This is a genomic window from Flavobacterium granuli (genome assembly GCF_900129705.1).
GTDB classification, from domain to species: domain Bacteria; phylum Bacteroidota; class Bacteroidia; order Flavobacteriales; family Flavobacteriaceae; genus Flavobacterium; species Flavobacterium granuli.
Window position 1 is genome coordinate 1 of the sequence record NZ_FQWO01000005.1, and the last position, 230,686, is coordinate 230,686.

Genomic DNA, 230,686 nt, shown 5'->3' on the forward strand with positions numbered 1-230,686 from the left:
TATTTAGCCATCGGTATGCTCTCATTCTTTTCACTTTATTACATCCAAATATACATCTTCGAGATCAAATTATTTTTGCAACGCAAACATAGGAGCTATCGGGGCTGAAAATCTCGGCAGTATTTATCTCACTAATCCCTTACTGTTATTGGTGTTCGATGAACCTCACTGCGTTTCGGTTTCCCTATCGCGACCCCAGCCGCTCGTGTTGCACACTCGACTCGGGGGTCACTCCCATAGGCCAACGCTCAAATCCTTGCCCTGATTTTATAGGATAAAAATATAAGGGCGGCTTAAAAAACAATTACACCCTCATTTTCGGCTTCCGCCGCGGCGGAAAGGGGTAAACCGAAAATCCCACTCACCATTCACTTCTCACTTCTCATCCCGATAACTATCGGGGCTCACAACTTCTGGTTCCGTTCAACAGGAGTTTCATTACTTCGTCCGTTCGCTGCGCTCGGGTGTTGGCTTTTCAAGCCCAACGAACTCTGGCTATTAGCAGTAGTGGTTTTATTTTTCATCTGTTTCATTGTCGAACAGCTCGTGTAATTTTTGTTGCAATATTTTTTTGTCAGGAAGTTGTGTTTTATACTCTGAAACCATTGTTGGAGAGAGGCTTCTGCTTAAAGCATACTCGACAACTTCACTATCTTTGTCCTTACACAATAAAACTCCTATACTCGGATTTTCATTTGGTTTCTTTATGTCTCGGTCTAATGCTTCCAAGTAGAAGTTCAGTTGTCCCAAATGGTCTGGCTTAAAATTGTCTGCTTTGAGTTCAAATGCAACTAAGCATTGTAATCCACGGTGATAGAAAAGTAGGTCGATGAAAAAATCGCTGTTACCAACTTGCAACTTGTATTCTTCACCGATGAATAAGAAGTCTTTTCCAAGTTCAAGTATGAAATTCTTCATTTGTCTTACCAGTCCTCGTTGTAAATCATTTTCGCTGTGTGTCTCAGGTAAACCCAAAAACTCAAACACATAACTGTCTTTGAAAGTGTTTGTTAGTTCGTTATTACTTTCTCTCAACGCTGTCGAGAGTTTTGAATCGCCTATCATTGTACGCTCGAAAAGGCTAACCGAAATTTGTCGGTCGAGTTCTCTGACACTGTAACGTTCTTGTTTGGATAGTTTCAAATAAAATTCTCTTTCTTCAGCAGTTTTGCACCTTGAAAATATTGCCAAATTATGAGACCAACTAATTTCTCTCAACAGCGTTGAGAGTTTTGAAAAGTCCTTGTAAGTCTCGTAAAACTGTTTCATTCTCCAAATATTCTTATCGGAGAAGCCTTTTATTTCAGGCTCATTTTGTTGAATGTATTTAGCCAACTCTGTTACCACAGAGCCGCCCCATTGCGACTGTTCAATCTTCTTACTGATATATTCTCCTATGTTCCAATAGAGGTTAATCAGTTCGGCATTTACGGCTCTAATAGCATTCGTCCGAGATTGCTTAATAAGTTGAATGATGTCCGTAAATCGTTTGTCCATTTTTATTTCTATATGCTATAAATTTATGTTTTTTCAGTCTTGTTTGTCTGTTCGAACCGATTTCCAACCATTAGCGCTAACGTCAGTACGTCCGATAGCTATCGGACTAAAAACCTTCAAACGAATTTTATTTTGTTAATCAGAAAGTAAGTATAGCTGATTTAACTTATAATTATATTCCTTTTAACTACCTCCGGTTCCGTTCTCCGCCGCGGCGGATCATCGTTGGCTTTTCAAGCCCAACGAACTCTGGATATTAGCGGTAGTTGTTATATTGATAATATTTCTTCGAGATCAATTATAAATGTGTTTGATTCATATTTGATAATTTTCCCCGTAATAATGAATTTTTTTCCTTTCTTACTAACTTTAAAAACAGGATATTTTTCCATGTCAATTGTAAAATTTACCCAAGGATATGTTTTTTTATAAAAAGTCATAACATACAATGAATTTTCAACCGGTTGTTGAACTGCTTGTAAGCTAACTTCCCATTTAATTCGAATCCCATAATAATTTTCAGCAATTTGTGACTTTTGAAATAGCGCTCCATTTTCAATTTCTTTTCTAATTTGAATTGCATCAAAATCTGAAACATTTAAATTATCTATTTTTCTTTCCTTCTCTGTCTGATAATAATTGTTAGTTAAGTTGGTCGCAACTTGAATACTCGGATTTGCACTATTGCTAACATTAAAGATATTCGAATCTTTTATTTTTTCTGACTCTGTAGTTTTTTTTGTGAAAAGATTAAATATAGTAGTAAAGGCAATAACTCCAATTCCTGAAAATAACCATTGATAATGTTTTGATAATAATTCTATCATATTTCTTATTTATTGTTTAGTTCTGCCATTACCGCAAACGTCAGTCTATAAAAAAATCTCTGCTGCTTGCCTAAGCCTATTACGGACAAAAAGTTGTTTCCAACTTTTCCAACAAGCAGCTGGAATGGCATTTTTTATTCGAAAAACATCAACATATTACTCAGTTAAAAAAAATGTTAATAACTTAAGTCTGCTTTACATAGGAACTCTCCATATTAGCTGTAGTTATTTGGCTAATACTAAGTTATATTTGTTATGTGCAGTCTTAAATTCTTTTACCTTTATTTTTAATGTATTTCCTAAAGAATATTTTTCGAGGAAATCTTCAGGCAATTCACTTACATGAATTAAACCAAAAAAAGAGGTGTCAACTATTTCGCAAATCATACCATAATGCTGAATATTTAAAACTGACGCTTCATATATCTTTTCTTTTGATAGATTAGGTTTTGAATCTGTTTTTATATTTTTATTGAAATCATTAATGTCAGAATTTAATAAATTAAAATCTATTGGTGCAAAATCTGTATCAATAATTTTACCATTAATAAAAGAAAAATTGGTCTTATAATAGTTTTCTAAGTAGTTAAGCAACTGTCTAGAATGCAAGGAAACAGATTGGATGGATAAATGCGCATATTCACCATTACCTGAAAGATTTGATGTAATCTCTTCTGCTAAGATATTATCTTTGTACCACATGTCCTCCGCAACAGAAGCCAAATAATCAATGTTTCTTATTATTTCATAATTTGCTAATCCAATCGAAGTTATTTTTATCAAATCTTGAGTATTAAAAAAATCAGGATTTAAAGACTCATTTTCAATTAAATTTAATCTCAAGAATAATTTTAATTCTTCAATAGTTCTATTTTCGTCATGTCCTAATGAATTCAAAAACTTAAGTAATAAATCAGTTTTTATATACCCAGTCAAACTTTTATGTGCATCAGTAGTATATCTATTATCAAATAGATATTTTAATATAGAAACACGAACAAAAGGGTCTGGTATTTCATCGCTTGGAACACTGTAAAATAAATTTTTAATTCTTGAATTTGAATCTGTATAATATACTTTATTGCCTCTAATAAACACTTTACTAATTAAATGGTTTGGTAGTATATATTCACTATTTGATTTAATTATTTTCGTTATTTCAGCTTCATTAATATGTCCGCTTTTACAAAAATCTAGAAAAATTTCAATACCATTACGAATATTTCTACCAGCAAATCCAGATATTAGTTTCTTGAAAAAATTATTATTGAAAAGTGAATTAAGAATACTTTTTAAATATTTTTCTTCATCCTTCGAAGGATATTTTACTTTGATACCATTGTCTAAGAGATAAAATCCATCTTTGTTATTGTTTGATAATTTAGATATGTAACCAATTCTAGAAGCTAAGACTTGTTCTAAATTTGGTGGATTTATTTTAAATATTAAATCTTTTACAACCGTGTCTAATGGTTTGTCATATTTGTGATTTTCATAAGTAGTATCTCTTATTGGTAAAAAAACAATCGTTTTGATATTGTCTTTTAGCCAATTTGCAACTTCGAACATTAATAATTGTTCTTCTACATTTCTTTTGTCACAATTGTCTAATACAATAACAAGTTCTTTCTTTTTTTCATTTATTAATCTTAAAATATATTTATCAAGCGTTAAATCAATATCATTTTGATATTTCAAAATATTTTCAGCCAATAACTCTTTATATTTAATTTCACTTTCATCAAATAATGAAAGTACACCTTTTTTTAATGAAATAATTTCCTCTTTATATAATTCTAAAATAAAAGATAGTGAATCAAACTCAATATCATTGAATTTGATTTTTATATTATTAATAATTGTCTTTTTTGTCCATTTGTAAATTTCTTCTTTATTAACAGGAGCATCGTTAAGATTTAAATTTATCCAATGTGTTGATTCTCTTATGTTTTCTTGTAAGGCTACTTCTTTTAAATAAGTTGTAAAAGTAGATTTTCCGGAACCAACACTACCAATTAATAATAAAACTTGATTGTTTAAGTTTTTTGGATTTTCAAATTTACTTGTAATTTCCGTAGGATTTTCAAAGTCGTATATTAGAGTTCCTTCATTATCAAATAACCTTTTATTAAAGATATTATCAATAGGTAAAATATGTGATTCAACTTTGTTTAATTTTACATAAGCATTTTTTACAATATCATTTTTTTCAACTTCTAGATTAGGATTAAATAAATGTCTGTATTGAATGGATATGTTTTCTCCAAAAGAATTACTTGATTCTAAATTTCTAATCTTTTTGCCACCTAATAAATTTATAGGATTTTTAAATCTTGCACCAGTTCCAATTTTTGCTCTAAAATTACGTGCAGTATTTTCTAATTTATTAAAACTAAATTTATTTAGAAAACTATCGAATTCAACGTTTGTGTTTATCCAATTTGAACGTTCTATTTTAAATTCAGGAATATTTGTATCACTATTTCCTGCATATATATATATTCCATCAGATGCAATTACTAATTGGCAAGGATTTATGTTTTTGGGAAACTCTCTATTAATTTCGTTTGCATATAAACAGGCTTGTCTATAGGCTTCATCTAAATCTTCATTTGGTTTTTTAGCTTCAACAATTAATAGTGGAACACCCAAAATGGTAATAGCAAAATCAGGATAATACAATTTTTGCGAAGTTCCTTTGTCAATAAGTATTTTTTTTAAACTTGATTTTGTTTGAATATGATAATCTTCTAATTGTAGACCTTCAGGCATTTTGTCTTTTAAAAGTGGTAAAATTATTTTCATTTCTACATCACTTTCTGTATAATTATCAATATTTATCATGCTTATTTTAGTTTTTTTTTATAATTACAGCTAACTAGTCTATAGTAATGACGTAGTCGCTATTATACACCTAATTTTGGCTAGATTGTAGTGACAAGCGTCTTACATTATTATATTTCAAATATATTCAATTTTTCTTACAAATCATCAACTGAGCTTTTAATTCACTGCAGGCTTTTCGTACTTATAGGAATAAATATTTCAGCAGTTTAACCACTTGTAATACCTGATTATAGGCCATAAAAAAAAACACCTCAGCATCTTTTCCATCCATAATATTATTCCGGTATCAAAACCGATGACTTAGTAAAACTCATGCGGTTCCGTTCTCCGCCGCGGCGGATCATTGTTGGCTTTTCAAGCCCAAGGAAGCCTTATCTGTTATCACACGTTTTTTTTTATTACCAATTGCTAAATACTCTCGACATAAATGCACAAACTAAAATTTCGCAAGTATTAGATTCGTCAATTTCCATTTCCAATATTTTGCAATTTTTGTCGTAATCTATTTCAATTTTAGTTTCATTCTTTATTCGCTCGATGTACACTCTCCAACGAATATCATTTTTAGGAATTGGAAACATTACAAAAGCTACAATTCCATAATTAGAATTTAATTTTTTAGCGTCGCTAATAATTCCATCTATATTATTTGAAATCGGCTTATTTTTATTCGGAATTCCTTTTACATTCCAATTTGTATTGCAAGTTTTTAGTTCAATCTGATAAAAGTCAAAATCTTTATAGAATGAAATATCTGGTCTTGCTCTTTTTCGGTCTAATTTTGTTTCAAGTTCAACTTCATTTAATCCGAGTTTTTCAATTCGATGTGCAAGTTCAAATTTTAACCATCCTTCAAATTTTGCTCTTTGGCGAATTGCTGTTTTTAGTAAATTTTTGTTGTCAATTATTATATTAGCTGTTTGTTCGAGAATTAATTTATCCAATTTTTATTTTTTGCGATTTTTTGGTAAAATGTGTGGTAAGGTCAGCCTCTGAAAACCTGCATGACATTATCCTCAAATATAACAAAATACCTCTATAAAAAGAAGATTATTCTTATTTTTAAGAGTACAAAACATCACAGGTATTCCCAGTCAGCAAATACGTTCTTCAAGTTTAGACGACATACGTCCTTATTTTCGGCTCCCTTTAGGGAAGGGGTAAACCGAAAATTGCACCCCTTTGCACAACTACCAGTTCCGTTCAACCTCGGGTTCATTGTTCGTCTTTCAGACACAACGAACCCTTATCTGTTAGGCACAGTAATTATTTTTTAGCCAATAGTTTTTCTAATAAACTAGCCAGTATTTGGTTGTCATTTTTATCAGCTTTAAATTTTTCTAGTTCTACAGTTGTATCTTCCTTTTTTAAAATAAAGTTTCTTTCAGTTTTTATTAATTCTATTAAGCATAATTTTATCATTTTTTTATCATCTTGAAAGAGGGCAGTTTTTAATGAAATAAGTTTAAAATCAATGTTTGTTTTTTCGTTATTAAAATATTTAATTTCTAAAAGAGTTGATTTATAAAGTTTTAGAAAGAAAAATGCGAATATTTCAATAAATATTACAAGAGAAATTCTTGGAATATAGTGAGAAAGTAAGTCAACAGTGACTTTAAAATTAACTTCTGAAAAAAACACTTCATAAGTTAAGGCAAAAATTGCAATTGTAGTAGATAGAGAACCAATTACGAGGTTAATGTTTGCGCTTTTTCTTAATCTAATTAATTCTTCATTTATTCTGTATGCAGTTTTTTCGAATTCGCTAAATAAATTATCGTGTCTATAACTATTTAAAGCATTATTACTAAAGGTAGATTCAATTTTATTTTGAATAAATTCTTTATTTAGCGTACCATTGATAATATTATTTATCAATTGATTTAATTGTTCACTATCTTCAATTATTCCCGCTTTTTTTTTGAATTTTTGAAATTCAAATCTAAGTTCATCAAGTTCAACTAATATGTTGTTACTGAATCCTGGTAATTTTTCATCATTGATATAAATATCAGTTTGGAGATAGTTAATTAAATATAATCCTAAACCTAACGTACTAAATAATAATCCTATTAAAATAGAATATACGTTGGGTAATTCAAATAAATATTTTATTAAAAAATATGATATGACACCTGTCAAAAAAAATATTATTCCTGTAAGTTTTCTTTGTTGCTTAAGTTTATATCTTTTATATCGAAGTTCTTCAAAATGTCTTTGTTCAGAATTTTCTGTTTGACGTTGTTCATTTATATAGTCAACGTATTTTCTCATAATTTTTTGGGTATTATTGTGCCTAACGTTTTGATAGTAGGCAATGGTCGGGGTTAAGTAAGCGTAATGTTTCAGTTAATCACAATTTTACGAATACAAAACTATTTTTTAATTAAGCTAAATTCCCGACTATCGCTTAATAGCGGTTAGTGGCTACCTTTCTTTGTTATTTTTTTGGTTTATCTAAATATTTTTTCATTATCCAACCTGTCTGTGGTAAGTTATCGCTTGGACTAAAGTAGCTTACATAAATCCACTTATGATTAAGTTGTAAAACAGTAACTTCAAAGTCAACTGGCAGTTTTTCAATTTCAAATGACTTGAATCGTGGCTTTGACATTACTTTGCAAATTCTCTTGGTAATTCGGAACTCTTTATCTTTTTTTAATTTCTTTTCGTAAATGCCGAATTGTTCTTTAATTAATGTTTCGACTTCTTCCTTTGTCGCATATTCAGGTTTAGGCAACCAATTTCTCGCTTCTCCCGTTACCGCAAGAATAAAACTTAATAATGCCAATAGTTTCCAAAACAGAGCATTGGCATCTGCATCAATTTTGTCAACCTTGATTTCAATTCTTTGAAAAAACTCTTTAAGTTCATTTAATCCTTGGTTCGTTACTCCGTTCTCGTCAAATATTCTTTCATTTAGAGAAACGGCTTCTTCAGTGATTTCTTCAAAGTCGTCTATTAAATTCCATTTTCTTTGAGTGGCTGCAATTGAAGCTAATTGTCCTGAAATACCACTAACCGCAAACTGCAAATTATTAATTTGAGAAAATGCGGATTGACTTTTAGTAAATGCCTCTGTTATACTTCTTAGATTTCCGAAAAGTTGGTTGTGATGCCTGTTTATGGATATTATGGCGTCAAGTGTTGTTTGTGGAATAGCAAATCGCATTGATTTTGTTAGTGCGTCAATTGCCGACAAAGAAGAGTTTGAAGCCATTTGTTGTTGCATACTTTTGGCAAGGTTAACCAGCATACTTGTGCTTCCCCAATTTTTTGTATACTTTTCTTGCTGTTGAATACTTTTAGCAAGTTGGGTAATAGTATTAAGTCCTCCGAGACTACTTTTCATTCTTTCTTGCGTTTTTAGGATTTCTGAAATTTGAGAACTTACTCCTAATGATTTATTAATATTTTGAGCCCATTGGGTAGATTTTATTAGGTCGTCAAGTCCTGCCATTTTTACTGTCTATGTTGTTGTTTACTATGTTCACTAAGGTTGCCACTAACTAGTATATAGGCGAATAAACTCGACCTGTTTTATTCCAAAACAGCAAGATAGGCGCAAGTTTGAGGCTGTTTTTATTCGCATTATTTTTCATCAATATCTTACAAATTTAAAAGTATTTCTTACATATCAAAGGGATTGATTATCTTTTTTAAAGAGCTGCTGCTTACATGGGTGTAAATTTCGGTAGTCTCACTACTAGTAAAACCAGATTATAGCCCATAAAAAAAGATGCCTAGGCATCTTTTTTTGTTTTTAATATGAAATCATCATTTATTCTAGAACCATATTTTGCTTCTATTAATTTAAAAAAATCTGATAAAGCAATTTTTTTGTAAAAACAAATGATTGCTAATGTTGAGATCGGTACTCTATAGGGTCGGTCCTCTATTATTTTTTTTATAATGTGTCGATGTACTCCTAATTCTTGGGCTTGAGGTAGAACTGGCTCATTGACTTGTAACCATTCATTCCTTATGTAATCACAAATGAATTGGTCTAGCAGAAATACAACTGCCTCTTTCTTAGTGTCTGAAGATTTATTATTTGTTTTACTAGCCATTTAGACAAAAGAATATATTATTATTGATATTTAGTGTCACGATAGTGACAGTTTGATATTTTTTTAGTAAGTTTGTCATTGAATACATATATTTGCGTTTCTTCAATTAAAATATTTGAAGCATTCGCTTTGAATCCCGACCTAAAAACTGGTAATTTTTGTACACGGGATGATAAGTACGATGCTCACGTCCATGGCGTGGGCTCACTTATTCGTGTACAGGTATACCAGTACCTTAGGTCGATATAAGCTGAGTTCCATGCCATTTTTTATGCTCACTATTTTGGCATTACTCAACTTCATTCTCAGCGCCTCTTCATCATTTTCATAGTCTCGCAGTAAACTAACCGCTAAAACAACCACGCCTATGAACAAAATAAAGCTACCTCCTTAAAAAACCAACGCCGTAGTGTTAACCGTGGTTACTGTCACTAAACCACAACAATCCCAGTCTTAAAAACCACCTTTTCTATACTGGTCAGCAATACCTATGCCAACTTTAAACGATGAACTACTCACTATTAACCATTAACTATAAAAACCCATGAATAAAATAACAAAGCCCCCCTAAAAAAACCAACGCCTTGCGTTAACCGTGGTTACTATCGCTAAACCACATATTCCCAGTCAGAAAATCACCCTTTTCTGAACCGGTCAGGAATCCCTATGCCAACTTCTCGATACAATTTTATAAAAATGCTATCGCTATTTTATAAAATCACTCGAAGTGACGGAAATCAACCGACAACCGACAACTGACAACCGATAACTGAAAACCGATAACAGCTAACTAATAAACACCTGCACCGCACGATCCTTTGAGCAAAAGATCTCATTAATTTAATTTGAATTTATTAATGGTGCAGGATGTTTTTTATCGTGAGATGTGAGTCGTGAGAAGTGAGATGTGTCCTTCGACAAAAGCTCAGGACCGGCTCAGCTCAAGATAACGATGAGATGTGAGAATATAGAGTATAGAAGTAAGATAGACGATGGACGAAATACGATGGACGAACAACCATAACTCATCGTGATAACCGAAAACAGACAACCGAAAACAGACAACCGATAACCGAAAACGGACAACCGATAACTAATAACCTACTAAATAACATGAAATATTACAGACAAATACAAGCCTTATTAATACTAGCATTTATAACATTGATATGCCTTTGGCTTTATGACTACGGAAGCTAAGGACAATTGAATCTCGGAAACGATAGTAATTTGATATCTAATGAGAAATAAGAATGTAGAACCAAAGTTTCATCAAAATACGCTCTCGTAAAAACCGCCCTTCTATTTTTATCCCAGAAAATCGAAGAATGGATTTAAGCCTTGGCCGAAGGGAGTGACCCCCGAGTCGAGTGCATAGCACGAGCGGCTGGGGTCGCGATAGCAAAAGCCGTTCGAAGATTTTCAGGATGAAAATAGTCAGGCTTGATCTTTTGTTTCTTTTGCATCAAGGCAAAAGAAAAAAATCAAACAAAACATCCCAATAATATGGGACTAACAACTAAAAAAGACGCCTATGACAGAATAAAAAGCCATTACTTAAGACTTTAAGATTAAAAAAAAAGCCCTCTACCACGTCGGGAAAACTTGAATAGAGGACTATCGCAAAACAAAACTAACGTTTCATTAAACTAAACCAATATTATGCAAAATTATTCATTAAACAAGAAATTGGGAGCACTTTGGCATCTAATCCTTATCGGGATTATCCTAAGTAGCACCCCAGCCTTAGCAAAGAAACGCCTGAGGCCACAGCTGTCTGAACGACAGCAAAACCAAATAAGCGGTATCATAACCGATGGCAGAACCCCCTTGCCGGGCGTCACCATCGCCATAAAAAACCGGATCAACTACGCCGTCCTATCCGACTTTGATGGCAAATACAGCCTCATAGCCAAAGCCAATGATACCTTAGTCGTGAGCTACATAGGCTATAAAACAGCCATAATCCCCATAAACTACCGCAAAAACATCCACATCCAATTGCAGGAAGACATCACCTCCTTACAGGAAGTCCGCATCAATGCCGGCTACTATTCCGTCAAAGAAAAAGAGCGCACCGGAAGTATCGCCCGCATCACGGCTAAGGATATTGAAAAGCAACCAGTCACTAATGTGCTTGCCGCTATGCAAGGCAGGATGGCGGGGGTGAATATTACGCAAACCAGTGGTGTGCCGGGAAGCGGTTTCGAGATACAAATTCGTGGGAGAAACAGTTTACGTACCGATGGAAACAGTCCTTTATATATTGTAGATGGGATGCCGTTGGGTACAGAGAGCCTAGGGAATAGCTCTTTCCTGTCTGGTTCCATCTTGCCTGGCGCAGGAGTAAATACGTTGAGCTCCTTGAATCCTGCCGATATAGAAAGCATTGAAGTATTGAAAGATGCCGATGCCACAGCTATTTACGGTTCAAGAGGAGCCAATGGAGTGGTGTTGATAACGACTAAAAAAGCAAAGGGAGGTAAAACGACCTTTACCACCAATACTTTTTCGGGCGTAGGACAAATTGCTCGACGATTAAAGCTGTTGAATACAGAGCAATACTTAAACATGCGAAGACAAGCTTTTAAAAATGATGGGGTAACAACTTATCCAGCTAATGTTCATGACATTAATGGTAATTGGGATCAAAATCGTTACACCGATTGGCAAAAGGAATTGATTGGCAACACCTCTCGGCATCGGCAAATTGATGTGGGCTTACAAGGTGGTTCGGAATCGACAAAGTTACTGTTGAAGATGACAAACTATAACGAAATATCAGTATTTCATGGTGATTTTGAATATAAAAAAACAGCTTTTCAGTTTTCAGGCAATCACCGTTCGGAGAATCAAAAGTTTCAGTTAGACCTTTCGATGCAATATGTATTGGATCAAAATGATTTACCTGGTTCAGATTTAACGTTGGACGCCATTAATCTGGCTCCTAATGCTCCGGCTCTGTATGATAATGGAGGCAATTTGAATTGGGAAAACTCGACTTTTGTGAATCCAATACAAAAAATAAAAGAAGAATACTTAGCAAAAACTGATTTTTTAAATGCGGGAGGTTCTTTTGCTTATCGTTTTTTTCCAAGTCTTGAATTCAAAACTATGGCAGGTTTTACAGATAGTCGATTGCTGGAGACCAAAATAGCACCTTCTACAATGTATAATCCTGCATTAGGGTTAGATAACAGTTCCTTTTCTTTTTTACTTCAAAACAAAGGCTATCAGCAATCTTGGAGTTTAGAACCTCAATTACATTGGAATAAAGCATTTGTCAATAGCACATTAAATGTTTTGGTTGGTGCAACTTTTCAGGAGCGTACATTTGGAACACAAGCCTTACGAGCGTTCGGTTTTGCTAACAACAGATTGATCTATAATATGGCTGCCGCCAACACGATCACGATTTTTAATAATGACAATAGTGTGTATAGATACAATGCTGTTTTTGGACGTGTTAACTATACCTATCGCAATAAGTACATTATTAATTTAACTGGACGACGCGATGGCTCAAGCCGTTTTGGTCCTGGTAAGCAATTTGCCAATTTTGGTGCTGTGGGTATGGCTTGGTTGTTTGGGAAAGAGACACTTGTAGAGCAACTTTTACCATCGTTGAGTTTTGGCAAATTGCGGAGCAGTTATGGGAGCACTGGAAGTGATCAAATTGGGGATTACCAATTTTTGGATACCTTCAGTTCTACTGGTTTGCCATATCAGGGCATTATTGGCCTGCAACCCACTCGTTTGTTTAATCCAAATTTTAGTTGGGAACGCAATACAAAGTTTGAAGCCGCTTTAGAACTAGGCTTTTTTAACGATCGCGTTATGCTCACCACGGCTTATTTTAAAAATAAATCGGACAATCAATTAGTTGGTATTCCACTACCGGGCACTACAGGATTTGCATCAATTCAATCTAATTTTCCTGCGGAAGTAGAAAATAAAGGTATTGAATTGGAATGGCATTCTAAGATTATTGCCAAGACCAATTTTTCATGGAACACTTCCTTTAACCTTACTTTTCCTAAAAATAAATTGGTCTCTTTTCCTGATTTAGCCGGTTCTACTTATGCAAATCAATATGTTGTAGGCGAACCATTAAGCATAAGGATGGTGTATCACTACACAGGAATGAATACTCAGACTGGTCTATATGAATTTGAAGATTACAATAAAGATGGTCTAATTCGTTCTGCTGAGGACCGAAAAATGCTAATAAACACTACACCCGAATTTTTTGGTGGTCTGCAAAATAGCTTTACATATAAAAACTGGCAGTTCGATTTTCTATTACAGTTTGTAAAACAAATTGCACCTAACTTTAATAATTTTAAATCAATGCCAGGACTCTCGGTGAATCAATCGGTGGATGTTTTGAACGAATCTCAACCATTTAGTGCAGGATTTAATTCACAAGCCTCAAATGCGTATTCATTTTATAGAAACAGTGATGCTGCTTTTGGTGATGCGTCTTTTGTTCGGTTAAAAAACATTGCGTTGACTTATACCTTGCCAACCCTTTCTGGATGGGACTGTAAACTTTATTTACAGGGACAAAATATATTAACCTTCACTAAATATAAAGGACTAGATCCTGAAAATTACTCGGGTGTACGTATTCCTCCATTACGCGTACTTACACTAGGTACCCAATTAACTTTTTAAAAAATACACTTATGAAAAATACTAAAATATATTATCTATTATTTTGTTTTGTTGTTAGCCTCAGTTCATGCGAAGAATTTGTTTCCGTAGAGGTACCCGGCTCGCAATTGTCTGGAGAAATTGTTTTTGAAGATTACAAAACAGCGGAAGCTGTATTGCTAAATGTTTATACAAAAATGAATAATAATGTAATGGTGTGCGGTGACGGCAATGGCATTTCTGTTTTACTAGGTAATTATACTGACGAATTAAAGTGCTATGGTTTAAATATTCCAGAATTAATGTTTTATCAAAACGAATTGGCAACTATAAATCCAACGATTCAATCGCTATGGCGCAACACGTATAATTTGATTTATTCATTAAATACCGTGATTGAGGGGGTTGAAAATTCTGTATCACTTAAACAGCATGATAGAGACCGTTTACTGGGGGAAGCATTATTTGTTCGCGCATATCTACATTTTTATTTAAATGAACTTTTTGGAGAAATACCCTATGTAACATCTACTGATTATCGGATAAACACAAGTATTGGAAAACAAACGAATGAAGCATTATTTTCACTCTTAGAAGATGATTTACTTCGTTCGGAAAGTTTACTGACGGACAACTATACAGGTATTCATCGCGTCAGACCAAATAAGAGTACAGTATTAGCATTACAAGCGCGATTGTATTTGTATCATGAGAAATGGGAATTAGCCAAACAAAAGGCTAGTATGGTGATTAACAATTCGGTTTTATATTCGTTGGTGATGGATATAAATGCTGTTTTTTTACGAAACAGTCCTGGAACAATTTGGCAACTGATGTCGGCTCCTGAAGGTAAAAACACCTTGGATGCAAAGAGTTTTATCTTTAAGACAGTTCCTCCTCCTTCAAGAGCGTTGCAAGAAGGATTGGTAAATAAATTTGAGATTAACGACTTGCGGGGAATTAATTGGGTGAAGAGTGTTTCGAATAGCTCGCGTACTTTTTACCACGCTTTTAAATATAAATTGAATAACGACACTAGTACTTCGATGGAATATTCAATACAGTTTCGTTTGGAAGAAATGTATTTGATTCGTGCGGAAGCCAATGCCGAATTGAATCTATTGGATTTAAGTGCTGCAGATTTAAATAGCATTCGAAACAAAGCGGGATTGGCAAACACTACAGCCTTAACCAAAGATGAACTATTGACTGCGATTTTAAAAGAACGTCAATTGGAGTTTTTTACTGAATTAGGGCATCGCTTTTTTGATTTAAAACGCAGGGGGGGCTTGGATTCGGTTTTGTCTGGTGTAAAACCGGGATGGAATACATCAGATGTTTTGTTTCCTTTGCCTGAAAATGAATTGTTATTGAACCCTAATTTGTTACCACAAAATGATGGGCATTAATTATAATACAAAATTTAAGCAGCTCGTATGGGTTTCGGTTTTCTTTTTGGTTCAGCATGCCTTTGCACAGGATAAAAAAACTTTGACCGCTTCTGATTATGAACGTTGGTATCACCTTTATCAATACACTTTATCTTCTGATGAAAAGTGGGTGAATTATAGCATGCATCATCCTAAAGGCAAAGATACACTTGTATTACACAACGTTGATACTGCTAGTAAGCAAATTATAGTAGGCGGTACACAAGGCAGTTTTGCACCAAAATCGGATTGGTTTGTTTTTCTTCGCAATCAGCAGTTGTGTTATCAGCAGTTAAAAACTGGAATTCACGATTCTATTGAAGGGGTAGATTCCTTTTTATTCTCGAAGGGAGGTGCCTATTTGATTGGTGAACGAAAAAAAGAAAGGGAACTGACTTTGTTTCATTTGGCGAGCAAGAAGCTACAGGTGATTTCGTCGGTTGAAACATATATACTTTCGCCGGATAGCACACAACTAGCTTTGGTATTACATAAGGATGGGCAAAGGATATTAAGTATTTTTCCTTTTACCAGATCCAAAGTGGTGTATGAAGTGGCTTCGTTTAGCGAAAATATTTCGGGACTCACGTGGAATTACAAAGGGAATGGGGTAGCTTTTTTTGAAACTGTTCCACCATCAGAGAGCAGTGACACTGCACACCGGGTGCATTATTTGCAGTTTAAAACGAAACAGTTACCAAAGGTTGACCAGCTAAATAGTGAACAAGTTACGGATGGGTATGAGCTTCCTTTTTCGCGATTGTTTTTTTCGAGGGATGATGAACAATTATTTTTTGATGTAAAGCAAATCCGTAAGCCATTAGATACAAAAAAAGGTAGTGCCGTGGTATGGTCTTACGGTGCTAAAGTGTTGCCTTCTTCTGCTGAAAGCGGTTTGGTTCATCCGTATTTGATGTGTTGGCATTTGAAAACCAATCGCTCTATTTTAATGAATAAGGAAGCCCATTCGATTACTGTTCCAACCACGACAGGAAAACATGCTTTGATGGTTGAAAAGTCTCCTTATTTACCTCATTTTGAGCATAACGGTATCTATGCTGATCTTTATGTTCTGGATTTACAAACGGGTAGAAAAAAATTAATTGTTAAAAAAATAAGCCATCAAAAAAATCACATTATTGTTTCTCCACATGGGAAATACATCACATGGTTTACAAACAACAACTGGTGGCTTTATGATATTGCGACAGATAAAAAACGCTGTTTAACCTGTTCTATCTCTTCCAATTTTGAAAACATGGAACATGATTATCCAGGTGATCAGTATCCCAATGATAAGCCCTATTGGTCTACAAACGATCAATACCTTTTATTAAGTGACTATTATGATTTATGGATGTTTTCAGCTGATGGTAAGATTAGTAAACGGTTAACCGAAGGGCATCTTTCTAAGTCCAAGTATAGGTTGTTTGATCAACAATTAACTAAAAATGCGAGAGCTTATTTTCTCCTTTACACTACTAGAACTTATCCTTTTGAAAAAGGGCTGATCTTTAAAGACGTGAATACCTATACACTTGAGGAAGGTTTTAGTTTCTATCAACAGGATAAAGCGGTTAAGCGAATCTTTTATTCTGCTGATCGAATTAATTCCATTTCTAAAAAAAATAGTACTTATTTGTTTGTCTTGAGTGATTTTGATAAATCAGCTGAACTCATGATTCAGCACGCCAATCAAAATAAAGCTGACGTGATTCAAAGTACTAATGAACTACAAAAGGAGTATCATTGGGGTAAGTCCGAATTAATTCACTATACGATTAACGGTGTTCCTCTCAAGGGAGCATTATTCTATCCAGCAAATTATCAAAGTGAGACAACTTATCCGATGATTGTAAATATTTATGAAAGGAATTCTTCATTACTTCGTAAATATGTTGCTCCATCACTACACAATTACATTGGTTTTAATGTCACAAATTATACGACGGCAGGTTATTTTGTATTGATGCCGGATATTGCGTATACCGTTAATAAGCCAGGTCAATCGGCTTTGGAGTGTGTATTGGCGGCGGTGGACAAGACGCTTGCAACCGTATCGGTTGATAAGGATAACATCGGACTTTTTGGACATTCGTTTGGGGGGTTTGAAGTAAGTTATATCGCTGCGAAAACCCAACGATTTAAAACAATAGTTTCTGGTTCAGGTTGGCATGATCTAGTAGGAACCTATTTGGGTACAGATGATTCAAATAGTTCAAATATCTGGCGTTTTGATACCCAACAATTACGTATTACAGAACCATATTTTACTAAAACCTTTTGGGATAATTCTCCTGTTATGCATGCTTATCAAATTAATACTCCCTTGTTGTTGTGGAGCGGTACAAACGATTTGCGGGTAAATTGGAAAAACAGTGTCAGCATGCAACTTGCTTTGTGGCGATTGAAAAAAGAGAGTACCTTACTGCTCTATGATAAGGAAGGACATGTTTTGGAAGACCCATCCAATCAAAAAGATCTAACTTTAAAGATAATGGAGTGGTTTGATTATTATTTAAAGGCATCAATCAAACCTAAGTGGTGCGACTGAAAAAAAGGGGGCATTTAAAGCCCCCTTCATTTTTTAGTTTGGTGTTCGAGTTAGCGTCTTGTCACATGTAAAATCAGAAGGATTGTACTTTCCTTTTACTTGACGTTCAACGGTTCCATCCATTATTGTACAGATTTCTCCTCCAAGATTTTCACAGGTCTCTTCAATTTGACAAGGTAGCGGATGGTCAACCCATCCAATCTCTGCAACAGCAGAAGTCGCTTTACCTTCATTTTGAAAGGCAAATGCACTCGTTATTGCAACAACCATTAGCAATAACGGCAAAACGGATTTTAAATTCATTGTTTTCATGATTAAAAAAATTAAAGTGATGATCTACTCTATTGTACAGGTTTTCGATCTTCCCCTGCGATACCGGCCGATATCAGTTTTATTTATATTCTAAAGGGTTAAACCTTTCTTTTCTAAATCTTCCCACCACGAGATACTTTTTGGTTAAACCGACAATTATATCATCATATACTTTAAAGCTTTTGATTTCTTCGCCTTTGTAATTATAGAAGTAAAAACTAAATTGGTAGCTGTTGTTATTCAGTTGATACACATCAATGATAGAAGCGTCTTTTAGCATTTGTGCACGGTCGTATTTTCCTAATCGCTTTGATTTGATGTAGAGATAATTTCCGGCTGTTGTAGCGTAGGTGTTGATTTTTTCAGGTTGTGTTGCAAATTTCTTTTCCCGACCTTCATTTAGATAAGCAAATTTTAAATCCACTTGTTGAAGTGTATCTATAGTTTTTCCTTTTACAATACTGTCTAATGTTGGTTTGGTTAACAGGTATTGATTTCGGTAATAATAGGTATATAAGGTAGTTTTCAATTTTGGGTTGTAGCTTAAAACCCCATCGGTATCAAACACGCCATCGATTTGCTTTTCAAGAATATCAGTAGCTTTTTGTACTAACGTATTGTTGTGGATATCAATCAAGGCTAAATAATTTTCTCCAGTTTTAGGATGGAGCGCACGAACCGTAAAATTAGAGCTGTCAATCACTTCATAGGTTGAAAATTTAGTTGTGCCATTGTAAATAGGTACGCCTTTCCAATCTTTGGTCGAGCCTCTGTAGATAACAGCTATGGTGCCGTCTGCAAAATAATAATAGCCGTCTTTTACCCGAACTTGAGCCGTGGCAAACTTGAAGTTGTGATTGTCTTGATTTAAACGATATGCGTTTTGATGGGTTAGATTAGTATCTACTTCCAAAATGTGTTTTGGTGCTGAATTATTGCCCAGGTATATTTTTCCGTTGGTATAGCCGGCAAGATAAAAGGAATTGTGTTCTAGTGAAATCCCTTTTAGCATTTTAACGGGACTATGTGGAATACGACGGCTGAAGCCGTTGTTGTGATGCATTTTGTTTTCAGATAAACGGAATAAGACTATGACTAGGACAATTCCCACCACTGCAAGCAAGCAGACTTGTATAGCAGTTTTTTTTGGATGCTGATGGGGTTTACTCGCTATAAAAATACCTAACAGAGCGAAGACAATAAAGACGATATTAAAAATTAGGTGTTGGTTCCAACTCATTTTTTCAAGTACACCTCCACAAGAACAAGGCACAAAGGAACTATAATTTAGGATGATGTAGATGTAGGCTGTAAACATAACCATCAAACTAAAAGAGGCAAAGAGTCCTGCAAGACGGTATTTTGGGAAAATTAATAATAAGGAAATCAATAACTCCGTCATGGGCACTCCCCAGGATACCCATCCGGCAAACGCACTCAACAAAGGTGATTGTCCCAGCTGCACCTGAAAATTTTCAAAATCCAGCAGTTTATTCACTGCGGCATAGGTAAATAGCACAATAAACAAATAGCTTATAATGTCGATGTAGTTTTGTCTTATGTTCGTCTTGATTTTCATTTCCTTAGATTTTATAGTACAAAATTCTATAATATAAAATGCTATTAGTATACAAATCAGTATTTTAACTATACAAAAAGGAAGAGGTCGTAAAAAAAGTCATTTTTTACTCTGATGGACGGCTTAAATCACTTGGGGCATATCCAAAATGCTTTTTAAATGCCCTGTAAAAGTTGTGGTATAGGCTGAAGCCACACATAAAAGCAATTTCCTTCAGAGGGATTCTTGTTTGCTGAATGAGGAATTGGGATTTTTTAAGCCGCTCCATATTGTAGAAGCTGTAGACGCTTGTATTGTAATATTTTCGAAAGCCCGTCTTGAGCTTGTACTCTTCAGAGGCTAAGAGGACTGCCAAATTTTTCAGGCTCGGAAGCGGCTCATCCAAATGGTCCAAAATATAGCTGTGCAGTTTTTGTAGGGCCAGCATTTCGCTCTCATTCTTTATAGTGTGAGCCAGCTGTTCACTGTTGAAATACTCGGGCTCTTCCGGTGAAATGGCTATGGAAGTAATCACGATGATATTGCTATGATGCAGTCTTGAAACGATGCAGAAGGAGGGAAGCAGCTGTTGTTCTCGGTTTAGAAATAGCAGCTGTGATCTGGCGTCAAGAACGCGGTCTGATCTCAGTCGCCGCTTTAAATCTTTCCAGCTGCTCATAGATTGGGAGGCAATCAGTTTTTTAAACTTGGTGTCAACAAGTTCTTCAGGCTTGTATTTTAAAAGCTGTACTACATATTCATTGAAGCCTTGCAGGACATGGCTCTCGCTCAGAACAAATACCGGATGACACATAGTGCGGAATTGATGATGGGAGCCAAAATGAGCTGTCCCCAAAACCACAGCCTGAATTTTGGTGGCAATCTTATTCAGTTTTTTTTCAATCTTTTCTATTTCGTCCCCTTCGCCGCTTTCCACAATCCGAAATACCAGATTACCGGATGCCATTTGAAATAGCATCTGGTAAATAATCCTTATACGCCCTTGTGTTTGTTGATTTTCCATTTGATATAAACTGAGAAATTCATTATTCCATAGCAATACAGTATAGTCCATTGACCGTCCACCGTTGTCAGTCCATCGTCCACCGTCCACCGTTCACCGAAAACTGATAACTGATAACCCACAACTCATCCCGATAACTATCGGGGCCCACAACCCACAGTCATCCTGAGCTTGCCGAAGGACACAACCCACAACCCACAACCCACAACCCAGAACCCACAACCCACAACCCACAACCCACAACCCACAACCCACAACCCACAACCCACAACCGACATCTCACGTCTCACGTCTCACGATTCACAACTCACGATTCACGTCTCACAACACCGATAAAAATACTAAATATAAAGATGTCAAATCATGAGCATAGTTATCCAATCGGGAGTATTACTTATCCAATCGGGAGTATTTTGCTATTATTAACCGTTTTGCAGATAATCACCATCAATCGTTGTCCGTCCACCGATCCCCAAAACCCAAAACCCAAAACCCAAAACCCAAAACCCAAAACCCAAAACCCAAAACCCAAAACCCATAACTGATAACCCACAACCGATAACCGACAACCGACAACCCACATCTCACGTCTCACAACTCACGTCTCACGTCTCACAACTCACGTCTCACAACTCACGTCTCACAACCCACAACCCCAAAAGTGTCAAATCGGGAGTATTAGTAGTCAAAAAGGGATTATCTGCATAATAACCATTAATCGTTGTCCGTCCACCGTCTACCGATCCCCAAAACCCAAAACCGATAACCGACAACCCACAACCCATAACCGACAACCGACAAAACATTCAATATTATTTTTTATCTTTAATGTTTCAAGTAAGCCTCATTAATGAATAATCACTAATCCAAAATCAATAATATGGAAAATAATAGCGTTTCATTACACCGAGTACTTAAAGCCGAACCCGAGAAAATTTATCGTGCGTTTACTGATGCAAATGCGATGGCATCATGGATTCCCCCTTATGGCTTTTTATGTGTTGTTCACAGTATGGATGTAAAAATAGGAGGGAACTACAGCATGTCTTTTATTAATTTTTCTACAGGAAATGGACACTCCTTTGGCGGAACATATAGGGAATTGAAGCCAAATGAATTTATTAAATATACAGACAAATTTGATGACCCGAATTTGCCTGGCGAAATGATCACTTCAGTTTGGCTCAAAAAGCTGTCTTGCGGTACTGAACTTAAAATTACTCAAGAAGGAATCCCTTCGGCTATACCAACAGAAATGTGTTATTTAGGTTGGCAGGAATCATTAGAGAAATTGGCAAAATTAGTGGAACCCCAAATTCCGGATGCCTAAGTGCTCCAAAACCCACAACTCACGACTCACAACTCACGACTCACAGCCTACATAAGATGAAAAAAATCACATCATTGAATCGCCAAATAATCATTATAATAGCAATAGTATTGACGTCCATTGTTCAGGCGCAGACCAAACCTACGCCAATTAAGCTGGAAAAAGTCAAACATATTGAGCCGCTTTATATAGATTTAGTTAGAGACCTTGGAGCCCGAAAAGGCGAGAAAGAACTTAATGTTGCAGGAGATTTTATCAATTCTAAGACCTATAGTGAATATGCGGTTTTAGCTGAATACGAATTTGCACCCATCAACCGCTTGGGACTCGAAATTGAAACTGATTTTTCGTTCTATAAACAAATAAGCGATGTAAAAGATATACCAAAAAACAAACTGGACAATCTTAGATTATCTGCCCAATACTCATTTTACGTTTCAACAAAATACAGTACAACTCTGGCTATTGGTTACACACAAGTTTTTGAATTTACGGATTTCAAAAATTATGACCGCCAGCAACTGATCACCGGTACAATATACAGTCCGTTTTTTGTTGCTGCCAAACGCTGGGGAAGTAATTTCCACACTTTAATCTTGGCAGGGCCTCTATTAAAACACACTTTTCATACAGAATATACAAATGTGAATTGGCAGTTTAATACATCCCTTGCTTATGCTATTCCTAATACATCGCATTTTGTAGGAATTGAATTCAACAAAGCATTAGTCGATGGTAAATTTGAAATGACAATGCGTCCGCAGAGCAAAATACAGATTAATCATGTTTTGGCCTTGGGACTTGTATTAGGATTTCCCTTAACTAAAAGTGAAGAGAAATTTAGCTCCTTCTTTAGAGTGATATATGAATTATAATAATTCTGGGCGCAATCTAACAGCTAATGGAAGCTTAAAAGGGGAGTGCTCTCAATCATCATCTTACAGGGCTCACATCCCACAACTCACGTTTCACGATTCACGATTCACATCTCACAACTCACAACAGACAACTCACAACAGACAACTCACAACAGACAACTCACAACAGACAACTCACATCTCACAACTCACATCTCACAACTCACATCTCACGATTCACGTCTCACGATTCACGTCTCACGACTCACATCCCACAACTCACAACCGACAACTCACATCTCACGATTCACAACTCACGACTCACGATTCACGATTCACATCTCACATCAAAGCGAAGACCGTAAATATTAAAAATTCACTCTAAAACTTATATTTGGCGTTAAGCCAAGCGATTTGTTATCTACCTGAATAGCATCATTCCTGTCATTTGGATTCACTTTGTAATACCTATTGATAACATTATCTTGATTGCTAAGATTAATTACACCGGCAGTAAACGAAGCTTTAATAGATTCCGACAGATTGAAATTATAATTTAAAGAAGCATCTAAACGCATGAAACTGTCCAGATTTTCATGGTTTGGCAAATCATAGTTTACCAAGGTATTATTTCCGTTTTGTATGGTTTCCTTAGCTTCAATTGGTTTTGTATACGGCTGACCATTTCTCCAAATGCCACCAACAGCTATTTTTAGATTTTTTAGAATATTGAAATAAAAACCAACAGAAACAGAATGCCTAATATCTGCATTATTTGGAAAAGTAGGAGGGATGAACGTTTCAAATTCATAGTCGTTTCTACTAAACGTATAACTGACCCAAACGCTATATTGACGCGCGGTTTTATTGGCCAGAAATTCTAAACCTCGGGCAGTGTAACTTCCATTGGCGTTAGTATACTGAAAACTGTTATAGAAACCCTGATTAGAAGCTGTAATGCCATCAACAATTTTATAAAAAGCCGTAGCCTCAATATTTAGTTTGTCTTTATTGAATTCGACACCAAAAGAGCCTTGTTTGCTCGTTGCAATAGGTATGTCTTTATCGGTTACTAAAACCCAACGTCTTTTTTCGACACCTAAGAAATCATCTTCAAAATCTACTATTTGAGTACTAGATTGATTTTTGAATTCCCCTTCTAATTTTAAAGCAAATTGATCTGATAATTTCTGTCTGATGTTTATTCTTGGCTCGACCAAAAGCTTTTCGAATTTTTGAAAATAATTCAAACGCATTCCCACTCTCAAATAGCTATTGTTTTTATTGTATTCCACCTCAGAAAATAAGGCATGGTTCAACAAAACATCTTTTTTGGTACTGGAGTAAAACGGAGCACTAACGGTGGTTTGGTTCAACATCCCCGTTTCATTGAATTGGTACCCAAACAAGAAATTTAAGTGGTCATTCGTTTTGTAATGGGTATTGAATTTAACTCCGGTTTCCAGCACCTCATTGGCTTCGGTCAAGCGCTGATCCGTTTCCACTCTGTAATCGTTAGCATCAATATTGTATCTGGAAAAGTAAGTGATGAAGTTTGAACTTAATTTCGGATTCCATTGCGCTTTCCAATTTCCTCCGTAACCCATGTTTTTCTGGGATAAAGCACTGCTTTTAGATTGGGTTTCATTTGAATTTGTAATGCGGCTTTCTGAATAATCCAAAGCGTTATTGATGCCAATAATAGTCGCTCTGAATTGATGTTTTTCATTCAAATCAAAAAGTAATTTAGCGGTATAATCATAAAAGTAAAAATCAGATGATGTATCATGCTGGTCGCTATCAGAATTGATTTCAGTGTCCTGAAAACTACGGTCAAAATATTTACTGTAGCTAGGAGATTTGAACAAATCAGTAACGGAACGGCGTCCCGAAATATGAAGTTCTAATTTTTTAGTTATTGGAATTTCTAAAAAAGCATCGGCGCTGATGGAGTTAATTCCTGCGCCACCGGAAAAGTTATTGGTCACCAAATCTTTCGTGTACATATTAATCGTACTGGAAACGCCATCGCTGTATTCAGCACTTGTTCCGTTTTTACTGACGATAACCTTATCGGTAAGATTGGGATTGTATGCCGATATTAACCCAAAAAAATGACCGGAATGATACATTTTAATATTATCCCAAAGCACTAAATTCTGATCGTTAGTTCCGCCGCGTACGTTGATATTAGCGATGCTTTCATTGGTACTTTCCACACCGGGAAGCGCTTGAACAGATTGCAAAATGTCAGGTTCTATTAATCCGGGAAGAATACCGAATTTTTTAGTGTTTAAAACAGTGCTTCCATCCAGGTATTTTTGTAATCCGGGCGTCAAATATACATCGATCAAAACCTGATTCAACTCTTCGTTTTTTGTGGAAAGAATGATTTCCTTGCAATTATTTTGTGCAGAAAACAATTCGTTAGCCGAAAACTGTCTGGACTCAAAGCCCACATAAGAAACAGTAAGCCTGGCATTGATTGGAATATTTGTTAAGCTAAATTTACCATTTTTATCTGTGATGGTACTTCTTCCAATATCATTTACAAGGACTGAAGCGCCAACTAAACGAGATTTTTTCTCATCGGATAAAACAATGCCACAAACCGATATTGTTTTGTTTAGCAACGAAACGGTAACATAGCGATCGTCTAAAGCCTTGAAATTTAAAAGCGTTTTCGAGTTCAGATAAGCAATTGTTTCTTGTAATGTAAAAGAGGCATTCGGTTTGTCAATTGTAATGCTGGCTACATCTTCAACGGCATACGAAAACTTAATATTGAATTGTTTTTCGAGGGAAATAATAAGCTCACTTAAAGCTGTTTTTTTAGTTGTATTTTGTCCATAACAAATACTGCCAATACAAACTAACAGACAAATCAGCCATTTATTGAACTCCATAGTTGTAAAATATAATGGTTTTGCCTTGAATCCTGTAGCTTAATTGAAGCGGAATTGTAACCGCCTGAAGCGCTATTTCTTTGTTAGTATGTGTAAAACTTCCCGTAAAGAGTTTTGAAGTGTCCACGCCTTCCGCCTTAATTTTTATATCGTATTGACGCTCTAATTCTGCAATAACCTGATCCAAAGGAATCTTATTAAAGCTCGATTCCTGTTGAAGCCACGAAGGGTTTTGGGCATAAAAATCTTCAACATTTTCGATAATGCCATTGATAACCCGGAAGCTTTTTCCTGGAGCTAATTTAATAGTTTTGTTATTATAAGTCACGCTCACCAAACCTTCATAACAATTAACTTCAAAATAGTTTTTGCGTTCTTTTACGTTAAATTGCGTTCCTAAAACGCGAACGACTCCTGCGGCGGTGTTTACACTAAAGGTTTGACCTTTCTGCACTTTGAAAAAAGCTTCTCCTTCTAAGGTCAAAGCTCTTTTATCAGCCCATTTTTTTTCGTTAAAACTTAATTTCGAGGCGGAGTTTAATATCACTTTAGAATTATCCGGAAGTCTAACTGTTTTTGTTTGCGCTATTTGAGTTTCAAAAGAGCTAATGTTATTAAAAAACAAGAAATAAGCAGAGCTTAACAGAACAACCAGAATAGCGGCAACCCTATAGAATGTCTTAAAGTTTAAAGTTCTGACTTTTGTTTTCTTTTTAGAATGGTTTCTGGCTGTAAAAGCTTCCAAAGCAGCATGGGCATCTACTTTTGGAGTTTCCAGTTGTGATGCATAATGAGCAATCTTTTCAAGTGTTTGCAAATCTTCAGATTGTTTCAAAACTTCTATTTCTTTACTTGAAAGTTCATTATTGAACCATTTTAATATCTCTTTCTCGTTTTTCATTTTATATGGCTATGTTTATAAGACAACTAACTCTTAAATTACCCTACAGCTAAATGACTAATTATATGTTTTCTATTTGGGCTTTTAAAATTTGCAGCGCTCCGGACATTCTTTTTTCTACCGTTTTTTGAGAAATATCGAGTAACTCAGCTATTTCCCGATACTTTTTTCCATCTATTCTATTCAATAAAAATACTTCCCGCTGTGCTTCGCTCAATGATGCGATTGCTTTGGTGAGTTTTTGTTTGAATTCTTCTTCTTCAAATTGATATTCGGGACTTTGATTAGTAGTATCTAAGTTAGGCGCATCTTTAGCATACTTCAATACCACTTTTTGATGCTTTATGTTATTCAGGAATAAATTAGTAATGCTGGCAAACAAATAGGTTTTGACTTTACTAAAGTCAATTTTGGAACAATTCTCCCAAATTTTGGTAAACGCATCTTGCACCAAATCCAATGCAGCTTCATCATCACCACATTTGTAATACGCAAAGTTAGTGGCTGATTGCAGCTGCTTTAAGTAAAAGTCTCTAAAGTGAGTTTCGTCGCAAAGGGTACTTTTTTCGTCGCTCATGGAGTATTAATTCATTTTTTGTAGGTTGTAAATGTAAATTATTTTTTCAAAAAGCAATTAGCTTACTAATAATTGCTTTTTCAAGAAAAATATTTAAAATTTTAATATATTGATTTATAGTATTTTACAAATTCATTTGTAAAATTTTATATTTTTTTTAAAATTTCCGTAGGGTAAAAATAAGCCTAGTTGTCTTACTAATAGAAAGGCGCTAAAAATATCGCTTGTAAATATAAAAATACATTAAATTTGAAAATTATGAAAAAATTAAAAATCGTTACCGGAATTGCATTGATGGCTATCTTAGGTTTTACATCATGCCAAAGTGAAGTTGATGACGTACAAGGAGAAAATCCAAATACAAATTCAGCTAATTCAACGACAACAACTAATCTGAAACGTACGTCAATGTACGATGGTTCATTTGATGATTTCTTGGATGGAGCCTCTTGTTCATCTATTGTATTACCAGCAACAGCAACGGTCAACGGGACAAAGCTTACACTTTTTAGTCAATTGGATTACCAACAGGTCCTTTCTATTTTTGGACAGTTTAATAATGACCAGGATACCGCTGTATTGCAATTTCCTTTCAAAGTTAAATTAAGTAATTATACGGAGGTTACAGTTAACAATCAAACCGAATATAATGCAATTCTTAATGCCTGTTCATCAGCGGAAGCTTCCAGTCAAAATGCTATTTCTTCGGTAAATATCAGCTTTCCCATTACAATTTTAACCTATAATTTAAGTTTACAACAAACAGGAAGTATTGTTATCACATCCAAACAACAATTATATGCGTATATGTCTAATGTAAGCAGCACGGAATTATATTCAGTAAACTATCCGATTTCAGTGACAATTGCGGACGGAACAAAAATGACAGTTTCCAGTGATGCTGAATTACAAGCAGCTATTACTGCATCATTAAAAACAGAAGCAGCGATAGCAGCAGCAGTTGAAAACAGAAAAAAATTAGAAACGATCTTGGTTAACGGAAAGTTTAAAGTAGATTCTTATATAAGTGCAGGAGTAAACTCAGCGACAAATTACAAAGATTTCACGCTAGATTTTGCAAATAATTTATCGATAACTGCCGTAAATCTATTGAATACAACTGTAAACGGAACTTATGCGCTAAGCTCGGAAGTAGATGTTTTTCTAAAACTAAACTTTTCAGGGAATGCTTCGTTTGCTTTATTGAATAATACTTGGAAAGTAACAAGTTTTACCGCTTCGACAATCACATTGCAAAGTTCTACTAATGCGGCAGTAACATTAGTATTCAAACAAATATAGCTGGATTTAAGTGGGTTGATTACTAAGAACAGTTGCTCAAAAACAGTGTAGCTGTTCTTATCTAAATGAACCTAATAATAAAGATAATAATGAAAAAAATACTTTCTATACTGGCGATTGCTTTGTTACTCCTAGTAACTTCCTGTTCAAAAGAAGAGGATCCCATAGACAACTCAGTTGCAGTAAATCCGAATACGAATAAACAGCAAACAGGAAGTTCTGCGAACGATTTATTATCGGATAAAAAGTTCAAGAGCATACTTATTGAAATCGTGTATGTAGCCGGTTTTGAACCAAGCAGCACAGCTATTAATAATTTTGTAAACTTTCTTACAGCAAGAACATACAAACCAAATGGCATTAGTGTTATAAAACGTTCTATACCATCTCCGGGAAATTCTCCTTATACCAATGAGGAGATTGTAAGTATTGAAGATGCAAACAGAACAAAATACAACACTTCGGATCAAATAGCAGTTTGGGCATTTTTTGCAGATGGGAAATCTTCAAAAGACACGGATACCTCAGTTATTCTTGGAACGGCTTATAGAAATACTTCTTTTGTTATTTTCGAACAAACGCTTCAAGCTTTAAGCGACAGTCCTTTTGAACCCAACAGAAGTTTATTGGAAACAACTGTAATTACCCATGAATTTGGACATATTCTTGGATTGACAAACCTTGGTACAGTCTTGCAAAGCAATCACGAAGATGCAGCACATCCAAAACATTGTGTTGAGAAAAGCTGTTTAATGTATTGGTCTTCAGAAACAGGAGGCGGTATTTCGAATATGGTTTCAGCTGGCGCAGCCCCACAATTAGACGCGCAATGTATTGCAGATCTTCGTGCCAATGGAGGAAAATAAAAATATAATTTTAATAATCAAAAACAAAAAAGATGAAAATAAAACAAATAACAATAGCTTTATTCTTTGGTATAATAGCAACGATGAATGCGCAGGACAATGCGATTCCCAAATCGAGTGGAGGGATAAAAGGAGGTTATAATTTAGCAGCCGTAAGTTTTGACGGAGATGGGGAAACGGGACAACGACATGGTTTTCATATAGGAGTTTATGGCGAGTCTTTTATTAGCGAAAGCTTTTCTATTCAACCTGAATTAATGTATTCACAGCAAGGATACGAAATAACAAATAGCAGTGGGACTTTTACGCAAAAATTAGATTACATAAACTTGCCATTCATGCTTAAAGCCTATCCTTCTAAAAATTTCTTTTTGGAAGCGGGTCCACAGATTGGATTAGCAGTTTCGCATAAAGAAGAATACGATGGCCTTTTTAGTAGTTCACAAGAATACGACCCTAATAATTTCGATTGGGGAATGAACTTTGGTGGTGGATTTAAAACAGATTCGGGAATCAGCTTAGGAGTTAGATACCATCTGGGTTTAGGAGATTTATATGATCAGGGGAAAGCACACAACAGAGTTTGGCAGTTTTCTATAGGTTTTGATTTATAAACTTGATGGAATATAAAAAACTAATCTAGCTGCTGTTGGTATGTATTTTATAAAATTATAAAATGCTGTTTTATAAACCTTTATTAGTGTCTGATTCATAAAAAAAACAATCTTCGGGTTGTTTTTTTTTTTATGAATCATCAAGCTGTTTTCCGGATACGTGTCTCGATAAACCACAACTCACGACTCACGATTCACAACTCACAACTCACAACTCACAACTCACGATTCACGATTCACGACTCACGACTCACAACTCACGACTCACAACTCACGACTCACAACTCACGACTCACAACTCACTCTAAAATATTTCTTGTTTTTACTCAAAATGCTCACGTGAGTTTTATATATTTGGATTTCAAAAAAAGCGGCAAATGAAAAAATACGTTACCATAAAAGATATTGCTAAAGAACTTAACATACATCATACAACCGTTTCGCGTGCTTTGCGAAACAGTGCATCGGTCAGTAAGAAAACTAATGATTTAATCTGGGAAAAAGCTACCGAATTGGGCTATAAACCGAATCTTATTGCCCAGGGATTCAGAAATAACAGCAGTAATACCATAGGAATCTTGGTTCCGGATTTACAACACTATTTGTTCTCTAAATTCATATCTGAATTTTCTAATCTAGCCCATCAATCCGGATATTCAGTGATGGTTTTTCAATCCAGTGACAACTATGAAATTGAAAAGGAAATTGTCAACATTTTAATAAATTATCGGCTTGCAGGACTCATCTGTTCCATATCAAAAGAAACAAGAAATGGCGAGCATTTTAATTTGCTGAAAGAAAGAGACATCCCCTTGGTCTTTTTCGACCGAATCCCAGAAGATATCGCATCCTCCCAAGTAGTAGTCAATAATTTCCAGGGCGCTTACGATGCCGTAAATCTGATGATCAGGAAGGGCAAAAAACGAATTGCTCTGATTTCAACTTCAAGCCATATTAATGTGTTCCGAGACCGATTGAAAGGATATAAACAGGCATTAGAGGACAATCATCTGATTTTTGATGAAGCGCTTTTTATAGAACAACCCAGCCATTGTATGGACGATGGATATGAGGCAGCAGAAAAACTAATGGACTTAGCAGAAACTCCTGATGGGATATTAGCCGTATCAGATGATGCTGCCATTGGTGTAATCAAGTATTTGAAAAAGAGGATGATCCGTATTCCCGAAGATATTTCGGTAGTAGGCTTTGATAACGGGCCAATGTGTATTGCCTGCGATCCGGAGCTAACAGTCGTCAGCCAGCCAATTTTAAAATTGACTCTGGGCTGTTTTGAGCTTTTGATGAATCAGATAAAGGGAAGCAGCTCTCACTTTGAAAAGAGAACAATAGAAGGGGAAATAATTTTGAGAGAATCGACTTGATTTTTTTTAGCTGTCAATGTTCAACTCAATTAATAATAGCCGCTGCTACAAATACTAACCAAATAATACAAATGAAAACACAACAAAAAAATAAGACAAATAATTTTCTTTCGAATCTTTTAAAATCACTAATGCTGACTTTACTTCTTTTTGCAAACCTTTCAATTGCTTTGGCACAAAAAAAAGAGAGGAACCTCAAAGTGAAAAATGAGGTAAAATGGTTTACAGATGCACGATTCGGAATGTTTATCCATTGGACCCCATTGGGCGCAGTCAACCAGGAAATTGGATGGTCTTGGGGGCGTGAGCTTGCTGCAGCCGACTATCAAAAAATGTGCAAAGAATGGAATCCCACCAAGTTTGATGCCGACGAATGGGTGCGTATCGCCAAGAATGCCGGTATGAAATATATCGTTTTTGTGCCAAAACATCACGATGGCTTTTCCCTTTGGGATACAAAAGCAACCGATTTTAATATCATGAACACTCCTTATGCTCAGGATGTTTGCAAACAGTTATCCGAAGCCTGTGAAAAGCAGGGGATAATCTTTTGCACCTATTATTCCATTGCTGATCTTCACCAAAATGAATGGTCAAAAATGTGCTGGGTCGAAGATACCGTTTTTGAACCTGTAAAAGGAGGGATGGATGCCTATCTTGAATTCGTAAAAAAACAATGCGCTGAGTTGATTCAAAAATACCATACCAAGAATTTTTGGTTCGATGGTTTCTGGCATTCCGAATGGTATGATAATCCAAAATACCGAAAAGAACTTTCGGATTATTTAAAAAGTTTAGATGCCAATATAATCATGTCACGCCTACAAATGCCTTCTAAACCCGTTGGCGGTCAATGGGATGACGGTTGGGATTTTGAGAAGAATGTTGGAGACTATCACAGCCGTGAAGACCACGGAGGAAAAGAATGGGAAAACTTGTATTACAAAGGGCCTTGGGAATTTTGCTCCAGCGTTGCTTATCCTAATTATTCCTATAATTCGAATATGAAATTTAAAACCGCCAAAGAATTAATTCAAACCATGGTTAAAATAGCCGGGCGAAACGGGAACTATTTATTGGATATGGCGCCAAGACCCGATGGCAGTGTCGATGATACACAGAAAAGATTATTCAGTGAAATTGGGGATTGGATGAAAACCTATGGCGAAACGATTTATCAAACCGAAGGCGGTCCTTATCTGCCGCTAAAAGGAGACTTTGTGAGCACACGAAAAAATAATAAAATATACCTGCATCTTTTAAGCGGACAGACATCGATCACTCTTCCTGCCTTTGACAACAAAATCCTTTCGGCAAAAATATTCCAAACGGCAGCGAAAGTGAAATTTAAAAAAGAAAATGGCAAATTCATTTTCGCCGTTCCGGCAAATTACAAGAATGAAAATGATCTGATCATCGAATTAACAATAAAAGGCGCAGCTGCCGATATCGCTTTGATGGAGTAGCTTCCATCTGATAAAAGAACTTTGTACGTTTTAAAATTCATAAAAAATGAAAAAATATTTGCTGTTAATAGCTGCAATGCTAGCACTGGGATGTTCCTCTAAAAAGCCTAATGGACAAACAGCCTTCAAAGCTTTTGCTCCGGACGGTATTCCATTTGTCGTTGCCGACTCCGCATTTATGCCTGACAGCAAAGGAAATCACCGCGCTGTCGTGAAGATCAGTAAATCAGATTTGGATGCCGTAGTGGCAAGCATTCCCTGGCGCCGTCCAGACCTGCGTCCTGAAACCAAAAAAGTGGTGGTTTACGGTGTCCAAACGGGCAAGGAAGTGCTGAATGTGAAAGTATTGGAATTCTCATCTGAAAATGGCAAAATCGCTTTTCAACCGCAAGCCGGCGAAACCGATTATTACGTTTATTATCTGCCGTATAAATTCCGAAAAGGCTGGGATGATGCCCGCTATGGCCAACCATGGAACGACTATCTGGCTCCAATCTATAATGCCGACCCAAGCTGGTTAGCATCGGTAGAAAAGAACAAAACCACACTTCCGGAGGCTAAAGTAGAACGCATCGAAAGTCGTTCTGATTTTGATGCCTTTAGCTCGATGGGCCTGATTGCTACGGCAAAGGAGAAGGCCTCAATCCTGGAAAAACACAAGGACAATTACTTGGTTTATACCGAGGACAGGGCATTTCCCATCCGCTTGCCTTATACTATTCCTGCATCTTGGGCAAAAAAAACACCGGCCTTGTCCTTCGAAGGCCAAGCGGCAAAAAATGAGTATTACACTTGGCAAATTGGACTTTGGGCGGTGAAGACCGATCTCAAAAATGTTAAGCTGACATTCAGCGATTTTACATCTGGAAAAAGCAGAATTAGCAAAGACTCCATTACTTGCTTTAATCAGGGAGGGACAAATTGGGACGGAAAACCCATCAGTTTTGAGGTGAATGTGCCAAAAGGAAATGTGCAGGCCTTGTGGTGTGGCATACAAATTCCGCAAAATGCAAAAAAAGGAGAATACACCGGAACAGCCACTTTGACCGCTGAAGGCGAGAAACCTAAAGAAATAAAAATAACAATCCATGTGGATGACACCATTTTAGCTGATAAAGGTGACAGCGAAACATGGCGACACTCTCGCCTGCGTTGGTTAAACTCTACTATTGGCCTAAACGACAAGCCTGTTACGCCATACAGCGATATGAAAATGGCAGGAAACAGCATCTTAGCATCTGGAAAGACGCTTGTGCTTAGTAAAAACGGACTACCAGAGCTTATAAAAATAAACGACCGTCAAGTCTTGGCAAAGCCAATAAGTTTTGAAGTGCTAACTGCAACGGAGACCATAGTATTTACTGCTGATAACCTGAAAATACTACAGGAATCAAGCGGTAAAATAACATGGACCGCTTCGTCGGTGCAGAGCGGTTTGAAATTTTCCTGTGATGCCGCTATGGAATACGATGGAAATATAACATACAACATTCAATTAGCAGCAACTGACAAAGATGTGGCTGTGCTGGATGTTCGCTTAAATACGGTTTATGCAGCTGAATCCTCGGACTATTTTATGGGAGCTGGATTTGGTGGAGGCCAGCGTCCCGAAAATCACAGCTGGGATTGGAAAGGGCCTTATGACAGCTACTGGATCGGAAGTGATAAATCAGGCTTGCATGTCGAGTTTACTGGTGATGTATATCACGGCCCGCTTATCGCCGACTATAAGCCTGGACCGCCAAAAAATTGGTCGAATGAAGGAAAAGGGAGAATTACCGAAACGGGAAGCCTGGGACAGCAGGCCACTTTGATTGCTGCTACAGCTGCAATTACCATCACCAAAGAACCCATACAATACGGCTTGCAATTATTGATAACACCAGTTCGCCCAATAAATACGGCCAAACATTTCTCTGAACGCTACTATCATTCCGACCCGAAAGATTTTACAAAAGCGGCCGAAGAGGGAGGCGCAAATATTGAGAATATTCATCATGCGCGCGAACTTAATCCTTATATAAATTATCCATTTATTGTACAGGATTCGCTTATTAAGCACATCGAAGACCAGCATAAAGCCAATCGAAAAGTTAAACTGTATTATACCGTTCGCGAATTAACCACGCATTGTACCGAAATCTATGCCTTGATGAGTTTGAAAAACCAGATTTTTACAAATGGTGTAGGCTATGGTCTTCCTTGGGAGACAGAGCATCTGATTGACGGCTATCAGCCGGCATGGTACACTGAATTACCAAATCAAAATTCAGATGCAGCTTTAGTATTAGTGGGTGCCTCGCGTTGGGTCAATTACTATTTGGAAGGCTTGCGCTGGATGCTCGAAAATTATAAAATCGACGGCATCTATATGGACGATGTGTCATTTGACAGGCCGGTAATGAAACGGATGCGCAATATTATGGAGCAATACCGCCCCGGCGCTTTGATTGATTTACATTCCAATACGGATTACTCGAAAGGACCAGCCAACCAATATGCGGGCTTCTTTCCTTATATAGATCGTTTGTGGCTTGGCGAGCATTTTTGGTATAACAAGATGACTCCCGAGGAGTGGTTTGTTACCGCTTCCGGAATTCCTTTTGGGCAAATGGCCGAGATGCTTCAAGATGGGGGGAACCGCTATCTGGGAATGCTTTATGGCGAAACCGCACGCGATGCTTATGGCGAGTTTTCGCCACGCCCGGTTTGGAATCTTTGGAAAAACTTTGGAATAACCGACGCTAAAATGATAGGCTATTGGGACAAAGAATGTCCCGTTCAAACGAATCACAAAAATGTAAAAGCAACAACCTATGTAAAAGCGAAACAAACGCTTGTTTCCATTGGCAATTTTGGAGATCAAGATCAGCAGATTAAGCTTTCTTTTGATTGGAAGGCTTTAGCTTTAGATCCAACAAAAGTTACCATCGAAGCGCCCGAAATCAAAGACTTTCAGGAAGGAAAAACTTTTAAACTAAATGATGTCATTTCAGTAAAAAGCAAACAAGGCTGGCTGCTGATTTTAAAAGAAAAGCCCGCCCTCCATTGACCGTTGTCCGACCACGAAACCCCACAACTCACAACCCACAACTCATAACCGACAACTCACATCTCACGACTCACGACTCACGACTCACGACTCACATCTCACGACTCACATCTCACGACTCACATCTCACGACTCACAACTCACGACTCACAACTCACGACTCACAACCCCACATCTCGATCTTGTATAATTGAAAATGGATTCAGACTTCAAATTATCTATAAAAAAAATAAAAAGGATTTCGTATAATTTGTGTTTAACATTTTTTTATGTTAATTTGTTGATTAAATCCTGTCTATGACTTCTCAAATACAAAAACTTTATGATGTTTGGCTTTCTAATAGAACGGCCATTACGACTTCCCCGGCTCAAATATCTTTTGATGATTTGACCAATTCGATTATTAGTACGGGGGCATTTTCCTTTTTTATTATCGATTTTTTTGACATGTCGCTTTCGCATATCAGTCCTTCTTTTTATGAGATACACGGCTTTGATCCGGAGACCATATCCTTTAATGATATATTGGGAGCCATCCACCCCGAAGACATAGACTTTGTTGTAAAAGCCGAGGCCTTTTTAACCCATTTCTTTTCGGAAAAAATAAGTCGCGAAAAATTGTTAAGCTATAAAATTAGTTACAGCTACAGAGCCCGCTTAAAAAATGGAAAATACGCCTTATTCAACCATCAGGCTGTAATGCTTTCTATCGATGACCATGGCGGATATGGAAAGTCCTTGAATATCAACACCCGTATCGATCATCTCAGTAATTCGAATACGTACAAAATATCGCTTATCGGTCTAAACGGAGAACCTTCTTTCATGACTTTAAGTCTCGATGAAGAAAATCAGGATTTAATAGAATTTTCCAAAAGAGAAATTGATATTATTAAACTGATCAGCAATGGCTTGAACAATGTCGAAATCGCAGAGAAACTATTTATCAGTCCCTTAACAGTAAAGAAACACCGCAATAACATTCTGACCAAATCCAATTCTAAAAATACAGCCCAACTGATAAAAAATTGTATTTTTCAGGGATTGATCTAGTTTTTTTGAGCAATAAATACTCCTTTTGGGGTATTCTTTTGATTTATATTTATGTTATTTTTGTTCAGAATTAAAGGACAGAATCAATCTAAAAGGAATGGCATGGTCAAAAAAAGTCTCTCTTTCTTCCCTTTGCATTGTTGCTTTCTTTTAGTTAGCCTCACTGTTTTTGCTCAAACAGCAGTTTACAAGTCCAATTTCGTTTTTAAAGATTTTCAGGTTCAGGAACCTTACGGTTCGTTACTTATTTCGGGCAACAAAATCCTTTTCAACGCCGGAAATTACAAGATCTATGCTATTGCCAAAGACAGCCTAAAACCTATTTGGGAAACGGACATAGTCTCGAAATCGAATGCACCGCCTTACCTGCATAAAAACACTTTCATTTATTCGAATTATGAAAAAGGAACGACGACGATAGCACAATACGACTTGGATACAGGCGAAATAATTAAAAACCTCTCTTTAAAAACCATCAATTCAAAACCTTATTTTGCAAACAATACTATGTATTGTACAGCAGTTACCGATGGCGGTAAACTGGTCGCTTACCATCTGGAGGATAATAAAATAATCTGGCAAAAAAACATAGGACAAGGAGTCGATTTTCAGCCTGCGTATTTAAAAGACAAGATCATTGCCAATGCCGAGGACGACAATTGGTTTGCCATCGACTACAACGGAAACTTCCTCGAAACAAGATCTAAAAAACGCACTTCTATCGATAGCACACAGTTTTTTGTAAGAAACTATAAATTCCTGACTCATGACGGCAGAGAAATCACCCAGGATTTTTTAACCAAAAACCAGTTGGCCAATGCTGAATATCAAACCAGAACCAGCGACAGCCACACTTTTATACTCGCCGAAAATCAACTTTTAGTATTGGGCAACAACAGAAAGAAAGTACTGCAATTGGATCTGGAAACAGCATTTCCTACCGATAATTTTGCCTATGATGCCTACAGTTCAATTCTAGAAACTCGTACCGAAAGTGCGTGGTTTTGCTACCAAAACTATTTAATACATTACGATTTTGCGAAGAAAAAACTCCTCCGAAAAATTGATTTGACCCGTTGGAATCCCCACCAAGTTGAATTAGACAACAGAACAATTTGGCTGATTTCTAAAAACGATGGGCTATTATACGGATTGGATTTTGAACCCGACCAAAAAACTGCAGATTTCATCAAAGCAAAAGCCGAAATGCAACGGGAAATACACAATCCTAAACCACCGGATAAAAAAAGGATTGAAGCGGCGAAAGCGGCAGAAGAGAAATTTAAAAATAAGAACAACTAAAAATTAAACGATGAAAAAACTAATTACTATTTGCTTTTTTATGGCAGCTATATTTTCAGTAAATGCGCAAGCACATATTTCTAAGGGAGATTATAAATGTTTATTGGTACCGAACAGTGGGAATGGACTGGGAGGCATTTCATGTCCTGCTTGTCAAGTAAAATTAAAGAAAGAAAAAGAAGCTAAAGCCGCTGAAGATAAACGTCGATTAGATGCCGCCTATGCCAAAGCAGAAGCCGATAAAAAAGCACGGGAAATAGCACGAAAAAAAGAACTAGCTGAGCAAGCAGAAAGGAATAAAGTAACAGAAGTTTTTATAACTATGCCATCAAGTACTAATTCTAATACTGACTCGAATAGTAATACTTCATCAAGTAGTAGTAGTAGTAGTAGTAGTAGTAGTAGTAGTAGTAGTAGTAGTAGTAGTAGTAGTGCAGAAACAACAACCAGTGATACTTCTATTTACAATAATATGTTTGTAAAAGAAAATATACGAAAATACAATGAACAAAAAGCACTTGAAAATGCAGTTACTGGTGTAGTAGATCTATTTACGCCTTCAGCAGAAGAATCAGAAAGAAAATCACAAGAATATTTACGAAAAATAGAACACAAAGCAGTGTTAGGCAAATCATTGGAACAGAAGATTGAACAAGCCAAGAATGGAGATGACCAGAGTTACTATGATATTTATTTAGCTTATGAATATTCATTTCCAAAAGACGCTAGGTATTATAGAAGATTAGCTTATTCTACGGGCAATGCTTCTGTTTTTAAAAAGGAAAAACGCTTAGAAAATAATAGTGCGAAAGGTTTGTTTATAGGTATTCAATCTGGAGAAGTTTCTCCTGCAGGTATAAGTTTTATAGAAACAACCAATAATTTTGGTTTTGTTATGAGTTTTAGAGCGTCTATTAAAAAATCGTTTGGAGACCCCTCAAGGGAGAAAAAAGGGCCAAATAATAGATCTACATTTACAGATACTCAAGGAAATACTTACACATTCATAAGTGAAGCAACTAAGAACGAACAGGGAAGATATACGCTTTCTTTAGGTTCAAGTTATCATATATTCAAACCTTTATTTATTTATGCGGGTGTTGGATTTGGAACTGTAAATACTTTTTCTTACCAGAAAAAAGTAGACACATACAATAAAGTAGAAACTGTTAAAATGGATGAATCTTTTCTTGGCGGCTCTACTGATGCAGGAATAATTATAAAACTGGGGCGACGAATCGCTATTAATGGAGGAATATCATTCATGAATCTAAAGTATCCCGAATATGTGGCAGGATTAAGTTTCAATTTTTTTCCTGAGAAGTAATCAATACTCTTTAAATAACATTAAGACAGCAAAAAAACATTTTTTTATATAACCTAAATACTTAACCCTTTTTAATTCTTTTATTTATGAAAACAAATTTAATAAAACGTTTACTTTTTGTATTACTAATTCCAATTTTAATTTCTTCTTGTGAAGCAGATACAAGTGGGTATGGCAATTACATCATTGGTGTTAGTAATGCCAGCAGTAAAAAGATACAAATGGAAGTAGTTCTGGATGGTCAATCACAAGGGATATTTTTTGTTATGGCAGGACAACAGGGTAATTACAGTTCTCTTTGTAACGATCTTGTTCATGCTGCGAATTTGGACAATGTGAGAATTTTAACCTTTGTTTCATCAGGCAAACATAAATTAAAACTTCAAGATTTCGATACTAAATTCGTTTTCATTGAAACAACATTTGAAATGAAGGCAGATGATTGTATATCTCAACAGTTTAATTTAAATTAAAAAAAATGAATACTAAAAGGAATCTTTTACTAACGGCTATAGTATTAGTAATAACAATGAGTAGCTTTATTATAAAACCCAAATCGATTACAAATCAAGTGATAATCTATGGATTGGTTTATAGCAATCAATGCAATTCAGACGCTTATGAGTTTTTCTCTTCAAAACTTGTCGATGTAAATAATTATTATCAAGAACAGAAAGATTTAGAAGCATATCTAAAAAGCGAATATCCGAACGCAAAGAGAATTAAAATGGGGTCTTCTAAGTATGATTTTGGAGCTACAGCATCAAATATGTGTGTCATTAAATGGAAAGGAGGCACTACTAATTGTTCTTATGATGTAGTTTCAGTTCATTTTGGAACAACAGAAACTGATGCTTTAAACAGGGCTATCAAACATAAAAATATGTGGGGAGGATCCAACGTTAGCTATTCAATTATGACTCAAAAATATTGGTAACAATTAACTAGGTGCAATTTTAATCAGTTGCACCTAAATATTTTTAAATAAATAATTTCAATAATTTTATTATATAGAAAAATCCAGACAATAAATGCCACGAATCAATTTTGCAATGAAAAAACAATTCACATTTTATTGGTTTTTATTGATAGGTATTGCTTCTACCAATGCCCAATCCCCAAAATCCGACTTTCACAAAACGGTCGATAACATCAATGCGATTATCAAAGCAAATCCGCTGGCTTATTATATATCCAATAAACAATACGATGGGCATATAACAAAAATAAACGCATCTGAACAAGGGATCCTGAGCTTTACTGACAGCATTCCTGAACCAGAAATCACAACCGAAGTTCCACAAAAAACCATGCTTATTTCTGATTGCTGTCCTCGAAAAAACTCCAGAACGCTGGATTTGTTTGCTATAAAAAAATGGGACATTCATTTCCCTTATGCTGATCTAAAAGATAAAAACAATGAAATATATGGTCGATTTATTGGTTTAAAAAAAACTGATTTAGAGAAGCTAAGAGAACAGTTTAACAAACTGACCACTTTGTGCAAAAAAAACAACAACTAAACAATAAACGGATCTCTCTATTTCTTGACCAGTTAAAAGTTTAAAATATGATGAAACGCTTTCTACTTTATATGTTTTTAACACTCCCGTGCATTAGTCAGGCGCAATCAAAAGCTGTGCTCGAAAAACAAATCAAAAACACCTTGAGCTATCAACATATAAAGTATAAATCATTTGGGAAGGATTCACAAATAAACATCTACCAGATTGAGTTTAATGATTGCACAATGAGTTATCCCATTTTCAAAAAAAACGGGAACAAGACAGAACGATTTACGGTTAGAATATTTTTTCCTGGGATTTCTAAAATTACAATGACCAAAAACAAAGAAGGATATTACGTCATTACTTTTACGACCAAAGGAAAAAGTATTATAAAAGAATATCCAGACGGAAAACTAATTCACGTAAAAACGCAGCTTATTCCATTAGAAACTGAAAATTGGAAAACATTGCACTATTTTGAAAAACTGAATCAAATTTGTCTTAGCCGTAAATAATTCTAAAGATTCATTAACATTTTTTTTAAAATGAGAAGATACATAATAGTTTACCTTATCCTTTTTATTCCAGGCAATGCATTTGCTCAAATTGATAAAATTGTGGGCAATTGGGTGGAAACTAAATGTGTTCGTACAGATACTTTAGATAGTGGAAGAGATGAATTAAACAAAGACTGGAAAGCGTATACAAAAGGGTATAAAACCCTTGATCCAAAAAAGTATACTCATAGTTATTATATTATTCCTGAAGAAGAGGATAAATTAAAATTAACAATCACAAAAGAAGAAGATTTCTTTTGGGCAACTGATGGTAAGAAACTAAAAGAAAAAATTATTTATAAACCTGATTTTAAAGAGTATCTTATTACTATAAAACAGTATGTTGGATCTTACAGTTATATTGTGAAATATGATGCCGAAACGGATAAATTATTGTTTTTGAATTATCGATATGAAGAAATTTCCAGTGAATTTGAGAGAAAAAAATAACCAACAAAAAGAAAAAATAATATTATGAAAAAACTACTGCTACTTTGCTTCCTGATCTCAATTGTATTTACTGCAAAAGCACAAAATCTTATCCGATTTGATGTTGATGGAAAGATTGGTTTCAAAAATAATGCTGGCGATCTTGTTATTCCTGCCGATTATAAATATACTACCGATTTTCCTGATGGATTAGCTAGGATAGAGTTAAATAACAAATACGGTTTTATTGATATAACCGGAAAAATAATAATTCCATGTATTTATGATTACGCAGGTTATTTTTCCGAAGGAGTTGCTAATATAGAGCTAAACGATAAACATGGTCTTATTGATAAAAACGGAAAAATTATCATTGAATGTATTTATGATTCTCGAATTGATTTTTCTGATGGATTCGCCTGCGTAGCCCTAAATAAAAAGTACGGCTATATTGATAAAGCTGGAAAAGCCATCATTCCGTGTGTATATGATAGATCATTTAGTTTTTCTGATGGATTGGCATCAGTACAGTTGAATAATAAATACGGTTATATTGACATAACCGGAAAAATAATAATTCCATGTCAATATGATGATGCTATGCCATTTATTGAAGACTATAGTATTGTTAGTGTAAATAAGAAAGTTAGTGTAATTGATAAGAAAGGTAAAGAAAAAAAAGCTTTAAAATATGATAAATTAGGATTTGGATATACAAAGGGGCGCGTATTTCATGTGGGGCTTAATGATAAATGGGGGCTAATTGATCATAAGGGAAATGAGCTGGTTTATCCCATTTATGATAAAATGAGAAGGTTTAATGAAAATTTGTTGACATATGTGCAATTAAATAATAAAAGCGGGATGATTCATAGGAATGGAAATGTAGTGCTGCCTCTAGTATATGATGATATTCGTACTTTTATATATTTTGAGAGAGGTTCAGACTCTAGATTCAGATATTCAAAAATAAAATTAAATGGGAAGTTTGGTGTTATTGATAATCAAGGAAATATAATCTTACCTCCAATATATGACAGAATAAATCATTTGCATAAAAGTCAAATTCAAGTTCAATTAGATGGTAGATTTGGAGCTTATGATTGGGCAAAAGAAAAAATAGTTTTTGTAGAATTGGATGAATCATTCGATTTACCATTATGGATAAAACAAGCCGATAGCGAATTTTAATCCTATTGACAAATAGCAATTTTACACTTTATATCGTTTAAAAATAAAAAAGATATTATGACATTTCTCTTTAGAAAAACTTTTAACACCCACATTCTGAAACAAAAAGTAATTTCTTGGGGATTTCAGAATAAAACAAGGGTATTTCTACCAAATGGAGCTTATGCTTTTCCAGCGGGTTATTTTGCTGAATATAAGATGGGAATAAAATGATTGCCGGCGATTTGACCCTTCACAAAACAGACATTAAGGAAACTATGATTCTGGATCCTGATGGAGTTCTAATTGTCCGGATTGCATTCTTCACATGATTGATGAGAATTATGAATAATCGTCAAAACAATTAATCGAGTTTGGAGATGCTTCCCTAGAGTGCATTTAAGTAAAGAACAAAAAATTGACTTAAGTGCAGTTTTTTATTTAAATCACTACAACGATGCCATTAAAACTAAAGCCTACCGAGATTTATTCAATCAAAAATGGGTTTAATAGCTTTACCAGATACATCAGTAGTAAAGGAAGTATCCAAATAAATATTACAATTAGGCATGCGCTCCTTCATAAGGAAGCCTTTTTCCAGTATATTTTCTTCTGTTTCTTCGGAACTCAGAAAGAGTTCTCTAAGATTTTGATTGTTTAAATTTTCACACAAATCAGATAGCGTGATTTTTGTTTTAGTGATGTTTAAACTTTTCAAATCTTTCATTTGATTAAAATACGGAATACTGGCTTTCGTTATGCCATCATGATTTCTTAAATAAAGAGAGCTTAATTCTTTAAAACCACAAATGTATTTTACGCCTTCATCAGTGACCAAAGATTCTTTGAGATGAAATTCTACTATTGATTTAACCCTCAAACTAAAAAAATAGAAAAATTCATCATCGCAATCAGAATCAACTTCTTTAAAAACAACCCATCGCTCAGGAATATCCTCTGCTTTTTCGATCCGATAATGGCGTTGCCAGAATTTTTTTTCTTCTTTAGATAATTTCATCGTACTTCTCATTAAAGACCAGCAATTTAATAAAATACAACCAATCTCGGTCATTGTTTTTTTATTGAGGTTCCAAAGATTTCAATCAATAAAATTGTCTGCAAAAAGAAAAATAAAGCGCTATATTTGAAATAAGAGGCGGTTTTTTAACAAACGAAAGTACAAATGAAGCGATCTTGTCTTAAAATAGTAGTAATAGTATCAGTAATAGCATTAGGTTCTTATGAAACTAAGCTCTCAAAGCCGAAACAAAATAAGGCAGGAGTCGTTATTTCTTTTGATGATGCCTACATAGACGAATGGTTTGAGGCCGACAGACTCTTGAAAAAATACGATTGGAAAGCTACTTTCTGTGTTTGCAGAATAGATTCTATTGGAGCTCCCCAAATCAAAAAACTACAGCAATTGCAAAATAAAGGCCATGAAATTGCAGGCCATGGATACCATCATTACAATGCGATAAAATTCCTAAAAACCAATACGATGGATGCTTATATGAAACAGGAAATAGATCCTATGAGGACTTCAATGAAAAGATGGGGTTTCAATGTTACTTCATTTGCCTATCCTTACGGAGAACGATCGGATGCCCTTGACAAAGCTTTAGCGCCCAAGTTTAAAATAATACGGGGAAGAGCTTTTTGCGACGAAATCCCTGAAAAGGAAGGATGTTATTTTAGAAATTCAAAAAAGGTCTATGCTTTTGATATTGACAATAATCATATCCATTTTAGTACGCCTTATCTGTTGCAATTATTAGATTATGCCAAGAAAAAAAACAAAATTTTGATTTTATGCGGACATAAACCGGTTCAGAATTTGACCGGAAATTACCAGGTAAAAATGGAGACTTTAGAGTGGATATGTAAATATATCCAACGCAACGATATGAAATTTTATACTTTATCGGACTTGGATAAGTTAAAAAACACCCATTGAAGTGATTCATCAAACAAAAAAGAAAGATTGCAAACTGACAACCCAAAACCCAAAACCCACAACTCACGTCTCACAACTTACGTCTCACAACCCACATCTCACGTCTCACAACCCACAACCCACGACTCACAACTCACGACTCACAACCCACAACTCACAACTCACAACCCTCATAAAGAAACCCCGGTCAATACCTTAGTTTTTGGGGAAAGAGCTTGTGAAACCGTATATTTCTCCATTACCAGTCTGGCCATAAGGTAACATACTGCAGATTCTGCTCCCTGATTAATATTAATATGATACTTTTCTAAGCCGTCATAACAAGCTCCGTTTGCAGGATTGTACATGATCTGATTAAGGTGATTATTGCCTGTAAACCAACTGAAAGCTGTTTCGAGTTGGTTTTTGTATTTGCTTTTTTGGGTAAATTGATAAAATAAGTCCAAGCTAAAGATGATATAAGCAACCTCGATAGGCTGCTCCCCAAAAAAATTGCGCTTATTTCGTTTGTTAAACCATCCGTTATTTGATATTACTTTTATCTTTCCTTTCATAAAATAATGCGATAACAGAAAATCAAAAGTTATTTCGGCTATTTGATTATATCGCGGTTTGGCCGTCATCAGAAAAGCATACATCATAGCCTCTGGCAAAATGCTATTGGCATAGGTCATATAATCTTCGTACCATTTCCATTTAGCATCCGATTTTAAATTATAATAATGTAACAAGCGTTCCGCTAGTTTTTCTGTTAATAGTACGTTTGTCTCATCTTTACTGAAAAGAAAATTATAATAAAGACCTTTTATCACAAATCCAATGGCTCTTGGTGAAGTAAAATTATCCAGAAGAGGGAAGGCCTTGTTCCAATACTTTAAGGCTTGATTGCTTAGTGTCAAAGGAAGTGATTCGGTCTTTGACAGCAGATAACCCAATGCCCATAAAGCCCTGCCATTGGAGTCTTCCAGGTTTACTTTCTCATTTTGATCGGTAAATCTTCGGTCAAAATCCACATAGTTTTTAAAAGAACCGTTATCCAGTTGGACAAATCCGATAAAGTCAAGATAGATTTGCATCTGTTTTAAGACCAATTCCTCTTTGTATAAATCATAATGCATAACAGCACCTATTAATGCCCGGGCATTATCATCAAGGGTGTATCCTGAATCAGGATCCGGTTGGCAGAATTGCGAAAATTGCAACATGCCAAAATCAGTTGTCATTTCCCATATATGGGTAAGATTGACTGGAGGCAACTCAAAAATTAAACGCTCTGCTTTATTATTCAATTCAGCAAAAACACCTCCATAGGCAATAGCCGCATTTTCCCAACTGGAGTGTCGCATCTTAGAAAAAGCATTTTTGCCTAATGCAATTCTCTTTTCTTTGTCATCAATCAGATGCAAAATCGCCCTCTTGAAAGCCTCCGGCTGTTCAAATTCATCGAGTAATATACCCGTGCCGGCATCAATAATTTCGATGGCAGGGGGAATCGGTGTCGAAATAACCGGACATCCTGCACTGCTGGCGTAAACAAAAGTACCGCTGACGGCCTGATTTGGATCTTTGGAAGAAAAAAGATAGATATCCGACAGATTCAGATATTCAAGTAATTCACCTAATTCCAGAAATTTATTAACAAAAATCACATGATTTTCCAATTGTAGCTGTCTGGTAATATTGATAAGACTTTCGCGATAACTTTCGCCCTCTCGCTTAACCAATTCCGGATGTGTTTTACCTAATACAAGATAGCGGATGTTAGGATATCGGGCTACTACTTCAGGAAGTGCATAGAGTACGGTTTCTATATTTTTATTCTGACTCAGTAAACCAAAACTGGACAATACTAAATTCTGATTATAATCGTATTTATTTTTCAGGTATTCTTTATCTTTCCAAAGCATAATATGTGTCCCGTGAGCAATTACCTTCACCATTTTTGGGGGACAATTATAATCAGCAATCAGAGTTTTAAAGGAGCATTGATTTTGGACGATAATTTTTTCCGAAAGATCACAAATGGCATCTACTACTCGTTTTAGCTTTTCATCAGGATGGGGCAAAACCGTATGAAAGACGGTAACAATAGGGGTGTTCAAGGCAAGCATAAACGAAAGTAAAGCATCACCATAAACCCCGTCAAATAAACCAAACTCATGTTGAATACAAACAGTTCCAATATCATCACGCTCATTAATAACATGAGCCATTAACCGATAGTCCCCGATTTTTGACGTATTTAAAATATAAGACACCTCTTTCTCATAGTTCCTGTCAGGCAAAACAGAACTCTCTAAGGCACATATTTCTATTGGCAATGAAGAGCCAAAGGTTTTGGCAATCGCATGAATCAAATCACGTGTAAAAGTAGCTATCCCACATTCTACTGGAGGATAGGAGCTTACTATTAGCATTTTCGGAGGGCTGGAAACTGGTTTCATACGCTTAGGGTTGTTGTTTTAGTTCATGCAATAATTCGTCAATATTCAAACTTACCACAGCAACATGTTTATCAGCAGCTCCGTAATAAATGTACAATTCCTTTCCAAACAGAGCAGTTCCTGTAGGAAAAACAACATGATCAACTATCCCTACTTTTTCCCACTCTTTGGTAGGTGAAAAAAGAGGGGTGGACAACCGTGATATTTCTAATTCAGGCTTATCAATATGAAAAAGAGCAGCACTGGCATGGTAAATTTTTCCTGTTGGCGTTTCTTCGACCCCATGATAAATTAATAGCCAACCGCAATCCGTTTCAATAGGAGGACATCCGGCTCCGATATAATTCGCTTCAAAATAATGCTTTGGATCCAAAACAATATGCTGATCAAGATGCATTAAATAGTCTTCCCAAAAGGCGGGGGTTAACTCATCCCAATGCTCAAAGTAAACTATCTGAATACCGGGCCAGATTCGGTGTAGCATCGCAAATTTTCCATTTATTTTGCGTGGAAAGAGTACCACATCTTTGTCTCTAAGAAGTCGCTCCTCATCCTCAATCAAACCAATTTTATCGAACAAGTTGTAATAATGATGGTACTTGGGATTTAGTTTGCTTTTTTCACAGGATTGAACAAAATGTTTGTATTGCTTATAATTAACACTCGGAGTAATAATCCCTTTCTTTTCAAAATGTCGCAAATCCTTTGATACCGCAAGGGCACCCATGGCATTTACTCCATTATAAGCGGTATAAGTCATGTAATAGAGGCCCTCAATCTTGACAATACGGGGATCTTCCACACCATGTTTTTCATACTCAAAATCTCGGATAATCAATGGCCGCTCCTCTCTGTCGATAATTTTAACAGGCCCCTCGGTTTTTGCATATCCAATGGTCGAATAGTTTCCACTCTCCACAGCCCTGTAAAAGAGATGAACTGTATCCCCATCTTGAAAAATTCCCGGATTTAACACCGCCAAACTTTCAAAATTATGGTGGCTGGGACTTAAGATGATACCGTGTTTTTCTACTGCTATCATTTTTATATTTTTTATGTTTTTTTCAATACTTACCAAGGGGCAAACGCACTTATATTTATCCAAAATTCAAAACGATAGTATTAAAGGCTGTTTGCCCAAAAGCGCATTAAAAAATACCCGTAGACCTGTCAATACGATGCAAACATTAAAATAAAATTAAGATCAGTAAAAAAAAAATCACTCCTGATAACAAAGTTAATCAATTGATAATGAATAAGTTTGGTATTTTATAAAAATGCAGTGTTGTTTTCTATTTCACCAAATAGTTATTTTTAAAAAGCAGTGATTATAAAACACGGAAGCCAACAGCTACTGCCTATGATAAAAGGACAGTACAGATTTAAAATCTTACTTCAAATTTACCTACACAGGCAAAAACAGACTAAACTAGTGATAATGAAGTTTCAATATTGTTTCCTCTGTACGGTTTGTTTTAGTCGAAATCCGTATTTCTTTTAAACAGTTGCCTTTCTCATCTTTGGTCACACAGTATAGTAGTACCTCGTCAATAAGGGCCTCATTTTTATCTCTGATGACAATTTTAGAGCGTTCTTTGTTAGTATAATAGAAATACGCTTTGTGGAAAGGGGCAAAATGATCAACTATTTTAGCAATAGTTCCATCGGTATTATAATGATAGACGGATTCATTTTGTTTGTATCGTTTCTTAGTATAGCAACTGATACGTTCTCTTTGCTTAGGCTTCCAGCGTGTTTTACAATAATAAGCTTCTTTGTCGGGATAGATTTCCACAACAAACCATAATTTCTTTTTGGTTTCTTGCACGAGATGGCCTGAAGCATCAACAGTTTTAGAATATTTGATGCGACCATTTCGGGTAAAAATCATTTGCTTTTGATGTACAAGCCTTTTCTGATCGTCGACTACGACATAAGTTTCTTCGGTCGCAGATTTTATTCCTTTAGCCAGTCCTTGCTTATCGATATACTTTTTTGTGGCGCAGGAGGCTACGGTCAAGAGTAGGATAAAAAAGCGTAAAAATTTCATAATTCTAAAGTCTAGTATTGTACTAAGATACTGTTTTTTAAAGAGTTTACTTCCAATAGTCAGAGCCATGTTTTTTTTTTAAATAAACTTTCTGAAGCGCAGCAGTAAGGATACAGAGCACTACAATCAGTAATTAATCACATTTTCAACTGAAATACCTCGGGCTTTTATCAGAATAAAACCTGCAAAAGTCATTATAATTTCCAGGTTTTTTGAAATAACCTGAATGCCAATTTTTGTAACTTCGTCCCCATAGCTAAAGATAATGATAATTGGCTTACGGGAATTTCTGTTTTTTTTGATGTCAATGGCTTATAAGGGAGATGGGATTGAAATAAGAAGCGATCACTTTAAAAAGAATAAGTTGGTTTATGGGATCTTATTTTTTTTGCTGTTTAAAAAGGATTCAGGACTGAAAAAAACAGGATAATTTCTAACTTTATATTTCAATATTTTAAAGCTAAAAAAATGAAAAAGAATAGTATGTTGATAGCAGCTACGCTGATAGCTGGTTATACATTTGCTCAAGCGCCACCAAAGACAGTTATCGATGCATTGGAGAAAAAATTCCCCAATGCCACAAAAGTGAGTTGGGAAAAGGAAGACCCCCAGGAATGGGAAGCCGAATTTAAGTGGAAAGGAAGTAAAATTTCAGCAGAATTCAAACAAGACGGAACCTGGTTAGAAACGGAAAAAGATATAAAACCCAGAGCTCTGCCTCAATCAGTTCTTGCTGCAATCAGGCTGGAATTTCCGGGATGGAAATTAAAAGAAGCCGAAGAAAAAGAAACTGCTGAGCAGGGAAAATTATACGAAACGGATCTTAAAAAAGGCTCAGAGAAAAAAAGTGTTACTTTTAAAGAAGATGGAACAGTCCTGCTAGAATAAATTCAAATAACGCCTTGGCTGTAATTAGTTTTTAATGATGATTTTTCGTCAGTTCGAGTGAATTTTCAGAAAATGCGAACAGCTTTTTCAGAAAGTTTGTATCGACCCGAGCGCAGCCTTCAAAGCACTCAACCATCTCACGACTCACAACTCACTTCAATTGTCCTTAGCTTCCGCAGTCGAGCGTCAAATGTTTGAAGAATACGTAAAAAGAAAAGCTGTTTGATCCGCCGCGGCGGAGAGTTCTTTTCTTTTAGTATTCGAAAACTAATTTGACCGACGAGGGAGCTCAGACTTGAAATCGAAGATTCATGAATACCAAAAAACAATAACAAACCATGAATATTTTTTTGTTTCTTTTTTGATCAAGCAAAAAAGAAAATTAGTAAGCGTAATTATTTTCTTTTAATAAAAACGTCAATGGTACTGATTTTCGATAGAAAATCGTATCGAGAACAAGGTAGAATAAATTCAAATAACGCCTTGGCTGAAATTAGTTTTTAATGATAATTTTTCGTCAGTTCGAGGCATAATTTTTTTACAAAAAAGCAATATGATAGGACATCCACAGTGTCACCTCGAGCGGAGTCGAGAGGCTTCAATGTAAAAAACGGCAATGGTAGTGATTTTCGATAGAAAATCGTATCGAGAACAGGGTAGAATAAATTCAAATAACGCCTTGGGTATAATTAGTTTTTAATGATAATTTTTCGTCAGTTCGAGTGATTTTCGATAGAAAATCGTATCGAGAACAGGGTAGAATAAATTCAAATAACGCCTTAGGTATAATTAGTTTTTAATGATAATTTTTCGTCAGTTCGAGTGATTTTCGATAGAAAATCGTATCGAGAACAGGGTAGAATAAATTCAAATAACGCCTTAGGTATAATTAGTTTTTAATGATAATTTTTCGTCAGTTCGAGTGATTTTCGATAGAAAATCGTATCGAGAACAGAAAAATTATCATTAAAAACGGTTCTAGCTAAAGTTCTGTTCGTCCCGATAGATCTTAACGCTGTTTGCTAAACTCTACTTAATAACAGCAAATAAATAGCAGCTATTCTGATGCCTGAAATGATTTTGATTTTAGCAATAACGATGGACTAATTGTAAAACCTTTCTAATTAGTTGGTCCAAAACCGCATACTAAAATACCGATACTAAATCCAAATCCAACTCTTTTACCAACATTTAAAGTCAAAAAAAATAGCCAAAAGAGCGCTGTTTTTTGCTAAGCCTCCAAAAAAAGTAAGTATATTGCAAATCAATAAAACAGTTAAAATAAATATATGACCGATTTTTTTAAACATTTAATACACGAATTTGAATTGCCACTGGGAAATCCGGTACTGATATTTTCCTTGATTTTATTAATTATTTTGTTATCGCCAATCTTGCTGAAAAGATTAAATATTCCGGGAATTATTGGTTTAATTATTGCCGGTGTAGCTATTGGTCCTCATGGATTCAATATTCTTGAGAAAAATTCAGCAGTCGATCTTTTTTCAACTATCGGACTTCTTTATATTATGTTCATTGCGGGACTGGAATTAGACATGAATGAATTTAAAACAAACCGAAACAAAAGCCTTTTGTTTGGTTTTTTTACATTTATAATCCCGCTGGGAATTGGATTCCCTGTTTGCTTTTATTTTCTTGAATATGATTTCAATGCAAGTTTTCTGACCGCTAGTATGTTCGCAACACATACCCTTGTAGCTTATCCTATAGTCAGCAAATTAGGGGTTTCAAAAAATCAGGCAGTGGCCATTACCGTAGGCGGTACAATCTTAACCGATACGGCAGTGCTTATTATTCTGGCTGTAATTATGAGTAATAGTCAGGGCAATTTAAATCAGGAATTTTGGATACGATTGGGAATTTCATTAGCGATTTTTTCCGCTATTATGTTTTTTATAATCCCAAAAATTGCCAAATGGTTTTTTCGAAAACTGGAGAGCGAAAAACATTCGCATTATATTTTTGTTCTAGCGGTGGTATTCTTTGCCGCATTTCTGGCTGAAGTGGCAGGCGTTGAACCCATAATTGGTGCCTTCGTCGCAGGTCTTGCCTTAAACAAATTAATTCCACATTCATCAGCATTAATGAACCGAATTGAGTTTATTGGAAATTCTTTATTCATACCTTTTTTCCTTATAAGTGTAGGCATGTTGGTTGATGTGAGTGTGATTTTAAGCGGTCCCATGGCTCTTATTGTCGCAGCAACACTGTCGGTGGTAGCGCTCTTTGGAAAATGGTTTGCAGCACTGTTTACCCAGCTTATTTTCAAATATTCTAAAGCCCAAAGGCAACTTATTTTCGGACTTAGCAGTGCGCATGCGGCCGCAACACTGGCGGTAATTTTAGTAGGATATAAAGCCGAAATTCTCGACGAGAATATCCTCAACGGAACCATTATACTGATCTTGGTGACTTGTATAGTAGCCTCTTTTGCAACAGAAAAAGCTGCAAAAAAGATCGCTATTGAATCTCAGGATGATACGGACGGACTTATAAAAGCAAATGGTGTCTACAGTGAACATATTCTTTTACCAATTCAAAATGTTTCCAATATTGAGAAACTTTTGGAATTGGCTATTTTTATTAAAGACAATAGATCTGCAAATCCGGTATCAATCCTTTCAGTAGTTTCGAATAATAATGAAGCCGAAATCAACATTCTGAAAACAAGAAATATGCTGGAGGAATTCGTCAAACAAGCTTCCGCATCCGAAACAAAAGCAAACATCATAACAACCATAGATCACAATGCAGCAAGCGGAATCGTTCGAATCTCGAGAGAAATTATGGCCAATATCATCGTTTTAGGTTGGCCCCAACGCACAGGCTTTATTGATAAATTAATTGGCGAAAAAGTAGACAGTATTTTGAGTAACACAGACAAGACTACTTTTATTTGCTCTTTAGAGAAGCCGTTGGTTTTGCACAAAAGAATTGTTATAGCCGCACCACCACTGACAGAACATGAAAACGGATTTGCCTTATGGCTTACAAAAATGGCAAAACTGGCCCAGGAGCTAAGCATTCCAATTCGGATTTATTGCAATGAAGCAACGGAGAAAGCAGTGGAAAAATTGTTCAAAAAAGCCAAATTGACCGCATCCTACTCAGTGGTCTTCTTTTCTGAATGGGAGGATTTTTTGGTCCTCTCAAGAAATATTCATCAAGAAGATTTATTCGTACTGGTTTCTGCACGAAAAGGAGCGACCTCATATCTGGGAATACTCGATAACTTGCCGGTTAAACTTGAAAAACACTTTGCAGCCAATAGCAGGATTTTAATTTACCCGCAGCAATATGCCGACAACATGACTAATGAAAAATACAGTGACTTTTCAGGAGAACCTTTGAACAAGGGAATTGAAGCAGTGCAAAAAATAAGCAAAGGCATAGGTTCTATTTTAAAAAGAAAAACCAATGAATAGATTATTTCTAGCATATTCATATACAATCCGATGGCAACCTTGGTCGCAATCGGATTATATAGTGACAGTTGATAGGGGATTAGGCGTACTAATTTATATAATCTGTAACAAGGACTAACCCAAAGAATCCCTTTTCGGCTAAAGCGAAACAATGAAATCACACTTTTGTTTGGAGCTATACGAACCCGTTGGCTGTAATTATTAAAAACATCAGTTCGAGGCATAATTTTTTTACAAAAAAAGCAATATGATATGACATCTACAGTGTCACCTCGAGCGGAGTCGAGAGGCTTTAATGTAAAAAACGTCAATGGTAGTGTTTTTTGAGTAGTAAAACGGAACAAAAAATGTATCGACCCGAGTCCCGAACTATCGCGACGAACAGAGCTTTAGCTAGAAGTGTTTTTAATAATATTTTTTCTGTTAGAATTATTTATTTTTCAGCAGCATTTTTTAAAGCTTCTTTATCTTTCTTTTTAAAGTATCCTTTCAATAAAAAATTGTGTCGGACCGCTTCGAGATCTTCATTTAATTTTTGAGAACTACTTTCTAAATTCTGAATGGTTTTTTTCAAACTGGCACCCGTTTCTTCATCATGCAATAAAATACCAATAGTAGTTTTGGGATTATTGCCCGCTTCTTTGAGGCTGTTGACTAAAGAATTGGCCGTTTGCGTCATTTGATGCAATTGTAAAGCCGAATTTTTTATCGAGTTAAAAACGAGGGTATCTGTAGCTAATTCATTGGCAAGAGTTCCTTTTTTATGGAGTTTCTGACTAAAATCATTCAAAGAACTGAGGAGTTCTTTGGCTTTTACTGCAGCATTCGTAAGGCTTACGCTAGCCAAATTGATATGGTTGTACAAAGCATCATCATGGAGTAATTTGCCAATGCTTCCTTCTTTTGTAGTTAGTTTTTTACTGATTGCTTTAAAATCGGTGGTGATGGCCAAAATATTTTCATTATTTTTCTGTAAGGTATTCAGAATGTTTTCTGTTGAAAGTGAATGTTCAACAGCCAGGGTGTCGCCCTCCTGTACTGCATCATAGTGTGTAGTGCCGCCATAAATAACAATAACTTTATTCCCAATAAGTCCGTCAGTACTTATTTTGACCTTGGCATCTTTACTGATATAATTTTGCGCTTTTTTTTCAACCTTCAAACTTACCAAAACATGTGTCTTATCATGGATACTGATATCGCCCACCGTTCCAATTTTTACGCCGGAAAACCAAACATTGTCCCCTTTTTGCAAGCCGTTTACATTATCAAATAGGCTGACTAACTGCATTTTATTTTTGAAAGTTTCATGTAGATTTCCTACCATAAGAATGCCCAAGAGTAAGAAAACCAATCCTAAGAAAATAAAAAGACCGACAATTATGGCTCGTTTATTGGGTGATTCGTTCATGATCTATTGTATAAAATTATAGGTAAAAAAATCTTTTACTTGCTTATTATCGGAACTGAAAATCTCATCAAATTTTCCGACTTTAAAAAATTTCCCATCAATCAGCATCGCAATGCGGTCACAGGTGTTTTTGGCACAAGTAAGATCATGGGTAATAATAACGGAACTGGTTTTATACCGTTGTTGTACTTCAATAATGAGAGCGTTAATTTCGGCACAGCTAATAGGGTCGAGCCCCGCTGTGGGTTCATCATACAACATGATTTCGGGTTTCAAAATCAGTGTTCGGGCAATGCCTATTCTCTTGCGTTGGCCTCCGGAAAGTTCTGCCGGAAGTTCTTTGATTTTATCTTTTAAGCCCACGGCATCCAAGGCTTCTTCTACCGCATAATCGACTTGTTTGCGGCTGAGATTTTTGATATTCATAGTCAACGGAAAGGCCAGATTCTGATACACGTTCATACTGTCATATAAGGCACTATTCTGAAATGAAAATCCAATATGCAATCGCAACGCATCCATTTCTTTTCCTTGCAATTGGTCCACTTGTTTCCCCAAAACGATTACTTCTCCCTGATCAGGTTTTAATAGTCCTGCAATAATCTTTATTAATACCGATTTACCAGAACCTGATTTGCCCAGAACCGCTATATTTTCACCTCTGTACAGCCTTAAGTCTATACCATTTAAAACGTTTAATTCACCAAATGATTTGTATAATCCATGAATCGCTATAACCGTTTCTTCTCTGTTGATAATATGTTCAATGGGCTTATTTTTCATCTTTTAAAAATATCGAATCCAGTTCACTATTTGTACAATAACCACTTCTTCAAAAAAGATCAGAAACATCGAAAGAACAACAGCTTGATTGGTTGCCTTGCCTACGCCACGAGTTCCTTGGCTGGCATAATATCCTTTGTAACAACCAATAATTCCAATGGTAAACCCGTAAACAATAGATTTTACTGACGAGGAAAAAATATCCAGAAAAGAAATGTTCGAAAAAGCATTTTTGTAGAAAATGGCCAGGCTGGTGGCTTCTTCCGAATAAACATTGTAGTAAGAACCCAAGAGTCCTATAAAACTGCAATATAAAGCCAAAATAGGAACGCTGATAGTGGTGGCCAATACGCGGCTAACAACTAAATACTTAAAAGGATTGATGGCTGATACTTCCATGGCCTCAATTTGTTCGGTTACTTTCATCGAACCCAATTCGGCACTAATACTGGAACCTACTTTTCCGGCACAAATAAGGGCCGTTACCAAGGGGCCCAAAGCCCTGACGATGGCAATCCCTATTAACGAAGGCAACCAGGAAACGGCACCGAAAGTCTCTAAAGAGGGACGGGATTGTTTAGTAAAAACGATACCTACAATAAATCCGGTCAAGGTAATTAAGGATAGTGATTTTAATCCCACCTCGAAACACTGATTTATAATTTCACGCCAGTGGAAAGGCGGTATAAAGGCTTCTTTAAAAAAACGAAGGCAAAAACGATAGCCCTTGTAATAACCTTCCAGATAGGAATCCATTCTTTTTGAAAATAAATATTTCTTTGCGATTGTTTTCATTTTAAAAATAGGGGGAAGCTATCGTGCTGTTATTTTGTATCCAAAGGGGAATCGTTTTCAAAATGGAATTAAGCAATGCTAATTGCTTTCGACAAATAAATTTCCTGAACCGCATGAATAAGTTTTACGCCTTCACTAAAAGGACGTTGAAAAGCTTTTCTACCCATAATCATACCGGCTCCACCGGCACGCTTGTTGATAACAGCCGTTTTTATGGCTTCCGCCAAATCAGTTTCTCCTTTTGACTCGCCACCGGAATTAATCATGCCTATGCGTCCCGCATAACAGTTCAGCACCTGATATCGGCACAAATCGATGGGATGCGCGCTGGCCAATTTAGTGTACATCTCAGGATTGTTTTTGGCAAATCCTATCGCCGCAAAACCACCGTTATTCGTTGGCAATTTTTGTTTAATAATATCTGCCTGAATGGAAACGCCCAAATAATTGGCCTGCCCGCTTATATCGGCGGCCGTATTGTAATCGATGCCGTTTTTTATAAAAGCATTGTTTCTGCAATAACACCAAAGAACGGTCGCCAGGCCTAAATGATGTGCTTCTTCAAAAGCCTTTGCTATTTCTACAATCTGCCGATCCGATTCGGCTGAGCCAAAGTAAATCGTCGCTCCTACAGCCACAGCACCCATATTCCAGGCATCACGCACACTTGCAAATAGAATCTGATCGTATTTGTTAGGATAAGTCATCAGTTCGTTATGATTGATCTTTACGACAAACGGGATTTTATGGGCATATTTTCGGGCCAACAGGGCGAGCCCGCCCATGGTGGAGGCAACGGCATTACAACCCGCTTCAAGGGCTAGTTTGACAATATTCTCAGGATCAAAATAAATAGGATTGGGGGCAAACGCACTTCCGGCTGTATGTTCAATTCCTTGATCCACGGGTAAAATAGAAAGATAACCCGTATCCGAAAGCCTGCCATGCTGATACAGTTGCGCTAGGCTTCGTATCGTTTGGCTGTTTCGATTACTGGGCAAAAAAACGGAATCAATAGTAGAGGAATGGGCTAAATGAAGTTGATCTTTCGGAATGGTTTTACAGCGATGATTCAATAAAAAATCTTTTTCGTCACCTAATAAAGCTAATAATTGGGATATATCTTTCATTTGAACTTTGATTTAAATGGATTTTTAAAACAATGTTTAGCCGCAACCTTTATTTTTTATACACAGGATAATCGGTATAGCCTTTCTCATCGGCCGTATAAAATAAATCCATATTGAGATCCTGCGATAGCGCTAAATTGTTTTTAAATCGTTCCACCAGATCCGGATTATTAATAAAAGGACGACCAAAAGCAATCAGATCCGCAAGACCGCTTTCTAGTTCCGCTTCGGCACTCTCTTTGTTGTAGCCACCGCAAAGGATTAGGGTGTTTTTGAAATTGTTGCGTATGGTTTTTTTAATTTCCAAAGGAACTGGAGGCGCTCCCATGGCAGAATGATCCACCAAATGAATGTAGGCAATATCCAGTTTATTAAGTTCTTTAGATAAGTAATCGTAAGTGGCTTCAATTTCAGGATAATGGGGCATGTCACTCGCTACTCCATAGGGTGATAAACGAATAGCAGTTTTTTCTTTCCCAATAGCATTGGCAACAGCTGCAGCCACTTCAATAACAAAACGGCATCGGTTCTCAATAGTCCCGCCATAAGTATCTGTTCGGGTATTGCTTACAGGCGAAAGAAATTCTTCTAATAAATAACCGTTAGCCGCATGCAATTCGACTCCATCAAATCCTGCAAATAAAGCATTTTCCGAAGCGGCTACATATTCTGTTCTGGCGTGTAAAATTTCTTGTGGGCTCATTTCTTTTGGAACAACAAAATCTTGTAAACCCTTCTGGTCTGTCCATATTTGTCCGGCTGCTTTTACGGCTGAAGGAGCAAGGATATGGGCGTTTTCGTGCATATTAAGCGGATGACTGATTCTGCCGGAATGCATCAACTGAACAAATATTTTCCCTCCATTTTTATGAACCGCCTCGGTTACTTTTTTCCAGGCTTTAACTTGAAGTTCACTGAATATTCCGGGAATTCGGGCATATCCAAGACCATTAGGTGATGGCGATGTTCCCTCAGTTATAATCAATCCCTCACTGGAACGCTGTGTGTAATAGGCTGCCATAAGTTCATTGGGAACGTTGTCAATCGCCCTGCATCTGGTCATAGGTGCCATGACAATTCGATTTTTCAATGGGAGAGAACCCACTTTTTCTGGCGTAAACAGCTTGTATGTTTTCATGGTCCTTTTTCTTAGATTATTGATATAAAGTTAATTATAATTAATGACTTTTATATGGAAAAACAGCGAAGAAATAAGCAGCATAGGACTTATTATGAAGGTATTATATGTTTTTTTGAAAATTATGAAAACAAAAAACAGGAAATTAGTATTTTCTAAACACTGCCGCAGGACAGCAATGGATATAGAAGTAAAAAATGAAAATTAAGGACCTGAATAGTGTTTCATCTTTAAATGACAGTTTTTTTATTTGCAGATCAGGATTGGATATAGCACTGATATAGCATAGATATAGTACTAACATAGCATAGATAATGTATGGATAGTCCATAGATAGTCCATAGATAGTCTATAGATAGTCTATAGATAGTGTATGGATAATGGATGAAATAGGAATCAGTGGTGCTGGTCTCATTTTTAACTTCCTATTAGTATTTGATAAGGCCAAAACCAAAAATACAATCCTTATTTTTGCAGTTCTAAAATGCAATCGCCTTTAAGATGAATACAAACAAACTGTCTCAAACAAGAATATCGGTGCTGGACCTTGCAATAGTGAGGGATGGAGGAACGCCATCTGAAACTTTTAAAAATAGCGTCGATCTTGCCCAACAGCTCGAAAAATGGGGCTATTATAGATTCTGGTTGGCCGAACATCACAATATGCCCGGAATTGCCAGTAGCGCCACCTCGATACTGATAGCTCATATTGCGGCTGCCACCACAACTTTAAGAGTAGGATCTGGAGGAATTATGCTTCCTAATCATACGCCTTTAATTATTGCGGAACAGTTTGGTACTTTGGCTACCCTTTTTCCAAACCGCATCGATTTAGGCTTGGGACGTGCCCCAGGAACCGATCAGTTTACCGCTTCGGCCTTGAGAAGGGACGAACATGCCGCGATGGAATTCCCTGCCAATGTACAAGAATTACAACTTTATTTATCAGAAGGGAATAAAAATGGACGAGTACGCGCCATTCCGGGAGAAGGCTTAAACATCCCAATATGGATTTTAGGCTCCAGCACCGATAGCGCTTATTTAGCCGCTTCTTTGGGACTGCCTTATGCTTTTGCCAGTCATTTTGCACCTTCGCAGCTGCATACGGCAATAGCCATATACCGCAATAATTTTAAACCTTCAGACCAGTTAAAACAACCTTATGTTATCGCTTGTGTGAATGTCATTGCCGCCGATACAGACCAGGAAGCACAGAGACTGGCCACTTCGTTCAAAAAGTTATTCCTTGGAATCATAACCGGAAACAGACAACAGCTCAAAGAACCGGTGGATCCGGATGACAATTTCATGGATCCAATGGAAGAAGCAGCGCTACAACAAATGATCGCTTACACCTTCATAGGCGGACCAGAGAAACTAAAAAAAGAATTGGAGCAATTCCTGGAGCAAACTAAAGTGGACGAACTAATGGTTGCCACTGCCGTTTATGAGCATGAAGCAAGACTACATTCGTATGAAATTTTGGGACAATTAAAAAACGGCCTCCTTTAATGGATTCAATTTAGTTGAGAGTCAATGCGCCCAGAATTTCTTCAGATAAAAAGGGACCTCCGGGATACTTAGCCGTATAATCCAGATTAAGCCATACCTGACCGCGTTCATCGATATGATAATGCAATTGTTTTTGATGACTTTCTTTTACAAATAAAACGTTTTTAATCAGATAATTGACGGTTTCAAGGTCGTTCAACGTTCCTATCAATATTTCAGGGTAAATGTGTCCTTTGGTATGAATCAATCTTGGCGTCCCGCCAATGGCTCTAACAGCTGCGGCCATCAGGATGGAATGATCATCGCAATCTCCCGAAAAATAATCCAAAGATTCACTGGCAGTGGCAATATAATCCCCATCTTTGGGATCGCTGACATAATTCCAACGGCGGTTGATCTCCTTAAAAACAGCAAAACATTGAATAATAGTTCTGTAATCCGAATAGCCTTTGACGTTCTTGAAATTCTTTGACGTGGCCATGATCGCAAAATTTCTTACTTTAGGATTCTTATATTCAATGGCGCTAACAATCTTTGATTTATTGGGAAAAGGAAGCAACTTAGCAATGATAATATCCTGCGGATTCGGATTATCCGACATGGTGTACATCATCGAATTATAATCCTCAAAAACACTTTCAAATCCGTAATTGCCAAAAACAGTTCCATAAAACAACACCAAAACATACAAAATAATGCAAATGATTATGATGGTTCGCAACAAACGCAGTATTAATTGAATAATGACGATAATTAGCAGAAAAAGCAATATTCGGTCAAGATTCAAAGCCCAGTTAAATTCAACTAAATTTTGGTGTGCTATAATAAAAACAGGAATGGCAATCAGAATGTTTAAAACAAAGATAATGACATCATCCCAGGGCTTTTTCACCTGAAAGCGTTGTTTAAAACCCTGAAAAGAAATTTGTTTTATTTTTATCATAAGGAGAATAAAAACAGTAATCTAGACTGTTCTTACAATTTCATCAAAAGTACCTATTTTCTCGATAATTTTTAGCTCAAATAAATGATTTTGGACATCATTTAGTGTTTTTTGTGATAATTGTTTTTGGGACCACTCGGTCAAGGATAACCATTCCTGAATGTCTTCTATTTTCTGATTGTAATTAGAAGCCAAAGTTTTATCGATAGCTGTTATCGCTTTAAAACCTTTTGTTGTTTGATTAATGGTGTGTAGTAGCTTCGAAATAATTTCAGGATTTTGTTCTAAAACTTTATCGCGAACAGCAATTACAAAACAGGGCCAAGGAGTTGGACAATCAGCTACTTTTCTAAAAATTCCCTGATCTACCAAAGGTTTGGTCATGAAGCGTTCCCACATAAAATAATCGGCAGTTCCATTAGTCAATGCTGTAACCGCGCCATCTATCGTATTCACAATTTCAAATTGTAATTTATCCGTTTCCCAAGCCTGATTATGTGCATTAACGTAAGCCATCAACTGTGATCCGGAACCCAAACGCGAAATCGCCACTTTTTTGTTTTCCAAATCGGCTAATGTTTTATAATTAGAATTTGCCGCAACGTGAATTCCCCATATCAAAGGGGATTCAACGTAAACCTGAACAATTTTACTGGGATTGCCGGCTACAATATCTTTTACGATTCCTTCTGTTAGAATTACCGCTACATCGGTTTCGCCGGAGCGAAGCATCTGGCACATTTTTCCGGTACCTTCAGGAACATCAGTCCATTGTAAATCAATATTTTCTTTTTCGAATGCGCCGTTTTCAATGGCTAAATGCCAAGGCAAATTGAAATGTTCCGGTACGCCGGCTATTTTTAGGGTTGTCATTATATATTTGGATTTTTTAGTTCATACCAGTTCCAAGAAATAGCATCTTCAAGATACTGCTCGGTCAGCTGTAAACCTATTTTTTGTAAAATTATATTAGAAGCTTTGTTGTCCGTATGTGCGGCAGCCATCATGGTTTCAATTTTCATGGTTTTAAAGCCATAATCCAGCCAGGCAAATGAAGCTTCGGTAGCATAACCTTTTCCCCAAAACTTTTCATTCAAGCGATAGCCAATATCATAAAAATGGTTTTTATTGTTTACCTCTTCGGTGTTGTATTTTAGTCCGGCCCAACCTATCAGTGTATTGCTTTCTTTTAAAACAACAACAAATCGTCCTATGTTGTTAGTCAAGTATTGATTTCTAACCATTTCAATATACTGGTATACTTCATCGATAGAAGTCAGAGGCTTGTTCCATAAATATTTATGAACGTTCGGATTGCAATCCATTTCAAATAAATCTGGAGCATCAGAGGGCAACATTTCGCGAAGAATCAGTCGTTCGGTTTCAAGAACTAAGTCCATGATTGTAAAATTTAGAGAATTTAATAATTAGAGAAATAACATAAATGATGATTCCATATTCTAATTAGCTGCTATTTTTTCCAAAGTATAAGCAATCAATTCATCAACCGCTTTATACGGATCTTCGCTAAAAATTCCCGATGCCCGATTAGCAATAATAGCATTCAAAGAAAGAGCATTATGTCCTAATAGAGCCGAAAGACCATAGATGGCAGCAGTTTCCATTTCGAGATTTGTTATTCTATTGTCTTCAAAATTGAAATTATCCATTTTGGAATTCAAAGATTCATCCTGAATATTCAAACGCAAAACACGGCCTTGAGGACCATAAAAACCACCGGCAGTTGCCGTAATTCCTTTATGCATACGATCACTTTCAATACGTTTTTCCAGCATTTCTGAGCAGGAAATCACATAAGGTCTTCCTTTGCGCAAATCCCAATTGGTGTGAGCTATAAAAGCTTCTTCGATTGCGGTATTGGAAACTTCGTCAATCAAATAGGAGCGAAGCATGTTGTCCAAACCTAAACCGAATTTTGACATCACAAAACTGTCAACCGGAATATCGGCCTGCAAAGAACCGGAAGTCCCAATTCGGATGATATTCAATGATGTAAGTTTTTCTTTTGGCTTTCTGGTTTCTAAATCGATGTTGACTAAGGCGTCCAATTCGTTCATGACAATATCGATATTGTCAGGCCCAATTCCGGTAGACATGACGCTAATTCGTTTTCCCTTGAAAATCCCGGTCTGCGTTTTAAATTCTCTCTTTTGCATCGAAAATTCAATACTGTCAAAGAATTGGGTAATTTTTTCCACTCGGTTTTGATCGCCTACAAAGATGATGTCTTGGGCAATATGTTCCGGTTTCAAATTAAGATGGTATACGCTTCCGTCTGGGTTTAATATTAATTCAGATGATTTTATTGTCATTTTGTTAGGTTTCTCGCAAAGTTCACAATGTTTTTTTATTTGCTTTCTATTATTGTTTTAGATCTAAAAACTTAACCTCCCACACGTTTTACTTTAAAGCCTTTTATTTTAAGGATTTCCATGATTTTATCGCGATAATCTCCTTGAATGATAATGGAATCATCTTTGAAAGTACCGCCTACACTCAGCTTAGTTTTTATTTCTTTGGCTAAAATTTTAAAATCTTCATCACTTCCTTCATAACCTTCAATGATGGTGGTGGCTTTTCCTTTTCGTTTTTCGAATTTGCAAATCATAGGTTCCTTTTGCACGTATAATTCGTGGGCTACTTCTTCAATTGGTTCTTCCGCTAAGGGTTGGTGATCCGGAAAAAGGTTTTTTAATTGGTCTTTTAAATCCATATTTTATGTTTTATTGATCCGTGTTCTAATTTTTTTTAAACTCAAAACGGAATTCTCTGGTATTACAATGTTGAACAAAAATAAAAAAGACATTAAGTAAACTCAATGTCTTTTTATTACTAGAAGTAAAATTAAGGATTATTTTTTAATCAATCCTAAATCTACTAAGCGTTCGTATAAATATTCTCCCGCAGTTATGTCTTCAAATTGTTTTGGGTGTTCTGCATCAATGCAGTTTTCCAGACAATTTAATGGCATATCACTTACCGGATGCATGAAAAACGGAACAGAATAACGGGATGTTCCCCACAATTCTCTTGGTGGATTGACCACTTGATGAATAGTCGATTTCAATTTATTATTCGTATGACGCGATAACATATCACCCACATTGATCACTAATTCATCTGGTTCAGCAATGGCATCAATCCATTCGCCATTGTGGTTTTGAACCTGTAATCCTTTGCCTTGAGCGCCCATCAATAAAGTAATCAAGTTGATGTCACCATGGGCAGCAGCACGTAGTGCATTGGCTGGCTCTGATGTAATAGGAGGATAATGAATCGGTCTCAAAATCGAATTTCCGTCTTTGATATAATTGTCAAAATAGAATTCGTCCAGCCCCAATCCCAATGCTAAAGCTCTCAAAACATAAACACCTGTTTTCTCGAGCATTTGGTAGGCTTCTTTACCTACAGCATTAAAACGCGGCAATTCTTTAACCTGAACATTTTCAGGATATTCCTTAGCGTATTTTGAACCTTCGCTAACATACTGGCCAAAATGCCAAAACTCCTTTAAGTCACCTTCTTTTCTACCTTTAGCATGTTCTGCTCCAAAAGACACATAGCCTCTTTGACCGCCAATACCAGGAATCTCATAACTGCGCTTGGTTTCTAAAGGTAAAGCGAAAAAATTCCTTATTTCGCTGTACAATTCTTCTACCAATTGATCATCTAAAAAATGACCTTTTAGTGCTACGAAGCCAATATCTTCAAATGCACTTCCGATTTCATTTACAAATTTTTGTTTACGTTTCGGGTCGTCCGAAAGGAAATCACGCAAGTCAACACTAGGAATGTTTTGCATACTATTACATATTTTTTAATAACTTACAAGGCTTTAAACCCTTGATACTACAAATGTATTGATTAATTTTAAATTTGAATTTTAAAAGTGAAAACAAAATAAAAATATTTAACAAATTTAAGCGCTACTGTTGTATTTTATTTATTTTTGATATATCTAAAACGCCAAAAAATGAATTTTGACAAAAAAAAACTAACCAACGATCTATTATTAGACTTATATAAAAGAATATTAAAACCGAGGCTGGTAGAAGAAAAAATGTTGATTCTCATTCGTCAGGGAAAAGTAAGCAAATGGTTTTCCGGTATAGGGCAGGAAGCCATAGCCGTAGGCGTAACCGCAGTTTTGGATTCAGATGAATATATCTTGCCGATGCATCGAAATTTAGGTGTTTTTACCGGAAGAGATATTCCTTTGCATCGACTTTTTTCGCAATGGCAAGGAAAGGCCAATGGTTTTACTAAAGGACGTGATCGCAGTTTTCATTTTGGAACCCAGCAATATAAAATTATTGGTATGATTTCGCATCTTGGCCCCCAATTGGGAGTGGCCGACGGAATCGCTTTGGCTAATAAATTGAAGAAAAACGGAAAGCTTACCGCCGTTTTTACCGGTGAAGGCGCTACCAGCGAAGGTGATTTTCATGAAGCTTTGAATATTGCTTCGGTTTGGGAATTGCCCGTTTTGTTTATTATTGAGAACAATGGCTACGGACTCTCAACACCAACAAATGAGCAATACCGCTGCGAAAATCTGGCCGACAAAGGAATAGGATACGGTATGGAAAGTCATATTGTAGACGGAAATAATATTCTGGAAGTTTATAATTTGTTGTCTGAATTAAAAGCTTCGATGAAAGAAAATCCGCGCCCGATATTATTGGAGTTTAAAACTTTCAGAATGCGCGGACATGAAGAGGCGAGCGGGACCAAGTACGTTCCTCAGGAATTAATGAATTTATGGGCCGAAAAAGATCCTGTGGACAATTATAGAAAGTATTTGCTTGAAAACGGAATCCTTACAGCCGATTATGACGCCGCTCTACAAGATGAAATAAAGAAGGAAATTGAGGAAGGTTGGGCATTAGTTAATGCAGAACCCGAAATTAAAGCGACTTATACAGAAGAGTTAAATGATGTATACAAAGATTATGTATATGAAGGAGTTACCCCATCAAAGGAAGTAGAAAATATCCGTTTTATTGATGCTATATCAGAAAGTTTGAGACAATCTATGGAACGGCACCAGAACTCGGTTATCATGGGACAAGACATTGCTGAATACGGCGGTGCTTTCAAAATCACCGATGGCTTTGTGGCTCAATTTGGCAAAGAACGGGTTCGGAATACGCCTATCTGCGAAAGCGCGGTAGTTTCGGCAGCCATGGGATTGTCTATCAATGGATATAAAGCTATTGTGGAGATGCAATTTGCTGATTTCGTTTCTACGGGATTCAACCCCATTGTCAATTTGTTAGCCAAATCGCATTACCGTTGGCTGGAAAATGCCGATGTAGTGGTGCGCATGCCTTGCGGCGGCGGAACCCAGGCAGGACCTTTTCATTCACAGACCAATGAAGCCTGGTTTACCAAAACTCCGGGTTTAAAAGTGGTATATCCTGCTTTTCCCTATGATGCGAAGGGTTTATTGAATACTTCGATCAATGATCCTAATCCTGTTATGTTTTTCGAACACAAGCAATTGTATCGAAGCGTTTACCAAGACGTTCCAAAAGATTATTATACGATTCCTTTAGGAAAAGCTTCATTGTTGAAAGAAGGAAATGATGTTACAATTATTTCTTTTGGAGCGGCCGTACATTGGGCTTTGGATACTTTGGCGAAAAACCCGGAGATTTCAGCTGATTTATTGGATTTAAGGACAATTCAACCCTTGGATTCTGAAGCGATTTACGCCTCGGTCAAGAAAACGGGACGGGCAATTATTTATCAGGAAGATTCGATGTTTGGCGGAGTTGCCAGCGACATTTCTTCACTGATAATGGAAAACTGTTTCCAATATCTCGACGCGCCGGTGAAGCGTGTGGCGAGTTTAGACAGCCCAATTCCGTTTACAAAAGCCTTGGAAAATCAATATTTGCCGAAAGGCAGATTTGAAAAGGAATTAAAAGAATTATTGGCCTATTAATTTATGCTGTTTTGGAATTTTAAGTTCTAAAACAGCTTTTTTGAAACAAGAAGTTGGGCTGTTTCTTGCTGAACTTCATCATTTATAGTGCCTCCAAAAATATTTTCTTGATCAAGGCAATTTCTTCCTGATACATTGTTTTCTTTCTGGTGGCGAAATAAAGCGTGTTTTTCAGTGGATTATTTCCTTCCCAAATCAGTTTTATGGAACCATTATCTATTTCTTTTCGACAAAGAAAATCAGGCACAACAGCCAGTCCCTTGCCGCTACTCAGACAACGCACAATGGAATTTAGATTCGGAACGATGTAATTGGGTCTGAAATCCGGATATTTATTAAAATTCAATTGCCAAAAACGGCGTAAATGTTCCATATCGCCGGTAGTTCCGTACCATTTTTGTTGCTTTAACCAAAGTTCAGTTTCTTGAACGCTGCCCTTTTTTTCAATGGCTTCGAATTGCAAATGGTCAATTTCGCTACCGCCAACAAGTACAATCGTTTCTGAAGAAAATGCCTGATATTCAATCCCATTTTTAACTACCATCTGAGGAGTAATGATGAGATCCAAAATGCCTTTTTCTAAACTTTCTACCATTTCCGGATATTCGCCAAATTGAATAATAACATTAAATGGCAAGCTCGAAATGTATTGTTCCAGTGTAATTTGAAAAGTTTCAAAACACATACCCACACTTATCGTTGGCGTATTTTTTTCGGTGCTTCTTTGAAAATTTTTCTCTGCTTCTTCCAGCTTGCCTAAGGCTTCAATTATAAAATTATAAAGTACTTTCCCTTTTTCTGTCGGAACCATTTTTCGGCCTGTACGATCAAACAATTTATAACCGACATAATTTTCCAATGAACTCAAATGCAAACTCACACCCGGTTGGGAAATAAACAATAATTCAGCCGCACTGGTTAATGTTCCTGTTTTATAAACCGCTTTAAAACTCCTATACCATTCTAAATTCACCATAGCTATTATAATTATGATACAAAGGTATGAATTAAGTTATTTTAATAATAGGTTTTCTGATTCTAACTTTGCACCATCAAATTAAAATATAAATGATGACAAAAATATTTATTATCAACGGCGGACAAAAGTTTGGCCATTCAGGTGGAAGATTTAATGAAACGATTTCGAACGAGACTTTAAATTTCTTCAAAGAAAATAGCGATTTTGAAATAAAAACGACCAATATAAATGAGGATTATGATCCGGCTTCAGAAGTTAAAAAGTTTGTTTGGGCTGATGTTATTATATATCACACACCCATATGGTGGTTTCAACTGCCTCATGGATTTAAAAAATATATTGACGTGGTTTTTACCGAAGGTCATGCCAAAGGTATCTACAAGAGTGATGGCCGATCTTCAGAAAATCCAACGATTAATTACGGAACCGGCGGAATGCTTCACGGCAAAAAATATATGGTAACTACTTCCTGGAATGCGCCAAAAGAGGCTTTTACGTTGCCGGGAGAATTTTTTGACCAACACAGCGTTGACGAAGGCCCTTTATTTGGTTTTCATCGAATGAATGCTTTTACGGGCATGGAATCATTGCAAAGTATACATTTTCATGATATTGAAAAGAATGCAGATGTAGCCAATGACATTAAATCATATCACAAGCATTTGACAAAGCTATTTTTGAATTAGTCGTTTTATCAAAGGCAAAAGAAGTATATCATAATTTGGGTTGTATGGATTCATAATCTAATTTTGAAAAAAAATTAGCATTCTAAAAAAAGATGAAATTCTGATGAAGCCTTTAAAAGAAAAACTACTGATAAAAGACGCAACAATCAATAAAGTACAATATGATACCGAATGGTTTTATAAGCTGGAGGATATGGCTTTTTATTTAAAAGAAGATCTTTCTGAAGTGGAATTTGTTCATCTGCCAATGCGTATTGACGGGGAAGAAGAGTTTGTAAAATGCGCCACTTTTGAAGACATCCTGAGAGGGCGAAAAGAATTATAAGAATTTTATACGGATTTTTATACCTTTAAGATCTCAAAAATAAAACACATGAAAAAAACACTCCTCTGTTTAGTGAGTTTGGTTCTACTGTTTTCCTGCAATAAAAAAGCGGAAAAAGTGGATGCGAAAGCTTTAAATGAAAAATTCGATAAATACAAAGAAGGTTTTGTAACCAATCTATGGTCTTTGTATCCGGACTGGGCCGCAAGCCAAGGCTATCATAAATTAGATAGCGTTTTAGAAGTTCCGGATTTGGCCTATAAAAAAAGACAGCTGGATTTTGCGCACGCCCAATTGGATTCCCTGCAGCAGTATACTATAGAAGATCTCACTGATAACAATAAAACGAATCTTTATATAATTCAGAATCAATTAAAGAGTACTGTTTTTAGTTTGGATAAATTGAAATCTTATGAATGGAATCCTGCCGAATATAATGTTTGCGGTTCATTTGCAGAGATTTTGAATGGGAATTATGATGCTTTAGACAATCGTTTGCAGAATTTCAATATCAAAATGAATGCAATTCCGGCTTATTATGAAGCTGCTAAAAAGAATATCAAAAATCCAACTTTGGAGCACACAGCTTTAGCAATCGATCAAAATTTGGGAGGAATATCCGTTTTTGAAAAAGATTTACAAGAAGCTTTAAGCAAAAGCAGATTGCCGGAATCTGAAAAGAAAACGATTCGGGAGAAAGCTAAAATTGCCGTTGAAGCGATTACATCTTATGTTAATTGGTTAAAGATATTAGATAACAAAAGTCCTCGCTCGTTCCGATTAGGCTCAGCTTTATATAATGAGAAATTTGATCTCGACATTCAATCCAGTTACAGTGCTGACGAAATTTTTCAAAAAGCAGTCAATCATAAAAAAGAATTGCACGAAAAAATGTTTGCTTTGGCGGATAAATTGTGGCCAAAGTATTTGAAATCTACTCCAAAACCAACAGATAAATTAGAACTGATCAAAATGGTAATCGATAAGATTTCGTTGCAGCATACTACACCGGAAAAATTCCAATCGGAAATAGAGAAACAAATTCCTGAGCTGGTAGCCTATGTAAAGTCCAAAGATTTACTGTACATTGATCCTTCAAAACCACTTGTGGTGCGCAAAGAACCGGCTTATATGGCTGGCGTGGCTGGTGCATCTATTTCGGCTCCGGGACCTTATGACAAGAATGCGAACACTTATTATAATGTAGGAAGTATGGCAGGCTGGTCAGCTGAGAATGCAGAAAGTTATTTAAGGGAATACAACGATTACATCTTACAAATATTGAATATCCACGAAGCAATTCCTGGACATTATACCCAACTGGTTTATAGCAATCAATCGCCAAGTATTATCAAAGCGATTCTAGGCAATGGCGCTATGGTTGAAGGTTGGGCCGTTTATGCCGAACTAATGATGCTCGAAAGCGGATACAAAAACTCTGATGAGATGTGGCTGATGTATTACAAATGGAATTTAAGAACGACTTGTAATGCCATCTTGGATTACAGTGTTCATGTCAAAAACATGAGTAAGGAAGCCGCTTTGGATTTATTGATCAAAGAAGCATTTCAACAACAAGCGGAAGCAGATGGGAAATGGAAGCGTGTTACCTTATCGCAAGTGCAATTGTCATCCTATTTTACGGGTTATACTGAAATTTATGATTTAAGGGAAATGCTGAAAAAAGAGGAGGGAGCAAAATTCAATTTGAAAGAATTTCATGAAAAATTCCTCAGCTACGGCAGCGCTCCGGTAAAATATATCAAAGAATTGATGCTGAAAGAGGACAAAAAATAAATTGGAATAAAAGTAAAAAGGAGGTCTATTATGGCCTCCTTTTTACTTTTATAAGCTAACGGTTAATCAGTTTTGCTTTTTCCTTAATAATATCGCTTATTTTTCGGTTCTCAATTTTGCTTTCGAGCCAAGAAATAATATCCAAATATAGAAAAGCCCTCTTTTCATAGGTGTTTTTTTCCAATTCTATAAACCGTGCTCTCATTTTTATAAACTCTTTTTTGATGTCACTCGGATAAATCGAGTTTAAGTTTTTCAAAAAGCGAATGATTTCTTTTTGCACTTCATGCAAGTCATTCATTTTAATCAAAAATTTATAGGTGTTTTTCAATTGGGTTTCCAAGTAATAATCCTTGCCTAATTCATAATGAGCAATCAAACAAAGGATTCGGGAAAAACACATTAAATCTTCCCGCATAGAGAGGTTTTTGTTGTTGATGATTTTCTCTAAATAATAGATAGATTCCTCATATTTTTCGACACCAAAATATATAGAAGCAAACTTGTAATAAAACAACATTTCGTGATGTTCATCAAGATGCTCGCTGTGCAGTTTTATTTTGTCTAAGATGACAGGGATTAAATATTCACTTTCGGCAAAAGTCCCTTCCAGAATATGAAAATTTAATTTGTTGTTATACAAATACAAAAAGGATAAGGAAGCCACATTATCATTCACCGGAAAATGTGGGTCATTGATAGTTTCTTCCAGCAATTCCAAATAGTTTTTGAATTTTGATTTGTATTTTAACATGAACAAAGATTCCAATAAATAATGATTTCCCTTTAAGAAAAACACGGGATTCAGATAAATCATATTTTTGTTGTCATAAAATAGAGTAACCCATTTATTGGCATATTTATAACAACCAAGAAAGTCCTGAACTAAAAAACTACGCCAAAGATTGGCATTGTAAAACCAGTATTTTTCTCTGAAACCAAATTTAGCTTCATTTAATTTTGAAATGTGTTTCTTAAAATAATTGTCTATATACTTGTATTCTTCGTCATTCTTCACATAGCCCGTTTTGAGCATAATTCCATACAATTGCAAAGATAAATTAGACAATTTGCTGGAAATCGTATTTTGATAATTCAATTCTTTGGCCTGAACGACCAGTTCGTCGGCGCGTCCCTGGATACTTCGGGTGATGTACTGGGATTCAATCAGTTTTTCAAATTCTACAATCTCATAAGCAATGTTTTTTTCGTCATGCTCCAATGCTTGAATTTTTGTTTTATCCAAGATTTTTAAACTTTGTCTGTATAGCGCTTTGTTGTATAGAATTGTGGCAAAATCAATTTGCTCCCTTAGTTGGGAACGAATATTTTGACTGGGAATATTCAATCGAATACTCACGAGAATTTGTTTGTATAAATAGGACTTCAAGTTGGATAATTGTACTTTTTTGATGATGCCGCTTTTTAGAATAAGTTTTTCATCATAAGCTTCTGATTTGTCCAAAATATTGAATAATTCAATAAACTTTGTATTAGAACTGGTCTCCAGTCGGCTTGCAAAAATCTTAAATTGTCTCTTTTCAGATTTTGACAAAGACTTTATTAATACAAATAAAAAATCTTTTTGATGGTTAGCCATTGTAAATTATAATGTATTAAAACGTTGATTTCAGGGTGTTTACGTTGTTTTTGTTTGTTTTATAAGTAGTATATTCCATCAAAACTTGTTTTATGTTAGCGTTAATGAAATCTATTTTTGTTATCGAGATGTGAAATTACATTAAATAAACGAAAATGAATAGAGAGAAAGTTCAAATTTTTGATACCACTTTGCGAGATGGAGAACAGGTCCCGGGATGTAAATTAGATACCAATCAAAAACTCGTAATAGCAAATCGATTGGATGAAATGGGTGTCGATATTATTGAAGCCGGTTTTCCTGTTTCTAGTCCGGGAGATTTTTTGTCTGTTTCCGAAATAAGTAAAATTGTTAAAAACGCCACAGTTTGCGGTTTGACAAGAGCCGTAAAAAATGATATTGATGTTGCTGCTTCAGCATTGAAGTTTGCCAAAAAACCGCGTATCCACACCGGTATAGGAACATCAGATTCACATATAATTCATAAACTTCAAACCACCAGAGAGGATATTATCGCCAGAGCAAAGTTTGCTGTTGCACATGCCAAGTCCTATGTGGAAGATGTTGAATTCTATGCTGAAGATGCGGGGAGAACCGATAATGATTTTTTGGCAAGAGTTTGTGAGGAAGTTATAAAATCAGGTGCCACGGTTTTGAATATTCCTGATACAACAGGTTATTGTTTGCCGGAAGAATATGGGGCAAAAATTAAATACCTGAGAGAAAATGTAAAAGGTATTGAAAACGTTATTCTTTCTTGTCATTGTCATAATGATTTAGGAATGGCTACCGCTAATTCGATTGCAGGAGCCATTAACGGAGCCCGACAAATTGAGTGTACTATAAACGGAATTGGAGAAAGAGCCGGAAATACGGCACTTGAGGAAGTGGTAATGATTTTTAAACAACATCCTTATTTGAATTTATACACTGATATCAATTCCAAGCAATTGAACGAAATGAGTCGTTTGGTTTCTGAAAGCATGGGAATGATGGTGCAGCCTAACAAGGCTATTGTGGGAGCCAATGCTTTTGCACACAGTTCGGGAATTCACCAGGACGGAGTGATTAAAAACAGAGCTACTTATGAAATCATGGATCCTTTGGATGTTGGAGTCAATGAGTCTTCGATCGTTCTTACAGCCAGAAGCGGTAGAGCAGCTTTGGCTTACAGAGCTAAAAAAGTGGGTTATGAATTGACCAAAGTGCAGTTGGATATTGTATATGTTGAGTTTTTAAAATTTGCAGATATTAAAAAAGAAGTTTTGGATGAAGATATTCATCAAATCATTGCAGCCTGCAAAATACAAAGTGATTTAGTTAGAAATTAGGATTCATAAAAAAAATTAAGCCATGAATTTAAAAATAGCGGTACTAGCGGGAGACGGAATAGGTCCTGAAGTAATTTTACAGGCCAAAAAAGTTTTATATGCAGTTGGTTCAGTATATAATCATGAATTTGTTTTTGAAGATGCACTTATGGGAGCTGTGGCTATCGATAAAACGGGGAATCCGCTTCCGGAACAAACCCTTAATTTGTGTTTGAATACAGATGCCGTTTTGTTTGGAGCCATTGGCGATCCTAAATATGATAACAATCCCGATGCAAAAGTGCGTCCGGAACAAGGATTATTAAGATTAAGAAAAGAACTTGGTCTTTTTGCGAACATTAGACCTATAAAACCATACAAATCATTACTGGATGCTTCTCCATTGAAAAGAGAATATATTGAAGGTACTGATTTTACTATTTTTAGAGAATTAACAGGTGGAGTTTATTTTGGAGAAAAAAAATTAAACGAAGCAGGAACATTAGCCTCTGATTTATGCGAGTATTCAGAAGAAGAAATCGCCAGAATTGCACATTTGGCTTTCAAATCAGCACAAAACAGAAGAAACAAAGTCACTTTGGTCGATAAGGCAAATGTGCTTGAAACTTCGCGTTTGTGGAGAAAAGTAGTTAAAAATGTCAGCGCAGCTTATCCCGATGTAGCATTGGATTTCTTATTTGTGGATAATGCCGCGATGCAGATTATTTTAAATCCAAAGCAATTTGATGTCATTTTGACCGAGAATTTATTTGGTGATATTTTATCAGATGAAGCAAGTGTAATCACCGGTTCAATAGGATTATTAGCCTCGGCTTCTTTGGGAAAAACAAATGCGCTTTTTGAACCTATTCATGGTTCTTATCCGCAAGCAGCCGGAAAAAACATTGCAAATCCGATTGCTTCTATATTATCTGCTGCTTTATTACTGGAGCATTTTGGCCTTTTTGAGGAAGCTAAAAATGTTTATGAAGGAGTAAAAAAATCTATTGAATACCAAGTGGTGACCATTGATTTAAATCCGGGATCGACATTTGGGACGAATGAAGTTGGGGAGTTTGTTTCTAATTTTATTCTGAATAAGGATGACTTATTGTATTTCAATAGAAACAATGTCCATATAGGACAATCGACAATTGTCTAGCAGACAATAGTCAAAAAGGCATTAAATAATCTGGATTGATATAATTTTTAGTGGATATATTTTTTTGTTTCATTTGTTTTTATACATTTGGCACATCTAAAAAAGATAAATGAAACTATTTGTTATTATTCCTTCAATTATTAATGTCATTGTGATTATCACATATGCAGAGGGAATGGTATAGATATAAGTAAAAAGATATTTAAGGCCTCCCATCTATTTGGGAGGTTTTTTTTTGCAATAAATTTAAAATACACAAACAACAATAAAAAATGGAATTAAATAAATACAGTAAGACAATCACACAAGATGAAACTCAACCAGCTTCCCAAGCTATGTTTTATGGAATTGGATTAACTGAAGAAGATCTGAAAAAAGCACAGGTAGGAATTGTGAGTATGGGATACGATGGAAATCCGTGTAACATGCACTTAAACGATTTAGCAAAGGATATTAAAACTGGTGTCTGGAAAGAAGATTTGGTTGGTTTGATTTTTAATACCATTGGTGTAAGTGATGGTATTTCTAATGGAAATGACGGAATGCGTTTTTCTTTAGTTTCTCGTGATGTAATTGCTGATTCTATTGAAACTGTTATGGGAGCACAATGGTATGATGGTTTGATTGCTGTTCCAGGTTGTGATAAAAATATGCCGGGCGCCTTAATGGCTATGGGGAGAGTAAATCGTCCCTCTATTATGGTTTATGGAGGATCTATTCATCCAGGAAAATGGAAAGGGGAAGATTTAAATATTGTTTCTGCATTTGAAGCTTTAGGAAAAAAAATCAGCAACACAATTACGCCAGAAGATTTTAAAGGTGTAATACAAAATGCTTGCCCGGGTGCAGGTGCCTGCGGCGGAATGTACACTGCAAATACTATGTCATCAGCAATTGAAGCACTAGGAATGAGTTTGCCGTACAGTTCATCTAATCCTGCTTTAAGCCCAGAAAAAAAACAAGAATGTGTTGATGCTGGAAAAGCGATTAGAATATTGCTGGAAAAAGATATTAAACCTAGAGACATTATGACTCGTAAAGCTTTCGAAAATGCTATTACAATGGTAGCTGTTTTAGGAGGTTCTACAAATGCCGTGATGCACTTAATTGCTATGGCTCATTCGGTTGGTGTTGAATTAACATTAAAAGATTTCCAAGATATTAGTGATAAAACACCATTATTAGCCGACTTGAAACCAAGTGGTAAATACTTAATGGAAGATTTACATAATGTAGGTGGTGTTCCAGCAGTAATGAAATATTTATTAAAAGAAGGTTTATTACACGGTGATTGTTTGACAGTAACAGGAAAAACAATTGCAGAGAATTTAGCTTCAGTTCCTGATTTACAGGATGGACAAGAAGTAATTCATGAAATCCAAAAAGCATTAAAACCAACTGGAAATATTCAAATTCTTTACGGAAATATTGCTTCAGAAGGTTGTGTAGCAAAGATTAGTGGAAAAGAAGGAGAGTTTTTTGAAGGTACAGCTGTAGTTTTTGAAGGTGAAAAAGATGTAATCAGAGGAATCCAAGCCGGTGAAGTAAAACCAGGTAATGTCGTCATTATCCGCTATTGCGGCCCAAAAGGTGGTCCTGGAATGTCCGAAATGTTAAAGCCAACCTCTGCTATTATGGGAGCTGGTTTAGGTAGTACAGTAGCTTTAATCACTGACGGACGTTTCTCTGGAGGTTCTCACGGTTTTGTAGTAGGACACGTTACTCCAGAAGCTTATGAAGGTGGAGGAATTGCTTTAATCGAAAATGGCGACGTGATAACCATAGATGCAGTGAAAAACACTATTAATATGAAAATTTCTGACGAAGAATTCGCTAAACGTAAAGCCAATTGGAAACAGCCAGAATCACCAATTAAACAAGGAGTTTTACTTAAATATATGCGTTCAGTATCCAGTGCTTCTGAGGGATGCGTTACTGACAAATAAAACAATGTCAATTTCAAAAAAGCAATTTCAATAATAATTGAAACATCAATACAAAATGAAAACAAATAAAATATCAGGCGCCGAAGCCATTATCAGATGCTTATTAGAAGAAGGAGTAGACTTGGTTTATGGTTATCCCGGAGGGGCGATAATGCCTGTTTATGACGAATTATATAAATTTAAAGATCAATTGCATCATGTTCTGGTACGTCACGAACAAGGAGCGACACATGCAGCGCAAGGATTTGCGAGGGCGACTGGAAAAGTGGGTGTTGCGATAGCGACTTCGGGTCCCGGCGCTACAAATCTGGTAACCGGTATCGCGGATGCGCAAATCGATTCTACACCGATGGTTTGTATTACAGGTCAGGTTGGAAAACATCTATTGGGTTCTGATGCTTTTCAGGAAACAGACATCATCGGAATTTCGACTCCGGTGACAAAGTGGAATTATCAAATCACTGAAGCTTCTGAGATTCCAGAAATCATTGCCAAAGCATTTTATATCGCTAGATCAGGACGTCCGGGACCTGTTTTGATTGATATTACTAAAAATGCTCAATTTGATGAATTCGAATTCAGCTATAAAAAGTGTACAGGCATTAGAAGTTACAACCCAAAACCGACTTTGAATCTTGAAAAAGTAAAGGAAGCAGCGCAGTTAATAAATAATGCTAAGAAACCTTACATCATATTTGGTCAGGGAATTATCCTTGGCGAAGCCGAAGCTGAACTGAAAGCCTTGGTTGAAAAATCTGGAATTCCGGCGGCTTGGACAATTTTGGGTCTTTCTGCTTTGCCTACTGATCATCCTTTAAACGTAGGAATGGTAGGTATGCACGGAAATTACGGGCCGAATGTTCTGACTAATGAATGCGACGTTTTAATTGCACTTGGAATGCGTTTTGACGACCGCGTTACAGGAAATTTAGCGACTTATGCCAAACAGGCCAAAGTAATCCATTTTGAAATTGATCCAGCCGAAGTCGATAAAAATGTAAAAACAGAAGTAGCCGTTTTGGCAGATGTCAAAGAAGCCTTGACTGCTTTATTGCCTTTGATTGAAGAGAAAAAACACGAATCTTGGCACAATGAATTTAAGGAAAGACACAAAACAGAACTGGAGACCGTAATCAATGACGAGTTAAAGCCAAAGAAAGAGGGAATTTCGATGGGAGAAACGATAGAAATGATTAACAAGCACTCTAAAGGGGATGCCATTATGGTTTCGGATGTGGGACAACACCAGATGTTTACTTGTCGTTACGCTAAATTTAATTCTACTAAAAGTAATGTCACTTCTGGCGGTTTAGGTACGATGGGATTTGCTTTACCTGCGGCCATCGGTGCTAAAATGGGAAGACCCGATCGAGAAGTGGTCGCTATTATTGGTGATGGAGGTTTTCAGATGACTATTCAGGAGTTAGGAACTATTTTTCAAACGAAAGTTCCCGTGAAAATTGTAATACTCAACAATGAGTTTCTTGGAATGGTACGTCAATGGCAACAATTGTTTTTTGACAAAAGATATGCCTCGACCGAGATGATTAATCCAAACTTTATCGCAATTGCCGAAGGCTATTATATCAAAGCCAAAAAAGTGACAAAAAGAGAAGATTTGGATGCGGCTGTTGCCGAAATGATGGCTTCAAAAGAGTCTTATTTCCTTGAGGTTATGGTAGAAAAAGAAAACAATGTATTCCCAATGATTCCAACAGGTGCTTCGGTTTCAGACATTAGATTAAGTTAATATTATGGAAAATAAAACATTCACCATTTCTGTTTATTCAGAAAACAATGTGGGCTTATTAAATAGAATATCAGGTATTTTCTTAAAGCGTCACATTAATATACTGAGCTTAAATGTTTCAGAATCAGAAATTGAAAAAGTTTCTAGATTTATCATTGTAGTCAATACTACCGAAAAATGGGTACAGAATATTGTAGGTCAGATCGAAAAGCAGATTGATGTAATTAAAGCTTTTTATCATATTGATGAAGAAACTATATTCTTGGAAAGCGCTTTGTTCAAAATACAATCCAACTTATTGTTTGACGAAAGAAAAATTCAAAATATTATAAAAGAAAGTCATTCGGAAATAGTTACCGTATCGAGAGATTTTTTTGTGATTTCAAAATCAGGAAGACGTTCAGATATAGAAGAATTATACGCAAAATTAAAGCCTTTCGGAATCATGCAGTTTGTGCGCTCAGGAAGAATATCCGTTTCGAAGGAAAAAATGGAAATTTCAACATTATTAGAAGAATTAAATCAATAAATATAAAACAATGGCAAATTATTTCAATACATTACCACTTAGATTACAATTAGAACAATTAGGCGTTTGCGAATTCATGGATCAATCTGAATTTGCTGATGGCATCGAAGCATTAAAAGGAAAAAAAGTAGTTATCGTAGGTTGCGGAGCTCAAGGTTTGAATCAAGGTTTAAACATGAGAGATTCAGGTTTAGATATTTCTTATGCGTTGCGCGCTGAGGCTATTGCTCAAAAAAGAGCTTCTTATATGAACGCTGCTGATAATGGTTTCAAAGTGGGAACTTATGAAGAATTAATTCCAACGGCTGACTTGGTTTGTAACCTTACTCCAGATAAACAGCATACAGCTGTAGTTACAGCGATAATGCCATTAATGAAAAATGGTTCAACTTTGGCTTATTCTCACGGTTTTAATATTGTGGAAGAAGGAATGCAAATTCGTAAAGACATCACTGTAATTATGTGTGCTCCAAAATGTCCTGGATCTGAAGTACGTGAAGAGTATAAAAGAGGTTTTGGTGTACCAACCTTAATTGCGGTTCACCCGGAAAATGATCCTAATGGAGTTGGATTTGCTCAAGCAAAAGCCTATGCTGTAGCTACTGGAGGTCATAGAGCAGGAGTTTTGAACTCTTCTTTTGTAGCTGAAGTAAAATCGGATTTGATGGGAGAGCAGACTATTCTTTGCGGAATGCTGCAAACAGGTTCTATCTTGTGTTTCGACAAAATGGTTGAAAAAGGAATTGAACCGGCATATGCTTCAAAATTAATCCAATACGGTTGGGAAACAGTTACTGAAGCCTTGAAGCACGGTGGAATTACAAATATGATGGATCGTTTAAACAATCCTTCAAAAATTGAAGCTTACAGATTGGCTGACGAATTAAAAGACATTATGCGTCCTTTGTTTCAAAAACATATGGATGACATTATTTCTGGAGAATTTTCAAGAAACATGATGATTGACTGGGCTAATGATGATATCAATTTATTGACTTGGAGAGCAGCTACAGCTGAAACTAACTTTGAAAAAACAGCTCCAACCGAAGCTCCAATTTCTGAACAAGAATATTTTGACAACGGTGTATTAATGATTGCCATGGTAAAAGCGGGTGTGGAATTGGCTTTTGAAACGATGACTCAAACCGGAATCATTGAAGAATCAGCTTATTATGAGTCTTTACACGAATTGCCATTGATTGCTAATACGGTAGCTAGAAAAAAATTATATGAAATGAATAGAATTATTTCGGATACTGCTGAATATGGTTGCTATTTATTTGACCATGCTTGTAAGCCATTATTGACAGATTTTATGAAATCAATCGACACTAATGTAATAGGAAAACCTTTTGCAACTACAAATGGTACTGACAATACGGTTCTTATTGCGGTGAATAAAAGTATTCGTCAACATCCAATTGAAGAAATTGGAGAATGGTTGAGAGCATCCATGACGGCTATGAAAAAAATATAGAGATTCAATTTAGGAGTTACGACACTTATGTGTTGGAATTAGCACTGTATCATTTATTTTTACAATATTTTGAATTAGTTAAACAATTTATTAAAATTTCAAAAATGAATATGGTTGCTTATTGCATCACTTAGTTTGCAAAGGAGTTGTAAACTAAGTGAGGTGATTCCTTTAATAAAGTGACACTATTAGAGGGACTATATTCTTATATTATAGCAGGTAATAGTGTATTTAGCATCCAAATTATTTTAGGTAGTTGGATTTTGGTGCGTTTTACTGCATATCTTAATGTTGAAATTGTTGTTAATGAAAAAAGGCGGGTAGGAAATCTACTGCGCCTTTTTTGATATATGAGAATTCCGCTAAAATAAGCTAATTTTAGATAAAATACATTTAATCGATTATTTTAATGTTAAATATGTTTTTTTTTAATATAATTAATGATTTAAATTGTTTTAGGAATAGAGAGGGATTTAATACATTTATAAAAAATTAAAAAGCATGAGTTATTATAAAATTGAAAATTTAGAACAATACTTTAAACACTATAATAAATCAGTTCGTGAGCCTAGAAAATTTTGGGGCAAAATAGCCGAAGAAAATTTCACTTGGTACCAATTGTGGGATAAAGTCGTAGATTTTAATATGGGTGAAGCAGAAGTAAAATGGTTTACCGAAGCAAAAGTAAATATTACAAAAAACTGTATAGACAGACATCTGAATAAAAGAGGGGATAAAACTGCTATTATTTTTGAGCCTAACAACCCGGATGAAGAGGCATTGCATATCAGTTATAATGAATTGCATCAGCGTGTTTCTAAAATGGCTAATGTTTTACGCGAACAAGGGATAAAAAAAGGAGATCGTGTTTGTATCTATTTACCTATGATTCCTGAGCTGGCCGTTTCTATTTTGGCTTGCGCTAGGATTGGAGCTATACATTCAGTTGTTTTTGCCGGATTTTCGGCTTCGGCCATCGCCAGCAGGATTATTGACAGCGAATGCAAAATGGTGATCACATCAGACGGTGGTTATCGTGGCAATAAAACAATTGATTTAAAAGGAATTGTTGACGAGGCATTGGTAAATTGCCCTTCTGTCGAAAACGTATTGGTTGTCAAAAGAACAAATACGGATATAAATATGAAACCGGGTCGTGACCAATGGTTGCAACCGCTTTTTGATGAAGCTTCAGATAATAATGTAGCCGAAATTATGGATGCCGAAGATCCTTTGTTTATCCTTTATACTTCCGGCTCTACCGGAAAACCAAAAGGGATGGTGCACACCACGGCAGGCTATATGGTTTATACCGCTTATACATTCAAAAATGTTTTCAATTATGAAGAAAATGACATCTTTTGGTGTACCGCTGATATTGGTTGGATCACAGGACATTCTTATATTCTTTACGGACCTTTATTAAATGGAGCCACAACGGTAATTTTTGAAGGAGTACCGTCTTATCCTGATTTTAGTCGTTTTTGGGAAACTATCGAAAAACATAAAATAACGCAATTTTATACTGCTCCTACAGCCATCAGAGCTTTGGCAAAAGAAAGCCTAGATTATGTACAAAAATATCCTTTGAAGTCTCTAAAAGTAATCGGATCTGTTGGAGAACCAATTAACGAAGAAGCATGGCATTGGTATAATGACCACGTAGGAGGAAAGCGATGTCCTGTTGTTGATACTTGGTGGCAGACAGAAACTGGTGGAATTATGATTTCCCCAATTGCGTTTGTAACTCCAACAAAACCTACCTATGCTTCCTTACCATTACCGGGAATTCAGCCTGTTCTTATGGATGAAAAACGCAATGAGATTGAAGGCAATCAGGTTACGGGAAGTCTTTGTATTAAATTTCCTTGGCCTGGAATCGCCAGAACCATTTGGGGCGATCATCAACGATATAAAGACACTTATTTCAGTGCTTTTCCGGGTAAATACTTCACCGGAGACGGTGCTTTACGCGATGAAGTAGGTTATTACAGAATTACTGGTCGTGTAGATGATGTGGTAATTGTTTCTGGTCATAATTTAGGAACAGCGCCAATCGAAGATGCCATAAATGAGCATCCTGCAGTAGCCGAAAGTGCCATTGTAGGTTTTCCACATGACATAAAAGGAAATGCATTGTACGGTTTCGTAATTTTGAAAGAAACTGGAGAATACCGAGACAGAGAGAATCTTACTAAAGAGATCAATCAACAAATTTCAGATCATATTGGGCCAATTGCAAAACTGGATAAGATTCAGTTTGTTTCCGGTTTGCCAAAAACCCGTTCCGGAAAAATTATGCGTAGAATTTTGCGTAAAATTGCTGAAGGTGATTTCTCTAATTTTGGTGATACCTCTACTTTGTTGAATCCAGAGATTGTAGACGAAATTAAAAACGAACGAAAATAAAAACCAAAGAATAATTAACCAACTGAAAACTGCTCCTCAAAACGGAGCAGTTTTTTTATTTAAACTCCTTTTTTTGCAAGAAATAGATTAAATTAGCAGAGCTATGAAAACAAAAGCTTCTGTAATTATCGTTGGTGGAGGTTTAGCTGGTCTCACAGCGGCTATTCATTTATTGAAAACTGGTATAGAAGTAATTTTGATAGAAAAAAATGAATTTCCAAAACACAAAGTTTGCGGAGAATACATTTCTAATGAAGTTTCGCCTTATTTCAAATGGTTAGACATAGATATTCAAGAATTGAGACCAGTTTCCATTAGTAAGCTGCACTTTTCAATTGAAAATGGTCAAATGATTAATTGTAAATTACCCCTCGGTGGTTTTGGGGTAAGTCGGTATACTTTAGATGAATTTTTGTATAAGAAAGCCATAACTGCAGGTTGTCAGATCATACAAGATAATGTTGAAAGCGTAGTTTTTAGCGAAAATCAATTTAAAGTTAGTACTTCAAATAGCGGCATTTTTGAATCTGAAATCGTGCTGGGGGCTTTTGGAAAACGATCTAACATTGATCAAAAGTTAAGCAGAAAATTTATTCATAAAAAATCACCATGGTTAGCCGTCAAGGCGCATTACAGATTCGATTTTCCTGATGATGTAGTGGGTTTACATACTTTTGAAGGCGGTTATTGCGGGATTTCAAAAGTAGAGAATAATAGGGTTAATGTGTGTTATTTGGCGAATTATGATACTTTTAAAAAATACCGAAATATTGACGAGTATCAGCAAAAAGTAGTTTCTGGAAATCCGCATTTAAAGCTTATTTTTCAACAGGGTAAAATGCTTTTTGAAAAACCTTTAACAATAAGTCAAATTTCTTTCGAAAAGAAAAATGCCGTCGAAAACCACATATTGATGATTGGCGACAGCGCGGGTTTGATTCATCCTTTGTGCGGTAACGGTATGGCTATGGCTATTCATGGTGCTAAAATCGTTTCGGAATTGATAGGAGATTATTTTAATGCTAAAATTGGTTCAAGAAGTGAATTGGAACAACGCTACAATGCAGTTTGGAATACTAATTTTGAAGAAAGATTAAAAACAGCTCGCTTTTTGACCAAGATTTTGCAAAGACCAAAACTGACCGCATTTGTCATGCAATTATTGGTTTTGTTTCCATTTTTGTTGTCTGTGATTATTCGAAAAACACATGGTAAATCCATCCTTTAGAAAAGAAATAAATGCTACTAAACACTAAACATCGAATAGACCGACAGGAAATCATAGATGATTTTACTATGGAAGGCGAAGTTTTGCGAGAAGCTTTGGATAAAATTGCCAGAATCAATCAACTTTTAGGAGGAAATAAGTTAACTTTATCTGGGGTGAAAAAACTGATTTCGAATAATTTGAATACTGCTGAAATCACCATTGTAGACGTGGGCTGTGGAAATGGTGATATGTTGCGCGTATTGGCAGATTATGGTAGACAAAACAATTTATATTTTGTTTTAATCGGTATTGATGCGAATAAGTTTACCATTAGTCACGCCATTGATTTATCACAACAGTATCCAAATATAAGTTATCGATGTCTTAATATTTTTGATAAAGTCTTTCAAGAATTAAGATCTGATATTGTGTTATGTACCTTGACTTTACATCATTTTAAAGAAGAAGAAATTTTGAGTTTGACGAACACTTTTTATAAAAATGCTAGCCTTGGTGTGGTTATTAATGATTTGCATCGAAGTAGTGTCGCTTATCGTTTGTTTCAGGCGCTTTGTTTTGTTTTTAAACTGAATACTATTTCCAGAGAAGATGGCTTGACTTCTATATTAAGAGGATTTAAAAAAGAAGACTTACTTTGTTTTTCGAAAAAAAATAATTTTAAAAAGTATAGCATTCAATGGAAATGGGCTTTCAGGTACCAATGGATAATTTCAAAAATATGAGTGTAAAAATAAAAGCAGTAAGCAAGCAGTTGCCTCAATATTCGAGGAGTACTGAAGAAATTATTCCTTTTCTGGATGCTTGGCTTATAGGACAAGACGAACGTTTTATCAGAAAAGTCAGGAAAATTTTTGAAGGTGCTGCGGTTGATAAACGCTATTCTATCATGGACCCGATAGCAGTTTTTACCCCAATTTCATTCGAAGAAAGAAATGCTATTTATGTTCGCGAAGTCATCGATTTGGGTGAAAAAGTACTGAAAAAAGCACTGCAGAAATCCCAATGGAAACCTGAAGATTTGGATTATATTATTACGGTGAGCTGTACCGGAATTATGATTCCTTCCTTAGACGCTTACTTAATCAATAAGCTGCAATTGCGTCAGGATATTGTACGCCTTCCTGTAACCGAAATGGGCTGTGCTGCGGGAATTTCGGGGATTATTTATGCTAAAAATTTCCTCAAAGCCAATCCTGGAAAGCGAGCAGCTGTCATTGCCGTTGAAAGTCCTACTGCGACCTTTCAGCTCAATGATTTTTCGATGGCTAATATTGTAAGTGCGGCGATATTTGGAGATGGAGCGGCCTGCGTCTTGCTTTCTTCTGATGAATCAGATGATGGACCGGAAATTCTCGATGAAGAAATGTATCATTTTTATGATAACGAACACATGATGGGTTTTAAATTGACAGATTCTGGTTTGCAAATGATTTTGGATATTGAAGTTCCTGATACAATCGCTTTCCATTTTCCGGATATTATTCATCCTTTTTTAAAAAAGAACAATATAGAAATTAGCAATATTGACCATTTGATTTTTCATCCCGGTGGAAAAAAAATTGTACAAACTGTAGAAGCATTATTTCAAGATTTGGACAAAAACATCGATGATACCAAAGAAGTATTGCGATTGTACGGAAACATGTCGAGTGCAACGGTATTGTATGTACTGGAACGATTTATGGATAAATTACCTCCAAAAGGAGAAAAAGGCCTCATGTTGAGTTTTGGTCCAGGATTTTCGGCTCAAAGAGTATTATTGCAATTTTAGTCCAATGTAAGTATGAAAAGCGAAGAAATTATATCAAAACTACCGTATTCTAAACCCTTTTTGTTCGTCGACGAAATAATTGAAATCAATGAAAATAGAGTAGTAGGGAGTTATACTTTTGATGAAAATTCAGATTTTTACAAAGGGCATTTCAAAGATAAACCGATTACACCAGGTGTACTATTGATCGAAGTCATGGCGCAAATAGGCTTGGTTTGTTTGGGGATTTTTTTATCGAATGATAACTTTAATAAAAACACCTCAATTGCCTTAACATCAACTGATATTGAATTTATAAATTCAGTTTTTCCCAATGAAAAAGTATTTGTTATTTCGGAAAAAATATACTTCAGATTTGGAAAGTTAAAATGCAAAGTACTGATGAAAAATGAACAGGGAATCGAAGTCTGTAAGGGAACAATAGCCGGAATGATTATTTGAGGAAAAGAGTTGAAATAAGAACAGAAAGCAAAGAATATAGAATTATAGAGCGTATTTAAAAAATATTTTTCTGGTTCAAAATATATAAATGGGAAGAAGAGTGGTAATAACGGGACTTGGAATTGTAGCGCCAAATGGAGTAGGGCTCGATGCGTTTACGCATGCCATCAAGAATGGAATTTCAGGAATCAAACGGGATCCTGAACTGGAACGTTTGCAGTTTTCCTGTCAGATTTCGGGAAAGCCTGTAATTACAGACGAATTGACATTGCAATATTTTTCTGAATTAGAATTAAGAGGTTTCAATTCGACAGGGATTTTATACGGAGTTATCGCAGGAATAGATGCTTGGAAAGATGCCGGATTAAGTACGGAAATCAATGAAGAACCTGACTGGGACAGCGGAACTATTTTTGGGACTGGAACTTCAGGAATCGAAAAATTTCGTGAAAGCATCTATAAAATTGATGATTTTCAAACCCGCAGGCTAGGAAGTACAGCCGTAGCACAAACGATGAATAGCGGTGTTAGCGCTTATTTAGGTGGAAAATTAGGTTTGGGAAATCAGGTCTCATCAAATTCCTCTGCCTGTACCACAGGTACCGAAAGTATTTTAATGGCTTTTGAAAGAATTAAATCAGGTCAGGCAAAACGGATTTTGGCGGGAAGCACCAGCGATTCGGGCCCTTATATTTGGGGTGGTTTTGACGCTATGCGAGTATGTACTTTCAAGCATAATGAATCACCAGAAAAAGGATCCAGACCCATGAGTGCGAGCGCATCCGGATTTGTACCGGGAAGTGGTGCGGGCGCATTGGTTTTAGAAGACTTAGAAAGTGCTTTGGCGCGTGGAGCTAGAATTTATGGCGAAATTTTAGGTGGAAATATAAATTCAGGAGGTCAACGCGGTTTGGGAACGATGACGGCTCCAAATCCGATTGCGGTTCAAAAATGCATCAAAGATGCCTTGGTAAATGCGAAGATTCATCCGGATGCAGTAGATGTAATAAACGGACATTTAACAGCTACATCTAAAGATAGTTTAGAGATAGAAAACTGGAGTAAAGCTTTAAATAGAAATGGAATTCATTTTCCTTATATTAATTCTTTAAAATCGATGGTAGGGCATTGTTTGTCAGCAGCCGGAAGTGTTGAAAGTGTCGCTTCAATATTGCAGTTGCATCAGGGATTTATTTTCCCCAATATTAATGCTGAGGATTTGCATCCTGAAATCACAAATACTATCGATGAATCCAGAATCCCGAGACAATTGATCGAAAAGGAATCCAATATTATTGTTAAAGCCAGTTTTGGTTTTGGTGATGTCAACGGCTGTGTCGTTTTTAAAAAATATACCGACTAAAATAAATGATATGAATCAAGAAGAAATTTTAGAAAAATTAAAGAACATTGTAAAACCTTTTGTAAACAATCAAGAAGCTTTGGATAATTTTACAGAAAGCACGGATTTTATTACAGATTTGAATATCAATTCGGCTAATTTAGTTGATGTGATTTTGGATGTTGAAGATGTTTTTGGAATTCAAATTGATAATGAATCCATGGAAAAAATGATCGATGTAAAATCGACTCTAGCTATAATTGCATTAAAACTATCCGAAAGATGATTGGGAATGATATTGTAGATTTGGCCTCAGCCCGAAAAGAAAGTAACTGGCAACGACCTCGTTTCCTGGAAAAAATTTTCACAGACTATGAACAGCAGTTAATTTTAGAAGCCGAAAATCCAGAAATTATGGTTTGGAATCTCTGGAGCAGGAAAGAAGCAGCTTATAAAATCTACAATCGGGAGACTGGAATTAGGGCATTTATGCCACTTGAGTTGACGTGTTTTTATGAAAATGATTCTTTGGGTTGGGTGGTTTGTCAAGGAAAAACTTATCCTACCAGAACTAGTATTTTGAATGACAAAATACACAGCATAGCGGTTCTTAAAAAGGAATTTTTTAACCAAATTCAGCTAATTAGTCCCATCAAAAATATCCAAAAAATAAACGGAATCCCTTTTTTGGTTGATCGTTCAGGGACTATTTTGAGGCCAGTTTCTATCAGCCATCATGGACGTTATAGTGCTTGTATCGCTATACATAAATTATTTAATACCTAATCTTGATTTTAATTTCAAGAATAACAAGGCTGTTCTATAAGCATCTTCAGAAGAAGAATTCCGATCGCTTATAGGTATTTTGTAAATTTGGGATAATTCATCCAGTGAAAATTGCTTATCCGTAATATCATGTAATTTTCGATGCATGATATCAATATCCAAAGCTTCATTTTTTAATCGGCCACATCCTAGTCGTTCTAGAGCGGCATTGAACATTTCAACATCAAAATCAACATGATGGCCAACTAATACAGCATTTTCGATGAATTCAATGAAGGCTTTTATGGCTTCGGGCTCACTCAATTTTGGCAGCTTACTTTCGATAATAAATTCATTAGAGAGCTGGTTGTCATGAAGGTATTTGTATTGTAATAAAACGGCTTCAAAACTATCGCTAATAAGAATACTGTCATTAACAACCGCAAAGGCTGAAATGGAGAGAAGAACATCGTTGTGAGGGTTTAAGCCCGTCTTTTCAGTGGATAAAATGACATAGCGCTTTGATTTAGAACCAAACTTGGATATGTAAGTTTTCCAAAATTCTGGATGTTCCTTGTTGATGTGTTTTAACCAGTCCAACATAATTATGAAAATTGAGTCAATTGAAATTTATTCTTTATTAATTCTTCCAATTCCTTCATTGGGGCAAGCGCATTTTTCAATTTTTCCTTGTCAATTTTTGACATTTCTTCCAGATTGATATATTGACCAGAATCATCATTTTTCAATCCTTCCAATGTTCTAAATTTTGATAAAGTTAGAAACGCTTCGGCACAATTGAGATAAATTTCGGAATGCTTTGGATCCGTTATTGCTAATTGTTTAAATCGAAGATAAGTATTGTTGATTCCAATTAAGTCATAGCTTAAAGCAAATAAACGGGCACTATCTACCAGAGGCATTAAAGCGCGTGTTTTTATATCAAAGAAGTCTTTGTAAATACCTTCTTCTTCAACAATAAATTTCTTAAAAAAGCTCAAAGGAGAATTCTTTCTTAACGCATCATTTCCTAAAAAATCAAAAAACAGAGTATTGTTTTTAGCATTTCTGAAAACAACATTAGTAATTGCATCTTCAATTTTTTGTTCTCCAATGACAAGCTCATAATCAAAGAAAATACTGCTGAGTTCATTGCTGTTTTCACCTGGAGTATTCATCCAGGCATCGTATTGTTTTACCCAATCTGTCAGGGATTTACACCAAAGCATATTGCTTCCCATATGTCCGTTTGGACACAATTCATAGCCTACTTTTTCAAGAGTTAAAGTTGTCTTTTTCCCTAATTTAAGGAAATAATCCTTTACTTCTCTATATTTTTCGGCGGCAACATCTTCAAAAATCAAGATACTATCTTGGTCTGTAAGCAATAATTGTTCTTTTCTTCCTTGACTTCCAATGCTTAACCAAGCAAATCGAGCAGGAGGTGAGCCTAAATCTAAAATGGAGAGCTCGACTGCTCGCTTTATTATGGCAAAGTTTATCTCACTTGCAATATTATTGATATGGGTAAGCGGTATATTTTTAAATATTGAATTTTGGATTAAATCAGCCAATCGCAAACGAATTTGCTTCAGTTCTTTTGAACTTTGGGAGCGTTTTATTTCTTTAATCAAAACTCCAGGATTGTTGGCTTGGGCGATCACCAAATCATGCTCAGAAATTACTCCTTTGATAACAGATTTATTTGTCCCATCTTGGGTAACACACAAATGGGTCACGTTATTTTTGAGCATAAGCAATTGGGCTTCCGCCAATGAAACATTTTCAATAACCGTTATTATTGGTGTTGACATGATTGTATCTACAGAGACGGTATTTGTGTATCTTCCAGTAGCAATTTTTGAAGACATATCAGTGTGAGTAACCATCCCAATAGGCATATTGTTTTCGCAGACAATCGCGCTATTCAATAAAGTTTCGGCCATTAACTGGGCAACATCTTTAACAATTGCGTCTGCAGTAACCACTATTGGATTGCTATTATAGCTTAAAGCTTGAAAAAACTGCATTTCTGCCTTTTGATCAGAGTAAAATACCGTATCCGAAATAATACTTTTACCCAGGTTTTGGCTGGTTTTAGTTTGTTGTGAGTTTGCTGCAAAATTCTCCAATAGAAAATCCAAAACAGCAGCGTTATTTGCTACAAATGGTCTAAATACAGCAATTGGAATAGCATAAACAATACTTTCTTCGCGCGCTTTTGCGGTCATCATATAGTTATTCTTAGCAAAAAACGGACGCAAGCCAAAAATAGCACCTTCGTGGCATTTACTCAAAATAGTTTCTTCGGCATCTGCAATGGCGTACAAGTTGATAAGTCCTGAGTTTACCATATAAAAACAATCATGCAAAGGATCATTGATTTGGAACAAGGTCTTGTTTTTTTCTAAATTTAATACACGAATATTCGCTGCAATTTCAGAAAGTTCTTGAAATGTCAATTGATCAAATGGAGCGTATTCTTTTAAAAAATCAGCAATGTGTTCCGCAATTGTATTCATAGGTTTTTCTTAATTTACAAAACAAAATTAAGGAATTAAACATTTATAATTCATTACTATTTGTTGTAAAATTGTTGTTTTATAAAAAAGGTTTTTTCTATTTTTTTCTGTAATGATTTTTAGATCCTTTTAATATAATACAAAGCCTTGATTCAGAATAGAAGCCATTTATGGACATGAACAATGAAATAGCAAATAAGTGTTTTTTAATAAATCCTATTTTACATAATATAAATTATAGTTCATTTTTTATTAGTTGATTTTATTAGTTGATTTTATTAGTTGATTTTATAATTGGATTTTTAACTTAAATTTTAAATAAGAACTGCTTTTATAAAATAATGATTAGTTTTTAGAATGATGGTATGAAGTATATCCATAAAGTGTAACTATTGCTAAACAGATTAACGGCAAAATAAACGAAAAATTCACTTCAGGAATAAATCCGAAAATTTTTAAATCTGAAAATCCAGGTCCGCCCCAATCCAAAACACTTGCTTGCAACAATGGCATTAATGCACCACCTACAATAGCCATAACCAAACCTGAAGAACCAATTTTAGCTTCATCTCCCATATCTTTTAAAGCAATTCCGTAAATGGTTGGGAACATAATAGACATAAAAATTGAAATCGAAATTAAGGAAATTAAACCAGGAATTCCTTGTAATACTATCGCTCCAGCTGTACAAAGCATTCCTCCAATACCAAAATATACTAGCATTTTTGAAGGATTAATAGTTTTCATCATCGCTGTACCAATCCATCTTCCTGTTAAAAACAATAACATTGCTGCAATATTATAGTTTGTTGCAGTGATATTTAGCCCATAGGTATGATTGATATTATCAACATATTGGTACATAAAAGTCCAACACAAGATTTGAGCACCTACGTAAAATGCTTGGGCAATAACTCCATTTTTATAATTTTTGTTGGCCAATAATTTTTTGAATGATTCAGATAGCGACATTTTTTCTTCATAAACTGTTTTTGGCATTTTTGTAAAAATGATAATAATCAATATGGCTAATACAAAAATTCCTAATCCGATATAAGGAATACTAATAATATTTAAATCGTGTTCTCTAATCGATGCTAATTTATCCGATGACAAGGCTTTGAATGCTTCTGGCGTATAACTGTTTGATTTTATGGTTCCGATAATCAATTGCTGTGCTAAAACTAATCCTGTTATGGCTCCAATTGGGTTAAATGCTTGTGCTAAATTTAAACGTTGCGTTGCTGTTTTGTTATCACCTAAGAATAGAATCAAAGGATTTGATGTTGTTTCAAGAAAAGCTAAACCACAAGTAATTACCCAAAGTGATACAAGAAAAAAAGTATAATTTTGATAATGAGCTGCTGGATAAAACAAAAAAGCTCCTGTCGCATACAAAATAAGGCCTAATATAATTCCTGATTTGTAGCTGTATTTTCTAATGAATAATGCCGCTGGAAAAGCCATAAAAAAGTAACCGAAATAAAACGCCATCTGAACAAATGATGCTTGTAAATTGGAAAGTTCCGGCATTACCTTTTTAAAAGTAGATACCATTGGTGCCGTTAATTCATTGGCAATTCCCCAAAGAGCAAATAATATAGTTATTATTATAAATTGAAAAACGTATTCTTTACTGACTACAGGTATTTTTTTGGATAGATTCATTGTTAGCTTGGTTTAATTAGTTTTGAATAGTTACTGATTCCTTGATTTTAGGTTCTATTTTGTCAAATCCGGATAAAAAATCATCTATTTCAGATGGAGAAATAACTGGGTTTGCTCCTTCATTTTGGGCGACAATTGCCCCAACGGCACTGGCAAAATTAATCGCGTATTGTGGGTCTTCTCCGTTCAGTAACATTATAATTAAGGAAGCCAAAAAAGAATCCCCGGAACCCACGGTATCAACAACATTTACTTTGAATCCGCAATTATGATAAAAAGTATCATTACAATATAAAACTGCTCCATGAGATCCTAAAGTAACACAAACCGTATCAGTATTGGTTTCCTTTGCAATGAATTTAATATTTTGCTCCAATGACTTTTTATTCGAATTTAAATCCTCGCAAATTTCATTTAACTCATCGTCATTAAACTTAATAAAATCAGCTGCTTGCAATAAATCCAAAACATTTTTCTTGGTATAATGTGGCACTCTTAAATTCACATCAAATATTTTATATTTTGCAACAGCTAAAAGTTGCTCCAATGTATTTCTGGAAACTGAATCTCTTGAAGACAAACTTCCGTAGACAAAAAAATCTGCTTTTTCAACAATTGAAATATTCTCGTTTGAAGTTTCAATTTTGTCCCAAGCCGAAGGATAATTGATGTCATACGATGCATTTCCTTTTTCATTCAAAATAACGTTCACTAAACCTGTAGGATAAATATCCTTTACCTGAATAGCATCCGTTTTAATATCTGCTTTTTTTAAATAATCAACCAATATTTTTCCGTTAGCATCATTTCCTACAGCACTTATCATAGCAACCTCTGCTCCTAGCGAATTTAATCTTGAAGCTACATTTAGTGGCGCTCCACCAATTTTTTTGTGTTCCAAGAAAACATCAAAAAGGATTTCTCCAAAACAAACACCGTTTAATTTCTTTTTCATTTTTTTGTGATTTTGTAAAAAAAGCATTGAATAATTACTTTTTTTAGGTTTAATTATAGTTGATTAGTATACCATTTTTCGACCATCTTCCTCATAAAAGCAAGACTGCCTTTAGCAAGATCTTCCGAGTTGTATTTAGAAAGTCTCCACAAGGAAGTTGGGCCAACTAATGCTGTGATTTCGGAAGAAAAATTCTCCAAAACTAGCGGACCTTGATAGTTAATGGCTGCCAAAGCTTTGAAAAAATCATCCCAATGAACATTTCCTTCGCCGGTCATACCGCGATCACTTTCCGTTATATGTACATGTTTCAAACGATTTCCTGCACGAATAATGGGATCATAGAAATTTAGTTCTTCAATATTCATGTGGAAAGTATCCAGATGTAATCCTATGTTAGGTTTTCCAATAGATTCAATCATATCCAAAACTTCATCAGCTGCCGTGAATACATAACTTTCGTACCGATTAATAGGTTCAGGAGCAATGATGATATTAAGTTTATTGGCGTAATCAGCAACTTCGGTAAATACTTGTTGAATGATTATCCTTTCTTCTTTGGTACATGGATTTCCGGTAAATGTTCCAATGGCAGAATGTAAGACCCCTCCTAAAAAATCACCTTCCATTTCAGCTACTTTATCAAGAGCTGATTTTATTATTGATGTGGCTTGTTCAGGATATAAAGGAATGTGACAGTTTGCGGGTAAATTCAGCGAACAACGAGCTGCAATACCATTATCGGCTAGTAGTTTTTTTGTTGTTTTTGCATCGAAATCTAATGAACTTGGCAAGATAATTTCAAGCATATCAAAACCATATTCAGCAGTTTTTTCTATTGCATATTGTCCTCCTTCGGAACTCCATCCGGGGATAAATGACAAAATTGTTGTTCCAAAAATTGGCATATCTATATAATTTAAGAATTTATTTGTGATTGAACGAGTTGGTTTAAAATAGCCACCATTCTGTTTTTACTCCAATAAAAGAGCCCCAACGTTTTTGATTCACTTGTAAAAAAGGCGAATAGTTATTATTTTTAGCGTAATCATTATAGTGTGCTAACGTGCAAACAAGGCGAATGTGAGGACGGCTCCAAGGATCTTTTTTTCCTAATGGAACAATGGTGGGAACAAAAGAAAATTTCCACATATTGGCTTCTGGATTATCACCATCTTTTCGTACGGCATAATGCACTTCTTCAATCAAGTGCAACCACTTCGTTACATAATAGAAACTTCTGAAACCAACTACGAAATCTGTTTTTTGATTGTACAACTGATTTCCGTTGAAATATTCGTCCTTATTTGTATTGGCAGAACCACCTTTGCTTTTTGTGAAAACGCCATATACGTTGATACTGAATTTTTGCGAGAGATTTAGCAGAAAATGTTCCACCATGGTAAAGGAATACGCATTTGTATATTTTCCTTCAGAATCTGGCGCTCCATAAGTTGCCCAAGTAAAAGTGTTTCCGTTATCGCCTCCATTTGCAATTCCGGAGCCGTATCGAACAGAAAGTTGATTGAATGAACCTGGTAAAGCAGTTTTGAACTGATTATTGTATTTAATTCCAGCGACCCAGCCGTTATCGGATGGATAATTTTTAGAAGCATTTTTTGAATTGGTAGAAACATAATGAAACTCACCCAAAAGTTTGATTACATTATCGTTTTTCAAGTGCAAACTGTGCTCTCCAATCCAAACCATGCGTTGGCGAATAGCAGGATTTGTTGCGCCTGCAACTGTTACTTCATAATTATAAGGATAGACATTTGTTGAATCAGCAGAAGCGGGCATCAACATCGTCAGTTCTGTATTTTTATGGCTTACGCCAAAACCTTGCGCGGAATGATCGTCAAAATAAAAATAATCACTGATATGAATGTCATCATAGCGACGAAAACGAGACCCTGCCCACGCAGACCATTTACTTCCCATGATATTTCTGGCTTCAATATAAGCTTCGGGAAGAATAAATGTCAGCCCATTATTAGAACGGGAACTTACATTTCCCACAAACTGACCATTGGCAGAATACATTCCCAAACGCATTTGGAACGTTACGTTTGTACTGTCTTTACCGTCAATTTTTGGAGAAAAGTGTATTGCAGGTAATATATCGATATAGTCTGTTTGTTCTAAACGTCCGCCTAATGATCCTTGACCGGAAAGATTCAAAGGTTTCCACATGTTTCCTTCACCATTTGGCGAAAGCCCAACCCCGATTCGCCCCGTTGACCCTAATGAAAAATTAGAATTAGTTATAACCACCTGTGAATAAATTGGTATGAACAGTATTGAAAATAAGAATATAAAAAGTGCTTTTTGCATAGAAGTTTTATTTTAAAAAAGGCTCAAATAAGTTTTTGGTGGTTTTATATCTTATGAACGGTAACTTTATATAATTAAATTTTGTTTTTTTTTTGCTCTTAATATATCAAATACTCAAATGGATTTCAGGTCTAAAATTTGGTTTTACAAATAGTATTATAGCTTTTTAATATTAAGCGTCATTTTGAATATTATTTTTCAAATGTATTATTTTTTTTTTAATTAGCAATAAAAAAAACTTGATAATTATCTATATTTAACAAATATCAGCATGTTTGTATACTTTTTTAATAAATAAGTATTAATTTATTGTAAATAACATATAACGTAATAATGACATTTAATTATGAAAATAAACCGTATTTCGAAAATATATAATTATAAATAAATCATTAGTTTTGTAGTAGGAAAAGATCCTGCATAACATTACCTCTTTCAAAAATTATTTATATTCTCACTCTTTATTATGTCTAAAATAATTCCAAATATATCTGTAGACTGTGTCGTTTTTGGGTTTGACACCAATACAAAATCACTTAACGTATTATTAATAAAACGCTATTTAGAATCTGAGGATGATGACGAACCGTTGGTTAATGATTATGTTCTTACGGGCTACCATACATTTGAGCAGGAAACTATAGATGAAACTGCTACCAGAGTTTTGAAGGAATTAACAGGACTTGATAATGTCTATAAAAAACAATTTAAAGTTTTTGGAGATCCAAATCGTTTGATGAATGAAAAAGATATTATTTGGGCCCAAAACGAAAATTTTAATCAGCGAACCATAACAATTGCTTATTATTTTTTGGTAAAAACACATGAAGTTGATTTAGAAAATAATATCCATCATCCACAATGGTTCCCAGTAAATGACTTGCCAGAATTAGGTTTTGACCATAGGGATATTATCAATGAAGCCTATGCTGATTTAAAAGAAAAAGCGTTGTACAAACCTATTATTTTTGAGCTTTTACCAGATAAATTCACTTTTAATGAATTGCAGGATACTTATGAATCTATACTGGGAAATGAAATGGATAATCGTAATTTCAGGAGAAAACTGCTAACTAAAAAGTATATTATTGCTCTTGATGAAAAGCAAGTTGGCGTTTCAAAAAGACCTTCGCAACTCTTTATGTTTAGTAAAGATGTTTACCAAAAAACATACAAAGAGAGTTACTTAATAAATATTTAGAACGCTATTTGAAAACATAGAAAAAGGCATCAGTGTTTTTTATCTTGTATTGCTTGACAAATCATTTAGATTGGCATCTTAAATATCTACCTTTGCAAAAAAAATAAAATAATTTTGAATACAAACAATAATATAAGCAAATCTAGATATTTTAAACTAATCCTGATTCTAGGTTCTCTAACAGCTCTGGGACCATTTTCAATCGATATGTATTTACCGGGATTTTCAGGAATTGCTACGGATTTAAACACCACAGTTGCCGAAGTTGCCATGACTTTGTCTAGCTATTTTATAGGAATTTCTGCAGGACAATTGCTTTACGGTCCATTGTTAGACCGTTTTGGCAGAAAAAAACCTTTATTTATTGGATTATTGGTTTATATATTGGCTTCTTTGGGTTGCATATTTGTCAATGACATTGATACTTTTATAGGTTTACGATTTATACAAGCAGTAGGTAGTTGCGCGGCAACTGTAGCATCCATTTCTATGGTTCGAGATCTATTTCCGGTACGAGATATTCCAAAAGTTATGTCGTATTTAATGCTTGTCGTTGGGCTTTCGCCAATGTTAGCGCCAACAGTTGGCGGTTATATTACCGAAGCTTTTGGTTGGCATGCTGTTTTTTTTATTTTAATGTGCATTGGAATTCTGATTCTTTTAGCGGCTCATTTTGGTTTACCACACACTCACAAACCCGATACTTCAATTTCGCTAAAACCAAAGCCTATTATTCTTAATTTTTGGAGTGTTATCAAAGAACCTCAGTTCTTTACCTATGCTTTAACCGGAGCAATCTCATTTTCAGGCCTGTTTACTTATGTTGCGGCTTCACCTATTTTATTTATGCATATTTTTGAAGTAGATGCAAAAACTTATGGTTGGATTTTTGCCTTTATGTCTTTGAGTTTAATAAGCGGTAGCCAGCTTAATTCTTTATTGTTAAGGAAATTTAGTAGTGAACAGATGATTTTTGGCGCATTGATTACACAATCAGTAATTAGTGTTATTTTCCTTATTTTGTCTTTGAATGATGTATTAGGCTTATATGAAACAATTGGAATGCTATTTTTATTTCTGTCTTGTTTAGGAGTTGCTAATCCAAATACTGCTGGGCTTACTCTTGCTCCTTTTTCCAAAAATGCCGGAAGTGCTTCGTCTTTAATGGGAGCTATTCAACTTGGATTGGGTGCTACGGCATCATTTGCAGTAGGGATTTTTCTGGAAGATTCTATGATCCCTATGACCGTAATCATGATGGTGTCAACTGTTTTGGCTTTTATTGTTTTGAATATTGGCAGGCGTCGCATTAAAATTAAATACTAGACTTTGAATCTATTTTTCAAATAAAATAAGCTACTCCATAGAAATTTTATTTTTCTATAGAGTAGCCATGCTATTATTTTGAAATTAACAAAGGGTTTCTTTGTCTGTTAAACTTTGTTTGCTGTCCGGTCTAATAATCATTCGTAACGATTGATCTTTTGAAAAATAGGCAATTGTCCAATTGTAGAGTGTTTGCAATCTGTTGCGGTAGGTTATTAATGAAACCAAATGAACAAATAGCCAAATCATCCAAGCCAAAAGGCCTTTGAAGTGCCAATTGGGTTTAGGTAAGTCGACAACCGCTTTCTTTTTTCCAATGATAGCCATTGCACCTTTGTCATGATATTTAAAAGGGCTCAAAGGACTATTTTTATTGATAGCCTTAAAGTTTTTAGCGAGATTTATTCCTTGCTGAATTGCTACTTGAGCCACCTGCGGATGTCCTTCAGGGAAATTTTTATCGGTAAGCTGAATACAAGTATCCCCAATGGCATAAATATTTTCGGTTCCATTAATCTTATTGAAAGCATCGGTAGCCATTCTTTTTCCTCGACCATAGCTCTCGCTTGGAATTCCTTCAAATGTTTTAGCAGAAACCCCTGCTGCCCAAATTAGATTTTTAGTTTGTATACTTTCGCCGTTTGACATGAAAACAGTGTCATCTACATAATCCACTACTCTACTGTTCAATTTCACTACAACACCTAGTTTCGTTAGCGCTTCCAATGTATCTTCTTGTGAGGCTTTACTCATTGGGGACAACAAAGCGTCAGAACCATCAATTAAATAAATATTGCTGGCTGTGGTACTGAGTTCAGGATATTCTTTACGGAATATGTTTTTTCTCATTTCGGCAAACATACCTGAAACTTCAACACCTGTTGGACCACCGCCAACAACAACAATAGTTAGCAGTTTTCTGCGTTTTCGGGTATTCTTACAAATGGAAGCTTTCTCTAAATTTTTCAATACGGTATTGCGCATCTCAATGGCATCATTGAGCGTTTTCATGGGAATCGCATTTTCCTTTACGTTTTCCATACCGAAATAACTGGTTTCGGCTCCCGTGGCAAAAACCAAATAATCGTAATCTAATTCTCCGTTATTGAGCACCACTTTATTCTCAGACGGGATAACTTTTAGCACTTCACCCAAACGGAATTGAAGGTTTTTTTTACCTGCAAAAAATTTACGAAAGGGATAGCTGATGCTCGACGGTTCTAAAAAAGCGGTAGCAACTTGATATATTAGTGGCGGAAAGAAATTATAATTATTTTTATCAACCAGTGTAACCTGGATTCCTTCTTGGTTTAACAACTCTTTAGCAAGATTAAGTCCAGCAAATCCACCTCCAATGATTACAATATTCATATAATGTTATTTAATAATTTTAATAAAAAAATAGCCTCCATAAACTTACAAAATTTATAAGAACCACTAAAAAAAAAGAACTATTAAAAAAGGGTTAAACTTTCGCTTATTGAAGTGTTTGATCTTTTTTTTTGAATTTGAAATAAAAAAAACATTGCTTTACTTTTTCAAGCGTTTGCAATGTTTTATCGTTTGTAATCCAAAAATGGCTTTACTTCTTTTTTTGTCTTTTAATCGTTTTTTCTACAGGTTCATTTTTGTTTTGCAACAAATAATTAGCTAGCAATTTTTCAATCAATTCCTCTTTAGTCAAATGATGAAAAACGGTTTTTATTTTAGTTTTCAATTCCACATCCACCTCATGGTTGGGTTTGGTTTTGAATATTTGTTTGGCCCATAAAAGAGTATTATTTTCTTCGATACTCAAGGCGCTTGGTTTTTTGAATTCAGTGAATTGAATTCCCAGCTCTTTTTCAAAATCAGCAATTTCTACCACTTCTTCCGGCTGTAATACAGTCAACGAAAGGCCCTTTGCTCCCGCTCTTGCCGTTCTTCCGCTACGATGAACATAGGCTTCGTACACATCGGGTAAATGGTAATTCACTACATAAGAAATTTCTTTTACATCAATTCCTCTTGCAGCCAAATCAGTAGCTACTAATATATTGATATGTCCCTCTCGGAATTGTTCCATGATGCGGTCTCTGATTCCCTGTGATAAACTTCCGTGCAAGGCACCGGAAGAAAAACGGTTAATGGCCAGATTTTTAGCCAGTTTATTAACCGCAGCTTTGGTCTTGCAAAAAATAATTCCGCGTTCGCCTTCTTTTGAATTCAGAAAATGCATCAAAACGTCCAGTTTTTCAATAGGATCCACCACAATATATTCATGGTCAATTCCTTGATTCCCTATGGTTTCCATGCTGGCACTAACTTGTACCACGTTTTTATGTAAGTAATTTTGAACCAATTGTTTTATGGCTCCTGGCATAGTAGCCGAAAACAATAATGTTTTGTGTTCCTTAGGCAATTCGGCAACAATTTCATCCAAGCTTTCTTTTAGGATAGTTACCATTTCATCGGCTTCATCGAGCACGAGGAATTTAGTTTCCTTTAGATTAATTGCTTTGCGCTGGATTAAATCAATCAAACGTCCCGGAGTAGCTACCACAATATGAGTTGGAGATGTCAAGCGTTCTATTTGCGGTTTTATTGGGATTCCACCGCAAGTAGCTGCTATAGAAACTTCAGGAAGGTATTTTGCAAAATCTTCCAGATTTCTAAAAATTTGATGTCCCAGTTCTCGTGTAGGAACCAGTATTACAGCTTGAACTGTAGGTAATGTAGTGTCTATTAATTGTAAAATAGGTAATCCAAAAGCAGCCGTTTTTCCAGTTCCTGTTTTGGCAAGACCTACTAAATCAGTAGTATTAGCTAAAAGTAGCGGGATTGTCTTTTGTTGGATTTCTGTTGGCACAACAATTTCCAATTCGGTAATCGCTTTTAGTATGGGTGCCGAAATTCCTAAATCAGTGAATTGTTTTGACATGTTTTGGATTTATTATTTTATAAAAATAGTTGTTTTGCATTGCGATTTTTTAATCCTGATGATTCCGATTGCTCTCAAAATTATCAGGATTAGCATTTTATATTATTCCTCATCAGGTTCGTTCATGATTTTCTCACGATACTTTTTCCCAATTAGCAAGGTCATTTTTAATTTGTAATCATCAATAAGCCATTCGCGGTAGTTTTTACTGCATTGGCTCAAACATTTAGAATAGCGCTTAATACGACAATCAATGTCGTTGTCTAATTCCTTGGACAAGGATTTAGCTTCCTGCAAAGTTTCAGTATTGTCAACACACATGGCAGCGTGTTGTTCTAATGATTTATCCAAAACTACTTTGGAACGCAAGTTTTGTTTAATGATTAGCTTGTGTTCTTCGTCTACATCAAAGGTTACATCGGCTGTTTTACTGAATTTGGCTCGCAATTCAGGAGGCATACTGTATTTAAAATACATTTCAATCTCAGTATCATCACGCAAGTTTTCTAAATAGAATTCAGGCGATTTGAAAATGTGCTGCCAGTTTACAGGTTCACTCCACAATCCAAAACGCGCAGCATTATTCCCTAAATCAATCACAGTAAAATGGTCTTTATTAGGTAGTTTTCTCGAACCGCGGCCAATCATTTGATAGTATAGCGTCAACGATTTTGTAGCTCTATTCAAAATAATGGTTTCTACAGTAGGTTCATCAAAACCAGTTGTCAAAATCCCAACTGAGGTTAAAATAGCATCAGGCGTATGTTTGAACCAATGTAAAATATCTTTTCGTTCTTCGTTACTGCTGGTGTTGTCTAAATGTCGAATAGCATAACCTGCTTCTCTAAAAGTTTCATAAACATATAAAGAAGTATTGATTCCGTTATTGAAAATCAATGTTTTCTTGCCCAATGATTTTTCAGTGTAGGCATGCAATAATTTCTCTTGCATGGCCATATTGGTATACAAATCATCCGAAGATTTTACAGTATAATCACCATTTATTCCCACTTTAAGCGAAGTTAGACCTACATCATAACTATAAGTAGTTGCCTTGGCCAAAAATCCGTTTTCAATCAAAGAACTGATGGTGTCGCCTACAATTAATTCATTGTAGCTTTCATTCATCGGTAACTTGATATTAGAGCTCAGAGGAGTTGCTGTAACGCCCAGGATAAATGAATTAGCAAATGAGCTTAATAATTTTCTAAAAGAATTGTAATGTGCCTCATCTATAATAACTAAACCTACATTGTCTAATTGCAGTTTATCATCATTGATACGGTTTTTTAATGTTTCAACCATCGCCACAAAGCAAGAATATTCATTTTGATCGGGAAATTCTTTGACTTTACTGTTGATTATTTTATTCTTTACGCCAAAACCTTTCAACATCTTAGAGGTTTGTTTGCATAACTCAATTCTGTGCGTCAAAACAACCACCTTCTTGTCGTGTTGTGACAAATAACGGCGTACGATTTCTGAAAATATCACTGTTTTCCCTCCGCCTGTAGGCAATTGGTAAAGCAGATGATGATTTTGCGGAGCATTATCTATGCGTTCAAATATCGCATCAATGTCTCCTTGTTGATAAGCATAAAGTTCTTTTCTGTCTTCTTTTTCTATTTCTATAGTATTTTCAAACATTGTTTTTTGTTGGATTTTTGCAAAAATACACCTAAAAAACAGTTATTCCGTCATAATTAGTTTAAAATATCGGGAGCGATTAAATAAAATTGAATTATAGCGGTTTAGTATTCGAGTCGTTCTACTATTGTTTTAAACTCGGATTCGTTCTTCCATTTTTGTTCAAAAGCTTCATTTTGAATAGATTTTAACCTGGATTTAAAATCGGATAAAATGCCATTGGCAACTAAATATTGAGTTGCCTGTTCGAAAGAATTCAGCATGCTTTTAAAAAATAAGTCCTGTTTTATCGCATGTCCGGCAGAGAAAGTTTGTGCAATTTCGATATTGTAAAGCATCAAATCAGCAATTACAAATGGGTCTACACCCAAAACCATGAAATGCTTGATATACTTTTGAGCAACAGATCGACGCATCTTTGGCTTTTTAGCTCTACCACTGGTTTTTAAAGGAAAATATTCATTTGAAATCTTGATTTTAGATTCTAATAAAAGAGTATTTTCCTTAGGATTAAATACAAAGTCATAAAATACTTTTACAGGACTGAATTTTTCATACAATTCGATGATTTGTTCTTCGAGTTGTTCTTTACTGAGTTCCTTGACGTATTTTTTTAAATCCCTCTTGCTCATAATTTAAATGTAAAGGATGCAAAAGTAAATTAGTTTTTGCAGGAATGTTTTAAAATTACCTGCTAATATTTTTTAAAACAGTTGTTTTTATAGCTTTTTGTTGCAAATAAGTTTTACTAAAACGTTTTATTATAGCTAAAAACTGATAAAAAAATCATTATTGTCATTTTAATTGAATCAATGTAATTGCATTAACTATTATTTTGAATGACATTCGACGGTAACTATTGCAATTTATACAATATATTCTTTAATAAATATATAATATTCAATTAACATTTCATTTTAACACTAAAATTAAATAATTGTTTGTTTTTATTTATTATTGTAATGATATAATAATTATTAAATATTCATTTTTAGTTGATATTATTAATAAAATAAGTAATGGATAGACGTAAAGCACTTAAAAACGTAGCCTTTTTGCTAGGAACTGCAATTTCTTCGAGTACAATCGGGGTTTTGTTTGAAAATTTTGGAACCTATGAAGGAGAAAAAAATCAAATTTCTTTTTCTGCTAAGGAGGAAGAAATTCTAGCCGAATTTGCAGATATTATTATTCCAACGACAAAATCTTCGCTGGGAGCAAAAGCCGCCGGTGTGGGTGATTTTATTCCAATGATGGTTAGGGATTGTTATCCTGCCAATTTGCAACTTCTTTTTGCTTCAGGGATGAAAGAAATGTTGTCAAAATGCCAAAAAGATTTCAATAAGGATTTTCTTTCTCTGTCTGGCGAAGAGCGTCACAAACTGATGACTGATTTAACTGCTGAGGCAATTGCTGGTGGCAAGAAGCCTTCCTTTTTTATGATTGCCAGAGACTTAACTTTATTGGGGTATTTTTCCTCTGAAATTGGTTGTACTCAAGCCCGTGAATACCTTCCTATTCCAGGAAAGTATGATGGAAATGTAGATTATAAGCCAGGGCAAAAAGCTTGGGCTACTTAATAATTTAAGATCCAATTGCTAATTTTTATTACGAACCTTTAAATGAAACAAAAGTGAATATAAACTCTAATTTAAAAAAACAAAATACCTACGATGCTATTGTCGTTGGCTCAGGAATAAGTGGTGGTTGGGCAGCAAAGGAACTCACCGAAAAAGGTTTAAAGGTTTTGATGCTCGAAAGAGGAATGAATATAGAGCATATAAAAGACTATGATTCAGCAATGAAAGCTCCTTGGGAGATTGAACATGCAGGAAGACTAACGCAGGAACAAAAAAGAACACACCCCGTTCAGAGTAGAGATTATCCGTATAATGAAGCTACTGAAAAATGGTGGGTAAATGACTTAGAATGCCCTTATACCGAGGACAAACGTTTTGACTGGTACCGAGGTTTTCATGTAGGAGGAAAATCATTAATGTGGGGACGTCAAAGTTACCGCTTCAGCGAACATAATTTTGAAGATAATGCCAAAGACGGTCATGGAAATGATTGGCCTATTCGCTATAAAGACATTGCTCCTTGGTACGATTATGTTGAGAAATTTGCTGGAATCAGCGGACAAGTTGAAAATTGGCCTCTGTTACCTGACGGTAAATTCTTGCCCCCTATGGAGATGAACTGCGTTGAAAAATCAGTGAAAGAACGATTAGAAAAACATTATAACAATACCCGTTTAATGACTATTGGCCGTACGGCAAATTTAACTGTACCTCATAATGGAAGAGGTAGTTGCCAGTACAGAAATTTATGCAGTCGCGGTTGTCCCTTTGGCGCTTATTTCAGTACACAGTCGGCGACTTTACCCGCTGCTATGGCAACCAAAAGACTAACGGTAAGACCTTATTCTATTGTAAATCACATCATTTACGATAAAGACACAAAAAAGGCAAAAGGAGTCATGGTTATTGATGCTGAAACGAATGAAACAATGGAATTTTATGCTAAAATCGTTTTTGTAAACGGTTCTACTTTAGGCTCGACCTTTATATTATTGAACTCGACATCCGATGCGCATCCTAATGGCTTAGGAAATGCAAGCGGTCAATTGGGACATAATTTAATGGATCATCATTTCCGTTGTGGAGCCGAAGGAACTGCTGAAGGTTTTGAAGATAAATATACTTATGGCAGACGAGCCAACGGAATTTATATTCCAAGGTATCAGAATGTGGGCAGTGATAAAAGAGATTATTTGAGAGGTTTTGGTTATCAAGGAGGTGCCAGCAGAGGCGCTTGGCATAAAGAAGTTGCTGAATTGGCTTTTGGAGAAAATTTCAAAGAGACCTTGTCACTTCCGGCTAACAGCTGGAGTATGGGATTGGGTGGTTTTGGAGAAATGCTGCCTTATTATGAAAACAGAGTTTACATCGACCACAGCAAAAAAGATAAATGGGGTCAGCCTGTATTGGCAATTGATTGCGAATACAAAGAAAACGAAGCAAAGATGCGTGAAGATATGATGTATGATGCTGCAGAAATGCTGGAAGCCGCTGGAATAAAAAACGTAAGAACCTATGATAATGATTGTTATCCGGGAATGGCCATACATGAAATGGGAACGGCAAGGATGGGAAATGATCCCAAAGATTCTGTTTTAAACAAATGGAATCAAATGCATGAAGTCAGTAATGTATTTGTTACAGATGGTTCCTGTATGCCTTCAATCGCTTGTCAAAATCCTTCGTTGACTTTTATGGCTTTAACGGCAAGAGCTTGTGATTATGCTGTAAAAGAATTAAAAAAAGGAACTATTTAACGCCCAAAAGAGATGAGAAAATTGAAGATGGGCATGATTGGCGGAGGTAAAAATGCTTTTATAGGTTCCGTTCATCGCATTGCTGCCAACATTGACGGCTTAATCGAATTGCATTGTGGGGCTTTTAGCTCGAATCCTGAACTCTCCAAAGAATCCGGTAGAGAATTATTCCTTCCAATGGAGAAATGTTATGGCTCTTTTGAAGAGATGATTTTGACCGAGAGTAAACTTCCACAACAACAGCGAATGGATTTTTTGACTATTGTTACTCCAAATTTTGCACATTTCGCTCCCACCATGCTGGCTTTAAACAATGGTTTTCATGTTGTGATTGACAAACCCATGACCTTAAGCCTTGACCAAGCCAAACAATTGCAACAAAAAGTAAAAGAAACAGGACTTATTTTGTGTCTCACACATACCTACTCTGCTTATCCGATGGTAAAGCAAGCCCGAAAAATGATAGCGGACAATGCCTTAGGAAAAATTAGAAAAGTCATGGTCGAATATCCGCAAGGCTGGTTAAGTCGTTTATATGAAAGTGAAGGCAATAAACAGGCTCTCTGGCGAACTGACCCAACAAAAAGTGGAATTAGTGGCTGTATGGGAGACATAGGAACTCATGCTGCCCAATTGGCAGAGTATATGTCGGGTTTAAAGATTTCGAAATTATGTGCTGATATCAATATTGTGGTTGAAGGGCGGCAATTAGATGATGACGGAAATGTATTATTGAAATTTAATAATGGAGCCAACGGGGTTTTGGTAGCCACGCAAATAGCCACCGGAGAAGAAAATAGCTTAAAAATTAGAATTTACGGTGAAAAAGGAGGCTTAGAATGGCATCAGATGGAGCCCAATAGTCTTTTAGTAAAATGGCCTGATGCTCCAGCGCAAATTTACAGAACCGGAAATGATTATTTATCGAATGTAGCCCGTTTTAATACAAGAATACCAAGCGGTCATCCCGAAGGTTATTTAGAAGCCTTCGCTAATTTATATCGAAATTTTGCTTTGACCTTGTCATCTTTATTACAAGGAAAAACGCCAACGGAAGAAATGCTCGATTTTCCCTCGGTTGACGATGGCGTTCGGGGAATGGCTTTTATAGAGCATGTAATTGCTTCAGGTAAATCAGATCAAAAATGGTTTGATTTTAAAATTTAAATACTAAAAATGACAACAATACAAGGACCAGCGGTTTTTTTAGCGCAGTTTATAGATGAAAAACCGCCTTTCAATTCATTGGAAGGAATATGTAAATGGGCTGCTGATTTAGGTTTCAAAGGGATTCAAATGCCAACCTTGGATACCCGTTTTATTGATTTGCAAAAAGCAGCTCAGAGCAAGACTTATGCTGACGAACTGACTGGCATTGTGGATTCTTTTGGACTAAAAATCACTGAATTATCTACTCATTTGCAAGGTCAGTTAGTGGCGGTTCATCCTACTTATAATGATTTTTTTGACGCCTTTGCTCCAAAAGAAGTTCAAGGGAATCCAAAAGCGAGACAGGAATGGGCAGTACAACAATTAAAATATGCGGCCAAAGCATCTCATAATTTAGGGTTGAATGCGCATGCCACATTTAGCGGTTCTTTACTTTGGCAATATTTTCATCCTTGGCCACAGCGACCTCCCGGTTTGATTGAAGATGGATTTGCAGAACTGGCAAAACGTTGGTTGCCTATTTTGAACGAATTTGATGATTCCGGAGTTGATCTTTGTTATGAAATTCACCCTGGTGAAGATCTGTTTGACGGAGAAACCTATGAAATGTTTTTGAAAGCTGTCAACAATCATTCAAGGGCTTGTATTTTGTATGATCCCTCCCATTTCGTCTTGCAACAACTGGATTATATCCAATACATTGATTTTTATCATGAACGAATTAGAGCATTCCATGTTAAGGATGCCGAGTTTAATCCAACAGGTAAGCAAGGTACTTTTGGAGGATACCAAAGTTGGCTTAATCGCGCCGGGCGTTATCGTTCTCCTGGTGACGGACAGGTTGATTTTAAAACTATTTTCAGTAAACTGGCACAATATAATTATAAAGGTTGGGCCGTAATGGAATGGGAATGTTGTCTGAAAAATCAAGAAGATGGTGCGCGGGAAGGTGCCGAATTTATAAAGAAACATATTATAAAAGTCACCGACAAGGCCTTTGACGATTTTGCGGCTATTGAAGTGAATCAGAATTTTAATAAGAAGAATTTAGGAATATAATTTTAAACCCATTTTAAAATGAAATATTTAGTATTAGGAATTGTAATGATTGGTTTGAGCTCTTTTACGATAATGACACCAGAAGTAAAATATACCAAAGTTGAAACAGTATCGACCAACATGCAAACTTCTCCTGGAGAAAAGTTAATCGCTAAATCCGATTGCGTTGGTTGTCATAAATTGGATAAAAAACTCATAGGCCCCTCCTATTTAGAAATTGCTAATAAATATCCTGCAAATGAGAAAACTGTTTCTTATTTGTCTGATAAAATCATCAAAGGCGGTTCAGGGGTTTGGGGAACAATCCCTATGGGAGCACATGCGTCGATGAAAAAAGACGAAGCTAAAACAATCGTACAATACATTATGTCCTTAAAAAAATAATCCATCTGATTCCATAGTTGCATTAATTATATGACTAACCAAACTCTGAAACCATCAATGAATAAAGAAGAGAAAATTACTAAAGAGACAAATAACCGCCGTGATTTTATAAAAACAACAGCTATTGCTGCTGCAGCATTTATGATTGTTCCCCGTCATGTTTTGGGAAGAGGTTTTGTGGCACCAAGTGATCGCTTACTGATCGCTGGTATTGGTGTTGGAGGAAAAGGTCAGTCTGATATTGCTATGTTTGCAAAAAGTGGAAAAGCTGACATTGCTTTTTTATGTGATGTAGATAGCCGCAGAGCAGTAAGAAGTGTAAATGCGTTTCCGAAAGCAAAATTTTACAAAGATTGGCGAGAAATGTTAGATAAAGAGCATAAAAATTTTGATGCCGTTTCGGTTTCGACTCCAGATCATAATCATGCTATTCAAACATTGGCAGCCATGCAATTAGGGAAACATGTTTATGTTCAAAAACCACTTACACATGATATTTATGAGGCTCGTATTTTGACTCAGGCAGCCAAAAAATACAAGGTGGTTACCCAAATGGGAAACCAAGGTTCCTCGAATGATGGTACCCGAATCATGAAAGAATGGTACGAAGCAGGCTTGATAGGCGATGTTCATACTGTTAAAGCTTGGACAGATCGTCCGGTTTGGCCACAAGGGATTCCTTGGCCTACAAAAGCAGCAGAAATTCCTAAAGAATTAGACTGGGATTTATGGTTAGGAACTGCTCCTCAAAAGAATTATGTAGATAAATTGGTTCCGTTCAACTGGCGCGGATGGTGGGATTATGGTACTGGCGCTCTTGGGGACATGGGATGTCATTTGATCGAAACCCCATTTAGCATATTAAATTTGAAGTATGCCAAGGATGTACAGTGCAGTGTGGGATCAGTATATGTTGATGAATTTAAAAGAGGCTATTTCCCGGATAGTTGTCCTCCATCGAGCCATGTGACTTTGACTTTTCCCAAAACGGATAAAACTAAAGGCGATGTAACATTGCATTGGATGGATGGCGGTATACAGCCCGAGCGTCCCTCAGAATTGGAACCAAATGAAATTTTTGGTGACGGTGGCAATGGAACTTTATTTATTGGAACCAAAGGTAAAATGATGTGTGACACCTACGGTCTAAATCCTCGATTACTTCCCTTAAGTCGAAATGAAAACCTCAAAGTAGCTCAAAAATATCCACGTGTAAAAGATGGTGCAGAAGGCCATTACAATCAGTGGGTAGAAGCTTCTATTGCGGGCTATGGCAAGCTGGAAGTAAGTTCACCTTTTGAAATTGCGGGTCCTTTGACCGAAGCTTTATTAATGGCAAATTTGGCCATTAGAGGATATGATATCCACAAAGAAATACTGGGTGAAGATGTTTATCCAGGCCGATCGGCAAAATTGCTTTGGGATAATGAAAACATGAAAATTACCAATTTTGATGATGTCAACCAGTTTGTGAAACGCAACTATCGCGAAGGATGGGCAAATCTTACTTTATAAACACAACCATACCATTTGATAATTTAAACGTATAAAAATGATTAAAAATATTTGCACCACATTAATGTTAGTGGCTTTACTACAAACAGCCAACGCTCAAAAAGGATTTAAACCATTATTTGACGGAACAACCACCACCGGATGGCATACTTACGGGAAAACCACCGTTGGAAATGCTTGGAAAGTAGAAGCCGATGGAGTTTTACATTTTGATCCAACTGCAGCCAAAAATGGCCAAGGTGGAGATCTTGTAACCGATCAAGAGTACACCAATTTCCATTTGAAATTAGAATGGAAAGTAGCTCCAAAAGCCAATAGCGGGATAATTTTTTATGTAAATGAAGATTTGAATAAATATCCTAATACTTATTCTACAGGTTTAGAAATGCAGGTTTTGGATAATGACGGGCACCCTGACGGGAAAATAACCAAACATGCCGCAGGTGATTTATACGATTTAATCAAGAGCTCTTCTGCTGCAGCTAAACCCGTGGGAGAATGGAATACTGCCGAGGTAGTTTGTAAATTCGGTAAGCTAACCTTAGTTTTAAACGGTGTATTTGTAGTCGAAACTACTCTTTGGGATGATAATTATAAATCGCTGTTGGCAGGAAGTAAATTCGCTACATGGAAAGATTTTGGGACTTTTAAAACAGGAAAAATTGCCTTACAGGATCATGGAGATCACGTATGGTATAGAAATATTAAGATTAAAGAATGGAATACCATGGACATAACCACAGGATGTGAAAACGGGATGTAGTATAACGCATGAATAAAACCTGAAATTAATTCTTATTCACCAACCATAAACCAAAAACGCATGAACATAACCACTAGACTCAAACTATCCTTGATGATGTTTCTGGAATTTTTTATCTGGGGAGCCTGGTTTGTAACCCTTGGGACTTTTTTAGGCAACAATTTACAAGCTTCGGGATCAGAAATAGCCTCCGTTTTTTCAACACAATCCTGGGGGGCTATCCTTGCTCCTTTTGTTATTGGATTAATTGCCGACCGTTATTTTAATGCCGAAAAAATCCTGGGAATTCTCCATCTGGCTGGAGCTTTTTTGATGTATCAAATGTATCAGTCTGATGAAATTGGACAGTTTTATATCTATGTTTTGAGTTATATGATTTTATATATGCCTACATTGGCTTTAGTCAATTCAGTAGCTTTTAATCAGATGCAAGATCCTGAAAAAGAATTTGCTACTATACGCGTTTGGGGAACTATAGGATGGATTTTAGCCGGATTGTCGATTAGCTTTCTATTTCATTGGGATGCAGCAACAGCGGTTTCACAGGGATTACTTAAAAATACCTTTCTTCTATCCGGAATTGCGGCCTTTATTTTGGGAATATTCAGTTTTCTTTTACCCAAAACACCGCCTAAAATCACTGCTGTAGACAAAATTAAAATAGGCGATTTACTGGGTTTTGATGCTTTGAAATTATTGAAAGATAAAAATTTTGCAGTATTTTTCCTTTCATCGATTCTGATCTGTATTCCATTGGCTTTTTATTATCAAAATGCCCATCCTTTTTTAAGTCAGGCAGGAATCGAAAATCCAACAGGAAAAATGGCGATTGGTCAAATATCCGAGGCTCTATTTTTATTGTTAATTCCAATGTTCTTGGTTCGTTTCGGATTTAAGAAAACCATTTTGGTTGGTATGTTGGCTTGGGCGATGCGCTATGCTTTATTTGCTTATGGCAACGCCGGTGATTTAAGTTTTATGCTTATTATTGGAATTGCTTTACATGGTATTTGTTATGATTTCTTTTTTGTATCAGGACAAATTTATACTAATTCTAAAGCTGGTGAAAAATATAAAAGTGCAGCCCAAGGCCTAATAACATTGGCTACTTATGGCTTTGGTATGTTGATAGGATTTGGAGTTGCCGGATGGATCACAGATAATTTTAAAATGCTCGACGGAGCGACCAATTGGGAAATGGTATGGATAATTCCTGCCTGTATTTCGCTAGCGGTATTTTTCCTTTTTGCCCTTTTCTTTAAGGAAAAAAATAAAACAAAAGAGGAAATTCCAGTAATCATAAAAATACAAGAAAATGAGTACCAACTTAAATAGAAGAACAGTAATAAAAGGAATTTTAGCCGGAACGGCGGCTTTGGGAATTCCGTCTGGATTTTCAGCTATGGCTACACCAAATGAAGAAGTAATAACACCATTAGGAATGTTAAAAGGAAATATAAATCACTCCGTTTGTCGATGGTGTTTCAGTAGCATCGAACTGGAGACTTTATGTATTGAAGCCAAAAAAATTGGAATCTCAGCTATTGATTTAGTGGGGCCAAAAGATTGGCCTATTTTAAAGAAACACGGACTGATGTCAGCCATGTGCAACGGGGCCGAAATCAATTTAGTAGACGGTTTTAATGATCCTCAGTTTCATGAAACTCTAATCAAAAACTACAGCGAAATGATTCCGCTGGTAGCCCAAGCGGGTTACAAGAATCTCATTTGCTTTAGCGGAAATAAAAGAGGAAAAACTGACGAAGAAGGCTGGAATAACTGTGTAAAAGGACTGAAGCAATTAATTCCCTTGGCAGAGAAACACAATGTGGTTTTGGTGATGGAATTACTAAACAGTAAAATAGATCATAAAGATTACCAATGCGACACCACAAAATGGGGCGTGGAATTGGCAAAAAGACTCAATACAGAACATTTTAAGTTGCTCTACGATATTTATCACATGCAAATTGATGAAGGTGATGTAATACGCACGATTAGAGAAAATCATAAATATATAGGACATTACCATACGGCAGGTGTTCCCGGTCGAAATGAAATTGACGAAACACAGGAATTGAACTATCTGGCTATTATGAAAGCTATTGCACAAACAGGTTTTACAGGTTATGTTGCTCAAGAATTTATTCCTAAGAATCCGAATAAAATTGACTCTTTAAGAAAAGCAATAGCAATTTGCGATATTTAACAACAAATATTACGATTCATGATAAAAAGAAGAACTTTTTTAATAAATAGCGGTTTGGCTCTGGGCGCAATAGCATTGGCACCTTCATTGGCATTCAGCATTAAAAATAAAAATATTGGACTCCAATTGTACTCTTTACGGGAGGCTTTCCCTACCAATGTAAAACTAGTTTTGGAACAAGTAGCCAAGGCCGGTTACAAAGAAGTCGAAACCTATGGTTTTTCAGCCAAAAACGGCTTTTTTGGTACTTCGATTAGTGATTTTAAGAGCATTTTAGCCGATAATGGTTTGAAGTCGCCAAGCGGTCATTATGATTTTGGTTCTTATATTAAAGATGGAAATTCAGATTTTTTTAAAAAAGCAATAGAAGCAGCCAATATTTTGGGAAGTCAATACATTACCATTCCCTGGCTAGAGGAATCGCTTAGAAAAACGGCAGATGATTACAAAAGAATCGCTTTCAAAATAAATGAAGTGGCTGAGATTTGTAAAGAATCTGGTTTAAAATTGGCGTATCACAATCATGCTTTTGAGTTTACCTCATTTGAAGGCACGACTGGTTATGATATTCTTCTCGGCGAAACGGACAAGAAATTAGTTGATTTTGAACTGGATTTGTATTGGGTTGTGCGATCCGGAAATGATCCTTTGCAATTGTTTAAGAAAAATCCGGGGCGTTTCACGATGTGGCATGTAAAAGACATGGATCAAAATAATCCCGATAAAAATAATCCCGATAAAAATACCGAAATTGGCAACGGAAGCATTGATTTTAAATCGATTTTTGCCGAAGCAAAACTTTCAGGTGTAAAACATTTTTTTGTTGAACAGGAAACCAATTATGTTCCTAATCCGATAGAATCAGTAAAAACAAGCTGTCAATATGTTAGTAAACTTTTGATTTCATAATATTCCGGATTTGCAAATAAAATGAAGACCAACTTGAGGGTTGGTTTTCTCTTTTTTAAATCATAATATTTGACTTCAAAATTTAACCTTTCTTATGAATTAGTTTTGAATAGAATACTTCAAAAATCAATGTTATTGCCTAATTTTGTCGATTATTACTAAAAATAAATTAAATGCTTAAGATTTTCAAGATTACTGCGATTCTAGAAGGAATATCCTATTTGGTTTTATTTGCTAATATGCTTTTTATCAAGCCTGCACACCTTGATTTGTACAAAACCTTGCTGTATCCAATAGGAATGGGGCACGGAGTGCTTTTTATTGGTTATGTTTTGCTAGCTGTTTTATTAAAAAACGTTCAAAATTGGGATTTTAAAAACTTAGGCATTATTCTATTTGCTTCCCTTGTACCTTTTGGAACTTTTTATATCGATAAGAAATATTTGAATAATGTATAAAATTATAGAGCAAATTTTCACCTTCCTCTACCCCATTTTTCGAAAATGGGGATTAGGGTATAATTTGGCCTCTTATTTAAGTTTATTTATAAACATTGCGTTGTTGTGCTTTTTGGCCTACGCTATCTATGTAGTATTCCGACTCGTTTTAGTCACCATTTTGGTATTTGTGGCTAAAAAAACAAAAACAAATTTTGACGATTTATTAGTATCCAATAAGACTGCAAAATATATTGCCCACCTTATTCCGTTGCTCTTTATTTATAAATCAGTTCCAATAATTCTGGATAAATACGAATATTGGGAAGATGTTTTTGGAAAACTGGTAGGGATTTATATCGTCTTTTTAATTTTATGGATCATACGAACCATATTTAATGCCTTAAGAGATTATCTAAAACAAAAACCAAGATATAGCGACAAACCTATTGATAGTTTTATCCAAGTAATCATGATTGTGCTTTGGATGGTGGGGATTACAGTCATTATTTCAAAATTATTTGATTTTGAATTTAAACAACTTATAACGACCTTAGGAGCTGTATCTGCTTTGATTATTTTAATTTTCAGAGATATTATTTTGGGTTTTGTAGCCAGTGTGCAAGTTTCCATAAATGACATGGTTCGAATTGGGGATTGGATCACAATGGACAAATTTGGTGCTGATGGCGATGTGATCGAAATCAATTTGACTACGGTTAAAGTGCGAAATTTTGACAATACCACTACCACAATTCCTACTTATAGTTTGAGTTCGGATTCTTTTCGCAACTGGCGAGGTATGTTTAAATCCAATGGAAGACGTATTAAAAGACACATTCTGATTAAAACAAGTAGTATTCGTTTTTTGAATGATTCAGAGTTTGATAATTTAAAAAAAATTCAATTAATCAGTGGTTATATTGATACTCGAAAAGCAGAAATTGACAAGTTTAACAGTGTAAATGCTATAAACAAATCTATTGCAATCAATGGTAGAAATATGACTAATTTAGGATTGTTTCGAAAATACATCATAGAATACCTGCACCATCACCCTGCTTTAAACAAGGATATGATGATGCTTTGTCGTCAATTACAATCGACATCAAATGGAGTTCCTTTAGAAATTTATGCATTTACGAAAGATAAAAAATGGGAAAATTATGAGTACATAATGGCTGATATTTTTGATCATGTAATTGCATCCGTAGCTTATTTTGATTTAGAAATTTTCGAATTACCCTCCGAAAAAGAGTTTCTGAATTAGGTTTAATTATAAAAAAAAGACCTTAAGTGTTTCAAAACACTTAAGGTCTTTTTTTATCAGCCTTCTCTATTTAATCAAGACAAACGATTTTTCACGTATTCAATTTGTGTTTTTCCATGTGCTTTAGGCTTACCGTCAGCACCTAAATTAACCATAGTGGTAGTGTCAATGGAAATAATGGTTTCACGGGTCATCATGTTTCGAACTTCACACTTTAAGGTCAATGAGCTGTTTCCAAATTTAACCACATCAATGCCAATTTCGATAATATCTCCTTGTTTTGCTGAACTTCTGAAATTTATTTCCGACATATGTTTGGTAACTACTTTGGGATTTTCCAGTTGAATTATCGTGTATAAAGCCAGTTCTTCATCAATCCAGGCCAACAATTTTCCGCCAAATAAAGTTCCGTTCGGATTCAAGTCTTCGGGCTTTACCCATTTTCTAGTATGAAATCGCATAATTTTTATTTTTATAAGGCTAAAATAACGCATCTTAGGATATAATTTTTTATTTTTAAAGAAAAATATGAATCAGAGAGATGTTTTTTTAAGAGAATTTCGCGGAGAAACCATAGGTAGTGTAAGTGCTCAATCTTCTTCGGAGGAAAGGTTTCAAAATCAAACCCTTCGCCCTATCCTAAAACTGCAAAATGAACTGTTTATCGCTGCTTTCCATAATTATATTACAAAATGTAAGAGCGATTTTTATACACAAACAGTCGATAAAAAATTGGCAACGATAGAAAATGCAATTCAAAAGGACATCAAGTTCCGTAATGCCTTAAAAGGGATGATCATTGGATTATTTACTCAAGACGAATATCTTTTGTATATAAAAAACTCATCAAACCTTAATAAAAGAATGATGAGTATGCTTATTGAAAGACTAAAAAGTCAGCTACAATTGTTTGAAAAAACAGCTTTATAATCTATTGTTGAAAATAGTTTAGATTCTATTTCCAAAGTTTAGTAAACAACAAAGGACAAATGGATTCCATACTCTTGGGATCTTCTGCGTCCCATGTAAAATTGAGCAAAGGGTAATTTTCATCAGTTGTGGTGAATTGTTCATAATCAATATAAGGATACAATTCCTGATTGGTTTTGTTTTTGAATGCTGAAACCGCTACAAACCAAAAGCCTTCAAATTGATAGGATTTGCGGTCAGGAATTACTTGATCAACTAAATAATCTGGATTAGCCTTTGCTTTATAAAAAACGTCTTTACCTCTAGAGATTAACCAGCATCTAAAATATTCAAAATCACCATCTGAAACACCACCATTCATGATATAGGCCGCGCACCATAATTCAGGATTGTATGAATCAAATAGCAGCTGATCTGTTCTGAGTCGAAAGCCTATTATTTCCTTTGGAGACAATTTTTCAAGTTCAGAAACCAAAAAAAGTTCTTGATCCTCCTGATCTGTATTTTCTTTTAAGGAACTTTCAATGAGGTTCCAATATTGTTCTTCATCAAGCATTTCACTTGATTTAGAAAATGAAATACTGTCGAATGCCACTGTTGCAGTATCCATTATAGGAATGACTTCTTTTGGAACGGTCTTTACAACTGGATTGATTTTTTTTTGAGCTGTTACACTAACCCCAAAAACGATCAAACAGAACAAAATTGTATTTGTATTTTTCATAAAAGTGATAGAATAAATCAGTTGATCTGTTTTATTATTTTAAGTAAAATTAGCAAATATTAATCTGTGATATTGATATTTGCAATATAAAAATTAGTGTCAATTTTAAGTTCTTTATTTTCAGATGTAACTGCTTCTTGTTTCCAGTTTTTTTCCGGTTTTAGCCACTTTTCGGTACCATTTAGAGTTACTTTAATGGGCATATTAAAATTGGCAACACAATTTGTCCAACGAAATGTCAAGCTATTGTCTTTGAAATAATATTCTAATGTAGGAATTCTGGTATCTCTTAAATATTGATTAAAGAAAGTTGATAAATTCAGTCCAACATTAGTGCTCAGATACTCCTCAATTTGTTTTGTGGTAACTGTTTGGTGGTAAAAAGTACTGTTTAAGCCCCTTAAAATGGTTCTCCATTTTTCATCATTATTTACAATTTGACGTAATGTATGTAACATATTGGCTCCTTTGTAATACATATCGCCCGAACCTTCGCTATTCACATCATAATGCCCAATAATTGGTTTGTCATTAAGAATGCTTTTTCTCACTCCTTTTACATAATCAAAACCGGCCTCTTTGCCATAGTAATATTCCACAAAAAGACTTTCGGAGTAATTTGTAAAACTTTCATGAATCCACATATCAGCAATGTCCTTGTAGGTAATATTGTTAGCAAACCATTCATGTCCGGATTCATGGATGATAATAAAATCAAATTTGAGTCCCCAGCCTGTTCCGCTTAAATCTCTCCCTTTGTAACCGTTTTTAAAATCATTACCATAAGTAACACTACTTTGGTGTTCCATGCCTAAATAAGGCGCTTCAACCAGCTTATAACTGTCTTCATAAAACGGATAAGGCCCAAACCAATGTTCAAGAGCTTTCAGCATGCGCGGAACTTCTGTGAACTGTTTTTTTGCTTTAGACAAATTATCTCTTAGAACATAATAGCTGCAATCTAAATTTCCTTTCTCCCCAGCATATTTTTCTGAAAAAGAAACATAATCACCAATATTTATATTTACCCCATAATTATTGATGGGATTTGCCACATACCAATTGAAGGTTCTTGTACCGTCTTTTAATTTTTTGACACTTTGCAAACGCCCATTGGAAACATTTGTTAAATCACCTGGAACGTTGACACTAATTAACATGTTTTCTACCTCGTCATACATATGATCTTTATTGGGCCACCAAACACTGGCACCCAATCCTTGACAAGAAGACGCAATAAAAGGTTTACCATTATGATCTTTCTTCCAAGTAATTCCTCCATCCCAAGGTGGATTTACGGCAACCTTTGGCTGTCCGCTAGAGAAAACCGTCAGTTCTTTTATTGCTCCTTTTATTTGTGGAGCGAGTAATTCTATAAAAAAAGCATTTCCTTCTCTCTTGTATTTTAACTCTTTCCCATCCTGAATTACTTTATCAATTTTCATAGGATTTTGCAAATCAATCTGCATGCGATTGTATGCATCTAATACTTGATATCGGATTGTGTTAGAACCTGTAATAGTGCTGTCTGAAGGATTTACTTTAATATTGAGATGGTAGTATTTTACATCCCACCAAGCTCTCTCTTTGGTTATGCTTCCTCTCAAGGAATCTTGTCTGGTAAAAACTTCATTGTTCTTTTGTAATAAACCTTGGGCGCTTACCGAACTAGAAATCAAAAGTGCGATAAAAGCAAAACGAAAATAATGAATCATAGATCTGAAACTTTTAAATAAAACGGTAAATATATGTATTATAATTTTTCTTGAAATAGCAGTTTTAAAAGCAGTACCGTTTACAACTGTTCAATAAACTTGGTTAACAAATGTACTCCATAGGCCGTGGCGTGTTTGCTTTTTGCAAATTCATCGTCACCAAATGCTACACCAGCAATGTCCAAATGAGCCCAAGCGGAATGGTTCTGAGTAAAATATTCTAAAAATTTAGCAGCGCTGATGGCTCCGGCCAGCGGTTTTCCACTATAATTTTTCACATCAGCAATATCGCTTTCGATGTCTTGTTTATAGGCATCCCAAAGCGGTAATGGCCACAATCGCTCACCAATTGCATCCCCCGTTTCTTGTATTTTTTTTGAAACAGCTTCATTATTGGTAAATAGAGCGGCACATTCATCGCCAAATGTTCCCATGCTGCTTCCGGTCAAAGTGGCGATATCTATAATATATTCGGGATCAAAATTCTTAATCAAATAGGATAATCCATCAGCTAGAATCAAACGTCCTTCGGCATCGGTATCGATGATTTCTATGGTGTTTCCACTATAACTGCTGATTACATCGCTGGGAAGAAAAGATTTATTATCTACCGAGTTTTCGGCACAAGGGACAATAGCTGTTAGTTTTATAGGCAATTGTAAATCGGCGATGAGCTGAATTGCCCCAAAAACAGCGGCCCCTCCGGCCATATCACTTTTCATCTGAAGCATACCTGACGTTTTTATATTCAATCCTCCGGTATCAAAGGTGATTCCTTTCCCTACGAATCCAACATGCTTTAAATTATTTGCACTTTCTTTAGGTTCGTATTTCATAATTATGAACTGAGGTTCGTTTTGACTTGCTTTTCCAACGGCCAAAAATGCACCTAAACCCTGAATTTGGCAAGCTTCCAGTCCTAAAACTTCAACCTCAAAACCATATTTTGCACCTTTATCAACTGCCCAATTTGCCAAATATTTAGGGGTAACCTTATTTGGAGGCAAATCAACGAGGCCTAAGGTTTCCAGTTGGGCTCGGGCAATTTTTATCGCTTTATTTATAGTTATCGAATAGTCATTATTCGACAAAATTTCTAATTCAAAATGATCGCCAAGAAAAGGATGCTTTTCTTTAATTTTATAATGACCTAAATCATAGGTTCCCAGAAGTAATCCTGAAATTGTAGCCTCTACTAATTCAGGATTAAATTGTTCCGGAATGAATAAAACTACGTTTTTCCCAAAGCTTTCTACTTCTTTTGCCGCGATTCTCCTGAAAATGGTCTTGATGGATTTGTAATCAATCTCTTTTCCTAAACCAATGAATATATAAGTATTCCCTTTATGCTCGGCAAGATAGTGAGTGTCTTTTTTTCCATAAAAAACTTTAGAAGAAATCTCTACATCTTCAAATTTTATCGGAATGATACTTTTCAAATTTGTTTCAAAAACCGGTATTAAAATAGTTCCTGAATAATTTTCTAAATGAGCTATTTGCTTCGTTTTCATAATATATATTTTATCCAACGCTAAGGTATCTTTTTTTGAAATTCATCTCGATCTATACAGCTTTGAAGCTGAATTGAAGTCGTTTTAAATTAGATAGTAAATATAGTCGATTGCTGTTTCAAAAAAAAGAAAACCCAATAGTTAATAATGATACTATTGGGTTTTAATTTAATTCCGGGAAATTGAAATTGCTATTTTTGTCGGCTTTTCAATACATTCACAACATCATTTATTTGAAATCCTTTGGCTTGCAATAAAATGAGATAATGAAAAAGTAAATCGGCGCTTTCGCTCAAAAACAAATCATCATTTTCGTCTTTGGCTTCAATTACTACTTCGATGGCTTCTTCTCCTACTTTTTGAGCTATTTTGTTGATTCCTAATTTAAACAAAGAAGCCACATAACTTTTTTCGGAATCGGCGTTTTCTCTTCTTGCTTTAATGGTATTTTCCAAGTCTGAAATAAATCCATAATCCGTTTTATTTTCGACTCCCCAGCAGGTATCCGTTCCTTTGTGACAAGTGGGACCTTCTGGTTTTGCTTGTATCAAAAGGGTATCGTTGTCACAATCATTCTTGACCTCTATCAAGTGTAAAAAATTGCCGCTTTCCTCTCCTTTGGTCCAAAGTCTTTCCTTAGATCTGCTGTAGAAAGTCACTTTTCTGGTTTCGATGGTTTTATCATAGGCTTCTGAATTCATGTAACCCAGCATCAAAACCTTTTTAGTCTCACTGTCCTGAATAATGGCTGGAATTAAACCATCCGTATTTTTTGAAAAATCTAATTTCATAATTTTTATTTAATGATTAAAAGATTGAAGAATAGAAACTATTTTCTTTAATCTTAACTCTATATCCGAACTTCAATATTATTATTTTTAAGCTCTTGTTTCAAGGTTTTTATTTCAATTTCTTTAAAATGAAATACACTTGCTGCCAAGGCTGCATCTGCTTTTCCGGCATTAAAACAATCTACAAAATGCTGAATAGTTCCGGCTCCTCCAGAAGCAATTATAGGAATATTGACCAATTGGGATAGTTTTGCCAAAGCTTCATTGGCAAAACCATTCTTGGTTCCGTCGTTATCCATAGAAGTGAAAAGAATTTCTCCCGCGCCTCTTTCTTCCACTTCTTTTGCCCAGTCAAACAAGTTTAATTCTGTAGGAACCTTACCTCCTACCAGATGAACAATCCATTTTCCATCAATTTGTTTGGCATCAATAGCCACTACCACACATTGGCTACCGAATTTTTGTGCCAAATCATTAATCAACTGTGGATTTTTGACTGCGGATGAGTTGATAGAAACTTTGTCAGCACCATTTTGCAATAAAATCTCAACATCTGATACCGACGAAATTCCACCACCCACAGTAAACGGAATATTAATTGTAGAAGCTACTTTTCGAACCAAATCGACCAAGGTTTTTCTTCTTTCTTCGGTAGCCGAAATATCCAAAAAAACCAGTTCATCCGCCCCTTCATCCGAATATATTTTGGCCAGTTCCACCGGATCTCCAGCGTCGCGTAAATCTACAAAATTAACGCCTTTGACCGTTCTTCCGTTTTTTATATCGAGACAGGGAATAATTCTTTTTGTTAACATTTTTCTAATATATAATTTTCCAATTGTTTCAATGAAATTCGTCCTTCATAAATTGCTTTTCCGATAATGGTTCCCTCACAACCCAATTCAGCCAATTTAGGTAATTCATCAAAAGCTGAAATTCCTCCCGAAGCGATTAATTTTACGCCTGCTGCTTGTTTCAGGATTTTGGCATATAAATCAAAACTAGGTCCTTCGAGCATGCCGTCTTTGGCAATATCAGTACAAATAACGTATTGAATTCCTTTATTTTGATAATCTTGAATAAAAGGAACTAAATCCTCATCAGACTCTTCCAGCCAGCCCGAAACAGCTACTTTTTCATTATTAGCATCGGCACCCAAAATGATTTTGTCAGATCCGTATACAGCAATCCATTTTTCGAAAATGCTTCTGTTTTTCACGGCAATGCTTCCACCGGTAATTTGATTGGCACCACTTTCAAAAGCAATTTTTAAGTCGGAATCTGATTTTAAACCGCCACCAAAATCAATTTTTAACTTTGTTTTCGTAGCAATTTGTTCCAGTATTTTATAATTGACAATTTGGCTTGATTTGGCGCCGTCTAAATCAACCAAATGCAAATATTCGATTCCATGCGCCTCAAATTCTTTGGCTACTTCCAATGGATTTTCATTGTATATTATTTTGGTATTGTAATCCCCTTTGGACAAGCGGACACATTTTCCGTCTATAATATCTATTGCGGGTATAATTCTCATTTTTTTTTATATAATTTAAAGATTTAAAGATTCAATAATTTAAAGATTAACAATGAAGAAGCTAATCTTTAAATTTTTCAATCTTTTTAATTATTTAATTCAAGGAAATTCCTTAGAATTTTCTCCCCAACATCGCCACTTTTTTCTGGGTGAAATTGGGTTCCGTAAAAATTATTTTTCTGTAAAGCCGAAGCATATTCTAGTTCATAATCAGTGGTTGCGATGGCTTCGGCGCAATTTGGTGCATAATAACTGTGTACCAAATACATGTACTCATTTTCAGTAATTCCTTTAAATAAAGATGATTTTAGGTTGTAAATTTGGTTCCAACCCATTTGTGGCACTTTTACTTTTGAAGAGAATTTAATTACATCTACATCAAAAATTCCCAAGCCTGTTGTATTTCCCTCTTCGGTTTTGTTGCACATCAATTGCATGCCCAGACAAATCCCCAAGACAGGTTGCTTGAGTGTGGGAATCAAAGTATCCAAACCGCTTTCTAAAAGCATTTTCATTGCCGAACTCGCTTCGCCTACTCCGGGAAAGATTACTTTATCAGCGGCTTTAATTTCGGCAGGATTGTTACTTAAAACAGCTGTAAATCCCAGTCTTTCGATGGCAAACATGATGCTTTGAATATTTCCGGCTCCGTAATTTATAATTACTATTTTCATTTTTTAATTGTTTCAAGTTTCAAGTTTAAAGTTTAAAGTTATATTGTGATAACCTGAAACTTTAAACTTGAAACAACTTTTTTAAAGCATCCCTTTCGTACTTGGCAAAATCATTTTTTCGGTATCACGTTTCACGGCCACTTTTATCGCTTTGGCGAAAGCCTTAAAAATGGCTTCTATTTTGTGGTGTTCGTTTTGTCCTTCGGCTTTGATATTGATATTGGCTTTAGCCCCATCAGAGAAAGATTTAAAGAAATGCAAGAACATTTCTGTTGGCATTTTCCCCACCATTTCGCGTTTGAATTCGGTTTCCCAAACCAGCCAGTTTCTGCCTCCAAAATCTATAGCAACTTGTGCCAAACAATCGTCCATTGGTAAACAAAAACCATAACGTTCAATCCCCAATTTATTTCCTAATGCCTTCGCAAAAACTTCCCCAAGCGCAATCGCTGTGTCCTCGATGGTGTGGTGTTCATCGACTTCTAAATCTCCTTTTACCAGAATTTCCAAATCCATTTGTCCATGGCGGGCAATTTGGTCGAGCATGTGGTCAAAAAAGGCAATTCCTGTTTCAATTTTGCTTTTTCCGGTTCCGTCTAAATTTAAATTGATGTAAATATCGGTTTCATTTGTCTTTCTTGAAATCGTAGCCGAACGTGCTTCGAGTTTAAGAAACTCATAAATTACTTTCCAATCGGTGCTTTGCAAGCTAATAACCGAATCTAATTCTTCTTTTTTAGAAGCAATTTCAGTACTTCCGGGTCCATCTGTTGTATTCAAGAAAATAGCTTTAGCTCCTAAATTTTTGGCCAATTCTACATCGGTCAAACGATCGCCCAAAACAAAAGAGTTTTCAAGGTCATAGGCCGGATTATCGATATATTTAGTCAACATTCCCGTTCTTGGTTTGCGGGTTGGAGCATTGTCTTCCGGAAAAGAACGATCTACAAAAATATCGTCAAAAAGAACACCTTCATTTTCAAAAGCTCTTAGGATAAAATTTTGGGTGGGCCAAAACGTATCTTCAGGAAAGCTAGCTGTTCCCAAACCGTCTTGATTGGTAACCATCACCAATTCATAGTCTAATTCTTTTGCAATTTTTGCTAAATACTGAAATGCTTTTGGATAAAATTCTAATTTTTCTAAACTGTCCAATTGATAATTTTCCGGTTCTAAAACAATCGTTCCGTCACGATCGATAAAAAGTACTTTTTTCATTTTCTATTTCTTTTGACCATTAGCTAATGGCTAATAATGCATCTATTAATTTTTTATTTTCTTCAGCTGTTCCAATCGTCAAACGCAACGTATTTTCACATAACGGCTGCGTCGTTCTGTTCCTGATAACAATTCCTTTAGCTATTAATTGATCGTATCTTTTATTGGCGTCATCTACTTTTATTAATACAAAATTAGCTTCTGTAGGGTAAATTTTGCTAACAAATTTAACTTGATCTAATACTTTAAGTAAATCTTCTCTTTGTGCTATAATTGAATTAATCTCCTGTTCACTTTTATCTTTTTGATTCAAACGTTCAATAGCTCTTTTTTGCGTTAATTCATTGACGTTATAAGGTGGTTTTATTTTATTTAAAACTGAAATTACTTGACTGGAAGCATAACAAATCCCCAATCGGATTCCTGCTAAACCATACGCTTTTGAAAGAGTTTGTGTAATAATCAAATTAGGATATTCATCTAATTCGTTGATCCAACTTTGCTTTTTCGAAAAATCGATATAGGCTTCATCAATCACTACTAAACCTTTGAAATTTTGTAATAAAGTAACAATACTTTCATCAGAAAAGGAATTTCCTGTTGGGTTATTGGGCGAACATAAAAAGATAATTTTTGTATTTTGATTTACAGCGGCTAAAATAGCGTCAATTTCAGGTTGAAAATCTTGAGAAAGTAAGACTTCTTGGTTTTCCACCGCATTAATATTAGCCAAGACAGCATACATTCCGTAAGTTGGCGGTAAAGTAATTACATTGTCCACTTTGGGTTCACAAAATGCTCTAAAAAGTAAATCCAACACTTCATCGCTTCCGTTTCCAAGCAATATCTGATTGGCTTTTAGGCTTTTTTGTTGCGCCAAAATTGCTTTTACATTGCTTTGCTGTGGGTCAGGGTAACGATTGACTCCGTTTTCAAATGGATTTTCATTGGCATCCAAAAAAATCATTTCGGCTGTATCAAAATCCTCAAATTCATCACGAGCCGATGAATATGGCTTCATGGTCTTGACGTTCTCACGAACTAAATTATTTATGTCAAAATTATTTTTCATCTTCAATTGTTTTTAATCTTAATGTAACCGCATTTTTGTGGGCTTGTAGACCTTCGGCTTCGGCCATAATTTCAATGGCTTTACCGATATTCTGAATTCCTTTTTTGGATATTTTTTGAAAAGTCATTGACTTGGTAAAACTATCCAAATTGACACCGCTATAATTCTTCGCAAAACCATTGGTTGGTAAAGTATGATTCGTCCCTGACGCATAATCTCCAGCACTTTCAGGAGTATAATTCCCTATAAAAACAGATCCTGCGTTTTCAATTCCATCAATATAAAAATCATCAGCTGCAGTACAGATTATAAAGTGTTCCGGACCATATTCATTGATTAATTCCAAAGCAATACTATCATTTTCGACATAAATCAATTTAGAATTGGCAATGGCTTTTTCGGCAATGGCTTTCCTTGGCAACAGGTCCAGTTGGATTTGGATTTCCTTTTCTACGGCATCAATCAAGTTTTTAGAAGTTGAAACTAATAGTACCTGACTGTCGGTTCCATGTTCTGCTTGCGATAATAAATCGGATGCTACGAAAGCAGGAACGGCTGTATCATCAGCAACGACCAATAATTCAGATGGTCCGGCGGGCATGTCAATAGCTACTCCAAACTGAGTTGCCAATTGTTTGGCTACGGTTACAAACTGATTTCCGGGACCAAATATTTTATATACTTTGGGGATCGATTCTGTACCAAAAGTCATTCCTGCAATCGCCTGGATTCCGCCCACTTTCAAAATTTTGGTTACTCCACATAAATTAGCGGCATATAAAATGGCTGGATTTATATTTCCGTTTTTATCCGGAGGTGAACATAGAACAATTTCATTACAACCAGCAATATTAGCGGGAACAGCAAGCATCAAAACCGTCGAAAATAAAGGTGCTGTTCCTCCGGGAATGTACAATCCTATTTTTTGAATTGGTCTTTTTTCCTGCCAACAATTGACACCTTCGGTAGTTTCGATAATTACACGATCCGTTTTTTGGGCAGCGTGAAATTTTTCAATATTCGATTTAGCAAGTTGAATCGCTTCTTTCAGTTCGTTAGCGATTAATCCAATTGCCTCGTTTATTTCCTCTTGTGAAACTTCATAGTTATCCAGAGAAACGCCATCAAATAAGGAAGTGTATTTTGCAACAGCAAGATCCCCTTTCTTTTGGACTTCTTTGAATATTTCTTTTACGGTAAACTCTATATCATCTACTGTTTTTGTTGGTCTTTCAAGTAGTGTAGACCAAGTATCAGGGGTTGGGTTGTATATTTTATTCATTTTTAATTTAATTTAAGGATACAAAAATTAAAAGATTGAAAAAATTCAATAGCTAATTTATGATATTTAACAATAGATTTTAAAGGACCATCTTTTCGATTGGGCAAATCAAAATTCCTTCGGCTCCAGCCTCTTTCAATTGATCGATCACGTCCCAAAAAGTATCTTTGTCGATTACCGAGTGTACACTGCTCCAACCTTCCTGAGCCAAAGGCAAAACAGTTAAGCTTCTTAGAACCGGTAATATTTTACCTATAGCATCAATCTTTTCATTAGGAACGTTCATCAAGATGTACTTTGATTTACGTGCTCTTAAAACCGATTCGATTCTGAATTTCAACGTATCAATTAGCTTTTGAACTTCAGGCGTTACTTTTGGAGAAACAGCCAAAACCGCTTCACTTTTCAAAATAATCTCTACTTCCTTTAAATTATTTTTGAACAATGTACTTCCGCTGGAAACAATATCCACAATCGCATCTGCAAGGCCAATATTAGGAGCGATTTCTACCGATCCTGAAATTTGGTGAATGTCTACACTTACACCGAAAGAATTGAAATATTCATTTACGGTATTCGGATAAGAAGTGGCTATTCGCATTCCGTCCAGATCTTGAATCGAATTGTATTCAAAGCCTTTAGGTACGGCCACAGAAACCTTGCATTTAGAAAAACCAAGTTTCTGAATCACCTGTATTTCTTTTCCTTTTTCGACTAATAAATTATCGCCTACGATGGCAATATCCACGACGCCATCAATTAAATATTGGGGAATATCTGAATTTCTCAGGTATAAAACTTCAAGGGGAAAGTTAGAAGCTTCGGCTTTTAGCTGGTCGATTCCATTGTTGATTGAAATACCGCAATCCTTAAGAATTTGGATACTGTCTTCGTTTAAACGACCTGATTTTTGAATTGCAATTTTTAATGTACTCATTTTAAATGTTTTTTTGTTAGAATAGTTTGTTTGAGTACAAGGATAAGAATTAAAAAACCCGTTTGATGTACTCAAACGGGTTTTAGAATATGATGATTTACACACATACCATTAACACATCGCTTGAGAGCAATAATGAAAATGATGATGATGGAATTGAATTGAAAACATATTGTTGGTGCTTTTATTAGCTTAATTTCTTCTGCAAATATAATAGATATTTTACTTGCAATGCAATTTTTAATTTAACTTAATGAGATAAAATTGTTAAATGCTATTTTTCATTTGCCTCTTTATCACTAGTATTTAGAATTGCATTTTGATCTGCACCTTCAGTAACTACAGGGTTTTCCCTGATTTCAGTATGGCGAATTTCACCACCGGAAGTACCAACTAATTGTGTCAAATAAATTGTTACAAGTGCCAAACCTAAAATAAAATAAGACACTAATTTTTCTTTGGAATTCTTTTTGACACTCAAAAAGAGCGCAATCAAAGAAGCAGAACCCAATACATACAATGCGATAGCTAGTTTTTCGGCAAGCTCTTCATGTTCATGGATAATTTTTTTTCCAATGCTTGGCATGTCTTCCACCAATTCTTCTGCGCCTTCTCCTGTAGCCATACTTAACGCTGCAAAAATAGCCGCCACTATAAATAAAACATAGGCCGTATTTTTGACCGAATTGTTTTTTAATAGCATGCCAACAATTAAAATTCCGAATCCTAATATCGTCCCAATTATTGGGAAATGATTGACAATTAAGTGTAAATGAGCATCGTTCATAATAGGCTTGTTTTATTGGTTATTAATAGAAATTGTATTGTTCTTTTTTAATTCATTAGAGTCCAATTATTGTTTTAATTAGCAACGTCAAAAACACCTTTTACCAAAATTTTAGAAGTTGCATTAACCTGATTGTCAGCAATAATTTCAACAAATTTTTCGGAACGCTGTCCAACTGTCACTAGCACTTTTTTGAAGAAGTAGCTATCGTTTTTAGTTTGTGTTAATAAAAGTACGAAATTTTTGTTATTTTCGGTGATTAATGCTTCCGCAGGAATCCCTAATCCTTTTTTGGAATCAACTACAATCTCCGCTTCGACAAACATACCTGTCATCAATTTTTGTTTTATGTTTTCATCCAAATGTCCATGAACATTGATTGTTCTGTCATTTCCTTCAATGGATTTCCCTACTAAATGTACTTCGGCATTGAATGTTTCTTTTGAAGCCTCAGGAATAGTGAAATTTATTTTTTGTCCTTGTTTTACTTTTAAAATATCTTTCTCAAAAACATTCAATTCTAAATGTAAATGAGAAGTTTGAATAATATCAAGTATTACATCCGATGGCGCAACATACATTCCAACATTAGCATTCATCACCACTATATCCCCAGAAATAGGAGCGAAAATCGTAATTACAGAGGTCAAATTTCCTTTTTCAACATTGGCAGGGCTTATATTGAGCATGGCCAGTTTTGCTTTTAAGCTTTGATACATTCCTTTGGCTCTTTTGTATTCGCTTTCCGCTTTCAAGTAATTTTTTTGTGAAGTTATTTTTTCATCAAATAAGGCTTTTTGACGTAAATACTCTGATTTTAGATAATTTATTTGTTCGGAAACATCCAAATATTCTTTTTGAATATCCAAAAATTCCGTGTTCTCTAATGTCAATAAAGCTTGTCCTTTTTTGACTTGATCGCCCACTAAAAGTTTTGTCGACTTGACATAACCTCCAATAAAACTGGTTATTTGAGCCCTGTTTTGTGGTGGAACGTCAATTTTTCCGGAGGTTTTAATGGTTACATCAAAATCTTGATCGGTTGGCGGAGCAATTTCCATCGAAGCCGACTTAAATTGTGTGGTGGTAATTTCAATCAGGTTCTCCTCTTTAGCTGTAGATTCCTCCTTTTTTGCTTCTTTACAAGAGAAAAGGATAATGGATAGCGAAAGTATATAAAGTGATTTTTTCATTTTTAAAACAATTTTAGTAATTAAGGTATTGAATGTCAAGTTGGGTTTTATTAAATTGAAGTACATTATCGAGATAATCTACTTGAATAGTGGAAGCATTTTCTAAGCTTTGGATGTACTGAAAGAAATCAATTTCTCCATGTTTGTAGCTGAGATTCCCTACTTTAATGATTTCATCGGATAATTTTTTTCCAACTTGAGCATAGTAATTAATCGCTTCTTGATACTTGGCCAGTTCATTCTTTTTTTGATTGATAAATTCACTTCTTTTTTGGGTTTGGTTTTGCCTTTGTTGTTCCCAACTTTGCCATTCGAGTTGTGCCACTTTAGTTTTGGAAATATTGCCCGAAAACAAAATGGGAAGCGCTATTCCAACCTGAAAACCATTCAATGATTGGGATAATCCTTTATTGGAACCCGTAAAATATTCTAAATTAATATCGGGTAACCAATGTTGTTTTTGTAGTTTTATTTGGTTTTTGTAATTTGTGCTAATACTTTCTAAATAAGTATTTTGAATTGATTCATTTCTTGTATCCATTGTAATGAATAATGGACTGATTGCACTGGCCGAAATGACGATTTTTTCATCGCTTTGTATCAAAGAATGTAAAACAGCATACTGCGCTTTCTTTTCTGATTCAATTTGATTCAGCTTGGTTTTTATTTGTCTGAATTTAGCTTGAGCGGTAATTTTTTCTAAATAGTTTGTTTCTCCTAATTCAAAACGTCTGTCACTGGCTTTAGAGAAATTTTGATACAAACTGTCTAAATAGACGTACAATTTCTCTTGGTGCTGAAAATAGACAATTTGCTGATACACCTTAGAAATTTCTAAAGACAGTTTGCTTTTTTGTATTTCAAAACTGGCTTTTTCTTTTTCGTATTCAGCGGTATACACTTTTTTTTGTGCTCCGTAAACAGTTGGAAATGCAAATCTTTGTTGGATACCAATAACGTTTAAAGGTTGATTATTAAAAGCTAAATTATTATTATCCTTATTGTAATAAAGGTTTGTTTTATCGAAGGTGTAGGCACTTTTTATATTAGCTTCGTATTTATCCACCTGCAATTGCTGCGCTTTTAACTCTTTATTATTTTGAATTCCGGTTGCGATCAATTGATCCAACTCAGAATTTGCCGTTTGAGCGAAAGCAAATGAAGAACTCAATAAAAGCAACATCATATAGGTACCACCTTTGTTTTTCTTGAATTTTGGTTTTTTGAACTCTTTTGTGTCAAATATTTTATACAAAATTGGCAATACAATCATCGTAAGAATGGTAGCAGTAAACAGGCCTCCAATTACTACTGTTGCCAACGGTCTTTGGACTTCGGCTCCTGCCGATGATGAAATAGCCATAGGTAAAAATCCTAATGCAGCCGCTGCTGCTGTTAATATTACAGGTCGCAATCGATCTGTAGTTCCTTTCAAAATAAGTTCATCAATATCATTCATTCCCTGATGTTTCAATTCTTTAAAGTGTTCAACCAATACAATTCCGTTTAAAACTGCAATTCCAAACAAGGCAATGAAGCCAACTCCAGCAGAAATACTAAACGGTAAGTCTCGCATCCACAAAAACAAAATTCCTCCCACAGCCGAAAGTGGTATCGCTGAATAAACCATCAAGGCTTCTTTGATAGAACCAAAGGCAAAATACAATAAGATAAAAATCAATAATAAAGCAATAGGAACAGCAATCATTAAACGTGCTTTGGCACTTTCCAAGTTCTCAAACTGGCCACCATATTGTACATAATAACCAGTGGGTAACTTGATCTGGTTGTCGACGATTTTTTGAATATCGGTAACTACACTTTGTAAATCTCTATTACGAACATTGATTCCCACCACAATCCTACGATTGGTGTTGTCTCTGGAAATCTTGGCAGGACCTTCGGTATAATCAATTGTTGCTAATTCTTCCAATGGAATTTGCTGACCTGATGGGGCGGAAATATAGAGATTTTTCAAGTCATTAATTCCCGTTCTATTGTTTTGATCTAAACGAATAACCATATCAAAACGTTTTTCACCTTCAAACACATTTCCAACTGTTTTTCCTGCAAAGCCAAGAGCGATCATTTCATTCAAATCTGAAATATTCAATCCGTAGCGTGCAATTTTTGAACGGTCGTATTGTACCGTCATTTGCGGTAAACCCTCAGTTTTTTCGATGATAACATCTGAGGCTCCTTCTACTTTTTCTATTGCTTTTTTAATTTCATGCGCTTTTTGAGCCAAAACATTCAAATCTTCGCCAAAAACCTTAACTGCCACATCAGATCTTGTACCTGATATTAATTCGTTGAAACGCATTTCAATGGGTTGGGTAAACTCAATTTCCATATTTGGAATTTGTTTTTCAATGGCTGCCTTTATTTTATCGGCCAATTCATCTTTGCTCGATGCCGATACCCATTCCGATTTGGGCTTCAATTTCACAATTACATCACTTTCCTCCATACTCATCGGATCTGTAGGAACTTCGGCAGCACCAATTCTACTGACAACCTGCTCTACTTCCGGAAAGTTTTTGAGTATGATTTTTTCCATTTGGGTCGTAATAGCAATTGTTTTAGTCAATGTAGTCCCCGTTTTTAAAACAGGCTGAATTACAAAATCACCTTCGTCAAGTGTTGGTATAAACTCTCCTCCCATTGTAGCAAATAAAACTACAGCAGAAACTAACAATCCTAAAGCAGCATACAACACTTTTTTAGTATTCACCAAAGCCCAACTAATTATAGGTAGGTACCAAGAATTCAGTTTTTGAATTAATCTACTCGATAACGAATTTGGGTTTTCTTCTTTTGGTTTTAAAAACAAAGAAGAAATTACCGGTACATAGGTAAAACAAAACAGCATGGCTCCTACCAAGGCAAAACTAAAAGTCATGGCCATGGGTTTGAACATTTTGCCTTCGACACCAGAAAGGGAAAGAATAGGTATGAAAACAATCAGGATAATAAGCTGGCCAAAAATAGCCGAATTCATCATCTTGGAAGCGCTTTTATGGGTAATTTTATCAATTTCTAGTTGTTGCTCTTTCTTAGAAAGCGGCCCCAATTTTGCCGACTTACTGGCGATTTGAAAGGCGATAAATTCGACTATAATTACCGCTCCATCAATTATAATTCCAAAATCAATGGCACCGAGACTCATTAAGTTGGCATCAATTTTAAAAATATTCATCAAAGAAATAGCAAACAGCAAACACAATGGAATCACCGAAGCGACAACCAGTCCTGAACGCCAATTTCCTAATAGCAAAACCACTACAAAAATGACAATCAAACAACCTAAAATAAGGTTTTCGGCGACTGTAAAAGTTGTTTTTCCCACTAACTCACTGCGTTCCAGAAAACCATTGATATAAACACCTTCAGGCAAAGACTTTTCAATTAAAGCAATTCTATCTTTTACATCATTAATCACTTGTTTTGAATTGGCTCCTTTGAGCATCATCACCTGACCTAAAACCTTCTCGCCTTCACCATTTCCAGTAATTGCGCCAAAACGATTGGCATGACCAAAACGAACTTCTGCTACATTTTTAATATATACAGGAACTCCATTGGTATTCTTAACAACTATATTTTCAATGTCTTGTAATGATTTTACTTTTCCTTCAGCACGAATAAAATAACTTTGATTTACTTTTTCAATATAAGCACCTCCAGCAATGCTATTGTTTTTTTCGAGCGCCGTGAAAACATCTGTAGTAGCAATATTCATCGCTTTTAGCTGTGATGGATTTATGGCAATTTCGTATTGTTTTAAAAATCCGCCCCAGGTGTTAATTTCTACAACTCCTTTTATTCCGGATAATTGTCTTTTTACAACCCAATCTTGTATCGTTCTTAAATCAGTAACCGAATATAAGTTTTTGAACTCGGGTTTTACTTCAATTGTATATTGGTACACTTCGCCAAGTCCCGTTGTTATTGGTCCCATTTCGGGAGTTCCAAAACCTTCCGGTATTTTTTCTGAAGCGGCTTTTATTTTTTCGGCGATTAATTGTCTCGGTAAGTAAGTTCCTAACTCTTCGTCAAAAACAATGGTTACTACTGATAATCCAAATTTTGAGATAGAACGAATTTCAGTCACACCGGGCAAGTTGGCCATTTCAATCTCTACGGGATAGGTAATGTATTGCTCAATGTCTTGAGTAGAAAGATTGCGAGAAGTGGTGATAACTTGAACTTGATTATTAGTCACATCAGGTATGGCACCAATGGAAATTTTGAAAATAGAATAAACTCCAAATCCTGAAATTCCAAGCGTAAACAACAAAATGATAAGTTTGTTTTTTAAACTAAAAGCTATAATTTTTTCTAACATTTATATTTTATTTTATTGTTCAAAAGTAAAATTTAAAGATAGGAATTAACTTAAGATTGTCTTAAGTAATGCTTAAATGGAGCTTAATCGAAATACAATACGACTTGGGTTCCTATATGTTCCTCGCTTGTAATTACTATAGAAATATTCAACAACTTGCATAAACGGTTTACAATGGACAAGCCTAATCCCGTTCCTTTAATTTCAGGATGATTGGTCGATTTAGAACGATAAAAAGGATGAAATATTTTTTCTAAATCTTCTTTTGGAATTCCAATTCCAGTATCAGAAATATGACATGAAATTCTCCCTCCGGATTCCGTTAAGCGAATCATTAATTGCCCCTTTTCATTCGAATACTTAATCGCATTTGAAACAATATTCTCAATAATCGTCGAGGCTAGATAACGGTCGCTTTTAACATAGACATCATTCGAAAACTGAGTAATCACTTGAATATTTTTGGACTGAATGGCAGTCGAAAATCTCGAAATTACATCCAATACTATTGTATCTAACGATATATTTTCAATTTGCACGGATTGATTTTCATATCGCGCCAACAAGAGCAATTGATCAACTAAATTATTCAAGCGATTCACTTCCTTGACACAATAGTTGATTTTGTCCTGATATTCTTCTTGGTTTCGGGGTTTTCGAACCAAAACTTCCAAGGTTCCTTTTATGACCGTTAAAGGCGTTCTCAGTTCATGGGAAGCATCTGAGGTAAATTGTCTTTCTCGTTCTACTGCTGTTTCTATACGATCCAAAAGCTTATTAATTGTTTGGGACAGAACATATAACTCATCCTGTTTTTGCGGCAGCAGAATTCTGGATTTTAAATTATCCTTTGTGATAATATTCGAAGTTTCTATAATGGCGCTAATTGGTTTTATACTTCTTCCCGCAATAAATCGGGCAATGAGAAACAAAATCAGAAGAATTAGAGGATAAGCGATAATTAATATTTCGGATAAATTTTGAAGCACCATCGAAGCGCCTTCCAGCGACATGGCGATCATCAAATAGCCTATAATCTGGTCGTTTTGAAAAATAGGAACTTGAATTTGACGAATTTTATTGTTCAAAATCTTGGTGTCAAACAAAACATTGTCGGCTATGCTTTTATCAAAAAATAAGGTTTCATTTTTTAAGTTTGGCGATTTTTCAAAAACTTCCCCTTTCTTATTTAAAAACTGAATAAATACCGGATTGACATCAACAGTGTTGTGCTCTCTTTCCTCCCATTCTTTCATGTGAATAAGATGAAAAGTGTTGTTTTTGATTTCGATTTCTTCTAAATGACTATTGACTTCTTTTGAAATATCAGTGTTCACATGATTATAAACACTTAGTTTTACGATAGAATAAATCACAAAGAAAACCACAAAAATCAAAAGTGCGGTAGTGATAATGTAATGAGAAGCAATTCTGTTTTTAAAGGAAAGTTCTTTCATATTGCGTTAGTCGTTAGCGATGTAACCTACACCTCGAACGGTTTTAATATAGTCTTGTTCTATTTTTAAATTCAGTTTTTTTCTAATGGCATTCATAAAAACATCAATGACACCGGTGTCATATTCAAAATGGATGTCCCAGACATCTTCAATGATTTGATTTCGAGTACATACCTTGCCTTTATTTTTGACTAAATAGCATAAGAGTTCAAATTCTCTGTGGGTCAAAGAAACCTCCTCTTCGTTTACCAAAACAAGATATTGGGCGAGATTGATTTCAATGGAACCCAAAGTTAAAATTTCGTCTTGCTGTTGATTTCTAAAGTGAATTTTTATTCGTTCCACTAGTTCTTCAAAGCTAAACGGTTTTTTGATGTAATCATTGGCGCCCGCTTTTAGCCCCTCAATTGTTTCTTGAACCGTATCTTTGGCTGTCAAAAAAATTATTGGAGTTATTTTATCTTTTTCCCGTATGGCTTTGCATACTTCTATGCCAGTCATTTTAGGCAACATCCAATCGAGTAGAATCAAATCAAAAGGCTCGTTTTGGCTTAATTCATACCCTTGAGCTCCATCTGCTGCAGTACTGATTTGATAGCCTTCTTCCTCTAAGCCTTGCTGTAGGAATTGAACAATACCCAATTCGTCTTCGACAATTAAAATATGCATTTACCTAATTGTTTTTATTGTACTTCAAATTTAAATCCAAAAGAAGCAATATTTGCTGATAAGCCATCACTTCTTTGATAATGATTCAATCGGAAATCTATTGATTTTAAGCCTAAAATAAAGACTTTTGCCTTGGTAAAAATATCCGTATAGGTAAAGCCTAAACCATATTGATTGCTGTTAAATTTTGACAAATCATAATCAGAAGTATAATATTGTTCTGTAGAAATATGTTGTTCATAAGGAGCGAAATATTGCGATGCTGTTTGTGTATAATAGCGATATATGGGATAAGCCGTAAATTTAGAATTTATTTTAATAGGCAATTCAATTGATGCAGTATGCGCCTGAATTCCCCAATCATCTTTATAAAATCTATAATAGGTTTTTGCAACCATATATTCATTGATGTAAAAATTAATTCGCGCCCCAATAGGCACTTTAAAACGGGAATTAGGCAATCTTTCCTTGTCGTCAGCCAAATGATAAACCCCTTTATTGGCTTCTGAATTATAAACCGGAATGTATTGGGATTGACCAATATAAAAGTTTGCTTTATCAGCAAAATAAACTCTTTGGTAAGGAGTTCCTAACAAACCTTCTTGTTTCAAAATATCCATAAATACAGACATTTGAATTTTCTTGGTCAAAATTTGAGAGAAAGAGATCGAAGCCGAATAGGAATTTCGATTCGAACTGGTATAAGGAGTAAATGCCGAAGGCGAATAGTCTGTTGACTGATTGCCATTTTGATCTAAAACAGGAACTCCTGAGAAAAGACCATTATTTTGAAAATTGGCGCCATACATAGAATATTCGCGCAATTCTATTGGATAAATGGGTCTCCATTGATCGAGGTAAGCATTGGCTTTCAAGCTTATTTCTGTATTTTTTTCATTAAATAATTTAGTAAAACCGCCTCCAAAACCGATGGAAGTATAATCAAATTCATTAGAAAACGAAACATCAGCGTTCCATAGGGTATTCCTATTATCCGAACTATGGCTGTAATTGGCCGAAACCGAAGCCAATTGATCACTCTTGGAAGCACCGGAAGACGATTGCCAAGGTGTCCCATAAACTCCATTACTAGTGGCATTATCAAATGGGTTTATATTACTTGATGAAGCCGAAGTATAGGATGACACACCAACATCAATTGTTAAAACATCATCCTCATTAAGAGGAACTGCAACCACAATATTTGAAGCAATATCTGTTAGTTTCTCTGAGCCTATTCCTCCACTAACAGGAGAATGTGTTCCATCTTGATTGTAATAACTTAATAAAAAATCAACTTCTGCATTTTCTAATACTCTTTTTTTAAAAGCTGTTGGAGTATTTTTTTCTTGGGCAAAAGCAGTTAGATTCATTAAAACAACTACTGTTATTAGTACTTTTTTCATCTTCGCTAGATTAATTACATCCACAACCACCACCTGTTTTTCCACCATTTGCGCCAGCGGCAGCTTCTCGATACACTTGGAATGTTGTCTCATATTTTTCGGCTGGTTTAGCTGCCAATTTCATATCAGGATCATTAATGTATAATTTATCGTATTCCTTTACTGCTACACAAGATTGCAAAGCGAGTAATAAAACTAAGAAAAAGAGCCATTTATTCATCTTTATATTTTTTTAAGTCAATATTTTTTGAAGCCGATATTTTGCCATTGTCTTCTACAAAAATGCAACCTATTCCGGGTAATTGATTTATTAAATCGAGGCCTACATCGACTCCAAGGACAAAAATTCCGGTTGCCAAAGCATCTGCTAATTCGGTAGACTTTGCAAAAACAGAAACGCTAATAACCCCCGAGGCTGGGTATCCTGTTCTGGTATCAATGATGTGCGAATAGCGTTTTCCGTTGAAAACAACATACTTTTCATAACTTCCTGATGTTTCAACAGCACTATCTTCCAAAGGAAAAGTAGCGAAGATTTTATCCTTATTTAAAGGATTTTTTATGCCTACTTTCCACTTTTCTCCATTTATTTGTTTTCCCCAAGTATTGATATCTCCTGAAATATTTACTATCCCTGCGACCACTCCTTTTTCCACAAGCATGCTTTTAATCTTATCTGCAATAAAACCTTGACCTATGCCTCCTAATCCTAGTTTCATCCCTTCATTTTTGAGAAATATCGTGGTATTTTTTGAATCTAATAGAATGTTTTTATATCCCACCTTAGAAACTGATTTCTTAATTTCCTCAGCTGTTGGCATCTGCTTCATGCTACCGTCAAATTTCCAAATCTTATCCATTGAGGCATAACTGATATCAAATGCCCCGGAAGTCAATTCGGATATTTTTATTGCTCTTCCCACTAAATCAAACACTTCTTGAGGAACTTTTACTGGTTTTATTCCTGCATTTCTATTTACTTCTGATATTGGGGTTGTAGGAATCCAATCGGAAATTAAATATTCGATTCTTGAAACTTCAGCCACCGCCATATCGATATAATGGTCGGCTTCAGGAATATCTTTGGCGACTACTATCATTTCAAATGGGCTTCCCAGCATCGATAAAGTTCTTTTTTGAGTGACTTGAGCCGAAGCTATAGCTGTTAAAAAGAAAAAAAACATACTTAGTTGTCGCATTGTTAAGGTTTTATAAAAGAATTTAACAAGCTGATATATTCCTTTGGAGGTACATTTTTATAACTAGTGGCTCCTAAAATTTTTCCAGTATTATCCAATAGCAGAACCAAAGGAAAGATGCCTTCTTTATTGTAGATCTCAGCAAGATCTTGATTCTGTTTTTTGATCTGGTCTTGCAATTGGTTTTGTTTTTTCTTAGGAAAATCAGCCCGTACTAAAATTAGTTTTTCTGCAGCATAAGCTTTAAATTCAGCTGATTGCCAAATATTTGTATCTAATTTTATGCAGGGAGCGCACCAATCTGATCCAGAGAAAACGAGTAAAATGGGTATGTTTTTCGAAAGGGAATCTTCTTTGGCAAGATTGAAATTAGTGTTCCAAACTTGTGAATACCCCATGGCAGTAATGAATAATAATAGAAAGGTGATTTTATTTTTCATTTAAATTTATTTAAAATTGTATAAAGAACGTATTGTGGTATTTGAAAACCTACACAAATTTAACTCAAATATGCTGTAGTTATTATTTTAAGTGTTTATTCTTAAGCTAAAATTAAGAATATAATACTACCGAAAATTAGCAACTTTGTAGTCTCAAATTACTTATTTTTACAAAAAAATTAAACGTATATGACATTTTTAAAAAAATTAACGCCTTTTTATAACCTAATTCTTTTTTACGTTATAATAAGTTTTATCTTAAGGATAGTATTGCTTTTTCATCCCATAACGCAAGCTTCCTTTAGCTGGACAGATGCGCTGAAAATTTTCTCTTACGGATTGGTTTCTGATGTTTTTGTGTTTATTCTGGCGAGTGGATTTCTTTGGTTGTATCTTATCTTTATATCCAATGCTAAATATTTAAAACCTTATGGTTACATAATATTAGGATTGCTTATTGCTTTACTGTTATATATTATTTCAGGAAAATCTATTCTCAACGAGTACGGAGGTGCATTACCTGAAATAGGATTGATATTCGTGGGCATAAAAACCATTTTATTTGCCTTATTCCTTTTTTTACCAAACTATAGAGACAAAATCAGGTTTTGGTTGTTTTCATTTGTTCTGTTCTTATTTGTTGTTCTTATTTTGCAAAACGCCATAAGCGAATACTTTTTCTGGAATGAATTTGGAGTAAAATATAATTTTATAGCTGTTAATTATTTGGTTTATACCAATGAAGTAATAGGAAACATTATGGAATCCTATCCTGTTATTCCTTTATTTACGGGATTATTTCTAATTGCCGCTATTGTTACTTATTTTATTATCAAAGGTTCCAGAAACTATATTGACAGCATTCCAAGCTTTGTGGAGAAAATAAAAATTTCAGGTCTTTATTTTCTTTTATTTGGATTGTCATTATTAGCGATTCCTTATTTAGCCACAAAAGAGAATTCTCAAAACATTTTTTCAAATGAATTACAGGCTAATGGAATTTATAAGTTCTATTTGGCTTTTATGAATAGTGAGTTAGATTATTTTAAATTTTACAAAACTCTACTCGAAAAAGAAGCTTATGCCCTGCTAGCTGCACAAATACCTTCAATTACAGGGGAATCGACATTAAGAGAGATAAAAAGTGCGGCAGCAGAAAATCACAAGAATGTAGTTTTAATTACTATTGAAAGTTATAGCGCAGATTTTATGAAAATGTATGGAAATGATCGAAATATCACTCCATTTTTAGATAGTTTGGCTAGCCAAAGTTTAGTGTTTACTAATTTTTATGCTTCTGGTAACAGAACTGTACGTGGTCTTGAGGCTGTCACCCTATCTTTACCTCCTACTGCTGGTGAAAGTGTGGTAAAACGTAAAGACAACAAAGATAAATTTACAACGGGAAGTGTTTTTAAACAAAAAGGGTATCATGTAAAATACCTTTATGGAGGAGATGCCTTTTTTGACAATATGGAAGATTTTTTTAGTGGCAATGGCTATGACATTGTGGACAAGAAAACATTAAAACCAAATGAAATAAGCTTCTCTAATGTCTGGGGAGTTTGCGACGAAGATATGGCTGACAAAGCAATCAGTGTGATGAACGAAGAAGCAAAGTCAGGAAAACCATTTTTCAATCATTGGATGACAGTAAGCAACCACAGACCTTTTACTTACCCTAATGGCAAAATTGATATTCCTGGTGATGCAAAGTCACGTGACGGAGGAGTAAAATATACGGATTATGCTTTAAAAAAATTCTTTACTATGGCTAAAAAACAACCTTGGTTTGCCAATACTGTTTTTGTCATCGTATCCGATCATTGTGCTTCGAGCGCCGGAAAGACAGAACTTCCCGTAGATAAATACAGAATTCCGGCCATGATTTACAGTCCCGGTTTTGTTCAACCACAACACTATACTAATCTAATGTCACAAATTGACATTATGCCTACCTTGTTCGGACTTTTGAATTTCAACTACCAAAGTAAGTTTTTTGGTCAGGACGTTTTGAAACCTGAATATAAGCCAAGAGCTTTAATAGCAACTTATCAAGATTTAGGGATGATAAAAGATAATGTTTTAACCATTATTTCGCCTAAACAACAAGTCAAACAATTCCAACTGACTTTAGTGCCCAAAGAAGGTGTCGAAACTGATTTTCAAATCTATTACGAGCAAACACTTTTGCCTACAAAAAGAGAAGATTTGATTAATGAAACAATTTCCTTTTATCAAACGGCTTCAGATATGTTGAAAAAAAAGAAATACAACAAAATACAATAAATAAAAAAACGGGTGAGATTAAGTCGAAGCCACTGAAAAACCTCTCTTATTTTGATTAGTGTGTTTTTCTAGAGAATAAAAAAACGCTTATAACAGGATTGCAAACATCCTTTATAAGCGTTTTATTTTTTGTAACTGTTTTTTATTGTAGGTTGTATGAGTCAGTTTTAAACTTACAGAGGTTCATTTAGCAAAATGGATATTAGATTACATATTCTAATTTGAGTATTCTTTTTAAGTTGACTGTGAAAATTGCTAACGCTATTCCGCATCCTACAGAAATAAGCTGTTCGAATTGAACTTTTTCCATAATAGTAAATGTTGTTTGAAACATCTAATTCACGCAATATATTCAAGTCGTGCGAAAAACTCATGGGTGTTTTTATGATTTATAATGAGGATTACAAACAAGTTGAGTTTGATTGTTAGTTTTTTTTTTGGTAATGTGCTGAATTTCAAAAATTTAAACTATTGTCAATTGTGTCGGGCTTTAGCCCGATGTTAAAATTGAATTCTTAAAGGGGCTTTAGCCAAAACTTAATCTATATTCTGGCTTAATCCAATTTTTTATTCAATATCCAAAACGGGCTAAAGCCCGTTCCTATTGCTAATTTTTAAAATAAAGGACGTATGTCTTCTAAACTTGAAAAACGCATTTGTTGACTTGAAATTACGGTGAACTGTCCCATTCTCAAATATAAAAATAATCTTCTTTTTAAATCAGTTTTTTGCTATATTTGATGGTAATGTTATAGCGGTTTTTAGAGATTGACTTTGCCAGCAATGTTAGAGACCGTAGAATGCCGATTGTTTGTGAAATCATCCGTAGACTTCCCGCTGAAGGACTTCTTTCGGACTTTGACATAAATTTCAACGCTAGTGTTTCTATCAGCTTTTGGTGAGCGGACAATCACTCTGCAGACTTTTAGAAAAAAATTATCGCGAACAGACAAACATTTAGCATCAGTGATACCATTTTTGTAAAAGCTACGTTTAAAACAAAAAATAGACAAAATGGAAAAGAATCAAACGTTAACAAGTAAATCGAATAAAAGACTTGTCGGTATTATGCTTAGTGCAACAATTATGCTGCTTATACCACTAATCGCAATGCAATTTACTAATGAAGTAAAATGGACTTCATTAGATTTTATTGCAGCAGCTATTCTACTGTTTGGTGCAGGACTGACACTTGAACTTATTTTGAGAAAGGGAAAAACTACCAAATATAGAATAGCAGCTTGTATCGCTCTTTTTATAGTGCTTTTTCTAATTTGGGCGGAACTCGCTGTTGGAATTTTCGGGACAGCATTTGCAGGGCATTAAATTTAATAACAAACAATTTGGGATTATACAGTAAAAACTTGCTCAGAAAATCAAGCCGAGATTTATTACTCCTTACTCATAGACTCTTGCCAGGAATTAGCCAATAAACCAAACTTAGGTAAGCCATATGAAATTGTGAAAAAAGAGGTACTTGGCTATAAAATTGGCGAACCTATTATCTTTTACCGCATAGTTTCTGTAAAAGAAATTGATATTCTTAGAATTCTACATAGAATGATGGATATGAAACACATATCATAGCTTCATTGCGTGCAGAGCATTGGAAATAGCAAAAAAAAGAAATGTAGATCAAATTTTATACTTACTTTCTAATTCATCCATTTTTCCTTTTACTACAAAGCAATTAAATAAGCTACTGAAAAATTAAAAAAACTTGTGTTTTTTAGCTTGGGCTCATCCCCAATTGCAGTAGGAAAATTGATATTATACCCTAGTTGAAAATCAAATGAATTAACATTAAATTCTAAAGGCAAACTCAGTTGTGTATTTATGAGACTAAAAACATTGTTTTTTGTAATATCAGTAATTAATTGTCCATTTTGAACGTAACTCCTTGCCAGTTCAATAGTTTGATCACCAGCAATAATGCTTATTTGCGGTTTGAAATCCAATTGTGTATTTTTTGTTTTTAATAATTTAAATGTAACATAACTAATTGAAGCTATCTGAAATGACTGCTCATCACCAAACAAGTAGGAGCCGGATAATTGCGTGCCTAAAGTTTTTTTATTATTTCGAATCCCAATTCCAATACTTACATCATTGCTGAAAGCATTATCAAGATCATTATTGTAAAAATATCTTGAATAAGACACATAATATTTAAATGCCTTCTTTTTGCCAAAACTTTTTCCATAACCTAAGCTTGCAGTAGTTAAATCCCATTTTGGTTTAAGCTCACTATAGTAATTCCCTGAAATGTTTGCATAAATTCCGGAGAAATGGATGTAGGTTATTTTTGGGTTTATATTGTATTGTTTAATCCCAATATCGCGTCCTGAAAAATAAGTGTCGTTATTATAATTTGCAGAAAGATATAAAAATTGATATTTCGTTAAAGAGGCTAAGATTTCATCTATAATTTGATCTTTTTCAAAAAGATCATCAATTACATCATTTGTCTTTTGCTCTTTGGATGGTAACTCTTGCGAAAAAGAAAGAAACACTCCTGAAAGGCATAAAAGTAGGACAAGGAATTTTTTCATTAAGAAATAAAATTAAAAAGCAAGTGATTGAAAAAAATTCAACCACTTGGCTATATTATAAAATAAAAAACAGTTTTAATTTCGTCTTACATTACGTCCTTTTGATTCTTTTGCTGTTTCACTGATTTTAGTACCATTTTGAGCACGTATTTGTTGACGTTGTTCGGTTGTCAATGCATTTACGAACTCTTTTTTAAGCGCCTTGGCACTTTCTCTGTTTTCTGTCAAAATTGCTTTTTGAGCTTCTGTAAATGTCTTTACTAAAGCCGCATGCTGTTGTTGCTTATTTAAAGACGGATCATTTAAAATTGCTTGCTGTTCTGCTGTAAGGGAAGCTTTGAATGCTTCTCTGTTTGCGGTCATTAGATCGCGTTGTTCTTGCACCAGTTTTTGTTGTTCAGTTGTAAAAGTAGTGATTGTAGTACTTTTTTGAGCTTCAACATTAGAAATTCCTAGAAAAAGCATAAATGCGACTGCTGTAATTGTTTTTAATGATTTCATCTTTAATTATTTTTAATGATTTTTATTTGTTTTTTGAACGTTCATTTGGTTAGACCCTCACTTTTTTAAAAAGTTTTAAGCTTCTAGCAAAATAGTTTAATTTTACAGGTCTTCTAACATATAATTGATAATAAATTGATCAATTTCGCTATCTTCAATAAATAGTGATTTTACCAAAATATCGCCTTCCTTAATCATCAGCTTGTTAGTATTTAAATTGTCTTCTCCCTCCTTTGAATTCGTGTCTGAGAGTGTTGAAAAAGAACTTCCGCCTTCCAGTCGATCAATAGTATCGGACACAGTCATTGGAATTTGATTCATTTTTGAATAAGAATATTGCTTATAAATCTTTAAGCTAAAAAACAGAGCCATAGCAGCTGCTATTGTCAATACTGCTCTTTTTCTATAAAAATGAAAACCTCTTGTTTCTTTCTTTTTTGTAAGCTTGTTCAAAATTTCATTTTTAGATTGAGAAAAATAATCTTCCGGTATTTTTAAACCTAAATCTTCCTTATGAATTTTGGTTAATTTTTCATCATCCAACTGACGCAATTTTAAATCTTTGTTTATATTTCGTTCCATGATAGTGCTAAATAATTTAGTTTTTTTTTATTAAACCTTTTTTAATGGTAAAAGTTTAATTTTTGAAATGTTCTTTTCAATATGCTTGACAGAATTATAATAGGATGTTTTTATTGTCCCTTCTTTTATTCCCAAAATAGCTGCTATTTCCCGAAATTTTAAATCATCATAATATTTCATATTAAATATTTGCCTTTGTTTTTCCGGTAATTCCGAAAGAACAGTTTGCAATTTGAGCTGAAGATCATTTCCTTCAAAAAAAGAATCTTCTACTAAATTGTCCAGATATCTTCTATTTACATCATCTATTGAAATATGGTGTTTTTTTTTGTTTTGTTCTAAAAAACGAAGGGATTCATTATAGGCAATTTTATGCATCCAAGTATACAAAGAGCTTTCTTGCGAAAAATTAGGCAAGCTTTTGTAAATTCTAACAAAAGTATTTTGCAGCACGTCATCTGTATTTTCATGAGTAATAACTAATTTTCGAATATGCCAATACAACCTCACTTGATAAAGTTCAAGTAATTGTTTAAATGCTTTATCTTTTTGATTATTACTAATTAACTTACTTATGAAATCTGCTTCGTTAGCCAATATTTAATTAATTTAGAATTTATTTTAAATAATTATTAAACAAATCATTTGTTCTTATTAGACCCTTAAAAGGGAATAAAGTTTGGAAAATATACAACTATTTCTCAAAAACAGAAATAGCCTTTGCTTGACAACCTATTAAGAGCGTTTATTTATGGCCAATATTTATATAACTGTCACAATCCTAACGGATTCCTAAAAACCTTTTGTACTTGGGAAATTTTGTAATAACTTTACGCAACTGCCGCCTAGCCTCAGTACCTTATAAGCAACTTATAGGAACCCCGTTAACCCTATCATATCCATAGCTTTTCATGAGAATAAATATCTCTGCTGCTTTACTACTCCTCTTGGTTGTGCTTTTGCCTACCATAGAATAACGACTGAAAAAATGAAAAAAAAGAAAACATTTTCATCAAAACTTTTTAGCAGTTGGAAAAAACTTGGGCCAGGTCTTGTGACAGGTGCAAGTGATGATGACCCGTCTGGAATTGCAACTTATTCTCAAGCAGGTGCAGCATTTGGACTTGCAACATTATGGACTTCGATTGTTGCTTTTCCCCTGATGGCTTCTATTCAGCAGATGTGCGCGAGAATTGGGTTAGTAACCTCACAAGGCTTGACAGGAACGCTAAAAAAACACTATCCCAGACCTATTTTATATTTAATGCTGTTGTTTAGCTTTCCTGCTATTGTAATGAATATTGGTGCTGATATTGCAGGTATGGGTGCTGTGGGTAACCTGCTATTTCCAGCTATTGATGCTAATTATTTCAGTGTTCTTTTCACGATTATACTTCTTGGTTTAATCATTTATCTGCCATACCAAAAGATTGCATCTGTTCTAAAATATTTGTGCATTGTAATGTTGGTATATTTCATCGTTCCGTTTTTGTATCAACAGGATTTCACAGAAATTCTTAAAGCGACTTTTATTCCAACTATAAAATTTAACAAAGATTTTATCGCTATTATAGTGGGAATACTTGGCACAACGATTTCCCCCTATCTTTTCTTTTGGCAAGCATCGGTAGAGGTTGAAGAAATGAAAAGCAAAAGGAAACATTTGATTGTAAATAAAAAAATAATTTATGAGATTAACCAAGATGTAGATTTTGGAATGACCATTTCAGGATTTGTTATGTATTTTATCATTCTTACTACCGGAACTGTTTTATTTAAAGGCGGCATCCATCAAATTGACACTGTAGAACAAGCGGCAATGGCATTAAAACCATTAGCCGGTGACTTAGCGTATCTTCTTTTTGCTATTGGTGTCATCGGAACGGGGCTTATTGCAATTCCTGTTTTGAGTGGTTCTATTTCTTATATCATTACAGAGACATTTGGATGGGAACAAGGTCTTGATAAAAAATTCCATGAAGCCAAAGCATTTTATGTCATCATTGCTATTTCGTTGATACTGGGCTTATCACTAAACTACATCGGTATTACTCCCATTCAATCATTGATTTATACAGCCATTCTCTATGGACTAACCGCTCCTGTTCTAATTGCAATTATCTTACACATTTCGAATAACAAAAAAATAATGGGAGAAAACGTAAATGGAAGCTTAACAAATATTCTAGGATTTACAGCATTAATTATTATGACAGTTGCTGCCGTAGCGTTAATTTACCTCCAATTTTGAGACCTTTAGAACTATGAACCTAGCAGACAAATGAAAGACATTAAAAAGAAACCGAATGGCTTGAAAAAATTTGGTCGCCTATAATCGGCATGATCAAAGTAAGTTTATTGTTCATTGTTGGATTTCGATTCTTTTTTCAGTTCTTTCTGTATTTGTTTTTGTTTTTTAGCTTCGGCTTTTTCCTTTTTATTAAAATAACCTTTCAATAAAAAATTATGTTTTGCGGCTTCCATATTCTGATTAAATCCTTTTGTTCCAGATTCCAGATTCGACAAGCTGGCATCTAGTTTTTGCCCCATTTTTTCATCACTCAGCAGTTTTGACAAAGTACCTTTTCCGTTATTTATTTTGTAACTAAATTCAGCTAGCTGATCTGTTATTATAGTTGCGTTATCAAGAGTAGTTTTGACTCCTTTCATTATATCTTCCATTTCTATTGCTTTATTAGACGCAATGGTTCCATTATTCTTTATGGTGTTCTTTGATAGTGTTCCAGGATAGATCGTAAGTACTTTGTCTCCCATTAATCCATCAGAGCCAATAGCGGCTCTTGCATCTGTTTTTATAAACTGTTGCACCTCTTTTCTCAATACCAATTTTACCACAACAGAAGAGTCATTGATTAGTTCGATTCCATCTACCGTGCCCACATTTATCCCCGAAAAACGAACATTGTTCCCCACTTTTAAGCCGCTTACTGTTTTGAATTGCGACTTTAAGTTAAAAGTGGCACCAAATAAATTCTTTTGTTTTCCGATAAAATAAATAGTCCCAATAAATAGCACCAATCCTATTGTGACAAACATTCCTAATTTCCATGTGAAGCTTGATTCTTTATGCATGATTGCTATATTTTAATGATTATATAAAAAAAGAACGCACCCATTTGTCTTTGCTTTTTTCTAATTCAGAATAAGAGCCTTCGGCATGGATCACTCCATCTTTCAAAATCATGATTCGATTGCGAGTAAGTTTTGCACAGGCCATATCATGGGTGATAATAATGGATGATGTATCGTGTTTTTTTTGAATTGACAATATCAATCCACTTATTTCTCTGGAAGTTATGGCATCTAAGCCTGATGTGGGTTCATCATATAAAATAATTTCCGGTTTTACAATAAGGGTTCTTGCTAGTCCAATTCTTTTACGCATTCCGCCGGATAATTCCGCCGGCATTTTATTGATAGCCTCTTCCAAACCTACATTTTGCAAAACTTCAATAATGGCTTCCTCAATTTCGTCGGATTTTAAAAAGCCAGAATGGCGTTTTAGCGTAAAAGCTAGATTTTGTCTCACAGTCATGGAGTCATATAAAGCTCCATTTTGAAAAAGAAAACCTATCCTAGCTCTGGTCTCATTTAGATCCTTGTTATTGAGTTTTGTAATATCTGTTCCAAAAACATTTATTTCACCTTCATCGGGTCGAATTAAACCTACTAAACATTTTATGGTTATCGATTTTCCTGAACCCGATCTGCCGAGTATTACCAAATCTTCTCCTTTTTTTACGGATAGATTTACCCCTTTTAAAACATCATTATCACCAAAAGATTTGCGTAAATTCTTTATTTCTATGATTGTTTGCCTTATCGGATTTTCAAGCTTTTTTTCCTTCATTGGTCTTTCCTTTATCATAATCTTAGTAAAATAAGTCGGTTATTTGCACGGCAATCATATCAATAATAAAAATGCTTAAGGAAGCAGTTACTACGGCCGAGTTGGCTGCTTTACCCACACTTTCGGTTCCGCTTTCTGCATTAAATCCTTTATAGCAACCAATTAATCCGATGCAGAATCCGAAGAAAAAAGTTTTTATAGTGGCGGGCATAATGTCTAAAAATTCAAGATTTTCCAGTACATCCGAAAAATAGCGGTACAAGCTTATATCCTCATGAATATTGAACCCAATATAACCGCCAAAAATGCCAATAAAATCGGCATAAATCACTAAAATCGGAATCATAATTATTGTTGCCATAATGCGGGTAACTACCAAGTATTTATAAGGATTAATTGCCGCAGCTTCCATAGCATCAATCTGCTCTGTCACCTTCATAGACCCCAATTCGGCTCCAATACCCGAAGCGATTTTTCCTGCACAAATCAATGCTGTAATTACCGGAACAATCTCTCTTAATAGCGAGAGCCCCACCATGCTTGGCAACCAAGATTCCGCTCCAAACTTTATCAATGTTGGACGCGACTGAATAGTGAGCACGAGCCCCATGATAAAACCGGTAATGCTCACAAGCGGCAAAGATTTATAACCAATGAGGTAGCATTGCCAAAAGAATTCTTTAAATTCAAAGGGTGGTCTCCAGATTTCTTTAAAAAAGCGCGCAGTAAAAAGCACTGTTTTACCGATATCTTCAAAAACATTTTTTAAATAGAAGTTCAAAATAATAGGTTTTAGACTGTTTGTTGAATGATTCTTAATTTTAAAATAATCTTCTGCACAATGGTTTTTTTTTGTCCGAAATTAATAGATAAACCTATCTTGTTTAGCGCTCCCTTACCACTACTCTGCTTTCCATTCGGGTTTAAACTATGGCTAAGGCTATCAAGCTATTTTTTTATCGGATTTTGTAAGTCCATTAATGCAACACATGCAAGAAGATATTAGGCTTTCTTTTAACTTTTATCATGATTTCTTATTTTGAACGGTTTACTTTTAAAAAAAAATTAGCCAGGAGGTAGAGACTTTTGGAATTGTCTTTACTTCCAGGAATATAAAGGTCGATTTATTATATTTGAAATTGTTTCAAAACTTTATTAAAAATTTATGTAATTTACAGATTATCAATGTGTTATTTTTTTTATGCACGTTAAAATACTATTATTGGCTATGAACTATGTTGCCCTACACTTTGAAACAATTCAAAACAGTATTTTTTAAAAGTTCATGGAGCGATTTTTATTTTGATAACTAATCGAAGCTTTTGACAGAGCGCTGTTGATAACAAGCAGGTTTACGTTCCCGGTAGTAGATATTAGTCATTTTAAACTCTCTATCTACACGAAACACTAAGGTATAGTTCGGTTGCACCCAAGTTTAAAACTTACTGAATTTCAGTGTTTTAACAAATATGAAATCGTTTTTTTATTGAAATTAATTCCTCCCAAGGAGGAGATAGTATTAAATTTATTTCGTAAATTTAATGTCCCAAGGTGCTCAAAGGAAAACCAAAACGAGCATAATCGAAAACCTCCACTAAAAAAGTCTCAAATGAAAACTCCTGATAATACATCTGAATCTGAAAATGGTACGATAACTTCTGGAGAAAATCTTTCTTATTGGTTTTCATCGGCAATAAAACCGCTTGCTTTTCAAAAATTAAACCAGAATAGTGATACTGATATTTTAGTTATAAGAGGGGGTATCGCTGGACTTACCACTGCTTATTGTCTTGCAAAGGAAGGGCGTAAGGTCATTTTAGTTGAAGACGGATGTATTGGAAGTGGCGAAACGGGAAGAACTACCACTCATATTACTTGTGCGCTTGACGACCATTATTTTGAATTGGAAAAAACTTTCGACGAACATACTGCACAATTAGTCGCCAATAGTCACATGGCCGCTATTGAATGGATCGCAGACACCGTAAAACGCCACAAAATTAATTGCCATTTTAAAAGAGTCGATGGCTATTTGTTTTTAGACCCTTCTGATACCAAGGGAACTTTAGAAAAAGAATACGAAGCTACAAAGCGTGCAGGACTGATTACTGAAATGTTAAATTCAGTTCCGTCTATTGCATCTGAAAAAGGAAAACGCTGTCTTAAATTTGCTGATCAGGCCCAGTTTCATGTCCTTCTTTATCTTAAAGGATTAGCTCATGCGTTTATAAAATTTGGAGGAGAAATCTATACAGAAACAAAGGCGGAAAATATTAGCACCGCGGGTGCTAATGCAAACGGTTTTAAGATAAAAGCAAATCATATTGTAGTTGCAACTAACACGCCCGGCAATGACTGGCTAATGATGCATACTAAACAATGGCCTTATCGCACCTATGTGATAGCTGCCAAAGTACCCAAAGAAAAACTACCTTATGCCTTGTGGTGGGACACCGGCGATCATAATTCAAAATGGATTGTAAAGCCCTATCATTACGTTCGTTTGGAAGAATTTGATTATAAATACGACCTATTGATTGCAGGTGGAGAAGACCATCGTACAGGACAGGCTGATGATGAGAATATTAAAGAAGAAGATCGTTATGCTAAACTGGAGAAATGGACAAAGAAACATTTTCCAGCTATTGGGGCTATCGAATTCAAATGGTCTGGTCAGGTACTGGAACCCGTCGATTCATTGGCGTATATTGGTAGGAATCCGGGCGAAGACAATATTTACATTATAACAGGTGATTCGGGCAACGGTATGACACATGGAACCCTTGGCGGAATGATTATCACCGACATAATTACCGGCAAAGAAAATCCCTGGATTAAAATATACGACCCTTCCCGAATTACACTAAAAACTACTGTTGATTACTTACACGAAGTGGGAAACATGCTAGCCCAATACGGAGACTGGATTAGTCCGGAACATATAAAAAAAATAGACGACTTAAAACTAGGTGAAGGTGGGATTGTTTCATTCGGATTAAAAAAAATCGCTGCCTATCGTGATCATCAGAGTAAGCTTCATACTTTCTCTGCAGTTTGTCCGCACTTAAATGGTATACTGCAATGGAATGCCGACGAAAAAACATTCGATTGTCCTATGCACGGCTCCCGTTTTACCAATGAAGGCAAAGTAATAAACGGACCCGCAATTTCTGATTTAAAAAAAATATAAAAAAAGAACGTGACAGTTTAGCTTACTATTATTTGTTTTGATATTAACAAAATAACATTTATTCCTTTTAAATACGGGGATAATGTGACTCATTTTTAAAATTATGTAATTCTTTCCGGAATGAGCCGGAATACTTTTAATTAACTTCTAAATCATTCTTTATGTCACTAATCACTATATTACTTGTATTAATTGTTGTAGGTGTTCTTCTTTGGCTTGTCAATACCTATATCCCTATGGATGGCACAATCAAAAAAATATTTAACATTGTGGTTGTGATTGTTGTAATTATTTGGCTCCTCAAGGTTTTTGGCCTTTTCGATAATTTGATGAATATGCATGTATAAAAAAGGCATGTCGCATTATTACAATATGAGGTATTAAATTGAACAGCCTTCAAAAACAATACTCCTTAATAAAAATTAAATGTTATACATCAACTAATCCATAAAACTAAAAATCAAGAATCTAAAAAGAATCTTTGGAGCCTTACTTACTGCTCTCGGAATAGCTAGTCTTATTTATACTGCTGTACTATTTATGGATACTACTGGCGGCACACGGGATATTAAAATGCTCATTATTTATGGTGTACTGGGGCTTATATTCTTCATCTCAGGCATTAGCCTTGTTCGCACAACAAAAGACGAATCCTAGCGTTAAAATTAGAGAAGGCTTAATCCAATAGTGTTTTTACTGATTTGACAGCTTGGCGAAACGGCATCAAGAACATAGAGGTTTTCCAAGCTTCCATCTATGACCAACGAAAAGGTACACGAGCTTGATACCCGTTAATCAGTAAATTCTATTCATAGAATTTACAAACGATGCAAATATCACTGCATCATTTATTGAATCAAAAACGCACTGATTCGTTCCATAAGTCGCCCCGACTTTCTAACTACAATTTGCCATTCTTCTTTCTTTTTTGTATCCTACTCTTTGAGCTGAGGATCCTGTTTTATACTTGTCTTTGCACCTGCTCCCACCCGAAATAAAATGGGGCGAAGTCAATCCTTTCATGTGGTATGATGATTAGCGTTACCTATTTCTATATTTATTAGAAACAGCTATCCGGCTAGTGATCACTACTTTTAAACTTGAGAAACAGATCCGATAATGGGAAATTTCAGTGATGTGTTATAAAATGAACTCGTTTTGCAAAAAGAATAAAATTGTAAGCTAAATCACCTATATTTATCTTCTGAAAAACAACGTAGTCTATTTGCTAAATCAGTGTTTCATCGAAAGTTTCAGCTTCCTAATCCTCCAAGCAACCATAGGCAAAATTAAAACAGACATCATACAAAAGATAAAATAAAACAACATGTTAAAAAAAGGAGAACACATTCAAGGAGTTCCGAATGAGCTACAAAATCTACTTGACAAGGACAAAAAAGCGAAAGACTTTTTCGATACTTTATCCCAATCCTACAAACAAGGATATTGCGACTGGGTTGGTTCGGCAAAACAAGAAGCTACACGACAAACAAGAGCAGAAAAAGCAATTCTGATGCTCAGAAATAATCAAAAAACACTAAAAACAGTCTGACATGAAAACAAAACTAGTATTGACAGTGACTTTATTTGAATTGAAGAGCTATTTATTTTAACGACGAAGGAAACACCATTAATTATACAATAATGTGTCCTGTTCTTTCCCCTGTGCTTTGGAAGTCATTACACTGTTTCCTGTTTGTTCCGTTTATTTTATGCAAAAGCCAAAATTGATAGTATGATTGTGAAAACTAAGACTAGCTATTGATTTAGCTTCTTGCTTGCTCGACACACTCAACCCGATACGCCAAATAAGTATAGGAATACTCTTTTTGTTAGAGCACTCGACTCTCTTTTCATTTTATCCGTTTTTATTTCATCTCTTAAAAATCATAACGACAATCCGCAGCACAGCTAAAAATCCTCTACAAACTGTTGCAGAAATTGATCCTTCCCGAAAAGAGAATAGTAAAAAAAATTATACCATTGCCCCTTATTGATTATCTTTATACTGCACATTAACAAATGATTCATGGAAAGTAAATCTGATGTTAAAAATAATTTTTGGAATTTAAGCCCCGAAGATGCCTATCATAAAGTAGCTGCAAATGCAAATGGACTTGATGATCTGGAAGCTGCTCATCGATTAAAACAATATGGCCCTAATTCCATAAAAAGCAACACTAATTCCTCTCTGTTTATTCTGTTTATTGCACAGTTTAAAAGTCCAATAACCTTATTACTTATCGTTGCAGCTCTATTGTCTGCAGGTTTGGGGGATATTTCTGATACATTAATTATTCTCTGTATCATATTGCTAAGCAGTTTTCTTGGTTTTTGGCAGGAAAAAGGAGCTCAAAATGCAGTAAAAGAACTGCTAAAAATGGTTCGGTTAAAATGCAGAGTAATTAGAAACGGCACTTCAAAAGAAATAGCCGTTGAAGAAGTGGTTCCAGGCGATGTAGTCGTTTTATCGGCTGGAGATATCATTCCTGGCGACTGTCTTATTTTAGATTCCAAAGATTTATTTGTTGATGAAGCTGCATTTACCGGCGAAACTTTCCCCGTAGAAAAGAGTTCTGGAGCTCCCCTAGCTGCAAATACAGTACTTTCTAAGAGAAGCAATACTTTGTTTATGGGAGCGAGTGTCATTAGCGGAAAAGCAACAGCACTAGTTATGGCAACAGCCAAACAAACAGAATTTGGAAAAATATCGGCTAATCTCCAATTAAGAGTACCCGAAACCAATTTTGAAGCCGGTATACGCAAATTCGGCTATTTATTAATGGAAGTTACCCTGGTACTCGTGATTATTATTTTTGGTGTCAACGTATTTTTGCATAAACCAGTTCTGGATTCTTTTTTGTTCTCCCTTGCACTTGCCGTAGGACTAACACCTCAATTACTTCCTGCCATTATTAGCGTCAATCTTTCTATAGGAGCAAAAAGAATGGCCAAATTACAAGTCATCGTAAAACGGCTTTCTTCTATTGAAAATATCGGGAGCATGAATATCCTTTGTTCGGATAAAACCGGGACCATTACTCAGGGAAAAGTAAACTTAAAAGACACTTTGGATATTGATGGAAAACACAATGCTAAAGTATTGCAATATGTCTGGCTAAATGCCTCGCTGCAGCGAGGATTTCGGAATCCTATCGATGAGGCAATTTGTTTAGCTTATAAAGATACCTCAGATACTTATACAGCAAAGAATGAAATTCCGTATGATTTTATTCGCAAACGCTTAACAATAGTAGTACAAGGAGAAAAAACAAATCTGGCAATTACCAAAGGTGCTTTGAATGCGATACTGTCTATCTGCACCCATGTTGAGATTTCCGAAGGAAAACTGACAGCCATATCAGAAGCTAGCGCATCCATAACCAAACAATATGAAGAATTAAGTGAAGCGGGTTTTAGAACCTTGGGCGTGGCTTATAAACCAGTTAACGAAGCAAGTAATTTTACTCGGGATGATGAAAAACAAATGATTTTCTTAGGATTTGTCACTTTATTCGATCCCCCTAAACCAAATGTAGAAGCAATAATTACTAAACTGGATACCCTAGGCGTAAAACTTAAAATTATTACAGGAGACAATGCCCTTGTGGCAAAAAGTTTAGCTTTACAAGTTGGCATTAAAGATCCTAAAATACTGACAGGTGCAGCACTACAAAAAATGACCAAAGCAGCACTAATGCATCAGGTTCTAGCTACTGATATCTTTGCAGAAGTAGAACCCAATCAAAAAGAGCAGCTTATTTTCCTTTTAAAAAGTAGTGGCAATGTTGTGGGATTTATGGGTGACGGCATCAATGACGCACCAGCTTTGCATACTGCCGATGTAGGAATCTCGGTAGATACAGCTGTAGATGTTGCCAAAGAAGCGGCAGATATTGTTTTATTAAGTCAGGATTTGGATGTTTTAACAAACGGTATTATCGAAGGTCGAAAAACATTTACCAATACCATGAAATATATCTTTATGGCCACCAGCGCCAATTTTGGAAATATGTTCAGCATGGCTGGTGCTTCTTTATTTCTTCCTTTTTTACCCTTATTACCCAAACAAATTTTGCTTACCAACCTTTTAACCGATTTTCCTGAAATGGCAATAGCAACCGATCGGGTTGATGCGCTGACTATAGCATCACCGCAACGCTGGAATCTTTCCTTTATTCGAAAATTTATGATTGTTTTTGGACTATTAAGTTCGGTATTCGATTTCTTGATGTTTGCCATTTTACTTTTGGTTTTTCAGGCCAAAGAAAAAGAATTCCAAACGGCATGGTTTATCGAATCGGTCATTTCAGCAACATTGATAGTACTCGTTGTGCGAACAAAATTGTCTTTTTTTAAGAGTTTGCCCGGAAAATATCTCTCCATCGCAACAGCAATAATCATCCTATTTGTACTTATATTGCCTTTTACGCCATTATCCGTTTGGTTCAGTTTTGTAAAATTACCTTTTCTGTTTTATTTATGGATGTTCTTATTAATCGCAACCTATATTCTATGCGCAGAAATAGTAAAACACTTATTTTACAAGCATATGGTTAAAAACCATCAGAAAAAAACCAGACATACTAACGTAGTCCTTAGAAAAAATTAAAAAATAAACCTTAATTTTAAGCTATGCAACAACTGCACAAAATGTATGACAAAGCTATAAAAGTCAAAGCAGTTCAATTGGGTTATGAGAAAACATCAGCTCTATTAGTTTCTAATTAATAAAAAAAAGCCCCGTTTAGCGATTTTTAGTTATAGAGCAGTAGGTGATGATTATACAAAAACACAAACCGACAGCTTTAAAATAACGAATTATTCTTAACTATTAAATATTAAAAAAATGGCAAAACAAATTTTTATCAATTTAGCAGTAAAAGATCTGCAAAAATCTATGGACTTTTATACTGCATTAGGATTTACAAATAACCCTCAATTTTCAGACGAGACCGCAAAGTGTATGGTTTGGAGCGAAACTATTTTTGTAATGCTGCTGACGCACGAAAAATTCGCAAGCTTTGCTTCTAAACCTATTGCAGACACCAAATCTAAATTGGCTGGACTTTTTTCACTTTCGACTGACAGCATTGACGAAGTAAATACTATCATGGCTAATGGACTAAAAGCCGGTGGAATAGAACCTACCGAAATGCGGGATCATGGCTTTATGCAGGAGCGAACTATTGAAGATTTTGATGGACACACTTGGGAGATTTTCTATATGGATATGACTCAATTGCCAACAACGCAACCGGCGGAATAACAATAACGATGCCCTAACAGCCGTAGGCGCTACTCTTGACATCTAAATTGAACAACATTTTAAAAATTTAAATTATGATGAAATTTTGGTTAATTGCCATTTTGATTTTTATTGTTATAACATACATACTGTCGAAATTTACTTTAGAATCAAACAGAAAAGAAGCTGGTGAAAGAATTTGGAGATTTGGGAATGGACGCTCTACTTATTGGCGTATTCTTACTTTGTGCAGTTTCGGAATAACAGCGGTCATCATGCTTATATTACATTGGATAGGAATTCCGATCCTATAGCAATTAAAAATATTTTAAAATAGTATTTCCAGGAAAAATAAATATAGCATTTGTATTTCCTGAAAATCAAACTATCTAAAAAACTGACCGCCAAACAGCTCATTTTTCGTTGCCTCCAACAAACGAACAGGCGAACAACAGCGCACAGATGAAGTAAAGAGTGCTAAAAAAATAGAAGCTGATTTACTCCCCTCCCATTCTATTTTTTTTTCACCAAAAGATGACTGTACAAACCTGATACTAAATAAATCAGTTCTATTTCCTTCTAATTAACAAAGGAAAGTGCTTTAGCATGTTTTTGAGTAAAACTACCCTAATGGAAAAAAAGAGCCTAATTGAGAAACGTTTCACAAAAAAAGAAATACAAGACATAATTTCATTTTCTATGAAACATTTTATTCTAATGGGAGATATAATTGCAAGCGGTGATAAGAATCAAAGTCTGCTTATGCACGATTTTAAATCTCTAATACAACAGGTTAATAACGATCATAAAAAAGGCATTCTTTCCCCCTTGACCATAACATTAGGTGACGAATTTCAGGGTATTATTGAGAATTTGGCAACTTCGATAGCTATCATTTTAAATATTGAAGAAACTATTATAAAAAATAAGCTGAATTTTAAATTGAGGTATATTTTACATCAAGGAGAAATAGAGACTCCAATAAATAAAATTATAGCTCATGAGATGCTTGGAAGTGGTTTAACGAACGCCAGATACAGATTAAATGAATTGAAAAATACTAAAGAACGTTTTGTCATTGCCATAGAAAACAAATTACAAGAAAGTATTCTGATTAATGCATTTAAAATTTACAGTCATATCGTTGAAAAGTGGAATGTAGAGAAAGACTATGAAATTGCATCCAATTTTATCCAATACCATGATTATAAAATTGTTTCTGAAATCATGAATAAGAACCGATCATTGTTATGGAAAAGAGAAAAAACCTTAAATATTGATAGTTATAATTCAGCCAAAAGTATCATTCAAACAATAAGCTTAATTACATAAATATGAGTTACTTTCGTTTCTTTCTATTAGTCATCAGCATGGAAATCCTTTTGGTAATATTCTATTATTTTATTACCCCTAGTCCATCCGGTCTACAAAAATCATCGACCACAAATCTTTATTAAAAGGGGTTGTAGAAAGAATTTTTTTAACGGTTTAATTAATCAATGGATTTCCCCATGCTTTAACTTTATTTGGAGCCTTAAAACTAGCAACAAGATTAAAAAGAATAGATGAAAAAGATAAACTAAAGGAATCAACTTATAATGATTTTTATTTAATCGGGAATTTTATTTCAGTGATGATAGCCATATTTTATACGTTTTTGTACACCGAATTTTTAAAATAATCTATGCATGAGCTGCTAATGGGGTATTTATAGAGACACTATATATTTTTGCGGCGAGATTCCTGTAATACTTTTAAAACTGGTAAAAAAAGGATTATAAGAGGCAAAGCCAACTTCTTTTGCCAAGGACTCTATCGTATTTGTTTTTAAATAGTTTGATTCGATCAATAGAATCGAACGACGAATTCGGATTTTCTTTTTATAATCTGAAAACGAAATTTTAGAATGGTATTTATACAGATAATTTAAATGGCTGTTTGGGATATTTAATTTTATTGCTAAATCATTCATTGAAAATTTCGAATCTTTAAACACTTCAAATTCTAAAGCAATTTTCTCGATTTCACTAATATAGCGTGCAATATTGGGATCCATTTTTTCTTTTAGCTTGCTATCCTGAAGATTTTTTTGGTCTTTGTTAGATTCAACAATCCAATCAGTATCCAATGGCAGATTGAAGGTAGCGGATTCTTTTATGGGAGTATTAAAAATAGCATATCCATAAAGTATTTCCGGAGAAATTAAAACTTTAAAAAAGGTCAATATCCATACTATCGCACCAAGCCACTGAAAACGTTCGCCAGCAACAAAACCATGTCTATTGTCTTCTAAAAAGAGAGTCATAAAAAGTTTAATCGAATTCAGTAATAGGATGATAAACAAAAAAAGAGTCCATTTTTTAATTAAGCTGGCGTATTTACCATTAATTATCGGGCTGTCTTTTTGGGTCCAAACATTCTTATTTAAGAGGTAGTAAGCCAGAAAACAATAGCTTATATTATACAGAAATAATACGAAAAAGGTAGAGAAATAAAAAAAAGCAGGAAGTTCATCATTTGTACTGACGATGGCTATGTTTATAACCAAAAACACGATCGGAAAAACAAAATGGACAAGATCTTTCTTTATAAATAACTTCTGATTGGCAATTAAATTTTTAAAATACAAATAATAACTGGGAATGATCAGTATTAGAAACTTGTTGTAATTAATATAATATTCTTTTAAAAAACCTAAATAACCAAAGGAGAAAAATCCGTTTAATAAAAAACGAATTGACATTAAAACAAAAATCAGAGTTAAATAAAAATTCATCATTCTATTTACCCTGTAGTTTGATAGCGTTATGATTACGGTTAAAATACCAAATAAGCCGGTAATGATGAAAAGTAAGTTTACAATCAAAATTTATATTTTTTGAAATGAAATTAAAAAGCAATTTTTATTCCAGTTGCCAGAATGCAAAAATATAAATATATCTAGTAGTAATTCAATCTTTTGGGTTACAAAAAAATTAAAAATTAACTAATTTGTTTTTAAATCAACAGTAAAACAATCTCTTTTTTTGCTTCCTAAACTGTTTTTTATTTCAGAATTTTCGGACTTGAATAGTTACTAAAAACTAAAAAACGCTTACTATTTTTCTTTATTTGTGCATTTCATCGGTTTTATGTTGTTAAACATCGATTTTTTTGTTTTACTATTGCTCAAAATTAAATTCGCATGAAGTATTTACTTTTGTTGTTCAGTATCACTTTTCAAGGGCAAGTCCTGCACCATCAAATGCTTTCTTCTCAAGGATTGTCAACTAAAACAGCTGATGGTTTGATCATAAGACAAACCATTGGTCAGCAAAGTTTGGCAGCGACTGCTACCCATAAAGATTATGTTGTTATGCAAGGATTTCAGCAAGGTCTATGGGGCAAATATATTGCCTCCAACGCTATAGCTACAATCGAAGGCATTAAAATCACAAACTATCCCAATCCATTTATTGCAAGCATTAATTTTCAATTTTCAAAACCGGTTACGGATGTTATATCCATTTCAATTTTTGATATAATGGGACGCTTGATTTACGAACAAAAGAAAAAATTGAACAATACTATTCTGACTATTGACTTGGCATCACTACCCACTTCAGAATATTTAGTCCGATTGAATGCCACCAACCTCAACTACTATACAAAAATTATCAAACAATGATAAAAAACTACCTACTAATTGCCTTTTTAATCACGTCTTTCCAATTGTTTTCCCAAGAGGCCTATTTTTTGGCCGGGAGTAATTTTACCAAATATGTTTTCAAAAGTTCAAATGGAACTATGGCCACACCACTTCAAAGCGGTACTGGTTCAAGCTATGAAGTGGGATTTTCTAGACCAACGAAAACAGAAAAATTTTATTATAACATAGCCCTGACATTAAATGATTACAACGCTGTGGCGGGTTCTCAGTTTGAAAGTTATAGATGGGAGACCAAATATATTGGTATTCAAAATGCGGCAACTTATAATTTCGATGTTTACAATGATTTTCAATTGACCTTAAAAGGAGGAGTTAATCTTTCGACAATCATTTACGGCAAGCAAAATAGTAATGGAGCTATTTATGATTTGATGAGACAAGATGAATTTTCAGGAATAGTACTTTCGCCCTTCGTTGGGGTTCAAACACGCTATAAACTAAATGATTTGGGCTATTTAAGTCTTGGGTATGCGTTTTCACAAAGTTTAAAACCATTTAACACTTCCGCAGAAAAACTATCTTTTAATACGAATCAAATTCTATTTGGTATTCATTTTGCAATTAATAAAAAATAATTATGAAAAAGATAACTTTACTTTTATTCTTATTTGTTTCATCGGTAATTTATTCTCAGAAAAACGGCATAAGCTATCAGGCCATTATTTTTAATCCAAATGGAGGAAAAGTACCCGGGATCAATAATACCAATGAGCCTTTGGCCAATAAAAACATCTGTTTGCAATTCACCATTATTGACAGCGACACCAGAACCGAATACCAGGAAACCATAAATACAACGACAGATGCATTTGGAATGGTAAATACCATTATAGGATCGGGAAATCAATCAGCGGGCTACGCAGCATCATTTTCAAATATCTATTGGACTTCTGATCAAAAAAGCTTGAAAGTGGCCATGGATATCAATGGAAAATGCTCCACTTTTGTAGAAATCAGCAACCAACTTTTTACTTCGGTACCTTCTGCTTTTTCTGCACAAAACGCCGAAAATGTTACTGGCGTCGTATCCATTGAAAGCGGTGGTACTAATGCTGTTACCGTTTTGGGAGCGAAAACGAATTTAGCTCTTGAAAAGGTCGATAACACCAGTGATTTGAGTAAACCAATCAGTACAGCCACCCAAATAGTATTAAATCTAAAAGAAGATTCCGCTAACAAAAGTACAGATCTCATTATAGATGCTAATTCGAATGTTAAATATCCAACGGTACAAGCGGTAAAAACTTATATTGACGCAAACGCATCAACAGGATTGGCAGGACTGGCTGCAGAAACAGCAAGAGCTTTAGCAGCAGAATTAGCCAACTCCAATGCGATAGCTTCAAATACTACGGCAATAACTGCCAATGCCAATGCAATTGCGGCAGAAGCAACAACAGCCAGAACAGCAGAATTGGCCAATGCAACCGCAATTACAGCCGAAACCAACAGAGCCACTGCAGCGGAAGCCACCAAAGAAAACACAGACAACAAAAGTATCGATGTTACTTTCGCTTCAAATTCAGATGTAAAATTCCCGACAGAAAAAGCGGTAAAAACCTATGTGGATACAAGTGTATCAACTACTTCGACAGCCTTGGCAACGGAAGTTGCGAGAGCCACGGCAGCAGAAGGCGTTTTGACTACAAGTATTGCCAACGAAACCAGCACAAGAGGAACAGCCGATGCTACTTTGACCACGAATTTGAATGCAGAAGTTGCGAGAGCCACGGTAGCCGAAGGCGTTTTGACAACAAGTATTGCCAACGAAGCCAGCACAAGAGGAACAGCCGATGCTACTTTGACCACGAATTTGAATGCAGAAATCACCAGAGCCAATGCAGCAGAAGCTACCAAAGAAAACACAGCCAACAAAAGTATCGATGGTACTTTCGCTTCAAATTCAGATGTAAAATTCCCAACAGAAAAAGCGGTTAAAACCTATGTGGATGCAAGCGTATCAACTACTTCGACAGCCTTGGCAACGGAAGTTTTGAGAGCCACGGCAGCCGAAGGCGTTTTGACAACAAGTATTGCCAACGAAGCTAGCACAAGAGCAACAGGCGATGCTACTTTGACCACTAATTTAAATGCTGAAATTTCAAGAGCCACGGCAGCAGAAACAGGGCTTACTTCCTCCTTGGCTTTGAAAGTGGACAAAATTTCGGGTAAAGGTTTGTCAACTGAAGATTATTCGAGTGCAGAAAAAACAAAATTAGCTGCCATTACTGGCACAAACACTGGTGATCAAGATTTGAGTATTTATGCTCCATTAGCTTCTCCGACTTTCACGGGAACAGTTTCAGGAATTACCAAAACAATGGTTGGATTAGGAAATGTTGACAATACTACGGATTTATTGAAACCAATATCCACAGCTACTCAAAGTGCATTAGATTTAAAAGCTGATTTGGCTTCACCGACTTTCACGGGAACGGTTTCTGGAATTACCAAAACAATGGTTGGATTAGGAAATGTTGACAATACTACGGATTTATTGAAACCAATATCCACAGCTACTCAAAGTGCATTAGATTTAAAAGCTGATTTGGCTTCACCGACTTTCACGGGAACGGTTTCTGGAATTACCAAAACAATGGTTGGATTAGGAAATGTTGACAATACTACGGATTTATTGAAACCAATATCCACAGCTACTCAAAGTGCATTAGATTTAAAAGCTGATTTGGTTTCTCCGACTTTCACGGGAACGGTTACTGCAAGCGGAACCTTGACAACAGGAGTAGTGACTTATCCAAACTCCCATGGTACGAGCGGTCAAGTTTTGTCAACCACTGGCAGTGGAACTTTAGCTTGGACAACTCCATCAACAACTGCAAACGCTTATAGTGGAGTTTTGCCATTGGCTAACGGAGGTACGGGTTCAGCAACTCAAAACTTTGTGGATTTGTCCACTACTCAAACTGTTGCTGGGGCAAAAACATTTAGTAGTGCGGTAACTGGATCTTCTTTTGTTAAATCAGGAGGAACTTCAATACAGTATTTAATGGCAGACGGAACAGTTTCTTCTGGGCCGAGAGAAGTGAATGCTGAATTTACAGCCACTGCTAGTCAAACTAATTTTACAGTAACTCAAACTCCTTTGACAGGTCGAATAATAAAAATGTATGTAAATGGAGTTCGAATTAGCAATACGGCTTGTTCTTTTTCAGGGACTACTTTAACATATATTCCATCTAATAATGGTAATTATAATTTAACAGCAGGAGATAGAATTCAAATTGATTTTTATTATTAAACTAACAATGCTTTAAAGAATCAAATAGATGAATAGATTTAATTTGAAGTTTATGGTAGATAAATTTTCCAATCACATTAATTGTTTGTTGCTAATTTTAATAACCTTTATTTACTCAGGAAATGCGCAAACACCTTCTGGTTTTAGTCTTGTTGCATATGAGGGTTTTAATTATACCAGTGGTTCATCATTATTAAATGCTAGCGGTGGTAGTGGTTGGTCAACTGACTGGTCACAATCCTATCAAGGTAGATATTTAAAAACTTCAACAACAGGTTTTAATTATGCTGGATTGACAACCACCGGTCTGAAAGCTGAATTTGATGCCACTTGTTATAGCGCCTGTAATGAAATTGCATCTTTAAAAAGGTCATTTCCTTTGCAAAATCAAGGGGTTGTTTATTTTCAATTTATATCCGTTTTTGAAGCTTCTCCAGGAGGAGGAACTCCTACCATCAGGCTTTATAATGGAGCAACACAAACTGGCGGTATTGGTTCGACTAGTGGTTCGAATATGTCTATTTTAGCGTCTTCTCTTGCTAATTTGAGTTCGTCTTCAGGAAGTTTAAGTGCACAAAATTTGGTAGTGGTTCGTATAGACTATAACTTGAATAAAACAGAAATGTGGATTAATCCTGACTTATCCACTTTTAATTATTTGAATCCAACGAGTCCATCTGCCTCAGCAATTGGTTTTGCTCCAGCAATGGATCGATTTGATATTTTTATTAGATCGGGTAGTATTGATGAAATTGCCATTTTTAAACAAATTCCAACAATAGATAAATATGGAAAAATAGATGCCAATATTCCTCAATCCATAAATAAAAATGGAAATGTAGGTCATGGAAATGGATTGACCCAAAACGGAAAAGTAATTTCGTCAGTAAAGAATGGATTGACAGCAGCTACCGCATCAATTAGTGCTTATCAAATCAAACAGGATTATCCATCGTCTCCTGATGGATTGTATTGGATAAGCAATTCCAATATTAATGGAGGAACTCCTTTTCAAATTTATGCCGATATGACAACTGATGGTGGTGGATGGACATTGATTATGTGTAATGCAAGTAATGCAGGATGGAATTATGGCAATGCTATTTCTTTAAATACATCTTCCCCAAGTATCTCTTCTAATTATTCGATTATTGGCTGGGCAGACTATATCAAAAAAAGCAGTAGTGGTTTTCAATATATGATTGATGCAAATTCAAGGAGAAGCTATGGAGGTATATGGACAGCCAATGCTGCTTATTCTTTTACAAATTCTACTAATACGCAAACTGATGTAACCATAAATACAAAATTTGGATTAAATGGAAGTGTTGGTACTTGGATATACCATGATGGAGGGATTGAACAAAGAATGCCTTGGTACTCCAATTGTGGAAATGAAGGATTTGTAACCACCAGTTTGAACTGCTCAGGCGGATCATGGTGGGGAACTTTAATTTCAGGAACTGGTTGGACACCAGCTCCTTGGATTAGTTCAGGCTGTGGTACGGAAGGATGTATGCCTAATCCAGGCATCATTTGGTATTGGGTGCGATAACACTAGACCTCATTTTATAATTTAGCATAGAAAACATTGGGACTATGCTACAAAGCATTGTTTTTCAACAGTCTGATTTTTAAATCGATGAATTGCAATTGAAGATTGTTTTTTAAACCATCGTATTCGGCTTTCAGGAATTGATTTTTTACAGCCGAAAAAACGATGGCTTCTACTCTACCGCTTGCAAATTTAGCTTGCATGGTGGTAAACGAAGCTTTCGCATATTTTTGTCGATTCCTCAATTGTCATAATTATTTGGCCATTTTTTTATCCGATCATGATTTATGCTTAAATATGCTTCGATTTATACAGCAAAAAATTACTGCGAAATGGCATTATAATTTTATTCGGTATTAAACTCCAGATATACCATTAACAAAAGTATCTACAAAATCTAAAATTTTATTCAATATTCGATCACCGATTTCTTTAGATTTAAGAACACTAGGTCTTCCTTCTATACGAAGATCTAAAATTTCTTTTCTTAAAGGTTCTCGTTCAGTAAAAAGATAATTTTCTATCAATTTTTCAGTTTTTTCATCAGAAAGGTTTTCAGTTTTCACTAAATCTTGGAGTGCTTTTTCTTGTTCTTCATTCCAGAATTTTTCAAACTCCTCAGGAATAATATCGGTATCGTCAATGTTAGGTAGGCTTTCTTGAATAAATTTCTCAATCAATTCTCTTTTACTTCTCAATGATACCTCGGTATTCAACAAGTTTGAAATCTCTTTATCAATACTTTCTTTATCTTTCGCGCTGTGTTTTAATTTAAACTTAATCAATAGTTGGATGATGTAAGTAACATTGATTGTATCGCGTCTAATCAACTCCAATTCGAAGTCAATATCGTTAAGAATAGATGTTTTTTCTAACGAAGGACTACTACTAAGTTTATCCTTTAAATCCAAATACTTACTGGTGTAATCTGCAAAAAGCTGTTCCTCCATTTCTAAATCATTCCAACTAAACTCTGAATAATGACTCATTTTTTTGTGTAACCGTATGAGCGCTCTGAATGTCAAAATGAACTGTAACTTATCTTCCTCGGTATACAAATCATCTACCGCACTGAACTCAGGAACAATTTCTAGCAGCTTTTGAGTTACTTCATTGAATTTTTCTGCATAGACTTCGTAAGGTTCAACAATAATTTCGTCAATCGCTTCTTTATTACTAAATAAAGCAATTGCTTCATCTGTTTTGTCTTTAAGATTTCGAAAACACACAATGTTTCCCTGCGTTTTGTTTTTGTCTAATGTGCGATTGGTACGACTAAAAGCTTGAATTAAACCGTGGTATTGAAGGTTCTTGTCAACATACAATGTATTCAGATTTTTACTATCATAACCCGTTAAAAACATATTAGCCACTAATAAAATATCCGTTTCGTGTTTAGGATGTTTGGATTTTCTGGCAACAGCATTGTAATAATTGTAAAACCCCTCGCTGTCCTTAATGTTTTCTGCCGTTCCAAATAATTCATTGAAATCTTGCACATAATTTTCCAACAGTTCTCTACGATGAGGCTTATATCCGTATTCCGCTTGAGGTTCAGCTGCTATATTTAATTGTGAGTAAACAGCATCTTCTATTTCTTCCTCGTTTTGAGCATAGCTGAAAATAGTTGCTATTTTTAAATTATGTTCGCCACTCCGTTTCTTACGTTTAAAAATTTCGTAGTATTCAATAACGGCATCAATATCTTGAACACACATCATCGCACAGAATTTTTTAGATTGTGTTTTCTGATCATGGTGTTGAATGATGTAATCAATAATTGCTTCCTTGCGCTCAGGCGCTTCAAAGACTTCAGATTCGTTGATTTGCTCTATTTTCAAATCAATAATATGTTCCTTTTTCTTGAAAGTCTGAATATATTCAATCGAGAATCTCAAAACATTTTCATCTCTAATAGCATCAGTTATTACATATTTATGGAGGCATTTACCAAATAAACTGGCTGTGGTTTTTTCTCCATTGGCATTCTCTGCTAAAATTGGTGTACCAGTAAAACCAAACAATTGAATATTAGCAAAATAATCCACAATGTTTTGATGTGTATCTCCAAATTGTGAACGATGACATTCATCAAAAATAAATACCATTCTTTCGTTTTTAAGGGCTTTCATTTTAGCTAGATTCCGGCCAGAAATAGCATTATTGAGCTTCTGGATAGTGGTAACAATAATTTTTACATTCGGATCATTGAATTTCCTGATAAGGTCGTCGGTATTGGTTGCTGAACTTACTGAGCCTTTGCTAAAACTATCGTATTCTTTATTGGTTTGATAATCTAAATCCTTTCTGTCTACTACAAAAACCACTTTCTTAATAGCTGGAATTTTTGATAAAATTTGGCTGGCTTTGAAACTTGTTAAGGTTTTTCCACTTCCTGTGGTATGCCAGATATATCCGTTTTTCTCTACATTATAACCATTTAATATTTCGTTTTCAGTAACTTTTTTTATAATACTTTCCACGGCATAATATTGATATGGACGAAGAACCATTAACTTTTTATCAGTTTCGTTAAGTACAATGTATTTACATATCATTTTACTGATATGACATGGTTCTAAGAAAGCATCGGTAAAACCATTCAGAATGTTATTAAGAGGATTATTGTTCTCGTCTGTCCAATGAAAAGTTTGAAGATATTCCTGCTTATGTGTTCCAAAGTTGCTGAAATACTTGGTATTTACACCATTGCTGATAATAAACAGTTGTACAAAATGAAATAGCCCTTTACCTGCTCCAAAACTATGCTTTTGATAACGATTGATTTGGTTGAAAGCTTCCTTCATTTCCAAACCCCTACGCTTCAGTTCTATTTGGACTAATGGCAGCCCATTAATCAGTAAAGTAACATCATAACGATTTTCATATTTCCCTTCCTGAGTAATCTGATTGCTAACCTGGTATTCATTTTGACACCAATGTTCTACGTTCAGAAATTCAAAATAGAGATTGTCTCCGTTATCTCTTAGGATGTGATGCTTCGTTTCACGCAATATCTTGGCTTTTTCAAATACTGATCCTTTGTTGACAATATTCAGTACTTTTTCAAATTCCGCCGCACTAAATTGAATGTTATTGTGCTTTTCAAGTTGCGTTTTCAAGTTTTTCAACAACTCTTTTTCATTCGTAATAGCACTATATTTATAACCCAATTTTTGCAATTGGGCTAAAAGTTGTTCTTCTAAAATTTGTTCGCTTTGTTTGCTCATGAATTGTCTGAATTTAATCTGTCACTATTCCATTTTGTAGGATTTTGAATAATGTAATTGGTAATTCTTTGGTATTCAAAATTATTCCTTATAATGTGATCGTGGTAATTGGGTTGAAAAAAATGATTGTTTCTGTTGTATTTTGGAATTGACAAATTATGTTCGTCAATATAATCATCAATTTTTGTATTTACCGCCGATTTGAATCCCGCCATAAATGATGAAATGGATTTTGGTAATCGAATTGGCGGATTACGTTTAATGGAAAAATCGTTGAAATTGGATTCCGATTTTAAATGTAGAACCGCACGGCCATGCGGTTCTATATTATTCGGGCCGTGCGGTTCTACATTATTTGGGCCGTGCGGTTCTACATTATTCGGGCCGTGCGGTTCTACATTATTTGGGCCATGCGGTTCTATATTATTCGGGCCGTGCGGTTCTACATTATTCGGGTCGTGCAGTTCTACATTATTTGGGTCAGGCGTTTGTACAGGCGGATGGCATATTTCCACAATGGTATGTATATGATTGGGCATAATGACATATTCGCACAAAAACAATTCATCGCGAATCTCAAATGATTTCAAAAATTCGACATTGACAATTTTTCCGATTTCGGACAATATCATTTCGGCATTGATTACATCTCCCAAAATAAATTCCCTGTTTTGTGTAACAATAGTCAGAAAATAAAGGGCATTTGATGAATAATCCCAATGAGGTAATCGGCGCGATGTTGTTCTATATTTATTTTTGTATTTGTCCATTGGTGTTAATAAGGGCATTTGACGAAGATAATAAATTAAAAAAAACTGCCATCATTTAATCTTACAAATCCTAATTCTGACAACTATCTCAAAGCTTTAAACATTTGTTCGATCGCTTTCTTTTTCTGTTCCATATTGGGATGAACATAGAGATTTAAGGTCGTGCTAATATTGGAATGTCCCAAAAGAACACTAACGGTTTTGTAATCGCAATTACTTTCAATGCATCTGGTTGCAAAACTGTGCCTCAGCCCATGAAACTTCAGATCTGGCATCTTCAAATGTTCCATTAGGTTTTTATAATAGCTGCGGTAGGTTCTGGGCTCAGTTGGCTTGCAATCATTGGTTAAAACAAAAAACGATGGGTTTACAATTTTTTTAAATGGTTTGAGTATTCTTAATAAATCTTTGCTTATGGGAATTTCACGTATAGAATTTTTTGTTTTAGGCGTGTCAAGAATGAGCTCCGTTTTTCTCTTTCCATCTTCTATAACATATATGCGTTGGATCGTTCTGTTAACACTTATAACGCCATTATCTGTATCGATATCTTCCCAAGTCAGCGCACATACTTCTCCAATGCGCATACCTGCACTCAGACAGATATAAACTCCTAGATTTCGGAACGTAAAATGTTCCTGTATATAGTTCATTATTTTTTTCTGATCGGAACGACTCAATACCTCAACCTTGTATTTTTCCCTTTCTGTAGGGTATTGAATATCGAATGGTATATAATCCAGCCATTTATGCTTTGCTCCGTATTTGAGAATCATTTTCAGAACAATTAGAATATCCTTGATTGTTTTTTGGCTTAAACCAGATTCTAACTTCTGAAAGACAAATGCCTGTACTTCTGCTTCTTCAACGGAATATTTGTCACCAAATGATGGTAGCAAATGATTCTCAATCAAGAGCGTATAAGCCGAAAAACTGGACTTTTTTACGTACTGTTTTTTATCCGTTCTCCACAGACTGATTACTTCTGAAATTTGTTTTTTGTTCATTTTATTTGAATTAAGATTAAAAGCCACAAAGGAAGTCAAATGCAAAAAAATGCGTTAGTTTTTGAATTGCGGAGCATAAATCTCCTCAATGTAGCGAATAACGGTTTTGGAATTTATGTTCCAAATAACCCAAAACAAATCCCTAATCTTAGGTTTCCTGAGTTTAGCAATAATTGGGAAATGAAGAAGTTGGGAGAAGTTATGGACTTCAAAGTAACCAATTCCTTTTCTCGTGAGAATTTGAATTATGAATTGGGAACTGTAAAGAATATCCATTATGGAGATATCCATACTAAATTTCAAACCCTATTTAATATTACAAATGAAATAGTTCCATTTATTAATGATGAAATAAATATTCTAAGAATTTCAGATGAAAATTATTGCAGAGAAGGAGACATTATATTTGCAGATGCTTCCGAAGATTTGAATGATGTTGGTAAAAGTATCGAAGTTGTAAATGTCAATGGCGAAAAATTATTATCAGGATTACATACTTTATTGGCACGACCAAAAGAAAATCTTTTCTATTTGGGCTTTAATGGATATTTATTTAAATCCAATCAAGTTAGAACACAAATTCAAAAAGAATCGCAAGGTTCAAAAGTTTTAAGTATCAATGTTGGACGGATTTCAAAAATTGAATTATCGTTTCCTGATGTAAAAGAACAAGAAAGAATAACTGCTTTATTAAGTTTGTTGGATGAGCGTATCCACACCCAAAACAAAATAATTGAGGAATTGAAGAGACTAAAAGTTTCACTAATAAAAAAAATATTTTCTCAGCATTTTCGATTTCAAGATGAGAATGGATGTGATTTTCCTGATTGGGAAGAAAAGACATTAGAGGAAGTTGTTGAATTTAGAAATGGAAAAGCTCATGAAAATCATATAGTTGAGAAGGGCAAATATATTGTAGTAAACTCCAAATTCATTTCTCAAAATGGAAATATTAGAAAATATTCCAATGAATGTAATATGCCTTTATACAAAGATGAAATTGTAATGGTTATGAGTGATGTGCCAAATGGCAAAGCATTAGCAAAATGTTTTTTAATTAATAAAAATGATAAATACACCCTGAATCAGCGTATTTGTGCATTAAAAGCTGTTAGTTGCCATAATCCATTTCTTTACTATTTAATAAACCGCAATGAATATTATTTAGCATTTGATTCAGGAGTTGGCCAAACAAATCTTAAAAAAGATGATGTACTCAATTGTCCTTTAATAATGCCTTCTTCAATAACAGAACAAATAATAATCGCTAATTTTCTGTCCTCGATTGATTCAAAAATTGATATTGAAGTTCAACTTTTAAGTAAATACGAAAGTCAGAAAAAGTACTTGTTGCAAAATATGTTTATTTAAAATCTTTCAAAAAAAAAGCATAAAAATTCATCAATTCTTGCCGATAACGGCAAGAATTAAACAAATAAGTTTTGAAGCAGATATTTTTTTTGTTCTTCTAATTTTTGTAAAATCTGAATTTCAGTATCTATCTTGGAGTCGATAGACAATAAAAAATTGGCGATTTTGGTTTGTTCTTCTAGACAAGCAATAGCAATTGAATAATTTGAAATTTGAGGGACTGTCAATTGAGGAACTCCCGTACTTTCAATAGCAAAATCTACAGTGTTTATAATTTCTTGTAAGTATTTAGGATGAATGTCAAAATCAGGATAAATAACTATAAGTCTTACAATTGCGCAAAATTTTTCGTATCGAACATTTGCTACGCCTAAATTTCCTCTACCACTAACGGTAACACAATTTTCTGGGTATTGAAATGAACTTGCATATCCATATAACCCAAAGCCCTCACCATTTGCATAAATTGGATAAGTATACTTTCCTAACTTTTCTTTTTTATAATCTAATTTATTTAGATCACCTCCTACAGAAAATTTACCAACCTCTTTTATTTTCTTTACTTCCCACTCTGGAAAATCATTTCTGTTACTGTCTTTAAATTTCAATTGACGTGAGAATATTTTTTTAATAAGCGTATTTTTTAATAACTTAAGTTCCTCAATTATTTTGTTTTGGGTTTGAATACGAGAATCTAAAAGAGATAGAAAAGTCGCTATTTTTTGTTGTTCCTCAATACATGAAATATTTATTTCAATTTGTTCGATAGTAGATTTAGAAAGACTGGGAACGCCTGATGCTTCGTTATATTTTAACCAATTTACTTTCTCAAAAACATAATAAACAAATTTAGGTACTACTTTTTGAAATGAATGGGTAAAAAATAATGTATCTACCGTCCAAAACTTTCCATTTACATAAGAAGGCTTGTTGATTGTACCTTTTCTCCCTATACAAACACTTTCGCCGTCATATAAATATTCGTTAACTGAAGTCATATAACCTCCTGTTCCAAACACTGGAATAGTACCTTTTGATAAATGCTTGTAATCTTTCCCACTACCAATAGTCAAAATACTTCCTATTTTTTCTCTATTCCATTCTTCAGTAAATTGAGGAAATCTCAAATTTGGAACCTTACTCATACTTTTATTCTCTTTATTTATCTTGGTCATACAATTCTCTTATTTTTTGAGCATTAAGGATTTACCTCTTTCTGGTTTTTAGTTCTTCCTCCAAAGACTTCAACTCTTGTAAATCATCAGCATCAGCTTGTTTTGCATCTTCTAATTTTCGTTTTGCATCAAATGTTTGATATGCTTTCACTATCATTTTTTCCATTTGTGCATTACTGATACTTCCTTTTCCGCTTAATAATTTTTTGTCGTTGAATTCGATAATTCTATCTACATTTTCTCTCCAAAAATCCATAGTAATGTCTTGACGATTCTTTGCTCTTAATTCGGCTGTTTCTAAAAAAACAACTACAAATCTATTTAAGCTATCAATTTCATCTTCGGTTAAATAATTTTTAGCAGTGAATATATCTTGCTTTCTTACAATTGAACCTTTCCAGGCAGTCAATGCCATATTCGGTTCATCAGTATTAGCACGACCTACTATTATTTCCGCAGCTGTTTTTTCTGTAATCGCATAGAGCAATTTGTTTTGGGTTTCAGCAAAAAACATCTGTGTAGCTTTATCCGTTTTATCATAATCATTACTCAATGCGAAAAGATCACGAACTTTTTGATAAAATCGTTTTTCAGAAGCACGTATATCTCTTATTCGTGCCAATAATTCATCGAAATAATCAGGACGACCATCAGGATTTTTCAGACGTTCATCATCCATCACAAATCCTTTGATCATATACTCTTTCAAATTCCGATTTGCCCATTGGCGGAACTGTGTGCCTCGTTTGCTTCTTACCCGAAAACCAATGGCGAGAATCATATCTAAACTGTAAAAAGTTACATTGTAATTTTTACCATCTGACGCAGTTGTCAAGTAATCCTTGACAACTGAATCTGTACTTAACTCGCTTTCCTCTAGTATATTAATAATATGAAGGCTAATATTTTGTTTAGAGGTGTCAAAAAGTGTTGCCAACTGATTTTGATTCATCCAAACCGAGCCGTCTTTGGCATAAAGTGAAACAGCCGTTTTGCCATCTGGGGTTTTATAAATGATGATATTTTGTTCTTCTTTCATAATTCTCAGTATTTAAACTCATAACTAAAAAACAAGTCCCAATTCCTTGAAATAAACATCAATCTCTTTATCCAGTTCCGCACGTTTGGCTTCCAAAGTTTTTATTTCCGCCATGACAGCCTGAATGTCAATTTCTTCCGCTTCTTCAAAAGTGTCCACATAACGTGGAATGTTCAAATTATAATCATTTTCAGCGACTTCCTCCAAAGTTGCCAAATGACTGTATTTTTCAATAGCGGTACGGCTACGATAGGTTTCCACAATTTTAGCAATGTGTTCTTCCCGCAACATATTCTGGTTTTTTACTTTTTCGAATTCTTTGCTGGCATCGATAAATAAAATATGGTTCGGATCTTCTTTACATTTTTTAAACACCAAAATACAGGTCGGAATACTGGTACCGTAGAAAATATTGGCCGGTAATCCAATTACAGCATCCAAGTAGTTTTTTTGTTCGATAAGGTATTTACGAATGTGCAATTCAGCTGCACCACGAAACAAAACACCATGTGGCAATACAACAGCCATTGTTCCGCTCTCTGCCAGATGGTTAACCATGTGTTGTACAAACGCAAAATCAGCTTTGCTTGCCGGAGCTAGTTTCCCATATTGGCTAAAACGGTCATCAGTTAAAAATAAAGGATTTGAGCTCCAATTGGCTGAAAAAGGCGGATTTGCCACGATAGCTTCCGCCTGCAAACCGATATGTTGTGGATGTTCTAAAGTGTCTTCTTGCTTGATGTCAAACTTACTAAAATGGACCCCATGAAGTATCATGTTCATGCGGGCGAGATTGTAGGTGGTACGGTTCATCTCTTGTCCGTAGAAATTATTGACATCTTTTACCTCTCGGGCAACTCGCAACAATAAAGAACCCGAACCACAGGTCGGATCATAAACTGATTTTAGTCTGTTTTTCCCAGTGGTAACAATTTTTGCCAGAATTTTGGAAACTTCTTGAGGAGTATAGAATTCTCCTGCTTTTTTACCAGCGCCACTGGCAAATTGACCAATCAGATATTCGTAAGCATCACCTAGTACGTCTAGTTCCGTATGCTCCAATTTAAAGTCAATTTCGTCAAGATGTACTAATACTTTTACAATAATGGCATTTCTTGCCTCCGCAGTTTTTCCCAATTTTGTACTGTTGAGATCCATGTCTTCAAACAAGTTGTCAAAGTCTTCTTCACTTTGAGTTCCCATGGTACTCAACTGAATGTTGGTCAATATTTTCTGCAAATCTTCCAATATAAATGTATCGGTACCGCTGTTTCCGCGTTTTGCAATTTCGCCGAAAAGTTCAGCTGGTTTTAAAAAATAGCCCAAGTTTTCAAGGGATTCTTCTTTGATTGCTTCTATATATTCTTGACCTACTTTTGTGTTTTCTGTAATATTTCTGAATTGAATGTTATCTTGTTCTAAAATAGAGTTGGCAAAAATCTCCATTTTTTCAGCCAAATATTTATAGAATATGAAACCTAGTATATAATCCCGGAACTCATCCGCATTCATTTTTCCTCGTAAAGTATTTGCTATATTCCAAAGCTGTTGCTCTAATATTTTTTTCTGTTCTTCTGACATTTAAAATAATCGTTATTTAGATTAGGGATCAATAATCCTTAAGAAGGCACTAATGTAATAAACTTTTGAGTGGTATGACTTATGGTTGCAATGAAAAACTAAATGATATGTATTTAGGTTCTTTTCTACTAATTTTGATTTACTGAAAATCGTTAAGTAAATTTAACTTTAAAGCTTCCCCTCAGTTCAAGTGAATTTTCAGAAAATGTGAACAGCTTTTTTATAAAATTGAAATGACTAATCGTTGTGGGGATCGCTTACACCTGACCGATAGCAACTGACGAAGTAAATCCGTGATATCGGACTCACCACACACGCAAAGCAAACAATACAAATCTTCAATCTAAGTCCTTGCGAGGAACGAAGCAACCTCACTATCAAAAGCAAACCCTAAAAAATCATTGAAACGGACATAGTAAAATGAATTTATTCAGCACCTCGCATTGACTCTCTCCTACCGTTCTCAACTCCATATTTTTTTTTAATACCCATTTGTACATTCCTAATTTGTACCCGATAGCGCGGATTTGCAATCCGTACCCGCAACAATACCCCATAAAGTGAACATATGCAAAAAACTACAAGAGAATGATTCCTGTAGCTTTTTTATAAAATTGAAATGACTACTCTTTATGGGCACTGCTTGCACTCCAGCGATAGCGAACTGACGAAGTAAATCCGTGATATCGGGCTCACCACACACGCAAAACAAACAATACAAATCTTCAATCTAAGTCCTTGCGAGGAACGAAGCAACCTCACTATCAAAAGCAAACCCTAAAAAATCATTGAAACGGACATAGTAAAATGAATTTATTCGGCACCTCGCATTGACTCTCTCCTACCGTTCTCAACTCCATATTTTTTTTTTTAATACCCATTTGTAAATTCCTAATTTGTACCCGATAGCGCGGATTTGCAATCCGTGCCCGCAACAATACCCCATAAAGTGAAGACACACAAAAAGCTACAAGAAAATGATTCCTATAGCTTTTTTATAAAATTGAAATGACTACTCTTTATGGGCACTGCTTGCACTCCAGCGATAGCGAACGGACGAAGTAAATCCGCGCTATCGGGTTTTACTTGCTTCCTTTTTCCAATAAGTCATTGGGATTAATAACGGGCAGAATAAAATCACTTAAAACGGTTCCTTGGAAACGCGTCATTAAAATCCCTCTTGATGTGGAATACGTTATAGAAGCCAATGCGTTTCCTAAAGCAGGATGAACAGTAATGGTTTCCTCTTTTTCCAGAGTGGTCAGTTCCTCTAGATTATCCACATAAAAAACATAGACAAAACTGAAATTTCCGACGGCTTCCTCACTAGTGTCAATATCGCTTTTAGTCTCCACATGCACAGAAAAATCAGCTCGCACCAATTTGTCTCCAAGATTAAATCCCAATTCGAAATCAACATTAAAAGTATGGCCGACCACTTTTTCATTTTCAAAATCAAAAGGGCTGTTGATTTGTCCTTTAATGATTTTGAAATCTACAATTTGTATTTTTTCAGGCTGTAAAATATTAGCTGACATTGGCTAATGGTGTTTTAGGTTTGGTTTTTGATTTTTTCCACACATGGGTGTAAGCAACATCTTTGGTAGTAACATGTGCATTCTTATAAACAGTAATATACCTCTTACCACCTATCAAAGAGGACACCGGCTTTCTATGAGGAACAGTAATAATGGTATCCCCTAATTCTGCTTCTAATTTTGCAAGCGAACGCAAAGTAAAATTGTGTTCTCCCACTAACCATTTATTCACTTCCGAAGGTCTTTTTTCTAATTTTTCAGCCAGATCTTTTTGGCTGAATCCTTTTTCTTTTAATAACTGATTTACACGTACCACAATGTCAGCGTATAACTTAGCGAAGATTTTTGTTTCTTCGGCTGTTTCTGCTAAAATTCTTTGGGCTACTTTGCTTCTCATAATTTTGGATTTTTAGAGGATGATTTCATCTGAACCATCATAATTAGTAAGTTTTCTGTTTTCTTTATCTACAATAATTGTTTCATTACGAATAGCCTCGAGAATTCGTTTGGCAAATTCACATGCTTCTCTCCAGATCAAGTGTAGTGAACTTTTTTGATTTGTTTGTTCATCTTTAACACCTCCATTAAAAAGAATAACAATATCATTTGTGACCTTTAAAGCATATATTCGTAAGGGAAAATTGGGATAGTGATAGCTGATTTCGCCGAGTACCACTTTACCTTGAACCGGCAATCCTTTTACTTCGTTTTCATTTCTGTTGAACAATTCATTAATTGCCCCATGTTCTTCTCCAATAGCATATATTATAAATGACAATAATTCCTGATTGGCTTGTTTGTACTCTGCTAAGGAATCATACTTCTCGAAAAATAAATCGGTTTCATTAGTATGAAGATAATCATATCTCACACTGTAAAAAGTGCACTTTGCACCTTCATCATCCCATATTTCTAGAGCAAATATATTCACTTTACTAGCATTTTACAAACAAAAATACACTTTTAAGTGTATTTTATGATTGTTTAGTATGTTTTTTTTTGTTTCTTGATTAAGAGCTCGCTGTTGGCCAACTTTCCTCCTACGAGAAAAAGCACTCTTACATATTCAAAGGCTCCCTGCAGCTATTGGAATCAATAAAGAGTATACTAAAAAAACAGCCTTTACGGTTTCCCCTAACATCCCTGAATCAAAAGAAGTTAATTTTGAAAATTGATCTAAGACTAAATGTTTTTTATCAGTTTTTTCGGTATTAATTTATATATTTGGGAAAATAACAAATGCTACAAACTAGATTTACGACTTTTAGAACTTAAAAAAAATCGTAAAATCATAAAATGCGAAACGGGGGATTACATCACAGAATACAATTCTTATCTACTTAATCATTTTATAAGATTGGATAGAAATAATAATATATATTTACATTAAAATTAAGTATAATGAAGATAGAAAAATTTGAAGTATTGGGATTATTTGAGAGAGATTATGAAATTAAGATACTTGATAATTTACTTATTGTTATTGCAGAAAATGGTTCAGGGAAGACCACATTATTAAGGCTAATCTATTTTTTTTTAACCAAACAATGGGCTAAATTAACTGAATATGATTTTGTAGAAATTACCGTAGATATTAATGATCAGAAATATATTTTTAATAAAAACACCTATAAATCCAATAAAATATCTAAAGAATTTTATGATAAATTGGCAAACGAATACAGTAATTATTCAAAATTTATCTTAGATGATTTTTCAAAATTTGATGTGGATGATTTAAAAGCTAACTTATATAAAGTTGATGAAGTTGAACAACAATTTGATGTCCCAAAAAGTTTAATTTTAACGCTGATTGAGAAATTGGAATCCGAAAAATTTGATAATGCTTTTTTTGATTGGGAAGTTAATGTAATTTATTTACCAACTTATCGTCGAATAGAGAAAGATTACTTTTCATTATATGGAGATATCGATAAAAGAGTTACTAGTTATGTACTCCAATTATTTCCTGAAATAGCAGATAAGATAAGCTCTGAAAAGAAATCTGCCGATGGCGAAATTAGAGATGATACAAATAATTATAGTGAGACAGAAAAAGATTTAGATAGTATTTTTTCAAATATTATAAGTTCAAGAAACAATGAAAAATGGATAAAAAGTAAATCAAATCTTGAAAATCTTGAAATGATAGAATTTGGAATGTCTGATGTTAATTTTAGAATTAATCAATTCAATCCTAAAGAAAGTCCAGAAAAGAATTCTGTATTGGAACGGTTTATAATACTAATCAATAAATATTTAAATGATACTAAAAAAATAATATTTGACGACTCATCTTGTGAGTTTTATTTATATGATAATATTAAAGATGTAAATTATAGTTTAGAACATTTGTCATCGGGTGAAAAGCAATTAATTTCCATTTTTAGCCATTTGTTTTTTGATGAAAAACCGCCATTTATAATAATCGATGAGCCCGAAATTTCATTATCAATATCGTGGCAAGAAATGATACTTAAAGATATTATTTCAAATTGCATGGGTATGATAGTAGCGACTCATTCGCCTTTTATTGTAGATGAATCATTGAGAAGATTCACTAATGGCATAAATGAATTTATATTAAATGAGTAGTAGTTCAGTTGAGCATTTTTTTGATGCGAGAGAAAGAATTTCAGATAGGAAAACACATTTTGAAATTAAACAGCATTATAGTTTTAATACCAAGACTTTACACATATTTGTAGAGGCGCTCGATGATTTTGAATTTTATCGTAAGTCTATTGAGTTTATTTATTCTGATTATCAGATTAAGCATTATCCTAAAAATGGAAAAAAACATGTTCTAAGTTCATATGACATCTTAGACTGGACTATTTATAATAAATCAAGAATATTATTTTTTGTAGATAAAGATTACGAAAATTTACTTGGTAAATCGAGCAAGAAAGACAGGAATATTTTTGTGACTAAGTATTATTCGATTGAAAATTATTTGTCATCAACAGATGTTTTTAAATATACTCTTGAAGAAATTTTTAAAATTAAAAATGATGTTATTGTTAATGACCTTGTGCTTAAATTTGAAGAATGTTATAAAAAATTTGAAGAACACTTAATAGTATTAACTTCAATAATTTTGATTTTTAGAAAGAACAACGACCATATGGTTTTAGAAAATTTAAAGATGGACGATTTTTTTATTATTAAGGAATTAAATCTTTATGCTTTTAAATATAGAAGGCCTGATATCTGCATAAAAACCAGACAGTCACATCTTCCAAATTTTGAAAAGAGTCTACTAAAAGAGCTAAAAAAAATAGAGTTCATAAAAAAAACCGAAGCAGATCTTACAAAAATTAAATATAAAATGATTCTTCAAAATATTGTTGAGCTACGGAAATTAGAAGATAGTAAAAATTATATAAGGGGTAAATTTCATTTGTGGTTTTTCTCAAAATGTCATTCCAATATTCATTCTATGGCGACACAAATAAATGAACGGATAGGAACTATTAATATGAGTTTACCAGAAAACGAAAAATATTTAAAAGTAAACACTAGTATTTTATTAAATGAAAGCAATATTTTCGATATACTGCCAATGAAAATTAAGTTTCATAATGATGTTCACCAATTTTTAATTCATAATAAACAACAAATCAATGGATAGTATTAGAGATATATTTTCAAATAGAATTTTTAGAATACCTGATTATCAGAGAGGTTATTCATGGGAAAAAAGTCATCTTGATGATTTTTGGCAAGATATTTTTAATCTTCAAAAAGATAAGGTGCATTACACAGGGATGATTAGCGTAGAAGAAGTTGACAAAAATGAATATGGTAAATGGAAAGATGATAAATGGGTAATTGAAGGACGAAATGACAAACCATATTTTATTGTTGATGGACAACAGCGCCTGACTACAGTTGTTGTATTATTATGGGTTATAATAGATAGCCTAAAAGAAGATGAACAATTAAGTTTCGTCAGTAAAGAAACACTGATTGATAAATATATTTTTACCGAAAATAAGGGGCAAAATTTAAAATCCTACATATTTGGTTATCATAAAGACAATCCTAGTTATGAGTTTCTCAAAAGAGAAATATTTGAGCAAAAGGGTGATTTGAAAATAAAAGATATTGAAGAGACAACTTATACCAATAATTTATTCGCAACAAAAGATTTTTTTACAAAAAAAATAAAATCATTATCATTACAGGATAAAAGTAATTTATTTGATAAAGTTACCAAACAGTTGAAATTTGACTTTAAAATTTTAGATAAAGAATTAGACATTTTTATTGTATTTGAGACTATGAACAACAGAGGTAAACCTCTATCTAATCTTGAAAAATTAAAAAACAGATTAATTTATCTTTCAACACTAATAGATGAAGAAACTTCCCTAAAAAAAGAACTTAGAAATGACATTAATGAAAATTGGAAAACAATATATAAATATTTAGGATTAAACAAAGAAAGAAAATTAGATGATGATGCTTTTCTTCAAAATCATTGGATCGTATTTTACAGATATGAGAGAAGGGAAGCTGAATATTATGCAAATGATATTTTTGATAGAATTTTCACATCCCAGCAAGTATTTCGAAAAGAAATTGGACACAAGGAAATCAAAATTTATATTGATAGCATAGCTGAAGCTGTCAAACAATGGTTTGTTATATTTAACCCATCACATCCTCATGCATTAGAGTTGACACAGTCAAAAGAATTATTATATTGGTTAAAAAAGCAAAACATAGTAGGCTTTAAAGCTTTTCAACCTTTAATTATGGCGACCTTATTAAGCGAAGATGATAATAATTTAAAAATTGAATTAGTAAAAAATACTGAAGCTTATGTTTTTTTAATATTTAACATTTCTGCAAGAAGATCTAATACGGGAACTTATCACTTTAATGCTAAGGCTAATGAACTCTATAAAAAAGATTTGACAATAAAAGAGATCATTGATGACTTAAAGTTTTGGATATATGGAACTGATGAAGTTTCTGGTTATTTTGATCGTGATAATTTCTTTAATTTTTTAAAAGATTTATTTCAAAGGGATGCCACAAGTGGATATGCAGATTGGAAATATTTAAAATATCTTTTGTATGAATATGAGTTATCCTTAGATAAATCTGGATTAAACGAAAATACTTTATTCCCATATAATGGATTATCAGTACAAAACGTAATGCCATTTGACCCAGTCAAAGTTTGCTGGAAGAATAACTTTTCTTCTTATTCAAAAAGAGAAAAAAAATATTTAAGTGGAAGTTTAGGAAATTTTATTTTAGTTAATCATAAATCTATTGATTCAACTAATACCTGTTTTGATGACATGAGGGGTGTATTAAGTCTCGGTTTATTAAACGAAAAGGAAGCAAGTGATTATGAAGTTTGGGACTATAATACTGTATTGGATCGAGGATTCAAGATTTTGTCATTTATCGAAGAAAGATGGAATATTAGTCTTGGAAATGAAGGACATAAAAAAGAGCTTTTATTCCTTGATTTTAGATTGCCCTCACTCCCTGTAAAGGTTGTACTTTTATAAAAAAATTAAAATAACCCCAAAGTGCAAATTTATAAACTGTGACCATTACGATAAATAAATAAAATAATGACGTTCTGAATGTAATTGTTCCCCAACCCCCTTCCCCAAATAACTCACAAAAGAAGAGACCTATTACAGTCCCTTCTTTTTTGTTTTTATAATAAAAAATTTACAAGTTCTATTTTTTCAGCAACTTCTCTAAATAAGCTATTTTTTCTTTTTCAGCCTGAACTAAACGTTCATAAAGCTCCACAACTGCAAATTCCAGTGATATTGACCACCCAATTCCAATTTAAAGTGAGCACCTGATTCCAATTCAAAATGACCACCTAATTCCGGAGCAAAATGACCACCTCCATTTTTCATTAAAAACTATTTTTTTCCATCTGTTAATTAGTATTCAAATATACTTAAATATTAGCCTTTGTTTATCCCTCTTTTTTTTCTCATAGATTCTCCATGTAATTCGAGTCGATGGGATTGATGTATGAGTCTATCCAAAATGGCATCAGCTATGGTTTTTTCTCCAATGATGTCATACCAGCCTTGCACTGGGATTTGTGATGTTACAATTATAGAACCATTATTATGCCTGTCTTCAATGATTTCTAAAAGGGTAATTCGGTTATGACTATCTAATGCTTGGAGTCCAAAATCGTCCAATATAATGACATCTTGCCTTTCTATTTTGGCCAATTCTCGCAGATAAGAACCATCTGCTTTGGCCATTTTTAATTTAGCAAACAACTTCGAAGTATTAAAATAACTCACTTTAAAACCTTGTATACAGGCTTGGTAACCCAATGCAGTACCCAAATAACTTTTGCCTACACCTGTACTTCCTGTGATTAAAATGTTTTCATTTTTTTCTACAAATTCACATTCTGCCAGACGCAGTACAGTGTTTCGGTCCAGATTACGGGTTTGGTCAAAATTGATAGTTTCAATGTTTGATTTGTAATGGAATCGGGCATTGGTGATACTGCGTGCAATACGCCGATTGTGCCTTTCATCCCATTCGGCATCAATAAGCATCGATACAAACTCATCGAGTGTGTAATGGTCTGTTTTTCCGCTTTCAATAGCCGTTTTAAAAGCATTATGCATGCCATAAAGCTTCATTTGTTTCATTTTTGTTACTGTGGATTCATTCATGATTATTGGATTTTAATTTAATTATAATACTGTTTTCCTCTGATGTTGCCGTGAACAGGGAGTTCCTGCTCGGGTTCTTGTTCAAAATCAATATGGTCTAGGTTGTTTTCTAAAATATTTTGTATGGTCTTAAAATTGTAAATTTTAAAATCAAGTGCCCGTTTACAGGCATTTATTAATCGCTGCTTGCCTACCTTTTTCTCGAAGTTTAGTATTCCCAGACAACTTTTATAGGCTTGTTCGGGGTGGTTTCTGCTTTCGATTATTTGCAAAATATATTCTCCTACGGATTCATCAATACTACTGGCCCAATCAATGAAGCGGGCAGCGCTCCATTGGGCTACAAATTGGTGGGTACTGGCTAAATGTTCTGGGGTTGTGGTATAGACATAAGGTTTGTAATTCCTCGGATGAATGGCTATTCGATTGTATTTGTAATAGATCTCTACCGTTGATTTGGTATACAAGAGTTTCGCTTTTTTCTTTACATATTGATACGGAACACTATAGTAATTTTTGTCTTGACTTAATTGGACATGTCCGTTTTGCATCACCGTTGCAAAGGATTGGTATTTGATTTCAAAGCGTTCTTGTGGTAGTGGGCGTAGTTTTTGTTTCTCATCTTCTAAAAACAATTCTTTACGGGAGTAAGGACGTCCTGTGAGTTTTCGACTATTATGAGCATCTAATAAATCCCATATATGCTGGTTTAATTCTTCTAGAGAAAAGAATTTGGTTTCTTTTAGAGTTACGTAAATCCTTCTGTACAATATCTTTACCGCACCTTCAACCAATGATTTATCCCTTGGTTTATAAGCCCTGGCAGGTAAGATTGTGGTTTGATAATATTCCGCTAAATCAGCCAGGGTTTCATTGATTGTTGGCTCAAAACGACTGCTTTTTATCACTGCAGATTTTAAATTATCGGGAACAATTGCCGCAGGAGTACCTTCAAAAAAACGCATGGCATTTTCTACCGAAGTAACAAAATCTTCCTTTTGTTGGCTCATGGAAGCTTCTGCATAGGTATATTGGCTGGCTCCCAATATGGCTACAAAAAACTGTACTTCTTTGATTTCTCCGGTATCTTTATCAATGATGGAGAGTGTTTTTCCGGCATAATCCACATACATTTTATCACCGGTTTTGTGATTCATATGCATTACAGGATTGACTCGTTTACCCCATACTTTGTAATGATGAGCAAATTGCGAACTCCTGTAACCATCGGGGTTTACGGCAATATATTGCTCCCACATATGTTGTACGGTAACGCCAACTTTCTTTAGTTCACGTTCCATTTTAGGGAAAAAATCGTATAGGATCTGCAATTTGGGACTAATGGATTCCACAGTAGTCTGTGAAAACAAAAGTTCTAGTTCTGTATCTGTTTTTCTATCAATTAATTCAAAGTTTAATCCGAGAACTTCAAATAAAGAAATATACTTCTTTACCGTATTCCTGGAAAGGGATAAGTAGCTACTTATAAACAACTTACTCTTTCCTTCACAATAGAATTTAATTACTTTTCTAATTTTACTCATGTCTGTTATTTTGTTTGCCATAATCCGTATTTTTTTAACGAATGTATGGTGCTAACAACATGAAAAAGTCAGTAGTTTTTAATAATCAATTTACCCCAAAATTAGGTGGTCAATTTGAACTGGAAAGTGGTGGTCAGTTTGCTCCGGAACTGGTGGTCAATTTACACTGGAAAGTGGTGGTCAATTTGACCGGTTTTTCCACCACAACTTTATCAAGCGGATTAAATGTACAATTATAATTAGTTCCAGCGTTGACAATACCATTATCGTGATAAGTATTTCCAATAATGTTTAAAACTGCTTCTTCCGAAAAATTTTTAATCGCTTCAGCAGAAACACCTAATACTTCAGCAATTGCCTGTAGTTTTTCTTCTTCAACTGTTTCGCTTCCTTCAATATTAGAAACAGACTGCTGACTAACACCAATAGCGATAGCTAATGCTTCTTGTTTCATCCCTCTTAACTCTCTGATTCGGCTGATATTTCTGCCGATATGTTTTGGTTTTGTTGCTGTGCTCATAGGTCAAAGATATTTAAAATTCTTTAATTCTTTTCAGATTGGTAAAATACAAGTTTGAATTAGTACGATACAATTTCGATTAGTTCGCTACGGTGCCATCTATTGCTTACTTGCAGCTGTATTAATCAAAAATACAAATTTTTGGATAAATACTAACAGTATCTACCTATGAAATTGCCATTAACAACAAGTTTGCATAAGCAATTGAAAATCATCGAATACCCAAAAAATAGCAAGCGATAAGGTAACCGCCAATAAATAAAAAGGCGACCCGAGCTGGCAAAGCATACCATATATGAACGATAACAAATAAATTTTAGATATATGAAAAAGAATAAAATTTCCTTTGAATCTTATTTTTGGGCAGCTGATAGAATTGAATGCCCTTTCGAATTGGTTAATGCTTTTTATGACTACGCACATCTCGATTTTTACAAACACACTTTGGGAGAAGCGATAATCTACAGCCATAAGAGAAAAATCTATATGCAGGATCACCCAGGTCAAATTTTTGTTTTCTATACTGCTATGAGCTCTTTTCTAAAAGCTTGTTACTGCTTGAAAGTAAAAAGCAAAAAATGGCAAGTGAAAGAATCAGCAGATTGTGAGTCAATACTTCATCTGGCTTCTTTGACAAAGGAGGAGTACAATAATCCTTTTATTGTATTTCAAAAAGCATTTGCTGAGAATACTCCAGACGAATTTGAATTCTTCCTATGTGAAATCGTACATCTTTCATTATCTCCCTCTGCAGAAGAATTTGATTTTGATATGATGACGCCCTATCTGTATTTAATCAAAATGTTGGATGCGAGCCAGCTTATGCGGGAAAGAGGCTTGCAGCGAATCCGGAAAACTGTTCAGGCTGAACTTACAACGGAATAAAATATCCTTTATCTAATCTTTAAAACACAGTATTATGAAAACTCTAGAAAAACTTAAATTTCCAAAACTTGAAAACGAATATCTGGAAAACATCCTCAGACAGTTGATCAACCAACACAATATCATTCAGCTGTTCTTTACCAAACAGCCTTCTCCCCTTTTCTCAAATCTTATTATCCATATCGATAAAAATAGTGATACCGAAAAGTTACAACAGCAAAAATGGCTGAAAAAAGTTAGAAATCGTTACCAAATCGATGTCATTTTCATTTATTCCGGAAGGCTTCATCATCGATTTTCTTTAGGGCATCCCTTTATGGAATGCTACTGCCGGCCATCGGCTCTAATCTACCAAAATCCAACCGCTCTAAATCCACTCATTATTACAAGGGATTGGAAGCAATACAAGAAGAAGTTTCATGTGTTTGAAGAGCGTTTTTATCACGATCACGACCTCCATAAGCTACACGTCCAAAATCTCATTTCGGAAGATTGTTCAAACAGTGTTTTTACATCCTATGCCAGATGGATTGAATATGATTTGGAATATTTAGAAGAACTGTATGTAGTAAATACCTTTAATTCGCTGCCTTTAGACGAAAGAATCAACAATCTTATAGCATACGTTCCTGAGATTCAGAAATACTTTGTGAGAAGCAGTCCGGACAAATACGTTCTTACGGATTTGTTTATAAAGGCAAAAGAAATCGCAGCCGATGATGATGACATTTATAAAAATGAAATGTATCAAGCAGTTCGAATTACTGAGCAAAATCTCTTCCGTCTAATCGAAGAACGCTTTGATGAATTAAAGAAGCAGATAAAAAAAGGATTATTTGATAAGCAACAACTTGCATGTCAAACGGATGAAAAACCAGCAGCTACCATTCTGGACGTTGCCGTCGAAACCATAGTAAAGTTGGTTGCAGTGGAGCAGATTTACTTATTCCACCAAACTACCTATGCAGAGAAAACAACCTATTACCTGATGCTTATAGGCATCGGTGGAACTAATGAAAAATTAAGGTTAATCACTCATTTCCTAAAAAGTAAAACAACTGATAATCATGAGGTTGTTATGATAAGCCACAGCCGAAAATGGATACAAGAAAACCTCTATCAGTTTCAAAGTTTCTTTTCCGATATTATTCAAGCCGATCGGCTTATATATTCATCCAGCCCCTACCACCCGGTCTTGCATTGGCAGTTTCCTCACAATCCCTACCATGCTGATCTGTATTTTTACTATCAGCCAACCAAAGATGTGGCTTTGCAATTTTTCAATATAGCCAATAATCCTGAACAAAACTACCAGGGTTTAGACTATCTCTTTTCAGAATTCTTTCTGTCCTTTTGCAGAACCTATATTTTTGTAAAAACCTATTACCTGCCTAATAATCTGACAAGTCAGGCATTGTGGCAATTATGCATCTATGCAGATCCCGACATCCGAAAGTACAACTATTTGCTGGAACAGTTCTGGACAGATTGCTTTCCGTATTTAAATAAACATAGGCTGCTGGATCATAAGTTATCAAAGCTAAACAAAGAAAAGGTTGATCAGATGAGCATCATGGTTAAAAAACTAATGACTGAATTAGATAGTTTAGTCATTGAAGGTGGATTATTAAATTATGAACAAGACTGATGCATTAATTAACCGTTTTAAAAATAAAGATCATGGAAAAAATAGATGATATTAAAAAGTTAGAGACTATTAAACGATTAACATCCAATTGCCTCAGTACTTTGAAGCCAGTGGAAGGTAAAAACGGGATTCATACCGCAAAAATACGAGTGTATGATTATTATGAACTCGCCGCAGTTATTAGAAACCTGATGAAATTATGTATCGTGGCTCTGGATCAAGATGGTGCCGAAGTTGCTGATACAATAGAGGAACGGTCAATTGATGTGGGGCTTATTCTGGGGATTGCCTTGCAATTATTCCCAATTGATGAATTTGAACTGCTAAGTGAAATCAGTGCATTGTTTCCCGTGGATTCTGGAAATGAAGCTGAAAATAGTACCAACATCTAACAATCCATAAAATTGGTGAATTTAGTCCAAAAAAAAAACTCCAATATTTCTATCGGAGTTTTTGTGATCCTTACGGAACTATTTACGAACCATTTCATGCAGTATTTGAAGAAAATTTCGATAAAATATCAAAAAAATATTTAAACGAAGTTTCTTCCTTACATCACAACTCAAAACTAACAATAACATTTCCAATACCTAATGCAGCTGAAAGTCCTGTTGTGTCATCAATTTGACCTAGTTTGGTATAGCGGTATGAAGTTGAAAATGTTTTATAAAAAAGTACGAATGTCCTAGATCCATAAAGCATCAAATCTCCTGTTTGTATCGTTCCAGGATTAGAAACTTTAGTAGGTAAACTACTCGAAAAATCAAAATACTTTTCATTATTATTCAACTCATTCATAGTGATTCTCATGGGTAACATAGCTTTAAAAGCAGTCGCTGTAGCATTGTTTTCTAAGGTGGCATTGAAAGTGCTTGAACCAATTTTTATTTTAATTTTATTACTCATATTTTCATTGTCAGTATTGTTAGAATTTTCACCCTTACTGTTGTTTGCTGTATTATTGCTTTCTATGCTGGAATTGTTAGAAGTCTCGCTATTTTTATTGCAAAATGCAAAAACAGTAGCAAATGAAAACATCAAAAAGAGAATTAAAATTTTTTGTTGCATAATTGAATTTAATTAGAACGTTGTCGCATCAATCACATAGCGGTAACGCGCTTCTTTACTAACTACTTTATCCCATGCATCGTTGATTTCTTCTGCCTTGATAATTTCAATTTGCGGATAAATTTTATTTTCCGCACAATAATCCATTACTTCTTGGGTTTCAGGAATTCCTCCAATTAATGAACCATTGAAATTCACACGATTAAAAATCATATTAAAATTATTAATCTCTAACTGTCCATTAATAGGTTGCCCAACTTGCGTAAAAAAGCCATACGGTTTTACGCAGTCAATATAACTTGACATTTCGTAAGCATAAGGAACGGTCGAAATCATATAGTCAAGCTTGCCTTTCAAAGGTTTTAAATCTTCTGCAGCGTTCACAACAATTACTTCTTTGGCACCAAAACCTTTAATATCCTGTACTTTGGAAGCAGATGTAGTAAAAGCATAGACTTCAGCACCTTTTGAAACGGCTAATTTTACAGCCATATGCCCTAAACCACCAATTCCCACGACGCCAATTTTATCCCCTTTTTTGAAATTGACTCTCATCATTGGTGAATAGGTCGTAATTCCTGCACATAGCAATGGCGCTGCATATTTCAAATCGATTGTATTCGGAATTTTAATAGCAAAATGTTCTCTAACCACTATATTGTTGGAATAACCGCCCTGCGTAATTCCTGTTGGCGAGGATTTTTCAGGCGAGCCATAAGTTCCTGTCATTCCAGTAGTTTCACAATGATGCTCTTCGCCATTCTTACAACTATCACATTGCATACAACTATCAACCATACAACCAATGCCTGCTTGATCGCCAATTTTAAACTTGGTTACATTTTTACCAACTGCCGCTACAATTCCAGCAATTTCGTGACCGGGAACTTGCGGATATTTTTGTGCACCCCAATGTCCTTTAATCGTATGAATATCAGAATGGCAAATTCCTGAAAATTTAATATCGATTAAAACATCGTTGTCCCCTACAGCTCTGCGTTCAAAATCCCATTTTACTAGTGTTCCTCGCTCGTCTTTTCCTGCGTATCCTCTTGATTTTATATTCTTATTCATATCTAATGATTTATTCGTTTGTGAAAATACATCCAAAGGATTAATCAGCATCATACCGGCACTTGCTAAAGCAGTTTGCTGAATAAATTTCCTTCTGCCTTCGTTATTATTGTTCTTCTTCATTTTTGGAAATTATTTGCTGTTAACTGCTGCATAATCTTGATCAGATACAGGCTCTAACCAAGTGACCTGAAGCTCACCTTTAAAATTAGTAATTGCAATATGTGCCATTTCGCTTTTAGCAATAGCACCGTGCCAGTGTTTTACATTTTCAGGAATATTTACAACATCTCCTCTTTTGATAGATTGAGCCGGTGCGCCTTCTTCCTGATAGAATCCTTCACCTTCCAGTACAATTAAAACCTGACCTTTTGGATGTGTGTGCCAATGGGTTCTTGCTACGGCTTCAAAACTGACATTGCCTGCTGAAAATTCGTTGTTTTTATCTTTTGCTACAAATGCTGTTAAAAAAGCATTTCCCGTAAACCAATCGTTTGATAATTTATCTCCTTGGGGAAAAATTGATGTTGTGTCCATATTATTTTCTGTTTTAGCACTACAAGCAGAAATTATAACCGCTGTATTAATTATTAGTATTGAATCCGTTGAGGACAATTATTTAAAACGTCAGTTCAAGGTTTAATTTAAAAAAAAACAAAATAAAATAACCTTAATCCTGTCAGGCTGAGCCTGTCGAAGCCCTTGTCATATAAAAACGTCAATGGTAGGCATAATTTTCATTCTAAAAAAAACAATATAAAATGACATTAATCCTGTCAGACTGAGCCTGTCGAAGCCCTTGTCATATAAAAACGTTAATGGTAGGCATAATTTTCATTCTAAAAAAAACAATATAAAATAACCTTAATCCTGTCAGGCTGAGCCTGTCGAAGCCCTTGTCATATAAAAACGTCAATGGTAGGCATAACTTTCATTCTAAAAAAAGCAATATAAAATGACGTTAGCCTCTTAGTCTTTTACTTTCTAAATGGATTCGTCAGCAATTGATTTTATAAACTTGGCTGGAACTCCGCCAACAATCGTGTGATCAGCAACATCTCTAAACACTACTGCTCCCGCTGCCACAATCGAGTTCTCGCCAATAGTTACACCCGGCAAAATGGTCGCTCCTACTCCAATCCAAGCGCCTTTTTTGATTACAATAGGTAGCGAAATGGTAGCGCGTCTTTCATTTGGATTTATCGGATGATTCGTCGTGATAAGATTTACTTTCGGACCAATAAGTACGTTGTCTTCTAGTGTAATACCACCTCTGTCCATAAAAGTACAGGCGTGGTTTACAAACACATTTTTACCAATGTTGATATTTTTACCAAAATCAGAATAGAAAGGCGGAATCATAAAGAAAGTATCATCTACTTTTTTACCTATTAATTCGCTAAAAACAGCATTAATTTCTTGAATATCATCCGTAACAAGATTGTTCAGCTTGGCAGTGGTACGCATCGCCTTTTGAATAACCTTAAATAATTGTGGATATTCAGGATCATGAAGCGGAATAATTTCGCCTGCTTTATCTCTTGTGAAAATAGTTGTTGTCTCCATAATTTCTTTGCGTTAATTTGAAAGCCAAAATTATAGCGAAACTGGATCTATGTGCTAACAAGATTCAAACCTATAGTTAAGAAATTCAAACCATTTCTAAACGGAAATTTTTGGGATTTGTCCCCGTGTTCTTCTTGAAAAAATTATTAAAATAAGTGGGATATTCAAAACCAAGAGCATAAGCTATCTCGGCTATATTCCAATCAGTGTGCTGTAAAAGCGCTTTTGCTTCGCTAATAATACGTTCCGAAATATGAGTTGTGGTCGATTTTCCTGTGGTACTTTTCACCGCACGATTGAGATAATTAACATGAATTGACAAAACAGTAGAATAATCTTGCGCTGTCTTTAATTCAAGAGGCTTTTCATTGGTTTCAATTGGAAATTGTCTTTCCAATAATTCTAAAAAAACAGATGTTATTCGGGACTGCGCATTGTTATTAGTTGCATAATCTTCAGAAGGTTGCATTTTTAATGCTTCGTGGATTATCAAATTGATGTAGTTTCGAATTAAATCATCCTTGTAAGCATAATCCGTTTGTTGCTCTTCCATCATTTTCTGAAAAAGCCTGTTTAAGAACTCTCTTTGCGGTTCCGTTATATTCAAAATGGGAGTTCCGCCAATTTTAAATAAAGGAGAATTTTGCAAACTCTCAGAACGATCCGATTTTAAAAACTCTTCCGAGAACAAACAGGTATAACCTACATAACTTGTTGATAACGTTTCCCATGAATAAGGAATATGCGGATTACCAAAGAACAAAACAGTTCCTTCGGCCTCAAAACTTTTATCGGCATAGTGAATAACGCTTTTTCCAGTCGTCAGACAGATTTTATAAAAATCTTTTCGGCTGTAGGTGCGTGTTGCATTAGCATCGCTTTCGATTTGAAAGACGTTAAATCCTTTTAGTTTTAATTCATTATTGAACTCGGAAACCGAACGTCTAATTTTGTTTTGCATTTCGCAAAGTTATAAAAAACAAACCCTAATTCAACAGTACTATTTTCATTAACCTCTTTTTAACAATGATTAAAAGCTAACGGTATTCGAACCAAAATTCCCAATAAATAATAAGCTCTTATAAAACTAGGCTATGTTTATGATAATTAATTTGTCATAAATATGTCGCTCCGCTGGAGCTTTGAATCAATTGAACTATGCTTTCTATAGCTATTTCGCTCCTAACGGAGCTTTATTGTATCACCTTTATTTATTATGAGCTCCAGCGGAGCGAAATATTTATAGAAAAGTATTTAAGATTTGTGACAAAGTCCCAGAGGGACGGCATATAAATTCATCCCTTGATTCGCATGAATCAGATAGTTTGATCATTGAAGGTGGTTTACTCTTAAATTTTGAGCTAGATGAAACAGAGGAATAAACAGTTATTGATTCCACAAAATAACAGCATTAGAACAAGATACACTTGCTAGTTGGCTCAAAAATATAGGCGAGCAATTCACTAGCACATTCTATGATAAAAACGTTTAAATTTTTAGAAATACTAGGCTGCTATAAATCGGTTGACCTATTTTTCTGAGCAGTTCAACGGAGAAACCCAGTTATATAAAATCTATTTATGCTACAAAAACGGTTATAAACCGAGCTTCATTGTCAGTAACTATTGCGTCTTCTAAACTTGAAAAACGCATTTGTTGGCGGGAAATTTCAATGATGTGTTGCATTCTTAAAAATAAGAATAATCTTGTTTTTATAATGGTATTTTGTTATGTTTGAGGCTAATGTAACGGAGGTTGTTTTACGGACTGACGTTGGCTGCAATATTACCTCAAAACGATGAAAATTTACCTATTATTAGTTACATGTGTTTTTACGAATTTGATGATTGGACAAAAGTCTATAGTCATGTTGAATCCGATTGATACATTATTAAATCGGGATGCAAAAAATGAACTATCATTACAAATTGGCGAAAAAGACATGGTTTTTCTGGGTGAATCGGAACATCACATTGGCTCTGATTTTCTAGCAAAAACAGAATTTGTGAAATTTTTGGTACTAGAACATGGTTACAAAAACATTGCGTTTGAAGGAGATTTCTTTGCTTTATACAATACAAACGATAAAAATTTTTTGTTTCCGTTTTGGTCAAAATCAAAACAATGTAAAGCATTATTTAATTTTTTAAAAGATCAAAAAGTTACAATTTGGGGATTTGATAATCAATTTAGTATGGGTTACAGTTTCCATAATTTTTCGCCTCAACTTTTTTCATTTCTGAATGAAAACAATATTACTTATGAAAAAAAATTTAAAGATTTTGTAGATATTGTTTGCAAGCGTGGACCCGAATTGGAAAAAGAACTCTCAAAAAATGATATAAAATATCTAGTTGAAAATATTAATCTTATTTTGCAAGCTGATATTGTTAAGCAAAATAAACTGTGGTATCAATTTCTGCAAAGTTTTCAAAGTAACATATTACAAGATACCACATCAAAATTGAAAGCATATGAAATTAGGGATAATCAGATGGCAAGCAACCTACAATTTGTAGCAGAAAAATTAGAAAAACAAAAAATCATTGTTTGGGCCGCAAATGCTCATATTTCAAAAATGAAAGAGGAGTTTATGGATGGCAAAATTATGGGGGCAGAATTTCTTGGACAAACTAATCGAAAAACTTTTCATGTTGCTTTCGCACCAATAAAAATGCCTTACCGAAAAATGAGCTTTATTGAAACGCAAGTAAAACAGAAAAACAATCTGTTGAATTTATTACCAGACATAACAGGTAATTCTATAATTTTTTCAAGTTTGATAAGTAAAGAATATCCTGAATTAAAGAACACAAAATTTGTTGGTATGTTTGGCATGGGAAATACAGAGTTTAATTATTTTAAACATTTTGATGCTCTTGTTTTCATCGGAAATGGAGAGAAAGTAAGTTACTAAAAATACTGCACCCCGCTATCCGAAGTCTCCTGACCTCGAATTACTAGCAGTTGTCTTAAAGCTATGAAGTGGTTGCATCCTCATTTGAGATAACCCTATAAATAGATCTTGAGAAATACTTGACTTCTATAACTCGGGAGACCTTATTTTCTGAGTATTTTAACTGAAAAACCTAGTTTTGTCAAATCTATATATGCTACAAAAGCGCCTATAAACCGAACCGGATTGTCCGGAGGTATTGCGTCTTTTAAACTTGAGAAATGTATTTGTTCACGGGGAAATTCAGCGGAGCTGTTGCCTTCCTAAAACAAGAGCAATCCTCTTTTTACATCGTTATTTTACTATATTTGGTATTAATAGAACAAAGGTTTTTTCACAGACTGACCTTGTCCGTAAGCGATTGCAGCATCTAGAAAATAATAAAAACTGGAATTTAACTACAAATGGCATTACAATTTGAAAACCAAATCGAGATTATTGAAATAATGGAAAGTTTCCTGATCAAAATTCGACCATCCGAAGAAATCAAAAGTAAACTCGACATGAACTACAAAGTGGAAGATCAAAGTGTCATTCTTTTTGAAATTCGTCCAGATTGGAAAAATCCTCAAGAAAAAAGAGAGTACAATATTGCAAAAGCCACATTCGTTAAAAAAGAGAATCAATGGAAAATTTTTTGGTTTATGTCCGATTTGAAATGGCATAGCTATAAGCCGAAAGAAAAAGTAAACAACCTAAAAGAATTTGTAAAAATTGTTGAAGAAGATAAGTTGGGTTGCTTTTGGGGTTAAAAAGCTACAGCATTACAACTAAGAACTAAACCTAATTGGAAGAACTAAGAGAACAAAACAAATAAACAAAAATACGACTGACAAATGGGAATTGTAATAGAAACAGAACGGCTTATTTTAAGAGAATTAGAATATACAGACCAAAATGATTTATTCGAAATGGACTCTGACCCAGAAGTGCATTTGTATATCGAAAACAATCCTGTAAAATCAATTGACCAAATAACAAAAGTCATTGAAATGCTTAAAATCCAATACAAAGAAAATGGAATTGCGCGTTGGGCTGTAGTTGACAAATTGACAAATGAATGTGTTGGTTGGTCAGGATTGAAGTACTTTAACCAGCCTTTAAACAATCATACTGATTTTTACGAACTTGGGTATAGATTTAAGAAAAAACATTGGGGAAAAGGTTTTGCAACTGAATCTGCTATCGCCATACTAGACTATGGCTTTAAAAATTTGAACACGAACCGAATTTTTGCAATAACTGATCCTAAAAATGTAAACTCAAAAAAGCTGTTGACTAAATTAGGCTTTGCCTTTCAAGAAACTTTTGATTACGAAGGCGACCCAACAGATTGGTTTGAATTGAAAAAGACAACTTGGGAAAATAAAAGACCAAACTGGCAAATTGAATAAACAAAGTGTACCCCTCAAATGCTTGAATTCATCAAAACCAAATGAAAAGTAACAAACTGAGTTCACCTCCAAAGCCTTCAATTTCGTCCGCTACTGATCAACTACTTTTTAAGCTTGATTTTTAGCCCGCAATAACTTTTGAATTTGATCGGTAGTGACACCATCAATTGTCCATTTTTGTAGGACAAATTGAGCTTGCTAAGCCACAATAAGCTAATCTTTCAGAAAACCTTAAATCATAAGAAAAAACATATAAATTTAATCTTTTAGGTCAAAAAACAACATAAAATCAGCTAACGGATAGTGTATGGATAAAGCATGGATAAAGCATGGATAGTGTATGGATAGTGTATGACTATAGTATCAAAACTAGAAAGCAGCATTAAAACACTAAAAAAGAGCCAAACAAAGCCCTAAAAAAAACCTATCAAATTCCTACAAAAAACCACTGGGACTATTTAGAAAAACAGAAGCATTCAGATCCTAATTCAGAGCAGTGAGCAATATTGAATTTTTCCTTTTTAGGCTAACTACCATCTATGCATAATTTTTGAAATTTCACAGCTTTTCGAATTGATCCAAAAAAAGGCTAAAGTATAAAACAAAAAAAAACTCCAATATTTCTATTGGAGTTTTTATAAATTTTGTGGGCGATGATAGCTTGTCCCGATATAATCGGGAGCTTCGAACCCCCCCGACCACTTCCGATGAAAAATCGGAATGCTCTGAATCAGCTGAGTTAATCTTTATTCAAAATTAATTCTTGAATCTTAATCCTGCTTTTCCATGACTTTATTTGCAATTCTCTTCTACGAGCAATCTCTTTAGTCTCGTATTTTTCTGTATAAACTACTTTCCAGTCGTTTGTATTTCCTGTAAAACCTTTACTTTTTTGATTGTGCCGAATAACTCTCCCCTCTAAATTGGATGTGAACCCTATATAGAATCTATTTTTGCTTTCGCTGAACAGAATATAAACAATGAATTCCATGAGTTTATAGAAATAAAAAAAAAACTCCAATATTTCTATTGGAGTTTCTGTGGGCGATGATAGCTTGTCCCGATATAATCGGGAGATTCGAACCCCCGACCACTTCCGATGAAAAATCGGAATACTCTGAATCAGCTGAGTTAATCTTTATTCAAAATTAATTCTTGAATCTTAATCCTGCTTTTCCATGACTTTATTTGCAATTCTCTTCTACGAGCAATCTCTTTAGTCTCGTATTTTTCTGTATAAACTACTTTCCAGTCGTTTGTATTTCCTGTAAAACCTTTACTTTTTTGATTGTGACGAATAACTCTTGCATCTAAATTGGATGTGAATCCTATATAGAATCTATTTTTGCTTTCGCTGAACAGAATATAAACAATGAATTCCATAAGTTTATAGAAATAAAAAAACTCCAATATTTCTATTGGAGTTTCTGTGGGCGATGATAGCTTGTCCCGATACAATCGGGAGGTTCGAACCCCCGACCACTTCCGATGAAAAATCGGAATGCTCTGAACCAGCTGAGTCAATCTTTATTCAGAATTAATTCTTGAATCTTAATCCTGCTTTTCCATGACTTAATTTGCAATTCTCTCCTATGGGCAATCTCTTTAGTCTCGTATTTTTCTGTATAAACTACTTTCCAGTCGTTTGCACTTCCTGTAAAACCTTTACTTTTTTGATTGTGACGAATAACTCTTGCATCTAAATTGGATGTGAACCCAATATAGAATCTATTTTTGCTTTCGCTGAACAGAATATAAACAATGAATTCCATGAGTTTATAGAAATAAAAAAACCCCAATATTCCTATTGGAGTTTCTGTGGGCGATGAGGGGTTCGAACCCCCGACCCCCTCGGTGTAAACGAGGTGCTCTGAACCAGCTGAGCTAATCGCCCTATTTTACTAGGTTGCTATCATTTCGTGATTGCGAGTGCAAATATACAGCTAGATTTGGTATTTGCAAGCAAAAAATTAAAATAAATTAATAAAATTTCACCCTAAAAACTCTTAACACTCATTAACAGTCGTTTAAGAAAACACTCCCTAAGAATGTTTTTTGTTATCCGTGCTTATAGTAGTACATTTGCATTATAAATAATAAATAATGGCAAGGTTCAAAGAAAACGATTTACCAAAATCAAAAATTACAGCAAGTTCACTCAATAAAGCAAAAATCATTTTTAGATATGCAGGCAATAATAGTTGGAAATTCTATGTAGGTCTGATTTTTTTATTACTCACCAGTGTTACCGCATTGGCTTTCCCTAAATTCATGGGAATGCTCGTGGATTGTGTCAATAAAAAAGACGCTCAGCTGGCAAATCAAATTGCGTTGGGACTGGGATTAGTTCTGGTTTTGCAATCGGTTTTTTCTTTTTTCAGGTTGTCCCTGTTTGTGAATTTCACCGAAAACACTCTGGCTAATGTTCGATTAGCACTCTATACCAATCTGGTAAAACTACCAATGACTTTCTTTTCTCAAAAACGTGTGGGCGAACTAAACAGCAGAATAAGCAACGACATCACCCAGATCCAGGATACCTTAACCACTACAATAGCCGAGTTTCTAAGACAGTTTATATTAATTATAGGAAGTTTCATCATGCTGGCCAGTATCAATGTCAAGCTAACCATTATGATGATTTCTGTAGTTCCACTTGTAGGGGTTGCAGCCGTGTTTTTTGGCCGTTTTATTAGAAAATATTCCAAAAAAGTACAAGATCAGGTTGCCGAAAGCCAGGTTGTTGTTGAGGAAACCATGCAAGGCATCAGCATTGTGAAGGCTTTCGCCAATGAATGGTACGAAATAGCGCGTTATAGAGAAAAAATCAAAGAAGTGGTCAAGATTGCCATCAAAGGAGGACAACTCAGGGGTTATTTTGCATCCTTTATAATCATTTGTTTATTTGGAACTATTGTAGCAGTGGTTTGGTACGGTGTTCAGCTGAGTATTGCAGGCGAAATCACCGTGGGCGAATTGTTTACCTTCATATTGTACTCTAGCTATGTAGGTGCTTCTTCGGGAGGAATTGCAGAGTTATATGCCCAAGTTCAAAAAGCAATTGGTGCCACTGAACGTGTTTTTGAACTATTGGAGGAAAAACCAGAAAAAATCACTGCAAGTCCTAACACAGCTGCTATAGAAAAAATACAAGGAAATGTCAGCTTCAGGAATGTAGCCTTCAGCTATCCTTCCCGAAAAGAGATTAAGGTGCTTAAAAACGTCAATTTTAATGCTAATTTTGGTCAAAAGATTGCCATTGTGGGGCCCAGCGGTGTTGGTAAATCGACTATCGCTTCTTTGCTATTGCGTTTTTACGACATAGAAGGAGGCGAAATATTGGTAGACGGGAAAAACATTTACGATTTTGATTTAGAGACACTTCGCGGTAATATGAGCATTGTTCCCCAAGACGTTATTTTATTTGGAGGAACCATCAAAGAAAATATTGCTTACGGAAAACCCGATGCTACCGAAGAAGAAATTTTAACCGCGGCAAAACAAGCCAATGCCTTTAATTTCATCGAAGGTTTCCCTGAGAAATTTGAAACTGTTGTAGGCGAAAGAGGAATCAAATTATCCGGAGGTCAAAGACAGCGCATCGCCATTGCCCGTGCTTTACTTAAAAACCCAAGTATATTAATTCTGGACGAAGCCACTTCGTCTTTAGACAGCGAGAGCGAAAAACTGGTTCAGGAAGCCTTAGAGATTTTGATGGAAGGCAGAACAAGTATTATCATTGCCCACCGTCTTTCTACCATCCGCAGCGCCGATCAAATTCTGGTTCTTGATAAAGGCGAAATTACAGAACAGGGAACGCATCAGGAATTAATAGCACTGGAAAACGGTATCTATAAAAACTTAAGCAATCTGCAGTTCAGTAATTCTTAAGATTTACTTACTAATTTGACCTAAAAAAAAACTCCATTCGTTTATATCGAATGGAGTTTTTCTGTTTAAAACGTTTCCTGAATAATCACTGAAAACTAATTTTTATTTCCCTTTTCTTCTGTCGCGTTCTGTTTTTATCAATGTCAATTCGCGATTAGTTTGTCCGGCAACAGAAGTATTTTCTTCTGCACGACGAATCAAGTAAGGCATAACATCTTTTACCGGACCAAATGGTAAATATTTAGCTACATTGTATCCGTAGGCGGCTAGATTATAACTGATATTATCACTCATTCCGTACAATTGACCAAACCAAATTCGCTGATCGTTTGCTTTTATTCCGTTCTTTTCCATCAGGTCCATCAGGTAATAAGTACTTAATTCATTGTGAGTACCGGCAAAAATGGCCATTTTATCTAAATGCTCTACCATATAAAGCACCGCCGCATCATAATTGACGTCCGTCGCTTCTTTAGTAGAACAAATAGGCGATTGCAAGCCTTTTTCTTCTGCTTTGAGATTTTCTTTCTCCATGTAAGCACCACGCACTAATTTCATTCCAATGAAGAATCCCTCCTCTTTGGCCTGTTCATGTAGTTTTTTCAAATAATCCAAACGATCCCAGCGGTACATTTGAAGCGTATTAAAAACAATCGCTTTTTCTTTGTTGTATTTTCGCATCATTTCAGCAACTAAGTCATCGGCTGCATCCTGCATCCAGCTTTCCTCGGCATCAATGAGCAAAGCCACGTCTTTTTTGTGCGCTTCACTGCATATCAAATCAAAACGAGCCACTACTCTATCCCACTCAGCCTGTTCACTGGCTGTTAAGCTTTGTTTTTCTCCCAATTTTACATACAAATCCATTCTTCCTAGACCTGTTGGTTTAAAAACTGCAAAAGGTATCGCTTGGCGTTCTTGAGCAAAATCTATGGTCTTTAAAGTCATTTTCAGCGCAGCATCAAACTGATCTTCTTCTTCTTTACCTTCAACTGAATAATCCAATACCGAAGAAACTCCTTTAGTATACATTTTATCCACCACCGTAAGACAATCGTTTTCATTGACTCCGCCACAAAAATGATCAAAAACAGTAGCACGTATTAGTCCTTCCACAGGAAGATTTGCTTTTAAAGCAAAATTGGTAACTGCAGTTCCAATTCGAACCAAAGGTTGGTTTGCAATCATTTTAAAAAGAAAATAAGCTCTATCCAGTTCGGTATCACTTTTTAATGCAAACGCAACTTGTGTATTATTAAATATTTTTTCCATTTTTTGTGAAATTTTTGCACAAATATAGATAGAGTTTTGGAGATTATTCAGCAAAAATTACCTTATTTTGCGGTTCTAATTAATGAATAAAAATGCAAACTATCCAAGCCAACAACTACCCGATACATTTCAACGAAAAAGCATACGAAGCGCTAAATCTTCATTTAAAGGTGAATAAATATTCCAATGTATTTATTATTGTTGACAGCAATACCAATGAATATTGTCTGCCACAATTTCTGCCTTATTTAGAAACGGATTTAACGATAGAAATAATTGAATTTGAAGCAGGAGAAGAAAATAAAAACATCGAGACCTGTGTTCAAATTTGGAATGTGTTAACAGAACTTGGCGCAGACCGAAAAAGTCTTGTCATCAATCTTGGCGGAGGTGTAGTAACTGATTTAGGTGGTTTTGTAGCCTCAACCTTTAAGCGAGGCGTTGATTTTATCCATATTCCTACCACCTTATTATCTATGGTAGATGCTTCGGTAGGCGGAAAAAACGGAGTAGATTTAGGGAATTTAAAAAATCAGATTGGTGTTATCAATGTCCCAACCATGGTTCTTATTGATACCCATTATCTGGAAACGGTTCCTCAAAACGAAATGCGCTCCGGTCTTGCCGAAATGCTCAAACACGGATTAATATATGATAAGATCTACTGGGAACAATTCTTGGATTTAAAAGCTATTGATTTTGCCGATTTTGATGAATTGATTTACCGATCTGTGGTTATCAAAAATGAAATCGTTAGCCAAGACCCAACGGAAAAAAACATCAGGAAATCATTGAATTTTGGTCATACTCTGGGCCACGCCATTGAAAGTTATTTTCTGGAAAATCAAAACAAAACCACTTTATTACATGGAGAAGCCATTGCTGTGGGGATGATCCTGGAAAGTTACATTTCTTGGCATAAAAATTTAATCAACGAAGAAGAGTTCTTACAAATTAAAACAACGATAAAATCCATCTTCGATGACATTAGCTTTAACGATAATGACATTGATCCGATACTGGAATTACTCATTCACGATAAAAAAAATGAGTATGGCAGTATCCAGTTCGCTTTAATAGAAGGGATTGGCAAAATAAAAATAGATCAATTAGTTGAAAATGAATTGATTATCAAAGCATTCAATGATTATAAATCTTAATTATTTTTTTTAAAAAGGATTGCATTGCGTATGTATTATTTTTTACATTTGCGGCAATGAAAAACAATCAAAACCAAAGAAAGTACCGCTTCAATGCGAATAAAAATGATAGGTCTTTTTTAAGATTCTTAAAGCATTTCTATACCATTAAGGTTCAATTCTGTTTTGATATTTTTCAATATTTAAAAGTGGAACCAGAGAAACTTCAGATTATCTATGCGAATATTAGGGTTTGAATTTTAGTTATTTTTTATTTTTTCAATTTAATCCATCTAAAATCCAAAAACTAAATGAACACAAAATATTCTGACTTAATAAATCAAACGTATTATTTCCCACAAGAAGAATTCACTTTAAACAAAGACAACCTTCAGTTTCACAACATTGATTTGATGAAACTGGTAGAAAAATATGGTACTCCTTTAAAATTTACCTATTTACCTCAAATTTCCAACAACATCAACAAAGCCAAAAGCTGGTTTCGTAAATCGATGGAAAAAAACAAATATGAGGCAAAATACTATTACTGTTATTGTACTAAAAGTTCTCACTTTGAATTTATCATGAATGAGGCTTTCAAAAACAATATCCACATTGAAACCTCTTCGGCATTTGACATCAATATTGTCGAGAATTTAATGACAAACGGAAAAATCAACAAAAGCACTTATATTATATGTAATGGCTTCAAAAGAGACCAATACATTGAAAACATAGCCCGTTTAATCAATAACGGACACAAGAATACCATTCCAATTATTGACAATTACGAAGAACTGGATTTATTGCAGTCCGAAATTAAAGGTAAATTTAAAATTGGAATCCGTATTGCTGCTGAAGAAGAACCAAAATTTGAGTTCTATACTTCCCGATTAGGAATTGGATATAAGAACATTGTTAGTTTTTACAAAAAACAAATTCAGGAAAATAAAAATTTGGAACTGAAAATGTTGCACTTTTTTATCAACACGGGGATTAATGACAATTCTTACTATTGGAATGAATTAGTAAAATGTATCAAAGTTTACATTGCCCTAAAAAAAGAATGTCCTTCTCTGGATGGATTGAATATTGGCGGAGGTTTCCCAATCAAAAACTCTTTGGCATTTGAGTATGACTATCAATACATGATTGACGAAATCATCAATCAAATTAAGATAGCTTGCGACGAAGCCGAAGTAGATGTTCCTAATATTTTTACAGAATTTGGTTCTTTCACCGTAGGAGAAAGCGGCGGGGCTATTTACCAAATTTTGTATCAAAAACAACAGAACGACAGGGAAAAATGGAACATGATTGATTCTTCTTTCATCACCACTTTACCGGATACTTGGGCCATAAACAAGCGCTTTATCATGCTGGCTGTAAATCGCTGGAACGATACCTACGAAAGGGTCTTATTAGGAGGCCTGACTTGTGATAGTGATGACTATTACAATTCAGAGCAAAACATGAATGCCATCTATTTGCCAAAATACAATAAAGAAAAACCTTTGTACATTGGTTTTTTTAATACGGGAGCCTATCAGGAAACCATTGGCGGCTATGGCGGTTTGCACCACTGCTTAATTCCACAACCCAAACATATTCTAATTGACAGAGATGAAAATGGAATTTTGGCCACGGAAGTATTCTCAGAACAGCAAACATCCGAAGATGTGTTAAAAATATTAGGTTACAATAAATAAAAAAAAACAAATACAGTATCAGCCCATTTGAAAATTCATTATATTTGAATACATCCATTCAATGAATTGATTTTTAAATATTTAAATCTAACAACATGAGTAAAGGACCTATCAGTCAGTTTATTGAAAAGCATTATTTACATTTCAATTCTGCATCTTTAGTAGATGCCGCAAAAGCATATGAACAACAATTAGCCAATGGTGCCAAAATGATGGTGAGTATGGCTGGAGCTATGAGTACAGCTGAAATTGGAAAGATTTTTGCCGAAATAATCCGTCAGGATAAAGTTCAAATTATTTCCTGTACTGGCGCAAACCTTGAGGAAGATATTATGAACCTAGTGGCACATTCCCACTATGAAAGAGTTCCAAATTATCGTGATTTGACTCCACAGGACGAATGGGATTTACTGGAAAGAGGCTTAAACCGTGTTACAGATACCTGTATTCCGGAGCATGAAGCATTCCGTCGTTTGCAAAAACACATTTACAAAATCTGGAAAGATGCTGACGATAAAGGCGAAAGATATTTTCCACATGAATTCATGTATAAAATGTTACTTTCCGGAGTTCTTGAAGAATACTACGAAATTGACTTAAAAGACAGCTGGATGTATGCCGCAGCTGAGAAAAATCTACCTATAATTGTACCGGGTTGGGAAGACAGTACCATGGGGAATATCTTTGCTTCTTATGTAATCAAAGGAGATTTAAAAGCCTCAACAATGAAATCAGGAATTGAGTACATGGTATTCCTTTCTGATTGGTATCCAAAAAACAGCAGCAACGGAATTGGTTTCTTTCAAATTGGTGGTGGTATTGCCGGAGATTTCCCTATCTGTGTTGTACCTATGTTGTATCAAGATATGGAAATGCATGACGTTCCGTTTTGGAGCTATTTCTGTCAAATCTCTGATTCAACAACCAGTTATGGTTCTTATTCCGGAGCAGTGCCTAATGAAAAAATCACTTGGGGTAAATTAGACATCAAAACGCCAAAGTTCATCATCGAATCTGATGCTACCATCGTAGCACCTTTAATTTTTGCTTATTTATTAGATTTATAATACCATTTTTATGAAAAGAGTTATTGTTGAGTATGCCAAATTGACAAATGAAATTTTAAACTTGTTAGTTGATAAATTTCCTGATGGATATGATGATGAAGATATAATCCGTTTTAGAAATGCTAAAAACGAATTAGTTGAAGCCGTTGAAGTGCGTACAGAAGACACTATTTACCTAGTAAAAGTAAGTACAAAACTAGCCGATCGTATAGAAAACTTTGATGAGGATGATGAAATCGACGATGTAATCGAACCAATCGCACCTCTTAAGGCACTTGGCATGGATGACGATATGGATGACGAAGACGAGGATGAAGAGGAAAATCTTGACAGACCGGACACGGATGAGGAAGACGAAGATGAAGACGAAGATTAGTCTCATTAAAATATTAAAGGGAACTCTAAATGGGTTCCTTTTTTTTTAGCCCTAATGGCACACAATTTCTGATACCAATTTTCTATTTAAGTACAACTATTTTATAATGATTGCATCTCAAATATTACATGATACTCTTAAAGTAAATTTTGGTTTTGAAAAATTCAGACCCAATCAGGAAAATATTATAAATACTATTTTATCTGGCCATGACACCTTGGCTATTATGCCTACAGGTGGAGGGAAATCAATTTGTTTTCAATTACCGGCTTTACTGTTTCCTGGAATTACCATTGTAATTTCTCCTTTGATTGCGCTGATGAAAGATCAAGTAGACAGCTTGAGAGCCAATGGTATTCCAGCCTGTTTTATCAACAGCAGTCAGACCGAAGCAGAACAACAACTGAATATTCAGAATCTAATAGAAAACAAGGTCAAACTGGTGTATCTTGCTCCCGAGAGTTTATCCTATCTGGAAAATACTTTTAATCTAATCACCGTGAGCCTTATCGCGATCGATGAAGCCCATTGTATTTCGTCCTGGGGACATGACTTTCGACCGGCCTATACTAATTTAGGTTATCTAAAAAACCGCTTCCCTACTACTCCAATCTTAGCTTTAACTGCCACTGCCGATAAAGCAACACGTAAGGACATTAGCCTGCAATTGAATCTAAAAAATCCTAAACAATTCATCTCTTCTTTCGACCGAAAAAACCTGAGTCTTGAAGTGCGCCCTGCGCTGGACAGAGTCAAACAAATCATCGATTTCATAAAGGATAAGCCGAATGAATCCGGCATCATTTATTGCCTAAGCAGAAAAACAACCGAAGAACTCGCCGAGAAATTACAAAAAATAGGCATCAATGCCAAAGCTTATCATGCCGGTTTAGACAACAGCATCCGCTCTAAAACCCAAGATGAATTTATAAATGATGATTGCCAAGTGGTTTGTGCCACCATCGCTTTTGGAATGGGAATCGACAAATCGAATGTGCGCTGGGTGATTCATTATAATTTACCCAAAAACATCGAAGGCTATTATCAGGAAATAGGACGTGCCGGCCGAGACGGCCTACCTTCTGAAACTATTTTATTCGAAAGTTATGGTGATGTTATCCAGTTGCAAAAATTTGCATCGCAAGGATTAAATGCCGAAGTTCAGCTGGCTAAACTCGATCGCATGAAGCAATATGCTGACGCGTTGAGTTGTCGCAGAAAAATATTATTGTCCTATTTTGGCGAATTAGTAACCGAAAATTGCGGCAACTGCGATATTTGCAAAAATCCTCCTGCTTTTTTTGACGGAACTGTCATTGCTCAAAAAGCATTGTCGGCGATTATTCGATTAAAAGAATCCGAACCACTACCCGTAATTATCGATTTTTTGCGCGGATCAAAAAATGCCTCTATTTTCGAAAAAGAATATCAAAATCTGAAAACCTATGCAGTAGGCAGCGACATTTCTTGGCACGACTGGAACCAATACATCATTCAGTTAATCAATCAAGGTTTTTGCGAAATCGCTTTTCACAGACAAAATAAAATTCGACTGACCTCATTGGCAGCCGAAGTATTATTTGAGGGAGAAAAAGTACAACTTACCAGTGTTCCAAAAATTACTGTCGAAAAAATAGCTCTAAAAGAACCTAAAAGTAAATCTGTTGCCAATTCTCTTTTTGAAACTCTTAGAAAATTGCGTTATGAAATTTCTAAAGACGAAGAAGTTCCTGCTTATGTAATTTTTAGTGATGCTGCTTTGCGCCAAATGGAAATCAACAGGCCCATGAGTGAAGAGGAATTGATCGCAATAGACGGCGTAGGAAGAGCCAAACTAGAAAAATATGGAGACGCCTTTATCAAGACCATCATCGCTTTTCAAAAAAACAAGGCCGCCAAACCAAAAAAGGAAGCAAGTACGTATAAAGAAACCCTGCAATTATTCGAAAATGGACTAAGCGCAGAAGAAATTGCGGTAAAACGAAAATTAGGTTTAGGAACCGTTATGTCGCATTTAGCCAAATTATATTCGGATGGAGCCGCCATTGATTTATATCAATTTGTATCAAAAGAAGAAGTGAGTCTTATAGCTGATGCCCAAATAAAATTGGAGAATCCCAGTGCATTAAAGCCTTATTTTGATTATCTTGATCAAAAAATCGCTTACGACAAAATACGATTGGCCTTATCCATTATTGAGAAAGAAAACAAAAATAATCCTTGAGCATGATTTCCTCCTTTCCTTATTTCATCAATTCCGAGACGGAAATTTTAATCTTAGGAACCATGCCAGGTGTTGCTTCTCTTGAAAAACAAGAATATTATGCCCATAAGAGAAATCATTTTTGGAAAATAATCTACAGCCTTTTCGACAAATTACCCGTTTCTGAAGTTTTTGAAGAAAAAATAAAAGTTTTACAAGCCCATAAAATTGGCCTATGGGATGTCTTGGAAAATTGCGAAAGAAAAGGGAGCTTGGACATTCATATCAAAAATCAAAAGGAAAATGATTTTGAGACTTTATTTCAAAATTTTCCGCTTATCAGCAGTATCATTTTTAACGGCAAAGAAAGTCACCGTTATTTTCTTAAAAAATTCGGGCAAATAGAAGGCATCACTTATTATGTGATGCCTTCTACAAGTCCTGCTAATACCATGTCTTTTGAAAAAAAACTGGAAATTTGGTCCAGCTGCTTCCATTAATTTACAAATACCTTTGCTGAAAAATTTTCTGATGGTGCTTTTGATGACCAATAATGATAAAACCAATCGCACGTACTGAAACTTCATTATTAGATGCGATACCGATTTTTTTTAATTGCTCCTCTGAAAAACTCTTAAAAAGAGACAAAGTCGCTTGTCTTACCACTGCCATTTCAGTCAGCAATTCCTGCAGACTTCTATTGTTAGCATTGGCATGGTCTACATAATCATTTTCCTCAAAACCGGGTAAAGGTGTTTTATCATTTCTCGAAATTCGCAAAGCCCGATAACTAAATACACGCTCGGCATCAATAAGATGCTGAATAATATCTTTAATTGTCCACTTGCCTTCGGCATAGCGAAAATCAAATTTATCCATTGGAATATTTTGCACAAATTTGATAAAATCGTGCAAGCAAATTTCCAATTCCTCAATCAAATCTACGTTTTCTAAAACCTGAATATAGCCTTTGTAATAAGGAGCATACTCATCAATCGGTAATTGGTCTGATTTCATATTCTTTGGATTAAGCTGAGTTTCTACTGGCGTTTGTATTTCCAAAAAGAGAACGCATTACAATTTTTTCGTACACCTTTATTAAATTTTCATCTGGCGTATTATCTTTGTTCAGTTCATTAATTCTCAATAAAGCATATTGCTGTATTGTCAACAAAGGCAACACAATACGCTCTCTAATTTGAATAGATGCTTTACCATCAGGATAATTTTCCATAAGTTCAGTATGACCTGCAATTTTCAACAACAAACGTTTTGTTTCTAAAAATTCGTCATAAATAATTTGCCAAAATTCACCAAACTCAGGATCTTTTTTCATGTAAGCCGTCAATGGAAAAAATGATTTTGCCAAAGACATCATGCTGTTTTCCAAAAGTGTTTTGAAAAACATCGAATTATCATATAAATTCTGAACCTTATCCCATTGTCCGTTATCCTCAAAATACTTCAAAGCTGTACCTACACCATAAAACCCAGGTACATTTTGCTTCAATTGACTCCAAGAACCCACAAAAGGAATCGCTCTTAAATCAGCAAAATCTAATTGTGCAGACTTACTTCTTTTTGATGGTCGGCTTCCAATATTTGTTTTAGCATAATACTTCAACGTACTCATTTGCTCCAAATAAGGAATAAACTTTGGATGATTCTTGAAGCTCAGGTATTTTTGATATCCTAAATCAGACAATTGCTCCAAAACCTCTTTATCTACTTCTGATAACTTATTTTCATCCTTCGCAAAGACCTGATTTGTCACTCCGGCACTCAATAAATTCTCTAAATTATAACGACAAGAATCTAATGTCCCAAAATTAGAACTTATGGTTTGCCCTTGTACTGTGATTTGAATCTCATTGTTTTCAATATTAGGACCTAAAGAAGCGTAAAATTTATGTGTTTTTCCTCCTCCACGAGCAGGTGGTCCACCTCGTCCGTCAAAGAAAATAACTTTTATACCGTATTTCCTTGATATTGCTGTAAGCTGCTCTTTGGCTTTATAAATACTCCAATTTGCCATCAAATAACCGCCGTCCTTAGTACCGTCAGAAAAACCAAGCATAATCGTTTGCTTCATTCCTCTATTGACCAAATGATTTGCATAAACCGGATTAGTATACAATTGCTCCATTACATTATGAGCATTCAACAAATCATCTACGGATTCAAACAAAGGCACCACATCAACCGTAGGGTTTTCCCAATCACTCAAACGAATGAGTGCAAAGGTTTCCATTACATTCAATGCATTTTCATTATTACTAATAATGTAACGGTTAGCTCCTAATTCCCCATTATTTTCCTGAATCACTTTTATCGCCTGAATGGATTCAATAGTCAATCGGGTCATTTCATTTTCAAAATCATTTGGGTTCAATGCACCTTTCACATTTGAGAGTACCTCAAACTTGTCATCTTCGGACAAATCATAATAATTCTTTGGAAAAACAGATTCATTCGATTGCAGGTAAAAATCATAGATATCTTTAAAAACAGCGTCATGAATTTTACTATTCTGACGAATATCTAAGGTGGCAAAATGAAAACCAAATAAATTAACCTTTATCAAAAGCGACTCTAATTCATCCAAATAAAGCGACTGATGCTGTTCTATCACAATCGTTTTTATCTTGTTCAATTGAGCTTTAAATTCCTCTAAAGTAATATAAATTTCTCCGCGAGAATAGAAAACTGATCTATAAAGTTTGTATTCAAGTTCAGCAACCAAAATATCTACACCAGAGAATGTTAACTTTCTTTTTAAGTTTCTAATATCAACATAATAACACTTCAGAATTGAAGTTCTCAAACGTTCCGCTACTTTCAATGTAATATCAGTAGTTACAAACGGATTCCCGTCTCGATCTCCTCCCGGCCAAAAGCCAAGCTGAATCAACGAATTTTGAATTGAATTCCCTTTGAAAACATTTTTTTGAAGATATTGAACCATATCTCCCGAGGTATTATAAAAGACGTTCTCCAGATACCAAATCAAACTAACCGCTTCGTCAAAAGGATTTGGTTTTTCACTTTTTATAAAAGGCGTCTTCCCTAGCTGAGCTAAAAGCTGCTTAATCTCAAATAAGTCATTTTCTCTTATAGCCGCCGTCAAATCATTGATTATACCCAAGACTGCACCAGGATAAAACTGCGTTGGATGTGCTGTCAAAACAGTTCTCACATTGAAATTCTCAAGAAAATCAATCAATTCCTCTTTTTTTCCTCTGGCATCTGTTTTTTCTTTGATATCCCTCAAAGAACCTCTTCCTTCCATGTTATTCACAACTGGAAAAGCAGCATCTTCAACAGCGTCAAACAATACGATTTGACGTTCAATATACTGGATAAAACGAAACATCAAGTCAATTTTATCCGCCTCGTTAGCACTATGTAAAAACTTTTCAGAGAAAAACTCAACAATCTCTTTTGGGGTTTTTTGTTTTTTAAAACCATTCTCACAAACATCTGTAAATAATGGAAGTAAAACCCCTGTATTATCTATTGCATCAAAAGGCAAAGTGATAAAAACACTATTATAAATATTATATTTAGAAAGAACATTTTGATTAAAACGTTCTATTTTGGGAAGCGTATACATAATTCTGTTATAGTTGGTTAGTTTTTAGTTAATATTGTTACAAAAAAATAACCCCAAGAACTAACTTGAGGTTATATCAAAATATAGCGTTCAAGAGTATTACATGTTCTTAAAAATGGTATGCATCAAGCGTTTTTTATCATTGATGCTTTCTTCCAATGAAATCATAGTTTCAGTTCTATATACTCCATCAATATCATCAATCATAAAAATAACATCCTTAGCATGCTTAGTATCTTTTGCTCTAATTTTGCAAAAAATATTAAACTTACCAGTGGTCACAGAAGCCACTGTCACAAAAGGAATCTCGTTAATACGCTCCAAAACAAACTTTGTTTGAGAAGTATTATTAAGAAAAACACCTACATAAGCGATAAAAGAATAGCCTAATTTATCATAATCAAGTACTAATGATGATCCCATTATAATTCCGGCATCTTCCATTTTCTTTACTCTAACATGCACAGTTCCTGCTGAAATCAATAATTTCTTTGCAATATCCGTAAACGGAACTCTTGTGTTATCTATCAACATATCTAGGATCTGATGATCTACCTCATCTAAACGGAACTTACTCATAATTTCTTAATTAATATTAATATCTACCAAAACAAAGGATAAAATTATGCATAAAAACGTTAATATAATCAAAAATGTTAATTTTTTATCAATCCATTAACAAATCTAAGGTTTTTACCTAAATAAAAATCGGCTTTTTCATTTATAATTGGCGCATTCCCATACTCCGCTTCAAAATGTGCTCCTTTAGCATCATACTCATAATGACCCCAATAACCGCTCAAATCTCCTATTTCTACTATGTAGGCATTAAAACAAATATCGCCTTCAACTAATTCTTCTCTGAATTGTGCAGCAAAATTCGTAATTTTTTCAATACCATCATAATTTATATTGACATTTTTATATATAAAATCATAAAAAACGATATTATTTTGAGGAATACGCACATAATTATCAATTTTATTACTAACTATATCGTTTTCGCTGAGTATCGAAAAACTCGAAACCAGCGCTATAAACACGTATTTTCGAGTTTTCTCTCTTTGATAATCCTCTTGAAAATGTCCTGCTTCAAATAAAACAGTAGGCACTCCCAAATATTGAAAAGTATCTCCAATACAGTTGATATTGAAAGAATCATCAAAACGACCAATTTGCCCCGGAATATAAGACTGCAGCTGCTCATTCATAGCTGCAATAAGATTAATTGCCTTCATTCTAGTCGCATTTACCTCCCTTTCCTCGTTATAAGAAGGAGCCAAAAAGGACAATGTTGCAGGTTTTCCCGTATCACCAACTCCAAAAATTGTTCGCTGATCGTGCAAATTATAACAAAAATCAGGTTTAAAATTCTCAAAAGCCTGCCTTAACATCACACTCTCTGGCTGACTAAGATTCTGAGAATCGCGGTTTAAATCTACTTTATTGGCATTTTCCCGAGTATACAATGCTGCTCCATCCGGATTCAACATTGGAATACAGCAAAAAGTAAAAGTATTTAAGAGCTCATCTGCAAAATCAGAACCATCATGCAGCAGATTTAGAAAGTCAAACAAACCCTTAGTGGTTGTACTTTCATTGCCATGCATTTGGGACCAAAGCAAAATTTTGATCTTTCCTTGTCCTATTTGATATTTATAAATCGATTTCCCAAGCACCGATTCCCCAATAATCGAAAGCTGATTATTTGTATTTAATTTGTTTAAAACCGGCTCAATAGCATCTAAAGTAAGATACCTTCCAGAGATAGACCGCTCTTTGTTTTTGATGAATAATTGTTCTAAATCCATAATATTTATTTGATTTACAAAAGTAAACATCTTTATTTTTACAATTGTAACCAGTTAAAAAAACAATCTAATTCCATTTGTAAACAGCTTTTTGTCTGTTTAATTAGCAAACTCCTGATGTGTAAATAACAAATGTTAACTATTTATATTTTAGATATTACATAGTACATTATCAGCAAGTTATAATACTTTAACTCTTGTATTACTTTGCGTTTTATTGTTCTTATTTCACTGTTTACGGTTGTAATTTTGGTAATTCAGTTGTATTTGATTACATTTGTAAATCTATTAAATTCAACTACAATTTACAATGGTAAACATCGAGGATTTTATTAAACGTTTGGAAATTATACTGGATTATTACGGTCTTAATGCCTCTGCATTTGCTGATAAAATTGGCGTACAACGTTCCAGTCTTTCCCACCTTCTATCCGGCAGGAACAAACCCAGTCTCGATTTTATTCTCAAAATTTTGGATGTTTTTCCGGATGTGGATTTATACTGGATTTTGAATGGCAAAGGAGTTTTTCCAAAAAGTCCCGGCGAAACATACAATCCAGAAAACAAAATAGCCGAGGTTGTAAACAGCACTATTCCATCTCCAACTCAGTCGGATTTAATTCCAGAGGATTTGTTTACAGCGGCGAATCCTGCAACTAAGCCTGAGGAAGAAATAACAAAAACGAAAGAGAACCCCAATCGCCCTATTTATCCTAATTCAGGTGAAGTAGAAAAAATTGTGTTTTTTTACAAGAATGGAACATTTAAGGTTTTTAATCCCAATTAAAAAAAGCAGCCCATTTTAGTTTCCTAAAAAGAACTGCTTTTAAAAGTTTAAATCAAACGAAAAAGAATTAGTCTTTGAATCCTTTTTCGGGAATTTTACCTTCAACCCCGATGTAATGCTTTTTTAAGATTACTAAGTCTTCTTCGATATTTCCAGAAGGGAATAACAATTGCCCAAATTTCACTTCTTTTTTTCCAAAATCAAAAGCAACTGGAATAATTGGCACTTTGGCTTTTAGGGCAATGTAATAAAAACCGGTTTTAAGTTGGTCTACTTTTTTACGTGTTCCTTCTGGAGCCACAGCAAGTCGGAAGGTTTCTTTTCGATTAAAAATCGCGGCAATTGAATCTACTTTATTCAATCCGCCGGAACGATCCAGCGGCTCTCCTCCCATGTATCTGAAATAAAATCCCAATGGAAAACGAAACAATTCTTTTTTTCCCACCCAATTCATTTCTAAACCTATAATCCCTCTGGTGAAAATTCCCAAATAAAAGTCATGCGCGCTTGTATGTGGCATCACCATCATTACACATTTCTTGACATCGGCATCAATCGTTCCCACAATCTTCCAACCCATAAGGCGAAAAAATATCCATTTGTAAATTTGTTTCTTCATTGTTTTCCAATTTAGCGCAAAATAAATAATTAAAACTTAATTTTGATAAAAACCAGCGCAGATGATCCATAAAATACTGAGTTACCTCATTCCCATAAACATTCATACTGAAAAATCTAGCCTGAACAAATCGATTGAAATCACTTGGACAAATGGAGAACTAGTCATGGATTCAGAAAACACTAATTATTCCTACGGCAGTTTGCAACGTATTTTACGACTCGGCTTGAAATATATTGGCTTCGATAGAATCAACTCGATGGAAAACGTTTTGGTTTTAGGCGTTGCCGGCGGAAGCGTGATCAAAACATTGGTGGACGAAATTAAATTTGGAGGAAAGATCACCGGCGTTGAAATGGAGCCGGAAATCATTGAATTGGCAAATAAATATTTCAAACTAGATGAAATTCCGCAACTCGAAATTATTATCGATGACGCCTTTGAATTTGTTTTGAAAACCAAAGAAAAATACAACCTGATCATTATTGATGTATTTCAAGATACGCATATGCCTAATTTTTTATTCGAATCTTTTTTTATCAATCGCATTTGCTTTCTTTTAAAAAGTAAAGGTTTTGTACTTTTTAACACCATGCTACTGGATGAAAAACAAAATTTGAGAAACTCAAAATTCATATCGGAATTCAGTCCCGTGGATTATTCCATTAAATCGATTCCCCGAGTGGAAAAACACAATGAGTTGATCGTGGTCGAAAAATTAGTTTAATTGTCTTTTTAAAATTTCAAACCATTAATTTCGTAAATTAGAGGTGAATAGCTAAAGCTGAGTTTTATGAAAAAGATCCTAAAAAAACTGATTTTAGGAAATGTAACAAAAACAGATCCTCCACCATTCAACCCTCTTGAAAAACGGATCCAAAACATCAAAGCAATATGGAATAATACGCATCAGGACGATAATGGTCTGGAGAAATTGGTGCGTTTATTTCTTTCTTCTTCTCAATTGCTATTCCCTGGAATCTATATCAAACATTTTGCTTTCAAAAAAGGAGATGAATACGTAGATTTGGCAGTAGACTTCTATGTTTTACTTAAGGTATTCTTTCCGCTATTGATTTTGATCAACCACTGGCAAAGTAATGTTGTGATGCTGGGAATTATGATTTACCTCATGCTGGAAACTATCTTATATATTCCTACGTTGATTTTTGCTTCAGATTTATTTGCCAAGCCTCGTTCCTATAAAAGAGCCATGTTATTGCTTTTTTTGAATTATATCGAAATCATATTTGCTTATGCCGTGCTGTATTCTTGTGATAATTATTTGAATAAACCTTTAGAACACTGGTTTGATGCGATTTATTTCAGTACCGTAACTTCATCCTCTATAGGATATGGCGATTTCTATCCCGCCACCACTTGGGGAAAATTCTTAGTATGCACACAAGCCTTATTGTTTTTGTTTTTTGTGATCTTGTTTTTAAATTTTTTCTCTACCAAAATAAAAGCAAAAGGCTATTTTGATGCTGATAATCTGGAATAAACAGAGCCCTATTTAAGATTTTTACCATCATCTTATTTATTTTATCTTTGGCTTTTCTATTAATTCTGGGTTTAATTGAAACGACCAAAATAAATAACCATGCTCAGCAATCACGTTCAGCTTATTATTCGAAAAGCATCCAAAGAAAGTACTCCTATTTTAATTTCTACTGTCGAATTTGAAAATACCGACTGGCAATTGCATTCCAACTATTTTGCAATTGTATGGGTGCACGAAGGTGCTGGTATACTGGAAACGGATTTAATGAAAGCGAAATACGCTAAAAATCAAATATTTTGTTTCAACACCTATCAAGCATTTTCTTTCCATCCAAAACAGAAGACATCTGCCTCACTCCTACTATTTCACGCAAATTTTTTTTGCATCGAAACCTACCACCATCAAGTAGGATGTAACGGAATCCTTTTCAACAACATATATGATAGCTCCCAGATTATAATTCCTGAAATTGAAGAATTAGAATTGGCTATGATTTTCAGCAACATCAGAGACGAAATCAAAGAAGAAGAATTGGCTTCAAACGAATTGGTTTTCTCTTATTTGAAAATATTCCTCATCAAACTCACCCGATTAAAATCAGTAAATGGACAACAAGAAACAACAGCAATTACTAATATTCCTGAATATTTAAAAGAATTAATTGTTTTAATAAATGAAAATTTCCAAAAAGAACATCAAGCTTCTTTCTATGCTGACAAACTAAATATTAGCGTAAAAACATTGAGCAAAGCCACCACAAAGCATTACCAGAAAACTATTTCCGGTTTATTGCATGAAAAACTAATTCTGAAATCTAAATGGGAATTATTACATACCAACACCCCTATAAAAGCTATTGCGAATGATATGGGTTTTAGAGACGAATACTACTTCAGTCGATTTTTCAAAAAACACATTGGCCTTTCCCCAAAACACTTCCGAGAAGAAGAATGGAAAATCAGGAAAGGTTTTTTGTCCATCCCTTAGCGAAATTTGTCTATTCTTTAAGCTGCGGCAATGAACGAAATTTGTACGCATCTTAAAAAAAAATAAACATGGACCAATTCTTCAAGTATGCCTCAAAATTACACGAAGCAGGAATTCACATCAGCCGATTGGCTTTAATTATTGTACTCGTTTGGATTGGCGGATTAAAAGCCTTCCGCTACGAAGCTAGTGGAATAGTACCTTTTGTAGCAAATAGCCCGTTGATGAGTTTTTTCTATACCCATGATGCTCCAGAATATAAAAGCTACATGAACAAAGAAGGAGAATACAAAGCCGAAAACATTCAATGGCATGAAGCTAATAATACTTACGGCTTTTCATATGGTTTAGGAGCTGTAATTGTTGGAATTGGAATTCTGATTGCACTTTATCCTATTTTGCCAAAATTATCCGCAATTGGGAGTTTTCTGGCCTTCGGGATGTCTTTTGTAACACTTTCTTTTTTAATCACCACACCTGAATCCTGGGTGCCTGATTTAGGCGACACTGAACATGGATTTCCCTATCTTAGTGGAGCTGGTCGATTGGTTATTAAAGACACTATAATGATGGGAGCGGCCTTAGTGACGATGGCTCAGGCGGCCGATAAATATTTGAAAAACAAAAAAGGAGAATAATTCTCCTTTTTTGCTATATCATTTTTCTTGCCTTTTCTAAATCTTCGGCTGTATCAATTCCAATTCCTACATGAGTGGTTTCAATCATTTTGATGCGTCGGCCAAATTCCAGATAACGCAATTGCTCCAGCTTTTCAGAAGCTTCTAATGATTTCATTGGCAAACTGTAAAAATCAGTCAAGGCCTGTTTTCTAAAAGCATAAATCCCGATGTGTTGCATGTAGCGAACGCCCACATTCTTCTCTCTTGGATAAGGAATTACCGAACGCGAAAAATACAAAGCAAAACCGTTTTGATCCGTAACGACTTTTACATTATTGGGATTGTTGATTTCGTCTTCGTCTTTAATTTCGCGCATTAAGGATGCCAGATCAACGGACTTAGTAGAGTCTTTTCTGAAAACCTCTATCAGCTTAGCCAAAGGTTCTTCGTTTATAAAAGGCTCATCTCCTTGCACATTGATCACTATATCTACATCTAAACTTTCAATAGCTTCGGCAATGCGGTCGCTGCCTGATTCATGCTCTTTGATACTCTTGATGGCTTTCCCGCCATGAGAAACAATTTCTTCAAAAATCAAATCCGAATCAGTTACCACAAACACATCATCAAAAAGCTGGGTATTTACAGCAGCCTCATAGGTTCTTAAAATTACGGTTTTTCCGCCTAAATCCTGCATCAATTTAGCAGGAAATCGTGTGGAAGCGTAACGGGCTGGAATGACGGCTATTATTTTCATTTTAATATCTTTTATATTATTATTTTGATGAACTGCTTTTACTGTTGTTTTTGCATTTTAGCCTTGGGCTTAAAAACATTTTTCAAATATTTATTGACTGGATTTTCAAACCAAATAAAGCTACTATAGCTTACCAATAAGGAAACTATAAAAATGATGGAAATAATCAAATATTCATTTTCAATATGGAAATATGCCGCATTCAGGTTTTTAAAATATTTCAAAATCAATTGATGAAACATATAAAAACCAAAACTTATTTCTCCTAGAAGAATCAATATACGGTTTGATAAAAAATTGGAAATAAATCCTTTTTGAAATGAAAAAATCAATATTAACAAACTCATAGGCAACCAATAATAAACCGAATAACGCAGTACCAAAGGAAATTCCCTATGAAATACAAAAAACAATACTAATAATAAAACCGATGATATTTCCAGTATGTTGTAATGAATCAGCCTTTGTTGTTTTTTTATTCTCTCGTAGAGTTCAAAAAGCAGGATTCCGATGATGAAATCGAAAATCCTAAAGAAAGGATTCACATAAAAAAGACTTTTATAATGAATGGGTGCAATTAGCAACATCAATAAAGGCAATAAAAAGAGAAACAAAGTCAATAAACCCTTATTGAATTTATAATATTTAAGCTTTGAAATTAAAATTATTAAGAACGGAAACAGCAAATAGAAAAAAAGCTCATTGGAAATACTCCATGAAGGCGAATTGAACGAAAAATAGATTATTCGTATTGGAATAAAACTTTGAGTCAGAGTCAAATTAAAAAACAGCTGTGTAAACCAGGTCGAAAGTTCAAAAGAAACATCCTGAAGCGTTAAGGGCACGGCTATCAACAAACACAACAGATGCAACGGATAGATTCTGGCAATTCTGGCAATGAAAAAATCCTTATTCGAAACTTTTTTATTCAAGATTGAATCTCGGTAATTATACGCCAGTATAAATCCGCTTAAGATAAAGAAAAAACTAACTCCAATGTAGCCTTCCTTCAGAATATACTCATGTATCCATCTGAAATAAGGAGAATTGCTTTTGCTCAAAAAAGTTAAATGATGAGCAAAAATCATAAAAGCGAAAAAAAAGCGTAACGAAGTTAAAGGTTTAATCATTGATTGCGAAGTATATCTATTGGTTTTATAATACCTTAAAAGGAGCTTCTGTCTCTAATAAGCCTACATAATCTTTACCGAAGTCATGCTCAATGAACCAGCCACTAATTTGTCGTTAAACAAGCTGAGTTCCTCGTTTTTTTCTTTTAGTCCTAGAGTATAAATCAAAGGCAAATAATGCTCCGGGGTGGGGATTGCTAATTGCAGTGCTTTACTTTGTTTTTCAAAATCGATCAAAGGCTGGAAATTTCCGTCAACCAAATAATCATTTACCGTTGCTCTGGCTTCAATTGCCCAATCGTAACCGTAATTATCCTTGTCAAAATTGTGATAATCGACCAATCTTAAATTATGAACAATATTTCCACTGCCAATAATAAGAATACCTTTGTGGCGCAATTCGCTAAGTTTTCGAGCCAAATCAAAATGAAATTGTGCCGGTTTAGAATAATCAATACTCAACTGAATTACAGGAACATTGGCATCGGGATATAAATGTTTAATTACACTCCAAGCGCCATGATCCAAACCCCATTCATGGTCCAACTCTGTTTCAGTAGGCAACAACAATTGTTTGGTTTCTAATGCTAATTCGGGACTGCCCTTGGCTGGATATTGCACATCAAACAAGGCTTGCGGAAAACCACCAAAATCATGAATTGTTCGGGGCATTCCCATCGCGGTGACTTTAGTGCCTTTGGTAAACCAGTGTGCCGAAACACATAAAATAGCGTTAGGCTGTGGCAAAGTTTTGGCCAGATTCCTAAAACCAGCTACAAACTGATTCTCTTCTATAGCATTCATCGGGCTACCATGCCCTAAAAACAAAGCCGGCATTTTATCGGTATTCGAAAAAGAGCCTGAAATTTTATGTAAATCGTTTAGTGTATTCATTTTGCTATAAAATTAAAATTATGCCATTCTTTTTTGCCACGGATTCAGGAATAAGAAGTACTATTTTTAGTAATAATTCGTAACGAAATTAAAAAATTATTCCACAAAATTTTCATCCTTAAAACCTATCAAATATAACTTATTTTTCGCTCGGGTCATAGCCGTATACAACCAGCGGATATAATCCCTGTCGATACCATTCGGCAAATAGGGCTGTTCTATAAAAACTGTATTCCATTGACCTCCTTGGGACTTATGGCAGGTTATTGCATACGAAAATTTAACTTGTAGGCCGTTGAAATATTCGTTGGCTTTTACTTTTTGAAACTGCTTGTACTTGGTTTCTCCTTCATAATCTTTCAACACTTCCTGATACAATCGGTTGGATTCTTCATAAGTCAAAGAGGGCGATTCGCTTTTTATCGTGTCCAACAGTAAAACTGTTTCAAATGGAATCTGGCTCGGATAATCGACCATTCGTATTTTTACTTTGGCAAACTTAAAACCATATAATTCTTTGATATTAAAAATTTCCAAAACCTCTATAATATCGCCATTGGCAATAAATCCGGCTTCATCAGTTTCTTTTAACCAAAAATAATTATTCTTGACCACCATCAGGAAATCGCCAGTAGACAATTCGCTTTCTTTATCGAGAATTTTGGTCCGAATCTGCTCGTTGTATTGGTTCGCTCTTTTATTTGAACGAACAATAAAAGCGGTGTCTTCGATGCTGTAATTGCTGTAAGCTGAATTAATCGCATCCTGAATATCATAACCATCGGTCAGGCGAACGATATCTTTGAATTTTTTAACATCAAACTGAAAATCGGTGATAAAAGAATCCTTCAACAATTCCCTTAGTTCGGTTGCATTATGCAAAATTCCGGAGCTTTCTTCCTGACGCATTACTTCATCGAGTTCAATATAATCAACTTCTTTGTTGTAATTCATACCCAAAGTACGGATATCCAAAGCCGGGCTGATATCTAAATTCACCGGGGGCAACTGAGCCGTATCTCCCAATAAAATCATCTTGCAATTGCTTCCCGAATACACATAGGAAATTAAATCATCGAGCAAAGAGCCGTTTTCGTACAACTTAGAATCGGAATTCGTATCCGAAATCATCGAAGCTTCATCGACGATAAAAATGGTATTTTTGTGTTTATTGGGCTGCAACGTAAAAGAAACCCCACCAGCCGAAGATTTCTTAGGGAAATAGATTTTTTTATGAATCGTAAAAGCAGCTTTGTTCGAATAACTGGCAATCACTTTGGCTGCGCGCCCCGTAGGTGCCAGCAAAACATATTTTTTATTAATTTCTAAAAGATTGTTTACAATAGTCGAGATTACAGTAGTTTTTCCCGTTCCTGCATATCCTTTTAGCACAAAAATGGTGTCGTTGTGAGCTTCGGTTAAAAAAATAGCAATTTTTTGAAAAAAAATATCCTGATTGTACGTTGGACTAAAAGGAAATTTTTTTCGTAAAAGGCTATAAAACAGGGAGGAATTCATTGTGGGATACTTGCTATAAAATGAAGTTCAAAGATAAGGATGAAATTCGAGGGAATCACATTAAATCCCTTTAGAATAAAAAAAAATTGTAAGTTTGTCATCGCATTTTATCCTTTCCGCACACTATAGTAAGAACGGATTATAAATCAGATTATGTCTACACCAAACACGAATATTACCGAAAAGAAATATAAAAAACTCTCCGTTCAGGTTTCACTGAACGGATTGTCTTTTTGCTGTTTTGACACCCTAAACAATACCATTACCTCATTCAGGGAAGTTCATTTTGACACTTTTCATAAAGGAATAAAAATCGAGGATTTATTTTCGAATGCGTTCAGCGATTATCCGGAATTGAATGATTCCTATGATGACATACTCATTATTCACAGTAATAATCTTTCGACCTTTGTTCCCGCTCCTCTTTTTGATGAGAATTTTATGGGAAGTTATTTGCAATACAATACCAAGGTTTTTGAAACTGATTTTTTTGCTTTTGATGAAATCAGCAATTACCAAATCAATTCGGTTTACATTCCTTATGTCAATATGAATAACTTCTTTATTGATAAATTTGGCACTTTCGATTACAAACATGCCAACAGTATTTTGGTACAAAAATTATTAGATGCTTCCAAAAATATTGATGACAAAAAAATGACCGTGCATTTTAATTCGGACCATTTTGAAGTTGTTGTAATTCAAAATCAAAAATTAGTATTCTTCAATTCGTTTGATTATCAAACACCGGAGGACTTTATCTATTACGTTTTATTTACTGCCGAGCAACTGCAATTGAATCCGGAGCATTTTCCTTTGGAGCTCGCAGGAAACATTGACAGCGAAAACGACTATTTCAAGATAGCCTACAAATACATCCGAAACGTTTCCTTAATTGACGTGGAAGATTTACGATGGAACAATTATTTTTCTGAGGCCGAAAACAGAAATCATTTTATACTTTTCAACTCATGAGAATCATTTCAGGAAAATACAAAGGAAGACGTATCAGTCCGCCAAAAGGATTACCCGTTCGCCCTACAACCGATATGTCTAAAGAAGCATTATTCAATGTTTTGAACAACCATTTCAGTTTTGAGGGATTGAAAGTTTTAGACCTGTTCTCCGGAACCGGAAATATCAGTTACGAATTTGCCTCCAGGGGAAGCACTCCAATCACATCTGTAGATGGTGATTTTGGATGCGTAAAATTCATCAAGCAAGTCGCTGCCGAATATGATTTTAATATTGCTGCCACAAAAAGCGATGTTTTTAGCTATTTAGAAAAATGCAAAACAACTTACGATATCATTTTTGCCGATCCTCCTTATGGATTAGACCAAAAAACTTTTGAAAAAATAGTTTTGCTAATTTTTGAAAAAAACTTGCTTAATAATGACGGAATGATGGTAATCGAACATTCAAAATACACCAAACTCGATCACCTGATTCATTTTTCATTCCAGAAAAGTTATGGCGGTTCTATTTTTAGTTTTTTCGAAATTAGTTCAGCTGATGAAGATTCTGAAAACGAAGCTATGCAAAATGACGGCGAAGAAGAGTAATCCCGATACCTTATAAAAACAGAAAAACCCTTGTAATTACAAGGGTTTTTCTGTTTTATAATACATCTTCAACAAACTAAAATAAAAGTATTCTAGGATACTAATAAAATGAATAAATCAAAATTAACTATTAGAAATTACAGCCAATTTATCCAAAACCTTTTGATACATTGGCGTTTCGATTTCGTATTTCAAACCCTCATTCACCACAAATTCCGTAAGAGAAGCCAATTCAAATTTATGTCCCGCCAACACATCGCGATGCATGGATGAAGTTGCGTTATGAGGTGTTTTTTCTAATTTAAGAATTGTTTGCATGATGATGTCATTTGGCAGCTTCAAGCCTTTTACAGCTGCTATCATGGTAATCTCGTTCAAAAGTTCCACATAAACATTTCGACTTGATTGGCTGTTCAAAATTTCGCCTACATTTTGATCTAGGTACGAAGTGGCAGAGGCCAAAGCCGAAATGAAAACGAATTTTTCCCAAACCGTATCTTCGATGTTGTCTACAAAATAACTTTCGATAGCAGCATTTTTGAAAATAGTCTGAAGAGCATTCAATTTAGAAAGTGGCGCCAAGTCAGAACCAAAAAACAATTTCTCAAAAGAACCAATTTTCTTGATAACTCCTGGGCTTTCAATCATAGAAACGATATATACACAAGCTTGCAACACTTCATTATCAGGATAAAGAGCACTGATTCTTTCGGTGGCGTCAACCCCATTATATAGTGGAAGAAATATGGTATTTTTAGCAACACACTTTTCCAAAGGAAGAAGACTTTCTTCAATATCATAGGTCTTTGTTGCACATATAATGTAATCTAATTTTCCGATAACTGCCGGATCATCAGAAACAATACTTGGAAAAACAATACTTTCGGAATCATCTGTAATAATTTTCAAACCGGATTCCGCTATCCTTTTTTGAGTTTCGCCACGGGCAATAAACACAATTTCGATTTTATCGGATTCGGCATAAGCTTTAGCTAAAAGTCCGCCAAAATAACCACCTACTCCACCCAAACCTAAAATACCTATTCTTGTTTTCATAACTACTATTTAAAAATTAAACCATTAAGAAATTCAGAAAATTAAGCCTTGGGACTTAATAAAGCTTCATTTCTTAATGGTTCTCTTTTAGATTTCACAATCCTTATTGTATTCAATCTTTTAATAAAAAAAAAACAGACCTATAAGCCGGATTCTGTATTCACCAGAAGGTGAACCCTTACCATTTATCTAGACTTATAATTACTCATAAGCTCAAGCTATCTACCCTTCAGCAACGGACGAGAAGCCCTTAAATGCTGATATACTTGATATTTCACCGCATAGAGTTTACCTGGTTTCACTACAGCATTACCTGTACATACTTTCTGTTGCACTTGTCCTAATCCGTCCCGATAATTATCGAGGCGAACCGACGGGTGTTACCCGCTATGCTTCTCTATGGTGTCCGGACTTTCCTCCCTCCCAATAAATCAGGACAGCGATAAGGCGGTCTGTTTTGCAAAAATACACATTTTAGATTTAAGATTACTGATTAGGTAATCATGAATTTTAGACTTTAAATAGTTTAAAATTTTTTTTTGACATTGAATTGTTTAACACGGCTTTTACAACGACTTAAGAATAAATTAGTTATCTTTAAATACTAATTTTAATCCTCCCGTTATGAAACCTATTTATCATTATACCACCGTTTCAGAAGCATTAAACGATTTAAATGAAATGGGATTTACTTATGATTTTAACATTAATGAAAATGAAATACTGAAAAACCCGCATCAGCACGAAGTCAAACATATTTATCGTTATGAAGGCGATTCAGATCCCGGCGATGAAGCGATTGTCTATGGAATCATATCTAATTCTGGCAAAAAAGGAGTTTTTGTAGCCGGATTTTCGGCTAATAGTGATAATCAAGCCGCAATTATATTAGCAAAACTATGCATTGAAGGAAGCGACCAATGTGAAATTTAATTTTTTAATTACGCCTTTAACACCAACCAAAGAAGAACTTGCTATGAAAAACAAATACCATTATGCCTCTGTATCCAAAGCTTTGGATGAATTAAATGAAAACGGCTTTAATTATGATTTCAATCTCAATGAAGGCGATATTGTTAAAAATCCCCATCAATATGAAATCGTACATATTTACCGCTATGAAGGGAATTCAAATCCAGATGATTCTGCAATAGTTTTTGGTATAAAATCAAAATCGGGAAAAAAAGGTGTTTTTGTAGCTGGTTTTTCGGCTAATTCTACTAATGAAGCCGCTCAAGCTCTAATAAAAGTAAATATTGCCGGCAGAAATAAATAGAAACTCCCTTTCCATTATGTCCTTATCCGAAATAATAATCGAGCGAATAAAAAAAGAAGGACCTCTCTCTTTTCGGGATTTTATGGAAATGGCGCTCTATTATCCGGAACTGGGTTATTATAATTCAGTACAGAAAAAAATAGGCGCCAATGGGGACTTTTACACCAGCGCCAATCTTTCGGCTTCATTTGGAGCCATGATTGGTCGTCAGATGGAAGAAATGTGGCAGTTGTTAGGCCAAAATCCGTTTACAATTGTTGAATATGGAGCTGGTACAGGACTTCTATGTCATGATATTTTAGATTATCTTAAAAGTAATTCTCTTTTATATGATAAGCTAAACTATTGTATCATAGAGAAAAGTGTTGCTATGCAAGAAATAGAGAAGCAACATCTTCTGGAAAAAGTAAGTTGGTATGCTTCAATTCAAGACATTCCTGAGATTAACGGCTGTATTTTATCCAATGAATTGGTCGATAATTTCTCGGTTCATCAGGTTGTTATGGAAAACGAACTAAAAGAGATTTATGTAGATTACAATAAGGGTTTTAAAGAAGTATTAGAGCCTGCCAAGAAAGCGCTTATTGATTATTTTGAAGCTTTTGATATCAAATTACCAAAAGGATTCCGAACTGAAGTAAATTTGGACGCCATCTCGTGGATAAAGGAAGTTTCTCAATTTTTAAAAAAAGGCTATGTAATTACTATTGACTATGGATCTTCTGCTTCAGAATTATATGACAACCGCAGGAGTTGCGGAACCCTTTTATGCTACAACAAACACCAAAAAAATGACAATCCTTATCAATACATTGGGAATCAAGACATCACCACACACACTAATTTTACCGCCTTATCCCAATGGGGTTTTGCCTGCGGATTGGATTATTGCGGAATGACAGATCAAACTAATTTCCTGACCGCTCTTGGCATCAAAGAATACTACAATACAACTGTAATTAATACTAGAATCAACTCGCAGTCCAAAATTCACGAATCCTACATTAATTATGGATTATTGATGAGTATGGGGCTAAGATTCAAAGTATTAATTCAGCAAAAAGGAACACCTAAATACCCGTTATCCGGGCTGAGATTTACCAATTCTAGCGGCATGCATATACATTAAAACAACAGCTAAATCTTAGAATCGGATTAATTTGAGAATTAAACAAAGTATCATTTTCATAATATAATCCCAATGCCTATATTTGCTTTCGAATAGAAATGCTAATGGAACAGTTTATAGTATCGGCTCGTAAATACCGCCCACAAACCTTTAATGATGTTGTGGGACAAAAAGCAATCACCAATACTTTATTGAATGCTATAGACAGCAACCACCTTGCTTCTGCTCTATTGTTTACTGGACCTCGTGGTGTTGGAAAAACAACCTGCGCACGAATCTTGGCCCGTAAAATCAACCAGCCTGGTTATGATGACCCCAATGAAGATTTTGCTTTTAATGTCTTTGAATTGGATGCCGCATCAAATAACTCTGTTGATGATATTCGAAATCTGATTGATCAGGTTCGAATTCCACCCCAAACCGGAAAATATAAAGTTTATATTATTGACGAGGTACACATGTTATCTTCGGCAGCATTTAATGCGTTCCTAAAAACATTGGAGGAACCGCCAAAACATGCTATTTTTATTTTGGCAACGACCGAAAAACACAAAATAATACCAACGATACTTTCTCGTTGTCAGATATTTGATTTCAAAAGAATCACTGTTAAAGACGCCAAAGAACACCTAGCCGAAGTAGCCACTAGTCAAGGAGTAGTTTTTGAAGACGATGCTTTGCATATTATTGCTCAAAAAGCCGATGGCGCGATGCGTGATGCCTTATCTATTTTTGACAGAGTCGTTTCCTATTGCGGGACAAATCTGACGCGTCAGGCCGTTACTGAGAATCTGAATGTACTCGATTTTGAAACATACATTACAATCACCGATTTAATTCTTGAAAACAAAATCCCGGATTTGCTTTTGGCATTCAATGACATTCTAGCCAAAGGATTTGACAGTCATCATTTTGTTTCGGGATTAGCTTCGCATTTTAGAGATTTATTAGTCAGCAAAACTCCTTCTACTCTTTCCTTATTAGAAGTTGGAGAACAAGCTCAAAAAATGTATGGCTTGCAAGCTCAAAAAGCAAGCGCCGACTTTTTGTTGAAAGGTATTGCCATTGCAA

General features: G+C 34.9%; 203 protein-coding genes, 1 tRNA gene and 1 other RNA gene (1 of these 205 cut by a window edge). 101 read left to right on the top strand and 104 right to left on the bottom strand.

The window, feature by feature from the left end; genetic code table 11:
• Positions 1-513: 513 nt before the first annotated feature.
• From BUB25_RS08175 to BUB25_RS08205, 7 genes are all read right to left on the bottom strand, one after another.
• Positions 514-1,497 carry a PDDEXK nuclease domain-containing protein gene (locus BUB25_RS08175; RefSeq protein ID WP_072942841.1) on the bottom strand — a complete coding sequence of 328 codons (984 nt, stop codon included), beginning with the start codon at positions 1,495-1,497 and terminating at the stop codon, positions 514-516.
• 269 nt (positions 1,498-1,766) lie between these two features.
• Positions 1,767-2,324 (bottom strand): hypothetical protein, encoded by a 558-nt coding sequence (locus BUB25_RS08180; RefSeq protein WP_072942843.1) that lies wholly within the window; start codon positions 2,322-2,324, stop codon positions 1,767-1,769.
• Between the two features lie 225 nt (positions 2,325-2,549).
• Entirely contained in the window at positions 2,550-5,168 is a 2,619-nt protein-coding gene (locus BUB25_RS08185) for a type I restriction endonuclease (protein ID WP_072942845.1), read from the bottom strand.
• A gap of 401 nt (positions 5,169-5,569) precedes the next feature.
• Complete coding sequence (locus BUB25_RS08190; RefSeq protein ID WP_072942847.1) at positions 5,570-6,115, bottom strand: hypothetical protein; 546 nt, start codon at positions 6,113-6,115, stop codon at positions 5,570-5,572.
• 322 nt (positions 6,116-6,437) lie between these two features.
• Positions 6,438-7,445, bottom strand: a complete 1,008-nt coding sequence (locus BUB25_RS08195) for a hypothetical protein (RefSeq protein ID WP_072942849.1) — start codon at positions 7,443-7,445, stop codon at positions 6,438-6,440.
• Positions 7,446-7,611: 166 nt separating this feature from the next.
• On the bottom strand, positions 7,612-8,631 hold the full coding sequence (locus tag BUB25_RS08200; RefSeq protein WP_072942852.1) for a hypothetical protein: 1,020 nt from the start codon (positions 8,629-8,631) through the stop codon (positions 7,612-7,614).
• Positions 8,632-8,914: 283 nt separating this feature from the next.
• Positions 8,915-9,241 (bottom strand): hypothetical protein, encoded by a 327-nt coding sequence (locus BUB25_RS08205; RefSeq protein ID WP_072942854.1) that lies wholly within the window; start codon positions 9,239-9,241, stop codon positions 8,915-8,917.
• A gap of 1,662 nt (positions 9,242-10,903) precedes the next feature.
• Here BUB25_RS08205 and BUB25_RS08210 point away from each other — a divergent pair.
• From BUB25_RS08210 to BUB25_RS08220, 3 genes are read left to right on the top strand one after another with little or no spacing between them, the layout of a single operon-like run.
• Positions 10,904-13,918, top strand: a complete 3,015-nt coding sequence (locus BUB25_RS08210; RefSeq protein WP_072942856.1) for a SusC/RagA family TonB-linked outer membrane protein — start codon at positions 10,904-10,906, stop codon at positions 13,916-13,918.
• Between the two features lie 11 nt (positions 13,919-13,929).
• Entirely contained in the window at positions 13,930-15,306 is a 1,377-nt protein-coding gene (locus BUB25_RS08215) for a RagB/SusD family nutrient uptake outer membrane protein (protein WP_072942858.1), read from the top strand.
• Positions 15,293-17,881: a S9 family peptidase gene (locus BUB25_RS08220; RefSeq protein WP_084089469.1), complete on the top strand. Its 2,589-nt coding sequence runs from the start codon at positions 15,293-15,295 to the stop codon at positions 17,879-17,881. Before BUB25_RS08215 ends, BUB25_RS08220 begins: the two co-directional genes overlap by 14 nt.
• A 33-nt stretch (positions 17,882-17,914) precedes the next feature.
• Here the strand turns inward: BUB25_RS08220 and BUB25_RS08225 are convergent, their stop codons facing one another.
• The 3 genes from BUB25_RS08225 to BUB25_RS08235 all read right to left on the bottom strand — a co-directional run bounded on the left by BUB25_RS08225 (position 17,915) and on the right by BUB25_RS08235 (position 20,826).
• The gene (locus tag BUB25_RS08225) at positions 17,915-18,193 is read right to left on the bottom strand and encodes a DUF6520 family protein (protein ID WP_072942862.1); all 279 of its coding nucleotides are present in this window, start codon (positions 18,191-18,193) and stop codon (positions 17,915-17,917) included.
• A gap of 79 nt (positions 18,194-18,272) precedes the next feature.
• Positions 18,273-19,772, bottom strand: a complete 1,500-nt coding sequence (locus BUB25_RS08230) for a DoxX family protein (protein WP_072942864.1) — start codon at positions 19,770-19,772, stop codon at positions 18,273-18,275.
• Positions 19,773-19,878: 106 nt separating this feature from the next.
• Positions 19,879-20,826: a helix-turn-helix domain-containing protein gene (locus tag BUB25_RS08235; protein WP_139256892.1), complete on the bottom strand. Its 948-nt coding sequence runs from the start codon at positions 20,824-20,826 to the stop codon at positions 19,879-19,881.
• 302 nt (positions 20,827-21,128) lie between these two features.
• Between BUB25_RS08235 and BUB25_RS16580 the strand changes: the two genes are divergently transcribed.
• The 3 genes from BUB25_RS16580 (at position 21,129) to BUB25_RS08250 (ending at position 22,980) form a co-directional block, all read left to right on the top strand.
• Positions 21,129-21,320 (top strand): hypothetical protein, encoded by a 192-nt coding sequence (locus BUB25_RS16580; RefSeq protein ID WP_170066889.1) that lies wholly within the window; start codon positions 21,129-21,131, stop codon positions 21,318-21,320.
• Between the two features lie 335 nt (positions 21,321-21,655).
• On the top strand, positions 21,656-22,105 hold the full coding sequence (locus tag BUB25_RS08245; protein WP_072942868.1) for an SRPBCC family protein: 450 nt from the start codon (positions 21,656-21,658) through the stop codon (positions 22,103-22,105).
• A 56-nt stretch (positions 22,106-22,161) separates the two neighbouring features.
• On the top strand, positions 22,162-22,980 hold the full coding sequence (locus BUB25_RS08250; RefSeq protein WP_084089471.1) for an HAEPLYID family protein: 819 nt from the start codon (positions 22,162-22,164) through the stop codon (positions 22,978-22,980).
• A 350-nt stretch (positions 22,981-23,330) separates the two neighbouring features.
• Here the strand turns inward: BUB25_RS08250 and BUB25_RS08255 are convergent, their stop codons facing one another.
• The 3 genes from BUB25_RS08255 to BUB25_RS08265 all read right to left on the bottom strand — a co-directional run bounded on the left by BUB25_RS08255 (position 23,331) and on the right by BUB25_RS08265 (position 27,346).
• Positions 23,331-25,868, bottom strand: coding sequence for a TonB-dependent receptor plug domain-containing protein (locus BUB25_RS08255; RefSeq protein WP_072942870.1), 2,538 nt, complete (start codon positions 25,866-25,868; stop codon positions 23,331-23,333).
• The gene (locus BUB25_RS08260; protein ID WP_072942882.1) at positions 25,855-26,769 is read right to left on the bottom strand and encodes a FecR family protein; all 915 of its coding nucleotides are present in this window, start codon (positions 26,767-26,769) and stop codon (positions 25,855-25,857) included. Before BUB25_RS08260 ends, BUB25_RS08255 begins: the two co-directional genes overlap by 14 nt.
• A gap of 61 nt (positions 26,770-26,830) precedes the next feature.
• Positions 26,831-27,346: an RNA polymerase sigma factor gene (locus BUB25_RS08265; protein ID WP_072942885.1), complete on the bottom strand. Its 516-nt coding sequence runs from the start codon at positions 27,344-27,346 to the stop codon at positions 26,831-26,833.
• 258 nt (positions 27,347-27,604) lie between these two features.
• Here BUB25_RS08265 and BUB25_RS08270 point away from each other — a divergent pair, with 258 nt between their 5' ends.
• From BUB25_RS08270 to BUB25_RS16590, 16 genes are all read left to right on the top strand, one after another.
• Entirely contained in the window at positions 27,605-28,648 is a 1,044-nt protein-coding gene (locus BUB25_RS08270; RefSeq protein WP_072942887.1) for a hypothetical protein, read from the top strand.
• Positions 28,649-28,737: 89 nt separating this feature from the next.
• Positions 28,738-29,514 carry a zinc metalloprotease gene (locus BUB25_RS08275; protein ID WP_072942889.1) on the top strand — a complete coding sequence of 259 codons (777 nt, stop codon included), beginning with the start codon at positions 28,738-28,740 and terminating at the stop codon, positions 29,512-29,514.
• 32 nt (positions 29,515-29,546) lie between these two features.
• Positions 29,547-30,128 carry a porin family protein gene (locus BUB25_RS08280; protein ID WP_072942891.1) on the top strand — a complete coding sequence of 194 codons (582 nt, stop codon included), beginning with the start codon at positions 29,547-29,549 and terminating at the stop codon, positions 30,126-30,128.
• A 377-nt stretch (positions 30,129-30,505) separates the two neighbouring features.
• Positions 30,506-31,513, top strand: coding sequence for a LacI family DNA-binding transcriptional regulator (locus tag BUB25_RS08285; RefSeq protein ID WP_072942894.1), 1,008 nt, complete (start codon positions 30,506-30,508; stop codon positions 31,511-31,513).
• Positions 31,514-31,584: 71 nt separating this feature from the next.
• Positions 31,585-32,979: an alpha-L-fucosidase gene (locus BUB25_RS08290; protein ID WP_139256893.1), complete on the top strand. Its 1,395-nt coding sequence runs from the start codon at positions 31,585-31,587 to the stop codon at positions 32,977-32,979.
• Between the two features lie 46 nt (positions 32,980-33,025).
• Positions 33,026-36,031, top strand: a complete 3,006-nt coding sequence (locus BUB25_RS08295) for a glycoside hydrolase domain-containing protein (protein WP_072942898.1) — start codon at positions 33,026-33,028, stop codon at positions 36,029-36,031.
• 297 nt (positions 36,032-36,328) lie between these two features.
• Positions 36,329-37,084, top strand: coding sequence for a LuxR C-terminal-related transcriptional regulator (locus BUB25_RS08300; RefSeq protein ID WP_072942900.1), 756 nt, complete (start codon positions 36,329-36,331; stop codon positions 37,082-37,084).
• 102 nt (positions 37,085-37,186) lie between these two features.
• Positions 37,187-38,386, top strand: a complete 1,200-nt coding sequence (locus tag BUB25_RS08305; RefSeq protein ID WP_170066890.1) for an outer membrane protein assembly factor BamB family protein — start codon at positions 37,187-37,189, stop codon at positions 38,384-38,386.
• A gap of 10 nt (positions 38,387-38,396) precedes the next feature.
• Positions 38,397-39,713, top strand: coding sequence for a hypothetical protein (locus BUB25_RS16585; RefSeq protein WP_072942905.1), 1,317 nt, complete (start codon positions 38,397-38,399; stop codon positions 39,711-39,713).
• Positions 39,714-39,799: 86 nt separating this feature from the next.
• Complete coding sequence (locus BUB25_RS08315; RefSeq protein ID WP_072942907.1) at positions 39,800-40,186, top strand: hypothetical protein; 387 nt, start codon at positions 39,800-39,802, stop codon at positions 40,184-40,186.
• 5 nt (positions 40,187-40,191) lie between these two features.
• A complete protein-coding gene (locus tag BUB25_RS08320; RefSeq protein WP_139256894.1) occupies positions 40,192-40,650 on the top strand; it encodes a hypothetical protein in 459 nt (152 codons plus the stop codon).
• Between the two features lie 115 nt (positions 40,651-40,765).
• Entirely contained in the window at positions 40,766-41,236 is a 471-nt protein-coding gene (locus tag BUB25_RS08325) for a hypothetical protein (RefSeq protein WP_139256895.1), read from the top strand.
• A gap of 227 nt (positions 41,237-41,463) precedes the next feature.
• Positions 41,464-41,736, top strand: coding sequence for a hypothetical protein (locus tag BUB25_RS16425; protein WP_139256896.1), 273 nt, complete (start codon positions 41,464-41,466; stop codon positions 41,734-41,736).
• Between the two features lie 30 nt (positions 41,737-41,766).
• The gene (locus BUB25_RS08335; RefSeq protein ID WP_072942915.1) at positions 41,767-42,228 is read left to right on the top strand and encodes a hypothetical protein; all 462 of its coding nucleotides are present in this window, start codon (positions 41,767-41,769) and stop codon (positions 42,226-42,228) included.
• Between the two features lie 24 nt (positions 42,229-42,252).
• Positions 42,253-43,398, top strand: coding sequence for a WG repeat-containing protein (locus BUB25_RS08340; RefSeq protein WP_072942917.1), 1,146 nt, complete (start codon positions 42,253-42,255; stop codon positions 43,396-43,398).
• A gap of 57 nt (positions 43,399-43,455) precedes the next feature.
• Positions 43,456-43,611, top strand: coding sequence for a hypothetical protein (locus BUB25_RS16590; protein ID WP_170066891.1), 156 nt, complete (start codon positions 43,456-43,458; stop codon positions 43,609-43,611).
• 256 nt (positions 43,612-43,867) lie between these two features.
• On the opposite strand, the gene BUB25_RS08345 is transcribed toward BUB25_RS16590, so the two are convergent.
• On the bottom strand, positions 43,868-44,395 hold the full coding sequence (locus BUB25_RS08345; RefSeq protein WP_139256897.1) for a hypothetical protein: 528 nt from the start codon (positions 44,393-44,395) through the stop codon (positions 43,868-43,870).
• A gap of 165 nt (positions 44,396-44,560) precedes the next feature.
• Here BUB25_RS08345 and BUB25_RS08350 point away from each other — a divergent pair, with 165 nt between their 5' ends.
• Positions 44,561-45,334 carry a polysaccharide deacetylase family protein gene (locus BUB25_RS08350; protein WP_072942921.1) on the top strand — a complete coding sequence of 258 codons (774 nt, stop codon included), beginning with the start codon at positions 44,561-44,563 and terminating at the stop codon, positions 45,332-45,334.
• A 170-nt stretch (positions 45,335-45,504) separates the two neighbouring features.
• Here BUB25_RS08350 and BUB25_RS08355 read toward each other — a convergent pair whose 3' ends face one another.
• From BUB25_RS08355 to BUB25_RS08365, 3 genes are all read right to left on the bottom strand, one after another.
• Complete coding sequence (locus BUB25_RS08355; RefSeq protein ID WP_244533816.1) at positions 45,505-47,751, bottom strand: glycosyltransferase; 2,247 nt, start codon at positions 47,749-47,751, stop codon at positions 45,505-45,507.
• Positions 47,752-47,782: 31 nt separating this feature from the next.
• Positions 47,783-48,820 carry a glycoside hydrolase family 130 protein gene (locus BUB25_RS08360; protein WP_072943332.1) on the bottom strand — a complete coding sequence of 346 codons (1,038 nt, stop codon included), beginning with the start codon at positions 48,818-48,820 and terminating at the stop codon, positions 47,783-47,785.
• 387 nt (positions 48,821-49,207) lie between these two features.
• Entirely contained in the window at positions 49,208-49,828 is a 621-nt protein-coding gene (locus BUB25_RS08365) for a hypothetical protein (RefSeq protein WP_139256898.1), read from the bottom strand.
• A gap of 468 nt (positions 49,829-50,296) precedes the next feature.
• On the opposite strand from BUB25_RS08365, the gene BUB25_RS08370 reads away from it, so the two are divergent.
• Together BUB25_RS08370 and BUB25_RS08375 are read left to right on the top strand one after the other, a co-directional pair.
• Complete coding sequence (locus BUB25_RS08370; RefSeq protein WP_072942928.1) at positions 50,297-50,716, top strand: PepSY-like domain-containing protein; 420 nt, start codon at positions 50,297-50,299, stop codon at positions 50,714-50,716.
• A gap of 1,289 nt (positions 50,717-52,005) precedes the next feature.
• Complete coding sequence (locus tag BUB25_RS08375) at positions 52,006-54,162, top strand: cation:proton antiporter (protein ID WP_072942930.1); 2,157 nt, start codon at positions 52,006-52,008, stop codon at positions 54,160-54,162.
• A 433-nt stretch (positions 54,163-54,595) separates the two neighbouring features.
• Here the strand turns inward: BUB25_RS08375 and BUB25_RS08380 are convergent, their stop codons facing one another.
• The 5 genes from BUB25_RS08380 to BUB25_RS08400 all read right to left on the bottom strand — a co-directional run bounded on the left by BUB25_RS08380 (position 54,596) and on the right by BUB25_RS08400 (position 59,419).
• Positions 54,596-55,573 (bottom strand): MlaD family protein, encoded by a 978-nt coding sequence (locus BUB25_RS08380; RefSeq protein ID WP_072942932.1) that lies wholly within the window; start codon positions 55,571-55,573, stop codon positions 54,596-54,598.
• 3 nt (positions 55,574-55,576) lie between these two features.
• The gene (locus tag BUB25_RS08385) at positions 55,577-56,356 is read right to left on the bottom strand and encodes an ABC transporter ATP-binding protein (protein WP_072942933.1); all 780 of its coding nucleotides are present in this window, start codon (positions 56,354-56,356) and stop codon (positions 55,577-55,579) included.
• Positions 56,357-56,359: 3 nt separating this feature from the next.
• Positions 56,360-57,151, bottom strand: a complete 792-nt coding sequence (locus tag BUB25_RS08390; protein WP_072942935.1) for an MlaE family ABC transporter permease — start codon at positions 57,149-57,151, stop codon at positions 56,360-56,362.
• Between the two features lie 68 nt (positions 57,152-57,219).
• Positions 57,220-58,281 carry a class I fructose-bisphosphate aldolase gene (locus BUB25_RS08395; RefSeq protein ID WP_072942937.1) on the bottom strand — a complete coding sequence of 354 codons (1,062 nt, stop codon included), beginning with the start codon at positions 58,279-58,281 and terminating at the stop codon, positions 57,220-57,222.
• A 49-nt stretch (positions 58,282-58,330) separates the two neighbouring features.
• Positions 58,331-59,419: an alkene reductase gene (locus BUB25_RS08400; RefSeq protein ID WP_072942939.1), complete on the bottom strand. Its 1,089-nt coding sequence runs from the start codon at positions 59,417-59,419 to the stop codon at positions 58,331-58,333.
• Between the two features lie 501 nt (positions 59,420-59,920).
• On the opposite strand from BUB25_RS08400, the gene BUB25_RS08405 reads away from it, so the two are divergent.
• Positions 59,921-60,931 (top strand): LLM class flavin-dependent oxidoreductase, encoded by a 1,011-nt coding sequence (locus BUB25_RS08405; RefSeq protein WP_072942941.1) that lies wholly within the window; start codon positions 59,921-59,923, stop codon positions 60,929-60,931.
• A gap of 10 nt (positions 60,932-60,941) precedes the next feature.
• Here BUB25_RS08405 and BUB25_RS08410 read toward each other — a convergent pair whose 3' ends face one another.
• From BUB25_RS08410 to BUB25_RS08435, 6 genes are all read right to left on the bottom strand, one after another.
• Complete coding sequence (locus BUB25_RS08410) at positions 60,942-61,874, bottom strand: transglutaminase-like domain-containing protein (protein WP_072942943.1); 933 nt, start codon at positions 61,872-61,874, stop codon at positions 60,942-60,944.
• Between the two features lie 21 nt (positions 61,875-61,895).
• Entirely contained in the window at positions 61,896-62,747 is an 852-nt protein-coding gene (locus BUB25_RS08415) for a substrate-binding domain-containing protein (RefSeq protein WP_072942945.1), read from the bottom strand.
• Complete coding sequence (locus tag BUB25_RS08420) at positions 62,747-63,274, bottom strand: GNAT family N-acetyltransferase (protein WP_072942947.1); 528 nt, start codon at positions 63,272-63,274, stop codon at positions 62,747-62,749. Before BUB25_RS08420 ends, BUB25_RS08415 begins: the two co-directional genes overlap by 1 nt.
• Before the next feature lie 60 nt (positions 63,275-63,334).
• A complete protein-coding gene (locus tag BUB25_RS08425) occupies positions 63,335-64,207 on the bottom strand; it encodes a nucleoside phosphorylase (protein WP_072942949.1) in 873 nt (290 codons plus the stop codon).
• A 71-nt stretch (positions 64,208-64,278) separates the two neighbouring features.
• Positions 64,279-64,608 carry a translation initiation factor gene (locus tag BUB25_RS08430; protein ID WP_072942951.1) on the bottom strand — a complete coding sequence of 110 codons (330 nt, stop codon included), beginning with the start codon at positions 64,606-64,608 and terminating at the stop codon, positions 64,279-64,281.
• Between the two features lie 138 nt (positions 64,609-64,746).
• A complete protein-coding gene (locus BUB25_RS08435) occupies positions 64,747-65,697 on the bottom strand; it encodes an isopenicillin N synthase family dioxygenase (RefSeq protein WP_072942953.1) in 951 nt (316 codons plus the stop codon).
• Between the two features lie 171 nt (positions 65,698-65,868).
• On the opposite strand from BUB25_RS08435, the gene BUB25_RS08440 reads away from it, so the two are divergent.
• Entirely contained in the window at positions 65,869-67,845 is a 1,977-nt protein-coding gene (locus BUB25_RS08440; RefSeq protein ID WP_072942955.1) for an alpha-ketoacid dehydrogenase subunit alpha/beta, read from the top strand.
• Positions 67,846-67,927: 82 nt separating this feature from the next.
• Here BUB25_RS08440 and BUB25_RS08445 read toward each other — a convergent pair whose 3' ends face one another.
• Positions 67,928-68,821 (bottom strand): LysR family transcriptional regulator, encoded by an 894-nt coding sequence (locus BUB25_RS08445; RefSeq protein ID WP_072942958.1) that lies wholly within the window; start codon positions 68,819-68,821, stop codon positions 67,928-67,930.
• Positions 68,822-68,916: 95 nt separating this feature from the next.
• Between BUB25_RS08445 and BUB25_RS08450 the strand changes: the two genes are divergently transcribed.
• The 3 genes from BUB25_RS08450 to BUB25_RS08460 all read left to right on the top strand — a co-directional run bounded on the left by BUB25_RS08450 (position 68,917) and on the right by BUB25_RS08460 (position 71,632).
• Positions 68,917-69,510, top strand: coding sequence for an NAD(P)H-dependent oxidoreductase (locus BUB25_RS08450; RefSeq protein WP_072943335.1), 594 nt, complete (start codon positions 68,917-68,919; stop codon positions 69,508-69,510).
• A 103-nt stretch (positions 69,511-69,613) separates the two neighbouring features.
• Complete coding sequence (locus BUB25_RS08455) at positions 69,614-69,835, top strand: hypothetical protein (RefSeq protein WP_072942960.1); 222 nt, start codon at positions 69,614-69,616, stop codon at positions 69,833-69,835.
• Positions 69,836-69,883: 48 nt separating this feature from the next.
• Positions 69,884-71,632, top strand: coding sequence for a DUF885 domain-containing protein (locus BUB25_RS08460; protein WP_072942963.1), 1,749 nt, complete (start codon positions 69,884-69,886; stop codon positions 71,630-71,632).
• Between the two features lie 55 nt (positions 71,633-71,687).
• Here BUB25_RS08460 and BUB25_RS08465 read toward each other — a convergent pair whose 3' ends face one another.
• Positions 71,688-73,232, bottom strand: a complete 1,545-nt coding sequence (locus tag BUB25_RS08465) for a hypothetical protein (RefSeq protein ID WP_072942965.1) — start codon at positions 73,230-73,232, stop codon at positions 71,688-71,690.
• A 155-nt stretch (positions 73,233-73,387) separates the two neighbouring features.
• On the opposite strand from BUB25_RS08465, the gene BUB25_RS08470 reads away from it, so the two are divergent.
• The 14 genes from BUB25_RS08470 (at position 73,388) to BUB25_RS08535 (ending at position 89,386) form a co-directional block, all read left to right on the top strand.
• Positions 73,388-74,563, top strand: coding sequence for a 2-isopropylmalate synthase (locus BUB25_RS08470; protein ID WP_072942968.1), 1,176 nt, complete (start codon positions 73,388-73,390; stop codon positions 74,561-74,563).
• 22 nt (positions 74,564-74,585) lie between these two features.
• Positions 74,586-75,704, top strand: coding sequence for a 3-isopropylmalate dehydrogenase (leuB, locus tag BUB25_RS08475; protein WP_072942970.1), 1,119 nt, complete (start codon positions 74,586-74,588; stop codon positions 75,702-75,704).
• A gap of 272 nt (positions 75,705-75,976) precedes the next feature.
• On the top strand, positions 75,977-77,650 hold the full coding sequence (gene ilvD, locus BUB25_RS08480; protein WP_072942972.1) for a dihydroxy-acid dehydratase: 1,674 nt from the start codon (positions 75,977-75,979) through the stop codon (positions 77,648-77,650).
• Positions 77,651-77,705: 55 nt separating this feature from the next.
• The gene (ilvB, locus tag BUB25_RS08485) at positions 77,706-79,400 is read left to right on the top strand and encodes a biosynthetic-type acetolactate synthase large subunit (protein ID WP_072942974.1); all 1,695 of its coding nucleotides are present in this window, start codon (positions 77,706-77,708) and stop codon (positions 79,398-79,400) included.
• A 4-nt stretch (positions 79,401-79,404) separates the two neighbouring features.
• Positions 79,405-79,929, top strand: coding sequence for an acetolactate synthase small subunit (gene ilvN / locus BUB25_RS08490; RefSeq protein ID WP_072942976.1), 525 nt, complete (start codon positions 79,405-79,407; stop codon positions 79,927-79,929).
• 10 nt (positions 79,930-79,939) lie between these two features.
• Complete coding sequence (gene ilvC / locus BUB25_RS08495) at positions 79,940-81,406, top strand: ketol-acid reductoisomerase (RefSeq protein ID WP_072942988.1); 1,467 nt, start codon at positions 79,940-79,942, stop codon at positions 81,404-81,406.
• 501 nt (positions 81,407-81,907) lie between these two features.
• Positions 81,908-83,815 (top strand): acetate--CoA ligase, encoded by a 1,908-nt coding sequence (gene acs, locus BUB25_RS08500; RefSeq protein ID WP_072942991.1) that lies wholly within the window; start codon positions 81,908-81,910, stop codon positions 83,813-83,815.
• Positions 83,816-83,918: 103 nt separating this feature from the next.
• Positions 83,919-85,043 (top strand): NAD(P)/FAD-dependent oxidoreductase, encoded by a 1,125-nt coding sequence (locus BUB25_RS08505; protein ID WP_072942994.1) that lies wholly within the window; start codon positions 83,919-83,921, stop codon positions 85,041-85,043.
• A gap of 11 nt (positions 85,044-85,054) precedes the next feature.
• Positions 85,055-85,768: a methyltransferase domain-containing protein gene (locus tag BUB25_RS08510; protein ID WP_072942996.1), complete on the top strand. Its 714-nt coding sequence runs from the start codon at positions 85,055-85,057 to the stop codon at positions 85,766-85,768.
• Positions 85,765-86,817 (top strand): type III polyketide synthase, encoded by a 1,053-nt coding sequence (locus BUB25_RS08515; protein ID WP_072943338.1) that lies wholly within the window; start codon positions 85,765-85,767, stop codon positions 86,815-86,817. The genes BUB25_RS08510 and BUB25_RS08515 overlap by 4 nt, the downstream gene beginning before the upstream one ends.
• A gap of 12 nt (positions 86,818-86,829) precedes the next feature.
• On the top strand, positions 86,830-87,258 hold the full coding sequence (locus tag BUB25_RS08520; protein WP_072942998.1) for a 3-hydroxyacyl-ACP dehydratase FabZ family protein: 429 nt from the start codon (positions 86,830-86,832) through the stop codon (positions 87,256-87,258).
• Positions 87,259-87,346: 88 nt separating this feature from the next.
• Positions 87,347-88,621: a beta-ketoacyl-[acyl-carrier-protein] synthase family protein gene (locus tag BUB25_RS08525; RefSeq protein WP_072943000.1), complete on the top strand. Its 1,275-nt coding sequence runs from the start codon at positions 87,347-87,349 to the stop codon at positions 88,619-88,621.
• 10 nt (positions 88,622-88,631) lie between these two features.
• Entirely contained in the window at positions 88,632-88,886 is a 255-nt protein-coding gene (locus tag BUB25_RS08530) for an acyl carrier protein (RefSeq protein ID WP_072943002.1), read from the top strand.
• Complete coding sequence (locus BUB25_RS08535) at positions 88,883-89,386, top strand: 4'-phosphopantetheinyl transferase family protein (RefSeq protein ID WP_072943004.1); 504 nt, start codon at positions 88,883-88,885, stop codon at positions 89,384-89,386. The genes BUB25_RS08530 and BUB25_RS08535 overlap by 4 nt, the downstream gene beginning before the upstream one ends.
• On the opposite strand, the gene BUB25_RS08540 is transcribed toward BUB25_RS08535, so the two are convergent.
• The 6 genes from BUB25_RS08540 to BUB25_RS08565 form a co-directional block, all read right to left on the bottom strand.
• Entirely contained in the window at positions 89,372-89,968 is a 597-nt protein-coding gene (locus BUB25_RS08540) for a 3'-5' exonuclease (RefSeq protein ID WP_072943015.1), read from the bottom strand. The two genes, BUB25_RS08535 and BUB25_RS08540, sit on opposite strands and share 15 nt — an antisense overlap.
• Positions 89,969-89,970: 2 nt before the next feature.
• Positions 89,971-91,887 carry a DUF294 nucleotidyltransferase-like domain-containing protein gene (locus BUB25_RS08545; protein ID WP_072943017.1) on the bottom strand — a complete coding sequence of 639 codons (1,917 nt, stop codon included), beginning with the start codon at positions 91,885-91,887 and terminating at the stop codon, positions 89,971-89,973.
• 345 nt (positions 91,888-92,232) lie between these two features.
• Positions 92,233-93,555: an L-fucose:H+ symporter permease gene (gene fucP / locus BUB25_RS08550; protein ID WP_072943019.1), complete on the bottom strand. Its 1,323-nt coding sequence runs from the start codon at positions 93,553-93,555 to the stop codon at positions 92,233-92,235.
• Positions 93,556-93,571: 16 nt separating this feature from the next.
• Complete coding sequence (locus tag BUB25_RS08555; protein WP_072943352.1) at positions 93,572-94,510, bottom strand: carbohydrate kinase family protein; 939 nt, start codon at positions 94,508-94,510, stop codon at positions 93,572-93,574.
• Between the two features lie 53 nt (positions 94,511-94,563).
• Positions 94,564-95,418: a sugar phosphate isomerase/epimerase family protein gene (locus tag BUB25_RS08560; RefSeq protein ID WP_072943021.1), complete on the bottom strand. Its 855-nt coding sequence runs from the start codon at positions 95,416-95,418 to the stop codon at positions 94,564-94,566.
• Between the two features lie 43 nt (positions 95,419-95,461).
• On the bottom strand, positions 95,462-96,844 hold the full coding sequence (locus BUB25_RS08565; protein WP_072943023.1) for a carbohydrate porin: 1,383 nt from the start codon (positions 96,842-96,844) through the stop codon (positions 95,462-95,464).
• A gap of 466 nt (positions 96,845-97,310) precedes the next feature.
• Here BUB25_RS08565 and BUB25_RS08570 point away from each other — a divergent pair, with 466 nt between their 5' ends.
• Positions 97,311-98,045, top strand: coding sequence for an NUDIX hydrolase (locus BUB25_RS08570; RefSeq protein ID WP_072943025.1), 735 nt, complete (start codon positions 97,311-97,313; stop codon positions 98,043-98,045).
• 114 nt (positions 98,046-98,159) lie between these two features.
• Positions 98,160-99,371, top strand: coding sequence for a multidrug effflux MFS transporter (locus tag BUB25_RS08575; protein ID WP_394336301.1), 1,212 nt, complete (start codon positions 98,160-98,162; stop codon positions 99,369-99,371).
• Positions 99,372-99,455: 84 nt separating this feature from the next.
• Here BUB25_RS08575 and BUB25_RS08580 read toward each other — a convergent pair whose 3' ends face one another.
• The 4 genes from BUB25_RS08580 to BUB25_RS08595 all read right to left on the bottom strand — a co-directional run bounded on the left by BUB25_RS08580 (position 99,456) and on the right by BUB25_RS08595 (position 104,570).
• Positions 99,456-100,742 carry an NAD(P)/FAD-dependent oxidoreductase gene (locus tag BUB25_RS08580; RefSeq protein ID WP_072943027.1) on the bottom strand — a complete coding sequence of 429 codons (1,287 nt, stop codon included), beginning with the start codon at positions 100,740-100,742 and terminating at the stop codon, positions 99,456-99,458.
• Between the two features lie 211 nt (positions 100,743-100,953).
• Entirely contained in the window at positions 100,954-102,291 is a 1,338-nt protein-coding gene (locus BUB25_RS08585) for a DEAD/DEAH box helicase (protein ID WP_072943030.1), read from the bottom strand.
• Between the two features lie 102 nt (positions 102,292-102,393).
• A complete protein-coding gene (locus BUB25_RS08590) occupies positions 102,394-103,938 on the bottom strand; it encodes a DEAD/DEAH box helicase (RefSeq protein WP_072943032.1) in 1,545 nt (514 codons plus the stop codon).
• A 104-nt stretch (positions 103,939-104,042) separates the two neighbouring features.
• Positions 104,043-104,570 carry a DUF6155 family protein gene (locus tag BUB25_RS08595; RefSeq protein ID WP_072943034.1) on the bottom strand — a complete coding sequence of 176 codons (528 nt, stop codon included), beginning with the start codon at positions 104,568-104,570 and terminating at the stop codon, positions 104,043-104,045.
• A 387-nt stretch (positions 104,571-104,957) separates the two neighbouring features.
• Here BUB25_RS08595 and BUB25_RS08600 point away from each other — a divergent pair, with 387 nt between their 5' ends.
• The 12 genes from BUB25_RS08600 to BUB25_RS08655 all read left to right on the top strand — a co-directional run bounded on the left by BUB25_RS08600 (position 104,958) and on the right by BUB25_RS08655 (position 116,991).
• The gene (locus BUB25_RS08600) at positions 104,958-105,518 is read left to right on the top strand and encodes a gluconate 2-dehydrogenase subunit 3 family protein (RefSeq protein WP_072943037.1); all 561 of its coding nucleotides are present in this window, start codon (positions 104,958-104,960) and stop codon (positions 105,516-105,518) included.
• A gap of 53 nt (positions 105,519-105,571) precedes the next feature.
• Positions 105,572-107,275, top strand: coding sequence for a GMC oxidoreductase (locus BUB25_RS08605; protein ID WP_072943039.1), 1,704 nt, complete (start codon positions 105,572-105,574; stop codon positions 107,273-107,275).
• 12 nt (positions 107,276-107,287) lie between these two features.
• On the top strand, positions 107,288-108,442 hold the full coding sequence (locus tag BUB25_RS08610; RefSeq protein WP_072943041.1) for a Gfo/Idh/MocA family protein: 1,155 nt from the start codon (positions 107,288-107,290) through the stop codon (positions 108,440-108,442).
• 9 nt (positions 108,443-108,451) lie between these two features.
• Positions 108,452-109,504 carry a sugar phosphate isomerase/epimerase family protein gene (locus BUB25_RS08615; RefSeq protein ID WP_072943060.1) on the top strand — a complete coding sequence of 351 codons (1,053 nt, stop codon included), beginning with the start codon at positions 108,452-108,454 and terminating at the stop codon, positions 109,502-109,504.
• An 18-nt stretch (positions 109,505-109,522) separates the two neighbouring features.
• Complete coding sequence (locus BUB25_RS08620) at positions 109,523-109,888, top strand: c-type cytochrome (protein WP_072943062.1); 366 nt, start codon at positions 109,523-109,525, stop codon at positions 109,886-109,888.
• 57 nt (positions 109,889-109,945) lie between these two features.
• Positions 109,946-111,403, top strand: coding sequence for a Gfo/Idh/MocA family protein (locus tag BUB25_RS08625; protein WP_072943357.1), 1,458 nt, complete (start codon positions 109,946-109,948; stop codon positions 111,401-111,403).
• A gap of 37 nt (positions 111,404-111,440) precedes the next feature.
• Positions 111,441-112,166, top strand: a complete 726-nt coding sequence (locus BUB25_RS08630; protein ID WP_072943064.1) for a 3-keto-disaccharide hydrolase — start codon at positions 111,441-111,443, stop codon at positions 112,164-112,166.
• A 60-nt stretch (positions 112,167-112,226) separates the two neighbouring features.
• Positions 112,227-113,501: a nucleoside permease gene (locus tag BUB25_RS08635; protein ID WP_072943066.1), complete on the top strand. Its 1,275-nt coding sequence runs from the start codon at positions 112,227-112,229 to the stop codon at positions 113,499-113,501.
• Entirely contained in the window at positions 113,482-114,375 is an 894-nt protein-coding gene (locus BUB25_RS08640) for a hydroxypyruvate isomerase family protein (RefSeq protein WP_072943068.1), read from the top strand. The genes BUB25_RS08635 and BUB25_RS08640 overlap by 20 nt, the downstream gene beginning before the upstream one ends.
• An 18-nt stretch (positions 114,376-114,393) precedes the next feature.
• The gene (locus BUB25_RS08645; RefSeq protein WP_072943070.1) at positions 114,394-115,284 is read left to right on the top strand and encodes a sugar phosphate isomerase/epimerase family protein; all 891 of its coding nucleotides are present in this window, start codon (positions 114,394-114,396) and stop codon (positions 115,282-115,284) included.
• 173 nt (positions 115,285-115,457) lie between these two features.
• A complete protein-coding gene (locus BUB25_RS08650) occupies positions 115,458-115,742 on the top strand; it encodes a DUF3817 domain-containing protein (protein ID WP_072943072.1) in 285 nt (94 codons plus the stop codon).
• Positions 115,735-116,991 (top strand): mechanosensitive ion channel family protein, encoded by a 1,257-nt coding sequence (locus tag BUB25_RS08655; RefSeq protein ID WP_072943075.1) that lies wholly within the window; start codon positions 115,735-115,737, stop codon positions 116,989-116,991. Before BUB25_RS08650 ends, BUB25_RS08655 begins: the two co-directional genes overlap by 8 nt.
• Before the next feature lie 74 nt (positions 116,992-117,065).
• On the opposite strand, the gene BUB25_RS08660 is transcribed toward BUB25_RS08655, so the two are convergent.
• Positions 117,066-117,452 carry an acyl-CoA thioesterase gene (locus tag BUB25_RS08660; protein WP_072943359.1) on the bottom strand — a complete coding sequence of 129 codons (387 nt, stop codon included), beginning with the start codon at positions 117,450-117,452 and terminating at the stop codon, positions 117,066-117,068.
• Between the two features lie 67 nt (positions 117,453-117,519).
• Here BUB25_RS08660 and BUB25_RS08665 point away from each other — a divergent pair, with 67 nt between their 5' ends.
• Positions 117,520-117,921, top strand: coding sequence for a glyoxalase (locus BUB25_RS08665; RefSeq protein WP_072943078.1), 402 nt, complete (start codon positions 117,520-117,522; stop codon positions 117,919-117,921).
• Positions 117,922-117,946: 25 nt separating this feature from the next.
• Here the strand turns inward: BUB25_RS08665 and BUB25_RS08670 are convergent, their stop codons facing one another.
• The 20 genes from BUB25_RS08670 to BUB25_RS08765 form a co-directional block, all read right to left on the bottom strand.
• Positions 117,947-118,645 carry a DUF4240 domain-containing protein gene (locus BUB25_RS08670; RefSeq protein ID WP_084089473.1) on the bottom strand — a complete coding sequence of 233 codons (699 nt, stop codon included), beginning with the start codon at positions 118,643-118,645 and terminating at the stop codon, positions 117,947-117,949.
• 59 nt (positions 118,646-118,704) lie between these two features.
• Positions 118,705-120,360, bottom strand: coding sequence for a M1 family metallopeptidase (locus tag BUB25_RS08675; protein ID WP_072943081.1), 1,656 nt, complete (start codon positions 120,358-120,360; stop codon positions 118,705-118,707).
• A gap of 80 nt (positions 120,361-120,440) precedes the next feature.
• Complete coding sequence (locus BUB25_RS08680) at positions 120,441-121,871, bottom strand: leucyl aminopeptidase family protein (protein WP_072943084.1); 1,431 nt, start codon at positions 121,869-121,871, stop codon at positions 120,441-120,443.
• A gap of 191 nt (positions 121,872-122,062) precedes the next feature.
• On the bottom strand, positions 122,063-122,662 hold the full coding sequence (gene hisIE, locus BUB25_RS08685; protein WP_072943086.1) for a bifunctional phosphoribosyl-AMP cyclohydrolase/phosphoribosyl-ATP diphosphatase HisIE: 600 nt from the start codon (positions 122,660-122,662) through the stop codon (positions 122,063-122,065).
• A 59-nt stretch (positions 122,663-122,721) separates the two neighbouring features.
• Positions 122,722-123,477 carry an imidazole glycerol phosphate synthase subunit HisF gene (gene hisF, locus BUB25_RS08690; protein WP_072943088.1) on the bottom strand — a complete coding sequence of 252 codons (756 nt, stop codon included), beginning with the start codon at positions 123,475-123,477 and terminating at the stop codon, positions 122,722-122,724.
• Positions 123,471-124,199, bottom strand: a complete 729-nt coding sequence (gene hisA / locus BUB25_RS08695; RefSeq protein ID WP_072943090.1) for a 1-(5-phosphoribosyl)-5-[(5-phosphoribosylamino)methylideneamino]imidazole-4-carboxamide isomerase — start codon at positions 124,197-124,199, stop codon at positions 123,471-123,473. Before hisA ends, hisF begins: the two co-directional genes overlap by 7 nt.
• An 86-nt stretch (positions 124,200-124,285) precedes the next feature.
• Positions 124,286-124,873 carry an imidazole glycerol phosphate synthase subunit HisH gene (gene hisH / locus BUB25_RS08700; protein ID WP_072943092.1) on the bottom strand — a complete coding sequence of 196 codons (588 nt, stop codon included), beginning with the start codon at positions 124,871-124,873 and terminating at the stop codon, positions 124,286-124,288.
• 81 nt (positions 124,874-124,954) lie between these two features.
• Positions 124,955-126,091: a bifunctional histidinol-phosphatase/imidazoleglycerol-phosphate dehydratase HisB gene (hisB, locus tag BUB25_RS08705; RefSeq protein ID WP_072943094.1), complete on the bottom strand. Its 1,137-nt coding sequence runs from the start codon at positions 126,089-126,091 to the stop codon at positions 124,955-124,957.
• Positions 126,092-126,110: 19 nt separating this feature from the next.
• Positions 126,111-127,163, bottom strand: a complete 1,053-nt coding sequence (gene hisC / locus BUB25_RS08710; RefSeq protein WP_072943096.1) for a histidinol-phosphate transaminase — start codon at positions 127,161-127,163, stop codon at positions 126,111-126,113.
• Entirely contained in the window at positions 127,153-128,445 is a 1,293-nt protein-coding gene (gene hisD / locus BUB25_RS08715) for a histidinol dehydrogenase (RefSeq protein WP_072943099.1), read from the bottom strand. Before hisD ends, hisC begins: the two co-directional genes overlap by 11 nt.
• Before the next feature lie 79 nt (positions 128,446-128,524).
• The gene (gene hisG, locus BUB25_RS08720) at positions 128,525-129,382 is read right to left on the bottom strand and encodes an ATP phosphoribosyltransferase (protein WP_072943101.1); all 858 of its coding nucleotides are present in this window, start codon (positions 129,380-129,382) and stop codon (positions 128,525-128,527) included.
• 274 nt (positions 129,383-129,656) lie between these two features.
• A complete protein-coding gene (locus BUB25_RS08725) occupies positions 129,657-130,169 on the bottom strand; it encodes a DUF2231 domain-containing protein (RefSeq protein ID WP_072943103.1) in 513 nt (170 codons plus the stop codon).
• A 74-nt stretch (positions 130,170-130,243) separates the two neighbouring features.
• Positions 130,244-131,362 carry an efflux RND transporter periplasmic adaptor subunit gene (locus tag BUB25_RS08730; protein ID WP_072943363.1) on the bottom strand — a complete coding sequence of 373 codons (1,119 nt, stop codon included), beginning with the start codon at positions 131,360-131,362 and terminating at the stop codon, positions 130,244-130,246.
• A gap of 13 nt (positions 131,363-131,375) precedes the next feature.
• Positions 131,376-135,710, bottom strand: coding sequence for a CusA/CzcA family heavy metal efflux RND transporter (locus BUB25_RS08735; protein ID WP_072943105.1), 4,335 nt, complete (start codon positions 135,708-135,710; stop codon positions 131,376-131,378).
• Between the two features lie 83 nt (positions 135,711-135,793).
• Positions 135,794-137,167, bottom strand: coding sequence for a sensor histidine kinase (locus tag BUB25_RS08740; RefSeq protein ID WP_072943107.1), 1,374 nt, complete (start codon positions 137,165-137,167; stop codon positions 135,794-135,796).
• 6 nt (positions 137,168-137,173) lie between these two features.
• A complete protein-coding gene (locus BUB25_RS08745) occupies positions 137,174-137,836 on the bottom strand; it encodes a response regulator transcription factor (RefSeq protein ID WP_072943109.1) in 663 nt (220 codons plus the stop codon).
• A gap of 14 nt (positions 137,837-137,850) precedes the next feature.
• A complete protein-coding gene (locus tag BUB25_RS08750) occupies positions 137,851-139,242 on the bottom strand; it encodes a DUF3570 domain-containing protein (RefSeq protein WP_072943111.1) in 1,392 nt (463 codons plus the stop codon).
• 10 nt (positions 139,243-139,252) lie between these two features.
• On the bottom strand, positions 139,253-139,462 hold the full coding sequence (locus BUB25_RS08755) for a DUF4266 domain-containing protein (protein WP_072943113.1): 210 nt from the start codon (positions 139,460-139,462) through the stop codon (positions 139,253-139,255).
• Positions 139,455-140,441, bottom strand: coding sequence for an FAD:protein FMN transferase (locus BUB25_RS08760; RefSeq protein WP_072943115.1), 987 nt, complete (start codon positions 140,439-140,441; stop codon positions 139,455-139,457). Before BUB25_RS08760 ends, BUB25_RS08755 begins: the two co-directional genes overlap by 8 nt.
• Positions 140,442-140,443: 2 nt before the next feature.
• Positions 140,444-140,881: a thioredoxin family protein gene (locus tag BUB25_RS08765; protein ID WP_072943117.1), complete on the bottom strand. Its 438-nt coding sequence runs from the start codon at positions 140,879-140,881 to the stop codon at positions 140,444-140,446.
• A 189-nt stretch (positions 140,882-141,070) separates the two neighbouring features.
• Here BUB25_RS08765 and BUB25_RS08770 point away from each other — a divergent pair, with 189 nt between their 5' ends.
• The 3 genes from BUB25_RS08770 (at position 141,071) to BUB25_RS08780 (ending at position 144,757) form a co-directional block, all read left to right on the top strand.
• A complete protein-coding gene (locus BUB25_RS08770) occupies positions 141,071-143,170 on the top strand; it encodes an LTA synthase family protein (protein ID WP_072943119.1) in 2,100 nt (699 codons plus the stop codon).
• A 1,014-nt stretch (positions 143,171-144,184) separates the two neighbouring features.
• On the top strand, positions 144,185-144,496 hold the full coding sequence (locus tag BUB25_RS08775; RefSeq protein WP_072943122.1) for a hypothetical protein: 312 nt from the start codon (positions 144,185-144,187) through the stop codon (positions 144,494-144,496).
• 15 nt (positions 144,497-144,511) lie between these two features.
• Complete coding sequence (locus tag BUB25_RS08780; RefSeq protein ID WP_072943124.1) at positions 144,512-144,757, top strand: type II toxin-antitoxin system RelE/ParE family toxin; 246 nt, start codon at positions 144,512-144,514, stop codon at positions 144,755-144,757.
• A gap of 92 nt (positions 144,758-144,849) precedes the next feature.
• Here BUB25_RS08780 and BUB25_RS08785 read toward each other — a convergent pair whose 3' ends face one another.
• From BUB25_RS08785 to BUB25_RS08800, 4 genes are all read right to left on the bottom strand, one after another.
• Positions 144,850-145,722 (bottom strand): hypothetical protein, encoded by an 873-nt coding sequence (locus tag BUB25_RS08785; RefSeq protein WP_072943126.1) that lies wholly within the window; start codon positions 145,720-145,722, stop codon positions 144,850-144,852.
• Positions 145,723-145,797: 75 nt separating this feature from the next.
• A complete protein-coding gene (locus BUB25_RS08790) occupies positions 145,798-146,223 on the bottom strand; it encodes a hypothetical protein (protein WP_072943128.1) in 426 nt (141 codons plus the stop codon).
• Between the two features lie 102 nt (positions 146,224-146,325).
• A complete protein-coding gene (locus tag BUB25_RS08795; RefSeq protein WP_072943130.1) occupies positions 146,326-146,805 on the bottom strand; it encodes a hypothetical protein in 480 nt (159 codons plus the stop codon).
• A gap of 30 nt (positions 146,806-146,835) precedes the next feature.
• Positions 146,836-147,402 carry an RNA polymerase sigma factor gene (locus tag BUB25_RS08800; protein ID WP_072943133.1) on the bottom strand — a complete coding sequence of 189 codons (567 nt, stop codon included), beginning with the start codon at positions 147,400-147,402 and terminating at the stop codon, positions 146,836-146,838.
• A 391-nt stretch (positions 147,403-147,793) separates the two neighbouring features.
• On the opposite strand from BUB25_RS08800, the gene BUB25_RS08805 reads away from it, so the two are divergent.
• Entirely contained in the window at positions 147,794-149,056 is a 1,263-nt protein-coding gene (locus BUB25_RS08805) for an NRAMP family divalent metal transporter (protein WP_072943135.1), read from the top strand.
• Positions 149,057-149,160: 104 nt separating this feature from the next.
• Here BUB25_RS08805 and BUB25_RS08810 read toward each other — a convergent pair whose 3' ends face one another.
• The 3 genes from BUB25_RS08810 to BUB25_RS08820 are packed head-to-tail and all read right to left on the bottom strand — an operon-like array spanning position 149,161 to position 151,457.
• Positions 149,161-149,898, bottom strand: a complete 738-nt coding sequence (locus tag BUB25_RS08810) for an MlaD family protein (RefSeq protein ID WP_072943137.1) — start codon at positions 149,896-149,898, stop codon at positions 149,161-149,163.
• A gap of 19 nt (positions 149,899-149,917) precedes the next feature.
• Complete coding sequence (locus tag BUB25_RS08815) at positions 149,918-150,694, bottom strand: ABC transporter ATP-binding protein (protein WP_072943140.1); 777 nt, start codon at positions 150,692-150,694, stop codon at positions 149,918-149,920.
• Between the two features lie 4 nt (positions 150,695-150,698).
• Positions 150,699-151,457 carry an MlaE family ABC transporter permease gene (locus BUB25_RS08820; RefSeq protein ID WP_394336302.1) on the bottom strand — a complete coding sequence of 253 codons (759 nt, stop codon included), beginning with the start codon at positions 151,455-151,457 and terminating at the stop codon, positions 150,699-150,701.
• An 828-nt stretch (positions 151,458-152,285) separates the two neighbouring features.
• Between BUB25_RS08820 and BUB25_RS08825 the strand changes: the two genes are divergently transcribed.
• The 6 genes from BUB25_RS08825 (at position 152,286) to BUB25_RS08860 (ending at position 160,446) form a co-directional block, all read left to right on the top strand.
• Complete coding sequence (locus BUB25_RS08825) at positions 152,286-153,866, top strand: FAD-dependent oxidoreductase (protein WP_072943365.1); 1,581 nt, start codon at positions 152,286-152,288, stop codon at positions 153,864-153,866.
• Positions 153,867-154,027: 161 nt separating this feature from the next.
• A complete protein-coding gene (locus BUB25_RS08830; protein WP_072943145.1) occupies positions 154,028-154,213 on the top strand; it encodes a Thivi_2564 family membrane protein in 186 nt (61 codons plus the stop codon).
• Between the two features lie 980 nt (positions 154,214-155,193).
• The gene (locus tag BUB25_RS08840; RefSeq protein ID WP_072943149.1) at positions 155,194-155,418 is read left to right on the top strand and encodes a YdeI/OmpD-associated family protein; all 225 of its coding nucleotides are present in this window, start codon (positions 155,194-155,196) and stop codon (positions 155,416-155,418) included.
• 477 nt (positions 155,419-155,895) lie between these two features.
• The gene (gene mgtA, locus BUB25_RS08845; protein ID WP_072943150.1) at positions 155,896-158,478 is read left to right on the top strand and encodes a magnesium-translocating P-type ATPase; all 2,583 of its coding nucleotides are present in this window, start codon (positions 155,896-155,898) and stop codon (positions 158,476-158,478) included.
• A 237-nt stretch (positions 158,479-158,715) separates the two neighbouring features.
• A complete protein-coding gene (locus BUB25_RS08850; protein ID WP_072943152.1) occupies positions 158,716-159,135 on the top strand; it encodes a VOC family protein in 420 nt (139 codons plus the stop codon).
• 609 nt (positions 159,136-159,744) lie between these two features.
• The gene (locus BUB25_RS08860; RefSeq protein ID WP_170066892.1) at positions 159,745-160,446 is read left to right on the top strand and encodes a SatD family protein; all 702 of its coding nucleotides are present in this window, start codon (positions 159,745-159,747) and stop codon (positions 160,444-160,446) included.
• A gap of 376 nt (positions 160,447-160,822) precedes the next feature.
• Here the strand turns inward: BUB25_RS08860 and BUB25_RS16595 are convergent, their stop codons facing one another.
• Complete coding sequence (locus BUB25_RS16595; RefSeq protein ID WP_170066893.1) at positions 160,823-161,419, bottom strand: helix-turn-helix domain-containing protein; 597 nt, start codon at positions 161,417-161,419, stop codon at positions 160,823-160,825.
• A gap of 879 nt (positions 161,420-162,298) precedes the next feature.
• Between BUB25_RS16595 and BUB25_RS08870 the strand changes: the two genes are divergently transcribed.
• From BUB25_RS08870 to BUB25_RS08885, 4 genes are read left to right on the top strand one after another with little or no spacing between them, the layout of a single operon-like run.
• Positions 162,299-162,781, top strand: a complete 483-nt coding sequence (locus BUB25_RS08870) for a T9SS type A sorting domain-containing protein (RefSeq protein WP_072943158.1) — start codon at positions 162,299-162,301, stop codon at positions 162,779-162,781.
• A complete protein-coding gene (locus tag BUB25_RS08875; RefSeq protein ID WP_072943160.1) occupies positions 162,778-163,398 on the top strand; it encodes a hypothetical protein in 621 nt (206 codons plus the stop codon). Before BUB25_RS08870 ends, BUB25_RS08875 begins: the two co-directional genes overlap by 4 nt.
• A gap of 2 nt (positions 163,399-163,400) precedes the next feature.
• The gene (locus BUB25_RS08880) at positions 163,401-166,082 is read left to right on the top strand and encodes a beta strand repeat-containing protein (protein ID WP_072943162.1); all 2,682 of its coding nucleotides are present in this window, start codon (positions 163,401-163,403) and stop codon (positions 166,080-166,082) included.
• Positions 166,083-166,110: 28 nt separating this feature from the next.
• Entirely contained in the window at positions 166,111-167,637 is a 1,527-nt protein-coding gene (locus BUB25_RS08885) for a fibrinogen-like YCDxxxxGGGW domain-containing protein (RefSeq protein WP_139256899.1), read from the top strand.
• A gap of 47 nt (positions 167,638-167,684) precedes the next feature.
• Here the strand turns inward: BUB25_RS08885 and BUB25_RS16430 are convergent, their stop codons facing one another.
• The 4 genes from BUB25_RS16430 to BUB25_RS08900 all read right to left on the bottom strand — a co-directional run bounded on the left by BUB25_RS16430 (position 167,685) and on the right by BUB25_RS08900 (position 172,644).
• Positions 167,685-167,882, bottom strand: a complete 198-nt coding sequence (locus BUB25_RS16430; protein WP_139256900.1) for a hypothetical protein — start codon at positions 167,880-167,882, stop codon at positions 167,685-167,687.
• Positions 167,883-167,993: 111 nt separating this feature from the next.
• Positions 167,994-170,867 carry a type I restriction endonuclease subunit R gene (locus BUB25_RS08890; protein ID WP_072943168.1) on the bottom strand — a complete coding sequence of 958 codons (2,874 nt, stop codon included), beginning with the start codon at positions 170,865-170,867 and terminating at the stop codon, positions 167,994-167,996.
• Complete coding sequence (locus BUB25_RS08895) at positions 170,864-171,637, bottom strand: transposase (RefSeq protein WP_139256901.1); 774 nt, start codon at positions 171,635-171,637, stop codon at positions 170,864-170,866. Before BUB25_RS08895 ends, BUB25_RS08890 begins: the two co-directional genes overlap by 4 nt.
• Positions 171,638-171,720: 83 nt before the next feature.
• Positions 171,721-172,644, bottom strand: a complete 924-nt coding sequence (locus BUB25_RS08900) for a tyrosine-type recombinase/integrase (RefSeq protein ID WP_072943369.1) — start codon at positions 172,642-172,644, stop codon at positions 171,721-171,723.
• Positions 172,645-172,683: 39 nt separating this feature from the next.
• Between BUB25_RS08900 and BUB25_RS16600 the strand changes: the two genes are divergently transcribed.
• The gene (locus BUB25_RS16600; RefSeq protein ID WP_072943173.1) at positions 172,684-174,015 is read left to right on the top strand and encodes a restriction endonuclease subunit S; all 1,332 of its coding nucleotides are present in this window, start codon (positions 172,684-172,686) and stop codon (positions 174,013-174,015) included.
• A 56-nt stretch (positions 174,016-174,071) separates the two neighbouring features.
• Here BUB25_RS16600 and BUB25_RS08910 read toward each other — a convergent pair whose 3' ends face one another.
• From BUB25_RS08910 to BUB25_RS08935, 6 genes are all read right to left on the bottom strand, one after another.
• Positions 174,072-175,190, bottom strand: a complete 1,119-nt coding sequence (locus tag BUB25_RS08910; RefSeq protein WP_072943176.1) for a restriction endonuclease subunit S — start codon at positions 175,188-175,190, stop codon at positions 174,072-174,074.
• Positions 175,191-175,221: 31 nt separating this feature from the next.
• Positions 175,222-176,229, bottom strand: coding sequence for a virulence RhuM family protein (locus BUB25_RS08915; protein WP_072943177.1), 1,008 nt, complete (start codon positions 176,227-176,229; stop codon positions 175,222-175,224).
• Positions 176,230-176,253: 24 nt separating this feature from the next.
• Positions 176,254-177,810, bottom strand: a complete 1,557-nt coding sequence (locus BUB25_RS08920) for a type I restriction-modification system subunit M (protein ID WP_072943179.1) — start codon at positions 177,808-177,810, stop codon at positions 176,254-176,256.
• Positions 177,811-178,892: 1,082 nt separating this feature from the next.
• The gene (locus BUB25_RS08925; RefSeq protein ID WP_072943181.1) at positions 178,893-179,348 is read right to left on the bottom strand and encodes a hypothetical protein; all 456 of its coding nucleotides are present in this window, start codon (positions 179,346-179,348) and stop codon (positions 178,893-178,895) included.
• Complete coding sequence (locus BUB25_RS08930) at positions 179,338-179,745, bottom strand: helix-turn-helix domain-containing protein (RefSeq protein ID WP_072943183.1); 408 nt, start codon at positions 179,743-179,745, stop codon at positions 179,338-179,340. Before BUB25_RS08930 ends, BUB25_RS08925 begins: the two co-directional genes overlap by 11 nt.
• A 12-nt stretch (positions 179,746-179,757) precedes the next feature.
• Positions 179,758-180,279, bottom strand: coding sequence for a hypothetical protein (locus BUB25_RS08935; RefSeq protein WP_072943185.1), 522 nt, complete (start codon positions 180,277-180,279; stop codon positions 179,758-179,760).
• A gap of 470 nt (positions 180,280-180,749) precedes the next feature.
• On the opposite strand from BUB25_RS08935, the gene BUB25_RS08945 reads away from it, so the two are divergent.
• From BUB25_RS08945 to BUB25_RS08955, 3 genes are read left to right on the top strand one after another with little or no spacing between them, the layout of a single operon-like run.
• On the top strand, positions 180,750-181,943 hold the full coding sequence (locus tag BUB25_RS08945; RefSeq protein WP_072943189.1) for an AAA family ATPase: 1,194 nt from the start codon (positions 180,750-180,752) through the stop codon (positions 181,941-181,943).
• Complete coding sequence (locus tag BUB25_RS08950; protein ID WP_072943191.1) at positions 181,936-182,982, top strand: DUF4435 domain-containing protein; 1,047 nt, start codon at positions 181,936-181,938, stop codon at positions 182,980-182,982. The genes BUB25_RS08945 and BUB25_RS08950 overlap by 8 nt, the downstream gene beginning before the upstream one ends.
• Entirely contained in the window at positions 182,975-184,882 is a 1,908-nt protein-coding gene (locus BUB25_RS08955) for a DUF262 domain-containing protein (protein WP_072943194.1), read from the top strand. The genes BUB25_RS08950 and BUB25_RS08955 overlap by 8 nt, the downstream gene beginning before the upstream one ends.
• Before the next feature lie 231 nt (positions 184,883-185,113).
• On the opposite strand, the gene BUB25_RS16800 is transcribed toward BUB25_RS08955, so the two are convergent.
• From BUB25_RS16800 to BUB25_RS08970, 4 genes are all read right to left on the bottom strand, one after another.
• Positions 185,114-185,248, bottom strand: coding sequence for a hypothetical protein (locus tag BUB25_RS16800; RefSeq protein ID WP_262496845.1), 135 nt, complete (start codon positions 185,246-185,248; stop codon positions 185,114-185,116).
• Between the two features lie 51 nt (positions 185,249-185,299).
• Entirely contained in the window at positions 185,300-186,037 is a 738-nt protein-coding gene (gene istB, locus BUB25_RS08960; protein WP_072943196.1) for an IS21-like element helper ATPase IstB, read from the bottom strand.
• 17 nt (positions 186,038-186,054) lie between these two features.
• Entirely contained in the window at positions 186,055-187,602 is a 1,548-nt protein-coding gene (gene istA / locus BUB25_RS08965; protein ID WP_072943198.1) for an IS21 family transposase, read from the bottom strand.
• Between the two features lie 112 nt (positions 187,603-187,714).
• Positions 187,715-188,101 carry a helix-turn-helix domain-containing protein gene (locus tag BUB25_RS08970; protein ID WP_072943201.1) on the bottom strand — a complete coding sequence of 129 codons (387 nt, stop codon included), beginning with the start codon at positions 188,099-188,101 and terminating at the stop codon, positions 187,715-187,717.
• 324 nt (positions 188,102-188,425) lie between these two features.
• On the opposite strand from BUB25_RS08970, the gene BUB25_RS08975 reads away from it, so the two are divergent.
• Genes BUB25_RS08975 through BUB25_RS08985 form a run of 3 tightly spaced genes read left to right on the top strand, consistent with a single transcriptional unit; the run spans position 188,426 to position 191,026 of the window.
• Positions 188,426-188,986 (top strand): hypothetical protein, encoded by a 561-nt coding sequence (locus tag BUB25_RS08975; RefSeq protein ID WP_072943203.1) that lies wholly within the window; start codon positions 188,426-188,428, stop codon positions 188,984-188,986.
• A gap of 34 nt (positions 188,987-189,020) precedes the next feature.
• Complete coding sequence (locus tag BUB25_RS08980) at positions 189,021-190,634, top strand: hypothetical protein (RefSeq protein WP_072943205.1); 1,614 nt, start codon at positions 189,021-189,023, stop codon at positions 190,632-190,634.
• Between the two features lie 32 nt (positions 190,635-190,666).
• Positions 190,667-191,026, top strand: a complete 360-nt coding sequence (locus BUB25_RS08985; RefSeq protein WP_072943208.1) for a hypothetical protein — start codon at positions 190,667-190,669, stop codon at positions 191,024-191,026.
• 163 nt (positions 191,027-191,189) lie between these two features.
• Here BUB25_RS08985 and BUB25_RS08990 read toward each other — a convergent pair whose 3' ends face one another.
• From BUB25_RS08990 to BUB25_RS09010, 5 genes are all read right to left on the bottom strand, one after another.
• Positions 191,190-191,702, bottom strand: a complete 513-nt coding sequence (locus tag BUB25_RS08990) for a cyclophilin-like fold protein (protein ID WP_072943210.1) — start codon at positions 191,700-191,702, stop codon at positions 191,190-191,192.
• 12 nt (positions 191,703-191,714) lie between these two features.
• Positions 191,715-192,899, bottom strand: coding sequence for an NAD(P)-dependent alcohol dehydrogenase (locus BUB25_RS08995; protein ID WP_072943212.1), 1,185 nt, complete (start codon positions 192,897-192,899; stop codon positions 191,715-191,717).
• Between the two features lie 9 nt (positions 192,900-192,908).
• The gene (locus tag BUB25_RS09000) at positions 192,909-193,313 is read right to left on the bottom strand and encodes a (R)-mandelonitrile lyase (RefSeq protein ID WP_072943214.1); all 405 of its coding nucleotides are present in this window, start codon (positions 193,311-193,313) and stop codon (positions 192,909-192,911) included.
• A 447-nt stretch (positions 193,314-193,760) separates the two neighbouring features.
• Positions 193,761-194,342 (bottom strand): sugar O-acetyltransferase, encoded by a 582-nt coding sequence (locus tag BUB25_RS09005; RefSeq protein ID WP_072943217.1) that lies wholly within the window; start codon positions 194,340-194,342, stop codon positions 193,761-193,763.
• A gap of 85 nt (positions 194,343-194,427) precedes the next feature.
• Positions 194,428-195,303, bottom strand: a complete 876-nt coding sequence (locus BUB25_RS09010; protein ID WP_072943218.1) for a helix-turn-helix domain-containing protein — start codon at positions 195,301-195,303, stop codon at positions 194,428-194,430.
• An 837-nt stretch (positions 195,304-196,140) separates the two neighbouring features.
• Here BUB25_RS09010 and BUB25_RS09015 point away from each other — a divergent pair.
• The 3 genes from BUB25_RS09015 (at position 196,141) to BUB25_RS09025 (ending at position 198,692) form a co-directional block, all read left to right on the top strand.
• Positions 196,141-197,259, top strand: a complete 1,119-nt coding sequence (locus tag BUB25_RS09015) for an erythromycin esterase family protein (RefSeq protein WP_084089479.1) — start codon at positions 196,141-196,143, stop codon at positions 197,257-197,259.
• A gap of 443 nt (positions 197,260-197,702) precedes the next feature.
• Positions 197,703-198,050, top strand: coding sequence for a DUF3024 domain-containing protein (locus BUB25_RS09020; RefSeq protein ID WP_072943221.1), 348 nt, complete (start codon positions 197,703-197,705; stop codon positions 198,048-198,050).
• A gap of 84 nt (positions 198,051-198,134) precedes the next feature.
• Entirely contained in the window at positions 198,135-198,692 is a 558-nt protein-coding gene (locus tag BUB25_RS09025) for a GNAT family N-acetyltransferase (protein WP_072943223.1), read from the top strand.
• A gap of 739 nt (positions 198,693-199,431) precedes the next feature.
• Here the strand turns inward: BUB25_RS09025 and BUB25_RS09030 are convergent.
• The 4 genes from BUB25_RS09030 to BUB25_RS09045 all read right to left on the bottom strand — a co-directional run bounded on the left by BUB25_RS09030 (position 199,432) and on the right by BUB25_RS09045 (position 200,586).
• Positions 199,432-199,683, bottom strand: coding sequence for a GIY-YIG nuclease family protein (locus BUB25_RS09030; RefSeq protein ID WP_072943225.1), 252 nt, complete (start codon positions 199,681-199,683; stop codon positions 199,432-199,434).
• 140 nt (positions 199,684-199,823) lie between these two features.
• Positions 199,824-200,075, bottom strand: a complete 252-nt coding sequence (locus tag BUB25_RS09035; protein WP_072943226.1) for a GIY-YIG nuclease family protein — start codon at positions 200,073-200,075, stop codon at positions 199,824-199,826.
• 137 nt (positions 200,076-200,212) lie between these two features.
• Entirely contained in the window at positions 200,213-200,464 is a 252-nt protein-coding gene (locus BUB25_RS09040; RefSeq protein ID WP_072943228.1) for a GIY-YIG nuclease family protein, read from the bottom strand.
• Between the two features lie 47 nt (positions 200,465-200,511).
• Positions 200,512-200,586 (bottom strand) — tRNA-Val (locus BUB25_RS09045).
• A 209-nt stretch (positions 200,587-200,795) separates the two neighbouring features.
• On the opposite strand from BUB25_RS09045, the gene BUB25_RS09050 reads away from it, so the two are divergent.
• Positions 200,796-202,583: an ABC transporter ATP-binding protein gene (locus BUB25_RS09050; protein ID WP_072943230.1), complete on the top strand. Its 1,788-nt coding sequence runs from the start codon at positions 200,796-200,798 to the stop codon at positions 202,581-202,583.
• Between the two features lie 102 nt (positions 202,584-202,685).
• On the opposite strand, the gene BUB25_RS09055 is transcribed toward BUB25_RS09050, so the two are convergent.
• Positions 202,686-203,855 (bottom strand): proline dehydrogenase family protein, encoded by a 1,170-nt coding sequence (locus BUB25_RS09055; RefSeq protein WP_072943242.1) that lies wholly within the window; start codon positions 203,853-203,855, stop codon positions 202,686-202,688.
• A gap of 92 nt (positions 203,856-203,947) precedes the next feature.
• Between BUB25_RS09055 and aroB the strand changes: the two genes are divergently transcribed.
• From aroB to BUB25_RS09085, 6 genes are all read left to right on the top strand, one after another.
• A complete protein-coding gene (gene aroB, locus BUB25_RS09060; RefSeq protein WP_072943245.1) occupies positions 203,948-205,015 on the top strand; it encodes a 3-dehydroquinate synthase in 1,068 nt (355 codons plus the stop codon).
• A gap of 290 nt (positions 205,016-205,305) precedes the next feature.
• Entirely contained in the window at positions 205,306-206,703 is a 1,398-nt protein-coding gene (locus tag BUB25_RS09065; RefSeq protein ID WP_072943247.1) for a type III PLP-dependent enzyme domain-containing protein, read from the top strand.
• A gap of 95 nt (positions 206,704-206,798) precedes the next feature.
• Positions 206,799-207,770 carry a deoxyhypusine synthase family protein gene (locus BUB25_RS09070; protein ID WP_072943249.1) on the top strand — a complete coding sequence of 324 codons (972 nt, stop codon included), beginning with the start codon at positions 206,799-206,801 and terminating at the stop codon, positions 207,768-207,770.
• A gap of 10 nt (positions 207,771-207,780) precedes the next feature.
• Positions 207,781-208,146, top strand: coding sequence for a DNA primase (locus BUB25_RS16605; protein ID WP_072943251.1), 366 nt, complete (start codon positions 207,781-207,783; stop codon positions 208,144-208,146).
• A gap of 106 nt (positions 208,147-208,252) precedes the next feature.
• Positions 208,253-210,370 (top strand): DNA helicase RecQ, encoded by a 2,118-nt coding sequence (recQ, locus tag BUB25_RS09080; RefSeq protein ID WP_072943253.1) that lies wholly within the window; start codon positions 208,253-208,255, stop codon positions 210,368-210,370.
• A 2-nt stretch (positions 210,371-210,372) separates the two neighbouring features.
• Positions 210,373-210,849 carry a DNA-deoxyinosine glycosylase gene (locus BUB25_RS09085; RefSeq protein ID WP_072943256.1) on the top strand — a complete coding sequence of 159 codons (477 nt, stop codon included), beginning with the start codon at positions 210,373-210,375 and terminating at the stop codon, positions 210,847-210,849.
• Position 210,850: 1 nt separating this feature from the next.
• Here BUB25_RS09085 and BUB25_RS09090 read toward each other — a convergent pair whose 3' ends face one another.
• The 4 genes from BUB25_RS09090 to BUB25_RS09105 form a co-directional block, all read right to left on the bottom strand.
• Complete coding sequence (locus BUB25_RS09090; protein WP_072943371.1) at positions 210,851-211,366, bottom strand: DinB family protein; 516 nt, start codon at positions 211,364-211,366, stop codon at positions 210,851-210,853.
• Positions 211,367-211,376: 10 nt separating this feature from the next.
• Positions 211,377-213,962: a phosphoenolpyruvate carboxylase gene (locus BUB25_RS09095; RefSeq protein ID WP_072943258.1), complete on the bottom strand. Its 2,586-nt coding sequence runs from the start codon at positions 213,960-213,962 to the stop codon at positions 211,377-211,379.
• 99 nt (positions 213,963-214,061) lie between these two features.
• Complete coding sequence (locus BUB25_RS09100; RefSeq protein WP_072943262.1) at positions 214,062-214,541, bottom strand: Lrp/AsnC family transcriptional regulator; 480 nt, start codon at positions 214,539-214,541, stop codon at positions 214,062-214,064.
• Between the two features lie 77 nt (positions 214,542-214,618).
• Positions 214,619-215,773: a M14 family metallopeptidase gene (locus BUB25_RS09105; RefSeq protein ID WP_072943373.1), complete on the bottom strand. Its 1,155-nt coding sequence runs from the start codon at positions 215,771-215,773 to the stop codon at positions 214,619-214,621.
• A 310-nt stretch (positions 215,774-216,083) separates the two neighbouring features.
• On the opposite strand from BUB25_RS09105, the gene BUB25_RS09110 reads away from it, so the two are divergent.
• Positions 216,084-216,560 carry a helix-turn-helix domain-containing protein gene (locus BUB25_RS09110; protein ID WP_072943264.1) on the top strand — a complete coding sequence of 159 codons (477 nt, stop codon included), beginning with the start codon at positions 216,084-216,086 and terminating at the stop codon, positions 216,558-216,560.
• Positions 216,561-216,627: 67 nt separating this feature from the next.
• On the opposite strand, the gene BUB25_RS09115 is transcribed toward BUB25_RS09110, so the two are convergent.
• Entirely contained in the window at positions 216,628-217,179 is a 552-nt protein-coding gene (locus BUB25_RS09115; protein ID WP_072943266.1) for a 1-acyl-sn-glycerol-3-phosphate acyltransferase, read from the bottom strand.
• A 61-nt stretch (positions 217,180-217,240) separates the two neighbouring features.
• On the opposite strand from BUB25_RS09115, the gene BUB25_RS09120 reads away from it, so the two are divergent.
• The 4 genes from BUB25_RS09120 to BUB25_RS09135 all read left to right on the top strand — a co-directional run bounded on the left by BUB25_RS09120 (position 217,241) and on the right by BUB25_RS09135 (position 220,308).
• On the top strand, positions 217,241-217,906 hold the full coding sequence (locus BUB25_RS09120) for a spermidine synthase (RefSeq protein ID WP_072943268.1): 666 nt from the start codon (positions 217,241-217,243) through the stop codon (positions 217,904-217,906).
• A 66-nt stretch (positions 217,907-217,972) separates the two neighbouring features.
• Positions 217,973-218,683, top strand: coding sequence for a potassium channel family protein (locus BUB25_RS09125; protein WP_072943270.1), 711 nt, complete (start codon positions 217,973-217,975; stop codon positions 218,681-218,683).
• A 99-nt stretch (positions 218,684-218,782) separates the two neighbouring features.
• Positions 218,783-219,670 (top strand): helix-turn-helix domain-containing protein, encoded by an 888-nt coding sequence (locus tag BUB25_RS09130; protein WP_072943272.1) that lies wholly within the window; start codon positions 218,783-218,785, stop codon positions 219,668-219,670.
• A 68-nt stretch (positions 219,671-219,738) separates the two neighbouring features.
• Entirely contained in the window at positions 219,739-220,308 is a 570-nt protein-coding gene (locus BUB25_RS09135) for a DUF417 family protein (protein ID WP_072943274.1), read from the top strand.
• 13 nt (positions 220,309-220,321) lie between these two features.
• On the opposite strand, the gene kdsB is transcribed toward BUB25_RS09135, so the two are convergent.
• From kdsB to BUB25_RS09155, 4 genes are all read right to left on the bottom strand, one after another.
• Positions 220,322-221,047 (bottom strand): 3-deoxy-manno-octulosonate cytidylyltransferase, encoded by a 726-nt coding sequence (gene kdsB, locus BUB25_RS09140; RefSeq protein WP_072943276.1) that lies wholly within the window; start codon positions 221,045-221,047, stop codon positions 220,322-220,324.
• Between the two features lie 38 nt (positions 221,048-221,085).
• Entirely contained in the window at positions 221,086-222,177 is a 1,092-nt protein-coding gene (locus BUB25_RS09145; RefSeq protein WP_072943279.1) for an acyltransferase family protein, read from the bottom strand.
• Positions 222,178-222,240: 63 nt separating this feature from the next.
• A complete protein-coding gene (gene ygiD / locus BUB25_RS09150) occupies positions 222,241-223,071 on the bottom strand; it encodes a 4,5-DOPA-extradiol-dioxygenase (protein WP_072943281.1) in 831 nt (276 codons plus the stop codon).
• Between the two features lie 96 nt (positions 223,072-223,167).
• Positions 223,168-224,589: an ATP-dependent DNA helicase gene (locus BUB25_RS09155; RefSeq protein WP_072943284.1), complete on the bottom strand. Its 1,422-nt coding sequence runs from the start codon at positions 224,587-224,589 to the stop codon at positions 223,168-223,170.
• A 153-nt stretch (positions 224,590-224,742) separates the two neighbouring features.
• Here BUB25_RS09155 and BUB25_RS09160 point away from each other — a divergent pair, with 153 nt between their 5' ends.
• Together BUB25_RS09160 and BUB25_RS09165 are read left to right on the top strand one after the other, a co-directional pair.
• Positions 224,743-225,564, top strand: a complete 822-nt coding sequence (locus tag BUB25_RS09160; RefSeq protein ID WP_072943286.1) for a DUF3822 family protein — start codon at positions 224,743-224,745, stop codon at positions 225,562-225,564.
• The gene (locus tag BUB25_RS09165) at positions 225,561-226,154 is read left to right on the top strand and encodes an RsmD family RNA methyltransferase (RefSeq protein WP_072943289.1); all 594 of its coding nucleotides are present in this window, start codon (positions 225,561-225,563) and stop codon (positions 226,152-226,154) included. Before BUB25_RS09160 ends, BUB25_RS09165 begins: the two co-directional genes overlap by 4 nt.
• A 123-nt stretch (positions 226,155-226,277) precedes the next feature.
• On the opposite strand, the gene BUB25_RS09170 is transcribed toward BUB25_RS09165, so the two are convergent.
• Together BUB25_RS09170 and rnpB are read right to left on the bottom strand one after the other, a co-directional pair.
• Positions 226,278-227,210: a ketopantoate reductase family protein gene (locus BUB25_RS09170; protein WP_072943292.1), complete on the bottom strand. Its 933-nt coding sequence runs from the start codon at positions 227,208-227,210 to the stop codon at positions 226,278-226,280.
• 127 nt (positions 227,211-227,337) lie between these two features.
• Positions 227,338-227,669: RNase P RNA component class A (rnpB, locus tag BUB25_RS09175), an RNA gene on the bottom strand.
• Between the two features lie 165 nt (positions 227,670-227,834).
• Between rnpB and BUB25_RS09180 the strand changes: the two genes are divergently transcribed.
• The 4 genes from BUB25_RS09180 to dnaX all read left to right on the top strand — a co-directional run.
• A complete protein-coding gene (locus BUB25_RS09180) occupies positions 227,835-228,143 on the top strand; it encodes a hypothetical protein (RefSeq protein WP_072943295.1) in 309 nt (102 codons plus the stop codon).
• Between the two features lie 43 nt (positions 228,144-228,186).
• Complete coding sequence (locus BUB25_RS09185) at positions 228,187-228,486, top strand: hypothetical protein (RefSeq protein ID WP_072943376.1); 300 nt, start codon at positions 228,187-228,189, stop codon at positions 228,484-228,486.
• A 16-nt stretch (positions 228,487-228,502) separates the two neighbouring features.
• Entirely contained in the window at positions 228,503-229,615 is a 1,113-nt protein-coding gene (locus BUB25_RS09190; protein ID WP_072943297.1) for a class I SAM-dependent methyltransferase, read from the top strand.
• Between the two features lie 104 nt (positions 229,616-229,719).
• Positions 229,720-230,686 carry the 5' portion of a DNA polymerase III subunit gamma/tau gene (dnaX, locus tag BUB25_RS09195; protein WP_072943299.1) on the top strand. It continues 119 nt past the right edge of the window, so the window shows 967 of its 1,086 coding nt (coding positions 1-967); it begins with the start codon at positions 229,720-229,722; its stop codon lies off the right edge, out of view.

Excerpts from the sequence above, each read along its gene's own strand:
- BUB25_RS08350 (WP_072942921.1), top strand. The coding sequence starts at position 44,561 with ATGAAGCGATCTTGTCTTAAAATAGTAGTAATAGTATCAGTAATAGCA.
- BUB25_RS09025 (WP_072943223.1), top strand. The coding sequence starts at position 198,135 with ATGGGAATTGTAATAGAAACAGAACGGCTTATTTTAAGAGAATTAGAA.
- BUB25_RS09165 (WP_072943289.1), top strand. The coding sequence starts at position 225,561 with ATGAGAATCATTTCAGGAAAATACAAAGGAAGACGTATCAGTCCGCCA.
- BUB25_RS08775 (WP_072943122.1), top strand. The coding sequence starts at position 144,185 with ATGGAAAAGAATCAAACGTTAACAAGTAAATCGAATAAAAGACTTGTC.
- BUB25_RS09035 (WP_072943226.1), bottom strand. The coding sequence starts at position 200,075 with ATGGAATTCATTGTTTATATTCTGTTCAGCGAAAGCAAAAATAGATTC.
- BUB25_RS08385 (WP_072942933.1), bottom strand. The coding sequence starts at position 56,356 with ATGAAAAATAAGCCCATTGAACATATTATCAACAGAGAAGAAACGGTT.
- BUB25_RS08365 (WP_139256898.1), bottom strand. The coding sequence starts at position 49,828 with ATGAAATTTTTACGCTTTTTTATCCTACTCTTGACCGTAGCCTCCTGC.
- BUB25_RS08675 (WP_072943081.1), bottom strand. The coding sequence starts at position 120,360 with ATGATTCATTATTTTCGTTTTGCTTTTATCGCACTTTTGATTTCTAGT.
- BUB25_RS09000 (WP_072943214.1), bottom strand. The coding sequence starts at position 193,313 with ATGGACACAACATCAATTTTTCCCCAAGGAGATAAATTATCAAACGAT.
- BUB25_RS08205 (WP_072942854.1), bottom strand. The coding sequence starts at position 9,241 with ATGGCTAGTAAAACAAATAATAAATCTTCAGACACTAAGAAAGAGGCA.
- BUB25_RS08390 (WP_072942935.1), bottom strand. The coding sequence starts at position 57,151 with ATGAAAACAATCGCAAAGAAATATTTATTTTCAAAAAGAATGGATTCC.
- BUB25_RS08570 (WP_072943025.1), top strand. The coding sequence starts at position 97,311 with ATGTCTAAAATAATTCCAAATATATCTGTAGACTGTGTCGTTTTTGGG.
- BUB25_RS08255 (WP_072942870.1), bottom strand. The coding sequence starts at position 25,868 with ATGGAGTTCAATAAATGGCTGATTTGTCTGTTAGTTTGTATTGGCAGT.
- istB (WP_072943196.1), bottom strand. The coding sequence starts at position 186,037 with ATGAATGAATCCACAGTAACAAAAATGAAACAAATGAAGCTTTATGGC.
- BUB25_RS08320 (WP_139256894.1), top strand. The coding sequence starts at position 40,192 with ATGAATACTAAAAGGAATCTTTTACTAACGGCTATAGTATTAGTAATA.
- BUB25_RS08340 (WP_072942917.1), top strand. The coding sequence starts at position 42,253 with ATGAAAAAACTACTGCTACTTTGCTTCCTGATCTCAATTGTATTTACT.
- BUB25_RS08860 (WP_170066892.1), top strand. The coding sequence starts at position 159,745 with ATGGAAAAAAAGAGCCTAATTGAGAAACGTTTCACAAAAAAAGAAATA.
- BUB25_RS08300 (WP_072942900.1), top strand. The coding sequence starts at position 36,329 with ATGACTTCTCAAATACAAAAACTTTATGATGTTTGGCTTTCTAATAGA.
- ilvB (WP_072942974.1), top strand. The coding sequence starts at position 77,706 with ATGAAAACAAATAAAATATCAGGCGCCGAAGCCATTATCAGATGCTTA.
- mgtA (WP_072943150.1), top strand. The coding sequence starts at position 155,896 with ATGGAAAGTAAATCTGATGTTAAAAATAATTTTTGGAATTTAAGCCCC.
- BUB25_RS08465 (WP_072942965.1), bottom strand. The coding sequence starts at position 73,232 with ATGGCTAACCATCAAAAAGATTTTTTATTTGTATTAATAAAGTCTTTG.
- BUB25_RS08600 (WP_072943037.1), top strand. The coding sequence starts at position 104,958 with ATGGATAGACGTAAAGCACTTAAAAACGTAGCCTTTTTGCTAGGAACT.
- BUB25_RS08360 (WP_072943332.1), bottom strand. The coding sequence starts at position 48,820 with ATGATAGCAGTAGAAAAACACGGTATCATCTTAAGTCCCAGCCACCAT.
- BUB25_RS08415 (WP_072942945.1), bottom strand. The coding sequence starts at position 62,747 with ATGACAACCCTAAAAATAGCCGGCGTACCGGAACATTTCAATTTGCCT.
- BUB25_RS08970 (WP_072943201.1), bottom strand. The coding sequence starts at position 188,101 with ATGAGCACAGCAACAAAACCAAAACATATCGGCAGAAATATCAGCCGA.
- BUB25_RS08910 (WP_072943176.1), bottom strand. The coding sequence starts at position 175,190 with ATGACCAAGATAAATAAAGAGAATAAAAGTATGAGTAAGGTTCCAAAT.
- BUB25_RS08440 (WP_072942955.1), top strand. The coding sequence starts at position 65,869 with ATGAATTTTGACAAAAAAAAACTAACCAACGATCTATTATTAGACTTA.
- BUB25_RS08380 (WP_072942932.1), bottom strand. The coding sequence starts at position 55,573 with ATGAACGAATCACCCAATAAACGAGCCATAATTGTCGGTCTTTTTATT.
- BUB25_RS08825 (WP_072943365.1), top strand. The coding sequence starts at position 152,286 with ATGAAAACTCCTGATAATACATCTGAATCTGAAAATGGTACGATAACT.
- BUB25_RS08830 (WP_072943145.1), top strand. The coding sequence starts at position 154,028 with ATGTCACTAATCACTATATTACTTGTATTAATTGTTGTAGGTGTTCTT.
- BUB25_RS08430 (WP_072942951.1), bottom strand. The coding sequence starts at position 64,608 with ATGGATTTAAAAGACCAATTAAAAAACCTTTTTCCGGATCACCAACCC.
- BUB25_RS08420 (WP_072942947.1), bottom strand. The coding sequence starts at position 63,274 with ATGGACTTAGTTCTTGAAACCGAACGACTGATTCTTCGCGAAATGTTG.
- BUB25_RS09185 (WP_072943376.1), top strand. The coding sequence starts at position 228,187 with ATGAAAAACAAATACCATTATGCCTCTGTATCCAAAGCTTTGGATGAA.
- BUB25_RS08645 (WP_072943070.1), top strand. The coding sequence starts at position 114,394 with ATGATAAAAAGAAGAACTTTTTTAATAAATAGCGGTTTGGCTCTGGGC.
- BUB25_RS08955 (WP_072943194.1), top strand. The coding sequence starts at position 182,975 with ATGGATAGTATTAGAGATATATTTTCAAATAGAATTTTTAGAATACCT.
- BUB25_RS09180 (WP_072943295.1), top strand. The coding sequence starts at position 227,835 with ATGAAACCTATTTATCATTATACCACCGTTTCAGAAGCATTAAACGAT.
- BUB25_RS09105 (WP_072943373.1), bottom strand. The coding sequence starts at position 215,773 with ATGGATTTAGAACAATTATTCATCAAAAACAAAGAGCGGTCTATCTCT.
- BUB25_RS08650 (WP_072943072.1), top strand. The coding sequence starts at position 115,458 with ATGCTTAAGATTTTCAAGATTACTGCGATTCTAGAAGGAATATCCTAT.
- BUB25_RS08295 (WP_072942898.1), top strand. The coding sequence starts at position 33,026 with ATGAAAAAATATTTGCTGTTAATAGCTGCAATGCTAGCACTGGGATGT.
- BUB25_RS08505 (WP_072942994.1), top strand. The coding sequence starts at position 83,919 with ATGAAAACAAAAGCTTCTGTAATTATCGTTGGTGGAGGTTTAGCTGGT.
- BUB25_RS08555 (WP_072943352.1), bottom strand. The coding sequence starts at position 94,510 with ATGAAAAAGAAATTAAACGGTGTTTGTTTTGGAGAAATCCTTTTTGAT.
- BUB25_RS09155 (WP_072943284.1), bottom strand. The coding sequence starts at position 224,589 with ATGAATTCCTCCCTGTTTTATAGCCTTTTACGAAAAAAATTTCCTTTT.
- BUB25_RS08335 (WP_072942915.1), top strand. The coding sequence starts at position 41,767 with ATGAGAAGATACATAATAGTTTACCTTATCCTTTTTATTCCAGGCAAT.
- BUB25_RS08755 (WP_072943113.1), bottom strand. The coding sequence starts at position 139,462 with ATGAATAAATGGCTCTTTTTCTTAGTTTTATTACTCGCTTTGCAATCT.
- BUB25_RS08565 (WP_072943023.1), bottom strand. The coding sequence starts at position 96,844 with ATGCAAAAAGCACTTTTTATATTCTTATTTTCAATACTGTTCATACCA.
- BUB25_RS08470 (WP_072942968.1), top strand. The coding sequence starts at position 73,388 with ATGAATAGAGAGAAAGTTCAAATTTTTGATACCACTTTGCGAGATGGA.
- BUB25_RS08425 (WP_072942949.1), bottom strand. The coding sequence starts at position 64,207 with ATGACAATAAAATCATCTGAATTAATATTAAACCCAGACGGAAGCGTA.
- BUB25_RS08405 (WP_072942941.1), top strand. The coding sequence starts at position 59,921 with ATGAATACAAACAAACTGTCTCAAACAAGAATATCGGTGCTGGACCTT.
- BUB25_RS08345 (WP_139256897.1), bottom strand. The coding sequence starts at position 44,395 with ATGAAATTATCTAAAGAAGAAAAAAAATTCTGGCAACGCCATTATCGG.
- BUB25_RS16800 (WP_262496845.1), bottom strand. The coding sequence starts at position 185,248 with ATGAAAAATGGAGGTGGTCATTTTGCTCCGGAATTAGGTGGTCATTTT.
- BUB25_RS16595 (WP_170066893.1), bottom strand. The coding sequence starts at position 161,419 with ATGACTCTCTTTTTAGAAGACAATAGACATGGTTTTGTTGCTGGCGAA.
- BUB25_RS09040 (WP_072943228.1), bottom strand. The coding sequence starts at position 200,464 with ATGGAATTCATTGTTTATATTCTGTTCAGCGAAAGCAAAAATAGATTC.
- BUB25_RS09015 (WP_084089479.1), top strand. The coding sequence starts at position 196,141 with ATGAAAATTTACCTATTATTAGTTACATGTGTTTTTACGAATTTGATG.
- BUB25_RS08815 (WP_072943140.1), bottom strand. The coding sequence starts at position 150,694 with ATGATAAAGGAAAGACCAATGAAGGAAAAAAAGCTTGAAAATCCGATA.
- BUB25_RS08445 (WP_072942958.1), bottom strand. The coding sequence starts at position 68,821 with ATGGTGAATTTAGAATGGTATAGGAGTTTTAAAGCGGTTTATAAAACA.
- BUB25_RS08270 (WP_072942887.1), top strand. The coding sequence starts at position 27,605 with ATGAAAAAATTAAAAATCGTTACCGGAATTGCATTGATGGCTATCTTA.
- BUB25_RS08895 (WP_139256901.1), bottom strand. The coding sequence starts at position 171,637 with ATGGACAAATACAAAAATAAATATAGAACAACATCGCGCCGATTACCT.
- BUB25_RS08210 (WP_072942856.1), top strand. The coding sequence starts at position 10,904 with ATGCAAAATTATTCATTAAACAAGAAATTGGGAGCACTTTGGCATCTA.
- BUB25_RS09005 (WP_072943217.1), bottom strand. The coding sequence starts at position 194,342 with ATGGAGACAACAACTATTTTCACAAGAGATAAAGCAGGCGAAATTATT.
- BUB25_RS16585 (WP_072942905.1), top strand. The coding sequence starts at position 38,397 with ATGAAAAAACTAATTACTATTTGCTTTTTTATGGCAGCTATATTTTCA.
- hisC (WP_072943096.1), bottom strand. The coding sequence starts at position 127,163 with ATGAAAAATAATTTTGACATAAATAATTTAGTTCGTGAGAACGTCAAG.
- BUB25_RS08640 (WP_072943068.1), top strand. The coding sequence starts at position 113,482 with ATGAGTACCAACTTAAATAGAAGAACAGTAATAAAAGGAATTTTAGCC.
- BUB25_RS09090 (WP_072943371.1), bottom strand. The coding sequence starts at position 211,366 with ATGAAATCAGACCAATTACCGATTGATGAGTATGCTCCTTATTACAAA.
- BUB25_RS09020 (WP_072943221.1), top strand. The coding sequence starts at position 197,703 with ATGGCATTACAATTTGAAAACCAAATCGAGATTATTGAAATAATGGAA.
- BUB25_RS08930 (WP_072943183.1), bottom strand. The coding sequence starts at position 179,745 with ATGAGAAGCAAAGTAGCCCAAAGAATTTTAGCAGAAACAGCCGAAGAA.
- recQ (WP_072943253.1), top strand. The coding sequence starts at position 208,253 with ATGATTGCATCTCAAATATTACATGATACTCTTAAAGTAAATTTTGGT.
- BUB25_RS08915 (WP_072943177.1), bottom strand. The coding sequence starts at position 176,229 with ATGAAAGAAGAACAAAATATCATCATTTATAAAACCCCAGATGGCAAA.
- BUB25_RS08245 (WP_072942868.1), top strand. The coding sequence starts at position 21,656 with ATGGAAAATAATAGCGTTTCATTACACCGAGTACTTAAAGCCGAACCC.
- BUB25_RS08520 (WP_072942998.1), top strand. The coding sequence starts at position 86,830 with ATGAAAAGCGAAGAAATTATATCAAAACTACCGTATTCTAAACCCTTT.
- BUB25_RS08305 (WP_170066890.1), top strand. The coding sequence starts at position 37,187 with ATGGTCAAAAAAAGTCTCTCTTTCTTCCCTTTGCATTGTTGCTTTCTT.
- BUB25_RS09050 (WP_072943230.1), top strand. The coding sequence starts at position 200,796 with ATGGCAAGGTTCAAAGAAAACGATTTACCAAAATCAAAAATTACAGCA.
- hisB (WP_072943094.1), bottom strand. The coding sequence starts at position 126,091 with ATGAAAAAAGTACTTTTTATCGATCGTGACGGAACGATTGTTTTAGAA.
- BUB25_RS08580 (WP_072943027.1), bottom strand. The coding sequence starts at position 100,742 with ATGAATATTGTAATCATTGGAGGTGGATTTGCTGGACTTAATCTTGCT.
- BUB25_RS08880 (WP_072943162.1), top strand. The coding sequence starts at position 163,401 with ATGAAAAAGATAACTTTACTTTTATTCTTATTTGTTTCATCGGTAATT.
- BUB25_RS16425 (WP_139256896.1), top strand. The coding sequence starts at position 41,464 with ATGAGTTATCCCATTTTCAAAAAAAACGGGAACAAGACAGAACGATTT.
- BUB25_RS08990 (WP_072943210.1), bottom strand. The coding sequence starts at position 191,702 with ATGCAACAAAAAATTTTAATTCTCTTTTTGATGTTTTCATTTGCTACT.
- istA (WP_072943198.1), bottom strand. The coding sequence starts at position 187,602 with ATGGCAAACAAAATAACAGACATGAGTAAAATTAGAAAAGTAATTAAA.
- BUB25_RS08265 (WP_072942885.1), bottom strand. The coding sequence starts at position 27,346 with ATGAGCGACGAAAAAAGTACCCTTTGCGACGAAACTCACTTTAGAGAC.
- BUB25_RS08980 (WP_072943205.1), top strand. The coding sequence starts at position 189,021 with ATGAAAACTCTAGAAAAACTTAAATTTCCAAAACTTGAAAACGAATAT.
- hisG (WP_072943101.1), bottom strand. The coding sequence starts at position 129,382 with ATGAGTACATTAAAAATTGCAATTCAAAAATCAGGTCGTTTAAACGAA.
- BUB25_RS08590 (WP_072943032.1), bottom strand. The coding sequence starts at position 103,938 with ATGTTTGAAAATACTATAGAAATAGAAAAAGAAGACAGAAAAGAACTT.
- BUB25_RS08620 (WP_072943062.1), top strand. The coding sequence starts at position 109,523 with ATGAAATATTTAGTATTAGGAATTGTAATGATTGGTTTGAGCTCTTTT.
- BUB25_RS09110 (WP_072943264.1), top strand. The coding sequence starts at position 216,084 with ATGGTAAACATCGAGGATTTTATTAAACGTTTGGAAATTATACTGGAT.
- BUB25_RS16605 (WP_072943251.1), top strand. The coding sequence starts at position 207,781 with ATGAAAAGAGTTATTGTTGAGTATGCCAAATTGACAAATGAAATTTTA.
- BUB25_RS08515 (WP_072943338.1), top strand. The coding sequence starts at position 85,765 with ATGAGTGTAAAAATAAAAGCAGTAAGCAAGCAGTTGCCTCAATATTCG.
- ilvN (WP_072942976.1), top strand. The coding sequence starts at position 79,405 with ATGGAAAATAAAACATTCACCATTTCTGTTTATTCAGAAAACAATGTG.
- BUB25_RS09065 (WP_072943247.1), top strand. The coding sequence starts at position 205,306 with ATGAACACAAAATATTCTGACTTAATAAATCAAACGTATTATTTCCCA.
- BUB25_RS08400 (WP_072942939.1), bottom strand. The coding sequence starts at position 59,419 with ATGAAAACATACAAGCTGTTTACGCCAGAAAAAGTGGGTTCTCTCCCA.
- fucP (WP_072943019.1), bottom strand. The coding sequence starts at position 93,555 with ATGAATCTATCCAAAAAAATACCTGTAGTCAGTAAAGAATACGTTTTT.
- BUB25_RS08315 (WP_072942907.1), top strand. The coding sequence starts at position 39,800 with ATGAAAACAAATTTAATAAAACGTTTACTTTTTGTATTACTAATTCCA.
- BUB25_RS08460 (WP_072942963.1), top strand. The coding sequence starts at position 69,884 with ATGAAAAAAACACTCCTCTGTTTAGTGAGTTTGGTTCTACTGTTTTCC.
- leuB (WP_072942970.1), top strand. The coding sequence starts at position 74,586 with ATGAATTTAAAAATAGCGGTACTAGCGGGAGACGGAATAGGTCCTGAA.
- acs (WP_072942991.1), top strand. The coding sequence starts at position 81,908 with ATGAGTTATTATAAAATTGAAAATTTAGAACAATACTTTAAACACTAT.
- BUB25_RS08950 (WP_072943191.1), top strand. The coding sequence starts at position 181,936 with ATGAGTAGTAGTTCAGTTGAGCATTTTTTTGATGCGAGAGAAAGAATT.
- BUB25_RS09095 (WP_072943258.1), bottom strand. The coding sequence starts at position 213,962 with ATGTATACGCTTCCCAAAATAGAACGTTTTAATCAAAATGTTCTTTCT.
- BUB25_RS08995 (WP_072943212.1), bottom strand. The coding sequence starts at position 192,899 with ATGAAGAAGAACAATAATAACGAAGGCAGAAGGAAATTTATTCAGCAA.
- BUB25_RS08610 (WP_072943041.1), top strand. The coding sequence starts at position 107,288 with ATGAGAAAATTGAAGATGGGCATGATTGGCGGAGGTAAAAATGCTTTT.
- BUB25_RS08625 (WP_072943357.1), top strand. The coding sequence starts at position 109,946 with ATGAATAAAGAAGAGAAAATTACTAAAGAGACAAATAACCGCCGTGAT.
- BUB25_RS08355 (WP_244533816.1), bottom strand. The coding sequence starts at position 47,751 with ATGCTAATAGTAAGCTCCTATCCTCCAGTAGAATGTGGGATAGCTACT.
- BUB25_RS08225 (WP_072942862.1), bottom strand. The coding sequence starts at position 18,193 with ATGAAAACAATGAATTTAAAATCCGTTTTGCCGTTATTGCTAATGGTT.
- BUB25_RS08745 (WP_072943109.1), bottom strand. The coding sequence starts at position 137,836 with ATGCATATTTTAATTGTCGAAGACGAATTGGGTATTGTTCAATTCCTA.
- BUB25_RS08175 (WP_072942841.1), bottom strand. The coding sequence starts at position 1,497 with ATGGACAAACGATTTACGGACATCATTCAACTTATTAAGCAATCTCGG.
- BUB25_RS08535 (WP_072943004.1), top strand. The coding sequence starts at position 88,883 with ATGATTGGGAATGATATTGTAGATTTGGCCTCAGCCCGAAAAGAAAGT.
- BUB25_RS09160 (WP_072943286.1), top strand. The coding sequence starts at position 224,743 with ATGTCTACACCAAACACGAATATTACCGAAAAGAAATATAAAAAACTC.
- BUB25_RS08760 (WP_072943115.1), bottom strand. The coding sequence starts at position 140,441 with ATGCGACAACTAAGTATGTTTTTTTTCTTTTTAACAGCTATAGCTTCG.
- BUB25_RS08660 (WP_072943359.1), bottom strand. The coding sequence starts at position 117,452 with ATGCGATTTCATACTAGAAAATGGGTAAAGCCCGAAGACTTGAATCCG.
- BUB25_RS08985 (WP_072943208.1), top strand. The coding sequence starts at position 190,667 with ATGGAAAAAATAGATGATATTAAAAAGTTAGAGACTATTAAACGATTA.
- BUB25_RS08920 (WP_072943179.1), bottom strand. The coding sequence starts at position 177,810 with ATGTCAGAAGAACAGAAAAAAATATTAGAGCAACAGCTTTGGAATATA.
- BUB25_RS08740 (WP_072943107.1), bottom strand. The coding sequence starts at position 137,167 with ATGAAAGAACTTTCCTTTAAAAACAGAATTGCTTCTCATTACATTATC.
- BUB25_RS08250 (WP_084089471.1), top strand. The coding sequence starts at position 22,162 with ATGAAAAAAATCACATCATTGAATCGCCAAATAATCATTATAATAGCA.
- aroB (WP_072943245.1), top strand. The coding sequence starts at position 203,948 with ATGCAAACTATCCAAGCCAACAACTACCCGATACATTTCAACGAAAAA.
- hisD (WP_072943099.1), bottom strand. The coding sequence starts at position 128,445 with ATGAATAAAATATACAACCCAACCCCTGATACTTGGTCTACACTACTT.
- BUB25_RS08655 (WP_072943075.1), top strand. The coding sequence starts at position 115,735 with ATGTATAAAATTATAGAGCAAATTTTCACCTTCCTCTACCCCATTTTT.
- BUB25_RS08325 (WP_139256895.1), top strand. The coding sequence starts at position 40,766 with ATGAAAAAACAATTCACATTTTATTGGTTTTTATTGATAGGTATTGCT.
- BUB25_RS09085 (WP_072943256.1), top strand. The coding sequence starts at position 210,373 with ATGATTTCCTCCTTTCCTTATTTCATCAATTCCGAGACGGAAATTTTA.
- BUB25_RS08375 (WP_072942930.1), top strand. The coding sequence starts at position 52,006 with ATGACCGATTTTTTTAAACATTTAATACACGAATTTGAATTGCCACTG.
- BUB25_RS09135 (WP_072943274.1), top strand. The coding sequence starts at position 219,739 with ATGGACCAATTCTTCAAGTATGCCTCAAAATTACACGAAGCAGGAATT.
- BUB25_RS16580 (WP_170066889.1), top strand. The coding sequence starts at position 21,129 with ATGTCAAATCATGAGCATAGTTATCCAATCGGGAGTATTACTTATCCA.
- hisA (WP_072943090.1), bottom strand. The coding sequence starts at position 124,199 with ATGAGAATTATACCCGCAATAGATATTATAGACGGAAAATGTGTCCGC.
- BUB25_RS08810 (WP_072943137.1), bottom strand. The coding sequence starts at position 149,898 with ATGCATAAAGAATCAAGCTTCACATGGAAATTAGGAATGTTTGTCACA.
- BUB25_RS08530 (WP_072943002.1), top strand. The coding sequence starts at position 88,632 with ATGAATCAAGAAGAAATTTTAGAAAAATTAAAGAACATTGTAAAACCT.
- BUB25_RS08735 (WP_072943105.1), bottom strand. The coding sequence starts at position 135,710 with ATGTTAGAAAAAATTATAGCTTTTAGTTTAAAAAACAAACTTATCATT.
- ilvC (WP_072942988.1), top strand. The coding sequence starts at position 79,940 with ATGGCAAATTATTTCAATACATTACCACTTAGATTACAATTAGAACAA.
- BUB25_RS09010 (WP_072943218.1), bottom strand. The coding sequence starts at position 195,303 with ATGCAAAACAAAATTAGACGTTCGGTTTCCGAGTTCAATAATGAATTA.
- ilvD (WP_072942972.1), top strand. The coding sequence starts at position 75,977 with ATGGAATTAAATAAATACAGTAAGACAATCACACAAGATGAAACTCAA.
- kdsB (WP_072943276.1), bottom strand. The coding sequence starts at position 221,047 with ATGAAAATAATAGCCGTCATTCCAGCCCGTTACGCTTCCACACGATTT.
- BUB25_RS08925 (WP_072943181.1), bottom strand. The coding sequence starts at position 179,348 with ATGTCAGCTAATATTTTACAGCCTGAAAAAATACAAATTGTAGATTTC.
- BUB25_RS08410 (WP_072942943.1), bottom strand. The coding sequence starts at position 61,874 with ATGATAAAAATAAAACAAATTTCTTTTCAGGGTTTTAAACAACGCTTT.
- BUB25_RS16590 (WP_170066891.1), top strand. The coding sequence starts at position 43,456 with ATGACATTTCTCTTTAGAAAAACTTTTAACACCCACATTCTGAAACAA.
- BUB25_RS09070 (WP_072943249.1), top strand. The coding sequence starts at position 206,799 with ATGAGTAAAGGACCTATCAGTCAGTTTATTGAAAAGCATTATTTACAT.
- BUB25_RS08840 (WP_072943149.1), top strand. The coding sequence starts at position 155,194 with ATGTTAAAAAAAGGAGAACACATTCAAGGAGTTCCGAATGAGCTACAA.
- BUB25_RS08540 (WP_072943015.1), bottom strand. The coding sequence starts at position 89,968 with ATGTTGGACTGGTTAAAACACATCAACAAGGAACATCCAGAATTTTGG.
- BUB25_RS08220 (WP_084089469.1), top strand. The coding sequence starts at position 15,293 with ATGATGGGCATTAATTATAATACAAAATTTAAGCAGCTCGTATGGGTT.
- BUB25_RS08180 (WP_072942843.1), bottom strand. The coding sequence starts at position 2,324 with ATGATAGAATTATTATCAAAACATTATCAATGGTTATTTTCAGGAATT.
- BUB25_RS09120 (WP_072943268.1), top strand. The coding sequence starts at position 217,241 with ATGATCCATAAAATACTGAGTTACCTCATTCCCATAAACATTCATACT.
- BUB25_RS08805 (WP_072943135.1), top strand. The coding sequence starts at position 147,794 with ATGAAAAAAAAGAAAACATTTTCATCAAAACTTTTTAGCAGTTGGAAA.
- BUB25_RS08595 (WP_072943034.1), bottom strand. The coding sequence starts at position 104,570 with ATGAGCAAGAGGGATTTAAAAAAATACGTCAAGGAACTCAGTAAAGAA.
- BUB25_RS09055 (WP_072943242.1), bottom strand. The coding sequence starts at position 203,855 with ATGGAAAAAATATTTAATAATACACAAGTTGCGTTTGCATTAAAAAGT.
- BUB25_RS08790 (WP_072943128.1), bottom strand. The coding sequence starts at position 146,223 with ATGAAATCATTAAAAACAATTACAGCAGTCGCATTTATGCTTTTTCTA.
- BUB25_RS08875 (WP_072943160.1), top strand. The coding sequence starts at position 162,778 with ATGATAAAAAACTACCTACTAATTGCCTTTTTAATCACGTCTTTCCAA.
- BUB25_RS08890 (WP_072943168.1), bottom strand. The coding sequence starts at position 170,867 with ATGAGCAAACAAAGCGAACAAATTTTAGAAGAACAACTTTTAGCCCAA.
- BUB25_RS08945 (WP_072943189.1), top strand. The coding sequence starts at position 180,750 with ATGAAGATAGAAAAATTTGAAGTATTGGGATTATTTGAGAGAGATTAT.
- BUB25_RS09115 (WP_072943266.1), bottom strand. The coding sequence starts at position 217,179 with ATGAAGAAACAAATTTACAAATGGATATTTTTTCGCCTTATGGGTTGG.
- BUB25_RS08450 (WP_072943335.1), top strand. The coding sequence starts at position 68,917 with ATGACAAAAATATTTATTATCAACGGCGGACAAAAGTTTGGCCATTCA.
- BUB25_RS08680 (WP_072943084.1), bottom strand. The coding sequence starts at position 121,871 with ATGAAAACGAAGCAAATAGCTCATTTAGAAAATTATTCAGGAACTATT.
- BUB25_RS09125 (WP_072943270.1), top strand. The coding sequence starts at position 217,973 with ATGAAAAAGATCCTAAAAAAACTGATTTTAGGAAATGTAACAAAAACA.
- BUB25_RS08770 (WP_072943119.1), top strand. The coding sequence starts at position 141,071 with ATGACATTTTTAAAAAAATTAACGCCTTTTTATAACCTAATTCTTTTT.
- BUB25_RS08785 (WP_072943126.1), bottom strand. The coding sequence starts at position 145,722 with ATGAAAAAATTCCTTGTCCTACTTTTATGCCTTTCAGGAGTGTTTCTT.
- BUB25_RS08195 (WP_072942849.1), bottom strand. The coding sequence starts at position 7,445 with ATGAGAAAATACGTTGACTATATAAATGAACAACGTCAAACAGAAAAT.
- BUB25_RS08215 (WP_072942858.1), top strand. The coding sequence starts at position 13,930 with ATGAAAAATACTAAAATATATTATCTATTATTTTGTTTTGTTGTTAGC.
- BUB25_RS08230 (WP_072942864.1), bottom strand. The coding sequence starts at position 19,772 with ATGAAAATCAAGACGAACATAAGACAAAACTACATCGACATTATAAGC.
- BUB25_RS08975 (WP_072943203.1), top strand. The coding sequence starts at position 188,426 with ATGAAAAAGAATAAAATTTCCTTTGAATCTTATTTTTGGGCAGCTGAT.
- hisIE (WP_072943086.1), bottom strand. The coding sequence starts at position 122,662 with ATGAAATTAGATTTTTCAAAAAATACGGATGGTTTAATTCCAGCCATT.
- BUB25_RS08455 (WP_072942960.1), top strand. The coding sequence starts at position 69,614 with ATGAAGCCTTTAAAAGAAAAACTACTGATAAAAGACGCAACAATCAAT.
- BUB25_RS08545 (WP_072943017.1), bottom strand. The coding sequence starts at position 91,887 with ATGAATACAATTGCGGAACACATTGCTGATTTTTTAAAAGAATACGCT.
- BUB25_RS08630 (WP_072943064.1), top strand. The coding sequence starts at position 111,441 with ATGATTAAAAATATTTGCACCACATTAATGTTAGTGGCTTTACTACAA.
- BUB25_RS08730 (WP_072943363.1), bottom strand. The coding sequence starts at position 131,362 with ATGAAAAAATCACTTTATATACTTTCGCTATCCATTATCCTTTTCTCT.
- BUB25_RS08900 (WP_072943369.1), bottom strand. The coding sequence starts at position 172,644 with ATGAACAAAAAACAAATTTCAGAAGTAATCAGTCTGTGGAGAACGGAT.
- BUB25_RS08285 (WP_072942894.1), top strand. The coding sequence starts at position 30,506 with ATGAAAAAATACGTTACCATAAAAGATATTGCTAAAGAACTTAACATA.
- BUB25_RS09190 (WP_072943297.1), top strand. The coding sequence starts at position 228,503 with ATGTCCTTATCCGAAATAATAATCGAGCGAATAAAAAAAGAAGGACCT.
- BUB25_RS09030 (WP_072943225.1), bottom strand. The coding sequence starts at position 199,683 with ATGGAATTCATTGTTTATATTCTGTTCAGCGAAAGCAAAAATAGATTC.
- BUB25_RS08435 (WP_072942953.1), bottom strand. The coding sequence starts at position 65,697 with ATGCAAAACATTCCTAGTGTTGACTTGCGTGATTTCCTTTCGGACGAC.
- BUB25_RS08370 (WP_072942928.1), top strand. The coding sequence starts at position 50,297 with ATGAAAAAGAATAGTATGTTGATAGCAGCTACGCTGATAGCTGGTTAT.
- BUB25_RS08725 (WP_072943103.1), bottom strand. The coding sequence starts at position 130,169 with ATGAACGATGCTCATTTACACTTAATTGTCAATCATTTCCCAATAATT.
- BUB25_RS08200 (WP_072942852.1), bottom strand. The coding sequence starts at position 8,631 with ATGGCAGGACTTGACGACCTAATAAAATCTACCCAATGGGCTCAAAAT.
- BUB25_RS08525 (WP_072943000.1), top strand. The coding sequence starts at position 87,347 with ATGGGAAGAAGAGTGGTAATAACGGGACTTGGAATTGTAGCGCCAAAT.
- BUB25_RS08185 (WP_072942845.1), bottom strand. The coding sequence starts at position 5,168 with ATGATAAATATTGATAATTATACAGAAAGTGATGTAGAAATGAAAATA.
- BUB25_RS09145 (WP_072943279.1), bottom strand. The coding sequence starts at position 222,177 with ATGATTAAACCTTTAACTTCGTTACGCTTTTTTTTCGCTTTTATGATT.
- BUB25_RS08290 (WP_139256893.1), top strand. The coding sequence starts at position 31,585 with ATGAAAACACAACAAAAAAATAAGACAAATAATTTTCTTTCGAATCTT.
- BUB25_RS08765 (WP_072943117.1), bottom strand. The coding sequence starts at position 140,881 with ATGAAAAATAAAATCACCTTTCTATTATTATTCATTACTGCCATGGGG.
- BUB25_RS08275 (WP_072942889.1), top strand. The coding sequence starts at position 28,738 with ATGAAAAAAATACTTTCTATACTGGCGATTGCTTTGTTACTCCTAGTA.
- BUB25_RS08395 (WP_072942937.1), bottom strand. The coding sequence starts at position 58,281 with ATGAAAGATATATCCCAATTATTAGCTTTATTAGGTGACGAAAAAGAT.
- BUB25_RS09130 (WP_072943272.1), top strand. The coding sequence starts at position 218,783 with ATGCTCAGCAATCACGTTCAGCTTATTATTCGAAAAGCATCCAAAGAA.
- BUB25_RS08670 (WP_084089473.1), bottom strand. The coding sequence starts at position 118,645 with ATGAAAAATACAAATACAATTTTGTTCTGTTTGATCGTTTTTGGGGTT.
- BUB25_RS08885 (WP_139256899.1), top strand. The coding sequence starts at position 166,111 with ATGAATAGATTTAATTTGAAGTTTATGGTAGATAAATTTTCCAATCAC.
- BUB25_RS08510 (WP_072942996.1), top strand. The coding sequence starts at position 85,055 with ATGCTACTAAACACTAAACATCGAATAGACCGACAGGAAATCATAGAT.
- BUB25_RS16600 (WP_072943173.1), top strand. The coding sequence starts at position 172,684 with ATGCAAAAAAATGCGTTAGTTTTTGAATTGCGGAGCATAAATCTCCTC.
- BUB25_RS08585 (WP_072943030.1), bottom strand. The coding sequence starts at position 102,291 with ATGTCAAAACAATTCACTGATTTAGGAATTTCGGCACCCATACTAAAA.
- ygiD (WP_072943281.1), bottom strand. The coding sequence starts at position 223,071 with ATGAATACACTAAACGATTTACATAAAATTTCAGGCTCTTTTTCGAAT.
- BUB25_RS09170 (WP_072943292.1), bottom strand. The coding sequence starts at position 227,210 with ATGAAAACAAGAATAGGTATTTTAGGTTTGGGTGGAGTAGGTGGTTAT.
- BUB25_RS08235 (WP_139256892.1), bottom strand. The coding sequence starts at position 20,826 with ATGGACTATACTGTATTGCTATGGAATAATGAATTTCTCAGTTTATAT.
- BUB25_RS08635 (WP_072943066.1), top strand. The coding sequence starts at position 112,227 with ATGAACATAACCACTAGACTCAAACTATCCTTGATGATGTTTCTGGAA.
- BUB25_RS08280 (WP_072942891.1), top strand. The coding sequence starts at position 29,547 with ATGAAAATAAAACAAATAACAATAGCTTTATTCTTTGGTATAATAGCA.
- BUB25_RS08665 (WP_072943078.1), top strand. The coding sequence starts at position 117,520 with ATGAATCAGAGAGATGTTTTTTTAAGAGAATTTCGCGGAGAAACCATA.
- BUB25_RS08260 (WP_072942882.1), bottom strand. The coding sequence starts at position 26,769 with ATGAAAAACGAGAAAGAGATATTAAAATGGTTCAATAATGAACTTTCA.
- BUB25_RS08850 (WP_072943152.1), top strand. The coding sequence starts at position 158,716 with ATGGCAAAACAAATTTTTATCAATTTAGCAGTAAAAGATCTGCAAAAA.
- BUB25_RS08870 (WP_072943158.1), top strand. The coding sequence starts at position 162,299 with ATGAAGTATTTACTTTTGTTGTTCAGTATCACTTTTCAAGGGCAAGTC.
- BUB25_RS08615 (WP_072943060.1), top strand. The coding sequence starts at position 108,452 with ATGACAACAATACAAGGACCAGCGGTTTTTTTAGCGCAGTTTATAGAT.
- BUB25_RS08795 (WP_072943130.1), bottom strand. The coding sequence starts at position 146,805 with ATGGAACGAAATATAAACAAAGATTTAAAATTGCGTCAGTTGGATGAT.
- BUB25_RS08560 (WP_072943021.1), bottom strand. The coding sequence starts at position 95,418 with ATGCCAATTTTTGGAACAACAATTTTGTCATTTATCCCCGGATGGAGT.
- hisF (WP_072943088.1), bottom strand. The coding sequence starts at position 123,477 with ATGTTAACAAAAAGAATTATTCCCTGTCTCGATATAAAAAACGGAAGA.
- BUB25_RS09100 (WP_072943262.1), bottom strand. The coding sequence starts at position 214,541 with ATGAGTAAGTTCCGTTTAGATGAGGTAGATCATCAGATCCTAGATATG.
- hisH (WP_072943092.1), bottom strand. The coding sequence starts at position 124,873 with ATGAAAATAGTAATTATAAATTACGGAGCCGGAAATATTCAAAGCATC.
- BUB25_RS08750 (WP_072943111.1), bottom strand. The coding sequence starts at position 139,242 with ATGAAAAAAGTACTAATAACAGTAGTTGTTTTAATGAATCTAACTGCT.